Consider the following 228,036-nt stretch of genomic DNA (forward strand, 5'->3'; position numbering starts at 1 on the left):
ATGGATGGCGCGTGGCGGCGGCCCCCCAAATCACTGGCGGATTACGGGCACACCGAGCCTAAGCGAGGTGCCGAGTGGTGGGGCAAGAGCGTTTTGCTTACTTTTGCGCTGTTCAAAAGTGAGCCGCCGTCAGGGCGGAACCCTAAGTGGCCGTTACCGCAGGAATGGATATGTACACAATCCAACTGTGTTGACTGCCAGGCCGCCTTCGCGAGCAAGCCCGCTCCCACAGGTTGATCGCGGGGTGTCAGGGTAGATTTGCATCGGTTGTCAGGCCGTCACGGGAGCAAGCTCCCTCGCCACAAGTCCAGCGTCGCTTCGAAGTTGTGTAGATACCTATGCTGCGATAGGGCCTTGAGCCTCACTACAAGGCTCAAGGTTCCAAGCCAATCCCGCGCAAAATCACACCGGTCACGGTCTGAATGGCCTTTTCGAACTGCCTGTCCGACAACGGCTGGTGGTCATTCAAAATCTTCACCTGATGATCGAAGTCGGCATAGTGCTGGGTCGAGGCCCAGATCATGTACAGCAGGCTCGAGGGCTCCACCGGCAGGATGCGTTTGTCTTGCACCCATTGGCGAATCTTCGCTTCCTTCATCTTGGCCCAGTCATACAGGCTTTCATCCAGGGCTTCGCCAAGTGTGGGCGCGCCGTGGATGATTTCATTGGCCCAGACCTTGGAGCCATACGGCCGCGTGCGCGAGCGCTGCATCTTGGCGCGGATGTAGCTGCTGAGCACTACACGAGGGTCGTCAAAGGTTTCAAAGCTCAGGGCGTCCTGCTTCCACAACTCCAGCAGGTCGAACAGCACCGCGCTGTACAGCTCGCTTTTGGTGGTGAAGTAGTAATGCAGGTTGGAGCGCGGCAGTTGCGCTTCTTCGGCGATGTCGGCCATGGCGGTGCTGCCATAGCCCTTGTTGGCGAAGACCTTCTCCGCCGCCAGCAGGATTTTCTCGACGTTGACCCGACGAATTCCGATCTTGTGATTGCCCATAAGGGCTCCCTGACAACAACACGGCCTAAAGACTACCACCGGCTCTAGATCGGGGCGACAGGCCAAGCCGAAACTTCGTACACTGCCGGCTCCTGTCCTCTGATTGGTATTGAACAATGTTGCTCAAGAAGTCCCTGACCGCTGCTGTCCTGTTCACTGCCCTGCTGGGCGCCTCGGCGGCGTTTGCCCACGCCCATCTCAAGAGCACGGAGCCTGCGGCTGACAGCAACGTCGCCGCGCCGAAAGACCTGCGCCTGACCTTCAGCGAAGGCGTCGAAGCCACCTTTACCAAGGTGTCCCTGAGCAAGGACGGCACCGAAGTCGCCATCAAGGGCCTGGAAACCCAGGGAGCCGACAATAAAACCCTGGTGGTCACGCCTGCCGCTCCGCTGGCAAGCGGCACCTATACAGTCCAATGGCATGCGGTGTCCGTCGACACTCACAAAAGCGAAGGCACTTATAGCTTCAAGGTCGGCCAATAACCCATGGCAACCCTGCTGGTGCTGTGCCGCTTCCTGCATTTCATCGTCGTGCTGTTGATGTTCGGGGCCTGGGTGTTCAGGCCCTGGCTGCTCGGCGCTCATGTGCAACCGACACTGGACCGGCAACTGCTGCGCATCACCCGCGGCCTGGCCGGCTTGGGGCTTGTCACCGGGGTTGCGTGGTTGCTGTTGATCACCGCCAGCATGGCCGGCAGTTGGGACTCGGCGCTGCAACCGGCCACCGTGCAGTTGGTGCTGGGCAAGACCTTTTTTGGCCAGGTATGGGCCTGGCATCTGCTGCTGAACCTGCTGCTGGTGATCGTGCTGATCAAGCCCTGGCCGATCTTGCGCTTACCGCTGCTCGCTCTGCTGCTGGCGACCCTGGCACCCGTTGGCCACGGCGCCATGCTCGACGGGCTCCGTGGGCAGTTGCTGATCCTCAACCAGGTGGTGCACCTGCTATGCGTTGGGGCCTGGCTAGGGGGGCTGCTGGTGTTGGTGCTGATCTTCAGGCATGCGCAAGACCAGCGCCTGGAGCCGATTTTGCGCCGCTTCAGTGGTGTGGGATATGGCCTGGTCGGCGGCCTGCTGGTGACCGGTTTGATCAATGTGCGTGTGCTCACCGGGCAACTGTGGCCCACGCCGCTCTTCCAAGGGTTTGCCTTGATTTTGCTGATCAAGGTGGGGCTGGTACTGGGCATGCTGGGGTTGGCGCTGCTGAACCGGTTGCGTATCAAGCGCTGCGAGCAACGCCTGGGCAGTTTGAGAGCCAGTGTGATGATGGAGTGGCTGCTGGGCATTGCAGCGGTGGCGGCGGTTTCCCTGCTTGGCACCCTGCCGCCGATGGTCATGGCTGGCTGAAACCTGCGTTGCAATGCAATCCATGTAGGAGCGAGCTTGCTCGCGAAAAACTCACAGGCGCCGGGTTCATTCAGGAAGTACGCGTTATCGTTGACGTTTTTCGCGAGCACGCTCGCTCCTACAGAGACGTTGAATCGTTTCACCCAAGTCATCGTATAACTTCTGCTTGACACGCCCTTAAAACCTCGCAAATATCGCGCTCAATGTTGTACGACGACGTATAACAAATAATAAAAACAACAAAACAAAGGGAGCCTCACTGTGAGTCAATCCGCCCGCCATTCCTGCACGCGCCTGGGCCTTCTCGGTCTCGGCAGCCTGGCAGTCACCCTGCCGCTGGGTGCCAACGCCGAAGGCTTTATCGACGACGCCAAGGCTACGCTCAACCTGCGTAATGCCTACTTCAACCGCAACTTCACCAACCCCAGCAACCCCCAGGGCAAGGCCGAAGAGTGGACGCAGAGTTTTATCCTCGATGCCAAGTCCGGCTTTACCCAGGGCACGGTCGGTTTCGGGATTGACGTGTTGGGCCTGTACTCGCAAAAACTTGATGGCGGTAAAGGCACCGCCGGCACGCAACTGTTGCCGGTGCATGACGATGGCCGCCCCGCCGACAATTTCGGGCGCCTGGGTGTCGCGCTGAAAACCAGGCTGTCGAAGACCGAGTTGAAGGTGGGCGAATGGATGCCGGTGCTGCCGATCCTGCGTTCCGATGATGGCCGTTCCCTGCCCCAGACCTTTCGCGGCGGCCAAATCACCTCCAATGAAATCGCCGGCCTAACGCTCTACGGCGGCCAGTTTCGCGGCAACAGCCCGCGCAACGACGCGAGCATGGAAGATATGTTCATGAACGGCAAAGCCGCGTTCACCTCGGACCGTTTCAACTTTGGCGGCGGCGAATACACCTTCAACGACAAACGTACCCAGGTCGGCCTGTGGTACGCCGAACTGACTGATATCTACCAACAGCAGTACCTCAACCTCACCCACAGCCAGCCGGTGGGCGACTGGACCCTGGGCGCCAACCTCGGGTTCTTCAATGGCAAGGAAGACGGCAGTGCCCTGGCCGGCGACCTCGATAACAAAACCCTGTTCGCCCTGCTCTCGGCCAAATACAACGGCCACACCTTCTACGTGGGCCTGCAAAAACTCAGCGGCGACAGCGCCTGGATGCGCATCAACGGCACCAGCGGCGGCACCCTCGCCAACGACAGCTACAACGCCAGCTATGACAACGCCCAGGAAAAGTCCTGGCAGGTGCGCCACGACTTCAACTTTGTGGTGCTCGGCGTTCCGGGGCTGACCTTGATGAACCGCTATATCAGCGGCAGCAACGTACACACCGGGGCGATCACCGACGGCAAAGAGTGGGGGCGGGAGTCGGAACTGGCCTACACCGTGCAGAGCGGTGCGCTGAAGAACCTCAATGTGAAGTGGCGCAACTCGACCATGCGCCGGGACTTCAGCAATAACGAGTTCGATGAGAACCGGATTTTTATCAGCTATCCGATTTCATTACTCTGAATGTTGGATGGCTTGGTCAGATTTTTGTAGGAGCGAGCTTGCTCGCGAGAAACCCATGGGCGCCGCGTTTAATCAGGAACACGCGTTATCGTTGAAGTTTTTCGCGAGCAAGCTCGCTCCTACAGAGAGCTGGACGTTGACAACACCAGGAATCCCTAACACTATTTCCCTATAGTCATACGACAACCTACAACAAAAATCTGGAAGGCTCATGACCACCACCACCCCCGCTCCCTTCAACCGCCTGCTACTCACCGGTGCCGCCGGCGGCCTGGGCAAAGTCCTGCGTGAACGCATGCGTCCTTATGCCCAGGTGCTGCGCCTTTCGGATATCGCTGAAATGGCCCCTGCCACCGATGCGCGCGAAGAAGTGCACATCTGCGACCTGGCCGACAAACACGCCGTGCATCAGTTGGTAGAAGGCGTCGACGCCATCCTGCACTTTGGCGGCGTGTCAGTGGAGCGCTCGTTCGAAGAGGTGCTGGGCGCGAACATCAGTGGCATTTTCCATATCTACGAAGCCGCCCGCCGCCACGGGGTCAAGCGGGTGATCTTCGCCAGTTCCAACCACGTGATCGGTTTCTACAAGCAGGGCGAGCAACTCGACGCCCATTCCCCGCGCCGCCCGGACAGTTACTACGGCCTGTCCAAATCCTACGGCGAAGACATGGCCAGTTTCTACTTCGACCGCTACGGCATCGAGACCGTGAGCATCCGTATCGGCTCCTCGTTCCCGCAACCGCAGAACCGCCGGATGATGCACACCTGGCTGAGCTTCGACGACCTGACTCAACTGCTCGAACGCGCGCTGTACACGCCCAACGTCGGCCATACCGTGGTGTACGGTATGTCGGCCAACCTCGACACTTGGTGGGACAACCGCTACGCCGCGCACCTGGGTTTTGCGCCCAAGGACAGCTCCGAAGTGTTCCGCGCCGAGGTCGAAACGCAACCGCCCGTGGCCGCCGATGACCCGGCCAAGGTCTACCAGGGCGGCGCGTTCTGCGCGGCGGGGCCGTTCGGTGACTGAGTGCCCAGCAACCCAAGGGAATGACCATGCGTGCTGAATTGATTGTCGACGCCCGTAACGCCGTGGGCGAATGCCCGGTATGGGTAGTGGAAGAAAACGCGCTGTATTGGGTGGATATCCCCAACGGCGGCCTGCAACGCTGGAGCGCCGCCACCGGCCATCTGGCGGCGTGGAAAGCCCCGCAAATGCTGGCCTGTATTGCCCGCACCAACACGGGTAACTGGGTGGCCGGCATGGAAACTGGCTTCTTCCAACTCACGCCCCACAACGACGGCAGCCTCGACACCACGCCGCTGGCCAGCATCGAGCATTCACGCAAGGACATGCGTTTGAACGATGGCCGCTGCGATCGCCAGGGCCGTTTCTGGGCCGGCAGCATGGTGCTGGACATGGGCTTGAACGCCGCCGACGGCATCCTTTATCGCTATGCGTCCGGGGCTGCACCCCGCGCGCAACTGGACGGGTTCATCACCCTCAACGGCCTGGCCTTCAGCCCCGACGGTCGCACGATGTACGCCTCCGATTCTCACCCGAAGGTGCAACAGGTCTGGGCGTTCGACTACGACATCGAGACCGGCACACCGTCCAATCGCCGCGTATTCATTGATATGAACAAATTCCCCGGGCGTCCCGACGGTGCGGCCGTGGACGCCGAGGGCGGCTACTGGATCTGCGCCAACGACGCCGGGCTGATTCACCGTTTCACCCCCGACGGTCGGCTGGACCGCTCCCTGAGCGTGCCGGTGAAAAAACCCACCATGTGCGCCTTCGGTGGCAGTCGCCTGGACACTCTGTACGTCACCTCCATCCGTGACGACCCGAGTAAACAGTCGCTGTCCGGTGGCGTGTTCGCCCTCAATCCCGGCGTCCAAGGGCTGCCCGAACCCCGCTTCATCGTTTAATCGCTGTGCCTTGAATACAACAATAACAAGACAGGAGTGACTTCCATGGACTTCAAACGCACCTTGCTCGCCGCTGCAATCTTCACCCTCAGCAGCGCCGCCCACGCGCTGGAAATCAAGTTCGCCGACATCCACCCCGCTGGCTACCCCACCGTGGTCGCAGAAGAAAACATGGGCAAGGCCCTGACCAAGGCGAGCAACGGCGAGCTGACCTTCAAGTATTTCCCCGGCGGTGTGCTGGGCTCCGAGAAGGAAGTGGTCGAACAGGCCCAGGTCGGCGCCGTGCAGATGACCCGCGTCAGCCTCGGTATCGTCGGCCCGGTGGTGCCGGACGTGAACGTGTTCAACCTGCCGTTCGTATTCCGCGACCAGGCGCATATGCGCAAGGTCATCGACGGCGAAATCGGCGATGAGATCCTCGCCAAGATCACCAACTCCGAGTTCGGCCTGGTGGCCCTGGCCTGGATGGATGGCGGCACGCGCAACCTCTACACCAAGAAACCGGTGCGCAAGATCGAAGACCTCAAGGGCATGAAGATCCGCGTGCAAGGCAACCCGATTTTCATTGAAGCCTTCAACGCCATGGGCGCCAACGGCATCGCCATGGACACCGGCGAGATCTTCAGCGCCCTGCAGACCGGGGTCATCGACGGCGCGGAAAACAACCCGCCGACCTTGCTGGAACACAACCACTTCCAGAACGCCAAGTACTACACCCTCACCGAACACCTGATCCTGCCTGAACCCATCGTGATGTCGAAAATCACCTGGAACAAGCTCGACGCCGCCCAGCAGGAGATGGTCAAGGACGCCGCCAAGGCCGCCCAGGCCGATGAGCGCGTGCTGTGGGATGCCAAGTCCGCCAGCAGTGAAGAGAAACTCAAGAAGGCCGGCGTGGAGTTCATCACTGTCGACAAAAAGCCCTTCTATGAGGCCACTGCGGCGGTGCGTGCCAAATACGGTGCGCCGTATGCGGACATGATCAAGCGCATCGACGCGGTTCAATAACCTCCCCTGCCCCTGCATAAGGCCCGGTGCGGTCGGCATCGACGCGCCCGGTCACGGTGAACGCCATGAAGACTTTACTGCTGCGCTTCAATGACCGCCTCTACATGACCTGCATCTGGGTCGCCGGCCTTTCGGTGCTGGGGGTCGCCTTGATCATCCCCTGGGGTATCTTCACCCGCTACGCCCTCGGCACCGGTTCCAGCTGGCCGGAGCCCACCGCCATCCTGCTGATGCTGGTGTTCACCTTTATCGGCGCCGCCGCCAGTTATCGTGCCGGTGCGCACATGTCGGTGGCGATGGTCACTGACCGCTTGCCGCCTGCCCAACGCCGCCTCGTCGGCATCCTCTCGCAACTGCTGATGGGCACCATCTGCGTGTTCATGACGATTTGGGGCACCAAGCTGTGCCTGTCCACCTGGAACCAATTCATGAGCGCCATCCCTACCCTGCGCGTAGGCATCACCTATATGCCGATCCCGATTGGCGGCGTGCTGACCCTGGTGTTCGTGGTCGAAAAGCTGCTGCTCGGTGATCAGAGCAACCGCAAGGTGGTGCGTTTCGACCTGGTTGAAGAAAACGAAGGGGCCGCCTGATATGGACGCATTGATTCTGTTGGGCAGCTTTGTTGTATTGATTCTGATCGGCATGCCGGTGGCCTATGCATTGGGGCTGTCGGCGCTGATTGGCGCGTGGTGGATCGACATCCCGTTCCAGGCCCTGATGATTCAGATTGCCGGTGGGGTGAACAAGTTTTCGCTGATGGCGATTCCGTTCTTCGTGCTGGCCGGGGCGATCATGGCCGAGGGCGGTATGTCGCGGCGCCTGGTGGCCTTTGCCGGGGTGCTGGTGGGCTTTGTGCGTGGCGGGTTGTCCCTGGTCAACATCATGGCTTCGACGTTTTTTGGCGCGATTTCCGGCTCATCCGTGGCCGATACCGCCTCGGTCGGCTCGGTGCTGATCCCGGAAATGGAACGGCGTGGTTATCCGCGCGAATTCGCCACCGCCGTGACCGTCAGCGGTTCGGTGCAGGCACTGCTGACGCCGCCCAGCCATAACTCGGTGCTGTATTCCCTGGCGGCGGGCGGCACCGTCTCCATCGCCTCGCTGTTCATGGCCGGTGTGGTGCCGGGCTTGTTGATGAGCGCGTGCCTGATGGTGCTGTGCCTGATCTTCGCGAAAAAGCGTGACTACCCCAAAGGCGAAGTCATCCCTCTGAAGCAGGCGCTGAAGATCGCCGCCGATGCGCTCTGGGGCTTGATGGCCATGGTGATCATCCTCGGCGGCATCCTCTCGGGCATCTTCACCGCCACCGAGTCGGCGGCGATTGCGGTGTTGTGGGCATTCTTCGTGACCATGTTCATCTACCGCGACTACAAATGGCGCGAGCTGCCCAAGCTGATGCATCGCACGGTGCGCACCATTTCCATCGTGATGATCCTGATCGCTTTCGCCGCCAGCTTCGGCTACATCATGACCCTGATGCAGATCCCGGCGAAGATCACCACGCTGTTCTTGACCCTGTCGGACAACCGCTACGTGATCCTGATGTGCATCAACGTCATGCTGTTGTTGCTCGGCACGGTGATGGACATGGCGCCGCTGATTCTGATCCTCACGCCTATCCTGATGCCGGTGATCCTGGGCATCGGCGTCGACCCGGTACACTTCGGCATGATCATGCTGGTGAACCTGGGTATCGGCCTGATTACCCCGCCGGTGGGCGCGGTGCTGTTCGTCGGCGCGGCGGTGGGCAAGACCAGTATCGAGAAAACCGTAAAGGCCCTGCTGCCGTTTTATGCGGTGTTGTTCTTGGTGCTGATTGCGGTGACCTACGTTCCGGCGTTGTCGCTGTGGTTGCCCCACTTGGTGCTGTAAAGGCGAACCAGTGTGGGAGCTGGCTTGCCTGCGATAGCGGTGTATCAGTCATGAATGCATTGACTGACAGATCGCTATCGCAGGCAAGCCAGCTCCCACAGTTGAATCCTCAGTGTTTGTTTTGACTTCACTAGGCAGGTCAATCGTGATTGAGCTTTCGGATCAATTCACCCATCTGGTGCTCGCCCCCGCCATCGGCGGCAGCCTCGTCAACTGGACGGTACGCGCCACCGGGCAGCCGCTGTTGCGGCACAGCGATGCACAGGCGATCAATACCGGGCTGCCGGGCAAGCTGGGCTGTTATCCATTAGCGCCCTGGTCCAACCGCATCGCCCAGGGCGGGTTTGACAACCCCGATGGCTGGCTGGCACTGGCAGCCAATAGCCTCAATGATCCTTTGCCGATTCACGGCTCGGCCTGGCAGCAGGCATGGCAGGTGGTGAGCCATACCCCACATGAAGTGGTGCTGGAGATGGAATGCGCGACGCCCTTCGCCTATCACGCCAGCCAGCGGATTCGTTTGAACAACGGTGAGTTGAATATCCAACTGTGTGTGACTCACCTCGCCGAGCAACCGGCGTGGCATGGGCTGGGCTTGCATCCGTATTTGCCGCGCCGGCCGGGTACGCGGCTGCAGGCCAGGGCTGGGCAGGTGTGGATGAGTGATGCAACCAAACTGCCCACCGAGTTGGCACCGGTTCCCGAGGATTGGGATTTGCGCCAACTCAAAGGATTGCCAGAGGGGCTGGTGGACAACGGCTTTTGCGGCTGGGATGGGCACTGTTTGATCGAACAACCGGAGCTTGGCTACCGCCTCGAATGCCAGGCCAGCGGTGCTGATTACTTCCTTCTGTACTGCCCGCCGGGGTTGGAATTTTTCTGCATCGAGCCGGTGAGTCATCCGGTCAATGCCCATCACCTGCCTGGCAGGCCTGGCCTGAAATTGCTGGAGCAAGGCCAGTCAACCCACCTGGCATTCAACCTGAAATACACTCCAAATACCTGAACTGTAGGAGCGAGCTTGCTCGCGAAAAACGTCAACGATAACGCATGTTTCCTGAATGAACGCGGCGCCTGTTAGTTCTTCGCGAGCAAGCTCGCTCCTACAGTTGGAACATGCGTCAGTGTCAGGGCGGGCTGTTTTTCAGGCGCCCGGCCGTGTCGATACTCACCACCACCGACAACCCCGGCCGCAAGCGCTCGCTCTCGGCCTGGTCCGGGTCCACGGTGATGCGCACGGGCACCCGCTGGGCGATCTTGACGAAGTTGCCGGTGGCGTTGTCCGCCTGCAACAGGCTGAACTCGGAACCGGTGGCCGGGGAAATATGCTGCACCGTGCCATGGAATTTGCGGTGGTTCAGCGCGTCCACGGTGAAGGTCACTGGCTGGCCGACCTGCACGTTGTCCATCTGGGTTTCTTTCATATTGGCAATCACCCACAACTGCTTGGGCACCAGCGCCATCAGTTGCGCGCCGGAATTGACGTAGGCGCCCAGGCGCACGCCGATCTGCCCGAGCTGACCATCCCGTGGCGCCGTGATGCGGGTATTGGACAGGTCGATGCGCGCCAGTTCCACCGCCGCCTCGGCACTCGCGACGGCTGCCTCCAGGGAGCCGCGGTTGACGATCACCGTCTGCAGATCCTGGCGGGCGATTTCCAGGCTGGCCTGGGCCTGGGCCACGGCGGCGATGGTCTGCGCGTTGGCGGCACGGGTCACGTCCAGTTCGCGCTTGGACACCGAACCATCGCTGATCAGCTCTTCATTGCGGCGCAAGTCCGCAGTGCTCTTGCGTGCCTGGGCCTGGCTGTCGACCAGCGCGGCCTGGCGCAGCTTGATGGTCGCTTCGGCGCTGTTGCGTTGCTGCACCACGTTGGCCAACGAGGCCTTCTGCACCGCCAGTTGCGCCAGGGCCTGGTCGAGGCGCTGCTTGTAGATGCGGTCGTCCAGGCGCACCAGCAGGTCGCCGGTCTTGACGTACTGGAAGTCCTGCACCGGCACTTCGAACACATAGCCGCTGAGCTGCGGGCCGATAATCGTCACCTGCCCACGCACCAGGGCGTTCTCGGTGGTTTCCACCGCGCTGCTGAACGGCGGCAGTTGCCAGGCGTACAGCACGATCAGCACACCGATGATGGCGATGGCGGCAAAGCCCAGGGACGAGATGATCCGCACGCGCAAGGGCCGCAATTGGGTGGGCACCGCGCCCGGTGGCGTGCTGCCTTCCGGCGTGGCGGCAATGGCGGTCGTGGTGGTGGTTGAAGGTTCGGTCATGAAGTTGCGCCGCTGGGTTGAACAGGAGGAGTTGCCTTGGTGGTACTCATCAGCCACAGGCTGCGGGTGAAGATCCACAGCATGGTCAGGATCGCGATAATCGCGATCAGCATAAAGACATCGTTGTAAGCCATGACGTTCGCCTCACGGGTGGCCGCCGTGGCCAGGCTGCGGATGCCCATGAGGTTGCGCAGTTCCGGGTCGGCGACGATCTTGCCATAGGCCGCCCCACCACTCTGCACCCGCGCCGCCACAAGCGGGTCGATCAGGGTCAGGTGCTCGACGAGCATGCTCGAATGGTACTTCTCGCGCACGATCTGGAAGGTGCCCAGCAACGCCGCGCCGATCAGGCCGCCGAGGTTCTGGCAGATCCCGAACATCACCGAGAAGCTCACCAGGTTGCGCGGGTTGGTCAGCACGTTTTTGGTGCCCAGCACCATAGTCGGCCCCAAGAAGAATGTGCCACCAAAGCCTAGCAGGAACTGGCTGATATAGAGGTTCTGCGGGCGGGTCAGGTTGCTGGAAAAACTGTCCATCACGGAACCTGTCGCCATCAGCGCCAGGGAGATGATCAGCGGCATCAGCAAGTGCGCCGGGTTGATCGTCAGCGCGCTGACCACCAGCCCGGCAATCGCGCCGGCCAGCATCACCACGTACAGGGTGTGCATCTGCTGGTAGCTCATGTTCAGCATCTGCATGAACCCCACCGCACCGGTGGACTGCTCAGACAGCACCATGCGAATCAGCACCACCGCCAACGCCAGGCGGATCATCACGCCGCTGCCCAGCCAGCGCGTCATCAGCATGGGGTTGCTACGGTTATGCTCGATGGCCAGCCCGGCCATGATCAGCACCAGGGAACAGGCCGAGGCCACGCCGATCCACGGCGCTTCCAGCCACCAGTCAATCCGTCCCAAAGACAGCACCGCGCAGAGCAAGGCCACGCCGCTGGCGAGGATGGCGAAGGTGAGAAAATCGAGTTTTTCAAAGGTCTTGAAGCGATCGCCCGGCGGCAACTTGAGCAGGAACACACAACCCAGGCAGATCAGCGCCAGGCCCAGTTCGAACAAATACAGCCCGCGCCATTCAGCGATTTGCAGCAAGTCTTCGGAAAACAGCCGCGCCAGGGGCAGCGCCAATTGCGCGGTGCCCAGCCCCAACACCAACGCTTTCAACCGCCACTTGGCCGGGAACGCCTGGATCATGTAGTACAAGCCCAACGAACTCAGCGCCGCGCCCACCATGCCGTGGGCGGCCCGTACCGCAATCGCCGAACTGAGGTCATTGACGAACAAGTGCCCGAAGGTCACCAGCGCGTAGAGCACCAGGAACACCTCGGTAAACGCGCGCAGGCCGAACTGCTGGCGAAACTTCACCAGCAGCAGGTTCATGCACACGTTGGTCATCACATAGGCGGCGGGCAACCAGGCCATTTCCGCAGTGGTCGCGCCCAGGGCGCCTTGCAGGTATTGCAGGTTGGCGATAACCAGGGCGTTACCCAGGCCGCCGGTAATTGCCACCAGCACGCCAACCATCGCGAAGAGCCAGCGCTTATGCGTAGGGTGCAGCGGCGTCGACGGCGAGCCAGGCAGGCTCGGCCGCTCGTGGGGTTGCCAGGTGTGGGGGGTGTATTTATCCATTCGGTGACCTTGGTAAGCCGGGGTGCAAGGCCGGTGAATCCGTTACACAGAGGAACAGTAACCTGAGAGGCGTTCATGTTGCCATCTTGAGGACGCAATTGGTCGACCAGGGGGCACAGTCAAATGGCGTCCCCTGCCTGCGCTCATTTGTCTTGCCCCTGCGTTCGGCCTGTATGCCCAGCGCTTGAACTCAGCGATCAGGGTCCGGCTTGATCGCTATATCAGGCACCGGCTTGTAGAACGGACCATAGTCCAGCAGTAACTCTTCCCCTTTCTTGATGTCCTTGAGCGCCACATAGAACGTCAGGTTTTTTCCCACCGAAATCGACACGACATTGTTTGATTTCCAGGCTGGCCCAGTACCCAATTGCGAGGTATTGATCAGGCTCAGGGTGTTGCCCGTATGCAGCCCACTCACCGTGCGCTCGAGCGAACGTGTGCCGAACAGGTAAGTCAGCACCGCCCGCGAGCCTTGCTTGCGCTGCTCTTCGAACAACGACGCCTCTGAGGCATGGAACTTGCCCGCATACGGGCCAAGCACTTCAAACTGGGGAATATCGCGTCGTGCCCACACCGAAGCGCCACGAGCCGGCCCTCCATCGTCCAGTGGCGTAACCACCTCCAGCACTTCATCAAACCGAGACTGGTGCTGGCCTTCGGTGCGCAGCCAGTCTTTTATCGACGCCTTGATCTGGGCGGAAACCCGCGCTTTTGTCGGGCTATCAAGGCCGTCCAGCACGCCATTCCAATAGGCAATGCGGATGTCATCGATGGGACCTTCCAGGGACTGGGTCAAACTGAGCCTGGGGTTGGTCGGGTCCTGCAGAATCGGCAGCGTGTTGTCGATTTGATGAGGGGGCAATGTCGGGAAGTCGCTCGGCTCAACCTTGATAACAACGGGCGGGATTGCCGAAGAAGAGCCCGCAGCCTCTACGCTCTGTGGTGTTTGCGCGCGCGGGGTCAGATCCGCAACCTTGGGTTGCGGCGAGTCCAAAGGCTCTGATGCGGGTCGTTTTCGTGGGGTATCTGCCGCCAGTATCTCAGGTGTCATGTGCGACCCGGTGCTTTGCTGCAAGCGTTCAAGACGTTGCGAGGCCATCGCTGTGAAGGAGCCGTCGGCTTTAACGTACTTTTTCCAAAGGTCGGGACTGAGCCTGTGCTGTTGCAGGAACTGCGCCTGTGTGACGGCGTTGTCCGCATCGCCAGCAAGCAGTTGCCACTGGCGTAAAAGGTCAGTGGTGATCCTGCGATAAGAGCCATCGGCTGCGCTTTTCAGCAAAGCTTCGCCAGCGGCCGACAGGCTGCCATCAGTCCGTACGTTGGCTCTTAACCCATGCACGCTAAGGTTATGCTGGCCGGCGAAACCTTCCATGGTCATGGTTTCACGCGCCTGCGGCGTCATATTTTGCCACGCTTGGATATGTAGTTCGGTCACCCTTTCGGCCGGCGTATTGGCCGCACGATCTCGCACGAGCACGCCGGTAGGGCTCAATTTGCCGTCAGGCTGCACGTAATAGTCAAAGGTTCTTGGCGATATATGTTTTTGTCGGGCAAAGCCTTTACGGGTAACGCTCTGCTGTCGAGCACGCGGCAACGCCTCCCATTCGCGCAGATGTTGAGCCGTGATCACCTCCATGACCGCCCTCGGCGCATGAACCATGGGGCCCAGTGCGGCTCGCTCCAGACGGTTCGTAGCGTTCTTTTTCAAAGACCCGTCCACGTTGACCCAGTCTCTCCACGTGCCTGGATGGAGCCCGTTCTCGCGGGTGAACTGCGCTTGCGTGACCACATTATCCGGGTCATCGGCGAGCGCTTTCCATTGGCGAAGATGGTCATCGGTAATCTTGCCAGGGACAACACCGGCTACCCTGTCCATCAACTCTCTGCCAACGCGGCCCAGGCTTCCATCTCGCCGCACATGCGTTTTGAACGAGCCCGGATTCACGTGATACATCTCGGCAAAACCTTCGAGAGTCAATGCGTCACGCTCTGCCTGTGGCATGTCTTGCCAATCACGGATATGGGTTTCAGTCACCCCATAAAAGGGTGTGTTGGGCGCGCGATCGCGCACCGCCACGCCGATGACGGTCAGTTGCCCGTCAGGTTGCACATAGCGCTCAAAAACTCGGGGGTGGATGTGTTTCTGCCGAGCAAAGCCTGCGCGAGAAAGGCTTTGCTGCTGCTCGAAAGACAACGCCTGCCAGTCGCGCAAATGCTCAGCTATGCAGGGCCGGGGCTGAACGCCAGACACCAGTGCGGCGTTTTGCCGAGCCCGCTCCAGTCGCTGCGTACCCGCCTCTTTCAAGGAGCCATCGGCCTTCACGTACTGCGCCCAGCTACGTTGACTGAGCCCGTGCTGGCTCACGAACTGCGCTGACGTCAAAGCGTTGCCGGGTTGCCTGAAAAGCTCATCCCATTGGCGTAAATGGTCATCGGTAATCTGGTTGCTTTTGGTGGGAACGGAGGAGTTAATCAGCGTTTCCCCGCGACTCATCAGGGTACCGTCCTTACGCGCATACGTTTTGAAGGTGCCCGGTCGAAGATTATGAAGAACGGCAAATCCGTCCTGGGTCATTTCGTCACGCTGCGCTTGCGTCATGTTTTGCCAATCACGCACATGCGTTCCGGTCACCTTTTCGGAAAAAGTGTTGGCGGGGCGATTACGCACGAGCACGCCGCTATCGCTTAACTGACCGTCTGTTTTGACAAAAAACTCGAAGGTTTTCTGGGGCAGGTTATTCTTTTTGGCAAAGCCCTTGCGGGTCAGGCTTGTCTGTTGCGCAGGTGACAATGCCTCCCAGGCCCTCAAGTGTTCAGCAGTAACCTGCCCTCCACCGGGCGCCCCCAGGCGCTGCCATTCGTCACCCTGTACATGCTGGACCAACAATTCGGTTTGTCGGTTGTTGTGATAAATCCGCGCCTGCACGCCCCCCTCTTCGGTGCGAGTGACCTGGCGAACCTCGTACACCGCTGTTTCACCGTTGCTGTCGGTATGGCGTATGTGCGACACGTGCCCATCGGTGGCGACATACACGCCCTGGCTATTGCGTGTCAGCCCCGCGATTTCGGACTCGGGCACCTTGAAGTGTCCGAACAACTCATGGTTCAGCTCACTCAACTGATCGAGGTGCGCCGTGTCCACCTCCCCGGCGACAGCTTGGGTCGAGGCCTTGAACTCTTCCAGCGGGCTGCCATAAGGCCGCATCGTATCGGCATCGAACGCATACCACTTGCCACCCTTGAGCACCGCGGCTCCCTCCACCGTCTGGCCTGCCACCTTGACGGTGCCTGTTGCAGCGGCTTCATACTGTTTGCTGATGCTTTTCAACACGTCGTAACTGCCCGTGGCGCCTCTTAGCTTGTTGACGGCCTTGACGCCTTTGGACAGCACATAAAGAGCACCGGAAGCCACCAACCGAGGTAAATCACCCACCCCGCCCACGGGGTTGAGCACCTCAATGGCCGCCACACCCACGACCTTGGCGGCCCGCAGTGCCTTGGCGCCGGTGGACAACGCAGAGCGGCCGACCTTGAGCAGTTTTCCGGCCGTAGCGGCGCCAGTGGTCAGAAAGCCGAAAACATCCAGCAAGAGATCGAATGCGCCTGCGCCGTACTGGCCGCTCTGAAAGTTGACGATGGCGGACCTGAACGGGATCAGGTTCAACAAAAACTCGCTCAACTGTGCGTTCGCCGTGTCCAGGGCAGTCTGCCCGCGGGCTTGTTGCTTGATAGCAGGGGCATCGAGATCCAGATGTTCCACGAAGGCCATGCCGATCGCCTCGGATCGCGCGCTGGTAAAGCTATTGCAGGGTGAGTGACTCAGCGGTCGCTCACGGCCCAGATCATCGGCTTTATGGCTGGGGCTGAACGCTTTGGTCGTTGAAACCCTGTTGCCGTTCCTGTGTTCCTTGATCTTCGCATCGTAAAGGCTCGCCCTTTCAATCGTGCCTTTGTTGAAGTCGATGACGTAGGCGTGCGAAGCACCTTGCAGCTCAGTTTTGACCAGCAGTCCCGGCTTATTTGGACCGTACGTGTTATTGAAATGACCATCCATGACGTATGAGCCTTCCTGGAAAAAGCTGATTTTTCCAAACTCCAGACGCTGGCGATCCTCCAAGGGCAGTTGCGAGATCATGTGCCTGACCGTTGTATTGACGGCGGCTTTTTTTTCCTTGATCGCACGGCTGAACTGCCGGTCGAATTCAGCCGGCACGCCAAAATGCCGGTTGGCGTTCAAAGCCTTTAATACCCTTTGCAGGTCCTTGCCCTTGAGCGAACTGCTGGGTTCATGTGCCTTGAAGGGCCGGTATTCCAGCCAGTCGATCATGGCGATATCCAATAGCGAAAACCGTCCCCCTTCTATCACCACGTAGTGCTGATCAACCGCGAATACTTTTTCTTCGAAAAACGCGCCAAGGTCGCCAAATCGCTCCTTGAGCCTGGCCAGTGCAATCTCTTTTCGCGTGGGCAATGGGTTGTCCAGTGCCTGGGAGGCGGCGAGCCGGGTGTCCAACTGCGCGTTGAATGCGGCTCTTGCCGATTCAAGTTGCGCAGGGAGATAGTCGCCATCCGGTCTTTTTGTGAGCTCGCCACTCGCCACGGCCCAATCCAGCAAAGCCCGCGTTTCTACCGCTTGGGTAACTGCTGGGGCAATCCGCCGCGCTTCTTGCGCATCGCTCATGACCTGGGCGAACGTCATGCCGGGGACTTTGCCCGGTGTCTGCGCCTCAATCGCCATTGCGGCAATCGTCAGGCTGGCCCACGCCTGGCTGCCGACTTTCACCGTCGCAGGAATATCCTTGATCAAAAACTGCGGTGCTGCCTTGGCCAACAACAGGTACGCGCCGACGCTTGCCAGTGCGGCACTGGTTTTGCCCGTACGACTCAAATGTTCGGCCAAGCCGGCAACGACCGTGCAAGCATGGAGCCCGGCATGCGTATCACTGCCCAAGTCGAAGTCGGCTACGCTGGTGCGATCAGGCGTGGTGATCGACTCAGGGTCCATCTGCAGGACGATGGCCGCCAGCAGGTAATCGCTTGCGCTGCTTTCGCTGTCAATGCCTTGCATGGTTTGCTGCAGCACTTTGCCCATCCGTTGCCCTTGCGGGGAATTGACCAGTGCTTCGAGTATTTTTGCTGGGTCGTTCCCCGCTTCTGCCGGCAGCGGCTGCCGATAGCGCAGGAACTCCAGCACGCCGCCGTCGGTTTGCATCACCAGCGGCTGGTCGCCCAGGTGGTGTGCGTGATTCAGGGTAATCAGACGCAAGCGCCGCTGCTCGTCCGCGCTCAAGGGGATCGGCCAGGATAATGCCCCTCCCAGAGCGCCCAGTGAGAGGACAGGGTTGCTGGATAACGGCAGATCCTGGTTGGGGCGCTGGGGCAGCAACGTATCATCGGTCACAGGCGCGGGCCGATGTTCAGCTGCAGGCAGTGGAAGCGAAAAGTGCGTACGTGCAGCGATAACGTTTGTCATGAAAGCGACCTGTCCAGTGTCAAGAATCAGCCAAAGCGCGCGTTGGCGCTTGCGCAAGCTCACTGAGTGTCAACGCTCAGTGAGCAGTTCCTGGCCAAGTACAAGACTTTGTGACAGTGCCCTCACGGGCAATCGCCGATGATCGTACTGATCGCCGGAACGGGCTCAGCGCAAGGCGTTAATGAACATTCCAATCGCCACTACCACGCACAAACTGGCAAACCCCACTTGCAAGGCCCGCGCAGGAATCACCGAACACAACCGCCGTCCCGCCAACATGCCGACGATACTCGCGCCGATAAACCCCCAGCCCACTGGTTCGATACTCACGCCCGCATGAAAGGCACCTGCCACGCCAATCAGCGACAGCAGGCTGACCACCATCAGGGAAGTGGCGACGATGCCGCGCATCTGCACGTCGGTCAGTTGCTTGAACGCCGGCACGATCAGAAAGCCGCCACCCACACCCAGCAACCCCGACACGGCGCCGGTCACCGCCCCCAACGCTGCGAGGGTGGCGCTGCATTTGGCGGTCCAGGCCAGGCGCCCGGTCTGCTGGTTGAGCATGCAGTTCTTCTGCCCCCACGACGCCGAGCCATGGTCACTCGGCCCGGCCTCGCGCTTTTCCCGTTGCAGCATGCGCCAGGCCACCAGCACCATCAGCGCGCTGAACAGGCCCATCAGCACCGGTTCCGAGAGTTGGTGGGCGAGGAACACGCCCAACGGCGAAAACAGTGCGCCGAGCAACGCGATGAGTAACGCGGCGCGGTAACGCACCAAGCCATGGCGTAAACCATCGATGGCCCCCACCGCCGCCGCCGCGCCCACCGCAAGCAATGACACGGGCGCGGCCTGGGTCATGGTCAAGCCTAGTCCCAGCACCAGCGCCGGCACCCCGAGGATGCCGCCGCCCGCGCCGGTCAGTCCCATGACCAGGCCCATCAATACCCCTAACAGACTGGCGAGCAGCATTCAGCCCACCTTGCTCAGACGGGTCAGCCACTCGCGGCCCTTGAGCATGCCGTTCCAGTAGAACCACGGCAGCAGCGTGGCCTTGAGGAACCACATCGAACGGCGCGCCTGCGTCGGGTCGAGAGGAAAAGTCGGCAGCAACTTGCCGCCATAGCCGAACTCGGCCAGCACCACCTTGCCCTTCTCCACCGTCAGTGGGCATGAACCGTAGCCGTCGTATTTGAGCGGCAATGGCGCCTGCTTGCGCAGGGCCAGCAGGTTTTCGGCCACCACCACGATTTGCTTGCGCACCGCTGCCGCCGTCTTGGCGTTGGTGGTGCCGCATACATCGCCCAGGCCGAAGATGTGCGGGTAGCGCAGGTGCTGGAGGCTGTGGGGGTTCACTTCGCACCAGCCGGCGGCGTCGGCGAGCAGGCTTTCGCGGATAAAATCCGGGGCGACCTGCGGCGGTACTACGTGGAGCATGTCGAAGGTTTTCTCTTCGACCGTCGCGTTGCCTTCGGCGTCCTTGACTTCAAACCAGGCTTTGCGCGCCGGGCCGTCGACCTTTACCAGATTGGAATTGAACGCAAGGCGCGCATTGTATTTTTCCACGTACTTCATCAAGGGCGGCACAAAGGTCGGCACACCAAACAACGCGGCGCCGGCCAGGTTGAATTCGACGTCGATGTGTTTGAGGTTGCCCTGCTTGAGCCAGTGGTCGCAGGACAGGTACATGGCTTTTTGCGGCGCGCCGGCGCATTTGATCGGCATGGCCGGCTGGGTGAACAACGCCTTGCCGCCCTTGAGCTGCTGCACCAACTGCCAGGTGTAGGCGGCGTGCTCATAGCCGTAGTTGGAAGTGACGCCGTGTTGGCCCAGGGTGTCTTGCAGGCCTTCGATTTTTTCCCAGGCCAGGCGCAGGCCGGGGCAGACGATGAGGTTCTTCCAGGTGACGCGCTGGCCACTGTCGAGCACCAGGGTGCTTTCATCGGGCAGCACTTCGCTGACGGCGGCCTGCACCCAGCTGACGCCATTGGGTAGCACGTCGGCCAGGGGCCTGCGGGTCTTGTGCAGGTCGTAGGCGCCGCCGCCGACCAGGGTCCAGGCCGGCTGGTAGCAGTGGTAGTCGTTAGGTTCGATGAGGGTGATGTTCAGGTGCGGGTCACGCTTGAGCAGGCTGGCCAGCAGGCCGATGCCTGCCGAGCCGCCGCCGATGACTACGATATCGCCACTGATGGTGGGTCCCCAGTGTTGTTCGGTCATTGTCTACTGCCTTTTTGAGTCAATGCACACAAGGGTCGCTGCCGGATGGCGTCACGCCCAGCTTTTTATGACCGCGCCGCAATACAGCCCGGACAGGGTCTTCATCACTTGAATCACTTCGTGGCTGGCCAGCCCGTAGAAAATGTATTTGCCTTCCCGACGGGTGGCGACCAACCCTTCATCGCGCAAGATGCCCAACTGTTGTGACAGGGTGGGCTGGCGTACGCCGGTCAGGGCTTCCAGCTCACCGACGTTGCGCTCGCCCTGGGTCAACTGGCACAGGATCAACAAGCGGTCTTCATTGGCCAGAGCCTTGAGCAAGGCACAGGCCTTGGACGCCGATGCACGCAACTGGGCGACCTCGCCCTCACTCAACGTAGATTCCATTTGCCTCGGGTCCTTTATGTCACTTAAGCTCAAAACATTATGTGTAAACGTAAACTGATTGTAACCACTTTTTTCTTCAACACTTTTTCCTAACAGAGGCGGCCGCCATGCCAGCGTTGATTCAAGCCTTTCTGGATGACGCATCGTCGACCTACACCTATGTCGTCTATGAAGCCGATGGCGGCCCTTGCGCCATTGTCGACTCGGTGCTCAATTACGACCCGGCGTCCGGGCGCACCGACACGGCGCAAGCCGACAAGGTGATTGCCTTTGTGCGCGAGCATGGCCTGCACGTGAAGTGGCTGCTGGAAACCCACGCCCATGCTGACCACCTGTCCGCCGCGCCCTACCTGCGCCGCACCCTGGGCGGCAAGATCGCGATCGGCGAATCCATCAGCAAGGTGCAGGGAGTGTTCAAGAACCTGTTCAACCTGGAGCCGGAATTTCGCGTGGACGGCTCGCAGTTCGATCACCTGTTTGCGCCGGATGAAATCTTTCACATCGGCAACTTGAAGGCCCAGGCACTGCACGTACCCGGACACACCCCCGCCGACATGGCCTATCTGATCGACGGCCGCTTGATCCTGGTGGGCGACACCCTGTTCATGCCCGACGTCGGCACCGCCCGTTGCGATTTCCCTGGTGGTGACGCACGGCAGTTGTACGCGTCGATGCGCAAGCTGCTGGCGTTCCCTTCAGACACCAAGCTGTACGTGTGCCATGACTACCCACCCGAAGGTCGAGAGGCGAAGTGCCAGACCACCGTGGCGGAACAACGGGCGGGGAATATTCATGTGCATGATGGCGTGGATGAAGCGGCGTTTGTCCAGATGCGCACCCAGCGCGATGCAGGGTTGGGGATGCCGACCTTGTTGCTGCCGGCGATACAGGTAAATGTGCGAGCGGGAAATATGCCGCCGGCAGAAGAGAACGGCGTGACCTACCTGAAAATCCCCCTCAACCAACTCTAGAAGCACAGCGTTGTAGCGATCAACGGTAACCACGATGCGAAGCGAGTCGCTCTTGCTCTTGCTCTGCTTTTGATCTTGATCTTAGGCGCCCCGTCAAACCACGCTGGCCGGAATTCGACAGGGATTTGGGGGGTAAACCGGCAGGGATGCCGGTTTAGCCGCCCCGCGCCATGGATGGCGCGTGGCGGCGGCCCCCCAAATCACTGGCGGATTACGGGCACACCGAGCCCAAGCGAGGTGCCGAGTGGTGGGGCAAGAGCCCTTTTGGTTACTTTTGGGGCTCTTTTCCAAAAGTGACCCGCTGTCAGAGCGGAACCCTAAGTGGCCGTTACCGCAGCAATGGCTATGTACACAATCCAACTGTGTTGACTGTCAGACCGCCTTCGCGAGCAAGCCCGCTCCCACAGTTGGATTGCGGGGGTGTCAGGTACATAGGTGTAGGCTGGCAGGCCGTCATCGCAGGCAAGCCAGCTCCCACAGTTGGATCGTGGAGTGTCAGGTAGATTGACGTCAGCTGGCACGCAGGCAAGCCCCACATTTTGCCCCGTATTGAATCAGGAACCCAGGCTGATGCCGTTGGCTGGCAATGGCAATGCGGTTTTGTAGCGCACCTGCTTCAAGGCAAAGCTGGAGCGAATGTTCGCCACCCCCGGCACCTTGGTCAAAAAATCCATCATGAAACGCTCCAGCGACTGAATCGTGGGCACCAACACGCGAATCAAATAGTCCGGATCTCCGGCCATCAGGTAACACTCCATCACCTCCGGCCGGTCCGAGATCGCCCCTTCAAATTGCTGCAGCGCCAGCTCGTTCTGTTTCTCCAGGCTCACATGGATGAACACATTCACGTGCAGCCCCAGCAAATCAGCATCCAGCAGCGTGACCTGCTCCCGAATCAACCCCAGTTCTTCCATCGCCTTGACCCGGTTGAAACACGGTGTGGGCGATAGGTTGACCGAGCGGGCCAGGTCGGCATTGGTGATCCGCGCATTCTCCTGCAGGGCGTTGAGAATGCCGATATCGGTACGGTCCAGTTTGCGCATGAGACAAAATCACCTGTTTATTATGTTTATGCAGTTTTTTTATCCGCAAATGGCCGACGACGCAATGAAACAGAGATAAATATTCTTCTACGCCACGCCTATGATTGTTGTAGGACAAGATTTCTTCTACCCGAAGACTGACTGTCAGCTAGCGCGCCCACTACAAGAAATTCACAAGATAGAGCGTAGAAAGCCATGACCCAGCCGTATGCACCGCTGCGCCTGCACGTTCCCGAACCCTCGGGCCGCCCAGGCTGCAAGACCGACTTCACCTACCTGCGTTTGACCGACGCCGGCCTGGTACGCAAACCCGCCATCGACGTAGAACCGGCCGACACCGCCGACCTGGCCAAGGGCCTGATCCGCGTGCTCGACGACCAGGGCCAGGCGCTCGGGCCGTGGGCCGAGGGTGTCTCCACCGAGATCATGCGCCGCGGCATGCGCGCCATGCTCAAGACGCGCATCTTCGACAACCGCATGGTGGTCGCCCAGCGTCAGAAAAAAATGTCGTTCTACATGCAAAGCCTTGGCGAAGAAGCCATCGGCAGCGCCCAGGCCCTGGCCTTGAACATCGACGACATGTGCTTCCCCACCTACCGCCAGCAAAGCATCCTGATGGCCCGCGAGGTGCCGCTGGTAGACCTGATCTGCCAACTGCTGTCCAACGAGCGCGACCCGCTCAAGGGCCGCCAGTTGCCAATCATGTATTCGGTCAAGGAGGCGGGCTTCTTCACCATTTCCGGCAACCTTGCCACCCAATTCGTCCAGGGCGTGGGCTGGGGCATGGCCTCGGCGATCAAGGGCGATACCAAGATCGCCTCGGCCTGGATCGGCGACGGCGCCACCGCGGAATCGGACTTTCACACCGCCCTCACGTTCGCCCACGTGTACCGCGCGCCGGTGATCCTCAATGTGGTCAACAACCAGTGGGCAATTTCCACCTTCCAGGCCATCGCTGGCGGTGAAGCCACCACCTTCGCCGGACGTGGCGTCGGTTGCGGCATCGCTTCCCTGCGCGTGGACGGCAACGACTTTATTGCCGTATACGCCGCCTCGGCCTGGGCTGCCGAGCATGCGCGGCGCAACCTGGGGCCCACCCTGATCGAGTGGGTCACCTACCGCGCCGGCCCACACTCCACCTCCGATGACCCGTCCAAGTACCGTCCCGCCGACGACTGGAGCCACTTCCCCCTGGGCGACCCGATTGCCCGCCTCAAGCAGCACCTGATCAAGATTGGCCAGTGGTCCGAAGAGGAACACGCGGCGGTCAGTGCCGAGCTTGAAGCCGAAGTAGTCAAGGCGCAGAAGGAAGCCGAACAGTACGGCACCCTGGCCGGTGGCCAGATTCCAAGCGCCGCGACCATGTTCGAGGATGTCTATAAAGAGATGCCGGAGCACTTGAAGCGCCAGCGTCAAGAGCTGGGGGTGTGACATGAACGACCACAACAACAGTATCGAACTGGAAACCGCCATGACCACCACCACCATGACCATGATCCAGGCCCTGCGCTCGGCCATGGATGTGATGCTTGAGCGTGACGACAACGTGGTGGTGTTCGGCCAGGACGTCGGGTACTTCGGCGGCGTGTTCCGTTGCACCGAAGGCTTGCAGACCAAGTACGGCAGCTCACGGGTGTTCGACGCCCCCATCTCGGAAAGCGGCATCGTCGGCGTGGCCGTGGGCATGGGCGCCTATGGCTTGCGCCCAGTGGCGGAAATCCAGTTCGCCGACTACGTCTACCCCGCCACCGACCAGATCATTTCCGAGGCGGCGCGCCTGCGTTATCGCTCGGCCGGCCAATTCACCGCACCACTGACCATGCGCATGCCCTGCGGCGGCGGCATCTACGGCGGCCAGACTCACAGCCAGAGTATCGAAGCGGTGTTCACGCAAGTGTGCGGCCTGCGCACGGTGATGCCGTCCAACCCCTATGACGCCAAGGGCCTGCTGATTGCCTCCATCGAAAACGATGACCCGGTGATCTTCCTCGAACCCAAGCGCCTGTATAACGGCCCGTTCGACGGCCACCACGACCGCCCGGTAACGCCGTGGTCCAAACACCCCCAAGCCCAGGTGCCGGACGGTTACTACACCGTGCCCCTGGACGTGGCCGCCATCGTGCGCCCAGGCTCGGCCGTGACCGTGCTGACCTATGGCACCACCGTGTATGTGTCGCAAGTTGCCGCCGAAGAAACCGGCATCGACGCCGAGGTCATCGACCTGCGCAGCCTGTGGCCCCTGGACCTGGAGACCATCGTCAATTCGGTGAAAAAGACCGGCCGTTGCGTGGTGGTGCATGAAGCCACGCGCACCTGCGGCTTTGGTGCCGAGCTGGTCTCGCTGGTGCAAGAGCATTGCTTCCACCACCTGGAAGCGCCGATCGAACGCGTCACCGGTTGGGACACCCCCTACCCGCACGCGCAGGAGTGGGCGTATTTCCCAGGGCCGTCCCGAGTGGGCGCGGCGTTGAAACGGGTCATGGAGGTCTGAATGGGCACGCACGTTATCAAGATGCCGGACATTGGCGAAGGCATCGCGGAAGTTGAATTGTCGGTATGGCATGTAAAGGTCGGCGACCTGGTCGTTGAAGACCAGGTGCTGGCGGATGTGATGACCGACAAGGCGATGGTGGATATTCCCTCGCCGGTCCACGGCAAGGTGATTTCCCTCGCCGGCGAGCCGGGTGAGGTCATGGCAGTGGGCAGTATTTTGATCAGCATTGAAGTGGAAGGCGCAGGCAATACCAAGGATGTGCCGGTGGTTGCCGAACCTGCGAAAGCCGCGCCTGCTGTGGCCGAAGCCAAACCGGTACAGGCGCCGGTAGAAAGCAAGCCCGCAGCAGTAGTGAAAGCACCGCAAGCCCCCGTGGCCCGCGAAGCCAGCGAACGCCCATTGGCCTCGCCTGCCGTGCGCAAACACGCGCTGGATGCCGGGATTCAACTGCGCCTGGTCCAGGGCACAGGGCCTGCGGGGCGGATTCTGCATGAAGACCTGGAGGCTTATTTGCGCCAGGGCCCGGCAACGGGCGCCAGCGCCGCCAACCCGTATGCCGAGCGCACTGACGAACACCAGATCCCGGTGATCGGCATGCGCCGCAAGATCGCCCAGCGCATGCAGGACGCCACGCGCCGCGCCGCGCATTTCAGCTACGTGGAAGAGATCGACGTCACCGCCCTCGACGAGTTGCGCGTGCACCTTAACGAGAAGCACGGGGCGACACGCGGCAAGCTGACCCTGCTGCCGTTTATCGTACGGGCCATGGTTGTCGCCTTGCGCGACTTCCCGCAGATCAACGCTCGCTACGACGACGAAGCCCAAGTCATCACGCGCCTTGGCGCCGTGCACGTGGGTGTCGCCACCCAAAGCGACGTGGGCCTGATGGTGCCAGTGGTGCGCCACGCCGAAGCCCGCAGCCTGTGGGGCACTGCCGAAGAAATCGCACGTTTGGCCAATGCCGCACGTACAGGCAAGGCCAGCCGTGAAGAGCTGTCCGGTTCGAGCATCACCCTGACCAGCCTTGGCGCTCTGGGCGGCATCGTCAGCACGCCGGTGCTGAACCTGCCGGAAGTGGCCATCGTCGGCGTCAACCGCATCGTTGAGCGGCCGATGGTGATCAAGGGCCAGATCGTGGTGCGCAAGATGATGAACCTCTCCAGCTCCTTCGATCACCGTGTGGTCGATGGCATGGACGCGGCGCAATTCATCCAGGCCATTCGCGGCCTGCTCGAACAACCCGCCAGCCTGTTCCTGGAGTAAGGGCATGACTCAGACATTGCACACCACGCTGCTGATTATCGGCGGCGGTCCCGGCGGTTATGTGGCGGCGATTCGCGCAGGCCAACTGGGCATCCCAACCATCCTGGTGGAAGGCCAGGCACTGGGCGGCACCTGCCTGAACATCGGCTGCATTCCCTCCAAGGCGCTGATCCATGTGGCCGAGCAGTTCCAGCAAACCGTGCACCATAGCCAGGGCTCGCAACTGGGCATTGAAGTGGACGTACCGACCCTGGACATCCGCAAGAGCGTGGAATGGAAAGACGGTATCGTCGACCGCCTGACCACCGGCGTCGCCGCGCTGCTGAAAAAGCACAAGGTGCAGGTGGTCCATGGCTGGGCCAAGGTCATCGACGGCAAGACCGTCGAGGTGGGCGAGCAGCGCATTCAGTGCGAACACCTGTTGTTGGCCACTGGCTCGAAAAGCGTCAACCTACCGATGCTGCCGATTGGCGGGCCGATCATTTCCTCCACCGAAGCCCTGGCACCGACCCGCGTACCCAAGCGCCTGATCGTGGTGGGCGGTGGTTATATCGGCCTGGAACTGGGTATCGCCTACCGCAAGCTCGGTGCCGAGGTCAGTGTGGTCGAGGCCCAGGCCCACATCCTGCCGGCCTACGACGCCGAGCTGACCCTGCCGGTGGCTGAATCCCTGAAAAAACTCGGCGTGAAGCTGTACCTGGAACACAGCGTCACCGGTTTTACCGACGGCAAACTGCAAGTGCGCGCGCCCAACGGCGACACCTTGGCGCTGGACACCGACCAAGTGCTGGTGGCCGTGGGGCGCAAACCCAACACCCAAGGCTGGAACCTCGAAGCGCTGAACCTGGACATGAACGGCGCGGCGATCAAGATCGACAGCCGCTGCCAGACCAGCATGCGCAACGTCTATGCCATTGGCGACCTCAGTGGCGAGCCGATGCTGGCGCACCGGGCCATGGCCCAGGGCGAAATGGTTGCCGAACTGATCAGCGGCAAAGCCCGCGAATTCAACCCGGCGGCAATACCCGCGGTGTGCTTTACCGACCCGGAACTGGTGGTGGTCGGCCAGACCCCGGACGAGGCCAAGGCGGCCGGCCTGGATTGCATCGTGTCGAGCTTCCCGTTCGCCGCCAATGGTCGGGCCATGACGCTGGAGTCCAAGGCCGGCTTCGTGCGGGTGGTGGCGCGGCGTGACAATCACCTGATTGTGGGCTGGCAAGCCGTGGGGGCTGGGGTGTCCGAGCTATCGACCGCGTTCGGCCTGAGCCTGGAAATGGGCGCGCGCCTGGAAGACGTGGCCGGCACCATCCATGCCCACCCGACCCTGGGTGAAGCGGTGCAGGAAGCCGCGCTACGGGCGTTGGGCCACGCGTTGCACCTTTAAAACCACAACCCCTGTAGGAGCGAGCTTGCTCGCGAAAATCGCCAACGATAACGCGGGCCACCCGGTTAAACGCGGCGTCCTTGCGTTCTTCGCGAGCAAGCTCGCTCCTACAGGGGATGCGAACAGCCCTGTGAATGCAGTATTGTTGCGCCCATCCAGGAAAAAAACCGACTTGACCAGAGATAGAGGGTGTCATGGGTAACGAGAGCATCAATTGGGACAAGCTGGGTTTTGACTACATCAAGACCGACAAGCGGTTTCTCCAGGTCTGGAAAAACGGCGAATGGCAAGCAGGCACCCTGACCGACGACAACGTGCTGCACATCAGCGAGGGCTCCACTGCCCTGCATTATGGCCAGCAATGCTTCGAGGGCCTGAAGGCCTACCGCTGCAAGGACGGTTCGATCAACCTGTTCCGCCCGGACCAGAACGCCGCCCGCATGCAGCGCAGCTGTGGCCGCCTACTGATGCCACAAGTGCCGACCGACGCGTTCATCGAGGCGTGCAAGCAAGTGGTCCAGGCCAACGAGCGCTTCATCCCGCCGTACGGCAGTGGCGGCGCGCTGTACCTGCGCCCGTTCGTGATCGGCACCGGTGACAACATCGGCGTGCGTACCGCGCCGGAATTCATCTTCTCGGTGTTCTGCATCCCGGTCGGTGCCTACTTCAAGGGCGGCCTGGTGCCGCACAACTTCCAGATCTCCGGCTACGACCGCGCCGCGCCGCAAGGCACCGGTGCCGCCAAGGTCGGTGGCAACTACGCCGCCAGCCTGATGCCAGGTTCAGAAGCGAAGAAATCCGGCTTCGCCGACGCGATCTACCTGGACCCGATGACCCATTCGAAAATCGAAGAAGTCGGCTCGGCCAACTTCTTCGGGATCACCCACGACAACCAGTTCATCACACCGAAGTCGCCTTCGGTATTGCCAGGCATCACCCGCCTGTCGCTGATCGAACTGGCCCAGACCCGCCTGGGCCTGGAAGTGGTCGAGGGCGAAGTGTTCATCGACAAGCTGGACCAATTCAAGGAAGCCGGCGCCTGCGGTACCGCTGCCGTGATCTCGCCGATCGGCGGCATCCAGTACAACGGCAAGCTGCACGTGTTCCACAGCGAGACCGAAGTCGGCCCGATCACCCAGAAGCTCTACAAAGAGCTGACCGGTGTACAGACCGGTGACGTGGAAGCGCCAGCGGGTTGGATCGTCAAGGTCTAACAGCCATAAACGCCAGCTCCCACACTGGTTTCTGCGCCTTCAAGAGCGTGGGAACGATCAACTGTAAATACATCCACCCTGTCAAGTTTGACAGTAGAGATGCCCAGGGATCGAGATTATAAATGCAGAGGCTGGATTCTCACCAAACCTCAAGGAGATACCTCATGGGCAGCTTTATTATTCACCTCACGACAAATGACTTCGAAGGTGACGCAAGCAAAGAAATATTGATGGAAGTACTGAATGCCCCCAACGATCCCGACCCGCTTCTGGTGTATGCCAGCTCCAGCGAAAAAAATGGTTTTTATGACCGTTCCTCAAGCCCGGGGGATGCCGACGGTGACGGCGATGTCGAAGGGGACATTGACGACAAGATCCTGTTTCTGAACTTGGCGAATGCTTTTGCGGCAATGAAAGGCTATACCGCGAAGCGGAAAAAAAAATAAGCGTAAGCCTTAAAGGTTAGACGGATGATCAGATTGCTGTCGGTCATCTACTTTGTCCTGGAATACACTCAACGATCCTCTTGCCCATACTGATCCTCGGCTCCACCCCATACCCCAGCGCCTCATAAAACCCCACCACCGCGTCATTGCCGCCGGTGATCTGCAGGTTGATCTTCATGCAACCCAGCGCCGTCAACGCCTGTTCGGCATAGCGCACCAACGACGATCCCAGGCCATGGCGCCGATAGTCGGCATGTACCGCCACCGAATACAACCAGCCACGATGGCCGTCATAGCCAGCGAGGATGGTACCGATCACGGCTTTGTTGTCAGTGGCGACAAAGAACAACCCGTCATTGACCGCCAGTTTCTTATCAATCGCCAGGCTCGGCAGGTTATGGGCCGTGTCATAGCCAAACGCCTGCTGCCATAACTCGATGACCTGGGCACGGTGTTGACGGTCGCGATACGGCCCGATGGGGTGGCGGGACAACAGCGCCTTTTCCATCACCAGCGTGCGCTCGTTGCCGTGGTACACGTCGCGCACGTTGTGAAAACCCAACTTGGCGTAGAAGGCTTGCGCCGTCAGCGAGGACGGCACGCTCAAGACCGTCACGCCGGCTTCACGGGCACGCAGTTCGATCTCGATCATCAACAATCGGCCAATACCCTGCCCTTGCAGCGCTGGGTTGACGAACACCGAGCGCACCACATTGCCATCCAGTGCGGCCGTCGCGACGATCAGTTGAGCCTGAGTTGCCACTAACACCACCCGCCGCTGGAGCAACGCCAGCACAGCGTCGGGGGTGAAGTTGCTGGCAACCCGCGCAATCACATCCGCGGGGTAATCCCGTGCGTTGCTGCTGTGCAGCGCAGCCAGGATGACTTGGCTGATGCCCTCGGCATCTGAAGGTTGGGCAAGGCGAACAGCGGTAGACATGGTTCCTCCTGGCGGACACAACGATAACAATCACCACAATACCAATGTGGGAGCTGGCTTGCCTGCGATAGCGGTGTGTCAGCCAGATAAATGGGGCTGACACACCGCTATCGCAGGCAAGCCAGCTCCCACCCTTTGATCGCATTTCAAGCCGGCAGCCGATTCGGCTGCGCCACTCCCGTTTTCAGCTTTCTTGGCTGAGCCACCCCGCTGTTTCAGCCGGGATCCTTTCCTCACAACGCACAAAATAGCGGTACAAGATCCACCACGGACCCGTGCCCCCATGCAAACCACCAACACCGTCCTGATGATCCGCCCGGCGCGCTTTGCCTTCAACCCGGATACCGCGATCAACAACCGCTTCCAACGCCCGCCGCTGGACCCGCTCAGCGCACAGCACAAAGCACTGGAGGAGTTCGACGGTTATGTCGACACCCTGCGCCAGCACGGCGTGGAGGTACTGGTGGTGCAGGACACGCCGGCGCCCCACACGCCCGACTCGATCTTCCCCAACAACTGGTGGAGCAGCCATGCCGACGGCAGCCTGGTGCTCTACCCCATGGAGGGCCAGAACCGCCGACTGGAGCGCAACAAGGGCGTGCTGCAAGTCCTGGAGCAACGCTTTGCGATCAACACCACCATCGACCTCAGCCACCTGGAACAACAGAACATCTTCCTGGAAGGTACCGGCAGCATGGTGCTCGACCGCCAGCACCGCATCAGCTACGCCTGCCATTCGGGGCGCACCCACCACGCGGCGCTGCGCCAGTTTGCTGAACGCCTCGACTACCAACTCTGCGTGTTCCACGCCCTGGACCGCCACCAGGCACCGATCTACCACAGCAACGTGATGATGAGCGTTGGCCGCGACCTCGCGGTGGTGTGCCTGCAAGCCCTGCCCGACGACAGCGAGCGCCTGGCCCTGGAACGCTCCCTGCGTGACACCGGCAAGGACATCCTCAGCCTGGACTTCGACCAGCTGGAAGCCTTCGCCGGCAACATGCTGGAGGTCCACGACCGGGACGGCCAGCCGTTGCTGGTGATGTCCGCCAGCGCCTGGGGCGCCCTGCAGCCGGCGCAGCGCCAGCACGTGGAGCGCCATACGCGGCCGGTGGTGGTGAATATCGACAACATCGAACGCATCGGCGGCGGCAGTGCCCGCTGCATGCTGGCCGAAGTGCATCTGCCGGCCCGTCCCTCATTTCAATAAGGAGTCTTGCCATGACCCGTTATATCGACGTCAACGACCTCAGCTACCTGGTTTCGCAAAAAGGCCTGCAAACCTGCATCACCGAGATGGCCGACTACATTCGCGCCGACTACCTGCGTTGGCAGGATTTCGAAAAATGCGCGCGCCTGGCCAACCATTCACCGGATGGCGTGATCGAGCTGATGCCGGTGTCCGACGCCTCGCTGTACGCCTTCAAGTACGTCAACGGCCACCCGAAAAACACCCTGGCCGGCATGCTCACCGTGATGGCGTTCGGTGCCTTGGGCGACGTCGACACCGGCAAACCGGTGCTGCTGGCGGAAATGACCCTCACCACCGCGATCCGCACCGCTGCCACCTCGGCCCTGGTCGCCCGTTACCTGGCCCGCGCCAACAGCCGCAGCATGGCGCTGATCGGCAACGGCTGCCAAAGCGAATTCCAGGCCCTTGCCTTCCACGCCATGCTCGGCATTACGGAAATCCGCCTGTTCGACATCGACCCCCAGGCCACCGCCAAGCTCGCCGCCAACCTCAAGGCGTTCCCGGCGATCAAGGTGATCCTGGCCGCCAGCGTCGCCGAGGCGGTCAAAGGCGCGGACATTGTCACCACCGTTACGGCCGACAAAGCCTACGCCACCATCCTGACGGACGAAATGATCGAGCCGGGCATGCACCTCAATGCCGTGGGCGGTGACTGCCCGGGCAAGACCGAGCTGGACCGCCGTATCGTCGAGCGCGCCCGGGTGATCGTCGAGTACGAACCGCAAAGCCGCATCGAAGGCGAAATCCAGCATATGCCCGAAGATTCGCCGGTCACCGAGCTGTGGCAAGTGATCAATGGCCAACAGCCCGGCCGCGAGAATGACCGCCAAATCACCCTGTTCGACTCGGTGGGTTTTGCCATCGAAGACTACTCGGCCCTGCGCTACGTACTGGACGTGGCCAAGGCGCTGGATGTGGGCAGCGAGCTGGAACTGGTGCCAGACCTGGCCGACCCGAAAGACCTGTTTGCACGCCTGGCCCAGCAACCGGTTGTACAGCACAAAAAGCGCGCCTGAAACCGCTCTGGCCTGCCGCTTTGCGCCCAGGGCAGGCCAGATTTTGATGGGCTTAAAGCCGATTTTGCCGGTGCCGCAGCCGATTCCGCTGCATTGCTTGTTTTAACAGCGCAATTTGCGCTTTGCGCAGGGGGTAAACGACACAAAAAACGCACCATCATGAAGCATTCTCTGCTCCCAGTTATTCACTGCCCCTGACATCAATTACAAAATATAGGGACCGACACATGACTCCTCTGCGATCACTCTTCGCTGCGTTGCTGTTGCCACTGTGCGCCACTGCTGCCCACGCCCAGGACTGGAAAGAAATCCGGTTTGGCGTGTTCCCCGAATACCCGCCCTTCGAATCCGTCGCCGCCGACGGTAGCCTGCAAGGTTTCGATATCGAATTGGGCAACGCCATCTGCGCCAAGCTCGAAGTGAAATGCACCTGGGTGCACAACGAATTTGACGGCATGATCCCGGCCCTGCGGGCGCGCAAGTTCGACGCGATCATGTCCTCCATGGCCGTGACCCCGGCCCGCGAGAAAGTCATCGACTTCACCGACCGCCTGTTCCTCAGCCCCACCTCGGTGATCACCCGCAAAAACGCCACCTTCGGTGATACCCCCGAATCGCTGAACGGCAAGCAAGTTGGCGTGCTGCAAGGCTCGTTGCAGGAAGCCTATGCCCGCGCGCACCTGGCCAAGCTCGGTGCACAGATCAAGGCGTACCAGTCTCAGGAGCAGAACTACGCCGACCTGCAGAATGGCCGCCTCGACGCCACCCTGACCGACAAGCTCGAAGCCCAGCTCAACTTCCTGTCCAAACCCGAAGGCGCCGACTTCAAGACCGGCCCGGCCTTCAAGGACCCGACCCTGCCCCTGGACATCGCCATGGGCCTGCGCAAGAACGACCAGGCATTGCGTGAGCTGATCAACAAGGGCATCGCCGCCGTCCAGGCCGATGGCACCTACGCCCAGATCCAGAAGAAATACTTTGGCGATCAGGACATCTACAACGAGTAATACCCGCGCTAGCAAAACCCCCTGTAGGAGCGAGCTTGCTCGCGAAAATCGTCAACGATAACGCGTTAAACCAGCATGAACGCGCCGCCCTTGAGTTTTTCGCGAGCAAGCTCGCTCCTACATATAAAGAGATCTCCTTTCCATGAACGACCTCCTCAACCTGCAAGGCTACGGCCCCATGCTGGCCCAGGGTGCCTGGATGACGCTCAAGCTGGCGTTCCTCGCCCTGGCCCTGAGCCTTACCCTGGGCCTGGTCGCCGCTGGCGCCAAACTCTCCAGCGCCAAATGGCTGCGCGTGCCGGCCACGCTCTACACCACGTTGATTCGCAGCGTGCCGGACCTGGTGCTGATCCTGCTGATCTTCTACAGCCTGCAACTGTGGCTCAACGATCTGACCGAAGCGTTCGGCTGGGACTACGTTGAAATCGACCCGTTTACCGCCGGGGTGATCACCCTGGGGTTTATCTACGGTGCATATTTCACCGAGAACTTCCGGGGCGCGATCCTCAATGTGCCGGCAGGCCAACTGGAAGCCGCCACCGCCTACGGCCTGAGCCGCTGGCAGCGCTTTCACCTGGTGCTGTTCCCGCAACTGATGCGCTTTGCCCTGCCGGGTCTGGGCAATAACTGGCTGGTGCTGCTCAAGTCCACGGCGCTGGTGTCGATCATCGGCCTGTCAGACCTGGTCAAGGCCGCGCAAAACGCCGGCAAATCCACCAGCGAGCCGCTGTACTTCCTGATCCTCGCGGGCCTGGTGTACCTGGTGATTACCACCCTCTCCAACCGCATCTTCAAGCGCCTGGAACGGCGCTACAACCTGGGCATCAAGGGGATGGCGCGATGATCGAACTGTTCCAGCAATACGGCCTGGCCTACCTGTTCAGCGATGGCAGCGGCCTCTCCGGTGTCGCCATGACCTTGTGGCTGTTCATTATCTCGGTGGTGCTGGGCTTTGGCCTGTCGATCCCCCTGGCGCTGGCACGCGTGTCAGAGCACTTCTGGCTGCGCTGGCCGGTGGAGGTCTACACCTACCTGTTCCGTGGCACGCCGCTGTATATCCAACTGCTGATTTGCTACACCGGGCTGTATAGCCTGGAAGTGGTGCAAGACAACGCCTTGCTCAACCAGTTTTTTCGCAATGCGCTGAACTGCACGCTGTTGGCGTTTGTACTCAACACTTGCGCCTACACCGTGGAAATCTTCGCCGGGGCGATCCGCAACATTCCCCATGGCGAGATCGAAGCGGCACGCGCCTATGGCTTGCACGGCTGGCGGCTGAACCTGTTTGTGATCGTGCCCGCCGCCTTGCGTCGCGCCCTGCCGGCCTACAGCAATGAAATGATCCTGATGCTGCACGCCACGTCGCTGGCGTTTACGGCCACCGTCGCCGACATCCTCAAGGTCGCCCGCGATGCGAATGCCGAAACGTTCCTGACCTTCCAGGCCTTCGGCATCGCCGCCCTGCTCTACATGCTGCTGTCCTTTGCACTGGTGGGCCTGTTCAGGCTGGCCGAACGTCGCTGGATGCGCTTTCTTGTTCCTACCCGAGGCTAACCCATGAATCAGTCCGCGCAGGCCCTGGCCGCTTATCCAATAGATGTACCCGTCAGCAAAACCGCCACGGCGGCCATCAAGCTGCAAGTCGAAGGCATCCATAAACGCTACGGTGAACACGAAGTGCTCAAGGGCGTGTCCCTCAATGCCCGCCAGGGCGATGTGATCAGCCTGATCGGCGCCAGCGGCTCGGGCAAAAGCACGATGCTGCGGTGCATCAACTTTCTGGAACAGCCCGACGCCGGGGTGATCACCCTGGACGGCATCAGCATCGAAATGCAGCCAGGCCGCGCCGGCACTCGCGCACCGCACCAGGCGCAACTGCAAAACCTGCGCACGCGCCTGGCCATGGTGTTCCAGCATTTCAACCTGTGGAGCCACATGACCGTGCTGGAAAACATCACCATGGCCCCGCGCCGGGTGCTGAACGTGAGCGCCGCCGAAGCCGAGAAACGTGCGCGGCTGTACCTGGACAAGGTCGGCCTGCCCAGCCGCGTGGCGGACCAATACCCGGCGTTCCTGTCCGGCGGCCAGCAGCAGCGCGTGGCCATTGCGCGGGCGCTGGCGATGGAGCCGGAGATTATCCTGTTCGATGAACCCACCTCGGCCCTGGACCCAGAACTTGTAGGAGAAGTGCTTAAAGTCATACAGACGTTGGCCGAGGAAGGTCGTACCATGCTGATGGTCACCCACGAAATGGGCTTTGCCCGCCAGGTGTCCAGCCAAGTGCTGTTCCTGCACCAGGGCCGAGTCGAGGAACACGGCGGCGCCGAGATCCTCGACCATCCCACCAGCGAACGCTTGCAGCAATTTCTTTCCAACCGTTTGAAGTGAACTCATGGATACCAAGGCCAACGGACCCCATTCTTCCCCTACGCTGGATCGCATCGACGAAGCGATCATCGACGTACTCAGGCATCAGGGGCGTATCACCTACGAAAAGCTCTCGTCATTGGTGCACCTCACCCCCCGGCCCTGCCTGGAGCGGGTGCGCAAGCTGGAGCGACGCGGGGTGATCCGTGGGTATGGGGCGATCATCGATGTGCAGATGGTCTCACCGGGGCTGTCGCTGCTGGTGCTGGTGGCCTTGTCCAACCAAAGCGGGCGCTCGGCGCAAAAGGCGTTCGAAGCCTGCGTGAAAGCCTGCCCGCAGGTGTTCGAATGCCAGTTGATCAGCGGGCCGTTCGATTACAGCCTGCGCATGCGTTGCCGCGACATGGAGCATTACCGGGTGCTGACCGAGACCTGGTTGAACAATGATGAGTTGCACATTGATAAGTTGGTGGCGCATCCGGAGTTGGCGGTGGTCAAGAACACTGCGACCGAACTGGCCTGATCCAGTTGGTTTGTGTAGCTCGTTCCCACGCTCTGCGTGGGAACGCATCCAATGACGCTCCGCGTCACAACTTCAAGAGCAGACGCGGAGCGTCCAGGGTGGCATTCCCACGCAGAGCGTGGGAACGATCAACATAGCGGTGCATCAGTCACCCCACATCTGACTGGTCGACCGCCATCGCAGGCAAGCCAGCTCCCACATTGAGTGGGTTTGCAATTCTTTTGCCTGGCTTGGCCCCCACCAGCTTCGCCTGCCCATCCTTTTGCTTGCCCGTACGCGCCTCGCTGATCAGCCCCGGAATCAACTTGCCCTCCGGCAAATTCTTCCAGAAGCGGCTGGGCAAATGCCCTTCCATAACCTTGGGATTCAACCGCGCCGGGTTGAAGATGTGGCTGTAGTAGGTCAACCACATGGCGCTGTGGGGGTCTTCGACATTCTGTGCCAATTGCTGCCAGGCCTCGGGGCACTGGCGCTGGTGAATCAGTTGCTCGCCGTCGTAATACACCCCGTCCAGGGGCGTGGCGATCATCCAGCGATGGCGGCCCATGCGCCCGATAAAATGCTCGCTGGCGCTCTTGAGAATGTCATGGGCCGGCTCATGCCAGGCCACGTACTCCGGCAGTTCCGGCCCCGCCCCGGCCGGCAGCGCGATGAAGCGCACAAACGCGTGCAAGTGGTGAGCCTCCCGGCTGACTTGCTTGATGCGCCGCTGCAATTCGCTGCCAAGCTTGTCCCCCGCGAGCATGGCCGTGCGATCACCATGGCTGACCCGCCACAGCACTTCATACAACAGGCTCCAGCGTTGATCACCGTGATAACAGGCGGCGGACTCCAGTAATTGCAACAGCGCCTTGGGTATGCGCGCCTGAAACGGCCCCAACTCCGGCGGGATCGGTTCATCGGTGGCGAACAGGTCCGCCGCCTGCATCTGGCCCCAGCTGACCTGGCTGGGGTCGACCTGATGGCTGAGCAACCAGCGTGCCTGTTCGCGCCAGGTGCTGAACAGGTTGTCGCATTCCAGGCTGATCATCCCCACAGCCCCATCTGTTGCGGCTGCGGGCGATCACGCAGTTGTTCACGCAGCAACACACTGGTGCTGTCGGCCTGTTGCGGGTGGTAGTCGCTGGTGATGAAAAACGGCTTGGCCTTGGCCAGCACGCAGCGCATGCGCGCCAGGTCTTCGAAGCGGATCTTGCGTTCACGGCGCAGGTCGACCAGGCGCTGGGTGGTGCGCAGGCCGATACCGGGGATACGTGCGATCAGGGTAGGCTCGGCGCGGTTCAGGTCCAGGGGGAACACCTCGCGATGCTCCAGGGCCCAGGCCAGCTTGGGGTCGATATCCAGTGCCAGGTGGCCGGGGCCGGCGAACAGCTCATTGGCGCTGAAACCGTAGCTGCGCAACAGGAAATCAGCCTGGTACAAGCGGTGCTCGCGCATCAAGGGCGGCGCGGCCAAGGGTACGCTTTTCGGACTGTTGGGGATGGGGCTGAATGCCGAGTAATACACGCGGCGCAGCTTGAAATTGCCGTACAACGCCTCGGCACCGTGCAGGATGGTGCTGTCGTCGGTGTCGTCGGCACCGACGATCATTTGCGTGCTCTGCCCGGCCGGGGCGAAACGTGGCGCGCGGGGTTCGTTGAGTACCGTCTGCTCGCCGGTGTAGATGGTCTGCATGGCCTGCTTGATCGAGCCGATCTGCTTCTCGGGCGCCAGGGTTTGCAGGCTGGCATCAGTGGGCAGTTCGATATTCACGCTGAGGCGATCGGCATAACGGCCAGCCTCGGCGATCAGGGCCGGGTCGGCATCGGGGATGGTCTTGAGGTGGATATAGCCGCGAAAGTCATGCTCTTCGCGCAGCAGCTTGGCGACCCGCACCAATTGTTCCATGGTGTAGTCCGACGAACGGATGATGCCGGAGCTGAGGAACAGCCCGCTGACGCAATTGCGCTTGTAGAAATCCAGGGTCAGGGTGACCACCTCCTCCGGGCTGAAGCGCGCACGGGGCACGTCGCTGGAGCGGCGGTTGACGCAGTATTGGCAGTCGTAGAGGCAGAAGTTGGTGAGCAGCACCTTGAGCAACGACACGCAACGGCCATCGGGCGTGTAACTATGGCAGATGCCCATGCCATTGGTGGAGCCCAGCCCCGCCTTGCCCTCGGAACTGCGCTTGGGCGCGCCACTGCTGGCGCAGGACGCGTCGTACTTGGCGGCGTCGGCGAGGATGCTGAGTTTTTCGATCAACTGCATGGAGGGCTACCGATACTGGTTTTTTGTACAGTACCAATAGCCACACCTTGTCACAAGTGCCGTCTGTAGGAGCGAGCTTGCTCGCGAAGAGCGCGAGAGCGCCGCGTTCATTCAGAAGAGGCGCGTTAGCGTTGACGTGCTTCGCGAGCAAGCTCGCTCCTACAGGGGATCGGTCAGCTGGCGGTTGCCAGCAGCAAGTCCTGCACCGAACGCGCTTTGCCACGGTGATGGTCCAGCGCATACAACGACGCCGCAATCTCATCGGCCCGAATCGGCAGCACCGACAGCAAGGTATCGCTCAAGCCATGGCTGGCCTGGCTGAAGCCCTGGATGTAGATGCCGGCCTTGCAGCGTTCGTCGGTGACGATGCGGTAGTCGCGGGCCACCTCAAAGTCGCCCATGTAGGCCTCCAGCGGCGCCAGCAGTTCACGGTGCATCTGGCGCTCGTAGCCGGTGGCCAGGATCACCGCGTCGTAATGGTTGAGGCTGGTTTCGCCGGTGGCGGTATTACGCAGGGCCAGTTCGATGCCCAGCGGGCCAGGGGTGGCCTTCTCCACCACGGTGAGGGTACGGAACGCCTGGCGGGCGATGCCGGAGACTTTCTGGCGGTAGAAAATCCCGTAGATGCGCTCGATCAGGTCCAGGTCCACCACCGAGTAGTTGGTGTTCTGGTATTCGGCGACCAAACGCTCACGCTCGGCACCGACTTGCTGGAATACCAGGTCCGTAAAGGCCGGCGAGAACACTTCGTTGACGAACGGGCTGTCATCGGCCGGTTTGAGCGCCGAGCCGCGCAGGATCATGTCGACCTGCACCGACGGGAAGCTGTCATTGAGGTCGATAAAGGCTTCCGCCGCGCTCTGGCCACCGCCGATCACGGCGATGCGCATCGGCTTGCCGTCTACACACGGCTGGTTGGCCATGCGCTCCAGGTATTGGGAATGGTGGAACACCCGGCTGTCGCCCTTGAGCGCCTTGAACGCATCGGGGACGCGCGGCGTGCCGCCGGCGCTGACCACCACCGAACGGGTGGTGCGCACATGCTGCTCGCCCTGGGCATCGCGGGAGATCACGCGCAAGGCCTCGACCTGCTGCTGATGCAGGATCGGCTCGATGGCCAGCACTTCCTCACCGTAGTTGGCCTGGGCCTGGAACTGCCCCGCCACCCAGCGCAGGTAGTCGTTGTACTCCATGCGGCAGGGGTAGAAGGTGCCCAGGTTGATGAAGTCCACCAGGCGGTCGTGGGCCTTGAGGTAGTTGACGAAGGAGTACGGGCTGGTGGGGTTGCGCAGGGTCACCAGGTCCTTGAGGAAGGAAATCTGCAGTTCGCTCTGGGTCACCAGGGTATTGCCGTGCCAGCGGTAGTCGGCTTGTTTGTCGAGAAACAGCACGTCCAGCTTGCCCTGGGCCTTTTCACGCTCCTGCAGGGCGATGGCCAGCGCCAGGTTCGAAGGGCCGAAACCGATCCCGATCAGGTCATGAACCGCGGGCGAAGCAATTGCCTGTGTCATTCCAGTGTCCTCTGGATAAGCCCCATGGCGGTGGGGCGGGAATACCTTCATGGCCTGAACAACAGGCCGTGTGTTGATAGGAAACGAGGACAGTGAAATAAAATTTAACTAACAGCCGATCAGTGCGCTTCCCACTCGCGCATACGTACCCGGCAGTGCTTCATCGCGTTGACGATATGTTTTTCCACCAGGCTGCGGGAAATGCTCAGGCGTTCGGCAATTTGCAGGTGGGACAGGCCTTCGAGTTTGCGCAACAGGAAACTGTCGCGACAGGCCGCCGGCAGCTCGGCCAAGGCGCGTTCGAGCATCTCCAGGCGCTGGCCCTGGTCGTGGCTGGCGTGGGGTGAACAGGCGGCGAAGCGTTCTTCGCTGTCCAGCACCTCCAGGGGCTCAACCTGGCGCAAGGCGTTGCGCCGATGACCGTCGATCACCAGGTTCAAGGCGGTGCGGTACAGGAAGGCGCGGGGCTGTTCGATCGGGGTGTCGCTTGCGCGCTCGAGCACCCGCACATAAGCGTCATGCACCACATCTTCGGCCACCTGACGGTTGCCCAGCTTGGCGTTGAGGAAACACACCAGCTCGCGATAGTAGTTTTCCAACATGACTCCTGACCCCACGGCCTTATTACAAACGACACCCACCCCCTGTAGGAGCGAGCTTGCTCGCGAAAAACCCAAGAGCACATCCCCTTACCTGGACGCACCCTCAACCATTGGCGGTTTTGCCATCACCGATGATGGCAGTTTGAGTGTGTGCAATTTATAGTAATTCTCATCTACTTTTAAAGAACTCTCTCATCAGCGGTCGGTTTTTTTCGCCACTGGAGCTGTAACTACTTATGTAACAGCCTAAATTCCGGGGCATTTTCCTCGTTTACCTGTCAGCTCTGCGCGACTGCGCCCCGAACTTTCCTGGCTGGAAGCTACCCATGAAACGCCCTCGACCTGCCCGACGCGCCCTGCTTGTGGTGGCGTGCCTGATTCCCATCGTTGCGTTTGCCACCTGGCAGGGCCTGACGCCGGGCCGCGATGCCCTGGCCACCGTCACCGTGACCCGCGCCGACATCGAAAACAGCGTCACCGCCCTGGGCACCCTGCAACCGCGACGCTATGTGGACGTCGGCGCCCAGGCCTCCGGGCAGATCCGCAAGATCCACGTCGAGGCCGGCGACCAGGTCCAGGAAGGCCAATTGCTGGTGGAGATCGATCCTGCCACGCAAAAAGCCAAGCTCGACGCCAGCCGCTATGCCATCGAAAACCTGCAGGCCCAGTTGCAGGAGCAGAAAGCCCAGCACCAACTGGCCCGCCAGAAGTACCAGCGCCAGCAGCGCCTGAGTGCCGGCAACGCCACCCGCGAGGAAGACGTGCAGACTGCCAAGGCTGAACTGCGCGCGACCCAGGCCCGGGTCGAGATGTTCCAGGCACAGATCCGCCAGGCCCAGGCCAGCCTGCGCAGCGATGAGGCCGAGTTGGGCTACACACGCATCTACGCACCGATGACCGGCACCGTGGTGGCCGTGGACGCGCGCGTCGGCCAGACCCTCAACGCGCAACAGCAAACCCCGCTGATCCTGCGCATCGCCAAGCTGTCGCCCATGACGGTGTGGGCGGAAGTCTCCGAAGCCGACATCGGCCATGTCAAACCCGGCATGAGCGCGTATTTCACCACCCTGAGCGGGGGCAGCCGGCGCTGGACCAGCACCGTGCGCCAGATCCTGCCGATCCCGCCCAAGCCCTTGAACGAAACCCAGAGCAACGGCAGCCCGAGCAGCACCAGCAAGAGCGGCACTGGCCGAGTGGTGCTGTACACCGTTCTGCTCGACGTAGACAACGCCGACAACGCGCTGATGGCCGAGATGACCACCCAGGTCTTTTTCGTCGCAAGCCAGGTTAAAGATGCCCTCACCGTACCGGTCGCTGCCTTGCAAGGTGTGCCCGGCTCCGCAGCGCAAATCGCCCGGGTGGTGGCCAAAAACGGTGCCATCGAAGACCGCGAAGTGCGCCTGGGTATCAGCGACCGCCTGCGCGTCGAAGTGCTCGGCGGGCTGAACGAGGGCGACCACCTGTTGATCGGCCCGGCTGACAGCCATGGGGGCTGAATTGACCACGCCCCTGATTGAACTCAAAGGCCTGCGCAAATCCTACGGCGGCGGCGACAGCCCACAGGTCGATGTGTTGCGTGGCATTGACCTGTCGATCCATGCCGGCGAGTTCGTCGCCATTGTCGGCGCGTCGGGCTCGGGCAAATCGACGCTGATGAACATCCTCGGCTGCCTCGACCGCCCCACCGAGGGTGACTACCTGTTCGCCGGGGAAAACGTCGCCCACCTGGGCAGCGACGAATTGGCCTGGCTGCGCCGCGAAGCCTTTGGTTTCGTGTTCCAGGGCTACCATTTGATTCCCTCAGGCTCTGCCCAGGAAAACGTCGAGATGCCGGCGATCTATGCCGGCATCAGCGCCACCGAGCGCCATGCCCGCGCACGCGCCCTGCTCACCCGCCTGGGCCTGGCCGAGCGCACCGGCAATCGGCCGCACCAGTTGTCCGGTGGGCAACAGCAACGGGTGTCCATCGCCCGCGCGCTGATGAACGGCGGCCATATCATCCTCGCCGACGAACCCACCGGCGCCCTCGACAGCCACAGCGGCGCCGAGGTCATGGCCTTGCTCGACGAACTGGCGAGCCAGGGCCATGTGGTCATCCTGATTACTCACGACCGTGAAGTGGCGGCGCGGGCCAACCGCATCATCGAGATTCGCGACGGCCAGATCATCAGCGACTCGGCAGACACCCGCGCGGCCACCCCCAGCGTGGCGGCCGGCGCCTTGCACGCCGTAGACCTGCGCCAACGCCTGGCCGACGGCGCCGAGCACAATGGCGCCTGGAAAGCCGAATTGGTGGACGCGGTGCAAGCCGCCTGGCGGGTGATGTGGATCAACCGTTTTCGCACGGCGCTGACGCTGCTGGGCATTATCATCGGCGTCGCGTCGGTGGTGGTGATGCTGGCGGTGGGCGAAGGCAGCAAGCGCCAGGTCATGGCGCAGATGGGCGCGTTCGGCTCCAATATCATTTACCTCAGCGGGTCTTCGCCCAACCCGCGTACGCCGCTGGGTATCGTGTCCCTCAACGACGTCGCTGCCCTGGCGACGCTGCCTCAGGTCAAGCGCATCATGCCGGTCAACGGCACCGACGCGGGTGTGCGTTTCGGCAATGTCGACTACATGGCCTATGTGGGGGGCAACGACACCAACTTCCCGGAGATTTTCAACTGGCCGGTGGTCGAGGGCAGCTACTTCACCGAGGCCGACGAACGCGCCGCCGCCACGGTCGCCGTGATTGGCGCGCGCATCCGCCAAAAATTGTTCAAGGACGTGGCCAACCCCATCGGCCAGTACATCCTGATCGAGAACGTGCCCTTCCAGGTGGTCGGCGTACTGGCGGAAAAAGGCTCCAGCTCCGGCAACAAGGACAGTGACGACCGTGTCGCCATTCCCTACAGCGCCGCCAGCGTCCGCCTGTTCGGCAGCTACAACCCCGAATACGTGGCGATTGCCACCACCGATGCGCGCAAGGTGCATGAAGCCGAACGGGCCATCGACCAGTTGATGCTGAAGCTGCACAACGGCAAGCGCGACTACGAGCTGACCAACAATGCCGCGATGATCCAGGCCGAAGCGCGTACCCAGAACACCCTGTCGCTGATGCTCGGCTCGATTGCGGCGATTTCGCTGTTGGTGGGCGGCATCGGCGTGATGAATATCATGTTGATGACCGTGCGCGAACGCACCCGTGAAATCGGCATCCGCATGGCCACCGGGGCTCGCCAGCGCGACATCCTGCGCCAGTTCCTCACCGAAGCGGTGATGCTTTCGGTGGTCGGTGGCCTGTTCGGTATTGCCCTGGCCTTGCTGGTGGGCGGCGTGCTGGTTCTGGCTGAAGTGGCGGTGCAGTTTTCCCTGGTGGCGGTGCTCGGTGCGTTTGGCTGTGCGCTGGTCACCGGTGTCGTATTCGGCTTTATGCCGGCCCGTAAAGCTGCCCGGCTCGATCCGGTTAAGGCGTTGACCAGTGAATAAACGATCTCTCACTCCACAACTGTCAGCGCTCAGTGTGTGCCTGTTGCTCACGGCCTGTGGCGCTAACCCGCCCGCCATCGACAGCGGCATCGCTGCGCCCGCCGCCTGGCACTATGCCGAACGTGAGGCAAACCAGGCCACCAATCAACGCTGGTGGACGCAGTTTGGCAGCCCGGCGTTGAACCGCCTGATCGACCAGGCCCGCCGTGACAGCTTCGACGTGGCGGCCGCTATGGCACGTGTCCGCCAAGCCCAGGCCACGGCGGTGATTGCCGGTGCACCGTTGTTGCCGGAGCTGAAGTTCAACCTCGGCGCCAGCCGCCAACGGCTGTTGCGCGGCAGCGGCAACTCGGAGCTGGACGCCACCGAGAGCAACAGGACCGTCACCAACTATGACGCCAACCTCACGGCCAGCTACGAAATCGACTTCTGGGGTGGCCGCGCCGCTGCCCGCGACAGCGCCGTGCACAGCCTGCAGGCCAGTGAGTTCGATCAGGCCAACGTGGAGCTGACCCTGCTCAGCAACGTCGCCGACCGCTACGCGCAAACCCTGGCCGCCCGCCAGCGCTTGCAGATTGCCGAGCTCAACCTGGCGAATGCGCGCAATGTACTGAACCTGGTACAGACCCGCTTTGATGCCGGTTCCGCCACGGCCCTGGAACTGGCGCAACAGAAAAGCCTGGTGGCCGGTCAGCAACGGCAACTGCCGCTGATCCAGCAATCGGCCGAAGAAGCGCAAATCACCCTCGCCGCCTTGCTCGGCCAACCCGTGCAGGCCCTGGAGCTGGGCACAGAACCCTTCCAGGCACTGAGCTGGCCAAGTATCGGGCCCGGCGTGCCCAGCCAGTTATTGAGCCGGCGCCCCGACCTCGCCCAGGCCGAGGCCCAGTTGGCGGCGGCCAGTGCCGACGTCACGGTGGCCCGTGCAGCCATGCTGCCGACGGTGACGTTGGGTGCAACGCTAGGCTCGGGTGCGTCCAAGGCCGAAGAGATCCTGCGCAGCCCCTTCTACACCCTGACCTCGGGCCTGATGGCGCCGATCTTCAACAATGGCCGGCTGAGCGCCGAGCGCGACAAGGCTCGGGCGCGCCAGGATGAACTGCTGCAAACCTACCGCGGGGCGATCATCAACGGCTTTGCCGATGTGGAAAAAGCCCTCAGCAGCATCACCCGCCTGGACCAGCAACGCCAGTGGCAAACCGAGGAACTGCAACAGGCGCAGACCGCCTTCCAGATTGCCCAAAGCCGCTATGAAGCCGGCGCCGAAGACCTGCTCACGGTCCTGGAAACCCAACGCACCCTGTACGACGCCCAGGACCAGAACGTGCTGCTGCGCCTGTCGCGCCTGCAAGCCAGCATCGCCCTGTACAAGGCACTAGGCGGTGGCTGGAACACCGATATCTGATAAACGAAACTCATATTTCATACATGAGTTGTTTCTTCACCTTACATTTTCCACCCCAAGGTCCTTGGTAAAAAAGCCGTTATCACACGGATGCCCGGGACCTCATGATGAAACCCAGCGTTGTTGTAAAAGGCCTGGCCTGCATTGGCTGCTGGCTGATACCGAACCTGGCGCTGGCCGAGCCCTTGATCGCGCCCACCGCAATCGACTGGTTGCTGGACTGCCCCCTCACTGCAACCGCACGCCTGGACCCGGAAGTGGTTGGCCGCACCCAATGCGGCCTGGTCAGCGTGCCCCGCGACCATGCCGAACCCCAACGCGGCCGTATCCGCCTGAGCGTGACACGGGTAGGCGCACGGCAGCCGCTCAACCGTGAAGGTGTGGTGTTCATCCAGGCCGGCGACCCCCAACAGGCCAAAGGCGCCCCCTTCGTCCTTCACCTGGCCAGTCGGTGGGAGTCGCTTGCCACCCAGGCCTATCGCACCCTGGTCGACCGGTATGACGTGATCGAGCTGAGCACCCGCGACCTGCGCCAAGGCAATGGCGTGGACCAGGCCGCGCAGGACATGGAGTTCGTGCGCGGGCAACTGGGCGAGGCACGCCTCAACTACCTGGGCAACGCCGCTGCCACCCGCCTCGGCAGCCGCTACGGCACGTTGTTTCCCGAACGCGTCGGGCGCATGGTGCTGATCAATACCGAGCCTGGCGAACCACTGGCCACCGGTGTCGAGCAACTCTTGCTCAAGGAGTCGGCACACGCAGGCGCTGACGGCTGTGTGAACCGCTGGCTGGGGGATTTTTTGGTCTATGGCAAGCAGCCGCCGGCGTCCGCACGCTGCCTGGACTTGGGCGCCTGGGAATAATCTGCGCATTTACGACCCCTATTCACCGAAAACGACCCCTTGCGTTGACGCATCTGCCCAATCGTTATTAAGTGCTATTTATCCGCATTAATACGATAAATCACCGCCATGCTGAGTCGACCGCTACGCCGCAAACGCCAGAAGCTGTCCGATGTGATTGTCGAGTCGGTCAAGCGCTCGATCGTCACCGACGCCTTGAAGCCCGGCGACCGCTTGCCCACCGAACGCGAGCTGATGGAAAGTTTCCAGTGCTCCAAGGGCTCGGCGCGCGAAGCGCTCAAGGCGCTGGAGGTCGAAGGCCTGGTGAGCACGCGCACCGGCCCCAGCGGCGGGGCGTACTTGAACCAGGCCGGCACTGAACCTGCCAGCCGCGCCTTGCGCAATTACCTGCACTTCCAGCACCTGGACGGCGAGCAGGTCTACCAACTGCGCAAGGTCATCGAAGTGGAACTGGCCGTGTCGGTGCTCGGGCGTTTGAGCGAAGACGATTACATCGCCCTGCAAGCCAACGTGGATTTTTGCAGCGCCCCCGAAGACAGCGAAGCCGGCCAGCGCGAACAGCGCCTGGCGGAACTGGAGTTTCACAACCTGCTGGCCCGGGCCTGCCCCAACCCGCTGCTGAGCTTCATGGCGCAGTTTCTCAACGACTTGCTGCGCGACCTGGTGGTGCTGAAAAAAGCCTACAAGCCCAAGCGCAAGCAATTCGACGCGGCCAACCTGGACTATCACAAGCAACTGCTGATCGCCTTTCGCGCCGGGGATGAAAGCGCGGTGCGCAGCTTGATGCATGAACACATGTGCGATGCCGAACACCATATGACCGCGCTGGAAGGCCAAGTGAGCCCGCACTTCCTACTGGAGTTCGACCACTCATAAGCACACCAAAAATCCAAGCTGGGAACCCGAACAGTGTGGGAGCTGGCTTGCCTGCGATGGCATCGACTCGGCCCTCCCTGTAATACCGAGGCGCCTGCATCGCAGGCAAGCCAGCTCCCACATTTGACCGCGTTCATCTGTTGAGTCGAGTTACCCAATAACAGGCCTGCCCACAGGCCCTTGCTCCACCGTATCGCCCTTGCCGCTCCTGCCAATAACTAAACCAGGGAGTCACCCCATGCAGCGTCGTACGTTATTGAAAGCCAGCCTCACCGCGGCCGCCGCCCTCAGCCTTCCGCTGAGCGTGCGTTCGGCATTCGCCGCCGAGCCCTTTACCTTTTACGGCCTCAAGTCCATGTCTGGCGCCTTTGCCAGCTATGGCAAATTTGCCGATATGGGTTCGCGCCTGGCGGTGCAACAACACGCCCAGTTGCTCGGCCGCCCGCTGAACTACAAGGTCATCGACACCGAAGGCAACGCCGGCAAGGCGGTGCGCAAGGTGCAGGAGGCCATCGCGCAGGACGGCGCACGGTTCTTCCAGGGCTGCACGCTGTCGTCTTCCGCCCTGGCAGTGGCCAAGGAAGTGGACAAGGCCAGCGGTGTGTTCATGACCCCGGTGGGCGCCGATGAAGTCACCGGCAAGGATTGCAACAAGGCAACCTTCCGCTGGTCGGTGCCCACCTACGGCGCGATCCGCGAGACCATGGTGCCGCTGATCAAGCTGCTGCCGGACGCCAAGCGCTGGTACACCATCACCCCGCAATACGTGTTCGGCGAAGCCTTGCTCGAAGGCGCCAAGAACGTGCTCAAGGAGCACGGCCTGGAACACGTGGGCAACAGCTACCACTCGCTGCAGGAACAGGAATTCTCCGGCTACCTGACCAACGCCATTTCTACCAAGCCCGATGTGCTGGTGCTGCTCAACTTTGGCAGCCAATCGTCCAACACCCTGCGCCAGGCCGTGAACTTTGGCATCAAGGAGCGCATGAAGGTGCTGCTGGTGTGGTCTGCCGGCCTGGATCAATTCCAGGAACTGGGCAGCGATGTACTTGAGGGCGTGTACCTCGGTGCGCAGTACTGGCACCAGGTCGACACCCCGCTCAACCGCGAACTGGTCAAGCTCACCCAGGCCACCTACGGCATCAACCCCACCTACCCGCTGGCCGCCGATTACATCAGCACCAAAGTCATGCTCGACACCATCATTGCCACCGGCAGCTTCGACGGCCCGACCGTGGCCAAGGCCATGCAGGGCTTGAGCTACGAAGGCCCGACCGGCAAGGAGTCGATCCGCGCCGGCGACCACCAGGTGATCAAGGATTACTACCTGCTGATCGGCAAGGCAAGCGGCGACATGGCCGACAAGGACGACCTGGCCAAAGTGCTCAGCGCTGGCCAGTCGTTCCCTGCGGTCGAGGCGACGGGCTGCACGCTCGGCTGACCGTTTAACTTTGTCGCGCAGGGCCGTGCAAGCGGCCGTCTGCGGAGGGTGCCTGCATGCTTAATCTGTACCTGTTCCAGATCCTCAACGGCCTCGGGTTGGGAATGATCTACTTCCTGATCGCGGTGGGGCTGACGATCATTTTCGGCCTGCTCAACTTCGTCAACTTCGCCCACGGCGCGTTCTTCCTGCTCGGCGCCTACATCTGCTACACCGCGGTGAGCCTTACCGGCAACTTCTGGCTGGCGCTGCTGATCGCGCCGCTGGTGGTGGCCGCGCTGGCCTGGGTGATCGAGCGCTTGCTGATCCAGCGCATCTACCACTTGCCGCACATGTTCCAGATTCTGGTGACCTTGGGCATCGCCCTGATCATTCAGGAAGCCAGCGTGATGATCTGGGGGCCGGTGGGCAAAAGCGTCGCCGTACCGGAGTTGCTGCGCGGCGTGCTGGTGGTGGGTGATTTCGTCTACCCCTACTACCGCCTGTTCCTCATCGTGTTTTCCGGGCTGGTGGGCCTGGGCCTGTGGTTGCTGCTGGAACGCACGCGCTTCGGTGCCCTGGTGCGCGCCGGCAGTGAAAGCACCGAAACCGTGTCGCTGCTGGGCACCAATATTTTCCGCCTGTTCTCCATGACCTTCGCCCTTGGCGTGGCCCTGGCCGGCGTCGCCGGGGTGTTGTTCGCGCCCTTGCGCGGCGCCCAGCCCTTTGTCGGCCCGGAGATTCTGGGCATCGCCTTCGTGGTGGTGGTGATCGGCGGCATGGGCTCGTTCAGCGGTGCGCTGGTCGGCGGTTTGCTGGTCGGCGTGGTGCAAAGCCTGATGACCACACTCTGGCCCCAGGGTGCGAGCCTGATGATCTACGGCGCCATGGCCGTGGTGATTCTGGTGCGCCCTTATGGCCTGTTCGGGAGAGCCTGACATGAGCGAGAAAAACCCCCTGCCGTTCGCCAAGACCCAATCCAGAGCCATGTTGCTGTGGGTGCTGGCCGTGCTGATCGGCCTGCCGTTGGTGCTGCCCTCGGCGACCCTGGCCACCGAGATCCTGATCTTTGCCATGGCCGCCCTGGCCTGCAACCTGCTGCTGGGCTACACCGGGCTGCTGTCCTTCGGCCAAGGCATCTTCTTTGGTGCCGGCGCTTATTGCGCGGCGCTGCTGATGATCCACCTGCAACTGGGCCTGTTCACCGCGTTGCTGGGCGCGGCGTTGGCCGGTGGCTTCCTGGCCTTGCTGGTGGGAGCCCTGGCGATTCGCCGCACGGGCATTTACTTCGTGATGCTCACGTTGGCGTTCAGCCAGATGGCTTACTTTGTCGCCTACACCTTGAGCGACTGGACCGGCGGCGACAACGGCCTGCTCAGCGTGCCGCGCCCGGAAATCCGTGTGGGTGACACCGTGCTGCTGTCCCTGGCCGATGCCCGCGCCTTCTACGGTTTTGTCGCGGTGCTGTTCCTGCTGATCTTCATCGGCACACGCCGGGTGATCGCCTCACCGTTTGGCAGCACGCTGATGGCGATCCGCGAGAATGAAACCCGCGCCTCGGCCATCGGCTACGACACGCGCCACTTCAAGATCCTGGTGTTCGTGCTGTCCGGCGCGGTCACCGGGATTGCCGGGGCGCTGTACGCCATGCTGCTGCACTTTGTGCCGCTGTCGAATATCGACCTGGCGATGTCCGAGAACATCCTGATCATGACCATCGTCGGCGGCACCGGCTCGCTGTTCGGCTCACTGCTGGGCGCCGGCTCCATCGTGCTGCTGGGCGACTTTCTCTCCGACCTGTGGCCGCGTTGGCTGATGCTGCTGGGGGTGATCCTGATTCTGGTGGTGATCTTCATGCGCGGCGGGTTGTGGGGCGGCCTCGCGTCGCTATTCGAGAAGGTGCGCGGCACGCGTAAAACCGTGGTCGTCGCCAAGGAGGACGGGCTATGAGTATCTTGCTGGAAACCACAAACCTTGAGCTGGCCTACGGCGCGTTCCATGCGGTCAATGGCGTCAACCTCAAGGTCGAAGCCGGCACCATTCACACCATCATCGGCCCCAACGGCGCGGGCAAGACCAGCCTGTTCCACTGCCTCACGGGTGAACGCCAGGCCACCGCCGGGGCGATCCATTTCGATGGCAAGAACCTGATGCGCAAGCCCGCCCACGGCCGCGTCGGCCTGGGCATGGCGCGTTCGTTCCAGCTCACCAGCCTGTTCCAGAACCTCAGCGTGCGCGAGAACCTGCGCCTGGCCGCCCAGGGCCGCGACGGCGTGCGCGCCTTGAACTTCTGGCGTCGGGTCGACAGCAAGCGCGAACACCTGGAGATGGCCGACCAGGTGCTGGAGCGCCTGCAACTCACGGCCCGCGCCGACACCCTGGCCGGTGAGTTGTCCCACGGCCAGCAACGGGTGCTGGAGGTGGGCATGTCGATCTGCTCCAAACCCAAACTGTTGATGCTCGACGAGCCCACCTCGGGCATGGGCATCGACGATATCCCGATCATGACCCAATTGATCAGCGACCTTGGCCGCGACCATACGGTGCTGTTGATCGAACACAACATGAGCATCGTCATGTCCATCAGCCAACGCATCACGGTGATGAGCCACGGGCAGATCCTGGTGGAAGGCACGCCGGAATTCGTGCGCGCCGATGAACGTGTGCGCACTGCCTATCTTGGGGAGGCTGCCTGATGCTGATTGTCGAGAATATCCATTCCTACTACGACAAAAGCCATGTGCTGGAAGGCGTGTCGCTGCGCGTCAACCCCGGCGAACTGGTAACTCTGCTGGGCCGTAACGGCGCCGGCAAGACCACCACCCTGCGCAGCATCCTCGGCATCATCTGCCCGCGCCAGGGCCAGATCCACTTCAACGGCCAGGCGCTGGTGGGGCAAAAGATCTTTGAAATTGCGCGCCAGGGCTTGGCGCTGGTGCCGGAAAACCGTGGGATTTTCCGCCTGTTGACGGTGGAGGAAAACCTGCGCATCGCCGCCCGCAAGCACAGTCGCTGGCAACTGGAAGACGTGTACGCCATGTTCCCGCGCCTCAAGGAGCGGCGCAAAAACGCCGGCCACGCGTTGTCCGGCGGCGAGCAGCAGATGCTCGCCATCGCCCGCGCCCTGCTGAACGACCCCAAGCTGCTGATCCTCGACGAACCCACTGAAGGCCTGGCCCCGGTGATCGTCGACGAGCTGGTGAAGATCCTGCGCAAGGTCAAGGACGAGGGTCTGCCGGTGTTGCTGGTGGAGCAGAACCTGATGGTCTGCGACAAGCTCGCCGACCGCCATTACGTGCTCGAACAGGGCCGCGTGGTGTACGAAGGCAGCGCCGCTGACTTCCGCGCCGACCCGACGATCAAAAACCGTTACCTGGCCTTGAGTGCCTGAGTGGAGATTCCTGATGAACAGTCTTGCGCAACCGCTCCAGAGCAATGCCCCACTGATCAACCGCGACCGCTTGTGGCAGTCGCTGATGGACCTGGCCCAGCTCGGCGCCACGGCCAAGGGCGGCGTGTGTCGCCTGGCCCTCACCGACCTGGACCGCCAGGCCCGCGACCTGTTCGTGCAGTGGTGCGAAGCCGCCGGGTGCAGCGTCAGCGTGGACGCCATCGGCAATATTTTCGCCCGGCGCCCTGGGCGCAACCCCGCCCTGCCCCCGGTGATGACCGGCAGCCATATCGACACCCAGCCCACCGGCGGCAAGTTCGACGGCTGCTACGGGGTGATGGCCGGGCTGGAAGTGATCCGCACGCTCAATGACCTGCAGATCGAAACCCAGGCGCCCCTCGAAGTGGTGGTGTGGACCAACGAAGAAGGCTCACGCTTCCCGCCGTGCATGATGGGCTCCGGGGTATTTGCCGGGAAGTTCGACTTGCAGGACACCCTCGACAAGCGCGACGACCAGGGCCTGTCGGTGGGCGCTGAATTGCAGCGCATCGGCTATGCAGGTGCCCGTGCGGTGCTGGGCCACCCGGTGGGGGCGTATTTTGAAGCGCATATCGAGCAAGGCCCGGTGCTGGAAGACCAGGCGATTACCCTGGGCGTGGTGATGGGCTGCCTGGGCCAGAAGTGGTTCGACCTGACCCTCACGGGTGTGGAGGCGCATGCGGGCCCTACGCCCATGCACCTGCGCAAGGACGCCCTGGTGGGCGCTGCCGAGGTGGTCAGTGCGGTCAACCGTATCGCCCATCAGCATCAGCCTCACGCCTGTGGCACCGTTGGCTGCCTGAGCCTGCACCCTGGCTCGCGTAACGTGATCCCCGGCCAAGTGCACATGACCATTGACCTGCGCCACCTGCACGCCGACAAGCTGCAAGCCATGGTCGATGAAGTGCGCAGCGTGATCCAGGACTCCACCGCCCGCCACGGCTTGACCTTTGAACTGACGCCCACCGCCGACTTCCCGCCGCTGGACTTCCACCCGGCCTGTGTCAACGCCGTGCGTGAAGGTGCCAAGGCATTGGGCTTGAGCCATATGGACATCGTCAGCGGCGCCGGGCATGACGCGATCTTCGTCGCCGAACTGGGCCCGGCCGGGATGATCTTTGTGCCGTGCGAAGGTGGCATCAGCCATAACGAAATCGAAAACGCCGCGCCGGATGACCTGGCGGCGGGTTGCGCGGTGTTGCTGCGCGCCATGGTGAATGCGGCCCAGGGGGATCTGGCATGAGCGAGATTAGCCAACTGACAGCGGTGCAGTTGTTGCAGCATTTTCGCGACAAAAGCTTGTCCCCCGTGGAGGTCACTGAAGATGCGCTGCTGCGCATCGAGCGCTATAACCCGGTGGTGAATGCCTACTGCCATGTCGACCCGCAAGGCGCACTGGACGATGCGCGAGCGTCGGAGCAACGCTGGTTGAAAGGTGAACCCTGCGGCGCGCTGGATGGCGTACCGGCGTCGATCAAAGACCTGACGCTGACGGTCGGCATGCCCACCCGCAAAGGCTCGCGCACCTCATCCGCCGAGGGCCCATGGGACGTGGACGCGCCCTTCTCGGCCTTCATGCGCAAGGCCGGCGCGGTGCTGCTGGGCAAGACCACCACCCCGGAATTCGGCTGGAAAGGCGTGACCGATAACCCGCTGTACGGCATCACCCGCAACCCGTGGGACACGCGCACCACCGCCGGTGGTTCGTCCGGCGGTGCCGCTGCGGCAGCGGCGTTGAACCTCGGCGTGCTGCACCAGGGCAGCGACGCCGGCGGCTCGATCCGCATTCCCTGTGCGTTTACCGGCACCTTCGGGATCAAGCCAACCTTCGGCTACGTGCCGCAATGGCCGGCCAGTTCCATGACGATCCTGTCGCACCTGGGGCCGATGACGCGCACCGTGGAAGACAGCGTGCTGATGCTGCAAGCCGTGGCCCAGCCAGATGCGCGGGACGGCTTGATCGGCGCGCCGCGAACCACGCCCTGGCTCGTTCCAGGAGCGGACCTGAAGGGATTGCGTGTCGCCTACAGCCCCACGTTCGGCTATGCGAAGGTCGACCCGCAGGTCGCCCAGGTGGTGGATCAAGCGGTGCAGGGCCTGGTGCAACTGGGCGCCCATGTCGAACAAATCGACCCTGGCTTCAGCGACCCGCTGGAGGTGTTCAGCACCCTATGGGCCGCCGGTGCCGCTCGCCTGACCGGCACAATGAGCGAGGCGCAAAAGCAACAGCTCGACCCCGGGTTGCTGCGTATTGCACAGCGAGGCGAACGCTTGAGCCTGGATGATTTCAACGCAGCCCTGGAAGCCCGAGCGGCGCTGGTCGCACGGATGGCCACGTTCCATGAGCATTACGATGTGCTGGTGTCGCCGATGATGCCGATCACCGCATTCGAAGCCGGGCACAACGTACCGCCGGGCTCGGGGATGACTGAGTGGATGCAATGGACGCCGTTCACCTACCCCTTCAACCTCACCCAACAACCGGCGGCGTCAGTGCCGTGCGGGTTGGCAGCGAATGGCCTGCCGGTGGGCTTGCATGTGGTGGGCGCGCGGTTTGCCGATGAGCAGGTGTTGAGGGTGTGTCACGCGTATGCAAAGGCATTCCCCACAGAACACTTGCACACACCGAGAAGCCCGACCTGACATACGACTCTACTGTGGGAGCTGGCTTGCCTGCGATAGCCATCGGTATCTACACAACTTTGTAGGCTGTAGCAGCCAACGGTAACCACGATGCGAAGCGAGCCGCTCTTGATCTGCTTTTGATCTTAGGCGCCCCGTTAAACCACGCTGGCCGGAATTCGACAGGGATTTGGGGGGGTAAACCGGCAGGGATGCCGGTTTAGCCGCCCCGCGCCATGGATGGCGCGTGGCGGCGGCCCCCCAAATCACTGGCGGATTACGGGCACACCGAGCCTAGGCGAGGTGCCGAGTGGTGGGGCAAGAGCGTTTTGCTTACTTTGCCGCTTTTGCAAAGTGAGCCGCCGTCAGGGCGGAACCCTAAGTGGCCGTTACCGCAGCAATGGATATGCACCCAATCCAACCGTGTTGACCGCCAGGCCGCCTTCGCGAGCAAGCCCGCTCCCACAGTTTGATTGCGGGGGTCAGGTAGAGAAGCGTCGGCTGAAAGGCCGCCATCGCAGGCAAGCCAGCTCCCACAGGTTTGACCGCATTCCTTTACACTGTCCCCCATTCATCACCCGGGGCGCTTATGGACATCGAACTGGCACGCACCTTCCTCGAAATCACCCGCTGCGGCAGCCTGGCCGCGGCGGCCGAGAAACTGCACGTCACCCAGACCGCCATCACCGCCCGCGTGAAGAACCTGGAAAGCCAGCTGGGCAGCACGCTGTTCGTGCGCAACCGTGCCGGTGCGCGGCTGACCGCCGACGGCGAGGCCTTCGTGGTATATGCCAACCAGTTGCTGCAAACCTGGGAAGCGGCGCGCCGTGACCTGCCATTGCCAGACGGCTATCGCAATGTGCTGCATATCGGCGGTGAGGTCAGCCTGTGCAACCCGTTGATGCTCGGCTGGGCCAAGGCGCTGCGCGAGCACATACCAGGCCACGCGCTGCGCACCGAAGTGCGTGAAGGCGAGTACCTGCTGCGCCAACTGGAGCTGGGTGTGCTCGACGCCGCCTTGGTGTTCCAGCCGCAATACTGGCCGGGTTTGCAGGTGGAGCAGGTGCTGGAAGAAAAACTGATTCTGGTGCAACTGGCGAGCAAACCCGAGCCTTACGTGTATATCGACTGGGGCCAGGGTTTTCGCCAGCAGCACGACGCCGCCCTGCCCGACCGCGCGCGTGCTGCGGTGAGTTTCAACCTGGGGCCGCTGGCGTTGCAGTACATTCTGGAAAACGGCGGTGCTGGCTACTTCCGCACACGGGTGGTGCAGAGCTACCTGGACAGCGGCGTGATGCAGCGCGTGCCCAAGGCCCCGGAATTCAGCTTCCCCACCTACCTGGTGTATTCGCGGGCGCGGGATTCGGCGGTGTTGCAACAGGCTTTGGAGCTGCTACGTACAGTGGTGAAGGCCGAAGGCGACTGGTCGCAACGCTGGGACCCGCTGATTTGAATCACTCTACGCCTGCGCACATGCTAGCCTGCTGGTGTTTCCCCTCGCAGCCTTACCGATGAACAAGAAAAAGTCCGTCACCATCAGCGACATTGCCAAACGGGTCGGCATGACCACCATCACGGTGTCCCGGGCCTTGAGCAAACCCGACCTGGTCAAACCCGCCACCCTGGCGCGCATTCTGGAAGTGGCCCGCGAGCTGGACTACGTGCCCAACGCCTTTGCCCGCGGGCTCAAGCGCAGTGAAAGCCTGATCATCGGGGTCATCACCGCTTCGGTGGACAACCCGTTCTACAGCGAGATGATCAAGGCGATTTCCCGCGAGGCCAAACAGCACGGCTACACCATCATGCTGGTGGACACCGATGAGCTGGAAGAACTCGAAAGCAAGGCAGTGGATACCCTGCTGGGCTACCGCGTGGCGGGGATCATCCTCTCGCCGGTCTCCGATGAACCGAGCTACCAACCCGACTACCTGGAGCGCCTGAGCAACGGCAAAACCCCGGTGGTGCTGCTCGATCGCACGATCCACGACAGCCCGTTCAGCCGCGTGGTGCTCGACAACTACCACAGCGGCCTGCAAGCCGCGCATTACTTGTTGCGCCAGACGCCGAACCTCAAGCGCCTGCTGGTGCTGACCGGCCCTGAGCACTCACGCATCAGCGTGGAGCGCCTCAAAGGCCTGCGGGAAGTGCTGGCCGAACACCCCGACATTCAGGTCGAGGTGCAAGCGGGCGACTACACGCTGATGCCGGCTTACCTGCATACCCTCGACTACCTGGCCGCACACTCGGCACCGGACGCGATCATGGGTTTCAACCAGTTGATCACCCTGGGTGCCCTGCGCGCCTTGCGCATGCACAACATCGCCCATGACAGCCTGACCATCTGCGGCATCGACCGCCTGCCCTTCGCCGATATCTTTGGCGTGCCCATCGCCTGCGTGGCCCACGACGCGTCCTTGGCCGGCAGCAGCGCAGTACGCCTGCTGCTCGACCGCCTGCAAGACCCCTTCAAGCCACGGGACAAAGTGGTGATCGCCGGCCAGTTGGAGAACGGCTAGCGGCTGGTGTAGCCACCGTCGACCGGCAGGCTGACGCCACTGATCATGCTCGCCGCGTCACTGAGCAGGAACAGCACCGGCAGCGCCACTTCCGCCGGTTGCGCAAAACGCCCCAGCGGAATCGCGGCCAGTGCCGGGTCGCGCTTGGCCGGTTCGGACCAGGCCATGGCCGCCATCGGCGTCAAGGTCACGGTGGGGTTGACGCTGTTGACACGAATGCCAAAACGGCCCCACTCGGCGCATTGCACACGGGTGATTGCATCCAGCGCAGCCTTGGAAGCGCAGTAGCTCAGGTGATCGTCCAGCGCCACCAACGACGCCTGGCTGGAGACGTTGACGATGCTGCCGGCCATGTTCGCCTCGATCATCTTTGCCGCGACCCGGCTGGCCACTTGCGCAGCGGCGCGGGCGTTGACGCTCATCACCTGATCGAAGGCATCGGCGCTGATGGCGGCGGCGGGCTCCAGGCGTGAAATCCCGGCGCAATTGACCAGGCCGTGCAGGGGCGGCAAATCTTGCAAGGTTTTATCGAGGGCGATGCTGTCAGCGATATCCACGCACAAGGTGCGGCACCCCAATGCCGCCAACGCCTGGGCATCGCGACCAAGGGCGAAGACTTGGGCGCCGCTGGCGATCAGTTGCTGGGCAATTTCGCGACCGATGCCGCTGCTGGCACCGGTGACGAGGATGCGCTGGTGAGAGAAGTCGAAGGTGGTGATCATAAATAAAGATCTCAAAACCAATGAAGATCCACTGTGGGAGCTGGCTTGCCTGCGATAGCGGTGTATCAGCCCCCCTTAAGGAGACTGACACTGCGCTATCGCAGGCAAGCCAGCTCCCACATTTCTGGACCGTGTTGAATCAGGTGGTCTGCAGGTTGTGCATGACTGGTTTCAGGGCCGGGTACAACTTCAGGTACTCGGCAAACGCCCGGTCATAGGTCATGACATTCTCCCGCTTGGGCTGCGCCCGCAATTGCAACTGCACCCAGCCGGTGTCCATCGCCTCATCACTCACCAGCCCCACGGTATGCGCCGCCAGCAACGCCGCGCCCAGGGCCGCTTCTACCTCCTGCACGATGGTGTACACCGGGTAGCGTGTGACATCGGCGATGATCTGCATCCACAAGTCCGAATGGCTCGCTCCACCCACCACAATCAGGCGCGGGTCCAGGGAATGCGCGCCTTGAGTACCCGCCTCGATATTGTGGCGCAGGGCAAAACTTACGCCCTCCAGCACCGCGCGGTACAGGTGCACGCGGCTGTGGTACAGGTTAAGCCCGACAAAACTGCCGCTGGCGCGGTCATCCCACACCGGGCTGCGTTCACCCATCAGGTAGGGCAAAAACACCACGCCTTCGCTGCCTGCCGGAATCTTCATCGCGCTCTGCTCCAGCAGCACCAGGCTGTCTTGCCCCGTGGCCTGGGCTTGCTGTTCTTCGGCCTGGCAAAACTGCTCGCGAAACCAGCTGACCGAGGCTCCGGCGGTGATCGCACCGCCGAAGATGTACAGGTCGCGGTGGCCGTTGTAGACATGGGGCATGCTCACCAAACCGTGGCGTGCATCCACCCGCTGGTTCAGGTAGCCCCAGCACATGCTGGTGCCGATCATCGCCACATGATTGCCCGGCTGGGTGACACCCGCCGCCAGGGTCGCCATGGCCGCGTCCACGCCCCCAGCGAGGATCGGCGTGCCCGCCTGCAAGCCCAGGCGTGCGGCCCAGTCTGCAAGCAAACCACCCACCACCTCGCCGGAATACAGCAACCGCTCGGGCATCATCGACTGCTCGATACCCAGCGCATCCAGCATCTCGCCTGACCAGTTGCGCGCCGCCACGTTATAGACACCGCCGATATTCCCGGCACTGCTGTGGTCCACCGCCAACTCGCCGGTCAGGCACCAGTTGATGTAGCTGTTGGGCGGCAGCAGGTAACGGGTATTCGCCCACACCTGGGGCTGGTGCTGCTTGAGCCAGAGCATCTTGGTAAAGCCGTAGTAGCTGTCCACCGAGTTGCCGGTGATGGCGAACAAGCGCTCCAGGTCCACCTGTTCGCGCACCCAGGCCACCTGCTCGCCGGCGCGCCGGTCCATCCAGATCAGGCACGGGTGCAACGGCGTCATCTGTGCATCCACGGCAATGCCCGAACCGCCGTACAAACTGCTGATGCACAGCGCCTTGACCTGCGGCGCCGGCACCCCGGCCTTGGCCATGCACTGGGCCACGCAGGTTTGGACGGCATCCAGCCACACCTGCGGCCACTGCTCGGCCCAGCGCACTTTCGGGGTGTCTACCCGGTAGCCGTGGCTGTGTTGGGCGATGATCGTGCCCTGGGCATCCACCAGCAGCGCTTTGGTGCTCTGGGTGCCAATGTCTACACCGATGACGTAGTCCATCTCAGAGCACCGGCTTCAACAGCACCTTGATCGACTTGGTCGAATTGGCCAGTTCAAACGCCTCGGCCCAGTCGTCCAGCGGGAAGTCATGGGTGACGATGCCTTGGGAGGTGACCAGGCCGCGCTCAAACAGGTCGATGGCGATCGGGTAGCAATACGGCCCCAGGTGCGCGCCGCGTACGTCCAGCTCCTTGCGGTCACCGATGATCGACCAGTCCACGCTGGTCTCGGCACCAAACACGCTGAACTCGACAAAGCGCCCGAGCTTGCGGATCAGGTCCAGGCCCTGGGTGACGCCGGCCGGTACGCCAGTGGTTTCGATATAGACGTCGCAGCCGTAATTCTCCGTGAGGCCGTTGATGATCTCGCGAGCGTTGTCACGGGTCGGGTTGATCACCACATCGGCGCCGAACTTTTTCGCCAGCTCCAGGCGTTCATCGACCATGTCGATCACCACCAACTTCTTCGGGGTCTTCAGCGCAGCGACCTGGACCATGCACAGGCCCAGGGTACCCGCGCCGGCAATCACCACCACGTCGTCGAGCTGGATATCGCCACGGTTGACGGTGTGGATCGAGCAGGCCATTGGCTCCACCAGCGCCGAGTCTTCCAGGGACACCGACTCGGGAATCTTGTGCACGATAGCGGTCTTGGGAATGCGCATGTACTGGGCCATGCCGCCTTCGGCCACTTCGCGCTGGAAGCCGAAGATGTTGTGCACTTCGCACATCCAGTACTTGCCCGATTTGCAGAAGCGGCACTTGCCACACGGTACGATCTGTTCGGCGATGACCTTGTCACCCACCTTGACCTCAAAGTGCTCCTCGGCGCCCTCGCCGGCTTCGACCACGTAGCCGAAAAATTCGTGGCCCGGTACCACGGGTGCCTTGACCCAGGGGTTGTCGCCGCCCCAGAACATCGCCGCGCCCGAGTGGCACTTGCAGTCACTGGCGCAGATGCCGCAGGCGGCGATACGGATCACCAGCTCATTGGCACGCGCCTGGGGTTTGCCGATGCGCTCCAGGCGGTAGTCTTTGGGGCCGTGGCAGACGACGGCTTGCATGTGAGTGTGCTTGTCCATGGTGTTCGGTCCTGTGTGGTGAGGTATTAACGATGGCGCTGACGGCTGATGAAAATCGCCAGCAAGATGATCCCGCCCTTGATCACGCTCTGGACGTAGGGCGACACGCCAAGCATGTTCAAACCGTTGTTCAACACGCCCAGCAGCATGGCGCCGAGCAAGGTGCCGATGATCACCCCGCGCCCGCCGGCAATCGACGCGCCACCCAGTACCACGGCGGCAATCGCATCCAGCTCGAACGACACGCCGGCATTCGGCTGGCCGCTCATCAAGCGCGAGGTAAGCACCAGCCCGGCAATCGCGGCGGTGAAGCCGCTGATGCCGTACACCAGCAGCTTGAAGCGCGCCGCACGCACCCCGGACAAGCGCACCGCTTCTTCATTGCCGCCGATGGCGTAGATGTAGCGACCGATACGCGTGTGCTGCAGCAGCACATAGGCCGCCAGGTAAGTGATCAGCATGATCAGGATCGGCACCTGCAGGCCAAACACACTGGCGCGACCGAAGAACGCGAACCACTCTGGCAACCCGGAAATCGGGTAGCCGTCGGTGTACATCAGCCCGAACCCGCGGGCGATACCCATGGTCGCCAGGGTGACGATGATCGGCGGCATGTGCAGGTACGCCACGAACAGCCCGTTGCCGATGCCGAAGGCCACGCCCACCAGCAGCCCGACGCCAATCGCCAGGCCCGGCGGCAACCCGGCGACCATCAGCCCGGCGGTCAAGGTGCCGGACAACGCCATCACCGGCCCCACCGACAAGTCGATCCCGCCGGTGAGAATCACGCAGGTCATGCCCACCGCGATGATTGCGTTGATCGACACCTGGCGAGCGATGTTGGAGAGGTTGCTGGCGGTGAGGAAGGTGTCGCTGGCGAGGATCATCACCAGGGTCACCACCACCAGCCCGACAAAGGGATAAAACGCGGGCGAACGCAGCAGCCGCGCCAGGTTCAGGCGCCACCGGCCGGTGCTGGCGGTGTTAATGGACGTATTCACTTGAGCCCCCTGTTGCATGGCGCATGACCTCTTGAGGATTGACGGCGGACGCTTCCAGTACCTTGACGATCGCGCCTTTGTGGAACACGGCGACGCGGTCGCACATGCCGATGACTTCGGGCAGCTCGGAGGAAATCATGATGATCGCGTAGCCCTGTTCGGTGAGGCTGCGCATCAACGCGTAGATCTGCGCCTTGGCACCGACGTCGATGCCGCGTGTGGGTTCGTCGAACACCAGCACGTCGCAGTGGTGGTTGATCCAGCGGGCGATCACGACTTTTTGCTGGTTGCCGCCGCTGAGGTTCACCACAAGGCTTTCGCCGCTGGGCGCCTTGATCGACAGCTGGCGCATCAGCGCGTCGACACTGGCGCATTCCTTGGCCTTGTCGATCAGGCCCGAGGCGTTCTGATATTTGGGCAAATTGTTCAGCGAGATATTTTCGCGAATGCTGAAGGCGGTGATCAGCCCTTCGCTCTTACGGCTTTCGGGCAGCAGGCCAATGCCGTGGGCCAGGGCTTGGGCCGGGTCGTCGAGGCTGACTTTTTCCCCGCGCAGCCACACGTCTTTGCTCACCGTGGGCAGCGCGCCCATCATGCCCAGGGCCAGCTCGGTGCGGCCCGAACCCACCAGGCCGGCGAAGCCGAGGATCTCGCCTTTGTGCAAATTGAAACGGTTGCGGGGGCCATTGCGCACCAACTGGATGTCCTTGACCTCTAACAGCAAGGGGCCGGGTTCGCTGCTGGGCTTAGGTGGAAAACTGCATTCCAGGCGGCGGCCAACCATCATCTCGACCAGGTGATCAATATCGCTGTCGGCCACATCGGTAACGCCTGCGTTGCCGCCGTCGCGCAGCACACTGATGCGGTCGCAGACTTGGAAAATCTCTTCCAGGTGATGCGAGATAAAAATCACCGCCACGCCCTGGCGCTTGAGTTCGCGCATGATCTCGAACAGCAACTCGGCTTCACTGGGTGTCAGCGTCGCGGTCGGCTCATCGAGCACCAGCAGGCGTGCATCCAGGGCCAGGGCCTTGGCGATTTCGACAAACTGCTGCTCGGCCACGCTCAGGTGCTTGACCGCGCAGTGCAGATCGATACTGACCCCGAGGCGCTCGAACAACGCCTGCGCGGCCTCGGCCATTTCGCGCTTGCGCAACAGGCCGAAGCGGTTGCTCAGCTCATGGCCGAGGAAGATATTTTCTACAGCCGTGAGGTAGGGAATCAGGCTGAATTCCTGGAATACGATGCCAATCCCGGCGGCAATCGCATCCCGATAGGTCGCAAATTTCCGGGCCTGCCCGTCGATAAGAATCTGCCCTTCGTCCTGATGTTCGACACCGCCCAAAATCTTCATCAGGGTGGATTTGCCCGCGCCATTTTCCCCGAGCAACGCGTGGATTTCGCCGCGCTCCACTTGCAGGTTGATGGCCTTGAGGGCCTGTACCCCCGGGTAACGCTTACAGATGTTTTCCAGCTTCAGAAGACTGCTCATACCGCCGACCTCGCACTCAGAAGGAAGACCTTGGCCCCACGCATTGCGTGAGGCCTGGGGGGTTTACCAGCTGAAGTCCTTGGCCTTGGCCTGATCGATCAAAGTGATGTCCACCGGCACGCTGGCCGGTACCTGGGCGCCCCACTTCTTGGCCAGGGCAATGCCCAGAGCGAGGCGGATCTGGTCGCGGGGATATTGGGCCGAGGTGGCGATGAAATGGCTGCCGGGTTTCTGGATCGCCTTGATCGCTTCCGGCGCGCCGTCGACGCTGACCAGCTTCACATCCATGCCGCTGGCTTCGATGGCCGAGAGTGCGCCAAGGGAGCCATTGTCATTCACGCTGAAAATGCCCTTGAGGGTGGGCTGGGCCTGCAACATGTTTTCGGTGACCGTCAGGGCCTGATCACGCTCCTGCTTGCCGTTCTGGATGCTGACAATCTTGATGTCCGGGTGCTTGGCCACCGCCTCTTTGCAGCCGCGCACACGTTCGAGGATCGGCACCACGGCGATGCCGTCGAGGATGGCGATATTGCCTTTGTCACCGATGGTTTTAGCCAGGTACTCACAGGCCTGGAAACCGGCGTCGAAGTTCTTCGAGCCGACGAACGAATCCAACGGGCCATCCGCCTGCGCATCCACCGCCACCACTACGACACCCGCAGCATGGGCCGACTTGACGGCCGATTGCACGCCGACCGAATCAGTGGGGTTGATCAGCAGGATGTCGATGCCCTTTTGCAGCATGTCTTCGACATCACTGACCTGCTTGGACACGTCGTGGCGGGCGTCGGTGATGATCAGCTTGGCACCGATGGTCGCGCCGGCTTCTTCCAGGGCGTTTTTCATGGTGACGAAATAGGGGTTGTTGATTTCCTGGAACGAGGCGCCGATACGGATGGGCTTGGCAGCGTCGGCAAACGCGGGGCTCGCGCTGCCCAGGGTGATGCTGGCAGCCAGTAAACACAGGGTTTTGGGGAGCATTTTCATGGCGTGGGTCTCTGTTTTGTTTTTATTTTTAGAGCAAATGTTATCGTTAACATTTTGTCAGAAACTAACAAGTAATTCCGACCGGTGCAAGCCTCCACTGGTCGGTCTGGGGCAAAAGTGTGGGAGCTGGCTTGCCCTGTTGTAGGAGCGAGCTTGCTCGCGAAAAACTCACAGGCGCTGCGTTTATTCAGGAAGCCCGCGTTATCGTTGACATTTTTCGCGAGCAAGCTCGCTCCTACAGGGGGGATGGGGTTGCCAGTAAAAACTCGCACATCCGCCCATGGCAACTAAGCTCAGCCTCAAATAAAAACACAGCGAGCAGCCGGCCATGCCCCACCCAACCGAGACTTTCCGCGCCCGTTATCGCGCAAGCGTCAACCCGCGTTACAACCCCTGGCTGCACGCCGCGTTCGTGCTTGGCTACGGCATCGCCTGCATCACGCTGGCCTGGTCGTCCACTGCCGATATCACCGCCCTGCAGTGGCTGACCGTGCCTCTGACCCTGCTGTTCTTCAACCTGTGCATCTACCTTGTGCACCGCCACTTGGGCCACCACAAACATGCGTTCGCCCGGCTTTTCTACGCACGCCACACTGGCGATCACCACAGCTTCTTCACCCCCGATCACATGACCTACGACAGCCCCCGGGACTGGCGCGTCATCCTGTTTCCGGCCTGGCTGATCATGCTGCACAGCCTGGCCATCACCCTCCCCGCCTGGTGGCTGCTCAGCCAACTGAACGCCAACGTTGCCGGGTTGTTTGCAGGCTGCATGATCCTTGGCTACCTGCTCTACGAAGTGTTCCATGCCTGCGAACACCTGCCTGCCGAACACCCGGTGGCACGCCTGCCATGGATTCGCCAGATGCACCGTCTGCATGCCTTGCACCACCGTCGTGAGCTGATGCAGGGGCGCAATTTCAATATCGTGCTGCCGTTGATGGACTATCTGTTTGGCACTTTGTATTGGGAGCCCACGGAAAAAAAAAGGGGCAGTCCAACTGGACTGCCCCCCGCTTCACACACATAGATCAATCAGCGCACGATGGTCTGGCTGCAGATGTGCCCGAGGCTGACGTATTGGACATTATTGCCACCCACGCCCACACCTGGGAACTCCCTGAGCTCGATGCGCCAGCCGCCCTCGTTGAACCAGGTTTCCCAGTTGTAGGTCTGGCCCGAGGCGCTGTCCGGGTAGCGCACTTTGTAGTCGCCAGAGCAGGTGCCCAGCGCGACATTCCCCGAGGCTGCACCGGTGATGCCGGTCTTGGCCTCATAGTCGACCCAGTTGTAAGTGCCGCCAAAATGCTTGTCGACCCGCAACACAGGGGTGACGCCGCGCAGGGGTTCGCCCGTGCTGTCTGACCACTGGGTGCTCCAGCTCAGATTGCGGGCCGCCTGGGTGGCCAGTTGGAAGATCGAGCTAGGGATGCGCACCACATTATCGCCGTTCACATTGTGCTGATTCAGGCGTGGCGCCGAGCCGAGGGTCAGCTTGTATTGAGCCTGAGGGTTCAATGCCACCGCCGGGTTGGCCCGTACACGCACCTTGACCGTGTATCCTGGCGTCAGGTTGGGATAGGTGGAGGTGGAACCCTGCGGGACTTCCACCCACTGGGTGCCATCGAACCGTTCGAAGATCCACTGGTTACGCGTGCCCGCACCGTCATCGCCCAGGAACATGCCCACACCTTGGCCACGCAACGAGACGAAGGAGAAGTAATCCACGTCATTGACGCTGTCGAGGTTACCGGTCACCTGGTTCAAGGCATCCGGTAGGGCGAACGCGGTTTGCTCGGTGTCGTTAGGCTCGTAGGCATCCACATTGCTGTCCACTGCCACACCAAAACTGAACTGCGAGTTGCTCGCGGCATTGGCCACCATGAACCAGTAGTAGTCACCGGCCGGCAACACCCCGTTGAGGTATTCATCAGCACTGCCGGGGTTATCCGAGGTGCCCAATGGCGTCAGGTTGCCTTGGCCGTCGTCATGGAACAGCGTCAACGACATATCCGTGCCGGCACTCTGGTTCAGCAGCTGTACCTGGATTCGCGCGTTTTTCGGCAGGTTAAAGTGGTAAGCGATTTGCGCGCCGGTCTCCACACCGGTGAGCGTATAAAGAGTGTTGATATCCAGGGTGGGAAACAACGGCGTGAAGGCTGCAACTGCGGCCTGTTTCATGTGCGCCGAGTCAGGCTTTTCCAGTTGGCCAACCGGGGAGTCAATCGCCACATTAGCGGCGGCCGCCTTGCTTTTTTTGACGACGTTGGACTGCCCGGCTTTGGCGGCATTGAGCTTTTGCTTGAGCTCGCCCGAGACGCTGGCCTTTTCCAGCGTACCGCCAGGTTTCAATGCTTTTTCCACGGCCTGCTTGACCGCCTGCGCGCTGAGTTTTGCCGGGGTTTGCTCGGCCAGGGCAAAGGCCGAAACGAAGCAAGAGGCCGCCATGGCCGCGCCCAGAATAAAGGCTTTTTTCGATTTCATTTTTTATCCATCCATAGTTAAAAAATTGAAGCTCAGGTAACCGGTGACATCCGGTCACCTGGGATGGACTGTAGGATAAGGCTGTATATATGTACAGTATTTTTTAAAAAAATGTGAGCTTTGGAATTCAGGTCTAAGAAGCGAGCCGCGAGGCCTCATTTTATGGAATTGGGATATCGCACCACCTGCGCCAAACCTCCCACACAATGATTTCGATGATACAAACATCCGCGAGGCGATACGGCCACAAGGCCCAGCGCTTAAGCGTCAAGGGGACAGATGCCAGCTCGGCTTCGGTCACAAGGCCTGCCTTCAGAAAAGCTTTCGGCCCTGACAGGATATCGATCATCAGGCTCATGCGATGATATCTATCGATCGGATCATATCCTTCCCTGAAACGCTTATGCCTAAGAACCTTCTCGTTCTCACTGAAGTAACTTTCCAGTTCATCCAGCTTTGCGTATTCAGCAAACACTATCAGTACGAACACGACAAACACCCAAGCGAACATCACAATGCTATATACAAGAAAAAGGGACATCGTTATGTTCCCTCAGGTTGGAATATCAGATCGCCGTCGACTTCCAATATTCTCCCCCCAAAAACCCACCAAACTCACCAGAGCAATGGGCACTGGACATTTCTGGAACGATCACCAACTCACCCGGCCTCACCATTCCTTGGCTCAGGTGTTTATTCAGCACATCAAAATGATCTGGGCCCTGCAACAAGCCTGCGTGCCATAGCTGTGATTTCAAAAATGAGTAGGGCGTAGCCTGTGGATTGATGTAGCCGTACGCCATGTCCTGGATTCCGATACCGAGAGAGATGGCATCGAAATATAAGCAAGCGCCTACAGCCCGGACACAAGCAGGCGGGGGTCAAAAAGTACGTTTGGGAAGTTGCCTACACAGCAAAAGATGAACGCCTACAGAAAGCACCCCTAATACCCCGTCATCTCCAAATACCCCACCCCACCCTCAAACCGCACCGGCCCTTCCCAGTACGGAATACCCAGGTCCATCCACGCCTTGGGGTTGACGGCCTCGGTGGTGATATCCAGCTGTTTGCCGGGAATTTTCAGCGACCAGCGTGTGGGAATGTTGCGCCCGTCGATGGCCGTGGTGGTCAGCGGTGTGAGTTGAATATCGCTGTTGTGCAAGGTCTGGGTGTGGCCCTGGGCGTCGATCCAGGTGCCGGTGAGGTAACCGTCGCTGTCTTTCTCCCGCACGCGAAACAGCATCAGTTGCGCGCCGCGGTCCAGGTGCAGGGAGAACCAGTCCCAGCCGGTCTGGCTGGCGGCCAGGGGTTGGCTGCTCCATTCGCGGTCGAGCCAGGCTGGGCCACTGACCTGGTAGGTATGGCCGTCGAGGCTGACGCTGCCGTTGGCAGTGAAAAACGGTTGGCTGTAGTAGTACGACGCCTGGCCCTGGTCGGATTTGCGGCTGTAGCCCTGGTCGCCTTGCAGCACCAGCGGGCGACTGGAGGTCAGGTGCAGGTCGTAGGCAAATTGCGCGCCGCTGGCCTTGAGTTGCATGTCGGCCAGGGGGCTGGCGGCGCCGGGGCGGGTAGCGAAGGTCCAGTCGTCGATCCAGGCGTTGAACGGCAGCGCCTGGGCCCCGGCCTGGCCGACGCCACCTCGGGCCAGGCGTTCGGCGGCGTAGTGGTGGGTGGCCGAGGTGACGGCGGCGTGGCCGAGCCACACGGTGGAGTCGCGCCAGCCAGGTTCAACAGGGCCGGCCTTCAACGCGTTGCGAAACAGCGTCCATTGCACGCCGAAGACATTGCCCTGGGCATCCTTGAGGTTGGCGGTGACGTACCACCATTCGATACGAAAGCCGTCGTGGGGGCCGTGGTCCTCGGGGAAGCTGAAGACTTTGCCGGGCACCACCTGGGCAAATTCCGCCGCATCGCTGCCCAGCCCGGCGAAACTGTCCTCGGGTGCGGGCGCCTGGTCGCACCCGCTCAGCAGTAACCAGACGATGCACGCCAGTGCCTTAATCTTCATGGGCGAACGTCCTCAACAAATCCGCCGGGCGGCTGCGGTACAGCTGCCATAGGGGCCAGGCCGACGCGAGCAAGGTGGCGAGCATCGCCAGCCCCAGCAATTGCGCAAGCTGGCCGGGGAAGACTTGCAGCGGCAGGCGCCAGCCGAAGGCCTGCACGTTGATCACCGCATCCAGGCACCACGCCAGCAACAGCCCCAGCGGTAACGCCAGGATCAACGTGAGTACCGCCAGCAGCCAGGTCTGGCCGAGGTTGAGCAGCATCAATTGTCGGCGCGTCACGCCCAGCGCCCACAACGGCGCGAGTTGGCCGAGGCGGCTTTGGCTCTGGGTCAGCAGGCTGATGAACAACGCCACGCCGGCGACGCCAAGGGTCAGGCTGTTCAACGCGGCGGTGGCGGCGAAGGTGCGTTCGAAGACCTGGCTGGACCAGCCCTTGAGTTGTTGTTGATCGACGATGCGGCTGTCTTCCAGGGCAAACTCACGCTGCACTTCACGGATCAGCGGCGGCACGTCGGCGGGCGCCACCCGCAGGTTGAAGCGTGCCGGTGAGAGCGTCGGCCAATGCGCCAACAGGTGCTGGGCATTGACCAGCAGGTGGCCCTTGGGGTTGCCGTAGTCGGCGTAGATGCCGACGATCTTCGGCGCCCAGGTGCCCTGTGGAGTGGGGATGGAAACCGTGTCGCCCAGTTGCACCTTCAGGCGTCGCGCCAGTTGTTCGCTGAGCATCAGGCTGTCGTCTTGCAGCAAGCGATCCCAAGGCGCGTCCGCCGCCTCCAGCAGCGGCCAGTGTTGACGATAAGTGGGGTTGTCGACCACGCCGAACACCTCCGCAGGCCAGCCTTGCAGTTGCACCGATACCTGCCAGGCGGGCAATACGGCCTGCACCAGGGGCTGGCGGGTCAACCATGCATTGAGTTGCTCGGCCTGCTGGGGATTTTGCGGGTTGAGGTACAGCTCGGCGGTGAGACGCTGCTCCAGCCAATGGGTGAAGGTCTGGCGAAAGCCCGAGGTCATGGAACCGGCACCGATATTCGCCGCCAGGGCCAACAGCAACGCCATCAGCGCCAGGCTCAAGGCCGGCAGTTGCTGACGGCAATCGGCCAGGAACCACTGGCCCAGCACCGAGCGACTGCGCCCCAGCACCGCTTTCAATAAGCCGTTGAGCAGCACCGGTAACGCCAACGCCGCGCCCAACAGCAAGGCCGCCATCAGCACAAACCCGGCGGCCAGGCTATCGCCCAGCCACAGTGCCAGCAACGCGATCAGCAAGGCGGCGGATGCCACCCAGCCCTGGCGCCGCAACCAGCGCCCATGGGCTTGATGCCAAGCCTGGGCGTTGGCCAGCGCCAGTAACGGCAAACGTGCCGCGCGCCACAGGCTGCTGGCCCCGGCAAGCAACGCGCCCAGCAGGCTCACGCCCAGGCCGGCCAGCCACCACCAGGGGCTCAAATTCAATTGGCCGGCGACTTCGGCGCCGTACAGGCCGCGCAAACTGGCGGCGACATCCGGCAGCAACAGGCTGGCCAGCAAGTAACCGCTGGCGATACCGAGCACACCGCTCAGCACCGCCAAAGCGCCCAATTCGACGCCCAGACTCAAGATCAACAGGCGTGCGCTGACCCCACAGGCGCGCAAGGTTCGCAGCAGGCCACGGCGCTGTTCCAGGGCCAGGCCGATGGCCGCATGCACAATAAACAGCCCCACCACAAAGGATAAAAAGCCCACCGCATCCAGGTTCAGGTGAAAGCTTTCGGTCAGGCGTGAAAGATTGTTGTCCTCGCCCTGCTTGAGTTGCAACGCGGCGGGTGGCGTGGGGTGGCGGGCGGCGAAGGTGTTGTCCACCAGTAAGCGCGACAGGCGCCCAGGCATGTTGAGCAGAGGTTGGGCAAAACCGATATCGGTCAGCAGCAGGCCGGGGGCCATATCGGCCTGTACTTGCAATGGTGGCAGGCGCTGCCCGGTGGACGTCAGCGGCTGCTCGCCCGCCTGCAACCCCAGCGCCTCTAACGTTTGCGCAGCGACCCAGGTACGCCCCGGCGGCTCGAAAAACGCCAGCATCTGCGCCTGGCTCAAGCTTTGCCCTGCCACGCTGCCGCTGCCGGGCAACGACACCGGGTCGATGCCCATCAATTGCAGGCGCTGTTGCTCACGCCCCTGGAGCACCACCCGCCCCTGTACCACTGGGGATACCGGCCAACCGGCGCGGCGTAGCTCGGCAAACAGTGCCTGGGGGAAACTGGCGGCGTCCGGTGCAATCAGGCTGGCCTGGGGTTCGCCACCGATCAATTGGCTGGCGCGTGCGTAGCTGTCCCGCGCCTGGCTGTTGAGGGCCTGCACGCCGGTCAGTAGCGCGGTGGCCAGCCACAAGCCGGTGAGCACGCTGAAAAATTGCACCGGATGGCGCCGCCAGTGGCTCAGCAATGCGCGCAGCGTCCAGTAAAACAGCGCCATCTCAGCGAGCGTCCATCGGCACGACACGGCCACGGTGCAGCACCACTTGCCGGTCAAGCCGTGCGGCCAGGCGTGGGCTATGGGTGACCATCAGCAGGCTGGTGGGGCTGTCTCGCAGCAGGTCCAACAGCAGTTGCAGCACTTCATCGCTGGTGGCTTCGTCGAGGTTGCCGGTGGGCTCGTCGGCCAGTAACAAACCCGGCCGCGAGGCCAGCGCCCGCCCCACAGCAACCCGTTGCTGCTGGCCACCGGAGAGTTGTTCGGGGTAACGCCGCAGCAAGTCGCCCAGCCCCAGGCGCTCCACCAATTGGGCTTGCCAGTGCGGGTCAAAACGCCCCGCCAGCCGCGCCTGGAACGCCAGGTTGTCTTCCACGCGCAAGCTGCCGATCAGGTTGAACTGTTGGAAGACCAAACCGATTTGCGTACGGCGCCAATGGGCCAGTTGCCCCTCGTTGAGTTGGTCGAGGCGCTGCTCGCCGATGCGGATGCTGCCGCCGTCTACTCGGTCCAACCCGGCCACCAGGTGCAGCAAGGTGCTTTTGCCGCTGCCCGACTCGCCCATCAGCGCCAGGCTGCTGCGCTCGCCCAGGTGCAGGTCGACGCCGGCCAGGACGGCCAGCGGGCCTTGCGGGGTCGCGTAGTTTTTTACAACACCTTGCACCTGCAACATAAGAACGCTCATCTGAAGGACCCGCAATGAGAATAACGGCTGACGCTCCTGCCCACGCAAATTTTTCACATGGATTTCACCGCCTGCCCATCCACCGTACTTTAAAGTGCCCGCCAACTCGTGGTAACCGACAACTTCTTAGTTAATTCAAGTGACACTCTCACTGTGCAAATGTTCAGCAAAAAGACAGCAGTGCTGTGACAGTCTCCTGCCTCACTAAGGGCAACTGCCCCGTCATGCAGCCTTTTTATAAACACAATAAACAATGCCGAGGGTGAACCGCGTGGCAGACATGATCCTGGCCAACCGCCAACCTAAAAGGTCTAGGTTAAAACGCCTGAGAAAATACCGCCTGCACCTGCTTGGCATCAGCGTTGCCGCCTTGTTGTTCGGGGGCTTTTTATTCTGGCCCAGCTCGCCGCTGGACCTGGGCGTGGGCAATCGCCTGCTGACCTCCGGGGTGCTCGCCAGCTGGCGCGAGGGCGAACTGGTGGTGCTGGTGCGCCATGAAGAGCGCTGCGACCGCTCGGCCAACCCCTGCTTCGGCCCCGCCGATGGCCTGACCATCAACGGCACTGAACGCGCCGTCGAACTGGGCAAAGCCTTTGATTCACTGGGCATGGCTCTTACCGACGTGCTCAGCAGCCCCACCACGCGAACCGCCCAGACGTCACTGTTCATGTTCGGCAAGACCGAGCTGTCCCCCGGCCCATTCGCCATCTGCGGCGACGCCATGGGCGATGAAATCCTCGGCCACAAACAGCCGGGACGCAACCTGATGCTGATCACCCACAGCGCCTGCATGAGCGACTTCCAGACCAGCCTGGGCTTCCCCCACGCAGCCGCTGCAGAGTACGGCAGCGCGCTGTTCGTCAAGGTGCTGCCCAATGGCACCTTCAAGGCCGTGGGCACCATGAACAGCGAAGAATGGACCGCCGCACTCAAACAACTTTAATTACACTTGTTTACATATTAAGCCACAACGTGTTCAGCAAAACGACAGCCCCGTTCTGGCATGTTTAGTCGCGCCTGTTAGTTATGTTTTCCTACAACTACTTAGTGATCCTTACGATGCGTCGCCCTATTAAGTTAGTGCTGCCACTGCCCCTGTTTGAACGTTATGGAGCGATGTGCGCATGCCCCGCATAAACCCTCTGGCCTGGCTATTGCTGGGCGTTGCCGTGTTCATCTTGTTGCCCCTGGGCTTTCACGGTTTATGGACGCCGGACGAAACCCGCTACGCCCAGGTTAGCCAGGAAATGCTGATGAGCGGCAACTGGGTGGCGCCGCACTTCATGGGCGTGCGTTATTTCGAGAAGCCCGCCGCCGGCTATTGGCTGATCGCCCTCGGCCAGGCGGTGTTCGGTGAAAACCTGTTCGGCGTGCGCATCGCCTCAGTGCTGAGCACGGGCCTGAGTGTAGCGCTGGCCTACCTGCTCGCCCGGCGCGTGTGGAACGACCCGCGCAAGAGCTTTGCCTGCGCCCTGCTCTACCTGAGCTTTGGCCTGGTGGCCGGGCAAGCCGGGTATGCCAACCTCGACCCGCAATTCACCCTGTGGGTGAACCTGAGCCTGGTGGCGTTGTGGTTTGCCCTGGACTGCCGCACGCAACGCGAACGCCTGGGTGCCTGGGCAGTGTTGGGCGTGGCCTGCGCCATGGGGTTCATGACCAAGGGTTTCCTGGCCTGGCTGTTGCCGGTCTTGATCGCCGTACCCTACCTGGTCTGGCAGCGGCGCGTCGGCGAGTTGATGCGCTACGGGCCGTTGGCGGTGCTGGTCGCAGTGCTCGTATGCCTGCCCTGGGCCCTGGCCATCCACTTGCGCGAACCGGATTACTGGCATTTCTTTTTCTGGCATGAGCACATCCGCCGCTTTGCCGCCGACAACGCACAGCATGCACGGCCGGTGTGGTTCTTCCTGCCGATCATGGTGGTGGCGTGCCTGCCGTGGGCTGCCTTGTTACCTGGCACCCTGCTCAAGACCTGGCAGGAAAAGCGCCAGCCGGCGATTGCCTTTCTTGCCCTGTGGCTGCTGCCCCTGGGCTTTTTCAGCCTGAGCAAGGGCAAGTTGCCGACCTACATCATGCCGTGCCTGTTGCCCCTCGCCTTGTTGATGGGCCACGGCTTGGTCGACCTGATCAAGCAAGGCAAGGCGCGTACGCTGGTCATCAACGGCGCGCTCAATTTCGTCCTTGGCATGACGGCCATGGTGGCGCTGATCTACCTGCAAATCACCCGCCCGCTGTACGGCAATAGCCACGCGGAGATGTTCAACCTGTCGCTGACGTTTATCGTGCTGCTGGGCTGGATCCTCGCCAACCTGCTGCAAGCGGTGCGCCCGCTGACGTTGTGGGCGATGCCCGCCCTGGGCATTGGCTTGCTGGTGGCACTGCTGCCGGCGGGCATGCCGGCCCTGATCGAAGATAACGAGATGCCCGACCAATTCGTGCTGGAACATCTGGCCGAACTGCAACCTGCCCGTGCTTTGCTGAGCAATGACCTGGGGTTGGCATCGGCCTTGACCTGGCGCCTGCGCAGGCCCGATGTGGCGTTTTATAACACCCAGGGCGAGCTGCGCTATGGCTTGAACTACCAAGACGCGGCACAGCGCAAAGTCACGCCGGACAGCGTCCAGGCCTGGTTGGCCGAGGCACGCCAGCAGGGTTCGGTCGGCGTGCTGATGCAAGTCAAGAGCACCAGCGAACACCGCGAAGAAGGGCAATTGCCCCCCGGCGGCAAGCGTTATCGCAAGGGCAACCTGGTGCTGACGATTTACCCCCAACACCCTTGAATGCAGCGCCTGCCACAGGGACCACCCCATGAGCTTCTGGAAAACCGAACGCGGCGCCCTGGCGTTACTGCTGGGCACCTCGGCCTTGCTGCTCTTGCTGGGCCTGGGCAGCCGCGACCTGTGGGGCCCGGAAACGCGCTGGGCGAATATCGCCTTGCAGATGCTGCAAAGCGGTGACTATTTCGACCCGTACCTCAAAGGCACGCCGTATTACGACAAGCCCCTGCCCTCCTACTGGCTGATCACCGGGTTTGCCCACCTGCTGGGCGGCCTCGGCCCATGGTCGCTGCGCCTGTCATCGGTGATTGCCGCGTGGTTGAGCATCTGGCTGGTGTACCTGATCGGTGAACGCCTGTTTCGCAAAGGCACCGGGCTGATCGCCGGGTGGATGCTCGCCACCACCTTCTACTTCCTGTTCTGGGCCCGCGTGGCCACCGCCGATGTACTCACCGTGTGCGGCGTGCTGGCGGCGGTGTGGTGGTATTGGCGCGGGCCGGATGACACGCGACTGGGGCGCTACACGGTGTTTTCCCTGTTGCTGGCCGCCACCTCACTGTTCAAGGGTTTGATCGGTGTGGTGCTGCCGGGCCTGGTGCTGTTGCCACACCTGCTCAGCGAACACCGCTACAAACGCCACCTCAACCTGCGCCTGGTGCTTGCCCTGCTCATCGCAGGCATCGTGTACGCGATCCCCTTTGTACTGTCCCACCACTACGGCGCCCCCACTTACGGCGAGAGCGGCCTGGAACTAGTGTTCCGCGAAAACGTGGTGCGCTTCTTCGACCCCTTTGACCATATGGGGCCGATCTACACCTACCTGATCTACCTGCCGGTCTACACCCTGCCCTGGGCACCCTGCTGGTTACTCGGCCTGTGGCTGACCGTGCGCAACTGGCGCAAGGCGCCGCCCAACGTACGCTGGCTGGTGTGGGGCCTGGGCCTGTTATTTGTCTTCTTCACCGCCAGCGGCAGCCGTCGCAGCTACTACGTGTTGCCGCTGGTGCCCTTTGCCCAACTGCTCGGCGCCTGGTGGCTGAGCGAGCGCCTGCACAAAAAACCTTCGCGCTGGCCGCGCTGGCAAACAGGCTTTGGCCTCAGCGCAGGCCTGCTCTTGCTGGTACTGGGCGTGATCTACCCCTGGACCAACGGCAACGGCGGCGTCACCCGCTTCGCCACCGACCTGCAAGCCCAGGCAGAAAAAAGCGCGCCCTGGAACCAATGGCAACTGGTGCTGATGGAGGTCGACAACAAACTGCCCATGTACCTGCAAAACCACGGCAAGCCCTTCTACTACGTCAGCGAAGCCCAGGACTTCCCGCGCCAAGGCGACAGCGCCGCGTTCATGGCCTGGCTGGAAAAAACCAGCGGCCAGGGCTTTGATCCGCAACGCACGATAATCGTCGCGCAGTATTCCAAGGACGAGCCGACACCGTTGGCGTTTCTGGGGGTGGATCATCAGGTGGTGACGACGCAGCCGGATAATGGGGAGCGGTTGTTCAGGGCGCGTGAAGGTGGGAGTGTGGCGTTTGTTCCGGGGATACGCTGAGGCACTGTGTTTGCTGGCCTTTTGTCATGGTTTGTAAAGGGCCAGCAAGCCGTGTCCCTTTAAATTGCAGGACGTTTCCGAGACAATCCCCGCCGCCTTGTGCCGGTTGGAATCGGTGGCTAGTCTGCGGTCCATCACTGCTCATCAGTGATCGGGTTTAGTCGCTCGGGTTTCATATGGCGCATGGTTCCATGATGTTTCATGGTGGCTGTGCGTATGGGCGCCTTCGGGCGCGCCGGTTTGCCATGTGGCCGGTCGACTAACCTGCGTACAGCCGCCACCCATTCGTTTAGTCGCGAGGGGTGTCAGCTCCAAACCATGTGGAGTTACACAATGAATAAAGTCCTACCCGATCCACCCCTCGATCCTGCAAAAGACCGTGCCGCGTTCAACCGCGCCATCGACCATTACCTGCCCAGCCAGGGTTTCCACAACGTCAACGACGACCTGAGTTTTGAAGATGCTTTGCTCTACACCGCCAGCCTGCTCGACAGCGCTTCGGCAACGGCGCTCGATTGCGGCGAGCTGCTGGATAGTCCGGGGCGGGCGAAGATTCTGGCGGTGTGGCATTTGTTGGAGATTGCCAAGACGACGGTAGATCGCTCTCTGTAGGAGCGAGCTTGCTCGCGAAAGACTCACAGGCGCCGCGTTTATTCAGGAGGCATGCGTTATCGTTGAGGTTTTTCGCGAGCAAGCTCGCTCCTACAGTGGTATTGATGCAAATACCTTGGTAGTTCAGGCGAACCGAGTCGATGCCATCGCAGCATAGGTATCTACACAACTTTGTGGGCTGTAACAACGGACGGTAACCACGATGCGAAGCGAGCCGCTCTTGGTCTGCTTTTGATCTTAGGCGCCCCGTTAAACCACGCTGGCCGGAATTCGACAGGGATTTGGGGGGTAAACCGGCAGGGATGCCGGTTTAGCCGCCCCGCGCCATGGATGGCGCGTGGCGGCGGCCCCCCAAATCACTGGCGGATTACGGGCACACCGAGCCTAAGCGAGGTGCCGAGTGGTGGGGCAAGAGCGTTTTGCTTACTTTGCCGCTTTTGCAAAGTGAGCCGCCGTCAGGGCGGAACCCTAGGTGGCCGTTACCTAAATAACGGATATATACCCGGTCCAACTGTGTTGACTGTCAGGCCGTCTTCGCAGGCAAGCCAGCTCCCACATTTGGATCGCAGTGCGTCAGTTAGAACAGCGTCGACTATCCGGCCGTCACGGGAGCAAGCTCCCTCGCCACAGGTCCCGCGTCGGCTCTAAATTGTGTAGATACCTATGGCCATAGCAGGCAAGCCAGCTCCCACATTGGATCGCAGTGCCTGAGCTAAATCCGTCGACGGCGGTTGAGTTGGGGGATGGCGGTTTGGGGGGCTTGCACGCGCGGGGACTGCGCTACCGTTTTCGCGGCCAATTGCGCCAGCGTGGGCTGGCTGAACAAGGTGCGTGCGTCCACGTCCAGCCCGGCCTTGCGCAGGCGGGCGACGAGGTTCACTGCCAGTAGGGAGTGCCCGCCCAGTTCAAAGAAGTGGTCATGGCGCCCTACCCGTTCGAGTTTCAACACGTCGGCCCAGATCTGGGCCATCAGGGTTTCCACCTCGCCCACTGGCGCTTCGTAGGCCCGGCTGAGCACAGCCTCCAGCCCTGGCGCTGGCAGGGCCTTGCGGTCGAGTTTGCCGGCGGGGTTGAGAGGCAGTGCGTCGAGTTGCACGAAGGCGGCCGGCACCATGTATTCCGGCAGGTGTTCCAGCACATGCTCACGCAAGGCTTGCAGGCTCGGCGCCTGGTCGCGCAGGGTGAAGTAGGCCACCAGGCGCTCATCGCAAATCAATACGGCCACCTCGTGCAACGCTGGGTGGGCGGCCAGGCGTGCTTCGATCTCGCCCAGTTCCAGGCGCACGCCGCGCAGTTTGACTTGAAAGTCGTTGCGCCCGAGGAATTCAAGCGTGCCGTCGGGCAGGTAGCGCACCAGGTCGCCGGTGCGATACAGGCGGTCGCCGGGTACGAAGGGGCTGTCGATAAAACGTTCGGCAGTCAGCTGCTCCAGGCCCAGGTAACCACGGGCAACGCCGACGCCGCCGATGTGCAACTGGCCGCTGATGCCCATGGGCACCGGCGCATCATGGGCGTCCAGCACGTACAGACGGGTGTTGTTGATGGGGCGGCCAATCGGCAGTTGCAGGGCAGGCACTGGCGCGCCGGGTTCGAGGGTCCAGGCGCTGCTGTCCACCGTGGCTTCGGTGGGGCCGTACACGTTATGCAAGCGCACCTTGGGCAAGCGCGCCTGTACGCCCCGGGCCAGGGCGGCGGTGAGTTCGCCCCCGCCGCACAGCACATCGGTGAGGCTGGTGCACAGGGCCGATGCGTCCAGGTCGAGAAACTGCTGCAACATGGCGGGCACGAACTTGATCACGCTGATCTGCTGCGTGCGAATCACCTGGGCCAGGTACGCCGGCTCACGGTGCCCATCGGGCCGCGCCAACACTAGGCGCATGCCGTTGCTCAACGGCCAGAACAGCTCCCACACAGAACCGTCGAAGCTGAACGGCGCGCGCTGCAACAAGGCGCCGCCTTCGGCGTTCGGGCACAGGTGCGAGCCCCACTGCAGCAGGTTGCCCAGGCCGCGATGCTCGATCATCACGCCCTTGGGCGTGCCGGTGGAACCCGAGGTGTACATCACGTAGGCGAGGTTGGCGACGCTCAAGCCGGGCACTTGTGGGTTGTCCATCGGTGCCTGGTTCCAGGCGCAGTGGTCGAAGTCGATCAGCGGGATCGAGACATCGCCCACCACTTTGCGGGTGGCGGCCTGTACCAGCAGCGCCACCGGCTGGCTGTCGGCAAGCATGTAGGCCAGGCGCTCGCGCGGGTAACCGGGGTCGAGGGGCACATAGGCACCGCCCGCCTTGAGAATACCCAGCAAGCCCACCACCAAGTCCAACCCTCGCTCCACACACAACGCCACCCGCGAGTCGGGCTGTACGCCGTGCTCGCGCAAGTGGAAGGCCAGTTGGTTGGCGCGTTCGTTGAGCTCGCGGTAGGTCAATGCCTGCTCATCCGTCTGCACCGCGATGGCATCGGGGATTCGCCGCGCATGGGCTTCAAACAGCGCTTGCACGGTCAACGTGTGCGGGTAGTCGGTGGCGGTCGCGTTGAAGTCCACCAGCAACCTGTGCAGTTCGCTGGCGGGCAATACTGGCACCTCGCGCAGCGGCATTTTCGGCGTATTTTCCAGTGCGTCCACCAGGCCGTTCAGCGTGGTGTCCAGGTAGTCCAAGACCCGTTCAGCGCCGACTGCGCGTGGCGTTTTAGCCTTGAGCCGCAAGCCGCTGCCCAGGTCGTCCACCGTGAGCATCAACGGGTAACTGAGGATGTCTTCACTGCTGAGCAAGGCAATGCCGGGCACCAGGTTCAGCTCGGGGTCGGCCGAGGTGTGACGGTAGTTGAGCAGGCTGTTGAACAGCCCCGTCACCCCACTGCAGCGCTGGGCCAATGCCAGGGACGCCTGTTCATGGGCGAGCAAGGCACTCAGTTGCGCGTGGGTGTCGTGCAGCGCCTGTGCCACGTTTTGCCCGGCCAGCCGCAGGCGCAGCGGCAAGGTGTTGATGAACATGCCCAAGGCCCGCTCGGCACCCTCGCCGGCTTGCAAACGGCCGAGCAGCACCGTGCCGAACACCACATCTTCGCGGCCCGCGACACGGCTGAGCACCTGGGCCCAGGCCAGGTGGAACAGGCTCGCAGCACTCACCCCCAGGGCTCGGGCCTGGCTGCGCAGGCGCACATTGAGCGTGTCGCTGAGCGCGCGTTGCGCCTCTTCGGTCTCGGCGCGATTGGCCTGGCGCTCCTGCAGGCCGAACGCCAAGGTCGGCTCATCCACATCCGGCAGACGCGCTCGAAAGAACGCCTCGTGAGTTGCCTGGCGAGCCGCTGAACGGGCCTGCGCCACCATGTTGCGATAAGGCACGGGCGCGGGCAGTTGCGCCTGTTGGCCCAGCAAATGGGCACGAATCTCGTCCACCAGCAACGTGGTCGACGTGGCATCGTTGACCAGATGATGAAAGCGCAGCCTGGCGACCCAACGCTGGTGCTGGGGCTCCTCTGCGTAATCCAGGGCCATCAGCGGCGCCTGGCGCAAGTCCAGGGGTTGCGCCGGTTCACGCAGCGGTTCGACCCGCAGCTGCGCCTGGCGCCACACCACCTGCATCGGTTGTTCAAGGGCATCCCACGCCAGGCTGGTGCGCAAAATATCGTGGCGATTGATCACCTGTTGCAGGGCGCTGGCGAAGGCCTCCAGTTGCTCGCGGCGCGCAAAACTGAACAGCGCCTGTTGCTGGTACGGGTCGTGTGCTTCGGTGAGGTGGTGGTAGAGCAACCCTTCCTGCAACGGCGCCAGGGGATAGATGTCCTGCACGTTGGCGGCACCACCGGGGATGCCGGCGACGATGCGGTCGAGGCTGGGCTGATCGAGTTCGGCCAGGGCGAGCAAGTCCGTGGTGATATGGGTGCAACCGGCCGGGATTCGATTGGCCGGCACCGCCTGTTCGTGACCGACACACGCCGCCGCCAGCGCCGCCACGGTGGGCTGGCCGAACAGCACCTTCACATCGGCGCGCAGGCCGGCCTCGCGCATACGCTGCACCAGCTGCACCGCTAACAGCGAATGCCCGCCCAGCTCAAAGAAATGGTCATGCCGGCCCACTGGCTGCACGTGCAGCAACTCGGACCAGATCTGCGCCAGTGTGGTTTCCACGCCCTCCTGTGGCGCTTCGAAGCAGCGGGTGATAAAGGCTTCCTGGGTCGGCGACGGCAAGGCCCGGCGGTCGAGCTTGCCGTTGGCGGTGAGGGGCAAGGCGTCGAGGCGCACGTAAGCCGCGGGCAGCATGTAGTCCGGCAGCGAGGCTTGCAGGTGGGTGCGCAGTGCTTCGATTTCCACAGGCTGACGTGGCACAAACCACGCCCATAATTGCCCGTCGCGAAACTGCACCACTGCATCCTGAAGCGCCGGATGGCTGGCCAGGGCCGACTCGATTTCTCCCAGTTCAATGCGCACGCCACGGATTTTCACCTGGTCGTCATTGCGCCCCAGGTAGTCGAGATTGCCGTCTGGCAGCCAGCGCGCCAGGTCGCCGGTGCGGTACAGGCGAGCGCCGCTGAAAGGGTCATCAAGAAACCGTTCGGCACTGAGTTCCGGACGGTTCAGGTAGCCCCGCGCCACGCCATTGCCGCCAACGTACAACTCCCCCGCCACGCCAATCGGCACCGGGCGTTGTTGCGCGTCCAGCAGGTAGACCTGGGCATTGGCGACCGGCGCGCCGATATGCAACGGCTGGCCCACCTCGACACGCCCCGAGGTCGCCACAACGGTGGCTTCGGTGGGGCCATAGTTGTTCACCACCGCAAACGTCTGCGCCTGGGTGAAGGTGCGCAGGCGGTCGCCGCCGATCAGCAAGGTGCGCAAGGTGGGATGCCCCAGCCCCTGGCTGAACGCATATTCGGCCACAGGTGTGGGCAGGAAACACACCTCCAACGGTTGCAAGCGCCACCAGTGAAGCAACGCGTCAATATCTTCCGCGCCTTCATGGGCGGGCGGCAGGTGCAAGGTCGCACCCACGCACAACGCCGGCCAGACCTCCCAGGCCATGGCATCAAAACCGAAGCCGGCGACGCTGGCGGTGTGGCTGCCCGCGTGCAGGTCGAACGCCTGGCAATGCCAATCCACCAGGTTCGACACGCTGTGATGTTCGACCATCACGCCCTTGGGCAAGCCGGTGGAACCCGAGGTGTAAATCACATAAGCCAGGTTCGACGGCGTGACTGCAACCTGAGGGTTGCTGTCGATGGACGCATTGCCAGGCTCCAGCGCGATCATCGGTACCGTCGAGACGGGCAGACGCTGGCGTAAATCGTGCTGGGTCAGGATGGCCACGGGCGCGCTGTCGTGCAGCAGGTACTCCAGGCGTTCGGCGGGATGGGCCGGGTCCAGCGGCACGTAGCAGGCGCCGGATTTAAGGATCGCCAACAGCCCCGCCAAGGTGTCGGGGCCACGCCGGGCCAGGATCGCGACGCGGTCATCGGGCTGTACGCCGAGCGCCACTAATTGGTGGGCCAGCGTATTGGCCTGGCGGTTAAGTTGGGTGTAGCTCAGTGAGCAGTCCTGATACACCGCCGCAATAGCATGGGGCGTACGTGCGGCCTGGGCTTCAATGCGCTGGTGCAGGGTGTGCGGCGTGGCATTGGGCTGCGCAGTGGCGTTCCAGTGCTGCAATCGGGCCTGCTCGTGGGGCAACAGCATGGAAAACTCACCGATGGGCAGCGCAGTGTCTTCCAGCCCCTGTTCCAGCAGCCCGATGAAACGCTGGGCCAACGCCTGCACGTCGCCCGCCTGGAAATACGCCTCGTTGTAGACACAATGCAGCCAGGCATTGTCCTGGTAACGATGGCTGCGCAGGTGAATGGCGAGCGGTAGCGCTTCATGCTGATTGGAGACCTTGATCGCGCGGGCCTGGACCTGGCCGAAGCGCAGGTCGTGGTCGTCCTGCTCGAACGATACCGACACGTCGAACAGTTGCCCGCGATCCGTTCGGCGCAGGCCCAGCTCGCGGTTCATCTCACTCAACGGAAAGCGCTGATGACGAAAGTCCTGCTTGAGCTGATCACGAATGCCCCGCACCAGGGCGCCGAAAGACACGCCCTCGCTGAACGCAAAACGTACCGCGCTGACCTGGGTGAACAGGCCCACAGTGGCGCGAAAACGCGCGTTGGAGCGGTTGAGAATCGGCAGACCCACGCCCCATTCCTGCCGTTGGCTGGTGCGGGTGAAATACACATACATCGCCGCCAGCAACACATGAAAGGCCGACGCCTGGTAGTGGTTGGCAACCTGCTCCATGCGATTGAGCAACTGCACCGGGAAGTCTTGCACCCAGGTGTTGCTCGACGTCTTGGCGTTGTGCCTGGGGGTGAGCAGCGGCTCGGGCAGCACCTGGTATTTGCCCAGCCAATAGTCGCGGTCGCGGGCGTAGCGGGCCGATTGCAGGTAGCGCTGGTCGGTGTCGATAAAGTCGATGTAGGACGGCGCCAGCGGCTCGGTGTTGCGTCCCTGTTCCAGGGCGCTGTAGAGCTGCGCGAGGGATTGCAGCATCTGGCCGAAGCCCCAGCCGTCGAGGATCAGGTGATGGGCCTGGGTGCCAAGGCGGTAGTGATCATCGCCGAGTTTGACCAGGAAAAATCGGCACAAGGCCTCGCCGCTCAGGGCGTAGGGCCGGGCCATTTGTGCCTGCATCAAGGCTTGGGTTGCCGCGGATGGGTCGGGCAGCGCGGAGAAATCATGCAGCGCCATTTCCACCCTCAGCTCAGGGGCGAATGTTTGCCCCGGCAGGCCATTGGCGTCGGTGTGCAGTTGGGTGCGTAGCGCATCGTGCCGGGCCACCAGCAGTGCGATGGCCCGCTGCATGCGTTCGGGCGCGACGGTGCCGGCAAAATCCAGGTAGCCGCCAATGTTGTACAGCGGCGAGTCGCCCACGCGCAGTTGGTCGAGCCAAATGTCTTGTTGGGCGCCAGTGAGGGGGAAGCGGGCCGGCAGGCTGGAGGAATGCTGCATAAGATCCTTCTCATGGGGGTCAGGCACTGGCCGCGCAGAGGTGGCCCATTACACCGAAGTGGCCGGATTTGAGCATGGGCGCCGGGGGGTGTCTGACACCCGAAACCCGGACATTCAAATGGATGGATAGGCCCTGGCCGAACGTTCATGACTGGGACGATTAAAACGCTGTAGGAGATTGGCTATAGCTGATCCATACAGAACCTTTGGATAACCCCTTTAATTTATAAATTCTTCATTTACATCAACACGTTAAACAACACTAAAAATAACTTACGCCCGTACGTAGCCGGCTTTAATCACGAGAAACGTCGGTTTAATGGCGCAGTTTTTATGGCAGCTTGTGTCCCTCGTTTCCGCTACATACGTAGGACAAATCCCTATGGCTAAATAACATCTCGAACGCCGAGTTACGTTCAAGCAGTACGGAGCGCCCTGCGCAGGCCCTGGGCAACCGTTGACGGTTTTCGACATCAAGGATGAGATGGCTATGAGTCTGACCTCAAGTATTGGCGACACATGCGGCCCGCATTTTTACGCCGAAATGGGCGAGTTGATTTTAAACAGCGGCGACGAACATTTCGCTGCCACGATGTTGCAGTTGGTGGGCAAGTGGGTACCGGTTCATCTGGTGGACCTCAGCGAATGGACCCTGGATGAACTGCGCGACCGCGTGCTGGACATCAAGTTACTGGGCAGCGCCGGGGTGAAAACGGATTTGTCTGTGCCCCAGACCTTGCATGCGCTGAACGACCACCCGTTGCTGCAGCAGATGCTGCACATGCAAGACCCGCTGCTGATCCAGATGAACGCCAAGGCCAACAGCGCGCACCCGCGCGGCACTTCGCATCAGTGCAACTTGGTATCGCGCCAGAGCAACCGACGCTGTGTGATTTCGTTCTACCGCCCGCCGACCCAGCAGGGGTTTTCCCTGGCTGAGTTGTCGTTTCTCAAGTGCCTGTCGGACACGCTGTTGCCGTTGATGGAGCGGCACGCCCAGAGCCTGCGACAGGCGCCACATGCCGAGACTGAGCCTGCCCATACTCTGTTGGAACAATCGCAATTGCAGCGTGAGTTCTACAAGCGCTTGTCTTTGAGCGACATCACCCTTTCGGCCCGGGAACAGGAGGTATGCCTGGGCCTGCTGACCGGCGGCACCGTGCCGCAAATCGCACAGAAACTCAGTGTCAAAAACAGCTCGATCGAGACCTACCTCAAGCGCGCCGCCGCCAAGCTGGGCGTGAGCGGCCGGCATGGCCTGGCCAAATGGATGGTGGGCGCCTGATGAACAAAGAGACGCTGTGCACCCTCGGCATGGCCTGGATGCTCGGCGGTTGCTCGCTGATCCCCGAGTACCAGCGGCCAGCAGCACCGACGCCGGCACAGTTCCCCCAAGGCGGCGTCTACCGCCTGGCGCAGGCTGGCAACTTGGCGCAGAACCCGGACTGGCAGCAGCTGTTCCACGACCCAACGCTGCAACAGCTGATTGATGATGCACTGGTCAACAACCGCGACCTGCGGGTGGCAGCCCTGAATGTGCAGGCGTTCCAGGCGCAGTACCGTATCCAGCGCGCGGATTTGTTCCCAGCGATCTCTGCCACCGGCGCCGGCAAGCGCCAGAAGTTGCCAGGGAGCGTGACCGGCACCGGCAATTCAGCGATCACCTCCAACTATTCCGCCACCTTGGGCCTGAGCGCCTATGAGCTGGATTTGTTTGGCCGCGTGCGCAGCCTCAGCGAACAGGCGCTGCTCACGTACCTTGGCAGCAAACAAGCGCGGCGCAGCGCGCAATTGAGCCTGGTGGCCAATGTCGCCAATGCCTACCTCACCTGGCGGGCCGATCAGGAACTGCTGGCCCTGGCCGAGCAAACCCTGGTGGCCAACGACCACAGCTGGCAATTGACCCGCCGTAGCAAAAGCGCGGGCAAAGCCTCGGCGCTGGACGTGGTGCAAGCGCGCACAGCGGTAGAAAGCACTCGCGCCAGCGTGGCCCGCTATGAGCGCCAAGTGGCCCAGGACCTCAACAACCTCATCCTGCTGGTGGGTGGCCCGGTGAATGAACACTTGCCCGCGCGCCCACTGGCCGACGACTTGGTCGCCCGTGTGCCCGCCGGCTTGCCCTCGGACCTGTTGCAACGCCGCCCGGATATCCTCCAGGCCGAATACCAACTGCAGGCGGCCAACGCCAATATCGGTGCGGCCCGTGCCGCGTTCTTTCCTTCCGTGACCCTCACGGCAAACGCGGGCAGCACCAGCAAGGAGCTGTCGGGGCTGTTCAAGGGCGGCTCGGGCAGCTGGACCTTCCAGCCGCAGATCAACCTGCCGATTTTCAACGCGGGCAGCCTGCGCGCCAGCCTCGATTACGCCACGCTGCAAAAAGACATCACCGTGGCCCAGTACGAAAAATCCATCCAGGCTGCCTTCCAGGAAGTCGCCGACGGCCTCGCCGCACGCCAGACCTTCAACGACCAACTGGCGGCACAACAAGATTTCGTCGAGGCCAACCAGACCTATTACAACCTGGCCCAGCACCGCTACCGCAGCGGTGTGGACAGCAACCTGACGTTCCTCGATGCGCAGCGTTCGCTGTTCAGCGCGCAACAGGCACTGATCGTGGACCGGCTGGCGCAGTTGGTCGCCGAGGTGAACCTGTATACGGCGCTGGGTGGCGCGTGGACGCAATGGCCAAACCTGGCGGCTGCACGTTAAAGCAACTTCAGCCCAACCGCGGCATGACGGTTTGCATCGCGGTTATCCAATGGTTGTTTGTGCCCATAACTGTCCAGGAAGCCCCCCACAGCGACCATCGAATGAAACCCGCTGTTGACCGTGCCGATAGCGCCGTTGAGGAAGTCCTGGAGGGTTGCGGGCGCAACAAAGTCCTTCAAGCCCAGGCGACGCAATGCCTGCCCCGGATACTCGCCATCATTGAGGCTGCGTATGGCGGCGGCAAAACTCTTGTTGGCCTCCCCGTCGTTATTTTCGAGGTAGGCGCGTTTGGCACTGACGGCATATAGGAAATGAGCATTGACCAGAACATCGTTGGGCCGGTCGGTGCCGAAGTTGGCGCCGGCCTTGGCCTGCTTCAGTTCGTCATGGGTGATGTGCAGCTTGAACCCATCGCGCATGACAATGCGATAGCCGCTATCGGTGGCTTCAATGGTTTTGTAAATACCATAAGGGTTATGGCCGAACCTCATCATCGCGGCTTTAATGGCGGATATCGTCACGCAATTACCTTCGGCCAATTGGTAAAAGTCTTTGAAAATATCATTGGGTTTGATGCCCGTATTCGCAGGCGTACCTTTCAAGAATTCGTCACGTCTGACGGTGCGGTTATCGGTGAACTGCGCAGGCGAAGGTGTTGAATTGACTTCAGGTTTTAACCGCGCAGATAACAGCGCCAACAAACGCTCCAATTCGCCGACCAGGCGACTGAGTTGTTCAGAAGTTCCAGTTGGGGCAGATGCGTTGGCGAAGGGCAAAACACGTGGAGAAGTGACGGCGTCGCTTGCCCTGGCATGACCAAAAGCAGCAGTGTTAACAGAAGACACTAACATGTTGAATAACCCCTATTATTCACTAAATACTTTAAATCACCCGCGAAGCGTGACCACCTTCAATGACGGTGAAACCGGCTTGTTATATAACTGCCCCTCCATCATGCCCTCAATAATCACGCCATTCTTGTTTCTCCCACCCTTGTCCAACGGCACGCCGACCTGCGTGCCCAATGCACTGGCATCGATGACCTGAAGATGATCTTCAAGGCCCAGATAAGAGAGCGCCGCGTCTCCATCGATGCCGCCTCCGGCCCCCGACAGCACACCGGGATAAGTGCGATGGGCGTGGTATGCGCTGTCTTTGCCGTACAGGTTCATGAAGGGGTCCGTTGCGCTGTCGCGCTCAAGCTCCAGGTATTGACGCTTGCTCATCACAGCAAACAGAAATTGTGCGTCCTTGACCATGCCTTCATCGCCGCCACTGAATTTGGCCGCCTTGGCCGCCAGTTGCAGTTCTTCGCGGGTGATATGCAGCCTGAAGCCGTCCCGCATGGTCACGTCATAGCCGTCACCATGCGGGACGACTTCCTTGAAAATTCCGGCTGGGCTTTGCCCGAATGTGGCCATGGCCACCTTGATCGCGGCCACATGTTCTTCTCGGCCCAAGGTGCCCAGGTAAGGAAAGTTCTCATACGTGGCACGCAACCCGTTGCGCAGATCATCGGGCTTTTGCCCTTTGGGTGTGTCAGACAGAAACGTGGTGATTGGTTCCACGTTTTTATCTGAAAACATTTCAATAAGTTCGGTATCAAACGCGTTACGGGTACTGGCCAGGTTCGACCTGTTCATGAACGGGGCCAAGTGTTCTTTCCATTCACTTTTGACGGTTGGTCCAGTGTTCGCCACAGGCACGGTATTAACCAGCGGCCGGTGCGGCGAACTCACAGAAGAGGTGGGGTGAACCGCTACGGGTAGTTGTGTTTTTGCAGCCTCAGCGTCCTTGCTCATCCATGTTTTAAGTGCCACGACTAACGTGCCCAGCAACTTCAACAGCTCCCCCAGTTCTGCATCACGGTGTGAGTTAACGCTTGGGCCAATCGGAGGATGGGCCGATAACTTGTCATCGTAATTGAGTTGACGGGTAACGGAATGATCCAGCGTTTTAGCCGGCGGTGTGAAGGTTGAGTGCGCAGGAGCATAAGCAGGCTGAGTGTGCGTGAGCATTGAAGGGAGTCTCATATGATCGAAGGAGGATAATCGCGGACTGTCTAGCACTACTTGCCCACTGCCGAACCCTGCACTGAACAAGTACTCTTGCGTGGCCAGACGGTCAGAAAAGTTCCTGCTCGACAGGTAACACCATCCTTCTCGTTCAACGGATCACTATCAGCCAATTCCTCAGCGTTGCGCTTTGTGTCCGAACCACTTTCAGCGCATCCCCACCTGCCGTACCCGATACTCCCCCGGTGTCATCTGCGCGTATCGCAAGAAAAACCGGCTGAAATACGCCGGGTCCTTGAACCCCAGTTGGTAGCAGATTTCATTTGCCGAACTGCCGGTAAACAACAGCAGGCGCTTGGCCTCCTGCATCAGCCGCTCAAGGATCAGGCGTTTGGAGGGCAGGTCAGCGATGCGCCGGCACACTTCATTGAGCCGCGCCTGGGTCACCCCAATACTTTCGGCATAACGCGCCAACGGCCAATGTTCCAGGTAGTGGGCTTCGATCAGCTCGTTGAAACGATGGAAGATGCGCAGGTCTTCATGGGCTGTGGGGCGTGCCGGCTGGGCGTGGGCGCACAGGCGCAGCAGGCGGATCATGATCAGCCTTGTGAGGCTGTCGAGGGCGGCGGCGCGCCCTGCCCGCTCAGCGTTGATCTCACTGCACAGCGCCTCAAAGAGTTGCTCCAGCCCCTCGGCGTCGCCAGTCAACGCAACACAGGCCGCACCGGAGGCAAGGCTGGGGTCGGCGTCGATCAAACTCCACACCAACTGCTGGCGCACCGTCAACACATGCCCGTCGGCATCGGCTTCGGTGACAAAAGCATGGGCCACGGTGGGCGGCGTGAGGAAAAACATCGGCCCCGATTCGACGTACTGGCGGTCATCCAGATACACCCGCACCGCGCCACTCTTGACGTAATGCACCTGGAAAAACCGGTCATGGCGATGCACCGCCATGTTGCGCCCGAAAAAACCCGCCAGGTTGCCGAGCTTGTCGTAATGCACCTCGGCATCGCTGTAGCGCTGGTCGTAGACCTGCCCGATGTTGATGTTGGGGATCGGCTTCACGGGGCTCTCTTCTTGTTGTTGTGAGGCCAGCGCAGTGTGCCACGCTTGACGGTAGTTAACATATTAATTATAACATTAACAACTTAACGAACTGCCTACGCAGCCGTCGTCACCGCCAGGAGAAACGCATGAGCCGTACCCTGCATGATGTTGCCAGCGGCACCCTGTTCGGCGTTGCGCTGAACTACCAGGGCCTGCTGGACCAGCATCTCGCCGCCTTCCAACAGGCGCCCTACCAGAAGCCGCCGACCAAGCCGGTGTTGTTTATCAAGACGCCCAACACCCGCAATGCCCATGGCGGCGTCGTGCTGCAGCCTGCGGGCGAGCGCCTGCAACCGGGCCCGGCGTTGGGCGTGGTGATCGGCCAGCGCGCCAGCCGTGTCAGCCTGGAGAACGCCATGGCCCATGTGGCCGGCTATGTGGTGGTGAATGAATTCAGCCTGCCGGAAGACAGCTACTACCGCCCTGCCGTCAAAGCCAAATGCCGCGATGGGTTTTGCGCCCTGGGCCCACAGCTGGTTGCGCGGGATCAAGTGGCCAACCCCAACCAACTGAGCCTCAAGCTGTTCGTCAATGGCGAGCTGCGCCAGGAAAGCTCCACCGCTGACTGGGTACGGGACATCCCGCAATTGATCGCCGAGATCAGCGAGTTCATGACCCTGCACCCCGGTGACGTGTTGATCACCGGCACCCCGCAAGGCCGCGTGGACGTGCAGCCAGGAGACCAGGTTGAGGTCGACATCACCGGCATTGGCCGCCTGAGCAACACCATTGCAGCAGAGGCATCGGCATGAAACGCGCACGTATCCGCTTTGAAGGTGCAACCCACAACGTATTGGTGCAAGCCGACAGCAGCGTGCGCCTGGACGATGGCCGCGTGCTCACAGAACAGCAGGTGCAATGGCTGCCACCCGCCACCGGTAACATGTTTGCCCTGGGTTTGAACTACGCCGACCACGCCGCCGAACTGGCCTTTACACCGCCGACCGAACCGCTGGCTTTTATCAAATCGGTGGGCACCTACACCGGGCACCGCCAAGTCACCTGGCGCCCGGACAACGTCGCCTACATGCACTACGAGTGCGAGCTGGTGGCGGTGATCGGCAAGACCGCGCGCAACGTCAAACGCGCCGACGCCCTGGACTACCTGGCCGGTTACACGGTGTGCAACGACTACGCGATTCGCGACTACCTCGAAAATTACTACCGCCCCAACCTGCGCGTAAAAAACCGCGACGCCACCACCCCGGTGGGCCCGTGGATCGTCGACGTGGCCGATGTGCCCGACCCAGGCAACCTGAAATTGCGCACCTGGATCAACGGCGAACTGCGCCAGGAAGGCAGCACGAAAGACATGATTTTCGATATCCCCTACCTCATCGAATACCTGTCCAGCTTCATGACTCTGCAACCGGGCGACATGATCGCCACCGGCACGCCCGAGGGCCTGGCCGATGTGGTGCCGGGGGATGAAGTGGTGGTGGAAGTCGAAGGCGTGGGCCGCCTGGTCAACCGTATTGTCAGTGAGACGGAGTTTTTCTCCGCGCGCAAAGAGGCTTGAGCACCATGATCAAACACTGGATCAACGGCCGTGAGGTCGAAAGCAAAGACACCTTTATCAACTACAACCCGGCCACCGGCGAGGCCATCGGTGAAGTGGCCAGCGGCGGCGCCGAAGAAGTCGCCCAAGCCGTGGCGGCGGCCAAGGCGGCGTTTCCCAAGTGGGCCAATACGCCAGCCAAAGAGCGCGCACGCTTGATGCGCAAACTGGGCGAGCTGATCGAACAGAACGTGCCACACCTGGCCGAGCTGGAAACCCTGGACACCGGCCTGCCGATCCACCAGACCAAAAACGTGTTGATCCCGCGTGCCTCGCACAACTTCGATTTCTTCGCCGAAGTCTGCACGCGCATGGACGGCCACACCTACCCGGTGGACGACCAGATGCTCAACTACACCCTGTACCAGCCGGTAGGCGTGTGCGCGCTGGTGTCGCCCTGGAACGTGCCGTTCATGACCGCCACCTGGAAGACCGCGCCGTGCCTGGCGCTGGGCAATACGGCGGTGTTGAAGATGTCGGAGCTGTCGCCGCTGACCGCCAATGAACTGGGGCGCTTGGCGGTAGAAGCCGGGATCCCCAACGGCGTGCTCAATGTGATCCAAGGCTACGGCGCCACCGCGGGCGATACCTTGGTACGTCACCCGGACGTGCGGGCAATTTCCTTTACCGGCGGCACCGCCACCGGCAAGAAAATCATGCAGACCGCCGGCCTGAAAAAGTACTCCATGGAACTGGGCGGCAAGTCGCCGGTGCTGATTTTTGAAGACGCCGACCTGGAACGCGCCCTCGACGCCGCACTGTTCACGATCTTCTCCCTCAACGGCGAGCGTTGCACCGCTGGCAGCCGCATCTTTATCCAGGAAAGCGTCTACCCGCAATTTGTCGCCGAGTTCGCGGCGCGGGCCAAGCGCCTGATCGTCGGCGACCCTCAGGACCCGAACACCCAGGTCGGCTCGATGATCACCCAGGCCCATTACGACAAGGTCACCGGCTACATCAAGATCGGCCTGGAGGAAGGCGCCACGCTACTGGCCGGTGGTCTGGAGCGCCCGGCCAACTTGCCTGCGCACTTGAGCCGCGGCCAGTTTATCCAGCCCACGGTGTTTGCCGACGTGAATAACCGGATGCGCATCGCCCAGGAGGAAATCTTCGGCCCGGTGGTGTGCCTGATTCCGTTCAAGGATGAAGCCCAGGCGCTGCAACTGGCCAACGACACCGAATACGGGCTGGCCTCCTACATCTGGACCCAGGACATCGGCAAGGCCCACCGCCTGGCGCGCGGTATCGAAGCGGGCATGGTATTTATCAACAGCCAGAACGTGCGGGATTTGCGCCAGCCGTTCGGCGGGGTCAAAGGCTCGGGCACCGGGCGTGAAGGTGGCCAGTACAGCTTCGAAGTGTTTGCCGAGATCAAGAACGTGTGTATTTCCATGGGCAGTCATCACATTCCGCGCTGGGGCGTCTGAAGCCCGCATTGCCTGTAGGAGCGAGCTTGCTCGCGAAGCACCCGCAGGCACCGCTGGCTAACTGAAGCGCTGCGTTATCGTTGACGTTTTTCGCGAGCGAGCTCGCTCCTACAAAAGAATAATATTCAGGAGAATCATCATGGGCGAAGTGGTTCTGGCAGCCAAGATCTGCCACGTACCGTCGATGTACCTGTCGGAACTGCCCGGCAAGCATCACGGCTGTCGCGAAGCGGCCATTGCCGGGCACAAGGAAATCGGCCGGCGAGCCCGCGAACTGGGGGCCGACACCGCAGTGGTGTTCGACGTGCACTGGCTGGTCAACAGCGGTTATCACGTCAATTGCGGTGAACAGTTCCAGGGCACCTACACCAGCAACGAGCTGCCGCACTTCATCAAGAACATGGACTACGCCTACCCCGGCTGCCCCGAGCTGGGTGAGCTGATCGCCGCCGAAGCCAACCTGGCCGGCGTGCGCAGCATGGCCCATAACATCCCGAGCCTGGAGCTGGAATACGGCACCCTGGTGCCGATGCGCTACATGCACATGGGTGTGCCCGACGCAGAGAAATTCAAGGTGATTTCCATCGCCGCCTGGTGCGCCTGGCATCGCCTGGAAGACAGCTTTGCCTTCGGCGCCGCCGTGCGCCGGGCGATTGAAAAGAGCGACCGCAAGGTGCTGGTGCTGGCGTCCGGCTCGCTGTCCCATCGGTTCTCGGACGACCGCCAGGCTGAGGCGAATATCCACAACTGGACCCGCGAATTCGACAAGCAGGTGGACCTGCATGTCGTGGAAATGTGGAAGCAAGGCCGCTTCAAGGAGTTCTGCGCCATGCTGCCCGACTACGCCGAACACTGTTTTGGCGAAGGCAAGATGCACGACACCGCCATGCTCCTGGGCCTGCTGGGTGGGCCGGACTATGCCAAGCCGGCCGAGATCATCACGCCGCCGTTCGGCAGTTCGGGCACCGGCCAGATCAACGCGATTTTCCCGCTTTAACCCTGGGAGAGCCCCATGCCGCACTTTATCGCTGAATACACCGACAACCTCGAACAGCAGGCCGATTTGCCCGGCCTGTTTGAAAAAGTCCACCGCGTGCTGGGCGACAGCGGTGTGTTTCCGTTGGGCGGCATTCGCAGTCGCGGCGTGCGCCTGGACACCTGGCGCATGGCCGACGGCAAGCACGACTATGCCTTTGTGCACATGACCCTCAAGGTCGGCCATGGCCGCGACCTGGCAACCCGCGAGGCCGTCGCCCAAGCAGTGTTCGCGGTGATTACCGAGCACTTCGCCGAGCTGCAAGCGCAGCGGCTGTTGGCGCTGTCGTTCGAGATGATCGAGCTGCACCCGCAGCTCAACTTCAAGCAGAACAATGTGCACGCGTTCCTGAACAACCCGGCAAGCTGAAACGGCCCCGCCTCTCCCCCTGTAGGAGCGAGCTTGCTCGCGAAAAACCCACAGGCACCGCGGACCCAACAGCGCTGCGTTTTCGTTAACGTTTTTCGCGAGCAAGCTCGCTCCTACAACAACAAAAAGAACAACACCATGAGCACAGCCCATTCCACTGCAAGCCTGCAGCTTGCCGAGCACGACCGCACCCATCGTTTGGTGACCTGGCGCCTGATGCCCTTGTTGCTGGTGTGTTACCTGTTCGCCCATCTGGACCGCATCAACATCGGCTTTGCCAAGATGCAGATGAGCAGCGACCTGCACTTCAGCGACACCGTGTATGGCTTCGGCGCCGGCCTGTTTTTCATCGCCTACGCACTGTTCGGCGTGCCCAGCAACATTGCCCTGGACCGCGTCGGGCCACGGCGCTGGATCGCCTGCCTGATGGTGGTGTGGGGCTTGCTCTCCACCGGCATGCTGTGGGTGGAGAGCGCGCGCGGGTTCTACGTGCTGCGCTTTTTGCTGGGGGTGGCCGAGGCGGGTTTTTTCCCAGGGATCCTGGTGTTTCTCAACCGTTGGTATCCGGCACGCCGTCGCGGCCAGGTTACCGCCTTGTTTGCCATTGCGGTGCCCATGGCCGGGGTGTTGGGCGGGCCGATTTCCGGGGCGATCCTGGAGAACTTCCACGATGTCGGCAGCCTGCGCGGCTGGCAGTGGATGTTCCTGATCGAAGGTGCGCCCGTGGTGCTGCTGGGACTGGTGGTGCTCAAGTGGCTGCCGGACAGTTTCGAGTCGGTGCACTGGCTGACTGCCGAGCAAAAACAGCAACTGCGCACCCAATTGAGCAACGAGGAACAGCGCAAGACCATCACCTCGTTCGGCGGCATCCTGCGTGACCCGCAGGTGTGGCTGCTGGTGGCCGTGTACTTTGCGGTGATGCTGGCGGTCAACACCCTGGCGTTCTGGATGCCCACCCTGATCCACGGCGCCGGCATCGGCCGTGACAGCCAGGTGGGCTTGCTCAGCGCCGTGCCGTACCTGGCCGGCTGCTTCTTCATGCTCGGCTGCGGGCGCTCCTCCGACCGCCACCGCGAACGCCGCTGGCACCTGTGCGTGCCGTTGCTGATGGCGGCGCTCGGTATCGCCGTGGCGGGCCTGGCGCCCGGCAATGCGCTGCTGGTGATGAGCGGGCTGGTGGTTGCCGGCATGGGCGCCAGTGCCGCGCTGCCGATGTTCTGGCAACTGCCACCGGCGTTTCTCTCCCACACCACCCAGGCGGCGGGCATCGCCATGATCAGCTCGTTCGGCAGCATTGCCGCGTTCCTCGCGCCGTACCTGATCGGCTGGATGCGCGACGCCACCCAGAGCGCCAGCCTGGCCCTGTACGTACTCGCCCTGTTTATCGCCCTCGGTGGCTTGCTGGTGCTGCGCACCCAGGCCGCCATCGTCAACCCACACTAGAGACCGTTGCCATGCTCGACTCCCAGCAAATCCTCGCGGCCGCCGCCCACTTGGACCGCGCCGAACGCAGCCGCGAACAGGTGCGCCAGTTTTCCCTCGACTACCCCGGCATGACGATCGAGGACGCCTACGCCATCCAGCGTGAATGGGTCGCGCAAAAGATCAAGGCCGGGCGCACGCTCAAAGGCCACAAGATCGGCCTGACCTCACGGGCCATGCAGGTGTCGTCGAATATCACCGAACCCGATTACGGCGCCTTGCTCGACGACATGTTTTTCGACGAAGGCAGCGACATCCCCTTCGAGCGTTTCATCGTGCCACGGGTGGAAGTGGAACTGGCCTTCATCCTCGGCAAGCCGCTCAAGGGCCCCAACTGCACGGTGTTCGATGTGCTCGACGCCTCCGAATGGGTGATCCCGGCACTGGAAATCATCGACGCCCGCATCCAGCAGGTCGACCCGCACACCAACGCGACCCGCAAGGTGTTCGACACCATCTCCGACAACGCCGCCAATGCCGGTGTGGTGCTCGGCGGCCGCGCCGTGCGCCCCACCGAGATCGACCTGCGCAAGGTGCCGGCAGTGCTGTATCGCAATGGCGTGATCGAGGAGTCCGGGGTGTCGGCGGCGGTGCTCAACCACCCGGCCAAAGGCGTGGCGTGGCTGGCCAACAAGCTGGCGCCCTATGACGTCACCCTGCTGCCCGGCCAGGTGATTCTCGGCGGCTCGTTTACCCGCCCGGTGGCGGCCCGCCCTGGCGATACCTTCCACGTCGACTACGACCTGCTCGGCTCGATTGCCTGCCGCTTCGTCTGAACCCAGGAGTGCTGTCATGGACATGCCTGTCAACCGCTTCAAGCAACGCCTGCACCACGGCGAGGTACAGATCGGCCTGTGGCTGGGCCTTGCCAACGCCTACTGCGCGGAACTGGCCGCCAACGCCGGTTTCGACTGGCTGCTGATCGACGGCGAACATGCGCCCAACCAGTTGGGGGACATGCTCGCGCAGTTACAGGCCATCGCGCCCTACCCCAGCCAGGCGTTGATTCGCCCGGTGATCGGCGACACGGCGCTGATCAAGCAACTGCTGGATATCGGCGCGCAGACGCTGTTGGTGCCCATGGTGGAAAGCGCCGCCCAGGCCCGGGAACTGGTGCGCGCCCTGCGCTACCCGCCCCAGGGTATTCGCGGGGTGGGCAGCGCCCTGGCCCGTGCTTCGCGCTGGAACAGCATCGCCGATTACCTCGACCAGGCCGATGCGCAGATGTGCCTGCTGGTGCAGATTGAGAATGCCGAGGGCCTGGCCAATCTGGACGCTATCGCCGCCGTCGAAGGCGTGGACGGTGTATTTATCGGCCCGGCAGATTTGAGCGCGTCCATGGGCCATCGCGGTAATCCTGGGCATCCTGAAGTGCAGGCGGCGATTGAGGACGCCATCGTGCGTATCGTCAAGGCGGGTAAGGCGGCAGGGATTCTCAGCGCGGATGAAAATCTCGCACGACGCTATATCGCGTTGGGGGCGACGTTCGTGGCGGTGGGGGTGGACACCACGGTGTTGATGCGGGGGCTGCAAAGCCTGGCCGGGAAGTTCAAAGACATTCCGGTGGCTACCCATACCGGTGGCGTGTACTGAGATCCAATGTGGGAGCTGGCTTGCCTGCGATAGCGGTGTATCAGCGACAAATAAGCCAGCTGACCCGGCGCTATCGCAGGCAAGCCAGCTCCCACAGTTGATCGGTGGTGGTTCAGCAATTGAGTCAGCGCTTGATGTTCTTCAAGTCATCCAGCAAACCTAACAGCATCTGGAATTTCTCTTCACCAAACTGATCCTGCAAACGCTGGTAGTTGGCCTCCATGCACTGGCTCATGGACTCGAAACTCGCCTTGCCCTTGTCCGCCAGGGTAATCAGCACGCGGCGCTGGTCCTGTTCGGCCTTGCGCCGGTGCACCATGCCGGCCGCTTCCATGCGCACCAGCACGCCGGTCATGCTCGGCTTGAGGATGCAGGCCAGTTCCGCCAGTTGGTAAATCTCTAACTCACCGTGCTGCTTAAGGATGCGGATGATGCGCCATTGCTGTTCGGTCAGGCCGTGTTCATTCAGGGAAGGACGGAAAAAACTCATCGCGGCCTCGCGCGCTTGCAGCAAGGCCAGGGTCAGGGATTGTCGAGGTGTGGACATAGGGCTCAGGGTCACGAAGTATTTAGTTAATAGTTTAACGAAACTCTAACATTCCCGGCCGGCGAGCGCGCTATAACTTGTAGGTGCCCTTGCCCGTGGCGCGCTGAATCAAAAACCCGGGCACGCAGGATCAAGACTTCCAGCCCGCCAGGGGCCCTAATGGAGGCATCCGCTTTAGCGCCTTCCTTCACTTTTTCAGGCTGCGCCATGATCAACATCGAAACCCCCACGTACTACACCGCCACCAAGAAATACAACCTCAGCTTCCCCACCCTGGAACAGGATATCGACGCGGACGTCGTGGTCATCGGCGGCGGTTTTTCCGGGATCAACACCGCCCTTGAGCTGGCGGAAAAAGGCATCACCAACATTGTTGTGCTTGAAGCGCGCTACCTGGGCTTTGGCGGCACGGGCCGCAACGGCGGGCAGATCATGGCGGGCATCGGCCATGACCTGGAGAAGATCAAGAAGGACGTGGGCGAAGACGGCCTGCGCCAGGTGTTCGAGATCAGCGACCTGGGCGCCGACATCATCAAGAACCGCATCGCCAAGTACAACATCGACGCCGACTTTTGCCACGGCTACGGCTACATGGGCTTCAACGCCCGCCAGGAAAAAACCCTGCGCGCCTGGGAGAAGGACTTCAAGTCGATCAACAGCCAGCACGAAATCCGCTTTCTCGGCGGCTCCGACGTGCAGCAGATCATCGGCTCCAAAGCCTACACCAGCGCCCTGTTGCACATGGGTGGCGGGCATGTGCATTCACTCAACCTGCTGCTGGGCGAAGCCACCGCGCTGGCCAGCCATGGTGTGAAAATCTTCGAGAACAGCCCGGCCCTGGAAGTCAGCTACGGCGAGCGCATCACCGTGCGCACCGGCCGCGGTTCGGTGCGCGCCAGCAAGTTGCTGTGGGCCTGTGACAGCTTTCTCAACAAGCTGGAGCCGGAACTGCACCGCTCGACCATCAACACCTACGCGTTCCAGATGATGACCGAGCCGTTGTCGGAGGAGTTGATCCAGCGCATCAGCCCGATCCGTGGGGCCTACAGCGACATCCGCCCGGTGATCGACTACTACCGCGTAACCAATGAAAACCGCCTGCTGTTCGGCGCCGCCACGCCTTTGGTAGAGCACATTCCCGGCGATCTGAAAGCCTGGAACCGCCAACTGATGCTGAAGATTTTCCCCTACCTCAAGGACGTGAAAATCGACCTGGCCTGGGGCGGCCCAATGGCCTGCAGCCCGAACCTGTTCCCGCAGCTGGGTACCTTGCCGGGGCGCAGCAATGCGTTTTTCGTGCAGGGCTATTCCGGCTTTGGCGTCACCCCCAGCCACATCATCTGCAAGGTACTGGCCGAAGGCATGAGCGAAGGCTCGGCGCGTTATGACCTGGTCAGTTCGATCCCCCGCCCCACCATCATCGGCAAGGACGCGATTCGCCCCCTGCTGCTGACGGCGGGCAAATCCTGGCACCAACTTTCCGGCTACTGGAACGGTCGCCGCTAACCCCTGTAGGAGCGGGCTTGCCCGCGAAAAACGTCAACGATAACGGGTGCTTTCTGAATGAACGTGGCGCCTGTGAGTTTTTCGCGAGCAAGCTCGCTCCTACAAAAAATAATGTCGTATTTATCAGGAGCATCTGCCATGACCCTTACCGCTATCAAACACAACGTCCAGCTGTCGGAACTCGACGCCTGGGGCACCGTGGCCGACCTCGGCTCGCAAATCCTCGAAGGCGAAGTACGCGCCTTCGGCAAGATGACCTTCGGCACGCCCACCGATGCGGTCAGCAGTGCGTACTTCGGCACCACTCAGGGCAAGTTCCGCATGGTCTACCCCTTCGCCGAGCAAGCCACGGTGGTCACCGGCGAAGTGGTGCTGACTGACGAATCCACCGGCCAGTCCACCCGCTACCAGGCCGGAGACAGCTGGTTCGTGACCAAGGGCACGCCTGTGCTGTGGGAAGTGGTCAGCGAGAGTTTCGTCAAACACTACTTCGCCGTCGTGTAAGGGAGGCGTTGCCATGTCGAATTCATCTGACTGGATCACCGTAGGCGCGTTGGCTGAGGGGTTTGCACCCCAGGCGTTCATTCTGCCGAACCTGGCCGACCTGGCCGGCCAGACCTTCACCCTGCATTTTGCCAATGGCTGGCAGATCGAACACCGCTTCGAACAGGAGCGCCTGGCCTGGCACGCCGCCGATGGCCACTCCAGCGGCAGCGCCGCCTACCGCGCCAGCTCGATTCGCCCCGGCCTGTACCTGGTGGACTTTATCAAGCACGAGGCCGGGCAAAGCTGGTCGATCAGCCTGGTGCTGGACACGCCAACTGCCTCCTTTACCGCCGTGATTGGCCGTATGCCAGAACCGGCAGAGACCTACGAAGGCCTGTACCACCGTGCCCTGGCCGGCAAGCCGCTGACCTCGGTACAGGTTGACTTCCTCCACGGCAGCCTCGACCGGCCGTGGCAGGACGGCCACTGCCTGCACGCCCCCACCGAAGAGTTGGTCGGCCTGCGCAACCACTATCGCTACAGCCCCAGCGAGGTCTACGAGCACATCTACCTCAACCCGCGGTTCTACGCCTGGCAATGCCTCGAGGGCGTGGAGAAAGGCCTGTGCGACACCGACCGCTGCCATTACTACAAGATCGCCGAGCAGCTTTACTTGTTCGTCTGGCAGGAGAAGATCGTGCCGACCCTCGGCCTGGTGCTGATCGACCTGCAACAGCACCGCAGCGACGGCAAGATCTTCGGCTATGCCGGGGCGTCCTTCGACGCGCTGTCGAACTTCCCGATCAGTTCCTATTGCCAGGTGCTCAACCACACGGAGTACCCCCGTGACTGAGCCGCGCACGGTGGTGATCACCGGGGCCGGCACCGGCATCGGCGCCGCCTGCGCACGCTTGTACGCACAGGAAGGCGCGCATCTGGTGCTGATCGGTCGGCGTCGTGAGCCACTGGAACAGGTGGCGCAGGACACCGGCGGGCTGATCCTGATGGGCGATGCCGCCTGCCCGGACACCTGGGACGGCTTTATCCAGCAAATCCGCACCCACTTCGGGCGCCTCGATGTGCTGCTGGCCTGTGCCGGTGGCCACGGGCTGGGCAGCGCGACGCAGACCAGCCCCGCCACTTGGGAAGGCGCGCTGCGCAGCAACCTCGACAGTGCGTTCTACAGCGCTCGCGCCTGCCTGCCGCTGTTACAGGAAAGCGCCGGGAACATGGTGCTGATTGGCTCCATCGCCTCATTGGCGGCAGGCCCCGAGGTGTGTGGCTACACCACTGCCAAGCATGCGTTGCTAGGGCTCAATCGCTCGCTGGCCCGTGACTATGGGCCCCATGGCGTGCGGGTGAACGCGGTGTGCCCAGGCTGGGTGCACACGCCGATGGCCGACGCCGAGATGCAGCCGTTGATGGAGGCGTACGGCGAGACCTTGCAGCAGGCCTATGCGCGTGTGTGTGCCGATGTACCGCTGCGGCGCGCCGCCCATGCCGACGAGATCGCCAAGGTGTGCCGCTTCCTGGCCAGCGACGACGCCTCGATCATCACCGGCGCCACCTTGGTGGCGGACGGTGGTTCCAGCATCGTCGACGTGCCGACGCTGGCGTTTACGCGCCTGGAGCCTGCCCATGACGAATGACCTGGATTTCAGCGGCCAGGTCGTGCTGGTCACCGGCGGCGCCCAGGGCATTGGCCTGGGCATCGTCCAAGCCTTTGCCGAACGCGGTGCGCGGGTGGTGATTGCCGACCGCCTGCTTGAACAGGCTGAAGCCGTGGCCGCCGGGTTGTGCGCGCAGGGCTATCAAGTGGAAGCCGTTGGCGTTGACCTGGCGGATGCCGAAGCGGTGCTTGCTTGCGTCCAAGGCTTGGCGCAACTGGATGTGCTGGTGCACAACGCCGGGTACTTTCCGCTGACAGCCTTTGCCGACATCACCCCAGCGATTCTGGAGCGCACCCTGGCGGTGAACCTGTCGGCGCTGTTCTGGCTGACCCAGGCGGCGCTGCCGAGGTTTCGTGCGCAAGGCCGGGGCTGCGTGCTGGTGACGTCTTCGGTTACCGGCAACCGCGTGGGTTATCCGGGGCTGAGTCACTATGCGGCGTCCAAGGCCGGGGTGAATGGGTTTATCCGCAATGCAGCGCTGGAGCTGGCGCCGTTGAATGTGCGGGTCAACGGCGTGGAGCCGGGCATGATCGCCACCCCAGCGATGGATAACCTGGGCGATGCGGCCGTGAATGACAGCATCGCCCGCCGTGTGCCGCTGGGGCGCCTGGGCGCGGCGGCGGATATTGCCGGGGCGATGGTGTTTCTGGCCTCTGACCTGGCGGGCTATATCACCGGGCAGACGCTGGTGGTGGATGGTGGGTCTACCCTACCCGAAACCTGAACCCCGAACTAACTGTAGGAGCGAGCTTGCTCGCGAAAAACGTCAACGATAACGCGTGTTTCCTGAATGAACGCGGCGCCTGTGGGTCTTTCGCGAGCAAGCTCGCTCCTACAAAATGCCTTGCCTGCTCCTAGCTTGAAGAAGCTGTTTATGCCTGCACCGCCTGCAACCGGCTCGAACGAAAATCCTTGGGCGATACCTCGAACTGCTTCTTGAACGAGCGGCTGAAATGCGCCGAGTCGGTAAAGCCCCATTTGTACGCAATGGAGGTAATCGACTCACTGCGCAGGAACGGGTTGGTCAAGTCATCCGCACTGCGCTTGAGGCGTGCGCGCTGGATGTAGCGGCAGACGCTATCGTCCTGTTCTTCAAACAGACGGTACAGGTGCCGCACCGAGATATTCAGGCGGTTGGCCAGGCCGATCGGGCTCAGGCCTGGCTGGCTCAGCGACTCATCAATAACCTTTTGCACATAGCTGCGCAGGTTATTGCCCTGCAACGCGGCCACGCCTTCGCGGCACTCGTCGCCCTGCTCCAACGCCGAACCCAGCAGCGACACGAAGGCCGCTTGCAGCGCCTCTACTTGCGTGGCGTCTTCGTCGATATCGTCCTTGCACAATTGGTCCATCAGCACATGCAGCATGCGCCCACAGGCCTTGGTCGAGGAGACCTTGCCGAAGGCCCGTGCCTGGCCGCCCAGGTGCTTGCACACCGCCGTGCGCGACAGGGACAGCGAGGCGTGTTCGATCAGGCCGAAGGGGGTGATTTCGATGGAACCCACCGAATCCATCAACAGCATTTCGCCGGGGGCCAGTTGCACCGTCTGGTCGTTCTGGGTGATTTGCGAATAGCCGCTGCGCTGGCTGACCAGGAAACATTCCTGGTCGTTGTCATGGTCGGCGTGGTGCGTCGGGCGCCTGATCAGCCCGGCATTGGTGCGCAGGATGGCCAGGCCACGCGACAGGTTGTGGATCTCGCCGATAAACAGCGAACGGTTGAAAGCCAGTTCGGTATCGAAGTGGCCGCACGCGGCGCGCAGTTCGCGGTTCCAGCTGTCGAGCCCGTCGGGTGCATGCTGTGGGATGCTCATGGGGTGTCTCCGCAGTGGCGTTATTCTTTTTGTTCTGGGTGCAATAGTTAACATGTTATCTATATGCACGCAACAACAACCTGTTTGCCCTTTGCAGAAGCACTAATGGTGCCAATCACAGGCCCGACAATACTCGTTGTAGACCCACCAATGCAGCCAGCAGATACCCGCGTTGCTCGGCGCTCAACGCAATGTAGCGCCGAAACGCCGGCATGCGGTTGACCACCTCGCTGCCACCCATATGCTCCAGGCGCACGCACCACTGCTGGCCTTGAAGCTCGATGCGCAGGCGCTTGAAATCCAGCGGCATCAACGCCTGGAACAACGCGCTGTCAGCCTGCAAACGCGCCTGCAACTCCCGGCCCAGTGCCTGGTTGCCAGCGCGGCGCCGCACATGAATGCCGCTGCGACGGATCGCGCCGCCATGGTGCACCTCAACGCGGGCGGTGCCACCCGCTGCAGCAGGAACGCGCAGGACACACTCGGTCAGCACCAGGTGCATCAACAACTGCGACTCGGTGCGCTCGACAATCTCGAAGGCCACACCGTCCACTTCAAGGGTGGCCAGGCCCAGATCACGCCGCAGGTGGGCCAGGGTCACCCCCGGCCGGTACCCGCTGGGTGCGCGATCGGCACGAAACAGCTCAAACAGTTTTTGCCGCAAGGTCGCTATAACTGGCATGGGCGTGCCCCGGTTCATGATTGAATTCCCTGGCCAACACCTCTTCCACGCAGGCGGGCTTGAAGGGGTTGACCTTCTGCACCACCAGGGTCCAGAACAGCGCATAGGTGGCCGTCACGCCAAGCATCACGCCAAACGGCACGTAAATGTCCGCCGGGTTCATGCCGGGCGGGGTGATAAACCACATGCCCAGCAGAATGCCAATGCTGGAGACGATCTGCGGCAGCGGGAACCACGGCGAACGGTAGGCCCGGGGCAAGTCCGGACGCCGAATGCGCAGGATCACCACCGACAGCGTCACCAACAGGTAAGCAAAACTCCACGCGCACACCGCCGCCAGCACCAGGTGCATGATGTTGTCGGTGTTGCCGCCCAGGTACAGCGCATGCAGGCACGGGATCAACATGGCCACGAGAATGCACAGCAGCGGCGTTTTAAAGCGCGGATGCAGGTAGGTGAACACCTTGGGCAAGGCGCCGTCCACCGCCATGCCGTAGAGGATGCGCGGCACGCCGGCCATCAGGGTATTGATGGTCGCAGCGCCAGCGAACAGAAAGCCGATGCCCAGCCACAACGGGCCGATCTGCCCCATCACTTGTTCGGCGAACCGGGGGATGGCCATGGGCGTGTCCAACAGGTGCACACCGGAAGCCGCATCGAGCACCACGTTCTCCACCTGGCGCTTCATTGCCGCGCCATAGATGAACATGCACGTGGCCACGCCCATCAGCCCGAGCATCATCGCCCGTGGCATCACCTTGGCCGATTGGCGCAGGTCCGGCGCCAGCGGCGTGACGAACTCGCAGCCCACGAACATGAACATCGCCATGCCCACCAGCGACAGCACGGTGACCAGGTCGGTGCCCACCAGCGACTCACCGAACCAGCCCTCCAACTGCACCGCCGGCGCGGCGATCAGGCCCAGTACGCCAAACACCATCAGGGTGGCCCACATGCCGAAGGTCAGGATGATCTCCGCACGGCCAAATGCGCTGACGCCAAAGGCATTCAGCACGCCGAACACCAGCACGAAACCGACGCCCAGCAACCACGAGCCACCGGCCGACTCTGCCAGGGTATTGAGGTGTTCGAAGTTGACCAGGGCCATGACCCCGGCGAGGATGGTTTCGGCGGTGCCGGCGAACACATGCACGATCAGGTAGGCCGACAAGGTGCCGGTGATCGCAAAGAACCGGCCCATGCCGCAGTTGATGTAGTCGTACACCGAACCGGTGGTGGGCAGTATCGACGCCGCCTCGGCGAAGGTGGTGGCCTGGGCCAGCATCATCACCACGGCGATCAGCATCGCCAGGGCAAACGCACTGCCACCGATGCCAAAGCCCATGGTGGCGGTGAGGATCACCGGGCTGGCCATGATCAGGCCGATGGTGCTGGCCAACGCAGTGGGAAAACCTACCGTGCCCCGGTTGAGGTGTGCGGTGAGTCGGTCGTTGATCGACATGGAGGGGTCCTCGAAGCGGTTTTTTTTAATGTGTCGGCACTCTGCGCCCCACTCCCGTTGATCGTCTTGCCCCTGTCTGCCGCCGGTTTTGTTGCTGCCTGCCAGGGCGTGTGGCCTGGCGGCCAGAGTCAATTGCCTGGCACGCAGGGAAAAGACTTGGCCTCATACCGCTCGCCCTAATGCGCCCTCACTCTTAACCAAGATGGGGGCAATAACAATGGAGCACACACTGAAAAACCGCCGCCTGCGCCAGGCGGTCGGCCTGGGCGTGGCACTGCTGGTGGGCCAGGCGCAGGCCATCGAGTTGTATGCCGACGCCGACACCCAGGTCACCGGCAACTTCCTCGCCGTGTACGGTATGTTCAACAGCCCGAAGAACTACGATGGGCGCAGCGGCGGCTCCACCTGGCGCGAAGCCTTCATCAAGTACGGTTTGAGCGTCGAACAAAGCCTGGGCCACCTGGGCGGCGTGTATGGCACGGCCAACCTGGTGAGTTCCGGTACCTGGGGCGATGGCGATGCGGCAGGGCTGACCAACGGCACCGAGCGCACCACCAAGTTTGACGAGGCCTTTGCAGGCTGGCGCTCTGGCGAGCTGTTACCGGCGCTGGGCAAGGACGGCCTGGACCTGTCGTTCGGTCGCCAGATCATCATGCTCGGCGACGGTTTTATCCTTAACGACGACGGCCCCAACCTGGGCAATGGCGTGGGCGACGGCGAGTTCAATCGCGGCGGCGCCTACTACATCGCCGCGCGCCATGCCTTCGATAAAACGGCGGTGATTCGCCTGGGCGGCAAGGACGGCGTGCATGGCAGCCTGATGTGGATCAAGTCCGACAACCGCGCCCAGGCGCTCACCGAAATGGCCGCCGGCACCCTGGAATACACTGCCGCGCCGGGCACCCTGGGGCTGACCTACATTCACGGCATCGACGTGGATGAGCGCTTCGCCACCGACCTGCAGCGCCAGCGCAAAGGCATGAACCTCTACAGCCTGCGCGGCGCCGGCAGTGCCGGTATCGACAACGCGCACTTCGCCTTCGAACTGGCGCGCCAAAGCCGTCGCGACGGCCAGGAAAATGCCGGTTACGTCGAAGCCGGCTACACCTTCGCCAACCTGCCGTGGTCACCGGACCTGACCTATCGTTATGCACGCTATTCAAGGGACTGGGACGGCATGTTCTCAGGTTTCAACCGTGGCTACGGCACCTGGGTGCAAGGCGAAGTGGCGGGCAACTATTCCGGCCCCTTCAACAGCAACACCGCCGTGCAGCACGTGGCGCTCAAGGTCAAACCCTTGGAGAACGTCACCCTTGGGGCGCTGTTCTTCGACTACAACACCGTGAGTACCCGTGACCAGCCCAATCTGGATGGCCGCGAACTGGACCTGTATGCCGAATGGGCCGTCAACGAGCACCTGATCATCACACCGCTGCTCGGCCTGTACAAACCGAATAAATCAGCCGAAAACGGCGGCAATCAGGTCGGCGGCAGCGGCACCAATGTCTACAGCCAACTGGTGGTCGCCGTGCCGTTCTAAACCGCCTCGGGCGCGCACGGAGGCAGCGCCCGGACCTCGGCATAGGCGCCCTGATGATAGAGCAGCGGCGCACGGCCAAAGTCATCAAAGGCCACCACCTTGCCGATCATGATCCAATGGTCACCGCCGTCCACCTGCTGGTATTTCTCACAGTGAAAACGCGCCGAGCAATCGGCGAACACCGGCGAGCCACCCTCCCCCGGCTCGTATTCGATCAGGGCGAAGCGGTCCTCACGGGGGCGCGCGAAATTGTTGGATAGATGCACCTGGTCCGCCGCCAACACATTCACCGCAAAGTGGCTGGCCTCCTCGAACACCGCATGGCTGTTGGAGCGTTTGTCGATGCTCCACAGCACCAGCGGCGGGTCGAGGGACACCGAGTTGAAACTGTTGGCGGTCACGCCCACCTTGCGCCCGGAAGCGGTGGCGGCGGTGACCACGGTCACGCCAGTGGCAAAGTTGCCCAAGGCGCGACGAAAGGCTCGTGGGTCGAATACGTCAGACATGCAAGACTCCCGGGTGGCCTCTATGGGCCGCCCTGATTGTTGTAGGGAAAACGCGGCTACACCATGCTCGGGTCGGGTTCCAGGCCCATCAGCTCACGGCCAAGGATCTGCGCGCACACGTCATAGTCGGTGTAGGCATGGGCGCCGGTCATATGGGAATCGCGGAACAGGCGCTGCATTTCGTTGTGTTCGAACCAGGCATTGCCACCGGCGGCGGCGAACAGGCGGTCTACCGCTTCGATGCACATCTTGGTGGCGTAGGCCTGGTTGGTGCGCCAGAACGCCAGGGTTTCTCGCGTTGGGTAGCGGTGGGCGGCGCTGTGTTCGGCGTGGTCTTGCCAGGTCTTTTCCAGAAACGCCCGGGCGGCGGCCACTTGGTGGGTGGACTCGGCCAGGCGCATCAGCGCCGGGGTCGCGGCGCCGACGGCGGCACCGGTGTAGGCACGTACGCGGTTTTTGGTTTTTTCGCGGAACACCTCCAGCATGCGCTCGGCCACGCCGAGGCTGACGGTGGAGAAACCACTGGCGAAATACGGCCGGTACGGCGCGTAGAAAATCTGGCTGTCTGGGTACAGGCCAAAGCCTGCAGACTTGCCTTCCATCATGTCCTTGGCCTTCTGGATCCGGTGCTCCGGCACCCAGGCGTTGTCGATGATCAGGGTCTTGGTGCCGCTGCCTTTCATGCCGGCTGCAAACCAGTCATCGCGGATCTGATAGTCACTGCGCGGCAGCACGGCAAAGCAGTAATCCTGGGTGCCTTCGGCATTCTGGCGACGGCAGCCAACAATCGCCCATTCGCCATGGTCACAGCCGCTGCTCCAGCCCATCTCGCCACTGAAGTACACGCCGCCCTCGCCCTCGGTCACCCGGCCGAACGGCGCAATACTGCTGCTGGCCGTTGCATCCGGGTTGGCGCCCCAGATCTCCTCCTGCAACTGCGCCGAGAACAGCGCCAGTTGATGGCTGTGGGTGCACAACAAACTCATGGCCCAGGCGGTGCTGGCGCAACTGCCGGCGAGCAAGGCGATGCAATCGGCGAATTCGGGCAGCGACAGTTCCAGGCCGCCGAATGCCTTGGGCTGGAAGGCGCGGTGCAGGCCGATGCTTTTGAGCAGCGCGATATTCTCATCCGGCACTTGGCGCAGCTGTTCGGCACGGCTGGCGTTCGCGGCAATGGCAGGCAGAAGAGGCTTGAGGTCTTCGAGGAGCGGGTTTGGCTTTTTCATGGACGGCCCTGCTTATTATTGGAAGTCCGGCAGGCGCTCCAAATCGTGGAACGGCGCGGGATGCAGGGCCAGTATCGACCGGCTTGCGCCAGCACAACATGCACGTTCGGCAGGCAAGGTTGTACTTTTCACAGGCACGGCAGGCACAGGCATAAAACCTGGCAGGCACAGTCAAGCCGCGTACCTGCGCGTTGGTTAACCTCGAGTTTTCTTTTGTGAACTGCCAGGAACCTGCCATGAGCGATATCCCGCTGCTGCCTCACGTCGAAGCCTTTTTGCGCCGCCGTCATGGGCTATTCATCGACGGCGCCAGTGTGCGCAGCCACGCCGATGCACGCCTGAGCGTGACCAACCCCGCCACCGGCCAGGTGATCGCCGATGTGGCCGACGCAGACCTGGCGGATATCGACGCTGCGGTCGCTTGCGCCAACCGAGGTTTCCAGTTGTGGTCACAGACCGCACCGGCCATTCGTGGCAACGTGCTGCTGAAACTGGCCGACCTGCTGGAGCACCACCGCGAAGAACTGGCGCAGATCGAAACCTGCCAGTCGGGCAAGATCATCCAGATTTCCCGCGCCTTTGAGGTCGACCAGGCCGCGCACTTCCTGCGCTACTACGCAGGCTGGGCCACCAAACTCAGCGGCCAGACCCTCACGCCGTCGCTGCCTTCGTTCAATGGCGAGCGCTACACCGCCTTCACTTTGCGCGAACCGGTGGGCGTGGTGGTGGGCATTGTGCCGTGGAATTTCTCGACCATGATCGCCATCTGGAAGCTCGCCTCGGCGCTGGTAACCGGCTGCAGCATCATCATCAAGCCCAGCGAATTCACGCCGCTGACCCTGCTGCGCATCGCCGAACTGGCCATCGACGCCGGGTTGCCGGCGGGCGTGCTCAACGTGCTGACCGGTGGCGGCCATGTCGGCAAGGGGCTGGTGGAACACCCCGGCACCCACAAGGTGTCGTTCACCGGCTCAGTGCCCACCGGTATTGCGGTGGGCCGCAGTGCCATGGGCGCAGGCCTCACCCGCGCGACCCTGGAACTGGGCGGCAAGAACGCCGCCGGCTTCCTGCCCGATATGAACGTGGACAAGGCTGTGGATGGGATCATCGAAGCAGGCTTCTTGCACTCAGGGCAAATCTGCGCGGCGGCCGAACGCTTCTTCGTGCACCGCTCGCAGATTGACGCCGTGCTGGAAAAACTAAAAGCACGCCTCAGCCGACTGAACATTGGCTCGCCCCTGGACGAACTCACCGACTTCGGCCCGGTGACCCACCAGCAACACCAACACAAACTGCTCGGCTACTTCAACCAGGCCCGCGCCGAAAACAACACGATCATCCACGGCGGCCACCTCATCGACCGCCCGGGCTGCTACGTCGAGCCCACCGTGATCCTCGCCAACCACCTGCACGACACCCTGCTCAACGAAGAAACCTTCGGCCCCATCGCCACCTTCTTGCCCTACGACAGCGAAGACGAACTGCTGGCCATGATGAACCACGGGCCCTACGGCTTGAGCGCCAGCCTGTGGACCAATGACCTGGGCAAGGCCCTGCGCATGATCCCGGCCGTCAAGGCGGGCACCGTGTGGGTGAACATGCACACCCTGCTCGACCCGGCAGTGCCGTTTGGGGGCAGTCGGTCTTCGGGGCTGGGGCGGGAGTTTGGCAGTGCGTTTATTGAGGATTACACCGAGCTTAAGTCGGTGATGGTTCGGTATTGAATGGCTGTAGGAGCGAGCTTGCTCGCGAAAAACCCACAGGCGCCGCGCTTACTCAGGACGCCCGCGTTATCGTTGACGTTTTTCGCGAGCAAGCTCGCTCCTACATGGGGTATTTAGCGTACCCGCAATGGCGCGGTTATCGGACCGCTCTTACACAACTTTCGGGTTGCGTCCGATGAGCCTCGCCGCTAACCATAGCGTCCAAAACTCTCAAGGGTGTTGTGGCGGCTGTGCATGGGAGGCTTCGGCCTGCCGGGTTTCTATGACCGGTCTACCACCCCGTGTACAGTCGCCTCCTTACTTCGTGTGGTAGCGAAATGCTGGAGTCCACGACTGTCTGTGCCGAACAGCTTGACGGTCACGCCCGCAAGCAGGTGCTGGCGGTGGTGCAGATGATCGAGATTGCGCAGTTGCTGGTAGATGAAGCGCTGAACCGTGAGTGCCCGGTGGCCTGATGAAAACGCACAACCCCAACAGGCAATGACATTCCCCTTTGGGAGCTGTCGAGCTTTAGCGAGGCCGCGATATGAATATGTTGACCGTGCCGCCGCCATCGCAGCCTCGCTAAAGCTCGACAGCTCCCACATTGGATCGGCTGCATCTCAGTAGAGAGTGATCCATGCTGGAACTTCACTGCTATCATCCAGCCACTACTTATGACATGGAGGTCGCTATGCACCAGGTAACAACCCTCGCTTGCTTACTGGCATGCGGCGCCCTCACCGGCTGCAGCATCACGCAAACCGTCACGCCCGTCCCCTCCTCTACTGTTCACTCCCCTGAAATCTGCATGATCCCCGCCGCGGGCTTGCGTGAAGGCTTCAACACGACTTACACCGCTCAATTACGCACTAAGGGCTTTCAACCCCGCGAGTTGCCGCCAGGCGCCCCGCCCGCCAGTTGCGCGCTGTCGACCACTTATATCGGTACATGGAGCTGGGACATGGCGCTGTACATGAGCTTCGCCGATATTCAGGTGTTCGAGAACGGTCGAAGGGTCGGACAGGCGTTGTATGACTCAACTTCGGGTGGCGCCCGAATGGGCAAGTTCATCGATGCGCGAAGCAAAATCATCGAGATGACCAATCAGCTGTTTCCCAATGCTGATTACGGCATGACTCGACCGTCTTCCCTAGAGTGAGCTCACCCACCAGCCTGCGCCACGCTTCACACCACCTTCTGTAGGAGCGAGCTTGCTCGCGAAAAACCCACAGGCGCCGCGTTTACTCAGGACGCCCGCGTTATCGTTGACGTTTTTCGCGAGCAAGCTCGCTCCTACATGGCATTATCGTGCCAGGCTACCAGGTGCCCATCGCCAGGCTGTGCGGTGAAAATTCAGCGAATTGCCAACGCAAGGCCAACGCTGCCGGGCGGCGGACCACATGTTCCACCGTCACCGTCCATAAGCGCTGCGCGCCTTCGAACTCAGCCACTTGCGGCCCGCTCAGGATCAGCGAGGTACGCCCGGCCACTTGCAGCACGTCGCCCGTCTCGAAATCCACAAACAACAGCCCCGCCACCGGGTTGGCGTGCAGGTTACCAAGGGTGTTGAAGAACAGGTTGCCGGCGAAATCCGGAATGGTCAGTACGTTGCCTTGCACCCGCACAAACCCCGTATTGCCGCCTCGATGGGAGACGTCCACCGAGCGTTCGCCGTGCAGGTCGACGTAGCTGGCGACGAAGAAGGTGTCGGCGTGGCGGATCAGCGCTTGCGCCGCATCGTCCAGACGGTTGCTGCGCTCGGCCAGGTTGCCGGGTTTGCGCGCAATGCCGGCGACGGGGCGCAGTTGGATGTACTTGGGGCAGTTGCCGAAGGTGTGCACCACGTCCACCGTGAAGCCCTCATGCTCAAGCGTTCCAATGCGGCCATTCATGCGGTTGCGGCGGCGGGTGTTGAGGTCGATGCCCAGCAGGCCGATCGCCGCGCCATCCGCTATCCCAGCCCAGGCAGGATCGCTTTTGGCGGGCAGGCTGTCGATCTGCAGCCTGTGCGGATCCGGTGAATGCGCAAACCCTGGTGCGCCTTCCAGCATCGTTGCCCAGGGGATGCCCTGTTCGTCCACCACGCCTGCGATCAAGTACGGCAGCAGCGGATAGAAATCGCGGTGCTGCTCAGGCAAATGATCACGAATGACCTTGGGCCCGATCATGGCCATGCGTTCAGAGACGCCGGCACTTTCCTGCATGTGTCGTTCGCCGACATGCCAAGGGGTTGCTTCAATCGAGTGCATGGCGCTCACCTCCGGTTAGAGACTGAAGATGCTGCGCCCAGGCCGTGATAGAGAGAATGCCCACCCTGGGCAATCCACTATTACGCCAACTGAAACGCCGGATGCTCGCGCAACGCCGTGACGCAGTGGTCGACAAAGCTGCGCACGCGCATCGACGCATGACGGCCTTCGCGGTAGACCACATACACCGGCTGCGGCGGCAACTCAAAGGTAGGCAACAGGCGCTGCAACTGGCCACTCACCAGGTGTTCGTGCAGCGGGTAACTCAAGGTTCGAATCACGCCCGCCCCCTGCACCGCCGCATTGATCGCACCTTGGACAGTGGCGCAACTCAGCCGGGCGCGAGCCTTGAGGGTGTAATGCAGGAAATCCCAGTGCACCGGGTCGGCGCTGGCAATCAGATGATGCTGCTTGAGTTCAGCCGGATGCCTAGGTTCGCCCCGGGTCGCCAGGTAAGCAGGGCTGGCGCAAAGGACAGTGCCCACCTGCCCGACCTGCCGCGCAATCAGCGACGAACTGGGCAATTGGCCGACCAGCACCGCCACATCCAGCCCTTCTACGTGCAGGTTAGGGAAATAGTCGTGGTAGTGCGCGATGACACGCACCGCCGGGTAGCGATCCGCATAGCCGGCCAACAGCGGCGCCATGACGTAGCGGCTGAACAGTAACGGCAGGAATATCCGCAGGTCGCCCTGGGCCTGCACATGCAAACCGTTGGCCGAGGCCTCGGCCGCGTCCACCGCTGCCAGCAGGCGCACGCAGTCGGCAAGGTACGCCTGGCCTGCATCGGTCAGGTTGACCCCACGTGTACTACGTTGCAGCAACACCACGCGCAGGCGTGCCTCCAGGCGCGCAACCGCTCTTACCAGCGTGGGACCGGAAACCTGCGCATGGCGTGCCGCTGACGCCAGGCTGGGTTGCCCGGCCAGCGCGGCAAACAGCTGCATATCGCGAAAACGCTCCATCAGGCGCGCTGCTTGGTCGCCGCGTTCAGGGCCGGGTCCTGCCCGAGGCGCTGGCGGAGGAAGTCCACAAAAGTATTGACCTTGGCCGGTACGCGGCCGTTTTGCTGGAACACCACGTGGATCGGCAGCGGCGCCGGTTCGAAATCCTCCAACACCAGCTCCAGCTCACCCGCCGCCACCGCTGCCGCGACTTGGTAAGACAGCACCCGCGTCATGCCCCAGCCCAGGCGGGCCAGGTTGATCGCAGCATTGTTGGCGGTGACCACCAGGCGTGGCTCGATCGGTACCTTCAGCGGCTGGCCGGCGGCAATGAATGTCCACTCACTCACCAGTTGGCTGGACGATGAGGTGACGAGCTTGGCCTCACGCAACTGCTCGGGGCGCTGGGGCCGCCCGTGTTGGTCAAGATAAGCCGGCGATGCGCACACCACCCGGCGTACTTCGCCGACCTTGATCGCTTGCTGTCCGGATTGGTGCAGGTGGCCGATACGCACCGCTACATCCACACCTTCGTCGGTCATATTGACCACCCTGTCGACCAGCAAGGCGTTGATACTCACCAACGGAAAACGGTCCAGATAATCCCCCAGTACCGGCGCCACATACAGCTCGCCAAACAGTACCGGTGCGGTCACCGTCAACTGACCGCCCGGAATGGAGTAACTGCCCGCCGCCGCTTCCTCGGCCTCGTCCAGCTCGGCAAGGATGCGTCGGCAATCTTCCAGGTAACGTTGGCCGGCTTCGGTCAAGTGCAGGCTGCGGGTGGTGCGCGCCAGCAACTGAGTGCCGATGCGTTGCTCCATGGCGGCAATGGCCCGGGTCACGCTGGGCGGCGAGGTGTTCAGGCGGCGTGCGGCAGCGGCGAAGCCCTCCTCCTCGGCCACGGCCATGAACACCTGCATTTCATGAAATCGGTCCATCGGCGCCCCTCGGTTGTTATTGCGATTGCAGCCCCACCGCCGTGCGCGGCATGCCAACGAAACCCGGCAGTGCTTCGATGCTGGCCAGCCAGGCGCGTACCTTAGGGTAGTCGGCCAGGGACACATTGCCTTCCGGCGCGTGGGCCACGTAGGTGTAGAAGGCGATATCGGCAATGCTGGGCTGCTCACTGGCGAGGAAACGGCTCTGGTTCAGTTGCTGCTCCATCACGCTCAGCAAGGCATGGGCACGGTTGATTGCGCTGACCGTGTCCACCTCGGCGCCAAACACCGTGGCCAAACGCGCCGTGGCAGGCCCGGCATGCAGTGGGCCGGCGGCGGCAGAGAGCCAGCGTTGTACTCGCGCGTGGCCAGTCGGGTCGCTCGGCAGCCATTGGCCGTTGCCATAGGTGCTGGCGAGGTACACCAGGATCGCATTGGAGTCGGCCACTACCGTGCCGCCGTCATCAATCACCGGCACCTGGCCAAAGCTGTTCAGGGTGGTGAGAAACTCAGGCGTTTTATGCGCGCCTTGCTTGAGGTCCACCAGGACAAATTCACTCGCCAGCCCCAGCAGGGACAACATCAGCTCAACCCGATGGGAGTGGCCGGACAGGGGGAAACCATAGAGTTTGATCGCAGGTTGGGTCATGACAGGCTCCAAATGAGTGGGTATCGACGCCAGGGATGTTCTACCGCTGTCTTATTGGGCGGAATGACCAGGATTCACAATCCAGCATTTCATCCAGCGAAACAATCCTTCGTTGACGTCGCAGCCAAGCGTGCCGCGAGCATTTCATGAAAAAATTCAAACTATCGCCTTCGCCATCGTTCACACCTTCACGTGCAACGTTAAGTAGGAGGCAACATGCAGTACCGACAACTGGGTCATTCCGGCCTGCTGGTATCGGAAATCATCCTGGGCACCGTGCCCTTTGGCGGTCGCGCAGAATTTGAAAAATGCGGTGCGGTGGACGTGCCCCTGGCCAAGCGCATGTTCGATATGGCGTTCGACGCCGGGGTGAACATGGTCGACACCGCCGACCTCTATTCCCACGGCCTGGCCGAAGAAGTGGTGGGCAAGGCGTTGGGCGACAAGCGCAACGACATTCTGCTGGCCACCAAAGGCCGCAGCCCGGTGGACGACAACCCCAACAACTCCGGCTCGTCGCGCTACCACTTGATCCGCGCGTGCGAAGCCAGCCTCAAACGCCTGGGCACCGACCACATCGACTTGTACCAACTGCACAACTGGGACGGCATGACGCCAATCGAAGAGACCCTGGAAGCCCTGCGCCTGTTGGTGGGTTCTGGCAAGATCCGCTACTTCGGCACCAGCAACTTCACCGCCTGGCAGATGATGAAAACCCTGGGCAAGGCTGAGCTGCACGGGATGCTCAAGCCGATTACCCAGCAGATCTACTACACCCCGGAATCCCGCGAGGCCGAGTACGAGTTGCTGCCGTTGGCCCTGGACCAACAGGTCGGCACTTTGGTGTGGGGCCCGATGGGCGAAGGCCTGCTGACCGGCACGACCCGACGCGGGCACAAGCCGCCGGCCAATACCCGCCAGGGCAGCGGTTGGCCGGAACCCTATGTCCACGACCAGGAACGTGCGCTGGACATTATCGAGACCCTCGCCGCCGTCGGCGATGAACACGGCGTCTCGGTCGCCCGCACCTGCCTGGCCTGGCTCAAGGATCGCCCCGGGATCACGTCGCTGATTGTCGGCGCCCGTACCGAAGCACACCTGCGCGACAACCTGGCGGCCACCGAGCTGAAACTCACCCAAGCGCAGTCGGCGCGCATCGAGGCGGTCACGCGTCGTCAGCCGTTGTACCCCTACTGGCACCGCTTCACCGCCGGGATTGATCGTTTTGACCCCGCGGAGCAACCGTTCCTGGCCGAGCATCAGAAGACCCTGGATGCGCGCCAAGACAAGTAAAAAGGCTCCATTGGGGCAGGCTTTTTTGTAGGAGCGAGCAAGCTCGCTCCTACATTTTTAGGGTTGCACGCAATGGCAATGCTGCCTATATTTGCCGCCTGGCGCTCTCTACGCCACCTTCCGCGGAAAGGGCTGCGCCCAAGACATCCCAGCTGCACCTCATTTCTACGACTCCCAACCTTAAAGCGGAAAAGGTTTGTGCAAGGAGCTCGTATGTCGCAACGCCCTTTGGCCTCCACTACCAACGGTCGCCTCAACCTTGAGCAACAGCGCAAACGTGCCAAGGAACTGTTGTCGCACCTGAAAAACCAAAACCCCAGCGCCACCTTGGCCCAGGCCCAATGGCAGGTCGCCAAGCAATTGGGGTTTGCCAGTTGGCCCAAGCTCAAGGCGCATATTGATGCCCTTGACTTTGTTGCGCGCCACCAAGGTTTCGAGGCCAGCGACGAGGCACGCACTCGCCATTGGCGCTGTGGCAATGACATTGCCCACAGCTTGCAGGTGGCAGGGTTCAAGGGCCGCTTCCAGATGCTCAGCGACCCGCTGTGCATGGGCCCGGTACGCGACCTGCCCAGCGCCGAATTCCGTCGCCTGCGCAGCACTTTTATCAGCCAGGCCTTTGCCCTGGCCCCTGCCGATGTAAACCTGCGCGTTGACGAGGAATACACCCAACTGGACTCACTGGCCGGCGCCGAACATAGCGTGCTGTGGTGTGAAGCGGATGCCTATGACCAACTGTTCCTGATTCGCGCACTCTCAAGCCTGGAATGCGCGCCGAAAAAACTTGAGTTGATCGAGGTAGACCGCATACCGGGCGTCGAACGGTTTGTCGGCATAGGCCAACTGGCACCCGACGTGCTTGCCTGGCTGTGGCCACAGCGACGCTTGATCGACGACACGGCGGTGCACCTGGCCAAACGAGCCTGGTCGGCTTACTGCGACACCTCGCCAATCAAGCTGGCAGAACTGGCCCGCACTGCTCACCCGAGCCTGCCGCTGCTTGCACCGGCGTTACGCCGCCAATTACAGGAGTTGCCAGGGGTTAAGGATGGCCTTTCACTGACCGAACGCTTGGCGCTGACCTATCTCGCTGAAAGCGGGCCAGTGGCGTTTGCCCGCGTCTTCGCGGAGTTGATGGCCAAGCGCGAACCATTGCCGTTCCTGGGCGACCTGATGTTTCATGCGCTGATGCGGCCGTTGATCGATGGCGGGCAGCCTTTGCTGGTGGAAACCCAGATAGATCAACCATGGCCTCAGCGCCCCTTGGCGTTGACGCCACTGGGGCACGCCGTCGTAAATGGCGACGCCAATTGGATGGACCACGCCAGCCATGAGCGTTGGGTCGGCGGTGTGTGCCTCAGCCCTCGGCATCCCCATTGGCGAATGGGCAACGACAACCTGCCGACCTGGGTTGGTTGAGGCTCAACGCTTGGGTGACATCCCGGCGACGCGTGCCATCGCCGCCGGGTCGAGCATTTCCAGGCACCGGCACAAGGAATTGAAATCCGGCGATTGCGACAAGGACAAATGCAAGGTCTGGCTCGCCGACACCGGCACCACCGACCGCTGCGCGCACTGCCCGTCATAGATCAGCGCATGCCGGATCATCGGGTTTTCCCGGCAGAACTTCAGCAGGTCGACCTGACGCGAGCGCACCAGCGCGGTGTTGATGATCAACAGGTCGAACATCACGCCGTTCGAACGCGTCAGCGCCTGCACCTCGTCGAACCCGCTCAAGGGGGCGATACGGTGATAGCCCAACTGGTTGAGCATCTTCTCGATCTTGACCCGCTGCAGATGCTCTCCATCGGCGATCAGAAAACGTAATGCTTTATTGGGCATAGGCAAACCTGGCAGAGGGGCAGCGACGACGATCCTTCAACGCTCGCTACATTACCCGCCAAGGGTGAAGCCTGGCTTTAAGACGATTCCGAAATGGCAACGAGCAGCCAGCCCCTCAAGTGATTAGACTGGCGTGCTGACCACGCCTCCACGCTCTTCGAGACCCAGCCCATGCGCAACCTGTTCTTTGCCAGCCTCTGCTTGTTCACCACCGCCCTCGCAGGCTGCCAGCAACACCCGCCGGCCAATGACCAACTCGACGCCGTGCTCTGGACCCAGACCTCCATCGAGCACGAGTTGATCTACCGCCAGCTCTTCGCCAATGCCACCCGTCAACTGGACGTCGCCCTGGCCGACCCGAGCTGGGACGCCCTGCCCTTTGCCCCACGCAACCTGGCCGGCCTGCCCCCGGCGGTGGTGGTGGACATCGACGAGACGCTGTTGGACAACGTGCCCCTCAACGCCCGCGATATCATCAACAATCAGGTTTATTCCTATGACCGCTGGAATACCTGGGTCGAGCAGGCCAAGGCCCAGGCACTGCCAGGCTCGGTGGCGTTCCTGCAGGCGGCCCGGCAAAAAGGCATCCAGGTTTATTACCTCACCAACCGAGAACACAGCCAAGTCGCGGCCACCGCCAAAAACCTGCGTTTGCGCGGTTTCCCGATTGAGAGCGACGCACAGATCCTGGCGGCCAGCACCCCCACCGGCCACTGCGAAAGCGCGGGCTACGGCAAGAACTGCCGCCGCCAATGGGTCGCCAACCATGCCCGCGTGCTGTTGATGGCCGGAGACTCCCTGGGCGATTTCGTGCAGGCCGAACACAACACCCTGGATGCGCAGCGCAAGGCCGTCGAACCCTATGTAAATTGGCTGGGCCAGCGTTGGTTCCTGCTGCCCAACCCGAGCTACGGCAACTGGTACAGCGCGCCGTATGGGGACGATGAGCGCTTGCCGTTTGCACACAAACGCAGGCTCAAGCAGCAGGCGTTGCTGTTGCAGCAAGAGGGTTGAGCCCTGCCGTGATGATCGTTCCCACGCTCTGCGTGGGAACGATCATCACATAGGGCGCAACAGCTGCATTTGCTGGCGATAATCATCCGTCACCTGCCGCGCCTGGCTGCTGCTGGTGATGACTCTTGGCGTGATCAACACAATCAGCTCGGTGCGGTCCTTGGACTTGCCGGTATTGCCAAACAACCAGCGCAACCCCGGAATCTTCCCTAGGTAAGGCACGGCGCTGACACTCTGCGCGTTGTCCTGCTTGATCAACCCGCCGAGCAACACCGTCTGGCCACTCTGCACCGCTACCTGGGTCGATACCGAGCGCGTTGAAATACGCGGGTTCACCGGCGTCTCACTGCTCCCCGTCGGGTTCTGGGCATCACTGACCTGTTGCTGGATATCCATGTACACCAGCCCGCCCGGATTGATGCGCGGCACCACATCCAGAATCACCCCCGTCTGCACATATTCGACACTGCTCAAGGTGGTGTCGGCGTCGCCGGTATTGACGGTGGTCTGGCTGATGGGAATGTTGTCCCCCACCTGAATCTGCGCCGGCTGGTTGTTCATCACCACCAGCGATGGCGCCGACAGCACCTGGGTGCGGCCGTTGGTCTCCAGGGCGTGCAGGGCCACTTGCAGGTTGGAGCTGACGAAGGAATAGAACAACGAGTCCGCCGCCCCAAGCCCTGCCCCGCCACCGCCCAGGGCGCCTTGGCTGCCGGAGGCGTTGGCCACCGTGGTGCTGGTGGAATTACCGGCCAGGCGGCCCAGGTACCACTGCACGCCCAGGTCCAGTTCGCCGGTGAGCTTGACCTCCAGGATGCGCGTCTCGATCTGCACTTGCAGCGGGGGATTGTCGAGGCGTTTGATCGCCGCTTCGATCTCTTTCCATTGCGCCGGGCGGGTGCGCACCAGCAGTTGGTTGCTGCTCTTTTGCGCGGTGATGCGCGTGCCCGCTTCGAGGTCGCTGGTGGGCGATGCCGGGGGGGGGTCGGCGGGCTCGGCTTCAGGCTCTTCGGCTGCGGGCACCGGGGCGTTGGCCTGTAAACCGACGCTGGTGGACGAGGACAAGGTGGTGGTACGCAACCCCGGCGCTACCTTCGCCGGGGCGTCATCCTTGATCGCGCCGTTGCCGTAGATCTGCCGCAGGTACTTGGCCAGATCAGCGGCCTTCATATTGCGCACGTCGTACACATACATCTGCGGCTCGTTGCCGCCGCCCTCGTCGATGGTGCGGATCCAGTCGCTCACTTCGCTGAGGTACTGGGGCTGGGAAGAAATCGCCACCACCGAGTTGGTGCGCTCCACCGGCAAGAACCGCAGCATGCCGGCCAGAGGCGTACCGCTGTCCGCGCCGAACATGGCTTGCAGCTCGGGCATCAGCTCGGCCACCGAGGCGCGTTGCAGGCCGAACACCGCCACCGACATGCCCTTGAGCCAGTCCACATCGAAGGTGTCGATGGTGTCCTGGTAGTTGGCCAGTTCTTCAGGCGTGCCGGCCAGGCTCAGGACATTGCGCGCCGGGTCCACCAACAAAAAAGCGTTTTCACGGGCGAAGGGTTTGAGCAGTTTCTGCATCTCGGTGGCCGAGATATAGCGCAGTGAAAACAGACGTGCCGAGAGGCCGCTGGCCGGTTGCTCCACGCGCATCTGCGGCACCAGCTTGCCCGCCACTGCCTGGTTGGCCGGCAGGATCACATAGCGGTTGCCCTGCTTGATCATGGCGTTGTCGGTCCAGGACAGCAGGGTTTCGAGAATCGACAGCGCCTGCTGTTTGTCCACGGGTTTGGAGGTGGAGAAGCTGACAGTGCCCTTCACGCCCTCGGCGATGCTGTAATTCTCGTGCAGCAGATCACCCATCACGCTGTTGATCACGGCCTCGATGGGCTGGCCGGCGAAGTTGAACACGATGTCGCCGCCCTGCTCCGGCACGTTTACAGGCGCCTTGGGCTGGCGCACGAACGCTTGATTGCCACGAATCAACTGGCGCTGTGGCGGGGCCTGGGTGGCAGGTGGAGGGCTTTGGGCCACAGGCGCCTCAAGCGGCGGGCGTTGTGCGCCGGTGCCCTGCAGGGCCTCGTGCAGCAGCTCGTCGTCCGGGTCGAGGGTGTCAGGCAAGGAGCCACAGCCGCCCAGGGAGACGGCGGTAGCCAGGCAAAACAGCGAAGTGCGCATATCGATCAAGGGAGAGACTCGCGGGGATGTGAGATCAGGGGTAGCCGCTTACCGTAGAGGCTCAGGGTTTGGGTGCGCCCGCCCAAGGCAAAACGGGCGTATTGCGGGGTCAGGTGTTCCAGGCGCCAGCCATTGGGCAACGCCTGGCCCAAGCGCACCGTGAGCGTGGGGCCACCGGCTTGCTTGAGCATGGCCATTTGCAGGTTGCCGGTGATCATGATGCCGCTGAGGGTCAGGTTGGCCAGGCTCGCCACCTGGGTTTTACCCACCTCCCGGTCTGGGCGGCGATCCGGGCTGAACAGCGGCGCTTGCCAGGTGCCGGCAAGGTCTTGCAACGCTGGCGTGGGAGCGGCCTGCAGCTGGAACGAGGGTGGCGCGTGCACCGGCGCATCGGGTAACCACCGCGGGGCATCACCGATGCTGCTGAGGATCATCGCCATCAACAACCCCAAGAGCCCGGCCACGCCGAGCCAGCCCCATTCCAGAGGACGCAAGGGGCCGATCATGGTGCCACCCGTGCCGGTTGCAGGTAGCCGCGCACCAGCAATTGCACCGCCAGCTTGCCTGCCCCGCCATTGGCCGGCGCCTGTTTGTCGCGACGAATATGCAGCTCATCGACGAACAGAAAAGGCGGCTGATATTCCAGCCCATGCAGGATCGCGGTCAGCGGTTCGATGGCGCAATTGAGCGTGAGGCTGACCTTGACCTGACGATAGGGCTCGCTGTCGTCCTGTTCAGGCGTGATCGGCTTGCGCTGGGTCAGGTTGCAGCCGCCGCCGAGGTTGGCGTGGCTGTTGATCAGGTCGGCAAGACGCTGCATCAGGTCGGCGGCGACCACGTCCGGGTCGTCCCCCGGCAACAGGCTGGCGCTGCTGGCCGGGTCTTGCTGTGCCTGCGCCAGCTGTTCGCGCAACGCATCACCCTGGCGTATGACGCTGGCATAGCGCTGCTGCTGTTCACGCAACTGTTCGGCCTGTTCACCCATGGCCCGCAGTGGCCCGGCGAACCAGCTGTCGATCAACAGCCAATAGGCCGCGCCGAGCACCAAAGCCAGGGTCAACAAGGCGGCGCCGCGGCGTTCACGGGGTGTGAGGGGTCGGCGCATCGGCGGCCTCCTGGCGTAAGTGGGCACGCAAGGCAAACTGGTCTTTGCCGGTGCGTGCGTCGGGTTGGATCACCCCTTCGAACTGTGCGTTGTCCAAGCGCTGGCAGCCTTTGATGCGGCTGATCAGGCCACTGGCCTTGGCGCTTTGGCCGGAGAAACTCACCTCGCCGTCCTTGACGTCCAATTGGTCGAGCCAGGTGTCGGCGGGCAGGCAGCTGGTCAAGTCATTCAGCAGCGCGGCCAGAGGCGGTTGCGCCCGTTTGCGCTGGCTGAGGTACTGCGCCGCGCCACGGGTGTTGAGCAGTTGCTGGCGCAGGGCGTGCACCTGGGCCACCTCGGCTTTTTGCTGTTGAACAGTGGCGTGCATGCTGTCGAGGACCCGCTGGCGGTCGTTGAGCCACAACAGCATCGCCGCGATCAGCAACGCGCCGCACAACCACGGCAGGCTGCGCTGCAATTGCTTGCCGGCGGGACGCGAACGCGGGCGCAGCGGCGCGGGCAGCAGGTCGATACCCAGGCCCGCTACATCCACGCGGTGCGGGTACAGGCCGAGGGCAGCGCAGTCAGTGAGGATTTGGTCCAGGCGCTCGCGCAGGATCGCCACCACCCTCACCTCTAGGTGGCTGGGTGTGCGCAGTTCCTGACGGGCGACAAAGTAGAGTTGCTCGGCGTCGAACGGGGTGTAGCGGTCCAGCTCATAGCCAACCACTTCCATGAGGTTACGTGCGGCAGCCAGAGGCAGTTGCACGCTTTGTTGCAACACGGCATCAGGGGCAAGCATCAGCACCTGGCGCGCATTGCCTGGGACCACCGGTGTCGTCAGCGGCCAGTGATGAACGTGCTCGGGCGGTTCCTGGAACGCCAGCCACTTGGGCACACAGCCGCGTAACTCCGTGAGCCACAGGCGCCAGCCTTGTTGCAGCAGGCTGCCGCGCCAATAGCGGGCAATCGGTTCGAGTTGAATCATTCTTGCCACCGCACTACCCGGTAGGGCTGTGCGCTGTCCTCCGCAGGGCTCAATAAAAGGGTGAGTCGCAGGCGTGCCTGATAGCCGCCGGGGCGCTCGGCGCGGCTGTCGATTTCCAAGACCTGGCCGGGGTCGACGCCCTCGGCGTCCTGGCGTGGCAGGTTCAGCGCCTTGCGCATCAAGGGGCTGGCGAATGCCGGAGCGGGCCGGTCGAGGTCGCTCCACAAAGTAATTTCCGGCAGCAATTGGCTGTAGAGCGCCTGGGTCATACCAGGCAGTTGACGCACCTCCTCCAGCACCCGAAACGGCGCCAGGCCCTGATGGCGGCGAGTCTCAAGGGCCTTGGCCAACTGCTGGGCCTGGGCCGCTGTAGCGCCGCAGGCCAGGGCCAGGCGCGTGACGTCTTGGAGAGCGGCGTTGACCAGGTACAGCTTGCCGCGCTCACTGCGCACACTGACCTGTAGGCGCGCATCGTCGAAGGCCAGCGCGACAGCACGGCCGTCCGCCAGCCAATGCCCTTGCGCCATGACCTGAGCGACACCGGCCTGGGCAGCCAACAGTGTCTGGGTGTGCTGGCGCAGCCACAGCGCCTGGCGACTTTGCAGTTGCACCCACGCGGCCAGACCCGCGAGCAATACGCTGAGCAAGGCCAGCACCCACAGCACCAGCAACAGGGCCACACCGCGTTGGCGCTTCATTCTTCGCTGCTCGCGCTGGACAGGTTCAGGCGCAGCGCAACCACCTGGGTGACCCACGGCACCGGCCCGTCGACGGTGGCGTCGATGCGCACCGCTGTGGGCAGGCGCCGGGGCCAGGGCCACGGGCTCAACCAGTCGGTGGGCTGGCCCAGTGGCGATATACCGCGATAGCTGAACTGCAGCGCCTGGACGTTATGCAAAAGCACCTGCGGCTCATCGCGCTGCGCGTTGGCCTGCGATGCCCTCTGCGAAAAAGCCACCTGCAGATCCTGCCCGACCCGTTGCAGGGTAAAGCGCTGGATCCCCCCGCCCAATACACCGGGCAAGGTCGCCACAAACTGCAGGCGTTCAGGTGTGCCGATCAAGAAACCCTCGGCCTGGCTGTTGTCGTCAGTGAGCTTTAGCGGCAGCGCCTCGCTGATCGAGGTGCGCAAAAACTGTTGGGCGGCGCGCATTTCATCCAGGCTGGCGGTGTAGGCCTGGGCCTTGGCCACCGCCCGATTGGCCCCCAGCAACGCTGCGCTCACCAGCAGTAACAACACCGACAGCAAGCTGAGCACCACGAGCACTTCCAGCAACGTGAAGCCCTGCTCACGGCGCTTCACAGGCGTGCCTTCAAGGTGCTGAAGTGTGCCTGATGCACGCCTTCACGCACGTTCAGATCAAGACGAAACAGGTGCGGCTGTTGGCGGGTGCTGGTCAGTTGCCAATGGATGCCGTCGAGTTGGCCTTGGCGGGTTCCCTCAATCAGCGAGCCGGCAGCTTCCTGGTCCAGCAGCGTAAGCGCGGCATGGGTGAGGCGGTCGCTGTGGGCCACCTGGGACAAGGAACGCGCGCTCTGGCCGAAGGCAACCAGCAACACGCTGCTGCACACCGCCATCAACGTCAGGGCGGCGAGCATTTCCAGCAAGGTGAAACCGGCCTGGTGCTTCATGGCAGCGCCTTGGACTGCACACTGCCGGTGAGCCAGCCGATGTCGATGCGCCAACGCCGGCTACCGTTGGCCAGCAGCAGGTTACCGCCGGTGGAACTGCCGTCGGGATAGAACACCACAGCGGCCCCGGCCTGCTCGGCACTGTGCAAGATCACTTGCACCTGCGCTGGCCACTGCTGTGACGCACGCCCTGGCGCCTGGAACGTGCGGCCCTGGAGGTCGAATTGAGTGTGCGCTGCCTGGCCGCTGACGATCGCGCTCGTCCGTGTGGCGCGTAACGCCTCGACTATCTGCGCGACCACCCGCCGCTCCTTGGCCACCTGCAACCCTTGTCGTACACCCAGCCCCAACAACCCGGCAGCGATGCCGATCAATACAATGACCACCAGCATCTCCAGCAGGGTAAAGCCTCGCTGGGCCACGGGCGGGTTACTCCCAGTTGCCCAGGTCGGCACTGTAGCCTTCACCGCCGGGTTGGCCGTCCTGGCCGTAGAAGATCAGGTCGAAGGCGCCGTGCTCACCGGGGAAGCGATAGCCGAACCCATGGCCGAACGGGTCTTTCAACTCCGAAGGCTTGGCGTAGGGGCCGGCCCAGTTGGACGCACTGGCGGGCTTGTCGAGCAGCTGTTGCAGGTTGTTGGGCGGCGCGCCCACGTCCAGGGCGTAGCTGTCGATCTTCATGCTCAAACTGGCCAGTTGCGCCTTGCCCGCGCCGTACTTGCCCTTGTCCACATTGCCACCGACCTGGCGCACCACAATGGTCGCGACAATGCCCAGCAGCACGATCACCGCCAGCATTTCCAAGAGGGTGAAGCCGCCTTGGCGGTGTCGGGTTTTCATCGGTTCTGCTCCTTGAAAGTTCATATATGGCTGGTGAGGCTCATCAGCGGCAGCATGATCGCGAGCATGATCACTGCCACCAGTACCGCCATGACCACGGTCAGGGTCGGCACCATTGCCGCGAGCAAGCGTTCGATGGCGCGCTTGGCCTCGACGTCGAAGATGTCGGCGACCTTGAGCAGCATGCTGTCCAGTTCACCGGCCTGTTCACCGACTTCGATCATGTGCAGTGCCAACTCAGGTAGCAGCGGCTGGCGACCGAACGCATCGGCCAGGGTGCCGCCGCCCTTGACCCGTTGCGCCGCCAGCGCCACTTGCGCCTGGAGCGCACGGTTGCTGCAAACCTGCCGGGCGATCACCAGCGCGGGCAGCAGCGCCACGCCATTGCTGAGCAACGTGCCGAGGGTGCGGGCCAGGCGGGCGGCTTGCACCCGTTGCAACAGCGGGCCGATCACGCGGATGCCCAGCAGGTGACGGTCGTAACGCTCACGACGCAGGGGGTCGCGCAGGCGCGCCGCCAGGACCCATGCACTGATCGACAACCCGGCCAGCACCACCAGGCCATAGGCGCCGAGGAACTCGCCGAGCGCCAGGATCACCTGGGTGATCAGTGGAATCGGTACGCCGAGGTCTTGGAAGATCGGCACGAATTGCGGCACCACATAGGCCAGCAACAGCGCCAGGGAACCCAGTACACCCACCACCAGGAACGCCGGATAGATCAGCGCATTGATCACCTCACCGCGCAGCAACTGGCTGCGCTCCAGGTAGTCGCTGAGCTGGCGCAGGGTGCCTTCCAGCGCCCCGCCGGCCTCACCGGCGCGCACCATGCTCAGGTACAGCGGGGAAAACGTGCCGCCCTCCTCCTCCAGCGCAGCCGAGAGCGGTTTGCCGGCCTTGACCTGATCGCGAATGCGCTCGATCAAGGCCCGCACCTGGGGATGGCGGGCTTGCTTGAGCAACAGGTTTAAAGCGCGTTCGAGGGGCTGGCCGGCGCCCAGTAGCGTGGCCAATTGCTGGGTAAAACTCACCAGCGCTGCGCCCTTCAACTGCCCGCGTGCCTGGCGCAACAAGGGGCCGCTGGCCGTTTCGATGTGCAGCAGCAACCAGCCACGCTGATGCAAGATGGCGACAGCGGCCGCCTGGTCAATGGCTTGCAACGTGCCGCTCTGGGCCACGCCCTGGCTGTCCAACGCGCGGAACTTGAACAGGCTCACACCTCATCTCCACGGGTGACGCGCAACACTTCTTCCAGGGATGTGACACCGGCCAGGGCCTGGCGTAAACCGTCTTCATACAAGGTGCGCAAACCGGCGCGGCGGGCGGCGTGTTCGAGGCTGGCGGCGTCGGCGTGGCCCATCAGCAGGCCACGCAACTCGTCGTTCATTACCAACAATTCAGTGAGGGCGCTGCGACCGTGATAATCGCCGCGGTAAAGCAGGATCGGGCGCTGCTCGGTCAGGCGATCCAGGCCGTGCTCCTGGATCAATTCCGGCGGGGCCTGGAAGGCCACGCGCGTGGCAGGGTCCAGGCGGCGCACCAGGCGCTGGGCGAGGATACCGCTGACCGTGGAGGCAATCAGGTAGCTTTCCACACCCATGTCCAGCAAGCGCGTGATGCTCGCCGCGGCGCTGTTGGTGTGCAGGGTTGAGAGCACCAAGTGACCCGTGAGAGAGGACTGGACGGCGATACGGCAGGTTTCCAGGTCGCGGATTTCGCCGATCATGATCACGTCCGGGTCCTGGCGCACGATAGCGCGCAGCGCACCGGCAAAGTCCAGGCCGATGGCCGGCTTGACTTGGATCTGGTTGATGCCTTCAAGCTGGTATTCCACCGGGTCTTCCACGGTGATGATCTTGCGTTCGGCGGTATTGAGTTGCGACAACGCGGTGTAGAGCGTGGTGGTTTTGCCCGAGCCCGTAGGCCCGGTGACCAACAGGATGCCGTGGGGCCGCGCCAACAGGTCCAGAAAGGCCGCCAGGCGCGGGCCATCAAAGCCCAGGCTGGGGAAGTCGAACTGCACGGTTTGCCGGTCCAACAGGCGCATCACCACCGACTCGCCAAAGCTGGTGGGCACCGTGGACACCCGCAAATCCAGCGCCTTGCCCTGAATGCGCAGCATGATGCGCCCGTCCTGGGGCAAGCGCCGTTCGGCAATGTCCAGGCGCGCCATGATCTTCACCCGCGAGATCACCGCCGCCGACGAACTGGCGGGCGGCGCTTCGGCGTCGTGCAGCACGCCGTCGATGCGGTAGCGCACCTTGAGTTGGTTTTCGAAGGGTTCGATATGGATATCCGAAGCACGCTGTTCCACCGCGCGCTGCAGGATCAGGTTGACCAGGCGAATCACTGGCGCTTCGGAAGCCATGTCCTTGAGGTGTTCGATATCTTCCAGGGCGCCCCCCTGCTCATCGAGGTTTTCGATCAGGCTGCCCATGGCGGAACGGCCCTGGCCGTAATAGCGCTCGATGAGTGTGTCGACTTCAGTACGCGAACCGATGGCCAGCCACACCGGCACCTCACAGGCGTACGCCAGGGCCTGGAACGGATACCACTGCGCGGGGTTGGCGGCCATTACGCGCAACCCACCCTGCTGCCAGCCTATGGGCACAACCTGGTAGTGACGCATAAAGCGCTCGGCGAGCACGGGAAGCGGGTCGAGCAACGGCGGCGCGGCGTCGGCCAACAGCAGTGGTGCATTCAGCAAATCAGCCCAGGCGCGAGCCAGTTCGACTTCGGACACCAAGCCCAGGCGCGTGAGTAAACCGAGCAGGTCGCCAGGCTCAGTGGATAAACGCTGGGCGCGTTCCAGATCAGCGGTTTTGAGCCCGGCGTGCTGCATCAGCCACGCGCACACCTGGTCGGTATGCGGGATCTGCATCTTGCAAGCATCGATGGGCGCTGACGGCATCATTGAGGAATATCTAACGTTGCGAAAAGTATGGCTATTTAGAACTACCGAACAATGCCATTAGTTCGCCATAGCCCAGGCAGGCGTTAGCCGGGTGTATCGACTGGAAGTTATAGCCCTAGTTCCGGATGAGGGGGTAATTAAATACAAAACATTGCCAAATGCACTGATTTAGAGCGCTGGCAGCCAATAGCCACTAGTTGCACTTAGCCATAACACAGGGTTGTTCAGGTGCTCTCTCGTTCAATTAGCTGACAATGCAAAAGATTCAAGCGTTTAACTTCCTCATTGGTGGCTAATACACCCAGACTTTGCAGAACGCGTGTGGCCGCGAGTACACCAATCTCCAACGCGGGTGGCTGGAGGGTGCTGAGGCTGGGCAGCAACATGTGTGCAAACGGGTAGTCGCCAAACCCCAATACGGCGCAGTCCTGGGGGATGCTCAGCCCGGCGCGTTGACCGGCCAGCAAACCGCCGGCGGCGAGGTTGTCATTGGCGAAGAAAATTGCGTCGGGCGTGATCGCCTGCCCCATCAGCGCTTCCATGGCCTGCTTGCCGGCGTCGAAGGGGGCGCGGTCGGCGTCCGGCACAAAGACCCAGGGCTGCACACCCAGCTCGGCGAGGGTCGCGGTAAACCCATCGCGGCGCTCCAACGCGCTGAAGTCGCCTACTGCGCTGTTCTGTACGAAGGCGATGCGCCGATAGCCCTTGCCGTGCAAGTAGCGCGCGGCGCTGACGCCCACTTCATAATGGGAAAAACCCACTTGCAACGGCGCGCGTTCCGGCACGTAGTCCCAGGTTTCGACGATCGGTATATCTGCCTCGGCGATCATCTTCTCGGTGCCAGGGCTGTGAAAGCGGCTGGTCAGCACCAGCGCTGCCGGCGACCAACCGAGAAAGGCACGCACCGCGCTTTCTTCCTGCTCGACGCTGAAATAGCTGGAGGCCAGCAACAGCTGGTAGCCGTGACGACTGAGGGTGTCGCTGAAGCCCTGTAGCGTATTGGCAAAAATCGGCCCCGAGATATTCGGAGTCACCATCGCAACGATTTTGCCGCGCGCGGAGGCCAACCCACCGGCCACCAGGTTCGGCACATACCCCAACTGCGCGACCACCTCGGCGATACGTTCACGGCGCTCGGGTGACACCTGTTCAGGTTGGTTGAAGTAACGCGACACGGTAATGGCCGACACCCCGGCCTGGCGCGCCACGGTGTTGAGGGTGACGCGGCCGGCGCCTCGACGTTTGCGCGGTTTGTGTTCGCCCACGGCAGAGTCCTCAAAAAAGGAATATAAAACTAATTTTTTAGTATTTGACGCTCTAAACAATCGCCTTCAATAATGCCGATGTTAGCGCTAACAAAGCGCACTGTCTGCTACTCGCTCGAGCGAATGCCCAAGACATTTTCACAGGCGCTGAAGGTCGCAGAACCGCAGCGGACCAGGGTATTTTTTCGAGCGGGCACAGCATGCATAACGTTCCACGGCACACCCCTTTGTTGCTTCTGGCAGGCCTCTGCGCCTTGCCCGTCTGCGGCGCTGTTGCGGCTGACGCGCAGGAACCCACGCTTCAATCCGTGACAGTCACCGCTACCCGCCGCGAGGAATCGCTGCAAAAAGTCCCGGTGGCCGTCTCGGTGCTCGAGGGCGAGCAACTGGAGCGTGACAATCGCAACGGGGTGGCGAGCATCGCGCAGCAAGTACCGTCGCTGAACTTTCGCACCGGCGCTTCGAACAAGGACACGTCATTGTTTGTGCGCGGCGTGGGCACCATTTCTACCTCGCCGGGCGTGGAGCCAACGGTGGCCACGGTGATCGATGGCGTGGTCTATGCACGCCCCGGCCAAGCCACGCTCGACCTGTTGGACTTGGGGCGCATCGAGGTGCTGCGTGGCCCGCAAGGTACGCTGTTCGGCAAGAACGCGTCGGCCGGTGTGCTGAATATCACCAGTAAGGCGCCGACTGCCCAGACCCACGGCTTTATCGACCAGTCGTTCTACAGCGGCAATGAAAGCCGCACGCGCTTCGGCATCGGCGGCAGCCTGGTGCCGGAGGTGCTAAAGGGCTCTGTCAGCACCTTGTTCGGCAGCTACGACGGTAACGTCGACAACCGCCACAATGGCCAAGAGGTCAACGGCTACAACCACAAGGGCATTCGCGGCAAACTGGAATTCACGCCCAACGACGACGTGAAACTGACGCTGATCGCCGACTACATGCAATCCCACGATGACGCGCCCAATGGCGTGGTCAGCAAGTCCCTGAGCCCGGCGTTCAGCAATGCCTTGAGGCCGGTGCGCGCCTCAAGCGACAACCGCGATATCAACACCGATACCCGCAGCCATGTGCAAGACACCAACAAGGGCCTGTCGGCACAGTTGGACTGGAACCTGGGCGACTACACCCTCACCTCGATCACCGCCTGGCGCGGCTGGGACAACACTCAATATCAGGATGGCGACCGTCTGGGCACGGTCACCGCCGTGTTCCCCGGCACCGCCGACAAAGGCGATCTGGCGTTCGACCAGTACTCCCAGGAGCTGCGCCTGGCCTCGCCCAAAGGTGAGTTCCTTGAGTACGTAGGCGGCCTGTTCTACATGCACGGCAAGGATGAGGAGACCTATCAGCGCACCCTCACCACCACGACGCGGGTCGATCGAGGCATTGCCAACTACAGCACCACCAGCGACAGCTACGCGGCATTCGGCGAGACCACGCTCAACTTCACCTCGCGCTTTCGCGGTATCGCCGGTTTGCGTTACACCCATGACGACTTGAAGTACGACCATCGGCGCGTGTCCACCTCCCTCACCACCGTCAGCGGCATCCAACCGGCAACATCAAGTTCGGGTTCGGTGGATGAGGACGGCTGGTCCGGTCGGCTGGGTGTGCAGTACGACCTCAGCGACAACATCACCAGCTACCTCACCTACTCGCGTGGCTACAAAGGACCTGCCTACAACGTGTTCTTCAACATGCAGCCGCGCGACACCGACGCGCTCAAGCCAGAGACCTCCAATACTTGGGAAGCCGGAATCAAGGCCACTGCCTGGAACAACCGCCTGACCACCAACCTGGCGGTGTTTCACAGTGACTACGACAACTACCAGGCCAACTTTTTCGACACCGTCGCCGGCCAAGTCGTAACGCGCTTGATCAACGCTGGCAGCGTCAGCACCGAAGGCGTCGAGCTCGATTACGCCCTGCAAGCCACCCAGCAACTCAAGCTCTCCGGCGCCCTGGCCTATACCCGGGCGCGCATCGATCAGTTCGCGTGCCCGCCAGGCGCGGCGGCGACCTGCAACGTCAATGGCAAGCCACTGCCCTTCAGCCCGGACTGGAAAAGCTACGTGCGCGCCGACTACAGCATCCCCTTGGATAACGGCCTGGATATCGAACTGGGCACTGACTACAGCTGGCAGAGCGAAGTGCAGTACGACATCAGCCAGAACCTGGACACCAAACAAGGCGCCTACGGCATCTGGAACGCCAGCGTGGCCCTGGCCGACTACACCAACGGCTGGCGCGTGGCGCTGTTGGCGAAAAACCTCGCCGACAAATCTTACTCACCGCTGCTGGCCAGCGGCGGCAATTACATCTACCGCGCCGTGCCTCGTGACGATGAGCGTTACTTCGGCGTGCAACTGCGCAAGGATTTCTAGCATGAGCCGTCAACTCAAACTCGGTGCCTTCCTGATGGCGACCGGACACCACGTGGCCGCCTGGCGCCACCCCGACGTACCGGCGAACGCTGGCCTGGACTTCGCCCACTACAAGCATTTGGCACGGGTGGCGGAAGCCGCGAAGTTCGACGCCCTGTTCGTGGCCGACAGCATTGCCGCTGGCACCGGCGAGGTCGCCAGCCAGATGGCGCGCTCGGATCATTTCGAGCCGCTCACCCTGCTCTCGGCCCTCAGTGCCGTGACCGAACATATCGGCCTGATCGCCACCGCCACCACCAGCTACAACGAGCCGTACCACGTGGCGCGCAAATTCGCCTCGCTGGATCACCTCTCCGGCGGTCGCGCAGGCTGGAACCTGGTGACCTCGGATAACGCCGCCGAAGCGCTGAATTTCGGTCGCGACGAACACCTGGGGCATGCCGAACGCTACAGCCGCGCACGGGAATTTCATCAGGTGGTGACGGGGCTGTGGGACAGCTGGGACGACGACGCCTTCGTGCGCGACAAGGCCAGCGGGCGCTATTACGAGCCGAGTAAACGCCATGTGCTGGACCATGTGGGCGAACACTTCCAGGTCAAAGGCCCCCTGAACGTGGCGCGCTCGCCCCAGGGCCAGCCAGTGATCGTGCAGGCCGGCTCCTCGGAAACCGGCCGTGAACTGGCCGCGCAGACCGCCGAAGTGGTATTTACCGCGCAGATCTCATTGGCCGACGCGCAGGCCTTCTACAGCGACCTCAAAGGTCGCCTGGGCCAATACGGGCGCGAAGCCGATTCGCTGAAAATCATGCCGGGCGTGTTTGTGGTGGTGGGGCAAACCGAAGCCTTGGCCCAGGCCAAATTCGAAGCGTTCCAGGCGCTGGTCGAACCCGAGGTGGGAGTGGCGTTGCTGGGGCGTATGCTGGGTAATTTCGACCTGTCCGGCTACCCGCTGGATGGGCCGCTACCCGAATTACCCTTGACCGACAGCGGGCAACGCAGCCGCCAGCAACTGCTGAGTGAACTGGCCCAACGCGAACAACTGACGCTGGCGCAACTGGGCCGACGCATTGCCGGTGGACGCGGTCATTACAGCGTGATCGGCACACCGGTGCAGATCGCTGATGAACTGCAGCGATGGTTTGAAGAAGGTGCGGCGGATGGGTTCAATATATTGGTACCGCACCTGCCGGGTGGGCTGGAGGATTTTGCCCGCTGGGTGGTTCCCGAACTGCAGCGGCGCGGCCTGTTTCGCAACGAATACACCGGCACAACGCTGCGCGAAAACCTCGGCCTGGCGCGCCCGGTCAGCCGTTACAAGGCAGCTCGATCATGAAGAACCCGGTCCGCGCGCCGAGCAAAGGTGGCCTGAGCGATTACTGTTTTGTCGCCAACACGAACCGGTGCACGAGCCCACCAAACACGCCACCGAGCAAAGGCACCACCCAGAACACCCACAACTGGGCCATCGCCCAATCGCCTTGAAACAGTGCTACGCCCGTACTGCGTGCCGGGTTAACCGATGTGTTGCTCACCGGAATACTGATCAGGTGAATCAAGACCAAGGCAAAACCGATGGCCAGCGGCGCAAAACCGGCCGGCGCCTTTTTATCGGTGACGCCCAGGATGATCAGCAGGAAAAACGCCGTGAGTACAAACTCGGTGACCACCACTGACAGAAACGAGAAGCCACCCGGCGAGTGCTCGCCATAACCATTGGTGGCAAACCCGGCCGACACATCAAACCCGGCCTTGCCGCTGGCGATCAGGTACAACACCCCGGCAGCTGCAATCGCACCTAGTACCTGAGTGAGGATATAAGGCACCACGTCCTTGCCATCAATACGCCCCGCGGCGAGCAAACCCAGAGTGACCGCCGGATTGAAATGACCGCCGGAAATATGGCCGACGGCGTAGGCCATGGTTAATACCGTCAAGCCAAATGCCAATGCCACGCCGACAAAGCCGATGCCCAGCTCAGGGAAGGCGGCAGCCAGAACGGCACTGCCGCAACCGCCCAGTACCAGCCAGAATGTGCCGAAGAACTCGGCGGCTAGACGTTTTGTCATCAGGGAACTCCTTGAAGTCAGGTCAAAGAGTTGGAGCGTAACAACGGGGTACTGGGGTTGGATGTGGGAAATTTCCTTGGTGTGTGGTGCTTGTGAAAAATGGCGGAGGATGGTGCTTGAGCGTGGACAATGTGGGGAGTGCTATTCATCGGGCGACTCTTGCTTGCGATTGAAGAACGCCCCACCGCTAGGTTTCGCGCGCACTCCTCCCTATGCCCCGCCTGGATAACACCGATCAACACGGGCAAGTTGCAATGACCGTAAGCTTCCTTGGACGGCGTGAAGACAGGTGCATAACCACACGGTGAGCACACCTCATCTGGTTCCCAGACCACCTCTCAATTCCCCACCAACCTTAAACCATCGCACGACATCAAACCGCAACAGTCATCCAAGTCATTCTGACCTGCTGGCGAAAACGCATCTTCATCTCGGGGACTAGTGGGATGAGGGTTGCTGGAAGGTACTAAACGGGCCAAATCGAGAGGGTTCGGGTCCTGATCAAACCAAACCAGGCCTCCACGCGCAATCAGATCCAAATGCAGTGGCCAATCGTAACCTACGCGTTGAGGGTCCTGATTATGTTGACCGAACCCAAGGTGGACGCCAGGACAACGTTCATTGATATGCGAATTCAACTGAAGCCCCGTGCGAATGCCGATATTCGTACCAAAACCTAACTCGCCAACATTTCGCACGCAGGGAGATGAAAAGGCGTTATCCAAAAAACCTCTAACTTCTGGGCTACCACACGACCAATTGATAGCTCGCCCCTCGCTGACCTCCACCGTCACTGGGTAAGCTTGCAAGCGAGCATCACGATCAGTAACCGTGTTGACGTTAAATGCAAAATCAGCAACCAACACACCGTCGACACTTGCCGGAAAGGTGGCGACCTCGCCTGCGGGCAAAACAACTGTGCCTCCTGGGCGAGCACGGCCTCGATTACTGACCCAACGGTACGCGTTGTTATCCAACGTTATAGATAGCCGGGTTCCACCCGGTGACTCAACACGTAACCGCGAAGATAGAAGTGCTCTTTCCAGCAAAGCAGTATTCCGTGCAGATAGTTCATCGGGCCCTATTTGCAAAGCCGTCGAGAACAATGCCTCACACGCATTTATTACTCTGAACATATAGCAACGTGATGTTTCAAAAGGCACAAGAGCTTTACGCAACACATCATGATTGGAAAGGGTATCTCTTTCCAATGTAAAGACGACGAGACGCCCAGCAAATGAATCGGGCGCCGGAAGTGCATTTATAAGACGCGAGAATAAAGCCTCATCTTTGAAAGGCTGCATCCAGACTCGCTGAAAAACAATGCCCTGACACTCCAATGCGGTGCATACCCAGGCCGCCTGTTCGGCACTATCATCAGCATAAACCACTAGGACTCGATCATCGGACTTGACGTTAGCGTATTCATTTAACAGACGTTGCACACCTTGCCAGGTTTCAATATTCATTTTTGAACACCTCATCCGTGTCTTCGTGTTGAAAACACCCGACCCCGGTGAAAACCTAGAGCCGGGCGGACCTATACAAAAACACCTAGCTTATTCTTTCCTGTTCCTGTGTATTCCAGGTAATAGACCAAGGTGCGGCAACCCCATCCTTGCCTAGATCGTCGTACTTCAACACACTGGAAACATGACGATTGGATTCCTGCACTACTTGAGCAGTATTTTTATCCAACAACTGCTGCACGAGCTCTGTAAGTTCTATCATGGTCTTCTCCAACTATGTGATGCCTGCCCAAATGCAGACTATTTAACATTAGTCGTCAACTGAAATAACACACGTCAGACGCTGCCTCTTAAGTGGTAGGATATCGGCCCTCGTAAAGAGAGAGCACACCTACACAAGGGCAAGGAATTAATCATTACGTTTAAACTTGGTTAATTCAAAGACCAAATTGATCGGTCTTTGCCAGCCCTGCATCTAACAGCGAGCCATTTTCAGCGTTACATCAAAGGATTACTCGAAACTAGGCGTCAGACGTTCTATTCCTGACAGAATCACCAGCGGAGACTGAGCCTTTTATTTTTGCCGCGTACGCAGCCACCTTACGCTGGAAAGCGCTTGCCTTATGAAGCACCGTAAGCGTCCAGCGAAGTCACCTATCCGATCCCAGCGATAAGGGCGATGTTCTCCATCAAAAAACACGTGGACACCATCACCCTTATTGTCAGGATTACCATGCGCCAAAGAACTTCCTATCCCAAACCCTTTAAAGCCCAAGTCGTCCAAGAATGCCTGCAACCTGGCGTGTCTATGACCAGCGTAGCCCTGCGTCATGGCATCAACGCCAATTTAGTTCGAAAGTGGATACCCACTTATCGTGATCATCAGCCGCCGACGTTGCCAGCTTTCGTCCCGATGAAACTAGCGCCCGCGATCCAGCCCGTTCAGCAAATGCCTGTCAGTATCGAGATCCCTTTCGGGCAGCAAAAATTGACCGTGCAATGGCCATCTTCAGACCCTGAAGGGTGCGCTCGTTTTATCCGTGAGCTTGCCCAGTGATCCGTATCGACGACATCTGGCTTGCCACCGAGCCCATGGATATGCGCGCCGGTACAGAGACTGCGCTGGCTAGGGTGATCGCAGTGTTCGGTGCGGCGAAGCCGCACTGTGCCTATCTGTTCGCCAATCGCCGCGCCAACCGGATGAAAGTTCTGGTGCATGACGGCGTAGGTATCTGGCTTGCGGCGCGGCGTTTGCACCAAGGCAAATTTCACTGGCCCGGCATCCGTCACGGATCGGAAGTCGAACTCGATAACGAGCAACTTCAAGCCTTGGTGTTGGGTTTGCCATGGCAGCGGGTCGGCGCGGGCGGCTCGATCACAGTGCTTTAGCACCGGCTATTAGCCTATCGGTTTATCGCCGCTGACGGCCTGCTCTGGCACAATCAGCGGCATGACTTCCTCGCCCAATCTCGACCAAATGACACCGGAAGAACTGCGCGCCTTAGCCGAAAAGGCCTTGCAGTTCCTGTCCCAGGTCGACTCGATGGGCCAGAAAATCCACTGTCTTGAAAAGGTTAACGAGCAACTCGCTCATGAGATCGCCATCCTAAAGCGGCACAAGTTTGCAAAGCGCAGCGAACAGCTAAGTCCTGGCCAAGGCAGCTTGCTCGACGATCTACTCGACACTGATATTGCGGCTGTCGAAGCTGAGCTGAAGGCGGTCATTCCGCCAACGGCACCCGCCGAGCTACGTCAGAAGCCCAAACGTGCGCCACTACCGTCGCAATTCCCACGCACCGTCATCCATCATGAGCCTGAAAACACTCAATGCGCTTGCGGCTGCCAACTTCAGCGCATTGGCGAAGACGTCAGCGAGAAGCTCGATTACACGCCCGGAGTGTTCACGGTCGAGCAACATGTGCGTGGAAAATGGGCCTGTCGCCAGTGTGAAACACTGATCCAGGCGCCGGTACCGGCTCAAGTAATCGACAAGGGCATCCCCACAGCAGGCCTGCTGGCTCATGTGATGGTGGCGAAGTTCGCTGACCACTTGCCGCTGTACCGGCAGGAGAAAATCTTTGGCCGAACTGGGCTGATGATCGCCCGCTCAACGCTGGCACAATGGGTTGGACAAACCGGCGTGCAGCTTCAGCCTTTGGTCGATGCGCTGCGTGAAGCGGTGCTGGCCGAAGGCGTAATTCACGCCGATGAGACCCCGGTTCAAATGCTCGCGCCGGGGGAGAAGAAAACCCACCGAGCGTATGTCTGGGCCTACAGCACTACGCCGTTTTCGACATTGAAGGCAGTGGTTTACGACTTCAGTCCGAGCCGAGCGGGCGAGCATGCGCGTAACTTCCTCGGCGCTTGGAATGGCAAGTTGGTGTGCGATGATTTTGCTGGCTACAAAGCCGGTTTCGAGAAAGGAATGACCGAAATTGGTTGCATGGCTCACGCCCGCAGGAAGTTTTTCGATCTGCATATGGCGAACAAAAGCCAGCTGGCCGAGCAGGCGCTTCTCTCGATTGGCGGCTTGCACGGAGTTGAGCGGCAAGCACGATTCATGAGCGATGAGGATCGCTGGCGAATACGGCAGGAAAAGGCAGCGCCGATCATCAAAACGCTGCATGACTGGATGTTGGCCCAGCGAGATCTTGTACCCAATGGATCGGCAACGGCCAAGGCCCTGGATTACAGCCTTAAACGCTGGGTAGCGCTGACGCGCTACCTAGATGATGGGGCCGTGCCCATAGACAACAATCAGGTCGAGAACCAGATCCGGCCGTGGGCACTTGGTCGCTCGAACTGGATGTTTGCTGGGTCGTTACGTAGCGGAAAACGGGCGGCGGCGATCATGAGCTTGATCCAGTCGGCACGCATGAACGGGCACGATCCGATCCATATGTCTATCTGAAGGACGTTCCGACTCGCCTGCCGACGCAGCGCGCCAGTCAAATAGATCAGTTGCTGCCGCATAGGTGGCAACCGGTGTAATTATCCAAGACGTGATGGCCGAGTTGCTACCGCATGACTGGACGTCCGGCTCACATCGCAGATGTCAGCGAGACATACGTCTACTGAACCAGATCCGTACATCCTGTGGCGGCAAACGGCGTCGGTTGACATCAGAGCTTCCTTTCGAGAATATATAGCGCACTATACAATAGCGAGCTATCAAGTGACCTCGAACCGGAAACGAGTGGGTACCCAACTATCTTTTTCGCTCTATGCGGCGGCGAATCGCGTGGTGCGATTGCACAAACCTTTCCTTGAACCGTTGGGCCTGACCTTCCCGCAGTATCTCGTCATTCTGGAACTTCTAAACGGCTCGCCACTTACAGTGGGTGAGCTTGGAACCTGCTTGGCAATGGACGCTGGAACAATTACGCCATTGCTGAAGCGGCTTGAGGCTGCTGGGCTCGTCACTCGCACGCGGGATCCTGCTGATGAGCGTCGCGTAATCGTCGACTTGACGGCGAAGAGCCGCTTGTTGGAAGCCGACATACGGGGAATTACTAGCAAAATCAAGTCAGCTTGCCAGCTCGATGAGTTGGGCATTGATGAGCTTCGGCGCACTCTTGATGCGCTTGGCCATCCGGCAACCGACTGAAAATTTTTACATTTGCTCAAAGAGGAAATCATGACTATTTCAATGGCTAGGTTCGATGCTGATACAGCGCTGGATGACACCCTATCGTTTCAAAAGACGGCCCGCACTCGGCGGTCTTTTCGTGGCTTTTTAGACACTCCTGTGCCCGACCGCATCCTCCAGGAGGTGCTGAAAGATGCCCAGTGCGCCCCCTCCAACTGCAACACTCAGCCATGGGACGTCCATATTGTCCGTGGCCAAAAATTGATCGAGCTTTCGCAAACCCTCCACGCGAAAAACAATGCCGGAGAGTTCACACCTGACTTCTCATTCGATATGGGTGCTTTTTACGGCCGTTATGGGGATCGCAAGAATGCTCAGGGCAAAGCCTACTATGAGGCCATGAACGTTATGCGCGAAGACAAAGAGGGGCGGCGGCGAGCGGCGGCTTTGAACTTGTCCTTTTTCAACGCGCCCCAGGCTGTTTTTTTATTCATGCCTGTCTTTGGGGACAATGTTCGCACTGCTGGCGACATTGGCATGTATGGGCAGACCTTCCTACTGTCGCTTGCTGCCCGAGGGTTAGGCGGCATTCCACAAACCTCGCTTGGTTTCTATGCCGAAACGATCCGCGAGGTGCTAGGCATTTCTGAAGAAATGAAAATGCTGTTTGGCATTTCATTCGGCTACCCAGACGAAAGCGCTCCGGGCAACCGCATGCATATGGATCGCGTGCCGATTACTGACAGCGTGACCTTCCATTCTTGAATAGCCTTATTTACGCGAGCCAGGCGGCATGCGCGCACCCTCCCCAGAGCGACGGGTGCGTGACAGGCTTAATTCATTCGCATATCTAACCAAGCAGGCACTCGAGTGTTGGTTATAGGAAAGGAGGTTGAAGTGAAAATCGGAATTATCGGCGCCGGCAATATTGGAGCTACCCTTGCCCGAAAGCTCGCTGCGTGCGGCCATGAAGTTAAGCTGGCAAACTCGAAAGACCCTAGCAGCATCCAGAACCTTGCCAATGAAATCGGCGTGAACGCGGTAACCAAGGAAGATGCGGTTTCCGGGGTAGACGTTGTCATCCTCTCGATCCCCTTCGCAAAATACCCTGAACTAAAACAGACGTTGAGCAGTGTTCCGGCGAAAACCATCGTCATTGACACGTCCAATTACTATCCGGGACGCGACGGGGCAATCAAAGAAGTTGACGACGGCAAGCCTGAGAGCGTTTGGGTAAGCGAGCAGCTTGGCCGCCCGGTCATTAAGGCTTGGAACGCCGTCCTCGCAGCTACTCTTGCCGACAATCGGCAACCAACTGGATCTTTGACACGCATTGCCTTACCTGTAGCAGGGGATGACATTCATGCTGAGGCCATCGCGCAGGATCTCGTTGAGGATACGGGCTTTATCGCGCTTGCCGCTGGTAACCTTGAAGATTCGTGGCGTCAGCAACCAGGAACACCAGCCTACTGCACCGAGCTAACATTGCCGGAGCTGAAGATGGCGCTGGAGGCGGCAGACAAGGTACGGGCGCCTCAAAACCGAGACGCACTGATCGCAAAATTTATGGTTCCCGGCAGTCAGTTTACACATGAGCAAATTGTTGCCACGAATCGCGCTATGACGGCCTGACTACCGGATTAGGCGGGATTTTTTACTAGAATTTCGCCTAATTGATCTAGTCGCTAAACTCATTTGTTTACGTAAACAGGGCGCTGCAGACGCGTGCCTAACTCAGCGTCTGGATGAGGCCGCGAATTTCCTGTCCTGTATCGCGGCCAAGGCCACGTCACGCTGTTCAAGCATCCGCTCAATCTCAGCGCCAGCTAAAGCGTCGCAAGCGTGCGGCGTAGTCTACTACCCGATCTCAACCATAAAGGCGTTGGCGTCAGGAAGGCGTGTTTACCGGACGCTTACGAAGCACATCCCGTAAGACCTCAATCAAGCTCTACAAATGCCGAGCAAGTTCTGAACGTTGGGCTAGCACTTGCTACCCGCAGCAAAAAGACCAGAATTAAGACCTATATAGGAGTCTTATCTATGCAAAATATTCTGGCTGACTTAGCGGTGAGCGTTTCCGAACTCAAGAAAAACCCATCATCCGTCTTGAGCGGCGCCAACGGCCTGCCCGTGGCGGTATTGAACCACAACCGCGTCATCGGCTACATGGTTCCGGCAAATGTCTACGAAGCGATGGTAGAGCGCCTGGACGAACTGGAACTGGCTCACTTGGTAAAGGCTCGGCTCGACGCCAATGAAACACCCGTTCGAGTATCTCTCGACGATCTGATTGGCGAGGCGGAGGCAGATATAGCCAATGGGCGCTGAGTACGAGGTGAATGGGATCCGAAGGCGCTCAAGGAACTGCGAAAACTCGACGGTATGATACGTCTCCAGTTTCTGTAAAAGCTTCAGGAGCGACAGGCCGGACCGCGAGTGCCAAGTGATGCGCTTCACGGTATGAAAGATTGTTACAAGATCAAATTACCCGGCGCCGGCTACCGGCTGGTATACCGCGTTGAGGATGAGCGGATTGTCATCTTGGTTCTGGCCGTCGGAAAACGCGAACGCAGCTCCGTGTACGAGCAGGCAGCGAAACGGTAGATAACTGCGAGGAGGCTGGCGCGGTGCAGGGATTTGCCTTCAGGCTACCCATCAGGTGAGCCAGTTGCTTTGGCCCCGCTTCCAGAACTGCTTCATGTATTGCGGGGTGTACCTGGTCCATTTCGGGAAACCTCTTCGTGGTTGTCGTGGCGGACGTTCAGCTCATGGCGAAGATATGCGCCCTCAATCAGGGCTTCTTTTAATCGGGATTAAAGATTTGGCTCTTGGCCTGAATTGCGCAGATAGGCCCAGTCAACATGGGGCCGGAGCTCTTCACAGGTAACCGCCCTGCTCGACTCCCTTTCAAGATTGATGGCGAGGCCTGGACCTGCCCGGCGAAAGCCATGGGCGATCTGTTTAAGGTTCCCGGCACTGGTGCCGCTGCGCTTGGCCAACGACTCCACCGAAGGTGTGTCGAGGGACCGGATGAGTTCGAGTAGCGTCATGTTCGTCTTCGAAAGAAGCTAAGATTGCATTTTGCTAATCTCAATAACAATATCATTTAGTAATTTACCGTTTGCTAACGTAGGGACACTATTCGCCTATGGATATCAAAACTCTTCGGGTCGACGCGCTGCGGCGTGTCATCGGCCCACTCAGCCAGAAAGACTTCGCCGACCAGCACGATCTGGACGCTTCGTATTTGTCACAGATCCTCAATGGGCACCGCTCCCTCGGCGAGAAGGCGGCGCTCAACCTCGAGAAGAAAATCGGGCTCACGCCTGGTGTGCTGGTCAACCCGAACGGGCACGGACCAGCATTGATCGAGGGTGAGTACACTCGTCAGGATGTGGTGCGAGAGGCGGCGTCTGCCTACCAGGCCCTTCAGGACAAGGCTACGCCGCGGGCAGTTGCGGTTATCGAGAAACTCGCCAGGGCCGCGGCGAAGGGACGACTCAAGGAGTCGGATTTGGTTCTGCTTGAGGGCATAGCCGCCCTGCTTGAGAAGGCCAACGCTGAAAAGCCTTGAGCCAGATACAAAAAGCCCAGCGCGAGGCTGGGCTTAGGACACGAATACGGAATTATTGAGGTTTTACAGTCAGGATTTCGCCAAGTTTCACTGAGCGGATTACTTCCCTCTGCTCCTCAATGGCTGCACTAGCTGCCATATGATAAATCGCCCGTCTTTCCTCCACGGACCCGTGGCGGAAAAAATCAGACATTTTCGACGAACCATGAATCTTCGTCGAAGCGTCTGCTGCCTTTTCGCCTTTCATTGGGATTCTCCGTTCAAAATACGTTCAAGCTCGTTTTGATCATAGGGCTGGCTGACAAACACGTCAATTTCGTCAGCCGAAAGGTCAATGCCAATATCCTCGTTTCCTCCATCGGTATCCTTGATAATCACATCGACCTGCAACGCATCCTGGAACTCACGCTTTAGAGCGCACACAGATGTTTTTGCAGCATAAAACTGTCTGACAAACTCAGGGCAAGGAATATTTCTGCCGTCTTTTTTCTCTCTCGCTAGAACAAACTCCCACGCAAGCTCAGGACGCTGGTACACGTAAATGACTTGGGCAGACCTGTTCTGTTTATCAAGGGCGCGCGAGATGTTTCGCCGCGCTACTTCGAGATTCGCGAGGGTCCCATCCAACAGGAACGATTGGCGTTGCTGATAAACCAGATCCAGAGTGCGCTCAACAAATATTGTCACGCCACGTTGGAAAAGACTTGAATTTCGCCCTGTGTACTCGAGGAAATAATTTCTGAAATCGTCGGGGTCGATTCGTAACGCGTTTGAACCACCAGCCTGCATCATCCCGATAAATGCCCTGGACACTTCGGTTTTCCCCGCTCCTGGCGATCCTGCCATGAATACAGAGACTGGGTACTCATCGCTCGGATACGTCTCCAAACTCGCCAGTTCCCGGGCGATACGGGTTCGGTTTTGCTTTGCAAATGCCACAGCGCGTTCAGAAACGGCTTTGTCTTCCTGCGTCATGGACTCATCCCTCAAAAAATAGAGGCAGGACTTTAACACTCGCTATCCTGCCAGACATCCAGTGTAGTGGCGGCATCAGGCGGCCCCCGCGCCGATGCTCTACCCTGATCTCGCTTTTTTGCTTTAGTGGACGTCGTTGAGATCGGGGACCATCAGCTCGTAATTACACATGCCGGCGCTAGCTACTTTGAGCAAGATAAAGCAACGATGAACGAGATCATCGCCGCCCTTCCCGTGTTGACCAATCCGGCCCTTGTGCCCTCAAACTAGCCAATAGGCTGCGTGTAAAATGAACACAAAAGGTTTGATTGACGGCCTGACAGTGTTGATCATTAAGCACTTAATCAAAATGGAGCGGCTATGACTCGGGTACGGAAAATCTCAGCGCTTGTCTTATCGGGGCTTCTTTGTTCCTGCACCATGACAGGGCAAAAATTCGCGCCACTTGAAAACGTGGACTCACAACGCGGTGTGATCTATGTGTACAGGCCCAGTAACTTCGATATGGGCCTAATGTCCGCGTTGATTTCTTTGAATGGAACGCAGATAGCATCTCTGGAGAACGGTGGTTACGTAGCCGTGCCTGTTAAGCCAGGTGAGTACAAGATCACTCAGAAATGGAAAGCTGGAATCTTAGGGAACTCTAACCTTGAGAGCGGCACCACCACGACTGTAGTCAACGTTAAAAGCTCAAATGCCTCGTATGTTAGCCTCACATCCAGCGGCAAGAGAGTGGAAGCAAACCGATTTAATGCGGTTGCGGTTGAACTGAAGTGGCAACTCAATCAAGTCTCTGCAGACCAGGCACTGCCCGAAATCTCTCAATGTAGAGAGGTTGAGGCGATCTAGCCTGATCGATGGACGATACCTAGATCCAAATCGCAGACAAAGAAAAGCCCGCGATGGGAAGGGCGGGATTAAAGGATGTTCAATAGGAGCTGGGCTGAACATAGACAATCGACTGTGAAAAGGTCGTGGAATAAACTACGACTCTAGTTGGGTTATATATTCACAAATTATCCTTTTAGGGCTTTTATCTGGCGGCGATTTCTTTTTTGACTTCGCTAGGTACTTCCGTATTGTTGCCGAACTCACAGTAAGGTTGGTTTTTTGCCAATATTGGATCTCGAACTCCATCATCAGCGAGTTGTTTTTGCATAAGCGGCCAGTTACTTTTTTTGGTCAGTTCACGTTGTTTCTCAGGAACCCAGCGTGGCATTCCTAGACTGACAGCCTCAGCATTGTCATTCCATGAGCCTTGGCCTGCGCCTCGGACAGCTCTATATATGGTCCATCTCCTGAAATCGCTCACCCCGTCTTCTTTCATGGCTATTAGAAAGATATTGTCGGCTTGGAGTCGCGTGCATGATTGAGTCCAGTAGAGATAATCATGAATTGTTGCAGCCTCACTGTAATCGGAATGAGGAGATGCAATGCTCCATAGGGATTTGGGGATACTCGCGTAATCGGTGACGAAGCCGGCAGGGATTATTACTTGAGCCCCTGATGAGCCTATGTCGTACGTCTTATCTTTTAAAAGAATCCAGAAATCGTGTGCTGGGAAAGGCACCACAGGCGTAATCGACGTTCGTGCACTACAGCCAACCAAGGCTAGGACTAAAAAAAAGAGAGTTGGTAGTTTCATTTTTTCGCTGCTCCTGATCTTTCCAAGAGCATAGACAGGAACCCTTCGAACACAAGCCGTGGACGCTGACAGGGGAGCTATCAGTGAAAAAGTACGGCGAATATTCTTCTCAATTGCTGGTGTCAATGGCATAAGAAAGGCCAGATACAAGAAGCCCGGCGCTGGGCCGGACTTATAAATTCAATTATTGAAGATGGTCCATCGGAAGCTCAAGTGTCTCTCCACGTTTTGGTAACACTTGATCAACAGTTTTGATGAACCTCTCCCAACTATGTCCGTTCGCAATTGCCAAGCGTTGAAACATCACTAAAGTATGCATGTGCTGGGCGAGCATCGGATCGCCGATGTCTTGAGTGAGCCATTGATGAAGCTTCGTTTTTCGCTGGCCCTTAGCGTTCTTTGGGCTCTTACTTTCAAGCTCTGGTAGCAGGCCGGGAGCGAGGCGCTCGAATACGAGGTTCCTCGTATACTTACCTACAACGCTATAGCGATTTTTCTTCATTCCCGGCCAAACCCAGCCTTTTAGCTTATAAATATTTTCGTAGAACTCGTCAGGAAATTTCTTGACCCAGGCAGCAAGCTCTTTACTGACTAAGAGTTCTAAATATTGCTGGAGCGCGTCCGCAGGACGCTCGTCTTGAAAGCCGGTGGCCTCATCCACGAGTGCAATAATGCCTACTCGCGCGAATGAACGGATCAACACATCAGCAAATTGCGCATACCGAACTTCTTGCTCTGTCTTGAGCATGTCGGCATCGCGGGCTTGAAGCAAAGCCTCACACAGATCCTGCAGTGTAGATGCTTCAAATCCGTCGCTAGGCGCCCCTTTTCTAGGTGAACCACCTAGAAATTGAATAGGGTTTTGCATGGCCAGCATCAATGCATTGTTTTCAAACGTTTTTATGACCTTTAAGCTGGTAATTCGAGCGATACCTTGGCCACGCCCTTTCATGCCAATTGCCGCTGTCATTCCCCGTCCAGAAATCACTCTGCGACCGTCGTCTAGAACAAAACAATTTATTTCCAAGTCTGCAATTTTCAGCACGCCCTTGTGCGTAGCTGTTGGGAGACCTGCGGCACTACCAGCATCGACTTCCTTGACCATTAGCACTTCCCTCAGTGGTTGAAACGAAAAAATTGAAGACGGCAGCTTTTGTGGCCCGCCCCGACGATCAGGTGGCGGCGACACATAAACTATTCAGTCTTTCCTTACGTATTCGATGTCATCTCGTCAAAACTTCAACCGCGAACGCCATAGAAGTGGTTTAGCGCTATCAGCTCAATCACCGCCACGAAAACGCACAGAGCAATGAAATTAGGGCTGAACACCCGCGTACGGCCGGATGAGCCTCCGCTCAGACCAGCGACGTTAGAATAGCCGGGGAGCATCATAAGGAAAGCCAGGCAAGCAATGACCCCAACCTTGCTCCAGAAGGGCTGCTCTCGCCATGCAGTCATAGGTTCACCTAGGGCAGCAGCATCAGGAAAACCAACCGTATCCAGGGCACTTCATGGCTCTGAGGCGACGCAAAAGCGCTAAGCTCTCTGTAAATCCATATTCCGAGGCGCTGAGATTAGGTTCCTGTCCGATTCGCAAAAAGTCGTCAATCTCCTGGTCGTCAGCGACTCGCTTGAAGTTGCGGCATTGCTCTAAACGATCAGCCTCTGTTACGGGCATTGGTACTGCGTCGATCTTTTTTTCGTACTCGGTTTTTTCTTTTGGCATGCTGTAGCAGCCGGCGAAAAGAAGCGGCGCAGCTATTAGAGCGGCTATCCGTAAGGCATTCATCACTACATTCCCTTGCCCATACGAGCCCTGCTCAGCTCGCGGTAGTTCGATTTAGGTTGTCGCGCCCGACCAGGTATCTATTCGGGCTTGTTTCGATTTATTTGCCCCGCCTTCACCTCATCCCATACCCAGCCAGCCGCCACCCGTCCGTATGAAGCACCGCGTTCATCTTCAACACGGTCTGCGCGACTGCCCCATTCCCTGCCAGCCTCAGCCGCCCCGCAAACCTCAGCGGCTCAACGGCAAACCACATGAGGCCGGAGGCGACGCCCTGCAGCTCGCGCTTAAGGACTTGGTTAGGATTGGTGAAGGCATGACCAAATATCCAGGCAGGCCTATTGCGCCATTATTTCCTGATAGCGCTTCTGGTATTCGTCATAAGGCAGGTTCTGCTCAGTGAGCTTCTGGAGCTGGACCTGCTTGTACTGACTCTTAGTCATAGGTCCAGGTGCCGACTGCACGGGCGCAGCAGAGTATTTTGATGGAGCCCCTCCCCCAACCTTTGACCCGCTACGGGCATAGCTGCTCACAGTCCCGTCAGGAGCAATGGTCACCGTAGTGCTCTCTACCTCTGTGCCGATACCTGCGAAACCGACGTAGGCATAGCCCCAGCCCAAAACCTGCGAGCCGTCAGAATTCTGGGTGACTGCTGTGGGCGGGCCGAGAAGGGCAATCACTTCATTGCTGGTGGTTTTGCCTTTAATCAGGCTATCGATCTGGGCTTGTTCGATTTTGGTGCCACTGCTAGCGCAACCCGAGAGAAGCGCTGCCATTGAGAGGCAAAGAAGCATCTTTTTCATAAAGTCCCTTTCTGTCTTGAAGCCGGCAACTCAAGCCCTAGCTGGTGCTGCCAACCAGTCGTAATGAGGCGAATCTAACACCATTATTTAGCCACTACGAGTTGAAAGCTTTCTCCCCGAGAAAAATTAGCAAACGTCAAATCGCAAAAAAAATTTGCTAATTTATTTAGCTATTGCTAATTTGCAGCCACTCCTTCGCCACCTCATGGCGAAACAAGAGCACCTCAATTTTTGCGAAAGCCAACAACGCGGCGGGCCCTTGCTCGCCCTGGAGAAAGTGAATGTCACCCATCACACCGCTTCAGCTATTCAAGGTGATGATTTCCATCCTGCTCTACATAACCGCTTCTGGCGCCTGGCTGCTTTTCGCCGCGCGCGACCTGATCAGCAGTTCCTCGGATTTCGACGTGGCTGCGGCTTTCTTCGGTACCTCGGTCTGGCTCATTGCGAGTGCCTGCTTGTTCCTCCTCATCACCACGCCGAAATCAGGCGAATAACCCACTCATTCAGCTCCCAATACGTAGAGGGGCTCGCAAGGAGATCATCATGACTACCGACCAATACGATTCCCGCACCGCAGACAAGTTTGTGGTGCGACTGCCTGACGGTCTGCGCGCCGACATTGAAGCGGCTGCGAACGCCTCGGGTCGCAGCATGAACAGCGTATTCATCCAAGCCGTGCGCCAGTATCTGGACGGACAGAATCGCCAAACCTTGCTACTGGACGCACTGGCAAATGCCGGCGCCCCGCTCCCACCTGCTGTGAGTTCTAGCCTATGAGCCGCCGCAACGGACAACTGGGCGAGCGCCTGGTCGAGCTGTTCAACGCCCTGCAACGTCGGGAAACCACCTTCGGCCAGATCTACGCCATGTCCGCATCGTGCGGCATCGACGCGCGCAGGGTGCTGGCAGACCACTTTCGAGGTGGTGAACTCCATGGCTAAGACAGTACTGCGGGTGCGCCTTGATGGCGTCGCGTTCTACATGAACACCGAGACCTCTTCACCCGGTACCGGACACCGAAACAGGTATCGCTTGTCAAGACAGAAAACTACGGGCGCGATAAATCCGGCTGGATTCAGGTGGGTTCGATGGCTGGCCAGGAGTTGTTGGAAATAGAAGATGAAGGCGCCTTGCTGAAGGCGTGTGAAAAGCTGTTCACCAGCAAGAAGCCCCACCGCTACGACCTGCATGGCGCGATACGCGGCAAACCCGGCAAGTGGGAGGGGGAGGCCTTTCCCGTCAGGAAGTCAGTGCAAACAATGTCCTCTATCGAACAGTGATGACTCCATGGCCAAGTCAACTGCATTACCCATCAAAGAGACCGCGCCTCGCTTCCTCAGAGCGTCAACTGCCCCTGCGTACCTGGGCATGTGCCGGGAAGAATTTAATAAGACGGTTCGGCCTAACGTCCGTGAATTTCCCATTGGGAAACAGGGCGTTGGCTTCGACCGCATTGAGCTGGATGAATGGGCAGATTCCTGGGCCGAGTCCATGGCAATTGAAAAGCAGGCCGATCGGGACAACAATCGCCCCCGCAGTGAGCGCCAGGGCAAGAAGAAAGGAGAATTGCCATGGCCCAAAAAGCTATCACCGGGCTCCAGCAAATGCCGAACGGCATCTGGAAGATCGACAAAAAATATAGAGGAGAACGAATTCAAGAGAGTACTGGCACTTGTAACCGCGCCGAAGCAGAGCAATACCTGATTCACAATCTGGAGAAGTTGCGCCAGCAGAAAGTATATGGCGTTCGGCGGGTCAGGACCTGGCGAGAGGCGGCGACTCGTTTCCTGCTGGAAGTGAAGGATCAGGCCTCGATCCATATCTCGGCAACTTATATGGAACAGCTAGACCCATTCATTGGCGACATGCCGCTGACCCACATTGATGACGATGCGCTCGCGCCATACATCCAGTCGAAGCTGAATCCGGCGGCAGGGAAGCCAGTCACGAACCGGACAGTGAATATCGCGCTTCAGCGTGTCATCAGGGTGCTAAACCTCTGCGCGCGAAAGTGGCGGGACGAAGAACGCCGGCCATTGCTCGACGTAATGCCGATGATTTCCTTGTTGGATGAGAAGACGAACAGCCGAAAGCCCTACCCGCTTTCATGGGAAGAGCAGTCGATCCTTTTCGCCGAACTCCCGGCGCACCTTCAGACCATGGCGACGTTCAAGGTCAATACAGGTTGCCGGGAGCAGGAGGTTTGCAAGCTTCAGTGGAATTGGGAGATTGCTGTACCGGAACTGGGAACGAGTGTGTTCCTGATCCCGGCTGGTTTTGGGGGAAGGAGTGCCAGGGCTGGCGTGAAGAACCGCGACGAACGCCTGGTCGTGATGAATGACGTTGCCAAGTCAGTGATCGAGAAGCAGCGTGGCAAGCATTCGCTCTACGTCTTCCCGTTTGGCAAGCCAGATGGTGATGGGAATGAAACAACGGTTCACCGCATGAATGACTCGGCCTGGAAGAAGGCACGGATTCGGGCGGCAAAGAAGTGGCAGGAGAAGTACTTGCGGCCGGCACATGACGGCTTTACCAGGATCCGCATACACGACTTGAAGCACACCTTTGGGAGAAGGCTGCGTGCTGCTGGCGTGACTGAGGAAGATCGGAAAGCGCTGCTCGGCCACAAGAACGGAAGCATCACCAGTCACTACTCGGCGGCTGAGCTGGATCAGCTTATTGCGGCGGCAAACAAGGTATCAGCAACCGACTCACGCGCACCAGCGCTGACGATTCTGAAACGGAGAGAGGCATGATGAAAAACGCCAGGGTCACTTGGAAAGTCACTATGGCAGAAACAACAAAGCCGCTCGAAAGCGGCTAAGTCATTGAAAAATATGGTCGGGACGGAGTGATTCGAACACTCGACCCCTAGCACCCCATGCTAGTGCGCTACCGGACTGCGCTACGCCCCGACTAGGCGTGTTACTGGGTTTGCTTCTTAACGAAGCGAACCGGAATATACCGCAAGCTTTTGAAATGTGGAAGTATTTTTAAAGCTTGAATCATTTTTTCAGCACCACCAGTACATCTTCCAATTCGGAGATCATCTGGCGGATCAGTTGCTTGTATTGGGTGGTGTCGTCTTTGGCTTCATCACCGGACATACGCTGGCGTGCGCCGCTGATGGTGAACCCCTGGTCGTACAGCAACGCACGGATTTGTCGGATCATCAGCACGTCCTGGCGCTGATAATACCGACGGTTCCCGGTGCGTTTGACGGGGTTGAGTTGAGGAAACTCCTGCTCCCAATAGCGCAGCACGTGCGGTTTTACCGCACACAGCTCGCTGACTTCACCAATGGTGAAGTAGCGTTTGCCTGGGATGACGGGTAGCTCGTCGTTATGACTTGGTTCCAGCATAAGCCTCAACTCGGGCCTTCAACTTCTGCCCTGGACGAAAGGTGACCACACGGCGAGCCGTGATCGGGATTTCTTCTCCCGTTTTTGGATTGCGGCCAGGCCGCTGGCGTTTGTCTCGCAGGTCAAAATTGCCGAAACCGGACAATTTGACCTGTTCGTTGTCTTCCAGAGCGTGTCTGATCTCTTCAAAAAACAGCTCGACCAATTCCTTGGCCTCGCGCTTGTTCAGACCCAACTCTTCGTACAGACGTTCCGCCATCTCAGCTTTCGTCAAAGCCCCCATACGTCACTTCCTTAACGTGGCGTTCAACCTTTGTTCGAGCGAGGTGAGGATATTTTGCGTCGTGGTATTCACCTCATCGTCATTAAGAGTGCGCGATGGATGCTGCCAGGTCAAGCCAACTGCGAGGCTTTTTCTATGCGGATCAATGCCTTTACCCTGATAGACGTCAAATAGCCTGAGGTCTGTCAGCCATTCCCCTGCATTTTCACGGATTACATCCAGAACTGCAGTGGCGGCGACTTCACGGTCGGCAATCAGGGCCAGGTCGCGACGCACTTCAGGGAAGCGCGACAACTCGCTGAATTTAGGCATCTTGCCCGACGCAACTTCAGCCAAGACTAGCTCAAACACGAAGACTGGACGGTCCAGACCCAAGGTTTTCGACAGTTCTGGGTGAATGGCGCCCACGAAGCCCACCAGGCGACCTTCGCGCTCGATACGTGCTGTCTGGCCTGGATGCAAGGCTGGGTGGCTGCCCAGTACAAACGTAAAGGCGTCCAGCGCACCGGCAAAGCCCAGCACCGCTTCCACGTCTGCCTTGACGTCGAAGAAGTCCACGACCTCACGGCCTTGCGCCCAGCCTTCCGGCAGACGGCTGCCGCAGACAACACCCGCCAGCATTGGCTCTTGCTTCAAGCCATCGAGCTGGCCGACGAAACGCAAGCCGCTTTCGAACAGACGCACGCGGTCTTGTTGGCGGTTCAGGTTGTGGGAAAGTGCCTTCACCAGGCCCGGCCACAGCGACGAACGCATGGCGGCCATATCGTTGGAGATCGGGTTGGCCAGCAGCAACGGCTCAACGCCAGGGTTGAACAGTTCGAACTGTTTTGGATCAATGAAGCTATAGGTCACGGCTTCCTGGTAACCACGGGCAACCAGCAAGCGACGCAGTTCAGGCAGGTGCGCACGCGCTTCGGCCTTGGGTTGCGGTGCCAGGCGTGCTTGCGGATAGCGAACCGGCAGGCGGTTGTAGCCGTACAGGCGCGCCAGCTCTTCGATCAGGTCGACTTCCAGGCTGATGTCGAAGCGATGGCTAGGTACTGCAACCTGCCACTGCCCTTCCCCACCCGCAGAAATACCCAGGCCGAGCGCAGACAGCAGTTGCTCGATTTCAGCCGGCTCGATGACCAGGCCGAGCATTTGCTCAACGCTTTTGGCACGCAAGGTGATCGGCGCAATCGACGGCAGGTACTGTTCGCTGACGGTCTCGGTGATCGGGCCGGCTTCGCCACCGGTGATTTCCAGCAGCAGGCCGGTGGCGCGCTCCATGGCTTCACGGGCGAGTTTCCAGTCCACGCCGCGCTCATAGCGGTGCGACGCATCGGTGTGCAGGCCGTAGGAACGGGCCTTGCCAGCGATCGCGATCTGGTCGAAGAACGCGCTTTCAAGGAATACATCACGGGTGGTCGCGGATACACCGCTGTGCTCGCCACCCATCACGCCGGCAATCGCCAGGGCGCGAGCGTGGTCGGCGATCACCAAGGTGTCGGCACGCAGGCTGACTTCCTGGCCATCGAGCAGCACCAGCTTCTCGCCTTCTTCGGCCATACGCACGCGGATGCCGCCGTTGATTTCGGCGAGATCAAACGCGTGCAACGGCTGGCCCAGTTCGAGCATCACGTAGTTGGTGATGTCGACGGCGGCGTCGATGCTGCGCACGTCGGCACGACGCAGGCGCTCGACCATCCACAGCGGAGTTGGCTTGGACAGGTCGACGTTACGAATCACACGCCCCAGGTAACGCGGGCAAGCGTTGGGGGCCAATACTTCAATCGAGCGCACTTCGTCGTGCACCGCCGGTACGGCAGCGACCACTGGACGGGTGACAGGTGCGTTGTACAGCGCGCCCACTTCACGGGCCAGGCCAGCCAGGGACAGGCAGTCGCCGCGGTTGGGGGTCAGGTCGACCTCGATGCTGGCGTCTTCCAGTTCCAGGTAAACACGAATGTCCTGACCCACTGGCGCGTCGGCCGGCAGTTCCATCAAGCCATCATTGCCCTCACCCACTTGCAGCTCGGCCTGGGAGCACAGCATGCCGTTGGATTCAACGCCACGCAGCTTGGCCTTCTTGATCTTGAAGTCGCCCGGCAGCTCGGCACCGATCATGGCGAACGGGATCTTCAGGCCCGGGCGCACGTTAGGCGCTCCGCACACGACCTGAAAGGTTTCCGAACCGTTGCTGACCTGGCAAACACGCAATTTGTCGGCATCCGGGTGCTGCTCGGTGCTCAACACCTCGCCCACCACCACGCCGCTGAAAACACCGGCGGCCGGCGTAACGCTATCGACCTCAAGACCGGCCATCGACAGACGAGCAACCAGCTCGTCGCGATTTACCTGCGGGCTTACCCAGCCACGCAGCCATTGTTCACTGAATTTCATCCTGCTCTCCTAAAGATTCGTTACGACTAGCGAAATTGCGCGAGGAACCGCAAGTCGTTGTCGAAGAACAGACGCAAGTCGTTCACGCCGTAACGCAGCATGGCCAGACGCTCAACGCCCATGCCGAAGGCAAAGCCCGAGAACTCTTCCGGGTCGATCCCGGACATGCGCAGCACGTTGGGGTGAACCATGCCGCAGCCCATCACTTCCAGCCAGCCGGTCTGCTTGCACACGCGGCAGCCTTTACCGCTGCACATCACGCATTCCATGTCGACTTCAGCCGATGGCTCGGTGAACGGGAAGAACGAAGGACGGAAACGTACCGCCAACTCTTTTTCGAAGAACACCCGCAGGAATTCCTCGATGGTGCCTTTGAGGTCGGCGAAATTGATATCCCGATCAACCAGCAGGCCTTCAACCTGGTGGAACATCGGCGAATGGGTGATATCCGAGTCGCTACGGTACACACGGCCTGGGCAGACAATGCGGATCGGCGGCTTGTTCGCTTCCATGGTGCGGACCTGTACCGGCGAGGTATGGGTGCGCAGCAGCATGTTGGCGTTGAAATAGAAGGTGTCGTGCATCGACCGGGCCGGGTGATGGCCTGGGATGTTGAGCGCCTCGAAGTTGTGGTAGTCGTCTTCGACCTCAGGGCCTTCGGCAATGCCGTAGCCGATGTGGGTGAAGAACTGTTCGATACGTTCCAGAGTCCGGGTGATCGGATGCAGACCGCCCGAGGCCTGGCCACGACCGGGCAAGGTCACGTCAATGGACTCGGCGGCGAGCTTGGCCGCAAGATCGGCCTCCTCGAGCGACGCCTTGCGCGCATTGAGAACCTCTGTGACACGCTCCTTGGCGACGTTGATCAGCGCACCGACTTGCGGACGCTCTTCAGCGGGCAGATTTCCCAGGGTCTTCATCACCTGAGTCAATTCACCTTTCTTGCCAAGGTAGTGAACCCGGATTTGCTCCAGGGCATTTACATCTTCAGCGCTTTGCACAGCCTCAAGGGCTTGGGCGACGAGCGCGTCCAGGTTTTCCATGTACAGACTCCAGATACAAAATAGGGGAAGAGCTTGAAGGCTCTTCCCCTATTTATGACGTTTACCACCTTGGGCCACAGGAGTAGCCCAGGGTGACTGTCGGGGGTACTTAAGCCAAGGAGGCTTTAGCTTTCTCGACAATCGCAGCAAACACCGCTTTTTCGTTCACGGCCAGTTCAGCCAGAACCTTACGGTCGATTTCGATGGACGCTTTTTTCAGGCCAGCGATGAAACGGCTGTAGGACAGACCGTTAACACGTGCACCAGCATTGATACGAGCGATCCACAGAGCGCGGAACTGACGTTTTTTCTGACGACGGTCGCGGTAGGCGTATTGGCCTGCCTTGATTACCGCTTGCTTGGCAACACGGAATACGCGTGAACGCGCGCCGTAGTAGCCTTTAGCAAGTTTCAGAATTTTTTTGTGACGCTTACGGGCCATGACGCCACGCTTTACACGAGCCATGAGTTACTTCCTCTATTCTTGAACCAAAATTAACGAAGGCGCAGCATGCGCTCGACTTTTGCCACGTCAGACGGATGCAGCAAACTGCTACCGCGCAGTTGACGCTTACGCTTGGTCGACATTTTGGTCAGGATGTGGCTCTTGAAAGCGTGCTTGTGCTTGATGCCGTTAGCAGTTTTCAGAAACCGCTTAGCAGCACCACTTTTAGTTTTCATCTTTGGCATGTTCGGTACTCCGCATTCAGTTGATAAACATAATCAGAAGGCCTGCCGTGCCCTGTTGATTACTTCTTCTTTTTCGGGGCGATGACCATAATAAGCTGGCGTCCTTCCATCTTAGGATGCTGTTCGACCGAACCGTACTCGAGCAGGTCAGCTTCAACCCGCTTGAGGAGTTCCATCCCCAGCTCCTGGTGGGCCATCTCACGGCCGCGGAATCGCAAGGATACCTTGGCCCTGTCCCCATCACTCAGGAAACGTACCAGGTTGCGCAGTTTTACCTGGTAATCCCCTTCCTCCGTCCCTGGACGAAACTTGATTTCTTTTACTTGAATCTGCTTCTGGTTCTTCTTCGCTGCGGCAACCTGCTTCTTCTTTTCGAAGATCGATTTGCCGTAGTCCATCACCCGACAAACAGGTGGGATTGCATCGGCGGAGATTTCCACCAGGTCCAGCTTGGACTCTTCTGCAATACGAAGCGCTTCATCAATCGAGACGATGCCAATCTGCTCGCCATCAGCGCCAATTAACCGAACCTCGCGTGCCGAGATATTCTCGTTGATCGGGGCTTTCGGTGCAGCTCGTTTATCTTGTCTCATTTCACGCTTAATAATAATTACTCCGAATCTGGGCGACCACGCCGGGAAACCGCTTGCGCGAGGAACTCAGCGAACTGGGCGACGGGCATCGAGCCCAGGTCAGCACCTTCACGAGTACGCACAGCGACAGTCTGCATCTCGACTTCCCGATCTCCGATAACCAAGAGATAGGGAACCTTGAGCAAGGTATGCTCGCGGATTTTAAAGCCGATCTTTTCATTTCTCAAGTCGGACTTGGCACGAAACCCGCTTTCGTTGAGAGTTTTTTCAACTTCAGCGGCAAAATCTGCCTGTTTATCAGTGATATTCATGATCACTGCCTGGGTCGGAGCCAGCCACGCAGGGAACGCGCCCTCGTAGTGTTCGATCAGGATACCGACGAACCGTTCGAACGAGCCGAGGATCGCCCGGTGCAGCATAACCGGGTGTTTACGGCTGTTGTCTTCGGAGACGTATTCGGCTCCCAGACGGATCGGCAGGTTAAAATCGAGCTGCAGGGTACCACACTGCCAGACACGGCCAAGGCAATCTTTGAGCGAGAACTCAATCTTGGGACCGTAGAAGGCGCCCTCACCCGGCTGCAGATCGTATGCAAGGCCCGCACTGTCGAGCGCTGCGGCCAGTGCCGCTTCGGCGCGATCCCACAGTTCGTCGGAACCGACGCGTTTTTCCGGACGAGTGGACAGCTTCATCTCGACTTCGGTAAAGCCGAAATCGCGATAAACGTCCATGGTCAGTTTGATAAACGCTGCGGACTCGGCCTGCATCTGCTCTTCGGTGCAGAAGATGTGGGCGTCGTCCTGGGTGAAGCCACGCACGCGCATGATGCCGTGCAGCGCACCCGATGGCTCGTTACGGTGGCAGGCACCGAATTCGGCCAGGCGCATCGGCAACTCGCGGTAGCTCTTCAGGCCCTGGTTGAAGACCTGCACGTGGCACGGGCAGTTCATCGGCTTGATGGCGTAGTCGCGGTTTTCCGACTGGGTGGTGAACATGTTGTCGGCATAGTTGGCCCAGTGCCCGGATTTCTCCCACAGGCTGCGATCAACCACTTGCGGGGTCTTGATCTCCAGGTAACCGTTTTCGCGCTGCACCTTGCGCATGTACTGCTCAAGCACTTGGTACAGGGTCCAGCCATTCGGGTGCCAGAACACCATGCCCGGAGCTTCTTCCTGAAGGTGGAACAGGTTCAGGCGCTTACCGATCTTGCGGTGGTCGCGTTTTTCGGCTTCTTCGATGCGCTGGATGTAGGCGGCCAGCTGCTTCTTGTCAGCCCAGGCCGTGCCGTAGATCCGTTGCAGTTGTTCGTTCTTCGCATCACCGCGCCAGTAGGCACCGGAGAGCTTGGTCAGCTTGAACGACTTGAGAAAGCGCGTGTTCGGCACGTGCGGGCCACGGCACATGTCGACATATTCTTCGTGGTAGTACAGGCCCATGGCCTGCTCGTCCGGCATGTCTTCCACCAGACGCAGTTTGTAGTCTTCGCCACGCGCGGTAAACACGTCGATCACTTCGGCACGCGGGGTGACTTTCTTGATGACGTCGTAATCTTTTTCGATCAGCGCGTGCATGCGCTGCTCGATGGCCGCCAAGTCGTCCGGAGTAAAAGGACGCTCATAGGCGATGTCGTAATAGAAGCCTTCTTCAATGACCGGGCCGATCACCATCTTGGCGGTTGGGTACAGTTGCTTGACCGCATGGCCAATCAAGTGCGCGCAAGAGTGGCGAATGATCTCCAGCCCCTCTTGATCCTTGGGCGTGATGATTTGCAGGCTGGCGTCGCTGATGATCAGGTCGCTGGCGTCAACCAGCTTGCCGTCGACCTTGCCGGCCACGGTGGCCTTGGCCAGGCCTGCACCAATGGATGCGGCGACCTCGGCTACGGAAACCGGATGATCGAATGAACGTTGACTGCCGTCGGGAAGAGTAATAGTTGGCATGGCGCCTCCTCTCCTAGTGGTGACCCCTACCAAAGGTCACGTGGGTTGGGATGAGCCAGTACAAGATCCAACACCAGGCCGCTCAATGATGAACGCCTGCCTTACAGCGGCAGGAGCCTTTCGGCCAACCGATAATCGAACCAGAGTGACTGGAGTGAACAAAAAGAACCTGGCAAGGCGGCAAATGGCGCGCCGGGAAATAGCCAGGCAGGGATGCTAGCACAGATGAACGGTCATCGCGTCGGCCAAGCGCTGGGTAAAGAGCAATTCATGGCTTTATAGCTGCGAAAGTGAACTTGAGCTGTACGTGAGGCCTCAAAGCCACTGAGAATCGCCGTTCGTCCTCGACCCAAAGGAGCATCCCATGATGCGTTTTACCTCTACCCTCGCTGTCGCCGCCACCCTGAGCCTCCTGTCCCTCGGCGCGCAGGCTGCAGCCCCTTCCAACTGGCCAGCGGGCGCCCGTGACGCCTTCGTCAACGACTGCAGTGCCGCCGCCAGCCAGAACGTAGACGTCAAAACTGCCAAAGCCCACTGTGAATGTGGCGCTGACAAGATCAATGCCGAATTGAGCACTGCCGAGATCAAGGAATTGATGACCAACCAGAACGCCAGCCCGGAGCTTAAAAACAAAGCGGTCGCGGCTATTTCGTCCTGCAAAGTGGTGAAGAAAAAGTAAGAATGGCTGACGATTCGACGGTCATTTCGCTGGAAAAACAGCCTGAAAACTGCCATTTCACACAAATTATGCAGGTTTTACGGCTTTTTTTAACAGCTGATATTTCGTCGCAAAGCCCCGTAAATCGGGGCTTTCAGCCTAAAGACGGATCAAACGCAAAGCGATTGATTAGCAAACAGTGCCTTGGGGGGGCTCCCAAGCCGAACATTTCGACTATGATAGCCCAGTGTGCCCAGTTGGCCTGAGCAGCACAGCACTACTGAAAATATATGTTTCTTGGAGATACACCATGTCTAATCGCCAAACCGGCACCGTTAAATGGTTCAACGATGAAAAAGGCTTCGGCTTCATCACTCCTCAAGGTGGCGGTGACGACCTGTTCGTACACTTCAAAGCTATCGAAAGCGACGGTTTCAAAAGCCTGAAAGAAGGCCAAACCGTTTCCTTCGTGGCTGAGAAAGGCCAAAAGGGTATGCAAGCTGCACAGGTTCGCGGCGAGTAATTCTCCGCTGAGCTAAAAAAACCCCGTCCATGTGACGGGGTTTTTTATGGGCGATGCAAAAGCCGCATCAGCCGCAGTTGACCCGGTTGATCACCAGGTTGTTGTCGGTGTTCAGGTTCAAGCGGTCGGAGCGATACTCCAGCGTGATCATGTCATTAGGCTTGAGAATGCGTGCATTCTGCGCGCCGGCACGGGTGCGGGCTTGCTCCAACAACTGGGGCGAGGCTTTCTGGCCGATGGCGAACTCTGCAGCCTTCGACTCACAGCGGCTATGACCGGCATCGGTCGCAGTGGCAGCTTTGCCTGGCTCAGAGGCACCCGGGGTACTGCAACCCGCCAACGCGAGCGCAGCCAACAAAGTACCGAATGATGCGAGCTTCCAAGGCATGAAGCCTCCTATGATAAAAAGTGGACAGAGATCGTGCGACAGCAGTCAAAGCGATTGGTTTCAAGACGTTAACCGCCTGTAGGCAAGTCTGCCTGAGTCCCGGCCTGCAATCGCTCGGTGAATCGTGACTAGATATGAACGTATTCAGTAGATGTCGATGTAGTCCGACGAAGGCGTAGGCCAATTCTGCTTCAGCGCGTTGAAAATCTGCATAACCCAGACTTCGTCACTGGCCGCCACGAGACCGACATAACCGGAACCCTTGGCCCAGGTCTCCAGGCGAAACAGCAGGCCATCGATATCGGCCCCCCCGACTACGCCGGAAGAAATGTAGGCGACGCCTTTTTTGGTCACCCGCAGCTGGGTATGTTCGTCGTCACTGGCGCTGCCAAGCAGTTGGCGCACGGCGTCCAGCGTCAGGTTTTCGGGCTTGCTCAAATCGATTTGCACGCGGTGTTTCCCGGCCATTTAACAGGCCGACAGTGTCGCACAGCCGCTACGTCATGCCTAAGTAGCAGTGCCAAATGCCGTACAAAATGCTTAACTGCGCCCCTCTGGAACAGCGTTCCAGTGCACTGCCCCGCATTTTCAGCCCGTGAGATTTCCATGACCACCGTAACGCTTCAAGCCGACATCAAAGCCAAGTGGCCCCAAGGGCAAAGTTCCTACAGCCCCGGAAGCCCGGAAGAACTGGCGATCATTGGTATCGACCTGCTGGTCAAGGAGCTGGGCACCCAGGCGGCGCAAGCGTTCATCGGCCAGATATTCGAGAAATACCCGGCCGACTACGGGGGCGCCCAAGGGCGCGAATAAGAACCGGACGACGAGCGCCGCCCGGCAAAACACCTTACTTCAGACGCGCCAGGCGCTCGGTCAGCAGATCGAAGAAGCCCTGGGCGTCGCCATTCTCAACCCAGAACACATTCTTGGGCTGCTTGAGGCCGTCGTACCAATCGACGATGGTCTGGCCGAAGGTCGGACCTTCGCGGCTGTCGACCACCACATTGGCCTCACGACCGCTGAACAGCGAAGGCTTGAGCAGGTACGCCACCACGGTAGCGTCATGGACCGGGCCACCCGGAATGCCGTAGTGCTCCATATCGCCTTTGACGTACTCATTCAGAATACTGCTGACCACCTTGCTCGCGTTGTTGTTCAGGTCCGCAATCTTCTTCAGGCGGGCGTCGCTGGTGAGGACTTTATGGGTCACGTCCAACGGCAGGTAAGTCAATTTCACACCGCTTTTGAGCACGATCTCAGCCGCCACCGGATCGGCGAACAGGTTGAACTCAGCCACAGGGGTGATATTGCCGCCATTGAAGTGGGCGCCGCCCATCACGACCACTTCCTTGATGCCCTGGGTTATTTCGGGCGCTTGAGTCAGTGCCAGTGCCAGGTTGGTCTGCGGGCCGAGCATGGCGATGGTGATGCTGTGCGGCTTGGCGCTGCTCAGGGTCTTGATCAGGTAGTCAACGGCATTGCCTTCGGCCAGGCCTTTTTTCGGTTCATGCACCGTGACGCCCGAGATGCCTTCCTTGCCATGGATATTTTCGGCGTAGATTGGTTTGCGCAGCAACGGCGCTGGCGCACCGGCGTACACCGGGATGTCCTCGCGCCCTGCCCACTCACGCGCCAGGCGCGCGTTGCGGGAGGTCTTGTCCAGGCGCACATTGCCGGCGACGGTAGTCAGCGCACGAATGCTCAGCTCCTGCGGCGAGGCCATGGCGAACAGCAAGGCCACCACGTCATCGGCACCCGGGTCGGTGTCGATGATCAGGTCGATTTTTTCCGCCGCTTGGGCGCTTGCAGCAGTGAGCGCGGACAAAAGCAGAACACTCCGGAACAGGTTTTTCAGGGTAGGTAGACCACGTTGCATAAAGCACTCCTTGTCATAGGGGGGACGCTAGAACGTTACGCCGGACACCAGCGCGATATTGCAGTACGGCTGGCACTCGCCAGTGCGTACCACGGCGCGGGCATTGCGGCTCAATTGCTTGAATTGGTCATGGCTGAGCAGGCGCCGTTCGCCCAGTGCAGCCTGCTCTGTCAGCGCATTTAGCGCGGTCAGCGCGGGCGGTTGTTTCAGCAGGATCTCTTGCGCCAGCACATGGCTTTCCACCTGCATTTCGCTAAGCACGATGCGCAAGGTGCTGATGAAGTCCGGGATGCCCTGGGTCAGTGCCAGGTCGATCAATTCGACGCCAGGAGGTACCGGCAGGCCGGCATCGCCGATGACCAGGATGTCACCGTGGCCCAGGGACGCGATCACGCGCGACAGGGCGATATTCAGCAAAGGTGTCTTTTTCATGCGGGCACAAAACCTTGTACGTCGTGCAGCGTAGGAATGGAAGGCTGAGCGCCGGCGCGGGTCACTGACAACGCCGCCGCCACCTGGCCAAAACGGATCGCCTCGGCTTCGCTCTGGCCCGCGGCCAGCGCGGCGGCGAAGCCACCAACAAAGGTATCGCCAGCAGCGGTGGTATCCACCGCCTTGACCTTCGGCGCCACCAGGTGCTCAAAGCCCTTGCCGTCGGCAAACAGCGCGCCCTGGGCGCCAAGGGTGATGATGACCTTACCAGCGCCCGCCTTGATCAGTGCTGTCGCGGCGACCTTGGCGCTGTCGAGGGAGTCGACCGTCACGCCGCTCAGGGCGCTGGCCTCGCTTTCATTGGGGATCAGATAATCGATCGAGGCATACCAGTCAGCGGGCAACGGTCCGCTTGCAGGGGCCGGGTTGAGGATGACGGTCTTGCCCAGCTCGCGACCCCGCTTGAGCGCATACCCAACGGTCTCCATTGGCACCTCAAGCTGGCAGATGATCACGTCTGCCGCCTGCAGCACAGCGTCGCACGTTTGCAGCGACGCGGGCGTCAGCTCAGCGTTGCTGCCGGCCACAATGACAATGGCGTTCTGGCTGCTGTCATCGACCACGATCAACGCCACACCGCTGGAGCCGTCCACCGTGCTGACTGCCTGGCAATCGATGCCTTCCACCAGCAGCGCATCGCGCAATTGGCTGCCGTAGGCGTCGGTACCGATGCACCCCACCATTGCGACACTGGCCCCCAGGCGTGCCGAGGCGACGGCCTGGTTGGCGCCCTTGCCACCGGGCACAGTGGAGAACGTCTGGCCGATCAGGGTTTCACCGGCACGCGGCAGGCGACTGGCGCGGGTGACCAGGTCCATGTTCAAGCTGCCTATTACCACTACTTTTGCTGGCATACATCAGTACTCATCAATTCGGTTCAGCGGTATTGGGCGAACACATCAGCCAATGGCGCGGTCGACTCACGCAAAACAATACTGGGCGTCACGATACGTTGATCGATCGGCAGTTGGGGTGTTGCTATTCGTTGCAGTAATAATTCGGCGGCCGTCTCACCCAATTGCAGGATCGACTGGCCGACCGTTGTCAGCGCCGGGTAGACGTAGCGCCCCATCTGAATGTCATCAAAACCGATGACCGACAGCTCGCCCGGCACCCGCACATTGCGCTCGGCGGCGGCGCGCAGTACGCCAAACCCGATCATATCGTTGCTGGCGAAAATCGCGCTGGGCGGGTGTTGCGATAATAACTGTACGGCTGCGGCATAGCCGCCCGTGCTGGTGAAATCGCTTTCCAGGGTACGACTGGCCAGCACCTCGATGCCCGCCTCGCGCAATGCACGCTGGTAACCCGCCAGGCGCATCTGCGCCACGCGGGTATGCCCAGGGCCGCCGATACAGGCGATGTCGCGGTGCCCCAATTCCAATAAGTGCCGGGTCGCCAGGTAAGCGCCCTCTTCGTGATCGATGCGCACCAGGTCCACATCAATCCCATCCAGCGCCCGGTCGACAATCACCATGGGCGTGCGCACGGCACTCAAGCCTGCGGCAAGGCCACTGTCATCGCCGCCCACGGAGGTCACGATCAAGCCGTCGACGCGTTTTTCCAGCAACACGCGCAAATAACTGCGCTGTTTCTCTGCGTCGTCATCGGAGTTGCAGAGGATCACGCAATAGCCATTACGCTCGCAGTAATCCTCGATACCCCGGGCCAGTTCGGCAAAATACGGGTTGAGGCTGTTGGGCACCAGCAGGCCGATGGTTGCCGTGGTCTTGGCCTTGAGCGAGCGTGCGACGGCACTGGGCACGTAGTCCAACTGCTTGATCGCCGCCTCGACCTTGATGCGTACCGGCTCACTCACCGGGCGCGTCTTGTTCACCACATGGGACACGGTGGTGTAGGAAATACCTGCAAGCGCTGCCACATCCTTGATCGTTGCCATGGTTCAGCCCCGCCGACTGGCGCGCTGGCTGCGGTAAGTGTCGAGGACCACGGCAATCACGATCACGGCACCGGTAATGATGCGTTTAGTCGGTTCCGTCGCGCCGATCTGCGCCAACCCGGCAGCCAAGACCGAAATGATCAACACGCCGAAGAACGTACTGATGACCGAGCCACGCCCGCCCATCAGGCTGGTGCCACCGATCACCACGGCGGCGATCACTTGCAGCTCCAGGCCCGAACCGGCATTCGGGTCCGCCGCTTCCAGACGCGAAATCTGAAACAACGCCGCCACACCGGCCAACAGGCCCATCAGGCTGAACACCAGGATCTTGTAAGGCTTGGGATTGATACCCGCCAGGCGCACCGCTTCTTCGTTGGTGCCGATGCCGATCAGGTAACGACCGAAGACCGTGCGGGTCAGTACCAACTGGGCCGCGATGATCACCAGCAGCGCGATGATAAACGACGGGGAAATGCCGAAGGCAATCGGGTTGGACAGCCAGGCAAACGAGTCACCGATATAAGCGGTGCGCGAGCCCGTCATCTGGTAGGCCACGCCGCGTGCCATTTCCAGCACGCCAAGGGACACGATAAATGACGGAATGCGCCAGGCCACCGTAATGGAACCGGTGATAGTACCGGCCAACGCCGCGCAGCCCATGCCCAGCAGAGCAGCAGGCAACACGCTCCAGCCCCAACCCAGGATCGCCACGCTGACTGCCGAGGCCGCCAATGCCAGTACCGAGCCCACGGACAGGTCGATGCCGCCAATGATAAGGATGAAGGTCATGCCCACCGCCAGCACCATCAGGTCCGGGATCTGGTTGGCCAGGGTGCTGAAGGTGTCATAGGACAGGAAGTGATCGCTGAGCACCGAGAACAGCGCAATCATCGCCAGCAAGGCACCCGCCAGCCCCAGGTAGGTACCCAGGCCATAGAAGTTGCCGCCAGTTTTACCGGGGGAAATGCTTGTTTTCATGGGGTATTCCTAGGCACTGCTTCGTTGAGCAGCGCATCACGTTTCTGATAGCCGGCAAAGGCGGCGGCGAGCAATTCGTCCTGGGTCCAGCTGTCACGCTCGAAGGTTTCGATCAGGCGGCCAGCGGACAACACACCAATGCGGTCACAGATCAGCATCAGCTCACGCAGGTCACTGGACACCACCACCAGCGCTTTGCCCTGGCGGGTCAGTTCACCGAGCAAGGCATAGATGTCGAACTTGGCACCGACGTCGATGCCGCGGGTGGGCTCATCGAACAGCATCACCGCGCAATCGCGCTCCAGCCAGCGGCCAATCACCACCTTTTGCTGGTTACCACCTGACAGCTCGGACACCAGTTGCGTCGGGCTGGAACTGCGGATACGCATGGCATCGATCTGGCGCTTGGCCAGAGCAGTTTCGTTGCGGCTGTTGACGACGCCACCGCCGGAAATTTCCGGCATGTTGCCCAGGGCGATATTGGCGCTGATGGACTGGGTCAGCAGCAGGCCCTCGCCCTTGCGGTCTTCGGTGATCAGGGCAATACCGTGACCGACCGCGTCCACCGGCGAGCGAATGCTCACCACCTTGGCCGGCGAACCCAGGGCCACGGTACCGCTGTCGGCCGGGTCGGCGCCGAAGATCAGGCGCAGCAATTCGGTGCGACCAGCGCCGATCAGGCCGGAAATGCCATAGATTTCGCCGGCGCGCACTTCAAAGGACACATCGCGGACCTTGTCCGAACGGGTCAGGCCCTTCACCGTCAAGGCCGGGCTACCGATGGTGCGTGGGCCCAGGTCGATGTGTTCGCCCAGCTCGCGACCGACCATCAAGGTCACCAACTGCTCACTGTTGTAGTTGGCCATCGGCTCGACGCAGACCAGTTTGCCGTCGCGCAATACCGCAATGCGCTGGGCGACACGGGCCAACTCTTCGAGCCGGTGCGAAATATAAATGATCGCCACGCCACGGGCCTGCAGGCGCGTGATTTGCTCAAACAGCATCTCGACTTCACGGGCGGTGAGCATCGCCGTGGGTTCGTCGAGGATCAGCACATGGCAGTCGCCGATCAGGTTACGCGCGATCTCGACCATTTGCTGGTGACCGATGCCCAGGCTGCCCACCAGCGTGTCCGGGTCGATCGCGTCCAGGCCGACTTGGGCCATGGCTTCGATCGCGGCCTTGCGCAGTTGTTTGCGGCTGATCCAGCCACAGCGGCTCGGCAGGTTATCCAGGAACAGGTTTTCAGCCACGGTCAGCGTCGGCAGCAGGTTGAGCTCCTGCATGACCATGCGCACGCCCAAGGCTTCGGCCTGGGTGCGGCTGGCGGGGCGGTAATCCTGACCATTGAATTGCATGTGCCCGGTGGTGGGCGTGACCAGGCCGCCGATGATCTTCGACAAGGTACTTTTGCCTGCGCCGTTCTCACCGGTCAGCGCCAACACTTCCCCGCGATTAAGCGTCAGGGTGATGTCGGACAGAACCGGTTGGGCATAGGTCTTACCGATACCGCTGACCGAGAGGACAGCGTTCGGGGCGGAAGATGACATAGGAAAATCTCCAGGCGCCCGCTCAGGACGAGCGGGCGCTGTTGGGTACTGCCAGGATTACTGCTTGATGACGAGTTCGACCGGGGTTTCGATCACGCCATCTTTGGCATCGACTTTCTCACCCTTGACCAGCTTCAGCGCATTCTGAATACCGAACACGGCTTGCTGGGCGGCGGCCTGGTCAGCGGTGGCCAACACGCGGCCGTCCTTGAGCATTGGTTTGATCGCGTCAATGTTGTCGTAACCCACCACCAACACCTTGCCGGCCTTGCCTGCCGCACGCACGGCGGAAACAGCGCCCAGGGCCATGTTGTCGTTACCGGCCAGCAGCGCCTTGATATCTGGCGTTTCGCTCAGCATCGCTGCGGCGATCTTGTTGCCTTGGTCGATTTCCCAGTTACCGGATTGGGTGGAAACAATCTTCATGCTTGCCGCGTCCATCGCATCCTTGAAGCCTGCGGTGCGCTGCTGGGCATTGGTGGTAGTGGGTACGCCCTCGATGATGCCGACCTTGTCACCGGCGGCCAGTTGCTTGGCCAGGTAGTCGCCCACCAGCTTGGAGCCTTTGCGGTTATCCGGGCCTACAAATGGGATATCGAGTTTTTTGCTTTTGAGTACTTCCGGGTCCAGGCGGTTGTCGATGTTGACGACTTTGATACCGGCATCGGAAGCTTTCTTCAGCACACTGGCGAGTGCCTTGGAGTCGGCGGGAGCGATGACAAGCGCATCGACCTTGGCGTTGATCATTTCGTTGACGATGGCGATCTGAGCGCTGGTATCGGTTTCGTTCTTGATGCCGTTGGAGATCAACTTGAATTCTGTTGGGTGCGCTTTCTGGTAGTCCTTCGCACCGTCGGTCATGGTGACAAAAAACTCATTGGCAAGGGACTTCATCACCAAACCCACGGTAGGCGTTTTGGCAGCGTCATCGGCAAATGCAGAAGAGAGAGGCAAAGCGACGGATGCGGCAGCAAGCACAGCAACAGCAAGAAGACGTCCAGCAAATGGCAGCTTCATGGGTTCACTCCGATCTTATGATTATTGTAAGCAACGCTTGCACCGAAGAGCCCTTCGGCAGCCCTCCCACCTGGGCGGCTGATACGAGCTGTCACGATGTGCCAAGGGCGCAGTGAAACATCTCGCAAACGTTTGCGTTGAGCAAACTATGAGAACCTTGTCGAGATTTGTCAACGGTAGCAGCGAGCCTTTCATGGGCGCCCTCCAAACTTAATCTTCAGCTACTGACCGCTGATACGTTTAAGCAAACTCACCCTATGTGACCGTTCTCTGAAACGACAGGCTGGGTGGCGAATGATCACGCAGGGCGCCCGAACAAATCGTGAAGGCTTTCGGACAACCGAACACCACAGCCCTTCTCGTTCGGAAAGCCGGACAGCGCCCCGCCCCATCAAACCGAAACCTCACTTTAAGTTGTTTTAAATCAATAAGTTAATTTAAAAAACCCAACATGCTCAGCCTGGTACAAATCCTGCTCTTTCTCAGCACCTCGCGGCGTTCAGAACCGCCCGGGTGTTCTAGATGAACCTGCTACAGCACTCATCAAAAACCAGAGAGAAAAATAATGAAATCTGCATTGAAGAACGTTATTCCGGGCGCATTGGCCCTTCTGCTGCTGTTCCCCGTTGCCGCCCAGGCAAAGGAAGTTGAAAGCAAGACCAAACTGTCCAACGTGGTCATCCTCGCCACCGGCGGTACCATCGCTGGCGCCGGCGCCAGTGCGGCCAACAGTGCCACCTACCAAGCGGCCAAAGTCGGCATCGAACAACTGATCGCCGGCGTTCCTGAGCTTAGCCAGATCGCCAATGTTCGCGGCGAACAAGTGATGCAAATTGCGTCGGAAAGCATCAACAACGAAAACCTGCTGCAACTGGGTCGTCGTGTCGCCGAACTGGCCGACAACAAGGACGTGGATGGCATCGTGATCACCCACGGTACCGATACGCTTGAAGAAACCGCCTACTTCCTGAACCTCGTGGAAAAAACCGACAAGCCTATCGTGGTGGTCGGCTCCATGCGCCCAGGCACCGCGATGTCGGCCGACGGCATGCTCAACCTGTACAACGCGGTTGCGGTCGCAGGTAGCAAGGAAGCCCGCGGCAAAGGCGTGCTGGTGACCATGAACGACGAGATCCAATCGGGTCGCGACGTCAGCAAGATGATCAACATCAAGACCGAGGCCTTCAAGAGCCCGTGGGGCCCAATGGGCATGGTCGTCGAGGGCAAATCCTACTGGTTCCGCCTGCCGGCCAAGCGTCACACCATGGATTCTGAGTTCGACATCAAGACCATCAAAAGCCTGCCTGACGTTGAAATTGCCTACGGCTACGGCAACGTGAGCGACACCGCCTACAAGGCACTGGCCCAAGCGGGCGCCAAAGCGATCATTCACGCCGGCACCGGCAACGGGTCGGTATCGTCCAAGGTCGTTCCAGCGCTGGTGGAATTGCGTAAACAAGGCGTGCAGATCATTCGCTCTTCCCACGTCAACGCCGGTGGCATGGTTCTGCGTAACGCCGAACAGCCAGACGACAAATACGACTGGGTCGCCGCCCTTGACCTGAACCCGCAGAAAGCCCGCATCCTGGCCATGGTCGCCCTGACCAAGACCCAGGACAGCAAGGAACTGCAACGGATCTTCTGGGAGTACTGATCCCTGCTGACTCACCCGTAGGAGCGAGCTTGCTCGCGAAAAACTTGATAGCGCCGCGTTAAGTCAGGCTTTACGCGTTATCGTTACGTTCTTCGCGAGCAAGCTCGCTCCTACCATTGCTGCCCTCCCTTCTCAACAAACTTCCTGATTCGCTGTCAGACGAACTTCTTGAAATTTAAGCAGTTGCGAAATTGCCTACAGTTAAATACTGTATGTGCGTACAGCCAATTAAGGAATGCTCTGTGGCAAAGCCCTCTTCCGCAGCACCTGCAGCGCCTGACGCCTATCAGCGACTGGCCATTCGCGTGCAAAAAATCATCAATTCGACCAACGCGCAGAAAGCCAAGGCAGCGTTGATCTTCCGTTTACCCGATGAGCCGGAGAACGATTGGCAACGTTTACTGGAAGAGATTGCGGAAAACGACAACGTCACCCTCGCCTATAGAGATGACGGTGGCGTGCAGATTTTCTGGGTTGTGCCGAAGGAAGATTGATTCAATGAGTGCCCGTTTTATTGCTGTGTGCTGTCTGTTTTTCACCGTCACCGTCACCGCCAACGCCCAGGCCCCTCGAACCTTCAGCGAAGCCAAGAAAATCGCCTGGAAGCTCTACGCGCCGCAATCCACCGAATTCTATTGCGGCTGCAAATACACCGGTAACCGGGTGAACCTGAAAGCCTGCGGTTACATACCGCGTAAAAACGCCAACCGCGCCGCGCGCATTGAGTGGGAACACATCGTGCCGGCCTGGCAAATCGGGCATCTGCGTCAATGCTGGCAAAACGGCGGGCGAAAAAACTGCACGCGTCATGATGAGGTGTTCAAGCGCGCCGAGGCAGACCTGCATAACCTGGTGCCGAGCATCGGCGAAGTGAATGGGGACCGTAACAACTTCAGCTTTGGCTGGCTGCCAGTGCAAAGCGGGCAGTACGGCTCATGCCTGACCCAGGTGGACTTCAAGGCAAAGAAGGTCATGCCGCGCCCATCCATCCGCGGAATGATCGCACGCACGTATTTTTATATGAGCAAGCAATACGGCCTGCGCCTGTCGAAGCAGGACCGGCAATTGTATGAAGCCTGGAACAAGACTTATCCGGTGCAAACCTGGGAGCGCCAGCGCAACCAGACCGTGGCTTGCGTGATGGGGCGTGGTAATGAGTTTGTCGGCCCGGTCAACCTGAAGGCCTGCGGCTGAACGTGGGCGGGGTGCCCGCCCACTTCGCCTGCTACTGCGCGGCGTTGTGCTGGATAATCTCCGACACGGTGTCGGTTTTCTTGGCCCGCGCCATTTTTTCGTTCAGCAGCGCCTGCTTGGCTTCTGCCTGCGCCTTGGTCGCAAACGGCCCCAACAGCACCTCATCCTTGCCGTCGACTTTCACGATATAGAAATTGAAACCGTGTTCCAGCAACCAGGCGGTCAAGTCGGTGATCGCCTGCAGCTTGTGGTCCGGCGGGCCGACCCGTATATCCCATTCCTGAGCGGCAATCGCACCGGCTTGCGGCAGGCTTTCGGTCACGGCAGGCTTGGCCTTGGGGGCATCGACCGATTTACCTTCACCGCATCCGGCCAACGCCAACACCACAATTGCCATCGCTACTTTACGCACTGCCCTGCTCCTTTGAGGATCAAAGAGGCAACTTTACCATTCACTGTCTATTCTGGCCGTCATAAACGTTGGCTTAAACAATGCGAATCATGTATCGCGACCTGTATGATACCGCCATGGGAATTAATGTCGCCTCTATGCGTCCTAAAAGAGGCAGTCACAGGGAAGCGCTTCGCAGTAAGCTACACACATCCGACACCTGCCCTGTCTGAAACATGTGTCCTTAAAAGTAATTCAAGGAGAAGTCCATGCTTATACTCACCCGCAAAGTCGGTGAAAGCATAAACATCGGTGATGACATTACGATCACCATCCTGGGCGTTAGCGGCCAGCAAGTACGAATCGGCATCAACGCGCCTAAGGATGTTGCCGTGCATCGCGAGGAGATTTACCAGCGTATCCAGGCCGGCCTGACTGCACCCGACAAAAACCAGACGCCTTGAAACGCCTCCAGTAGCCAGCCTTTTCGTTCACTGTAACGGCTGGCGAAAACCCAATTGGCCTGCTCGCGCTTCCTCGCGTGACCAGCGCGCCTTGAGCCTCCCCTTCGCTGCAAGATGAAACTGTCAGGGTATCCGGAACTTGTCGCGCTATTGGCAGCCCAATTTCTGACACTTTATCCTGCCATCCGAGTGCATTTCAGGAACACGTCGATGAGGCCAGCCGCGTCGCAACCCCTTGTTTCAAGATCGTGGATGATTGCCCTGCTGATAGGGCTGGTCTTTGTGGCACTCGGGTGTGGGTTGAGAATGGAAGTTGAGGGGGCCGACCCCGACACCCATTCCTGGGTGGATCTGGCGCTTCTGCTCTGCGGCTACCTGCTTGTGTTCTGCCTCAAGCCTATCCAGAAGGTGATCTTGCGCAAGTTGCGCCAGCGCGCCGCCCATCGCACCCACGAGAAAGCCCCACGCTGAGCGCTGTTGCCTGTTATCGGATCACCGGTATTTACAGCGCCGCCACACCACCTATCATTGGGCTTGCGCAGTCAGTCAAAGGGGCAGAGACAGATGGACACCCTCAGCAAAACCCAAATCGAATCGGCACTGGCAGCGCGCCTGCCCAGCTATACCGTTGAGTGCACACTGCATGCCGACGGTACCCTATCAGCCGTTCTCAGCGGCCCAGGGACCGATCACTTCGCGGTTACCGGCATCGTGCGTGCGCACTATCACGGTACAGAAGCCATCAACCGACTCGCCACCGAGATACTCAGGGAAATGGTGGTGTCACGCCAACGGATGAAAAACAGCCGGTTGCAGGCATTGTCAGATCCCATCGACTGCATGGAAGGCCGAGACCGGTGACAGACTCAAGGACAGCAAGCCATCAGCCCCACGCAGGGCTTTCAACGCACCGTATTCCTCGATACAAGCATGGGCAGTCACCATCGGCGCCAAGTGTGTCGAGGTCACCACCATGATATCCGCCCCCGCCGCTTCCCCAGCCTGAATGCCCACTGTGGCGTCCTCGAACACCAGGCAATCTTGCACCGGCACACCCAGGCGCTGGGCTCCCAGCACATAACAAGCCGGATCGGGCTTGCCCGTCTTCACATCTTCGGCTGTCACCAGTACCGCCGGCACGGGGATACCCGCCGCTTGCAGTCGGCGCACGGCCAAGGCTTTGGGCGCAGAGGTGACCAACGCCCATTGATCGGCGGGCAGGCTCGCCAAAAACGCCACCGCGCCAGGAACAGCCACGACGCCTTCGACATCGCGCAGTTCAGCTTCGGTGATCCACTCGGCTTCTATCTGTGGATCGACACCCGGCAATGCCTGGCGGGTGATCGTATCAATCGCGCGGGCACCATGAATGGTGTGCAGAAACGCTTCCACATCCAAGCCATGCCGAGCAGCCCAGATACCCCAGACACGCTCCGCAGCGGCAATGGAGTTGAGCAGGGTCCCGTCCATATCGAACAGGAAGGCGCGGTAACGGCGGGTAAATACACTTGGATTTGGACTGGACACTGCGCGGTTTCCTCATGGGCTGGGCCCCTGCAATCTACGGATCACCTCGTCGCTTGTAAACGCCGAGACCTGGCCCGTCAGCGCCAAGGCAAAAATGACGAACTTGTCATCATCCTGTTGGTTGGCTGTTGGGGTCGCCTGGTTACCGTGAACTCACTACCAACCCGGAACGTGAGACCACCATGAAACTGTTCGCCTTAGGCTTCGCCGCTTTACTCGTCACTGGCTCGGTATTCGCTGCCGACGCCGCCCCTGCTGCCAACGTGATCCATGACAAAACCGGCTTCTTCGTCCATCTGGATGTCGCCAAGGTGCTCTCGAGCACCGACACCTACGGCCAATGCGGGATTGTGCCAGCGCAACTGCGCTACCTGGACCACCAAGACCGCGAACATGTGCTGGATTACCAAGTCCAGGGCACCGGTTGCACCAATGACAATTGATCGGGCTACACTGGCGCAACTTATTGAAGCAGAGCACTTCCCATGAACATCCTTGTAGTCGAAGACGAACCCAAGGCCGGCAATTATCTGCTCAATGGCCTGCAGGAGCTGGGGCATTGCGTGAGCCTGGCCCGCGATGGCGTGGACGGTTTGCACCAGGCCCTGGAGACGCCGTTCGACGTGATCGTACTGGACGTGATGATGCCGAAAATGGATGGCTGGGAAGTGCTGCGCCGCCTGCGCAAAGAAGCCGATACCCCGGTGTTGTTCCTCACCGCCCGCGATGACATCGCCGACCGCATCAAAGGCCTTGAGCTGGGTGCCGACGACTACCTGATCAAGCCCTTTTCGTTCGCCGAACTGGTGGCGCGCCTGCGCACCCTCAACCGTCGCGGCCCGAGCCGGGATGAAGAACACCTGCAAATCGCCGACCTGCACATTGACGTACTCAAACGCCGAGTGACCCGCGCCGGCACGCGCATCACCCTGACCAACAAAGAATTCGCCCTGCTGCATTTGTTTGCGACGCACCAGGACCAGGTGCTGTCCCGTTCGCTGATTGCATCGCGGGTGTGGGACATGAACTTCGACAGCGACACCAATGTGGTGGATGTCGCCGTACGCCGCCTGCGCCTGAAAATAGACGACCCGTTCCAGCTCAAGCTGATTCACAGCGTGCGGGGCATTGGCTACCGCTTCGATACCCAACCATGAACCGCCAGCCCCCTTACTCCCTGACCCTGCGCCTGGCGTTGATCTTCGCCCTGCTCGCCTTCGCCCTGCTGGCAACCCTGGGCGTGGCGCTGTACCGGGAGCTTGAGCGCGAACTGGTCCGCCGCGATGACGCCGCACTGATATCTCGCGTGGATCAATTGCGCAACCTGCTCAACGACAGCAATACCCTGGACCTGATCAAGACCAAGCCAGAGCTGTTCCAGAACATGTTGGGCAACCGCGAATCGGTGCTGAGTATCGCCGCACCCGGCCAGCAGCCGCTGCTACTGGTGAACCCGGGGAACATTGAGCTGCCGTCGATCCAGCCGCTGCCCAAGGATCACCGGCTCATGTTGAACGACGTGCAACATTTACCAGGCCTGAACGGTATTCCCTTCTCGATGGTGGCCGTGGCTATCGACTCCGGCGACCTGGGCAGCCTGCAAATCACCAGCGGCCGCCTGATGACCGAGCGCACCGCGGTGCTCGCCAGTTATCGACTTAGCGTATACATCCTGGCGAGTATCGCCGCGATTATCCTGGCGCTGGTGGGTTACTTGCTGGTCCATCGTGGCTTGTTGCCGTTGCGCCGCCTGGCCCGGCATGCCCAAGGGATCGGCGTCAGCAACCTGGCCGAACGGCTCGACAGCCACGGTGCACCGAAAGAATTGCTGCCCATGATCGACTCGTTCAACACCATGCTTGAACGCCTGGCCAAAGGCTTTGTACAACTGGGCCAAGTGTCCACCGACATGGCCCACGAACTGCGCACGCCCATCAACAACCTGCTCGGCGAAACCCAGGTGGCCCTGCAACAGCAGCGCAGCATCGAGAGCTACCAGCAACTGCTGGCCTCCAATGTCGAAGAGCTGGAGCGCCTGGCGCGGATGCTCGACAACATGCTGTTCCTGGCCCGCACCGACCCCGCCAGCGCACTGCGCCAACGCCAGGCACTGGACGCGGCGGATGAAGTGGAACGTATCGCGGATTACTTCGAAGGGCTGGCCGGTGATGTGGACATGCACATCACCGCCCTGGGTGAAGGGGTGATCTGGGCTGAACCGATGTTGCTGCGCCGTGCCTTGGCCAACCTGTGCGCCAACGCCATCAAATATGGCGCGCCGGGCTCGGAACTGAGTATCCAGGCAGTGTCGGATGGCGCGGGTATCAACCTGAGGGTCAGTAACCACGGCCAGACGATCCCGGCCGAGCACCTGCCACGGCTATTCGAACGGTTTTACCGGGTGGATGAATCTCGCGAGCGGTCATCCCAGTCCAACGGACTGGGACTCTCGATCGTGGCGACCATCATGCAGTTGCATAACGGGCGGTACCGCGTCAGCAGTGAAGATGGCGTGACCTGTTTTGAGTTGTTTTTCCCTGGCCGTGAAGCCTGAGGGCGCTGCAACTCAATCAAGAACACCGTTGAGCACTTCGTAAATGATGCCGGTCGCAATAGCCACCAATATCAAATCGGTTCCCGCTTGCTGCCACTCGTAACCATTGTAGTGAGGCAACTGCCCCAGCAAGCGGTCATCGAGTTTCTTGGCAATACCCGGCGGCAGGGGCTTGCCGCGTGCCAGGTTTTTCTGAATGCCAGGCGGCAAGGCCGGGCCAGGGCGCCAATAATCGCGGTGGCCGCCCAACACATTCACCACCAAGCCGCGATCAACACTGAAGTTATTATTGGCTGGCCCGTCGTTGCCTTTGCCCTTGCCTTGCCCACCCTGGGCATTACCTTTGTTATTACCCTGGCCTTTACCCTTGTCCTGCCCACCATAGGCATCACCCTTGTTATTGCCTTGACCTTTGCCCTGCCCTCCGTAGACATCACCTTTATTGTTACCCTGGCCTTTGCCATTGCCTGGATCGGCAAGGGCAAGGCCACTGGTCACGGACAGTGCAAGCGACAACGCAACCGACACGAACTTCGTACGCTTTAACATGGCGACTTTCCAAGGCAATGATGTACTTGAACTGTAGTTGAAATCGCAACACCGCGTACAGCGTCAGCTGATCTGGCCACCGGCAAGGACGACATCCGCCTGGGTTTGCCAGGCGGCCAACGCCGCCACACGCAACCCTTCCACGGTCGTCGATAACGCCATCGAAGGCTCGCCCGACTCAGGCAAGCCAGGCACATGAATAAACCCACTGCGCACCCCAGTCCCCGCCAGCGCATGCTGCAAGCGGTAAAACACTTGGTTACACACAAACGTCCCCGCCGTCTGCGACACCGAAGCCGCAATGCCCGCGTCACGCACCGCCTTGACCATGCCCTTGATCGGCAACGTCGAGAAGTACGCCGCCGGGCCGCCCGCCACCACCGCGGTATCAATCGGCTGCGCGCCCAGGTTGTCGGGAATACGCGCATCGTTAACGTTGATCGCAACGCGCTCGATGGAAATATCACTGCGCCCATGCCCCAAGCCTGTGGCGATGACCATTGCCGGCTGCAGTTCGTTGATCACCTGCAGCAAGGTCTCGGCAGCGGAGGCAAATGCGCAGGGCAAGCAGCGCGCAACCATCGTCACGCCCTCGCTCAACGGCACACCGTCCAACTGGCGCACGGCCTCCCAAGAGGGGTTTACCGCCGCCTTATCAAAGGGCTCGAAGCCCGTCAGTAATACGCTTTGCACAATGACCTCACATCAACAGGTAAAGCAGCACGATATTGACCACCAGCATCATCAGCGCCGTGGGTATCTGGGCCTTGATCACTGCATTTTTGTCCGGCAGCTCCAGTAGCGCCGCCGGTACGATATTGAAGTTGGCCGCCATCGGCGTCATCAACGTACCGCAATAGCCCGAGAACATACCAATGGCCGCCATCACCGCAGGGTTGCCGCCGTAAATCCCCACCAGCACCGGCACGCCGACACCACCGGTCATTACCGGAAAGGCCGCAAAACCATTGCCCATAATCACGGTAAACAAGGCCATGCCCAACACATAGACCATCACCGCCACCAATTTGTAGTCCAGGTTGATGTAAGTGGTGGTGACATGAGCGACCGCCGTACCCACCCCGGCCTCATTAAACAACAGCCCGAGCATCGCCAGCATTTGCGGGAGCACCATGGCCCAGCCCAGGGCTTCGGTCAGGCGCCGGGATTCGCGCAACGCCTGTACCGGCGTATCACGGGTCAGCCAGCAGGCCAGGCCAAGGGCGATCAGGCAACCGATGCCGAGGGAGACAAAGGTGGTGTTCTTCGGATCCAGCAGCGGTACACCGCCGATTTCGGTGTGTTTAAGCAACACCGAACCAATCACCGTGGTCAGCGGAATCGCCAACGCCGGGATGAACAATTTATGGCCCAGGCGCCCGGCACTGGCTCGGGACGCCTTATCGTGCAACTCGGCGTGCTGGCCACGACCTACGCCGCCCAAGCCCGCAATCAACGCCATCACCACCACACCCACCCCGATGACCACCGAAGGCAGGCGCTCGCCTATAAGGAACGGCACGGCGAACAACAACCAGAACAGCGCACTCGACCAACGTTTGGGGTGGGAACGGTCGAGCAGGATCATGCCCGCGGTGATCAGCAACAGCACGCCCGCCAGCCAGTACAGGTATTGAATGGAAATAATCATTGAGCGGCCTCCACCGGGGTGGTGGCCGAACTCATTTCGCGGGTCAGGCGCCGGTCGAAACGATGCAACCGGATCGCGTGAATGATAAAGGCGCAGATCGCCGTCGGGATGCCCCACACCGCAATGTGCAGCGGCTCCACATCAATCCCCGAGCCGAGCAGGAAGGTGTGCATCAACGCAATCGCACCAAAGGCCACGAAGATGTCCTCACCAAAAAACAACCCGACATTGTCGGTGGCAGCGCACATGGCCAGTACCTTGTGACGCAGCTTGTCCGGCAGCTTGCCATAGCGTTTTTCCGCTGCGCCCTCGGCCATCGGCGCCAGCAGCGGCCGCACCATCTGCGGATGCCCACCCAGGCTGGTCAACCCCATGGCCGCCGTGGACTCACGCACAAACAAATAAATGATCAACAAGCGGCCGACCGTGGCGCGTTCAAAGCGTGCGATCCAGTTCTGCGCATGCAGACGCAGGCCATGGCGCTCCAGCAGGCCAATCACCGCCAGCGGCAATAATAGAATCAGTTGCAGGGCACGGGTCTGAAGGAAGCCATCACCCATGGTGGCGAGAATTTTTTCCAGCGGGAACTGGGCGGCAAGCCCGGTGGCGATGGCGGCGGCGGTGACCACCAACAGCGGATTGAAGCGCAATACAAAGCCGACCACGATGACAAGTACGCCGATCAACGGCCATAAGTTCACAACAGTTTGCATGGCGGGGAGGTCCTTTAGTGCGCGCTGCGGCGCCATTACAGCAGGATGTGGGCAAAGGGCTCACAGCTTGAAAGTGGCGTGCAGTCGGCTCGGTTTTTTATTGTTGACCTGAAAGGTCGAGCGTCAGTGGCGGCAACTTTGCTGCCTGGGGCCGGGGGTGTCCAACAAGAAAAATTGTTGCTGCAAACCAATAATTTTTGTGGGGGGATGACACTGTGCGGTACGGTGCCTGGAAGGAATTGAACCCAGTTTTTTTGGACAAATTGCGTGGGTGAGCTCGCTATGGCGTCGGAAGTGAAAATTCCTGATCAGCACCTATACTCCACGATGCAGCTGTGTGTACTTGTAGTTCATTCACGGCGTCATGCCGACAATGAGGGGTTCCCGCTATGTATGCCGGACAACTGAGTAATATGGCGACCACGCTTGGCGAGATACGCTGCCAACTGTTCGCCCAGGTAATTTGCCTGCTGGCGGTGGCGACGCTGTTCGCCTGATTGGACTTTCAAGCCCTGAAAGGACGCCGCCAGGCGTCCTGGCTTTGCTGCGCCAAAATTTCAGGCAACAAAAAAGGGCCCACCTTTCGGTGAGCCCTTCTAGACCGCCCAGCAGAGCGGATTTTGTTTGGTAGGCGCGATTGGACTCGAACCAACGACCCCCACCATGTCAAGGTGGTGCTCTAACCAACTGAGCTACGTGCCTGCTGTGAGGCGGCATTCTACGGAATTCCGAAGGGGTGTCAACATCTTTTTTGCAGCTAACCCTATGAATATGCGAATTTTTTATTTGCGCCGGGTCCACCCGTGATTTCTGGGTGGCTGGCAGGCAATTTTCAACTCAGGTAGGATCGGCGCACTCGTAAAAAATATAAAACAGAGGTTCCAGGATGGCGAACACCCCCTACCCCCAGTCGTATTACGCCGCTTCTGCGAATGCAGTTGCGCCCCGTCCTGTGTTGCAAGGTGAAGTCGAGACCGATGTGTGTGTGATCGGGGCCGGCTATACCGGGCTCTCCAGTGCGCTGTTTTTGTTGGAGAACGGCTTTCGCGTCACGGTGCTGGAAGCCGCCAAGGTCGGTTTTGGTGCTTCGGGTCGCAACGGTGGGCAGATCGTCAACAGTTACAGCCGCGATATCGATGTGATCGAGCGCAGTGTCGGGCCTCAGCAGGCGCAGTTGTTGGGGCAGATGGCGTTTGAAGGCGGCAGGATCATCCGTGAGCGCGTGGCCAAGTACCAGATCCAGTGCGACTTGAAGGACGGCGGCGTGTTCGCCGCCCTTAACAGCAAGCACATGGGCCACTTGGAGTCGCAGAAGCGCCTGTGGGAGCGCTACGGCCATACGCAACTGGAGTTGTTGGACGAGCGCCGCATCCGCGAAGTGGTGGCCTGTGACAACTATGTGGGCGGCCTGCTGGACATGAGCGGCGGCCATATACACCCGCTCAACCTGGCGCTCGGTGAAGCGGCGGCGGTGGAATCCCTGGGCGGCACGATCTATGAGCAATCGGCAGCAGTGCGCATCGAGCGCGGCGCCAACCCTGTGGTACACACCGCCGAAGGCAGGGTCAGGGCCAAGTTCATTATCGTCGCGGGCAACGCTTACCTGGGCAACCTGGTGCCGGAGCTGGCGGCCAAGTCGATGCCGTGCGGTACCCAAGTGATCACCACGGCGCCACTGGGCGATGAAGTGGCCAAGACGCTGTTGCCCCAGGATTATTGTGTCGAGGACTGCAACTACCTGCTCGACTACTACCGCCTCACCAGCGACAAGCGCCTGATCTTCGGCGGCGGCGTGGTGTATGGCGCACGAGACCCGGCGAATATCGAAGCGATCATTCGGCCGAAAATGCTCAAGGCATTTCCGCAACTCAAGGACGTGAAGATCGACTACGCCTGGACCGGCAATTTCCTACTGACCCTGTCGCGTCTGCCGCAGGTTGGCCGCCTGGGTGACAACATCTATTACTCCCAGGGCTGTAGCGGCCATGGCGTGACCTACACGCACCTGGCAGGCAAAGTACTGGCGGAGGCGTTGCGGGGTCAGGCTGAGCGTTTTGATGCGTTTGCGGGCTTGCCGCATTACCCGTTCCCGGGTGGGCAGATGTTGCGCACGCCGTTTGCGGCGTTGGGGGCTTGGTACTACGGGTTGCGGGATAAATTCGGGATGTAACCACTGTAGGAGCGAGCTTGCTCGCGAAAAACTCACAGCCGCCGCATTCATTCAGAATAAACGCGTTATCGTTGAAGTTTTTCGCGAGCAAGCTCGCTCCTACACCTACAGGGCTGCGCTTCAGAGCTGGTCGCGAGCAATCCCGCTACGAATCCGTACGATATCGGCCAATACTGCCAGCGCGATTTCCGATGGCGTCCTGCTGCCCAGGTTAAGCCCGATGGGTGCGTGTATCCGCGCCAATTCAGCCTCCCCTAACCCACCGATGCGGCGCAGTCGCTCAAAGCGTTTCTGCGAGGTCTGCAACGACCCCATCACGCCAATGTAGAACGCGTCGGTACGCACCGCTTCCATCATCGCCAGATCGTCGATACGCGGGTCATGGGTCAGCGCCACCACCGCCGTATCACGGTGACAGCCGCCGTCGGCAATAAACACCGACGGCAACTGGCGACGAATCTCCACGCCATTGAGCACCACACCTTCCAGCACTTCATCGCGCGGATCGCAGAGGATCACCTCAAAACCGAGGCCCACCGCAAACTCGGCACATGCCTGTGCCACACTGGAGTACCCGGCCAGCAACAGACGCTGAGCCGCACCAACACGGATGCGCACCCGCTCACTGTCACGCTCGATGCGCGCGCCCTGCTCGCGATCAACGAGCAAGCTGCGCGCCCCGCTGCCCAGGTCGACCTCGCGAATCAAGCGGCGCTGCCCGAGCAGCGCCGACTCCACTTCACGCAGGTGCGCCTGCACCTCGCAGTCTGGCTCGAGCTTCTCAACCAAGACATCGAGAATGCCGCCACAAGGCAGGCTGACCCGCGAGCGCGGATCGTCCCCTGCGCCGTAGCGCACCACGCTGACCGCATCGAGAAACGCACCTTCGGCGACGCGTTCGAGAAAGTCTTCCTCGACGCAACCACCCGACAACGACCCAATCCACTGCCCAGCGGCGTTCACCGCCAGCAGCGAACCCGGCGCACGCGGCGCCGAGCCGTAGGTGGCCAGCACCGTACAGAGCCAGATGCGCTGCCCGGCCACCGACCACTCCAGCGCCCGTCGCACCACTTGCAGATCCAGATGCTGCATGTCAGTGCGCCTTGTGCTCGATGGACGGCGCCTCGGCCTGCAGCTTCTGCACATCGCTCACCGCCAGCTCCGCCGATTGCCCGCCCCAACCTTGGCGCAGGTAATTGACCAGGTCGGTGAGTTGCTCCGAGCTGAGTTTTCCAGCGAAGCCCGGCATCGGTTGCATGTGCTCGAACCCGGAGAACTTCTGCTCGCCGATCCCGTCCTCGATCACCCGCACCAGGTTGCGCGGGTCTTCCAGACGCAGCGTGGTGTTGCCGCGCATCGCCACCGCGATATGCGGCTTGCCTTCGCCACCTACCGCATGGCAACCGGCACAGACGTTCAAGTATTCCTGACGACCGCGCTGGGCGCTCGGGCCAAGCTTGTCCACCGGCACTTCGACCAACGCCTTGGCTGCCGGCGGTTTATCGCCGAGCAGGAAGGTCGCCATCGCAGCCAGGTCCGCATCGCTCAGGCCCTGGGTGCTGTTGTGGAACACCGGGAACATCTCGTTGAACATCGTGCCTTGGGCGCTCATGCCGTGCTTGAGGAAGGTGCTCAGGTCCTGCTCATTCCAGCCGCGTGCGGCCAGGTCCGTGGCGAGCAGGCTGGGCGCCAGATAGCCATTGAGGATGCCGCCGGTCAGGCGCTTGTCCAGCTCCATCGCACCGGGCAGGCCGCGTGGCGTGTGGCATTCGCCGCAGTGGCCGAGCACTTCGACCATGTATTGGCCGCGCTTCCAGGCTTCGCTCTTGCCTTGGGCCGGTTCCAATTTCAGCGCTTTGCCGTACAGCACGTTCCAGCCCATCAGGCCCAGGCGCACGTTGAACGGAAAGCTCAGGCTCGTCACCGGCGCTGCGCGCTCGATCGGCTCGATGGTCTTGAGGTACGCATGAATCGCGTCCGAGTCTTCACGCGGCATCAGGTGGTAAGAGGTATAGGGCATCGCCGGATACAAGTACGCGCCGTCGCGACGCTTGCCTTCGGTCAACGCGGCGAAAAACTCATCATCGCTGTACAAGCCGATGCCGTGCTCTTTGCTCGGCGTGATATTGGTGCCGTAGATGGTGCCAAACGGCGAGACAATCGGCAGGCCGCCCGCAAACGGCGCGCCGCCCGGTGCCGTGTGGCACGCCATGCAGTCAGCGGCGCGGGCGAGGTATTCGCCGCGCTTGGCTTGATCATCAGCGTGGGCAAACAATACCGGCGCAGCCAGGCCGACCGTCAAGGCCAGGCGGGTCAGAAAAAGCTTCATGCTTAACCCTCCTTGACCAGGCCGAGATCGGTCAGCACGTTGCGGGTGGCGTTGTAATAACGCACGTACCCGGTACAACGGCAGACGTGATGACCGAGGCTGTCCTCGATGACTTGTTCCAGCTTGCTGTGCACGGTCGGCTGGCGTTGCAGTTTCTCCACCAACACGGTGGCCGCATTGACGAAGCCCGGCGCGCAGTAACTGCACTGAAAGGCGAACTCATCCACAAAGCGCTGCTGGATCGGGTTGAGCTCAGTGACCTGGCCCGACTCATCGCGCTTGGCGTGGCCTTCGATAGTGCGCACTTTTTTGCCTTCAAAGTAATGCGCGCCGGTGATGCAGGTGCGCACTTCTTCGCTGGTGCCGTCCGGGTTGTCGACGATCACCACGCAGGCGTGGCAAATGCCTTGGCCGCAGCCCAACCGCGAGCCGGTGAGGTTCTTGTACTCGTGCAGGTAGTCGATCATCGGCAGGTCATCAGGGATGTCCACCGGGCCGACGGGTTGACCATTGAGGGTCAGTTGAAGCGGACGGTTAGCCATTGAGGGCCTCCTTGATGCGGGCAGCCGTGATTGGCAGGTCGCGAACACGTTTACCGATGGCGTGCGCCACCGCATTACCGATGGCCCCGACAATCGGGATCATCACCACTTCAGCGATACCTTTGGACGGGTCGCTCGGCGACAGCGCCGGCAGAATCTCTGAGGTCTGTTTCCACACGGCAACGTGACGTGCCATCGGCAGGCGGTAGCGGTTGAAGTTCCAGTCACCCTCCCCCGGCCCGCCTTCGTACAGCGGCATTTCTTCCATCAAGGCGTGACCGATGCCCATGGCCACACCACCTTCGAGCTGGCCCTTGACCAATTCTTCCACCAGCACCCGACCACACTCGATCCACGAATGGTGATTGAGCACTTCGACCTGCGCCGAACCCTTGTTGACCTTCAACTCGACCAACGTGGCGACGGGGCTGTAGTACGTCACCGCAGCGTTGTTCAACTGGGTGGCGGGATAGCTGATGTTCTGGCGGTCCAGCAGGTGGAAACCGGCAGTGCTCATCAGCGCTTGCTTGGCTTTCGGTGCGCCGTTGCCATATTTCACCGCCAGAGCGTCGAGTGGCAGGCGCTCGCGCACGCCGTCGATGCTGTACTCAGCCTCGGCCCAGCTCCAGCGGTTAAACCCGTGGACCGTGGCAGCGGTGACCAGGCCGCGCTCATGAGCACGCTTGGCCAGCTCTTCAAAGCTCAACGGCTGCATGCCGTTGGCGGTGAGCTTGCCGTCCACCCAATGCGCGTCTTCGCGACGTACCACATAGGGGTTGGCCTGGCCGCCGAACGGGCCCTGGCGCCAGATCTCCAGCGCCGCTGGCCACAGGCCGTGGTTGAACAGCACACGCGCCGCTTCACGGGTGGCGTGGCTGAAGTAGTACGCCGAGTTGGTCGCCGAAGACGCCGAAGCGAGCTTGCCCACCCAACGCGGGTTGCGCAGCAGGTTGTCCTGCTCGGCCTGGCTCATGGTGTAAGGGTTGCCGCCGGTGACCAGCTGCATTTCCTTCCACTCTGTTTCGCCAGTCTTTACTTCGTGGGCCGGGCTGCCGAGGAAATCGGCGACTACCAGCGATTGCGAAGTGGACATGCCGGTGCCGATTTCGATACCGATATGACGCAGGCTGATGCGACCGTCAGCGCTGAATTCAACACTGGCCATCGGCGCTTCGGAACCGGTGCCGAAGTCTTTCTGGCAGATGGCAAAACCGACGCCATACCAGTTATCCGGGTCGGCGGCTTCGCGTTGTTGCTTGATCGCGTCGCGGTTTTTCCACACGTCGTGCACAGCGGCCTTGTCGAGTATTTCGTGCAGCCGCAACGCACCGGCAGGAATGGCGCCCTGGGTGTTTTTCATGCCCGAGCGCAGTGCGTTCTTGCGCCGCAGCTCAATAGCATCCACACCGAGGCGACCGGCTATTTCGTCGACCATCATCTCGGTCGCCGCCATGCTTTGCAGGGTGCCGTAGCCCCGCATCGAACCGGCTTCAACGCCACGGGAGTGGTACGCAGTGACCTGCAGGTCGTTCTGCGGCATGTAGTAGATCGATTGCGCCGCCGTGGCGCCGACCGCAGCCACCGATGGGCTGTAGTTGATCCGGCCACCGCCATCGACGCTCATGTCGGCGAGGAAGATTTTGAAGCTGTGGTCGCTTTTGTCGACCGCCAACTGGTAGCGGATATCGAACGGGTGACGCTTGATGCCGCTCTGGAACTGCTCGTAACGGTCGTTGGCCAGGCGCACCGGCACGCCGGCGCCATACAACGCAGCGAGGGCGGCGTAGTAGACGAAAATATTGTGGTCTTTGGAACCGTAACCCACGGTGTAACCCGGGTGCATATTCAGGTGGGCCAGGCCGAAGCGCGACGGCGAGATCATCTTGGCGGTCTCGGTCGCGACTTCCAATGGGCACTGGGTGGCCACCACAAAGTGCAGGGTCTTGGTTGCCGGATCGTACCAACCGTTGCCGTTGTCCGGCTCCATGGCGGCCGGTTCGATCGATGGGGTTTTGTAGCGCTCGTCAAACACCAGCCAGTTGTCCGGCGGCGTGTTGATCTGGCTCTTCATCCGGTCGGCGTAAAACAACCCGCGCTCAGTCAGGTTGCCGTGCAGGTTCGGCTGGGAATTCCACACCGGGCGACGGTTTTTCAGCATCGGGAACAGGATCGAATCCTTGAGGCTGGCGAATTCGTCTTCGTCGGCCGAGGTCGGGCCTCCCACGCGCACGTAACGGAAGCTGCCGTAGGGGTCACCTTCGTAATACGGCACTTTGGCACCGTAGCGAATCGCCTTGTCATTAAACTTGAGCTTGTTCTTGGCCTGCCGGAAACGCTCGAAGTCGTTCCAGATCAGGATCGCCACCGGGTGGCCGATAAACATCGGCACTTTGCCCTCGGGCAGCAACGGGTCCGGCGCATGTTCTTCCGGGAAGACGATACCGTCCTTGTCCAGGTCGGCAGCAGTGACGATACGATCCGGCTGCAGATCGGCGCCAAGCCACGACAGGTCGTAGCCCGCGTAGATGTGGTCGGCCTTGATGGTTTTGAGCAACATGGCGTGACCTTGCTGCTGGGGCCAGCCCGGCATGTCCTTGGAACGGATGTCGCGGGCAAACACCTTGCTGCCGCAGACTTTCGACAAGGCATCGTTACGCTGGCGCGCCTTGCCGTTATGGCCGAGCCACTTTTCAGACGGCACGGTCACGCTGTTTTCCATCAAGGCAGCCAGCGCCTGGGTGCTGAGCGGCGTGAGCGTGACACTCACACCCGCCACCAGCCCGCCCTGGAGGAACGAGCGCCGGGTTATTTCACGGTTGGACATGGATCATCCTCTGAGCGGTTATAAATCCGCCCTTATGGTTAAGTACACCGAATCTGGAGACTTGCAGAAGCCTTTCTCGACGAATCAAAAGGCCATGATGACAGTGCAAAGTTGACCGAAGGGTTAACTTTAAAGGTTTCTGCGCCTGCGGCAAATAACCACATTGAAATTTTTTGACACAAGAACGCAAAACGGCCGACAGAATCGAAAAGATCTGTCGGCCGTTTGCCGATAATGAGCGCTGGTGGTAGCGAAGAAGATGAGGTTTTTTCCAAACCCCAGACACAAAAAACCCCGGTCTTTCGACCAGGGTCTTTGCTATCGGATCAAGGTGAGCCAGTGGCTTTCCTTGTGCTTCAAGGCGTTCAGTGGGCCTTGAGGCAGATATGGCGCAGCGGACGGGACTCGAACCCGCGACCCCCGGCGTGACAGGCCGGTATTCTAACCGACTGAACTACCGCTGCGTATCGCTTGGCTGGCTGAGCATGAAACCTCAACCACCTTTAAACGTCTGACCGATCAGCCTTGGCTGTTCAATCTCAAGCCCGACGGATCGGACCTGGAAAATATGGCGCAGCGGACGGGACTCGAACCCGCGACCCCCGGCGTGACAGGCCGGTATTCTAACCGACTGAACTACCGCTGCGCGTCGGTGCAACCTTTAACGTTGCGTCTTGCCCTAAGGCAAAACTCTCAAGAAGTGGTGGGTGATGACGGGATCGAACCGCCGACCCTCTGCTTGTAAGGCAGATGCTCTCCCAGCTGAGCTAATCACCCTTTGCTTCGTTGAGGCCGCGAAATTTACGCAGGTAGCGGACCTAAGTCAATAGCCTGCTTGAAGTTTTTCTGAAAAAGACAAAATGACTTCAAGACGGCCACCGGCCCTACTCGCTGTAAATCATCTTCTTGCTCATGCCACCGTCCACCACGAACTCTTGCCCGGTGACGAACCCGGCCTGGCGTGACAGCAACCAGGCCACCATCGCCGCCACGTCCTCCACCGTCCCTACCCTGCCCGCCGGATGCTGGGCATGATCGGCGTCGGTGAGCGGTTCTGCACGCCGCGCCGCCGGGTCACGCGCGTCGATCCAGCCAGGGCTGACCGCATTGACTCGCACTTCAGGCCCCAGGCTCATGGCCAGGGCGTGAGTCAGGGCCAACAACCCACCTTTGCTGGCCGCATAGGCCTCGGTGTCGGGCTCGGATTGACGCGCCCGGGTCGAGGCCAGGTTGACGATGGCACCGCCATGGGCACGCAGGTAAGGCGCGCAGTGCTTGGCCAGCAGCATCGGCCCACTGAGGTTGACCGCCAGCACGCGATTCCAGTACGCCAGGTCGAGGCTTTCCAGGGTGATATTGCGTGGGTCGGCCACCGCCGCATTGCACACCAACGCATCCAGGCGCCCGAACTGCCCCAGCACCTCGGCAACCCCCTGGGCCACTTGTTTCTCGTCGGCCACGTCCATGGTGATAAACCAGGCATTGTCGCCCAGCACCTTGGACACCTTGGCCCCGCGCTCGCGGTCCAGGTCGGTCAACACCACCTGCCAGCCTTCACTGATCAGCCACGCGGCAATCCCGAGGCCAATGCCCCGCGCCGCGCCCGTCACCAACGCCACGCGCCCGTTACTGGCCGCTGCGGCCTCCATGGACCACTCGATCACAAGGCCGCCAGCCCGCGGGCCAGGTCTGCCTGCAAGTCAGCAACGTCTTCCAGGCCCACTGCAATGCGAATCAGGCTGTCACGGATGCCGGCCGCTTCACGCTCCTGCGGTGCCAGGCGCCCGTGGGAGGTGGTGCTCGGGTGGGTGATGGTGGTCTTGCTGTCACCCAGGTTGGCGGTGATGGAGATCAGGCGCGTCGCGTCGATAAAGCGCCAGGCGCCGTCTTTGCCACCCTTCACTTCAAAGCTCACCACCGCACCGAAACCACGCTGCTGGCGCTGAGCCAAGGCGTGTTGCGGGTGGCTCTTGAGGCCGGCGTAATGCACCTTCTCGATACCGTCCTGTTGTTCCAGCCACTCGGCCAGGGCCTGGGCGTTGGCGCAATGGGCTTTCATGCGCAGGCTGAGGGTTTCCAGGCCTTTGAGGAAGATCCAGGCGTTGAACGGGCTCAGGGTCGGGCCGGCGGTGCGCAGGAAGCCCACCACTTCTTTCATTTGCTCGCTGCGACCGGCCACCACGCCGCCCATGCAACGGCCCTGGCCGTCGATGAACTTGGTTGCCGAGTGCACCACGATATCCGCACCCAGCTTCAGCGGCTGCTGCAAGGCCGGGGTGCAGAAGCAGTTGTCCACCACCAGCATCGCGCCTTTGGCATGCGCGACTTCGGACAGCGCAGCGATGTCCACCAGCTCAGCGAGCGGGTTGGACGGCGATTCGACGAACAACAGCTTGGTATTGGCCTTGATGGCCGCCTCCCAGCCGGACAGGTCCGCCAGGGGCACGTAATCCACTTCAATACCGAAACGCTTGAAGTACTTCTCGAACAGGCTGATGGTCGAGCCGAACACGCTGCGCGATACCAGCACATGGTCACCGGCGCTGCACAGGCTCATCACCACAGCGAGGATGGCCGCCATACCGGTGGCGGTCGCCACGGCCTGCTCGGCACCTTCCAGGGCCGCAATACGCTCTTCGAACGCGCGCACGGTCGGGTTGGTGTAGCGCGAATACACGTTGCCCGGCACTTCGCCGGCAAAGCGCGCAGCAGCGTCGGCGGCGGTACGGAACACGTAGCTGGAGGTGAAGAACATCGGGTCACCGTGCTCACCTTCCGGGGTACGGTGCTGGCCGGCGCGCACAGCCAGGGTATCGAAAGCTACGCCATCGAGGTCGCTGTCCAACCGACCGGCATCCCATTCCTGACTCATGCTGCGACTCCTTATTCAATTCTTTGTTTAAGATACAAAACCGGCCCCTCAGGGCCGGTGTTTACTCAGTTGTTATACAGGTCGATGATCGCGCTGACCGCCTGGGTCTTGATCTTCGACGAGTCGTTGCGCGCCTGCTCGATCTTGTTCAGGTAGGCCTCATCGACATCGCCGGTCACGTACTTGCCGTCAAACACGGCGCAGTCGAACTGCTCGATCTTGATCTTGCCACCGCCAACCGCTTCGATCAGGTCAGGCAGGTCCTGGTAGATCAGCCAGTCAGCGCCGATCAGGTCGGCCACGTCCTGGGTCGAACGGTTATGCGCGATCAGCTCATGGGCGCTCGGCATGTCGATACCGTACACGTTCGGGTAACGCACCGCTGGCGCGGCGGAACAGAAGTACACGTTCTTCGCCCCGGCTTCGCGGGCCATCTGGATGATCTGCTTGCAGGTGGTGCCACGCACGATGGAGTCATCCACCAGCATCACGTTCTTGCCGCGGAACTCAAGCTCAATGGCGTTGAGCTTCTGGCGTACCGACTTCTTGCGCGCCGCCTGGCCGGGCATGATGAAGGTACGGCCGATGTAGCGGTTCTTCACGAAGCCTTCGCGGAACTTGACGCCCAGATGATTGGCCAGCTCCAGCGCGGCGGTACGGCTGGTGTCCGGGATCGGGATGACCACGTCGATGTCGTGCTCGGGACGCTCGCGCAGGATCTTCTCGGCCAGCTTCTCGCCCATGCGCAGGCGCGCCTTGTAGACCGAGACGCCGTCGATGATCGAATCCGGACGCGCCAGGTAGACGTGCTCGAAGATGCACGGGGTGAGTTTCGGGGCTACAGCGCACTGACGGGTGTGCAGCTTGCCGTCTTCAGTGATGTAGACAGCCTCGCCCGGCGCCAGGTCGCGGATCAGGGTGAAGCCCAGCACATCCAGGGACACGCTTTCGGAAGCGATCATGTACTCGACGCCTTCGTCGGTGTGACGCTGGCCGAACACGATCGGGCGAATGCCGTGGGGGTCGCGGAAACCGACGATGCCGTAACCGGTGATCATCGCCACCACCGCATAACCACCGACGCAACGGTTGTGCACGTCGATCACGGCAGCGAACACGTCTTCTTCGGTCGGCTGCAGCTTGCCGCGCTGGGCCAGCTCGTGAGCGAACACGTTGAGCAGCACTTCCGAATCGGAGCTGGTGTTGACGTGGCGCAGGTCAGATTCGTAGATCTCCTTGGCCAGTTGTTCAACGTTGGTCAGGTTACCGTTGTGCGCCAAGGTAATGCCGTAAGGCGAGTTGACGTAGAACGGTTGAGCTTCGGCCGAGGTCGAGCTACCGGCGGTCGGGTAACGCACATGGCCAATGCCCATGTGCCCGACGAGGCGCTGCATGTGACGCTGATGGAACACGTCACGCACCAGGCCATTGTCCTTGCGCAGGAATAACCGGCCGTCGTGGCTGGTCACAATACCGGCAGCGTCCTGGCCGCGGTGCTGGAGGACGGTTAGCGCGTCATACAGCGCCTGATTGACGTTCGACTTACCGACGATACCGACGATGCCACACATGCGACGCAACCCCTACTTAATGAATCTTGACTGAACACAGCTTACTGAGGCGTTTGCGCCGGCAAGAGGTGTTCCTTGAACGGAAGATCAGCGGGTACGCTGATTCCGCTGGCCAGCCACTGACTGCTCCACCCCAATATGAGGTTCTTGGACCAGTCTGCAACCAATAGAAATTTTGGCACGAGTACCGACTCCTGCCACCACGAATCCTGCTGTACCGGCCCCAGGCTCAACAGCCCGACCGCCACGACCACCAGCAGCGCGCCACGCGCAGCCCCGAAGGCCATGCCGAGAAATCGATCGGTCCCGGAGAGGCCGGTGACACGTATCAACTCGCCAATAAGATAATTGACCATTGCCCCCACCAGCAGCGTGGCGATGAACATGATGGCGCAGCCCGCGATGACGCGAGCCGAAGGTGTCTCTATGTACCCGGCCAGGTAGACCGACAGTGAACCACCGAACATCCAGGCTACGACTCCTGCGATGATCCAGGTCAGCAACGACAGTGCTTCTTTTACGAAGCCGCGGCTCAGACTGATCAAAGCGGAGATGGCGACGATTGCAACGATCGCCCAATCAACCCAGGTAAATGGCACAGTGCAGCCTACGTACGGATAAGGCGGCGCATTTTAGCAGAGCGCCGGGCTATCGGTAAGCGGTGATTGCGGGTGCTTTGCAAATCAATAGATTGTGACGGGCCAATCGTATTTCAACCCCGGCACACACCAATGTGGGAGCGGTATCTACATAGCTTAGGGCCGACGCTGAACCTGTGGCGAGGGAGCTTGCTCCCGCCCGTGACGAACTGACAGCTGACACCCCACGATCCAACTGTGGGAGCGGGCTTGCTCGCGAAGGCGGCCTGGTGTGTACATATCCATTGCTGCGGTAACGGCCACTTAGGGTTCCTCTCAGCGGGTCACTTTTGGAAAAGAGCCCCAAAAGTAACCAAAAGGGATCTTGCCCCACCACTCGGCACCTCGCTTAGGCTCGGTGTGCCCGTAATCCGCCAGCGTGGTTTAACGGGGCGCCTAAGATCAAAAGCAGATCAAGATCAAGAGCGGCTCGCTTCGCATCGTGGAGTGTGTGGCCGGGCGCGGTCGACTGTGGGAGCTGGCTTGCCTGCGAAGGTATCGACTCGGTGTACCGGAATCACCGAGTTGACTGGATCGCAGGCAGGCCAGCTCCCACATTCAGGCCGTATTACCAGCCAAAGCCGGCAGTTGTTCAGCCGCGCTCGGGCTGGAAACGCACCACAAACCCATTGAGGTTTTGCTGGCGACCCAGCAAATCGCGCAGGCGATCTGCCTCGGCACGCTCGATCAGCGGGCCGACAAATACGCGGTTCTTGCCGTCGGCGCTGCGGATATAAGCGTTATAGCCCTGGGCACGCAGCTTTTTCTGCAGGGCGTCGGCACTTTCGCGATTGGCCAGGCTGGCCAACTGGATCGACCAACTGACCGGCAGGCCATTAGGGTCGATGCGGCTCTGGCCCACATCCGGCTTGCCCGGTGCCGCAGGCTGCGGCGCTACCGGTTTGGGCGCTGGTGCCGGTGCGGCCGGCTTGGCAGCAACGGCCGGTGCCGGGGTCGGTTTGACTACCGGGACACTTGGCTGCACCGGCATCGAAGGCGCCTCTTGCGCGGCAACCTCCTCATCGGTGGGCACAGGCTCTTGCGGCAACGCCTGGGGCTCAGGCACCACCACCGGCTCGATCTGAACCTGCGGCACCACCGGTGCCTGGGGCGCGGCGGGGGCTTCAACCACCACTTGGCGCTGTTCGTCCTGGCGGGAAAACAGCATCGGTAGAAAGATTACCGCCAACGCCACCAGCACCAGGGCCCCGACCATTCGCTGCTTGTATGCGCTATCCAGTAATGCCATGTGCAGCTTCCTCCGTGGAGCGCCGGGCCAGCCATTCAAGCGCCTCGGCAACACAATAAAATGATCCGAACAACAGGATTTCGTCCTCGGCCGTCGCTACCGCACACTGCGCTTCCAGGGCGGCAGTGACGCTTGCATACGACGTCACCGGCGCGCCAAGGTTCTGCAAGGCCGTTTCCAGCTCAACAGCCGGACGACTGCGCGGCGTATCCAGCGGCGCAACCGCCCAAGACTGGACGCTGCCCAGCAGTGGCGCAACCACGCCGTCCAGGTCCTTGTCGACCAGCAACCCGAACACGGCCAGGCGACGCCCCACCGGCGGTGTGCGCGCCAGACGCTGCGCCAGGTAGTCGGCAGCATGGGGGTTATGGCCTACGTCCAACATCAGGCTCAGGCGCTTGCCTTGCCAGTCGAAGGTTCGGCGATCCAGGCGCCCCACCACTTTGGTTGCCAGCAAGGTCGCGGCAATCTGCGTGGCATCCCACGGCAGGTCCAGCAACAGATAGGCTTGCAGCGCAAGCGCGGCGTTTTCCATCGGCAGGTTCAGCAACGGTAAATCAAGCAGCTCTACCCGTTGGCCACGTGCATCCTGCCCACTCCATTGCCAATGGGTCTCGCCGATATCCAGAGTGAATTCGCGACCCCGCAGATAGAACGGGCAATCGAGCTCACGCGCCTTGTCGAGCAAGGGTTGCGGCGGATCCAGGTCACCACACAGCGCCGGACGGCCCTGGCGGAAGATCCCAGCCTTTTCAAAAGACACCGATTCACGGGTATTGCCCAGATAGTCAGCATGATCGACACCAATGCTGGTCACCAGCGCTAGGTCGGCATCCACCACGTTGACCGTATCCAAGCGCCCGCCGAGACCGACTTCCAGCACGACCACATCCAGCTGAGCACGCTCGAACAACCAGAACGCCGCCAGGGTGCCCATCTCGAAATAGGTCAGGGAAGTGTCGCCACGCCCGGCCTCCAGCGCAGCAAAGGCTTCGCACAGTTGGGCATCAGTGGCTTCTACGCCATTGAGCTGCACCCGCTCGTTGTAGCGCAGCAGGTGCGGCGAGCTGTACACGCCGACTTTGAGGCCCTGGGCCTGCAACAGCGCGGCGACAAAGGCACAGGTGGAGCCTTTGCCGTTGGTGCCGGTCACCGTGATCACACGCGGTGCCGGCCGGCCCAACCCGAGGCGGGCCGCTACCTGTTGCGAGCGCTCCAGGCCCATGTCGATGGCGGACGGATGCAACTGCTCAAGGTAGGCGAGCCATTCGCCCAGGGTTCGTTGGGTCATAGGTTTGCAGGCACCGGCGGCACGACGATCGGCTCGACCTTAGGCGCGATGTACACAGGCGTCGGCAGGCCCATCATTTGCGCGAGCAGGCTGCCCAGGCGCGGGCGCAGTTCGCCACGCGGGATGATCAGGTCGATCGCACCGTGCTCCAGCAGGAACTCGCTGCGCTGGAAGCCTTCCGGCAGTTTTTCCCGCACGGTCTGCTCGATCACGCGGGGGCCGGCAAAACCGATCAGGGCTTTAGGCTCGCCAACGATCACATCGCCCAACATTGCCAGGCTGGCGGACACGCCGCCGTAGACCGGGTCGGTCAGCACGGAGATGAACGGGATGCCTTCTTCACGCAGACGCGCCAGTACCGCCGAGGTCTTGGCCATTTGCATCAGGGAAATCAGGGCTTCCTGCATACGCGCACCACCGGAGGCGGCGAAGCAGATCATCGGGCAACGGTTTTCCAGGGCATAGTTGGCAGCGCGAACAAAGCGCTCACCGACGATGGCCCCCATGGAACCGCCCATGAAGGAGAATTCGAAAGCCGAAACGACCACTGGCATGCCCAGCAGCTTGCCGCTGACCGAAATCAGGGCGTCTTTCTCGCCGGTCTGCTTCTGCGCACCGACCAGGCGGTCCTTGTACTTCTTGCTGTCGCGGAACTTGAGACGGTCAACCGGCTCCAGGTCGGCGCCCAGCTCATTACGGCCATCGGCATCCAGGAAGATGTCGATACGGGCGCGGGCGCCTATACGCATGTGGTGGTTGCACTTGGGGCAAACGTCCAGGGTCTTTTCCAGCTCGGGGCGATACAGCACCGCGTCGCAGGATGGGCATTTGTGCCACAGACCTTCAGGAACCGAGCTTTTCTTCACCTCGGAACGCATGATCGAAGGGATCAGTTTGTCTACTAACCAGTTGCTCATGCTTTCTTTTCTCCAGTACCGGTGGCTTGAACACAGCCCCGCGTATGCCCTTGAGCTAAATTCATATGTGGCGATGACACAGGTGGGACGGGGTCAGACGTTGGACCTGCCATTTCCCGCCCGTATCCTCAGCCTTCCAGACAACCTGCCAGCGCAGGGTTGCCACTTCGTTTCCGGGCCACCCACAGGCGGCGCCGGGCTGTTTTACACAGTGGTAGTTATGGACGGCGGCAGACTGCCAGCCGTCACATCCCACCCCTGCTGTTGCGCACGGCCTGCATGAACGCGCGAATCTTGCTCGGGTCCTTGATCCCCTTGCCCTGCTCCACCCCACCGCTGACGTCCACGGCATACGGCCGGACCTGCTCGATGGCCGCCTGGACATTCTCAGGGGTGAGCCCACCCGCGAGAATAACTGGCTTGCTCAACCCCTCGGGAATCAGCGACCAGTCGAACGCCTCGCCCGTACCACCGGGTACGCCTTCGACGTAGGTGTCCAGCAGAATCCCGCGAGCGCCGGTATAGGCGGCGCAGGCTGCGGCGATATCGTCCCCGGCCTTGACCCGCAACGCCTTGATGTACGGGCGCTGATAGCTTTCGCATTCCTCTGGCGTTTCGTCGCCATGGAACTGCAACATATCCAGCGGCACCGCATCCAGGGTTTCGTTGAGCTCGCAGCGGCTGGCGTTGACGAACAACCCCACGGTGGTCACGAAGGGCGGCAACGCAGCGATAATCGCCCGCGCCTGCAGCACATTCACCGCCCGTGGGCTCTTGGCATAAAACACCAGACCGATGGCATCCGCCCCCGCTTCGACTGCCGCCAGCGCGTCTTCTATGCGGGTAATCCCGCAAATCTTGCTGCGAACGGCTGGCATGTCGTAGGAACCTCAGGGTTGGACCGAGAAAGTCCCGGATGGTAACAAAAGCTTTTCCGGGCGTCAGCCGCCAAGTTCGCTGAAACCGGTGAGGAAGTGCGGCCCGATATAGCGTTCCGGCAGTTCGAACTCGTCGCGGTACTCCACATCCACCAGATACAGGCCGAACGGATGCGCCGTGACCCCGCCCGTGCGGCGGATGCGGCTTTCCAGCACTTCCTTGGCCCACTCCACCGGGCGCTCACCGGTGCCGATGGTCATCAGCACCCCAGCGATATTGCGCACCATATGATGCAGGAAGGCCCCGGCACGGATATCCAGCACGATCATCTTGCCGTGCCGCGTCACCCGCAGGTGGTGGACTTCCTTGATCGGCGACTTGGCCTGGCACTGCCCGGCACGGAAGGCGCTGAAGTCATGCACCCCCACCAGATGCTGCGCGGCTTCGGCCATGCGCTCGGCATCCAGCGGGCGGTGGTTCCAGGTAATCTCTTCATTGAGGTGCGCCGGGCGGATCTGATCGTTGTAGATCACGTAGCGGTAACGCCGGGCGATGGCCTTGAAACGCGCGTGAAAGTGCGCCGGCATGACCTTGGCCCAGCTGACGCTGACGTCATGGGGCAAATTGATATTAGCGCCCATCACCCACGCCTTCATTGAACGGTCGGCCTGGGTGTCGAAGTGCACCACTTGGCCACACGCGTGTACGCCAGCGTCGGTACGCCCGGCGCACATCAGCGACACCGGCGAGTTGGCGACTTTGGACAGGGCGTTTTCCAGGGTTTCCTGCACCGTCAGCACCCCGGAGGCCTGACGCTGCCAGCCGCGATAGCGCGAGCCTTTGTATTCCACGCCCAGGGCGATGCGGTAAAAGCCTGCGGCCGCCATTTCGGCAGCCGCGTTATCTATATTTGCCAAGAACTGTGAGCCTGATGAGTTGCGCAAAGGCGGGCATTATAGGGCGTCAGGGTGCATGAGTGGACTTTAAATGTGGGAGCGGGCTTGCTCGCGAATACGCCGTATCATCCAGCACATCAGCAGCTGAACCAGCGCATTCGCGAGCAAGCCCGCTTCCACATTTTTCTGCGTCGGCCGTTAGATTCGGCCGAGCATTTCCTTGGCTTCGCTACGCTGACCTTCGTCGCCTTCGGTCAGCACTTCGGACAGGATGTCTTTCGCGCCTTCGGCATCGCCCATGTCGATGTAGGCCTGGGCCAGGTCAAGCTTGGTGGCCACTTCATTGGTGCCGGAGAGGAAATCGAACTCCGGCTCATCCTCAGCGCCCTTCGCGGCATCTTCAGCCGTGAAGGAAGGCTCGATCGACGGATGTTCCAGGCTCTGGGACAAGCGATCCAGCTCAGCATTGACGTCGTCCAGCTCCGAAGCAAAAGCATCGGGCTTGGCCGCTGGCGCGTTCGGCTCGTCCGCCAGCGACAGGTCAAAGTCTTCCGGCAGGTCGAATTCGTCCAGCGCAGCCGGCGTCAGGGTCGGCGGCTCTACCGGCGGTACATCCTTGATCTGCCCTTCCAGGCCCGACAGGAAGTCGTCATCAGATTGCGACGCAGGAGGGTCCAGTTGCAGGTCTAGGTCAAAGTCCGACAGGTCCTGCGCATCGGCCTTGGGCTCGGTCTGTTGTTTGAGCAGTGATTCAAAGGTTTGCTGGTCTTGCGCGATCTCGGCCGGTGAGGCGGCTTCCAGATCATCCAGGCTCAGGTCGAAATCGGTGTCGAAGGTATCTGCCTGCGGGGCTGGGGCCGGCTTGTCGTCGAGCAGGTCCTTGACGTATTGCGCGTCCAGGGCCGCAGCAGCCACTGCGGCACTGACACCCGCCGCCAACACGGCCATGGCCGGGAAGCGCGCTTTGAGCTGCTCGACCTGGGCATGGTTCTCACCGTTGGCCACCAACTGGCGCTCCTGGGTGACGAACCCGTCCTTGTTGTTCTGCAGACCATAGACTTCCATCAGCTTCAAACGCAGGTCGCTGCGCTTGGGCTCGCGCTTGATGGCTTGCTCAAGCACATCCGCCGCCTGGTTCAGGTGGCCACGGTCGATATGGGATTGGGCCTGGGCCAGGGCGTCGCTGGAGTTTTCCTGAGCCACGGCAACCGCCAACGGCGCCAGTACGGAGGCGACCGTCGGTGCCACAACCGTCTCAACCACCGGTGCAGGCGCAGGTGCTGGCGGCGTTGCGGTGTCGAGCTTGACGCTCGGCGGCGGCACTTCAAGGCCCTCGAAGCTGTCAGGCGGCAGGTCTTGATCGATATTGGAAACGAACACAGGCTCTTCGGCCAACGCCCGCGCCATGCGCAGATGCTTCTCTTCTTCACGGCGAGCATTGCGATGGCGCGCCCACAGCAGCAGAAGCAACAGCACCACCAGCAGGGCCGCACCACCAAGGATGCCGAGCACAATCGGGTTGGTCAGCAGGTCATTGAACTTGCCTTCGGTGCTGGCCGGCGCGGCAGCCGGCTTGACCGGTTCAGGCGCTGGCGCGGGTGTTGCGGCGGGAGCCGCAGGCTCGGCTGCAGGTTCACCCGGCAACTGCGCGGGCATCGCGGCGGTCTGTGGTTCACCCGTTTGCGCCTGCAAACGAGCCAACTGGTCATTCTTCAGCTGGATCAGCTTCTGCAGCTTGTCCAACTGGCTTTGCAAGTCGGCGGCGCGGCTTTTCAGTTCTTCGTTGTCACGCCGCGTGGTGTCGAGCTCTTCCTGGGTCATCGCCAGCTTGTCGCTCAGGGCGCGGCTGTCACCGACGGTGCCCTTTGCGCCTTTTTTGGCGGCTTCGGCAGACACCAGGCTCAAGTTGTCCTTGGCCTGGGTGCTCGACGGCGCATTCCCGGCCTGGGTGCGCTTGGTCGCGTCCAACTGTGGCTTGCCGGCCACTTGGCTCTGAGGGCCACGGCGGCCCTGGCGCCAGGCGGCGTTCTGTGCGCTCACTTCGGCAATCGCTTGCGGCTGCGCCAGGGCGGTACTTTGCGTAGCGTCCGGCAGGCGCAGGACCTGGCCGGTTTTCAGGCGGTTGATATTGCCGTCGACAAAGGCATCCGGGTTAAGCGCCTGGATGGCCAGCATCGTTTGCTGGACCGAGGCGCCATTGCGGTTCTTTGCGGCAATTTCCCACAAGGTGTCGCGGGATGTGGTGGTGTGCTGGGCAGGCGTGCTGGCGGCAGGTGCAGTACTGGCTGGCGCGGTGCTGGCCGGCGCGCTCGCCGTCGGGGCCGGCTGGTCAAACTTGGCCGGGTCGAGCAGCACGCTGTAGTCACGCATCAAACGGCCATTGGGCCATTGCACCTGCATGAGGAAGCGTACATAGGAATCGGGCAGCGGCTTGCTGGAGGTCACGCGCACCACGCTGCGACCTTCGGGGTTGATCACCGGGGTGAACGTCAGGTCATCGAGGAACGCCTGGCGATCGACACCCGCGTCCACGAAGGCCTGGGCAGACGCCAGGCTGGGGGTGATCTCGGACGCCGTGAGGCCGCCCACATCGCGCAATTCGATTTCCACCGACAGCGGCTGGTTCAACTTCGACTTGAGGGTCATCTCCCCAAGTTGCAGCGCCTGCGCCATACCGGAGGACAGCGCCGAGGCGGCCGCTATTGCTAACACCAGTTTGCGAACTTGAACCATAGCCTCATCCTTTGTTTGAACGCTTCCCGCCCTGCGAGAAGGTTGGTAACCGCTGCCATTAGGCATGGCGAGCCGATAGGTCACCGACGCGCTTGTGTTTCACTTGGGACCAAGCATAGCGCCTGGTTAGAATCAATCTACAAATTGCCGCCAAGTATCTTTTACACAAGGCCTTTTATCAACAACTGCGCCAGCTCCACGGCGTTCAGGGCCGAGCCTTTGCGTACGTTATCTGACGTCAGCCAAAGATTTAGTTCCGCCGGGTCGTCGATACCGGCGCGAACTCGCCCTACGTACACCACGTCTTGGCCAACGGCATCGCCTACGGCCGTGGGGTAATCACCCTCCTCCACCAGCTCGATACCCGGTGCAGCGTCGAGGGCGCGGTTCACCGCGGCCAGGTCGACCGGCCCTGCCAGTTGCAGCGACACAGTCAGGCTATCGCCGAAAAACACCGGGGCTTGAACGCAGGTGGCAGAAATCTTTAGTAACGGTGTTTCCAGCACGGCGCGCAGTTCGTGTACGAGACGTTTCTCCAGGGCGGTATGACCTTGGGCATCCGGCGTGCCGACTTGCGCCAGCAGGTTGAACGCCACTTGCCGATCGAAGAACGCCGGCTCCAACGGGCGCACGTTCAACAGTTCGGCGGTCTGGCGCGCCAACTCGCTGACGGCCTCGCGGCCCTGGGCGGAGATTGCCAGGTTGGCGGTGACGCTGACGCGCTGGATGTCTACCACACCACGCAACGGCGCCAGCACCACCGCAAGGTAAGTGGCACAAGGGCTCGGGCTGCCGAGCTGAAAAGGTTTCTTCAACGCTTTCAGCACATGGGCGTTGGCCTGCGGCACCACTTGCGGGGCCTGCTCGGCGGGCAATGCGCCAGACAAGTCGATCACCGCGCAGCCAGCGGCGGTGGCACGCGAGGCGAAGCTCAGGGTCACCGCCGGGCCTGCGGCGAAGAACGCCAACTGCACCTTGCTGAAGTCAAACGTGTCGACTTCTTTGACCCGCACGTTCTTGCCCCGAAACGGCACCGAGGCCCCCGCCGAGTTGCTGCCCGCCAGCAGGTACAAGGTGCCCACCGGGAACTCCAGCTCTTCGAGGATCTGCACCAGGGTTTCGCCAACGGTACCGGTGGCGCCGATCACGGCGATTTCAAAGGTCTGGGTCATGGGATTGCCTCGGGCATTACGGGGGAGCGGCACTTTACCGGGTGGTGGCAAGTGAGGCAATTGGGCTGCTTTTTGCGGTGTGGTTGAGGGCCTCATCGCAGGCAAGCCAGCTCCCACATTTTGACCTGTGAATACAGTCAAATGTGGGAGCTGGCTTGCCTGCGATGAGGGCTTCAAAGGCAACAAAAAACCCGCGCCTGTCACCAGAACGCGGGTTTCTGTTATTGCCTCAAGCGATCAACGCTCCAGCAAAATCCGCAACATGCGACGCAACGGCTCTGCCGCGCCCCACAGCAGTTGGTCGCCGACGGTGAACGCGCCGAGGAACTGGCTGCCCATGTTCAGCTTGCGCAGGCGGCCCACCGGCACATTCAGGGTGCCGGTGACCTTGGTCGGGCTCAGCTCCTGCATGCTGATATCACGGTTGTTCGGCACCAGCTTGACCCAAGGGTTGTGCTGGCTGATCAGCCCTTCGATATCGGCGATCGGCACGTCTTTGTTCAGCTTGATGGTCAGTGCCTGGCTGTGGCAACGCATGGCGCCAATGCGCACGCAGATGCCATCCACCGGGATCGGGCTCTTGAAGCGACCCAGGATCTTGTTGGTTTCGGCCTGGGCCTTCCACTCTTCGCGGCTCTGGCCGTTAGGCAGTTCCTTGTCGATCCATGGGATCAAGCTACCGGCCAATGGCACGCCAAAGTTCTCGGTCGGGTAGGCGTCGCTGCGCATGGCCTCGGCCACACGGCGGTCGATGTCGAGGATCGCGCTGGCCGGGTCAGCCAGTTGGTCGGCGACAGCGGCGTGGGTCGCGCCCATTTGCTTGATCAGTTCACGCATATTCTGCGCGCCGGCGCCGGAGGCCGCCTGATAAGTCATGGCGCTCATCCACTCCACCAGGCCGGCTTCGAACAGGCCGCCCAGGCCCATCAGCATCAGGCTGACGGTGCAGTTGCCGCCCACGTAGTTCTTGGTGCCGGCGTCCAGTTGCTGGTCGATGACCTTACGGTTGACCGGGTCGAGGATGATCACTGCGTCGTCCTGCATGCGCAGGCTCGAGGCGGCGTCGATCCAGTAACCCTGCCAGCCGGCTTCGCGCAGCTTGGGGAAGACTTCGCTGGTGTAGTCGCCACCCTGGCAGGTCAGGATCACGTCGAGGCTCTTCAACTCTTCAATGCTGTAGGCATCCTTGAGTGGGGCAATGTCCTTGCCCACGGACGGCCCTTGGCCACCTACGTTCGAAGTGGTGAAAAACACCGGCTCAATAAGATCGAAATCCTGCTCTTCCAGCATCCGCTGCATGAGCACGGAACCGACCATACCGCGCCAACCGATCAGACCTACACGTTTCATCGCAACTACACCTTGTTAAAAAGTGGGCCGCCTTGCAGCAACAACTGCAAGCGGGCCCGAGAGATTACAGATTCCGCAGCGCGGCGACTACTGCGTCGCCCATTTCTTGCGTCCCGACCTTGGTGCAACCCTGGGACCAGATGTCGCCGGTGCGCAAGCCCTGATCCAGCACCAGGCTGACGGCCTTCTCGATTGCGTCCGCGGCATCGCTCAGGTTGAAGCTGTAACGCAGCATCATCGACACCGACAAAATGGTCGCCAACGGGTTGGCAATGCCCTGCCCCGCGATGTCTGGCGCCGAACCGTGGCACGGCTCGTACATGCCTTTATTGTTGGTATCCAGGGATGCCGACGGCAGCATGCCGATGGAACCGGTGAGCATCGACGCCTGGTCGGACAGGATGTCGCCGAACAGGTTGTCGGTGACGATCACGTCGAACTGCTTGGGTGCGCGCACCAGTTGCATGGCGGCGTTGTCGACGTACATGTGGCTCAGCTCGACGTCCGGGTAATCCTTGGCGACTTCTTCGACGATTTCACGCCACAGTTGGCTGGAGGCCAGCACGTTGGCTTTATCCACCGAGCAGACCTTTTTACCGCGCACGCGCGCCATGTCGAAACCGACACGGGCGATACGGCGGATTTCGCTCTCGCTGTATGGCAGCGTGTCATAGGCCTGACGCTCACCATTTTCCAACTCGCGCACACCCCGTGGCGAGCCGAAGTAGATACCGCCGGTCAGCTCGCGCACGATGAGGATATCCAGGCCCGCCACCACTTCTGGCTTGAGGCTCGACGCGTCAGCCAGTTGCGGGTAGAGGATGGCCGGGCGCAGGTTACCGAACAGGCCCAGTTGCGCACGAATCTTCAGCAGGCCGCGCTCAGGGCGAATGTCACGTTCGATCTTGTCCCATTTCGGCCCACCCACGGCGCCGAGCAGCACGGCATCGGCAGCGCGGGCACGGTCGAGGGTCTCGTCGGCCAGGGGCACGCCGTGCTTGTCGATGGCCGCGCCGCCGATCACGTCGTGGCTCAGCTCGAAGCCCAGGCTGTACTTGCTGTTGGCAAGCTCAAGGACCTTGACCGCTTCGGCCATGATTTCCGGACCAATACCGTCGCCAGGGAGAATCAGAATCTGCTTGCTCATGGGTTCCTCATTTCATCAAGCGACCCGCCCGTGGGCAGGTCGGGAAAAATCAATCAGCGTTCGGCGAAGACCACCAGCACATCGGTGCTGAAGGTGCCGTCGGCTTGAATTTCGTAATAATCGCGTACTTCCTGGCCCATGGCCTTTTGCAGCTCAAGGATTGCTGCACGCAGTACCTGTGGCGTGCGCATGCGCTCGACCCACGAGGTTTATTCCAGGCGCAAGCGCTGGCGGCTGCTGTTGCGTACGTGCAGGCCAGCCTCACTCAACTGGCGCATCCACTCGGCGCCGGAGTAATCACGCACATGGCTGGTGTCACGCAGCACTTCGACGGTTTGCAGGTAAGTGTCCAACAGCGGGCTGCCCGGTGACAAGACATCCACAAATGCCGCTACGCCGCCCGGCTTGAGCACCCGGCGCACTTCACGCAGGGCCAGGCCGAGGTCGCTCCAGTGATGGGCCGAATAACGGCTGAATACGAAGTCGAATTCACCGTCAGCGAAGGGCAGGCGCTCAGCGGCGCCGTGCACGGTGCGGATGTTGGTCAGGTTGCGGTCTTTGGCGGCGGCGGCTACCACGTCGAGCATAGGCTGGGACAGGTCGTAGGCCACCACCTCTTTGACCAGAGGCGCCACGTGGAAGCTGACATGACCGGCACCGCAGCCCAGGTCCAGCAGGCGTGCAGCGCCCTGCCCGGCCAGCTCGGCTTGCAGCACGGCGAATTCGGCGCCCTGGGCGTGCACGGCACTGCTCAGGTAGGCCGAGGCTTGCTCGCCGAATTGTTTTTGCACGACTTGGGTGTGGGCGGTGGTGGTCATGAAAAGCTCCTTATGAACGGTGCTTATTTGTAGGAGCGAGCTTGCTCGCGAAGATCGTCAACGATAACGCGGGGCATTTGATGCCCCACGGTGCCCTTGAGTTTTTCGCGAGCAAGCTCGCTCCTACAAAGGGTCAGGCATCGCGAAACAACCAGGGCTGGCTCGCCCGATGCTTGGCTTCAAACGCAGCAATCGCATCGCCGTCCTGCAAGGTCAGGCCGATGTCGTCCAGGCCGTTGATCAGGCAGTGCTTGCGGAAGGCATCCACTTCAAAGTGGTACACCTTGCCATCCGGGCGGGTCACGGTCTGCGCGGCCAGGTCTACCGTCAGCTGGTAGCCGACATTGGCCTCCACTTGCTGGAACAACTCGTCCACTTCTGCGTCGCTCAAGATGATCGGCAACAAGCCGTTCTTGAAGCTGTTGTTGAAGAAGATATCGGCGTAGCTCGGCGCGATGATGCTGCGAAAGCCGTATTCTTCCAGAGCCCACGGGGCGTGCTCGCGGCTGGAGCCGCAGCCGAAATTTTCCCGGGCCAGCAACACGCTGGCGCCCTGGTAGCGCTCGGCGTTGAGCACAAAGTCCTTGTTCAGCGGGCGCTTGGAGTTGTCCTGATAGGCGTAGCCCACGTCCAGGTAGCGCCACTCGTCGAACAGGTTAGGGCCGAAACCGGTGCGCTTGATCGACTTCAAGAATTGCTTTGGGATGATCTGGTCGGTGTCCACATTGGCACGGTCCAACGGCGCTACAAGGCCTGTGTGTTGGGTAAAAGCTCTCATAGGGGTTTCCTCAGATCAATTCGCGAACGTCGATGAAACGACCGTTGACGGCAGCAGCGGCGGCCATGGCCGGGCTCACCAGGTGAGTACGCCCACCCGCGCCTTGGCGCCCTTCGAAGTTACGGTTGGAGGTCGACGCGCAATGCTCGCCCGACTCCAGGCGGTCCGGATTCATCGCCAGGCACATCGAGCAGCCCGGCTCACGCCATTCAAAACCGGCTTCGAGGAAGATCTTGTCTAGCCCTTCGGCTTCCGCCTGGGCTTTAACCAGCCCGGAACCTGGCACCACAATGGCTTGTTTGATGGTCGAGGCCACCTTGCGGCCCTTGGCGATCACTGCCGCGGCGCGCAGGTCTTCGATCCGCGAGTTGGTGCAGGAGCCGATAAATACACGGTCCAACTGAATATCGGTGATCGCCTGATTAGCGGTCAACCCCATGTATTTCAAGGCGCGCTCGATGGAGCCGCGCTTGACCAGGTCGGCCTCTTTGGCCGGGTCCGGCACGTTCTGGTCGACTGCCAGGACCATTTCGGGCGAAGTGCCCCAGCTGACTTGCGGCTTGATCTGCGCAGCGTCGAGTTCGACAACGGTGTCGAACACCGCATCGGCGTCGGAGACCAGGTCTTTCCACGCTTCGACGGCAGCAAACCACTCGGCGCCTTGCGGCGCGAACGGGCGCCCCTTGACGTATTCGACGGTTTTTTCGTCCGCGGCCACCATGCCCACGCGGGCACCGGCTTCGATGGACATGTTGCAGATGGTCATGCGGCCTTCGATGGACAGGTCGCGGATTGCACTGCCGGCGAACTCGATGGCATGACCGTTACCGCCGGCGGTGCCGATCTTGCCGATCACGGCGAGCACGATGTCTTTGGCGGTCACGCCAAACGGCAATTGGCCTTCGACACGCACCAGCATGTTCTTCATTTTCTTGGCCACCAGGCACTGGGTGGCGAACACATGCTCCACCTCGGACGTGCCGATGCCGTGGGCCAGGGCGCCGAATGCACCGTGGGTAGAGGTGTGAGAGTCACCGCAGACCACGGTCATGCCCGGCAAGGTGGCACCCTGCTCCGGGCCGATGACATGGACGATGCCTTGGCGCACGTCATTCATCTTGAATTCGGTGATGCCGTACTCGTCGCAATAGTCGTCGAGGGTCTGCACCTGCAACCGCGAGACCTGGTCGGCAATGGCTTCGATGCCGCCTTTGCGCTCAGGGGTGGTGGGCACGTTGTGGTCTGGCGTGGCGATGATGGAGTCGACGCGCCAAGGCTTGCGCCCGGCCAGTCGCAGGCCTTCGAACGCTTGGGGCGAGGTCACTTCATGGATGATGTGACGGTCGATATAGATCAGCGACGATCCATCATCGCGACGTTTCACTTCATGGGAATCCCAAAGCTTGTCGTAAAGCGTTTTGCCGGCCATCAGTCGGTCCTCATCAGCGGTGCTTCTATACGCCGGGCTTTTCAATAACCCTTTGGCTTGTGAGGCTGATGGTATGGCGCTACATTAAATAACTCAAATTCATATTTTTTATGCTTTGGATTACCAACTGGAATAGCACCATGGACCTGGCCAACCTCAACGCCTTTATCGCTATCGCCGAGACCGGCAGCTTCTCCGGTGCCGGCGAACGCTTGCACCTCACCCAGCCGGCCATCAGCAAGCGCATCGCCGGCCTGGAACAACAATTGAAGGTACGGCTGTTCGACCGCCTGGGCCGCGAAGTCGGCTTGACCGAGGCCGGGCGGGCCTTGCTGCCCCGCGCCTATCAAATCCTCAACGTGCTGGACGACACCCGCCGGGCCCTGACCAACCTCACCGGCGAAGTCAGCGGGCGCCTAACACTGGCCACCAGCCACCATATCGGCCTGCATCGCCTGCCGCCGATCCTGCGCACCTTCACCCGGCAATATCCGAAGGTGGCGTTGGATATTCAGTTTCTGGATTCAGAAGTAGCCTACGAAGAAATCCTCCACGGCCGTGCGGAAGTCGCGGTGATCACCCTGGCGCCAGAGCCCCACAACCTGGTGCAAGCTACCCGCGTGTGGGACGACCCGCTGGATTTTGTGGTGGCGCCCGAACACAGCCTGATCAGCAACGGCTCCGTCAGCCTGGCCGATATCGCCGGGCATCCAGCGGTGTTTCCCGGCGGCAACACCTTTACCCACCATATTGTCAGCCGCCTGTTCGAGGCCCAGGGCCTCACGCCCAATATTGCGATGAGCACTAACTACCTGGAAACCATCAAGATGATGGTCTCCATCGGCCTGGCCTGGAGCGTGTTGCCGCGCACCATGCTCGACGATCAGGTGGCAAGTATCGCTTTGCCGGGCATACAGCTCAGTCGCCAGCTAGGCTATATCGTGCACACCGAAAGGACGCTGTCGAACGCTGCGCGGGCTTTCATGAGCCTGTTGGATGCACAGGTCGATCTGCCAGGGTTACCGGCATGACACTGTGTGGGCCAGGGGTTTAGGTCAAACCGCGCGGTTTTCTCAATGAGCCAAGGCCCTTTGATAATGCGCAACCCCGTTGACCCGGTTCCACCCCTGCCCCGCATCTACGCCCTGGACCCTCAAGCGGCGGAACAAAGCTGGGACAGCGCCCCGCAACTGCTGACGGCCCTCAATGCCGCGCGGCTGGGTGCCTGGTGCTGGGAAATCGACACGGGAAGAATCAGCTGGTCGCGGGGTACCCAGGCGTTATTCGGCTTTGACCCGCGCCAGCCTCTGCCCAAGGACCTCGACTACCTCGACCTGCTGGCCCCGCAAGACAGTGCGCGGGTGCTGCGCGGCTTTCATGCGGTGCTCGCCGGAGAGCCGTTCGACCGCGCCATGCATCACCGTATCCAATGGCCCGATGGCAGCCAGCACTGGCTGGAAATCAGCGGCAGCCTGGTTCCCGACAAGGCCGGGCGGCGGCGCATGATCGGGGTGATCCGCGAGATCACTCACCAACGCGACCGTGAACACGCCCTCAGCCACTCGGAAAAGCGCTTCGCCACCCTGTTCCACCTGTGCCCGAACATGGTGCTGCTGACCCGCCAGGCTGACGGTTTGATCAGCGAAGCCAACCAGTATTTCGAGATGCTGTTCGGCTGGCCGGTGGCCGATGCCATCGGCCGTACCACATTGGAACTGGGCTTGTGGCGAAACCCGGAACAGCGGGCGCTGCTGGTCAAGGCCACGCAGCGCAAAGGCGAACCCATCACCATGGAAGTGCAGTTCTGCGCCAGCAACGGCCAGATCCATGACGGCACCCTCAGCGCACAAAAGGTCGAACTGGACGGCGAGGCGTACCTGATCAGCACGTTCCTGGACACTACCGAACGCAAAAACGCCGAAAGCGCGCTCAAAGACAGCCAGGAGCGCCTGGACCTGGCCCTGGACTCTGCGCAACTGGGCACCTGGGACTGGCACATCCCCAGCGGCATGCTCTACGGCTCAGCGCGTGCCGCCCAATTGCACGGGCTGGAGCCAGCGCCGTTTCATGAGTCTTTCGAAGCGTTTTTTGAAGGCATGTCCGATGAGGACCGCGAGGGCATGCGCCATGCTTACCGCAGTTTGCGCGAAGGCCCGGACGGCAACTATCAGCTGACCTATCGCGTGCAAATGGAAGACGGCAGCCCGCGCTACCTGGAGAGCCGCGCACGCCTGTATCGCGATGAGTCGGGCAAGCCCCTGCGCATGGCCGGCACCTTGCTGGACATCACCGACCAGGTCGAGCGCGAGCAACGGCTGACCGCCTCGGAGGAAAAGTTCGCCAGCCTGTTCCAGGCCAGCCCCGACCCGATCTGCGTCACCTGCCTGGAGAGCGGCGCGTTTATCGAGATCAACCCGGCGTTTACCCAGACGTTTGGCTTTACAGCCGCCGAAGTGCTCGACAAAAGCGCCGAACAAATCGGCCTGTGGGACGATTCCAGCAAGCGCCTGCAGCGCATCGAGCAGGTGATACGCGAACAGGCCCTGAGCAATGTGGCGATCGTGGTGCATCACAAGGACGGCCAAAGCCTGACCTGCATGATTTCCAGCCGCTTGATCAAAGTCAGCGACCAGCCGTGCATCGTCACTACGCTGCGCGATATCACCCAGCAGCAACGCTCGGAAGCCGCACTCAAGGCCAGTGAAGAGAAGTTCGCCAAGGCGTTCCACTCCAGCCCCGATGCGATCTCCATCACCGAACGCGACACCGGCCGTTATGTAGAGGTCAACGACGGCTTTTGCCGCCTGACCGGTTATCGCACCGAAGAGACCATCGGCCTGACCCTGTACCAGATCGGCATTTGGGCCGACGAGAACCAGCGCACCGCACTGTTGGCCGAGTTGCAGATCAAGGGGCGCATTCACCACCTGGAAATGCTCTGGCGCAACAAGCGTAACGAGGTGCTGGCGGTGGAGGTCTCGGTAGAGCCGATCACCCTGAATGAAACCCCCTGCCTGCTGCTGACCGCGCGGGATGTGAGCCTATTGAAGAACGCCCAGGCGCAGATCCGTCACCTGGCCTATCACGACCCGCTGACCAACCTGCCGAACCGCGCACTGTTGATGGACCGCCTGAGCCAGCAGATCGCCCTGCTCAAGCGCCACAACCTGCGCGGCGCCCTGCTGTTTCTGGACCTGGACCACTTCAAGCACATCAACGACTCCCTCGGCCACCCCGTTGGCGACACCGTGCTGAAAATCGTCACCGCGCGCCTGGAGGCTAGCGTGCGCATGGAGGACACCGTGGCGCGCCTGGGCGGCGATGAGTTTGTAGTATTGCTCAGCGGCCTGGAGGGCACCCGCCAGACGGTCAGCAGCCAGGTGCAAGCGCTGGCCGATACCCTGCGCGAATTGCTTTCGGAACCGATGTTTCTCGACGGCCATCGGCTGCAGGTCACGCCGAGCATCGGCGTGGCGTTGATCCCCGACCACGGCATCACACCCGCCGATCTGCTCAAGCGTGCCGACATCGCCCTGTACCGCGCCAAGGACTCCGGGCGCAACACCACGCAGATGTTCCACAACAGCATGCAAAAAACCGCCAGCGAGCGCCTGCGCATGGAGACCGACTTGCGCCTGGCCTTGTCACGCGGCGAATTCAGCGTGCATTACCAACCCCAGGTAGATGCGCGCGGCAACAGGATAGTCGGCGCCGAAGCCCTGGTGCGCTGGCAGCATCCTCAGTTGGGCGCGCAGTCGCCGGCGGAATTTATCAAGGTATTGGAAGACAGCGGCCTGATCCTGGAGGTCGGCACCTGGATTCTCGATGAAGCCTGCGGCGCCTTCGCCCAGTTGATTGCCGACGGCCTGGTGGACCCACTCAATTTCAGCCTGTGCGTGAACATCAGCCCCCGGCAGTTTCGCCAGAACGACTTTGTGGAACGGGTGGAGCACAGCCTCAAGCAACACGGCCTGCCGTTCAGCCTGCTGAAACTGGAAATTACCGAAGGCATCGTGATCCAGAACCTGGACGACACCGTGGTGAAGATGCGCCGCCTGAAAAAACTTGGCGTGAGCTTTGCGATGGATGATTTCGGCACCGGCTACTCATCCTTGACCTACCTCAAGCGCCTGCCGGTGGACGCGCTGAAGATTGATCAGTCGTTCGTGCGCGATGCGACCCACGACCCCAATGATGCAGAAATCATCCGCGCCATTGTGGCGATGGCGCGCAGCTTGAACCTGGAAGTCATCGCCGAGGGGGTGGAAACCCTGGAGCAGTTGGCATTCCTGCAAAAGCTGGGCTGCCATTTATTCCAGGGGTATTTGCACAGCCGACCGTTGCCGATCGAGGGGTTCAGGCGGCTGCTGGATGCGGCATACCCAGCAGGCGGCTGACTTGGTTCAAGTCCGTCTCGCGGCGCAGGGCGGTGAACAACTCCACTGCCTCCGGGTAGTTGCGCGTGAGCATCGCCAGCCATTGCTTCAAGCGGCCAGGCGCCTGCTTTTCCGTGAGTTGCGCCACCGACTGGCGCCAGAACTCCTGAAGCATCGGCTGCATCTGCGCCCAGGTCATCTCGACTACCTCTTCGCCGGCTTTGGCCGCCACAATCTGCCGTGCCAGATCGGGCCGCGCTACCAGGCCACGGCCCAGCATGATGTCTTCGGCACCGCTGATTTCGCGGCAGCGCTTCCAGTCTTCGACGCTCCAGATATCGCCATTGGCAAACACCGGCACCTTGACCACGTCCTGCACCCGCGGGATCCACTCCCAATGGGCCGGCGGCTTGTAGCCATCGGCCTTGGTGCGCGCATGCACCACAATATGCGCCGCGCCGCCCTCGGCCAGGGCCGTGGCGCACACCAGCGCGCCATCCGGGCTGTCGAAGCCCAGACGCATCTTGGCGGTCACGGGAATATGCGCGGGTACGGCGCGACGCACGTGCTCGACGATCTGGTTGAGCAGCTCAGGCTCCTTGAGCAGCACCGCGCCACCTCGGGATTTATTCACGGTCTTGGCCGGGCAACCGAAGTTCAGGTCGATGACCTCAGAGCCCAACTCACAGGCCAGGGCGGCATTTTCCGCCAGGCACACCGGATCGGAACCGAGCAATTGCACCCGCAACGGCACACCGGCCGCCGTGTGGGCACCGTGCAGCAGTTCAGGCGCGAGCTTGTGGAAATAGGCAGGCGTGAGCAGGCGGTCGTTAACACGGATAAATTCGGTCACACACCAGTCGATACCGCCCACGTGGGTCAACACGTCCCGCAGGATGTTGTCGACCAACCCCTCCATGGGCGCCAAAGCAATTTGCATGGAAAACACTCAACAAAAATCGTGGCGCAGTTTACTGGGTTTCCAGCGGCAACCGTTAACCCCCTGTCAGGGCGGGGCCGTAACCGTCAATAAACTCGGCGGGCATGCGCTTGGGCTTGCCGCTGGACAACTCAATGCACACGAAGGTTGTTTGCGCACGCAGTAGGGTCGCGCCGTCGCGGGGGCGTACCAGCTGGAAACGACGGGTCATTTTCAGCCGTTGGTCCCAATCGACGATCCAGGTGGCCAGTTGTAACTCATCGCCCTCATAGCCTGCTGCCAGGTAGTCGATCTCATGGCGCACCACGGCCATGGCGCGGTCCAGGCGGCGATACTCGGTGAGGTCCAGCCCCAGGCGCTGGGAATGGCGCCAGGCACAACGCTCCAGCCATGAGACGTACACCGCATTATTGGCGTGCCCCAGGCCGTCGATGTCCTCAGCCGCAACCTGCAGATCGATGATGAACGGCGTTGCCAAATCCCAGCCCATGCCTTGCTCCAGTCGATTGATGTCGGCGGGGCAGTGTATCAGGCGCTCTGGCGCTCCTGTAGACGGCAGCCGGCCAATAGGGCGAGTACAGCGTCGATCACCTGCGGGTCGGCGAGCACTGTCTGGTGGCCGCCCTGCTCCAGGCGCAGCAGGCGGCTGTCGAACCAGGCTTCGTGAATGGCTTGAGCCGCCCTGACCGGAACAAAGGTGTCGTCTTCGGCGTGCACGATCAGGCCGGGAATATTCAGTTGGTAGTGGGCCACGTCCAGATGCTTGAGCGGCATGCCCATGCTCAACTCCACCTCTTGGATAAAGGCTGAGCGCGCCCGTGGTGGCAAGCCGACCATGCGGGTGAACCCACGCAGCACATCCAGAAAGCGCGACGGTGCGGCAATACTCACCAGTGCCTGTGTACGCAACCCCAACTGCACCGCCAGCATCGCACTGGCGCCGCCCATGGAATGGCCGACCACCGCATACAGCGGCGGCAGCTCGGCCGCCGCCTCAAGCATGGCGCGGGCAAACAGCAGCACATGGGCTTCACGCCCTGGTGAACGGCCGTGGGCGGGACCGTCCAGGGCAATTACCGAATAGCCGTTGTCGACCAACGCTGTGATCAAACTGGCGAACTGAGTGGGCCGGCCTTCCCAGCCATGCATCAGCAGCACCGCCGGGCCATGCCCCCACCGCAACGCCGACAGGCCGAAACGCAGAGTGATGCGCTCCGATTGCGCCAACAACGGCAGCTCCCAGTCACGCGGCGGCAGATCGCGCGGGGTCATGAAGGTGCGACGCATCTTGCTGGCGACCGCATGCGGCGCAAGGCGCCCCACCGTGCCATTGAAACCACGAACCCAGGTCAATGCGCCCATCTTGCGTCCCCTTTTTAGCGTACCGCCGACTTGGCCGCACGTATCACCCGATCCGATAACTCGCCCGGCCCCAGCGCCCGCGCCAGGGTCAGCCCTCCTACCATCAAGGCCATGTCCGCCAGGGCCTTGTCGATCTCTTCTGGGCTGCTGGCCAATTGCGCGGCCATCAACTCGACGTGTTCGTTCAAGACCTCGCGAAAAGCGTCCGGCAAGCGCCCCATCTCCCCCACTGTCGCGGGCAACGGGCAGGCCTGGGTCGTGGAGTCGCGGTGCTTGCGTGACAGGTAAAACGCGGCGACCAGCGTGCGGCGCTCTTCGCCGGTCAGCTGTTCGTCCAAGTCATCGATGGAGGCGCGGCGCTGCGCCAGTAACTGGTTGAACGCTTCCAGCATCAAGGCGTCTTTGCTTTCAAAATGCGCGTAGAAGCCTCCGACCGTCAGCCCCGCCGCCCCCATCACTTCGCCCACACTGGGTTCAGCCGGGCCACGCTGGATCAACGCCGCGCTGGCGGCCTGCAAAATACGTTCGCGGGTTTGCGCTTTTTTATCGCTCATCGAAGCCTCCGTCTTTCATGGGTTGAATATTATTACCATAATAATATTTGGCAAGCGACAAGCACGACCGCCGGTCAGAACAGAAAAATGGGTGATAAAGGAGGGAATTGGCCAAACGCCAGACAAACAAAAGGGCCATTCAATAATTGAATGACCCTTAAAAATCCCGCAGAGCGGGTAATCGTGGCGTCCCCTAGGGGACTCGAACCCCTGTTACCGCCGTGAAAGGGCGGTGTCCTAGGCCACTAGACGAAGGGGACACAAACCTTCTATACAACTGATCAGCGCTGAGAACTGATCGATTCAAGGACGGTGTGGCCGGAACCTTGAACCTGTAAAATTGGTGGAGCTAAACGGGATCGAACCGTTGACCTCTTGCATGCCATGCAAGCGCTCTCCCAGCTGAGCTATAGCCCCGGATTTTTCGTCTCGCGACGCAGCAGACCTTTCGAGCTGCTTGTTGAAACTGGCGTCCCCTAGGGGACTCGAACCCCTGTTACCGCCGTGAAAGGGCGGTGTCCTAGGCCACTAGACGAAGGGGACAAAACCTTCTGTACATCTGATCAGAGCTGAGACCTGATCAATTCAAGGACGGTGTGGCCGGAACCTTGAACCTGTAAATTGGTGGAGCTAAACGGGATCGAACCGTTGACCTCTTGCATGCCATGCAAGCGCTCTCCCAGCTGAGCTATAGCCCCTCATCGGTGAGGACGGGGCGAATCTTAATGGCGGTTTGGAAACGTGTCAAATTTATTTTCAACAATTTCCAAAATTTTTTGCCGGGATAACAATCACTTACCGACGAAACCCCGGAAAACCGGGGTTTCGTGCCGCAAGCGGCCTGCTTAAGCGATAGCGCCCAGCAGCTTTTCCCATTCCTTGTTTTCTTTCTTCGATACACCACCAAGCAAATCAAGGGCTTGGCGCAGGCGGAAACGGGTCAGGTCCGGGCCGAGAATTTCCATCGCATCGAGCACCGACACCGAACTGGCCTGCCCGGTGATTGCGGCAAACATCAGCGGCATGGCGTCACGCAGCTTGAGCTCCAGGGATTCGACCACCGCCTGGATGGTCGCGGTGATCGCATCCTTCTCCCACTGACGCAGGCTTTCAAGCTTCCACAGGATCAACTGCATCAGCTGGCGAACCTGGTCACCGGAAAGCTTCTTGGACTCGAACAGCTTGGGATCGGGATTCACGCCGCCAGCAAAGAAGAAACTGGCCAAGGGTGCGACCTGGCTGAAGGTCTCCACCCTGCCCTGCACCAGCGGCGCGATCTTCATCATGTACTCGGGGTTCAACGCCCACTGCTGCACGCGGCTGGCAAACTCCTCCACCGGCAGGTCACGCAGCCACTGGCCGTTGAGCCACGAGAGTTTCTCGATATCGAAGATCGGCCCGCCGAGGGAGACGCGGGACAGGTCGAAGTTGTCGACCATTTCCTGCAGCGAGAACTTCTCGCGCTCGTCCGGCATCGACCAGCCCATGCGGCCCAGGTAGTTGAGCATCGCCTCGGGCATAAAGCCCATGCGCTCGTAGAACGTCACCGACGTGGGGTTCTTGCGCTTGGACAGCTTGCTCTTGTCCGGGTTACGCAACAGCGGCATGTAGCACAGCTGCGGTTGCTCCCAGCCAAAGTATTCGTACAGCAGGATGAGCTTGGGTGCCGATGGCAGCCACTCTTCGCCGCGCAGCACATGGGTGATGCCCATCAGGTGGTCATCGACCACGTTGGCCAGGAAGTACGTCGGCAAGCCGTCGGTCTTCATCAGCACCTGCATGTCCATGCGGTCCCACGGGATCTCGACGTCACCGCGCAGCATGTCCGGTACCACGCACACGCCTTCGCTTGGCACCTTCATACGGATGACGTGAGGCTCACCGGCGGCCAGGCGCGCAGCCACTTCTTCCTTGGACAACAGCAGCGCACGGCCATCGTAGCGCGGGGTCTGGCCACGGGCCTGTTGCTCGGCGCGCATCTGGTCCAGCTCTTCAGCCGTGCAGAAGCACGGGAAGGCATGGCCCATATCGACCAGTTGCTGGGTGTACTGCTTGTAGATGTCGCTGCGCTCGCTCTGGCGATACGGGCCGTGCGGGCCGCCCACGTCCGGGCCTTCCGCCCAGGTAATGCCCAACCAGCGCAGGGCATCGAAAATCTGCTGTTCGGACTCACGGGTGGAGCGCAGTTGATCGGTGTCTTCGATCCGCAGGATGAACTCACCGCCATGCTGCTTGGCAAAGCAGTAGTTGAACAGGGCGATGTAAGCAGTACCGACGTGGGGATCCCCAGTGGGCGATGGCGCAATGCGCGTGCGGACGGTGGTCATGGCAGGTCTCGAATGGGCGATATAACTGAAAATTCAAACAAGGGGCGAATGGTAACAGCCCAAAGCGCCTTATTGTAGGAGCGAGCTTGCTCGCGAAGAACGCAAGGACACCACGTTTAGCCAGGAGGCCCGCGTTATCGTTGACGATTTTCGCGAGCAAGCTCGCTCCTACAGTGGGTGGGTTTATACGGCCAACAGGCGCTCACGCAACTTGCCAATCTCATCGCGCGTCTGCGCCGCCGCTTCAAACTCCAGATCCCGCGCCAACTGGTACATCTTCTCTTCCAGCTGTCGAATCCGCTTGGTGATCTCACTCGGCGAGCGCAGTTCGTTCTCGTACTTGGCGCTCTCTTCGGCGGCCTTGGCCATGCCCTTGCGCTTCTTGCTGCGCGAGCCGGGCACGGTGGCGCCCTCCATGATGTCGGCAACGTCCTTGAACACGCCTTTGGGGGTAATGCCGTGTTCCAGGTTGAACGCGATCTGCTTGTCGCGACGACGCTGGGTCTCGCCAATCGCCCGCTCCATGGAGCCGGTGATTCGGTCCGCATAAAGAATCGCGCGGCCATTGAGGTTACGCGCCGCTCGGCCGATGGTCTGGATCAACGAACGCTCGGAGCGCAGGAAACCCTCCTTGTCTGCGTCCAGAATCGCCACCAGCGACACTTCCGGCATGTCCAGGCCTTCGCGCAGCAGGTTGATCCCCACCAACACATCAAAGGTGCCCAGGCGCAGGTCGCGGATGATTTCCACGCGCTCCACGGTGTCGATGTCCGAGTGCAGGTAACGCACGCGCACGCCGTGGTCGGCCAGGTAGTCGGTCAAGTCTTCGGACATGCGCTTGGTCAGGGTGGTGACCAGCACCCGCTCTTCCAGGGCCACGCGCTTGTTGATCTCCGACAGCAAGTCGTCGACCTGGGTCAGCGCCGGGCGAATTTCGATTTCCGGGTCCACCAGGCCTGTGGGTCGCACCAGTTGCTCGATAACGCGGCCCGCGTGCTCGGCTTCATAGTTGCCGGGCGTAGCAGAGACGAAGATGGTCTGCGGGCTGATGGCTTCCCACTCGTCAAAGCGCATCGGCCGGTTGTCCAGCGCCGACGGCAGGCGGAAACCGTACTCCACCAGGGTTTCCTTGCGCGAACGGTCGCCCTTATACATGGCGCCCACCTGCGGCACGCTGACGTGGGATTCGTCGATCACCAGCAAGGCGTCCGGTGGCAGGTAGTCATAGAGCGTCGGTGGCGGCGCCCCGGAATCACGGCCCGACAGGTAGCGCGAGTAGTTTTCGATGCCGTTGCAGTAGCCCAGCTCCAGGATCATCTCCAGGTCGAAGCGGGTGCGCTGCTCCAGGCGCTGGGCTTCCACCAGCTTATTGTTGGAGCGCAGGTATTCCAGGCGCTCGGCCAGCTCGACCTTGATGCCCTCGATGGCGCCCATCAGGGTTTCACGCGGGGTCACGTAGTGGCTTTTGGGGTAGAAGGTGAAGCGTGGCAGCTTGCGGATCACTTCACCGGTCAACGGGTCGAAGGCTGACAGGCTTTCGACTTCATCATCGAACAGTTCGATGCGGATGGCTTCCAGGTCGGATTCGGCCGGGTAGATGTCGATCACATCGCCGCGCACCCGGAAGGTGGCGCGGGCAAAATCCATGTCGTTACGGGTGTACTGCAGGCTCGCCAGGCGGCGCAACAGTTCGCGCTGGTCGAGTTTGTCGCCACGGTCGACGTGCAGCACCATTTTCAAATAGGTTTCCGGGCTGCCCAAGCCGTAGATGCACGACACCGTGGTAACGATGATCGCGTCCTTGCGCTCAAGCAACGCCTTGGTGGCCGACAGGCGCATCTGCTCGATGTGGTCGTTGATCGACGCATCCTTCTCGATAAAAGTATCGGAGGACGGCACATAGGCTTCGGGCTGGTAGTAGTCGTAGTAGGAAACGAAGTACTCCACCGCGTTATTGGGAAAGAACGCCTTGAACTCGCCATAGAGCTGCGCCGCCAGGGTTTTGTTCGGCGCCAGCACCAGGGTTGGGCGGTTGGTCTGGGCGATCACGTTGGCGATGCTGAAGGTCTTGCCGGAACCGGTCACCCCAAGCAGCGTCTGGTGCGCCAGGCCGGCTTCGATGCCTTCGACCATCTGACGAATGGCTTCCGGTTGGTCGCCGGCGGGTTCAAAACGGGTAACGAGCTGGAAATCCGACATAACGTACCTCGTGAAGTCACCCCAGACTCGACACCGCCAGGGACGAAATAGCTCAGCAACCCGCGAATAATCATCGCAGGTTGCAGGAAAAAACCATGATAGCTGTAGAAGTGGTGTCGAATGTGACGGGTTTCAAGGCCGTCGTCCCACACGACCTTTCTCGCCAATGTTGCAATAAGACTAACGGTCAGCAAATAAACCGAAAAACATGGCCGAAAAGCCGTTTCCGTTGTCGCTCTCAGCCGTGATGGCCTCTATACTAGCTCCCCGTTTGTGCACCGCTCTAGTGCATTCGGCTGGAGCGCGACACGTCCCTCCTACCCCCCATAGAGCTGCCGCAAAAATGAGCCTGTTCTCCGCTGTCGAAATGGCACCACGCGATCCAATCCTGGGCCTCAACGAAGCATTCAACGCCGATACACGAACCACCAAGGTGAACCTTGGCGTGGGCGTTTACTGCAACGAGGAGGGGAAGATTCCACTCTTGCGTGCCGTTGCCGAAGCGGAAGCCATTCGTGTGGCGCAACATGCCGCCCGTGGCTACTTGCCGATCGACGGCATCGTGGCGTACGACCAGGCCGTGCAAAAGCTGCTGTTTGGCGCTGAGTCGCCGCTGTTGAGCGAAGGCCGTGTGATTACTGCCCAGGCCGTGGGCGGCACGGGCGCGCTGAAAATCGGCGCCGACTTCCTCAAGCAACTGCTGCCCAACGCCGTCGTCGCCATCAGCGACCCGAGCTGGGAAAACCACCAGGCGCTGTTTGAAAAAGCCGGTTTCCCGGTACAGACCTACCGCTACTACGACGCCGCCACCCACGACGTGAACCGTGCCGGCCTGCTCGAAGACCTCAACGCCCTGCCGCCACAGTCCATCGTGGTGCTGCACGCCTGCTGCCATAACCCGACCGGCGTGGACCTCAGCCCGGCCGACTGGCAAGACGTGCTGGACGTGGTCAAGGCCAAGAACCTGGTGCCATTCCTCGACATGGCCTACCAGGGCTTCGGCGACGGCATCCACGAAGACGCCGCCGCGGTGCGCCTGTTCGCGGAATCGGGCCTGACCTTCTTTGTGTCCAGCTCGTTCTCCAAGTCGTTCTCGCTGTACGGCGAACGCGTGGGCGCGCTGTCGATCGTCAGCGAGTCCAAGGAAGAAAGCGCGCGCATCCTGTCCCAGGTCAAGCGTGTGATCCGCACCAACTACTCCAACCCGCCCACCCACGGCGCAGCCATCGTTGCCGCCGTGTTGAACAACCCTGAGCTGCGCGCCCAGTGGGAAGCCGAGCTGGCCGAGATGCGCCTGCGCATTCGCGGTATGCGCGAGCAGATGGTGGCCGAACTGGCCAAGGCTGCGCCAGGCCATGACTTCAGCTTCGTCGGTCGCCAGCGTGGGATGTTCTCCTACTCCGGTTTGAGCGTTGAGCAAGTCACCCGCCTGCGTACCGAGTTCGGCATCTATGCACTGGATACCGGTCGCATCTGCGTAGCGGCGCTGAACCAGTCGAACATTGGTGCAGTGACCAAGGCGATTGTCGAGGTGCTGTAAGCCGGCAAGCGTTATACGAAGGGGGAAGCCATGGGCTTCCCCCTTTTTATTGGCGAACACACTAGACTGAACACCGACTGCCCCCTTGCTGTGAGAGCTTTATGAGAAACGACGACCTGGACCTGCGCGCCGACCGCGACGAACTGCACGACTACGCCCCACGCGCACCGCAAGCCAAGCGCCAGAAGAGCCTGGTGCTGCAAGTGGCGCTGGGGGTATTTCTGGGTGGGCTGGCCTTGTGGCTGGTGCAGTTGGGTGCAACGGCGATCATGGCCAAACTGGCGATGGGCACCCTGCAATTTGGTGGCTGACCCCACCTTTCCTGTAGGAGCGAGCTTGCTCGCGAAAACCCCAAAGGCACCGCGTTCATCCAGAATGCCCGCGTTATCGTTAACGGTCTTCGCGAGCAAGCTCGCTCCTACAAAACCCGCGCTCTTCCAGTAGCTTTACGAAACTATTCAAGCTCTGCGACACCGTGCCCCGGCGCCAGATCAGCCAGGTATTGAGCAGGCGGAAGCTGTCGGGCAGCGGCCACACGCTCACCGCCGCACACCCCGGCATACTCTCCAGCATGCTGCGTGGCATCAGCGCCAGCCCGGCCCCGGCGCTGACACACGCCAACATGCCGTGGTACGACTCGATCTCGAAGATCCTGCCCGGCACCGCGCCATCCTGTGAGAACCAGCGTTCGAAGTGATGCCGGTACGAGCAGTTGGAGCGAAACGTATAGATGTTCTCGCCATTCACCTCCTGGCCACGGGTGATCGGCGCGTGATGCAGCGGTGCAATCACCACCATCTCCTCCTCGAACACTGCCACACCCTCTAGCGTGGAATGCAGCACTGGCCCATCGACAAAGGCCGCCGTCAGCCGGCCCGACAGCACGCCTTCGATCATGGTGCCCGAGGGGCCGGTGCTCAGGTCCAGCTCGACCTTGGTGTATTGCTGGTTATACGCCGCCAGTAACGCCGGGATACGCACCGCCGCCGTGCTTTCCAGCGAGCCCAGGGCAAATGCGCCTTGAGGCTCCTCCCCCGCCACCGTCGCACGGGCTTCTTGCACCAGGTCGAGAATGCGCCGCGTATAGCCGAGGAAATTCCACCCGGCCGGCGACAGGCGCAGGCGGCTTTTCTCGCGGATAAACAACTCCACGCCCAGGTCCTGCTCCAGTTGCTTGATGCGCGTGGTGAGGTTTGACGGCACGCGATGAATCAACTGCGCGGCAGCGCTGATGCTGCCTTGCTCGGCAACGGCCTTGAAAATTTCCAGTTGCACCAGATCCAAGTCATTCTCCATTCGTGAACGCATTGCTTAATATTATTCAGTTTCCAGAAAAGATACAGCCCCGTACGCTGGCCCCATTCCACTCATTCAGCCGGACGGTGCCATGAACACCCCTATTTCCCACCAGACCCACGCCCTGTCGATCAACCCCGCCAACGGCGAGACAGTCGGCAGCTACCCCTACGAAAGCGCAGAACAACTGGATGCCGCCCTCACCCGCGCGACCGAGGCCTTCCGTACCTGGCGCCACACTTCGGTAAGCCAGCGCGCCGAATACCTGCTGGCCCTGGCCGCCGCCCTGCGTGAGCAAGCTGAACACATGGCGCAAATGATCACCCAGGAAATGGGCAAACCCATCGCCCAGGCCCGCGCCGAAATCGAAAAGTGCGCGCAACTGAGCGAGTGGTACGCCGCCCACGGCCCGGCCATGCTTGCTCCGGAACCCACTCTGGTGGACAACGGCACCGCGCACATCGAATACCGCCCACTGGGCCCGATCCTCGCGGTGATGCCGTGGAACTTCCCGGTGTGGCAAGTGCTGCGCGGCGCGGTGCCGACCCTGCTTGCCGGCAACACCTATGTGCTCAAACATGCGCCCAACGTGATGGGCAGCGCGTATCTGATCCAGCGGGCGCTGCGTAAAGCCGGTTTCGCTGAAGGCGTATTCGAAGTGATCAACGTGACCCAGGAGGGCGTTTCCACCGCCATCGCCGACCCACGCATCGCCGCCGTGACGCTCACCGGCAGCGTGCGCGCCGGCATCGCTATCGGCTCCCAGGCCGGCGCCGCCTTGAAGAAGTGTGTACTGGAACTGGGCGGCTCCGACCCCTTTATCGTGCTCAACGACGCCGACCTCGACGCCGCTGTGCAAGCCGCCGTGATCGGCCGGTTCCAGAACAGCGGCCAAGTCTGCGCCGCCGCCAAGCGCCTGATCATCGAGGCCGGCGTGGTGGACGCCTTCACCGCCAAATTCATTGAAGCCAGCCGCGCCCTGGTGATGGGCGACCCAGCGTCAGCCAACACCTATGTGGGCCCGATGGCCCGCTTCGACCTGCGCGACGAGCTGCATGGCCAGGTGCAGGCCACGCTGGAAGAAGGCGCCACCCTATTGCTGGGCGGTAACAAAGTCGCCGGTGCAGGCAATTACTACGAGCCGACTGTGTTAGCGAACGTCACCGACCAGATGACCTCGTTCAAACAGGAGCTGTTCGGCCCCGTGGCGTCGATCATCACCGCCCGCGATGCCGAGCACGCCGTCTCCCTGGCCAATGACAGCGAGTTTGGCCTGACTGCGAGCATCTTTACCAGCGACGCGGCAAAGGCGCGGGGTATCGCCGATCAGTTGGAAACCGGTGGGGTCTTCGTCAACTCGTTCAGCGTCTCAGACCCTCGGGTGGCATTTGGCGGCGTGAAGAAGAGCGGGTTCGGCCGCGAGCTGTCGCACTTCGGCGTACGCGAGTTTTGCAATGCGCAGACGGTGTGGCTCGATCGTAAGTAGCTCGCCAAGAGCCACAAATCAGCCTTGGCGCGCTTCAACAATTTATGTGCCGCCGCACGCACTGCACCAACCCGTCCAGTGCCGGGGGATTCACCGGCGCGAGCACACAAACCGTGTGCTCGCGCTTGCCCTCCGCGACTGTCAGGGTGTAATGCACCCGGCCTGGGTTGCCAGGCTCGGGATCGGTACTTTGTGGCAACTTGAAAAAATCGGCAGCTTCGATCAGTTGCCGCAACTCCTGCTGGTCGGGTTCGGGCAGCGAGTCCAGTTCCACCGTACGCGGCTTGGCCAGCCCCGGAAAATACGCCGCCCCGCCGCTTTCCTTGATTGAAATTCGCATGGCTGTTCCTCGCCGCCCAGGCGGCTTCGTCAAACGTTTATGCCCACCGCTTTCCAGCCTGCCTTGACCGCCTTCTGTTCATCCTTGTTCACGCCATAAAGCTGGCCGGCAATATCGTGGGTGATGCGCGCAAAACGCAAAAACCCGGAGTTGGGCCGCAACCGCGAATCACGCAGTGCGTCGTACCAGATACGCCCGGCACGCTCCCAGGCGAACCCGCCTATATTGATCGCCACCTGGTAGAACGCATGGTTGGGAATGCCGGAATTGATATGCACCCCACCATTGTCCTCGTAAGTCTGTACAAAATCATCCATGTGCCCCGGCTGCGGGTCTTTGCCCAACAGCTTGTCATCAAAGGCGGTGCCAGGCGCTTTCATCGAGCGCAGGGCGGTGCCTTTGATCTTTTTGGTAAATAGCCCCTTGCCGATCAACCAGTCGGCGTCCTCGGCCTTTTGCTTTAACGCGTACTGCTTGATCAACGAGCCGAACACGTCCGACAACGACTCGTTCAGCGCGCCGGACTGGTTGAAGTACATGAGCTTGGCCTCATCCTCGGTGACGCCGTGCGCCAGCTCATGGCCGATGACATCGAGCGCCACGGTGAAGCGGTTGAATAACTGCTGGTCGCCGTCGCCAAACACCATCTGGGTCGAATTCCAGAATGCATTGTTGTAGTCCTGGCCGAAGTGCACAGTGGCATCCAGGGCCATGCCCGCGTCGTCGATGGAATTGCGGTCGAACACTTGGTCGAAAAAGTCGAAGGTTGCGCCCAGGCCGTCATAGGCCTCATCCACCGCAGCATCGCCACTGGCGGGCTGCCCTTCGCCACGGATCAGTTTTCCGGGCAGGCTGTCGGTGTTGTTGGCGCTGTAGATCGAGCGCTGTTTTTCGCTGCCCGCCGCCAATGCCATCCGCGCGGGGCTTTTGGCGGGTTCGGCGACCATGCGCAACGAGCGGAACGTGCTGTCCTTGGCACGCGTGCGTAACGCGACCTCCCGTTGGGCTTTGTCGCCGTGGCGTGCGATCTGGTCGAGCATGTACGGCGGGATGAGGCAGAAAATCGGATTGCGCGGTTGGCGAACACACATGAGCTGGCTCCTTTTTGGCGTGTGATGAACGTCCGGGTAACGCTTTTCAGGATAGCCCTGGGATCGCCACCCGGGCCAAATTGTCATGAGTTTGTGTTTCAGTGGTGTTTATCCGAGGCCCATAAGGAACATGCCCATGCCCGCCCGCACAGTCAAAATCGATCTGTCGCACCGCCCCAGGCTTGCCGACCTGCGACCGTTGATCGCGCCCAGCCCCACCCTGCTGGAAGCCAGAGCCACGACGCCGCGCGTCACAGCGGCCAAGGACCTCAAAAACCGCGTTGGCTATGCCGACGATTTCCTCAGCGACTTCGTGGTGCCCTGGCCCACGGTTGGCGAGCCATTGGTGGGCGACGTGCAACCCAAGCGCCTGGACTACACGCATTTCTCCATCACCATGTCGCGCACCCGACGACTGGCACTGTATGTTGGCGTCAACATCGACGGCGCCAAGCACCTGGACATCACGCGCAGCAACGACACCTGGGCCTACGATGGCCGCCTGCCCACCGACGCCCAGGTCGGTGAAGACCTATACGCCGGCAACGGCCTGGACCGTGGCCACCTGGTGCGCCGCCAGGACCCCAACTGGGGCGACGACGCGAACACGGCCAACCTCGACACCTTCCACTTCACCAACTGCTCGCCACAAATGAGCGGCTTCAACCAGAAGACCTGGCTGGAGCTCGAGGACTATATCCTCGACAACACCCAGCGCTGGAAAGCCCGGGCCACGGTGTTCAGCGGCCCGGTGTTCAGCGACAACGACCGCGTGTATCGCGGGGTAAAAATCCCCCAGGCATTCTGGAAAGTGGTGGCCTACCTCAGCGACGACGGCAAACCGTCCGCCAGCGCCTACATGATCGACCAGCGCCGCGAGCTGGACCAATTGGACCTGGTGTTCGGCCAACTGAGAACCTACCAACGCAGTGTGATTGCGATCGAACAATTGACCGGCATTCGCTTCGGCCAACTGGCTGACTACGACGGCTTCAGCAACGAAGAGCGCGCCAGCGGTACGCGCATCGAAGCCCTGATCCGCGGCCCCCAAGACATTCGACTCTAACCACTCCCCCCTGTAGGAGCGAGCTTGCTCGTGAAGACCGTCAACGATAACGCAGGGGCGCCTGATACCCCGCGGTGTTCTCAAGTTCTTCGCGAGCAAGCTCGCTCCTACAGGGCGTGATGGCTTACCATACCGGCGCCGGTTCCCACGTGGGACTAATAGGGAATTCGAAACGCCGCCCAAGCGTCAATCGAAACTGCCCCCGCAACTGTAGGTGCTGAGCCTGCCCCTGAATGCCACTGGACCTTGTCCGGGAAGGCGGGGGCGTGGCGATGACGCATCAGTCAGGAGACCTGCCGGCCCAGCAACATCACTAACCGGCGGGGTGTCCGGGAAGGACATCCTGGCCCTGCGCACCTGTAGCGTCCCAGGGCGTATTTCCGAGCCGTAACTCCCCAGCTGCACCCCTGGCTCACTCGGAGATCGCCCCATGCTGCCACGTGTTATCGCCCTGATCGCAGGCTTGAGCGCCTGCGCCCTGGCCCACGCCGCGCCAAGCCACTACCCGCTGACCGTGGAAAACTGTGGCAGCACCCTGACCTTCCAACAAGCGCCCGCCCGCAGCGTGAGCATCGGCCAGGCCGCCACCGAGATGCTTTATGCCTTGGGCGTGGGCGATAAAGTGGTAGGCACGTCGCTGTGGTTCAACAACGTGTTGCCACAGTACAAAGCGCAGAACGACCGCATCGAGCGCCTGGCCAACAACGAGCCAAGCTTTGAAGCGGTGATCGCCAAGCGCCCGCAACTGGTGGCCGCCGAACTGGAATGGGTGGTGGGCCCGCAAGGCGTGGTCGGCACCCGTGAGCAATTCCATGAGCTGAAGATCCCCACCTACGTGCTGCCGTCCGACTGCGAGGCCAAGGACAACCTGGTCGGCGCCGACGGCACGCGGTTGCAGCCGTTTCGCATCGAGACGATTTACCAGAGCATCCAGCAGCTTGCGCAGATTTTCGACGTGCAGGCGCGCGGCCAACAGTTGAACGATGAGCTCAAGGCGCGCCTGGCCACATCCATCGCTACCGCCCAAGGCAAAGGTTTGAAGCAGGCCAGCGCACTGGTGTGGTTCTCCAGCGCCGAAATGGCCAGCGACCCTTATGTGGCCGGCCATAAAGGCGTGCCGCAATTCATGCTGCACACCTTGGGCCTGCACAACGTGGTGCAGTCCGATGAAGAATGGCCCGCCGTCGGCTGGGAAACCATCGCCAAGGCCAACCCCACCTTCCTGGTGATTGCACGCATGGACCGTCGCCGCTACCCCGCCGACGACCACGAAAAGAAACTCACCTTCCTGCGCAGCGACCCGGTGACCCGCAACATGGACGCGGTGAAATACAACCGCATCATCATCCTCGACGCGCTGGCACTGCAGGCCAGCCTGCGTACGTTCGACGGCCTGGAACAACTGGCTACCGCCATCGACGGCTACGACCTGGGCCAATGATGCGCACCCTCCTTGCCCTCGCCCTGCTGTTGCTCGCCCTGCTCGCTGGCGTGGCCATCGGCGAAACCGCCATCGAACCGCAGGTGGTGTTGCAGGTGCTCGCCAATAAACTCTGGGCCGCAGGCTACGCGCTGGACCCGATCGATGAAGGCGTGGTGTGGAATTACCGCCTGACCCGCACCCTGGTAGCCGCAGCCTGCGGTGCCGGGCTGGCGACCTGCGGGGTGATCCTGCAATCGTTGCTGCGCAACCCGCTGGCAGACCCGTACCTGTTGGGCATCAGCGCCGGCGCCTCCACCGGTGCCGTGCTCGTCGTGCTGATCGGTGTGGGCGGCGGGCTGGTGTCGTTATCGGCGGGGGCGTTTGTCGGCGCCATGGCCGCGTTTGCCCTGGTGATTCTGCTCGCCCGCGCCAGCGGATCGTCCAGCGGCACCGGGCAGATCATCCTCGCGGGCATCGCCGGCTCGCAATTGTTCAACGCCCTGACCGCGTTCCTCATCACCAAGTCGGCCAGCTCCGAACAAGCCCGCGGCATTATGTTCTGGCTACTGGGTAACCTCAGCGGCGTGCGCTGGCCGTCGGTGTGGTTGGCGGTGCCGGTGGCGGCCCTGGGGCTGGCGGTGTGCCTGTGGCACCGTCGCGCACTGGATGCGTTCACCTTCGGCAGTGACTCGGCGGCGTCCCTGGGCATCCCGGTGCGCCGCGTGCAATTTGTACTGGTGGCCTGTGCGGCCTTGGTCACGGCGGTGATGGTGTCCATCGTCGGCTCCATTGGTTTTGTCGGGCTGGTGATTCCCCATGCTGCACGCCTGTTGCTCGGCACCGGGCATTCGCGGTTACTGCCGGCCAGTGCCTTGGGCGGCGCGCTGTTTCTGATCGCCGCCGATGTGCTGTCACGCACCCTGATCAAGGGCCAAGTGATTCCCGTTGGGGTGGTCACGGCGCTGGTGGGCGCACCGGTGTTTGCGCTGATCCTGATTGGCCGGAGGAACGCACGATGAGCGTGCTCAGTTGCAGCGGCCTGGGTTTTAAGGTGCGTGAGGCCCAGTTACTGCACGGTATCGACCTGGACGTGCAGGCGGGCGAAACCCTGGGCATCGTCGGGCCGAACGGTTCGGGCAAGTCCACCCTGCTCAAACTGCTCGCCGGCTTGCGCCCGCCGGCCAGCGGCGAAGTTCGCCTGGGTGGCAAGCGGCTCGGTGAGTTGTCGCGCCGCACCATCGCGCAACAGTTGGCGGTGGTGGAGCAACAGGCCGACACCGATGACGCCATCCGCGTGTTCGACGCCGTGGCGCTAGGCCGCACGCCGTGGCTGTCGGCGCTGAGCCCGTGGTCGCGTGAAGACGACGCCATCGTGCACCAGGCGCTGCACGACGTAGACGCTACCCACCTGAGCCAACGCGCCTGGCGCAGCCTCTCTGGC

213 protein-coding genes, 9 tRNA genes, 5 pseudogenes and 1 riboswitch (1 of these 228 cut by a window edge) are annotated in these 228,036 nt (G+C 61.0%); of the genes and pseudogenes, 104 read left to right on the forward strand and 123 right to left on the reverse strand.

Annotated elements, in window-relative coordinates; all coding sequences use genetic code 11:
* Window positions 1–373 precede the first annotated feature (373 nt).
* Window positions 374–994: a TetR/AcrR family transcriptional regulator gene (locus HU731_RS05020; protein WP_014719000.1), complete on the reverse strand. Its 621-nt coding sequence runs from the start codon at window positions 992–994 to the stop codon at window positions 374–376.
* A gap of 116 nt (window positions 995–1,110) precedes the next feature.
* On the opposite strand from HU731_RS05020, the gene copC reads away from it, so the two are divergent.
* The 9 genes from copC to HU731_RS05065 all read left to right on the forward strand — a co-directional run bounded on the left by copC (window position 1,111) and on the right by HU731_RS05065 (window position 9,682).
* On the forward strand, window positions 1,111–1,476 hold the full coding sequence (copC, locus tag HU731_RS05025; RefSeq protein WP_186609010.1) for a copper homeostasis periplasmic binding protein CopC: 366 nt from the start codon (window positions 1,111–1,113) through the stop codon (window positions 1,474–1,476).
* A gap of 3 nt (window positions 1,477–1,479) precedes the next feature.
* Complete coding sequence (gene copD, locus HU731_RS05030; protein WP_186609009.1) at window positions 1,480–2,337, forward strand: copper homeostasis membrane protein CopD; 858 nt, start codon at window positions 1,480–1,482, stop codon at window positions 2,335–2,337.
* Window positions 2,338–2,598: 261 nt separating this feature from the next.
* On the forward strand, window positions 2,599–3,861 hold the full coding sequence (locus HU731_RS05035) for an OprD family porin (protein ID WP_186609008.1): 1,263 nt from the start codon (window positions 2,599–2,601) through the stop codon (window positions 3,859–3,861).
* A 211-nt stretch (window positions 3,862–4,072) separates the two neighbouring features.
* Entirely contained in the window at window positions 4,073–4,891 is an 819-nt protein-coding gene (locus HU731_RS05040; protein ID WP_186609007.1) for an NAD-dependent epimerase/dehydratase family protein, read from the forward strand.
* A 26-nt stretch (window positions 4,892–4,917) separates the two neighbouring features.
* Complete coding sequence (locus tag HU731_RS05045) at window positions 4,918–5,793, forward strand: SMP-30/gluconolactonase/LRE family protein (RefSeq protein ID WP_186609005.1); 876 nt, start codon at window positions 4,918–4,920, stop codon at window positions 5,791–5,793.
* Between the two features lie 45 nt (window positions 5,794–5,838).
* Window positions 5,839–6,801 carry a TRAP transporter substrate-binding protein gene (locus HU731_RS05050; protein WP_186609003.1) on the forward strand — a complete coding sequence of 321 codons (963 nt, stop codon included), beginning with the start codon at window positions 5,839–5,841 and terminating at the stop codon, window positions 6,799–6,801.
* 65 nt (window positions 6,802–6,866) lie between these two features.
* Window positions 6,867–7,394, forward strand: a complete 528-nt coding sequence (locus HU731_RS05055) for a TRAP transporter small permease (RefSeq protein WP_186609001.1) — start codon at window positions 6,867–6,869, stop codon at window positions 7,392–7,394.
* Between the two features lies 1 nt (window position 7,395).
* Complete coding sequence (locus tag HU731_RS05060) at window positions 7,396–8,676, forward strand: TRAP transporter large permease (protein WP_032903436.1); 1,281 nt, start codon at window positions 7,396–7,398, stop codon at window positions 8,674–8,676.
* Between the two features lie 145 nt (window positions 8,677–8,821).
* A complete protein-coding gene (locus HU731_RS05065; RefSeq protein ID WP_186608999.1) occupies window positions 8,822–9,682 on the forward strand; it encodes an aldose 1-epimerase in 861 nt (286 codons plus the stop codon).
* A 121-nt stretch (window positions 9,683–9,803) separates the two neighbouring features.
* Here the strand turns inward: HU731_RS05065 and HU731_RS05070 are convergent, their stop codons facing one another.
* The 6 genes from HU731_RS05070 to HU731_RS05095 form a co-directional block, all read right to left on the reverse strand.
* Window positions 9,804–10,949, reverse strand: coding sequence for an HlyD family secretion protein (locus HU731_RS05070; protein ID WP_003192298.1), 1,146 nt, complete (start codon window positions 10,947–10,949; stop codon window positions 9,804–9,806).
* Window positions 10,946–12,589 (reverse strand): MFS transporter, encoded by a 1,644-nt coding sequence (locus tag HU731_RS05075; RefSeq protein ID WP_186608997.1) that lies wholly within the window; start codon window positions 12,587–12,589, stop codon window positions 10,946–10,948. Before HU731_RS05075 ends, HU731_RS05070 begins: the two co-directional genes overlap by 4 nt.
* Before the next feature lie 190 nt (window positions 12,590–12,779).
* Window positions 12,780–18,062, reverse strand: coding sequence for an SET domain-containing protein-lysine N-methyltransferase (locus HU731_RS05080; protein ID WP_186608995.1), 5,283 nt, complete (start codon window positions 18,060–18,062; stop codon window positions 12,780–12,782).
* A 165-nt stretch (window positions 18,063–18,227) separates the two neighbouring features.
* Entirely contained in the window at window positions 18,228–19,034 is an 807-nt protein-coding gene (locus HU731_RS05085) for a sulfite exporter TauE/SafE family protein (protein WP_186608993.1), read from the reverse strand.
* Window positions 19,035–20,279, reverse strand: a complete 1,245-nt coding sequence (locus tag HU731_RS05090; protein WP_186608991.1) for an NAD(P)/FAD-dependent oxidoreductase — start codon at window positions 20,277–20,279, stop codon at window positions 19,035–19,037.
* A 51-nt stretch (window positions 20,280–20,330) separates the two neighbouring features.
* Window positions 20,331–20,666: an ArsR/SmtB family transcription factor gene (locus HU731_RS05095; protein ID WP_003174875.1), complete on the reverse strand. Its 336-nt coding sequence runs from the start codon at window positions 20,664–20,666 to the stop codon at window positions 20,331–20,333.
* Between the two features lie 107 nt (window positions 20,667–20,773).
* Between HU731_RS05095 and HU731_RS05100 the strand changes: the two genes are divergently transcribed.
* Window positions 20,774–21,637 carry an MBL fold metallo-hydrolase gene (locus tag HU731_RS05100; RefSeq protein ID WP_186608989.1) on the forward strand — a complete coding sequence of 288 codons (864 nt, stop codon included), beginning with the start codon at window positions 20,774–20,776 and terminating at the stop codon, window positions 21,635–21,637.
* Between the two features lie 554 nt (window positions 21,638–22,191).
* Here HU731_RS05100 and bkdR read toward each other — a convergent pair.
* Window positions 22,192–22,680: a Bkd operon transcriptional regulator BkdR gene (gene bkdR / locus HU731_RS05105; protein ID WP_003174877.1), complete on the reverse strand. Its 489-nt coding sequence runs from the start codon at window positions 22,678–22,680 to the stop codon at window positions 22,192–22,194.
* 195 nt (window positions 22,681–22,875) lie between these two features.
* Between bkdR and HU731_RS05110 the strand changes: the two genes are divergently transcribed.
* The 6 genes from HU731_RS05110 to HU731_RS05135 all read left to right on the forward strand — a co-directional run bounded on the left by HU731_RS05110 (window position 22,876) and on the right by HU731_RS05135 (window position 29,481).
* Window positions 22,876–24,111 carry a 3-methyl-2-oxobutanoate dehydrogenase (2-methylpropanoyl-transferring) subunit alpha gene (locus HU731_RS05110; RefSeq protein WP_186608987.1) on the forward strand — a complete coding sequence of 412 codons (1,236 nt, stop codon included), beginning with the start codon at window positions 22,876–22,878 and terminating at the stop codon, window positions 24,109–24,111.
* A gap of 1 nt (window position 24,112) precedes the next feature.
* A complete protein-coding gene (locus HU731_RS05115; RefSeq protein ID WP_017136257.1) occupies window positions 24,113–25,171 on the forward strand; it encodes an alpha-ketoacid dehydrogenase subunit beta in 1,059 nt (352 codons plus the stop codon).
* Window positions 25,172–26,437, forward strand: a complete 1,266-nt coding sequence (locus HU731_RS05120; protein WP_186608984.1) for a dihydrolipoamide acetyltransferase family protein — start codon at window positions 25,172–25,174, stop codon at window positions 26,435–26,437.
* Between the two features lie 4 nt (window positions 26,438–26,441).
* Window positions 26,442–27,821 carry a dihydrolipoyl dehydrogenase gene (gene lpdA / locus HU731_RS05125; protein ID WP_186608982.1) on the forward strand — a complete coding sequence of 460 codons (1,380 nt, stop codon included), beginning with the start codon at window positions 26,442–26,444 and terminating at the stop codon, window positions 27,819–27,821.
* A gap of 194 nt (window positions 27,822–28,015) precedes the next feature.
* Window positions 28,016–29,035, forward strand: a complete 1,020-nt coding sequence (locus tag HU731_RS05130) for a branched-chain amino acid aminotransferase (RefSeq protein ID WP_186608979.1) — start codon at window positions 28,016–28,018, stop codon at window positions 29,033–29,035.
* A gap of 164 nt (window positions 29,036–29,199) precedes the next feature.
* Window positions 29,200–29,481, forward strand: coding sequence for a hypothetical protein (locus HU731_RS05135; protein ID WP_186608977.1), 282 nt, complete (start codon window positions 29,200–29,202; stop codon window positions 29,479–29,481).
* Window positions 29,482–29,524: 43 nt separating this feature from the next.
* Here HU731_RS05135 and HU731_RS05140 read toward each other — a convergent pair whose 3' ends face one another.
* Complete coding sequence (locus HU731_RS05140) at window positions 29,525–30,421, reverse strand: GNAT family acetyltransferase (protein WP_186608975.1); 897 nt, start codon at window positions 30,419–30,421, stop codon at window positions 29,525–29,527.
* A 283-nt stretch (window positions 30,422–30,704) separates the two neighbouring features.
* Between HU731_RS05140 and ctlX the strand changes: the two genes are divergently transcribed.
* The 7 genes from ctlX (at window position 30,705) to HU731_RS05175 (ending at window position 36,586) form a co-directional block, all read left to right on the forward strand.
* Entirely contained in the window at window positions 30,705–31,631 is a 927-nt protein-coding gene (gene ctlX, locus HU731_RS05145; RefSeq protein WP_186608973.1) for a citrulline utilization hydrolase CtlX, read from the forward strand.
* Window positions 31,632–31,642: 11 nt separating this feature from the next.
* Window positions 31,643–32,689 carry an ornithine cyclodeaminase gene (ocd, locus tag HU731_RS05150; protein ID WP_098950920.1) on the forward strand — a complete coding sequence of 349 codons (1,047 nt, stop codon included), beginning with the start codon at window positions 31,643–31,645 and terminating at the stop codon, window positions 32,687–32,689.
* A 227-nt stretch (window positions 32,690–32,916) separates the two neighbouring features.
* Window positions 32,917–33,696: an ABC transporter substrate-binding protein gene (locus HU731_RS05155; RefSeq protein WP_032896457.1), complete on the forward strand. Its 780-nt coding sequence runs from the start codon at window positions 32,917–32,919 to the stop codon at window positions 33,694–33,696.
* 142 nt (window positions 33,697–33,838) lie between these two features.
* Window positions 33,839–34,540, forward strand: coding sequence for an ABC transporter permease (locus HU731_RS05160; protein ID WP_186608972.1), 702 nt, complete (start codon window positions 33,839–33,841; stop codon window positions 34,538–34,540).
* Window positions 34,537–35,250: an ABC transporter permease gene (locus HU731_RS05165; RefSeq protein ID WP_014719024.1), complete on the forward strand. Its 714-nt coding sequence runs from the start codon at window positions 34,537–34,539 to the stop codon at window positions 35,248–35,250. The genes HU731_RS05160 and HU731_RS05165 overlap by 4 nt, the downstream gene beginning before the upstream one ends.
* 3 nt (window positions 35,251–35,253) lie before the next feature.
* A complete protein-coding gene (locus HU731_RS05170; protein ID WP_202889578.1) occupies window positions 35,254–36,084 on the forward strand; it encodes an ABC transporter ATP-binding protein in 831 nt (276 codons plus the stop codon).
* A gap of 4 nt (window positions 36,085–36,088) precedes the next feature.
* Window positions 36,089–36,586, forward strand: a complete 498-nt coding sequence (locus HU731_RS05175) for an Lrp/AsnC family transcriptional regulator (protein ID WP_003192319.1) — start codon at window positions 36,089–36,091, stop codon at window positions 36,584–36,586.
* A 148-nt stretch (window positions 36,587–36,734) separates the two neighbouring features.
* Here HU731_RS05175 and HU731_RS05180 read toward each other — a convergent pair whose 3' ends face one another.
* From HU731_RS05180 to HU731_RS05195, 4 genes are all read right to left on the reverse strand, one after another.
* Window positions 36,735–37,616, reverse strand: a complete 882-nt coding sequence (locus HU731_RS05180) for a TIGR03915 family putative DNA repair protein (protein ID WP_186608971.1) — start codon at window positions 37,614–37,616, stop codon at window positions 36,735–36,737.
* A complete protein-coding gene (locus HU731_RS05185) occupies window positions 37,613–38,833 on the reverse strand; it encodes a putative DNA modification/repair radical SAM protein (protein ID WP_186608970.1) in 1,221 nt (406 codons plus the stop codon). Before HU731_RS05185 ends, HU731_RS05180 begins: the two co-directional genes overlap by 4 nt.
* A gap of 173 nt (window positions 38,834–39,006) precedes the next feature.
* Window positions 39,007–40,344: a lysine N(6)-hydroxylase/L-ornithine N(5)-oxygenase family protein gene (locus HU731_RS05190; protein WP_186608969.1), complete on the reverse strand. Its 1,338-nt coding sequence runs from the start codon at window positions 40,342–40,344 to the stop codon at window positions 39,007–39,009.
* Window positions 40,345–40,463: 119 nt separating this feature from the next.
* Entirely contained in the window at window positions 40,464–40,946 is a 483-nt protein-coding gene (locus HU731_RS05195) for a sigma-70 family RNA polymerase sigma factor (protein WP_186608968.1), read from the reverse strand.
* Between the two features lie 326 nt (window positions 40,947–41,272).
* Between HU731_RS05195 and HU731_RS05200 the strand changes: the two genes are divergently transcribed.
* The 14 genes from HU731_RS05200 (at window position 41,273) to HU731_RS05265 (ending at window position 57,546) form a co-directional block, all read left to right on the forward strand.
* Window positions 41,273–42,442 (forward strand): efflux RND transporter periplasmic adaptor subunit, encoded by a 1,170-nt coding sequence (locus HU731_RS05200; RefSeq protein ID WP_003192327.1) that lies wholly within the window; start codon window positions 41,273–41,275, stop codon window positions 42,440–42,442.
* Complete coding sequence (locus HU731_RS05205) at window positions 42,432–44,414, forward strand: MacB family efflux pump subunit (protein WP_186608967.1); 1,983 nt, start codon at window positions 42,432–42,434, stop codon at window positions 44,412–44,414. The genes HU731_RS05200 and HU731_RS05205 overlap by 11 nt, the downstream gene beginning before the upstream one ends.
* The gene (locus tag HU731_RS05210) at window positions 44,407–45,819 is read left to right on the forward strand and encodes an efflux transporter outer membrane subunit (protein ID WP_186608966.1); all 1,413 of its coding nucleotides are present in this window, start codon (window positions 44,407–44,409) and stop codon (window positions 45,817–45,819) included. The genes HU731_RS05205 and HU731_RS05210 overlap by 8 nt, the downstream gene beginning before the upstream one ends.
* Window positions 45,820–45,926: 107 nt before the next feature.
* Window positions 45,927–46,682, forward strand: coding sequence for an alpha/beta hydrolase family protein (locus tag HU731_RS05215; protein WP_186608965.1), 756 nt, complete (start codon window positions 45,927–45,929; stop codon window positions 46,680–46,682).
* 108 nt (window positions 46,683–46,790) lie between these two features.
* A complete protein-coding gene (locus HU731_RS05220; RefSeq protein WP_032896439.1) occupies window positions 46,791–47,558 on the forward strand; it encodes a FadR/GntR family transcriptional regulator in 768 nt (255 codons plus the stop codon).
* Between the two features lie 238 nt (window positions 47,559–47,796).
* Entirely contained in the window at window positions 47,797–48,999 is a 1,203-nt protein-coding gene (locus tag HU731_RS05225; RefSeq protein WP_056787294.1) for an ABC transporter substrate-binding protein, read from the forward strand.
* Between the two features lie 56 nt (window positions 49,000–49,055).
* Complete coding sequence (locus HU731_RS05230) at window positions 49,056–49,916, forward strand: branched-chain amino acid ABC transporter permease (RefSeq protein ID WP_003192337.1); 861 nt, start codon at window positions 49,056–49,058, stop codon at window positions 49,914–49,916.
* A gap of 1 nt (window position 49,917) precedes the next feature.
* Entirely contained in the window at window positions 49,918–50,928 is a 1,011-nt protein-coding gene (locus HU731_RS05235) for a branched-chain amino acid ABC transporter permease (RefSeq protein ID WP_186608963.1), read from the forward strand.
* Window positions 50,925–51,674 (forward strand): ABC transporter ATP-binding protein, encoded by a 750-nt coding sequence (locus HU731_RS05240; protein WP_032896435.1) that lies wholly within the window; start codon window positions 50,925–50,927, stop codon window positions 51,672–51,674. The genes HU731_RS05235 and HU731_RS05240 overlap by 4 nt, the downstream gene beginning before the upstream one ends.
* Window positions 51,674–52,369 carry an ABC transporter ATP-binding protein gene (locus HU731_RS05245; protein WP_186608961.1) on the forward strand — a complete coding sequence of 232 codons (696 nt, stop codon included), beginning with the start codon at window positions 51,674–51,676 and terminating at the stop codon, window positions 52,367–52,369. Before HU731_RS05240 ends, HU731_RS05245 begins: the two co-directional genes overlap by 1 nt.
* 13 nt (window positions 52,370–52,382) lie before the next feature.
* Complete coding sequence (locus HU731_RS05250) at window positions 52,383–53,651, forward strand: Zn-dependent hydrolase (RefSeq protein ID WP_186608958.1); 1,269 nt, start codon at window positions 52,383–52,385, stop codon at window positions 53,649–53,651.
* Window positions 53,648–55,051 carry an amidase gene (locus tag HU731_RS05255; RefSeq protein WP_186608957.1) on the forward strand — a complete coding sequence of 468 codons (1,404 nt, stop codon included), beginning with the start codon at window positions 53,648–53,650 and terminating at the stop codon, window positions 55,049–55,051. The genes HU731_RS05250 and HU731_RS05255 overlap by 4 nt, the downstream gene beginning before the upstream one ends.
* A gap of 568 nt (window positions 55,052–55,619) precedes the next feature.
* A complete protein-coding gene (locus HU731_RS05260) occupies window positions 55,620–56,483 on the forward strand; it encodes a LysR family transcriptional regulator (RefSeq protein WP_044269164.1) in 864 nt (287 codons plus the stop codon).
* Between the two features lie 58 nt (window positions 56,484–56,541).
* A complete protein-coding gene (locus tag HU731_RS05265; protein ID WP_186607727.1) occupies window positions 56,542–57,546 on the forward strand; it encodes a LacI family DNA-binding transcriptional regulator in 1,005 nt (334 codons plus the stop codon).
* Here the strand turns inward: HU731_RS05265 and HU731_RS05270 are convergent.
* From HU731_RS05270 to HU731_RS05295, 6 genes are all read right to left on the reverse strand, one after another.
* Window positions 57,543–58,268, reverse strand: a complete 726-nt coding sequence (locus tag HU731_RS05270; protein ID WP_186607726.1) for an SDR family oxidoreductase — start codon at window positions 58,266–58,268, stop codon at window positions 57,543–57,545. The two genes, HU731_RS05265 and HU731_RS05270, sit on opposite strands and share 4 nt — an antisense overlap.
* A 139-nt stretch (window positions 58,269–58,407) precedes the next feature.
* On the reverse strand, window positions 58,408–59,940 hold the full coding sequence (locus tag HU731_RS05275) for an FGGY-family carbohydrate kinase (protein WP_186607725.1): 1,533 nt from the start codon (window positions 59,938–59,940) through the stop codon (window positions 58,408–58,410).
* A gap of 1 nt (window position 59,941) precedes the next feature.
* A complete protein-coding gene (locus tag HU731_RS05280; RefSeq protein ID WP_186607724.1) occupies window positions 59,942–61,021 on the reverse strand; it encodes an alcohol dehydrogenase catalytic domain-containing protein in 1,080 nt (359 codons plus the stop codon).
* Between the two features lie 26 nt (window positions 61,022–61,047).
* Complete coding sequence (locus HU731_RS05285; protein ID WP_186607723.1) at window positions 61,048–62,040, reverse strand: ABC transporter permease; 993 nt, start codon at window positions 62,038–62,040, stop codon at window positions 61,048–61,050.
* A complete protein-coding gene (locus HU731_RS05290; protein WP_047711228.1) occupies window positions 62,006–63,514 on the reverse strand; it encodes a sugar ABC transporter ATP-binding protein in 1,509 nt (502 codons plus the stop codon). Before HU731_RS05290 ends, HU731_RS05285 begins: the two co-directional genes overlap by 35 nt.
* A gap of 63 nt (window positions 63,515–63,577) precedes the next feature.
* Window positions 63,578–64,501: a substrate-binding domain-containing protein gene (locus HU731_RS05295; protein ID WP_032896420.1), complete on the reverse strand. Its 924-nt coding sequence runs from the start codon at window positions 64,499–64,501 to the stop codon at window positions 63,578–63,580.
* A gap of 328 nt (window positions 64,502–64,829) precedes the next feature.
* Between HU731_RS05295 and HU731_RS05300 the strand changes: the two genes are divergently transcribed.
* A complete protein-coding gene (locus tag HU731_RS05300) occupies window positions 64,830–65,531 on the forward strand; it encodes a sterol desaturase family protein (protein WP_186607722.1) in 702 nt (233 codons plus the stop codon).
* A gap of 5 nt (window positions 65,532–65,536) precedes the next feature.
* Here HU731_RS05300 and HU731_RS05305 read toward each other — a convergent pair whose 3' ends face one another.
* From HU731_RS05305 to HU731_RS05330, 6 genes are all read right to left on the reverse strand, one after another.
* Window positions 65,537–66,985 (reverse strand): hypothetical protein, encoded by a 1,449-nt coding sequence (locus HU731_RS05305; protein ID WP_186607721.1) that lies wholly within the window; start codon window positions 66,983–66,985, stop codon window positions 65,537–65,539.
* A gap of 160 nt (window positions 66,986–67,145) precedes the next feature.
* On the reverse strand, window positions 67,146–67,526 hold the full coding sequence (locus HU731_RS05310) for a hypothetical protein (RefSeq protein ID WP_161906103.1): 381 nt from the start codon (window positions 67,524–67,526) through the stop codon (window positions 67,146–67,148).
* A 25-nt stretch (window positions 67,527–67,551) separates the two neighbouring features.
* Window positions 67,552–67,788 carry a hypothetical protein gene (locus HU731_RS05315; protein ID WP_225931606.1) on the reverse strand — a complete coding sequence of 79 codons (237 nt, stop codon included), beginning with the start codon at window positions 67,786–67,788 and terminating at the stop codon, window positions 67,552–67,554.
* Between the two features lie 140 nt (window positions 67,789–67,928).
* Window positions 67,929–68,993, reverse strand: a complete 1,065-nt coding sequence (locus HU731_RS05320; RefSeq protein WP_186607720.1) for a lipocalin-like domain-containing protein — start codon at window positions 68,991–68,993, stop codon at window positions 67,929–67,931.
* Complete coding sequence (locus HU731_RS05325; protein ID WP_186607719.1) at window positions 68,983–71,445, reverse strand: ABC transporter permease; 2,463 nt, start codon at window positions 71,443–71,445, stop codon at window positions 68,983–68,985. Before HU731_RS05325 ends, HU731_RS05320 begins: the two co-directional genes overlap by 11 nt.
* A 1-nt stretch (window position 71,446) precedes the next feature.
* Window positions 71,447–72,115 (reverse strand): ABC transporter ATP-binding protein, encoded by a 669-nt coding sequence (locus tag HU731_RS05330; protein WP_032896402.1) that lies wholly within the window; start codon window positions 72,113–72,115, stop codon window positions 71,447–71,449.
* 274 nt (window positions 72,116–72,389) lie between these two features.
* Between HU731_RS05330 and pmrG the strand changes: the two genes are divergently transcribed.
* The 4 genes from pmrG to HU731_RS05350 all read left to right on the forward strand — a co-directional run bounded on the left by pmrG (window position 72,390) and on the right by HU731_RS05350 (window position 77,062).
* Window positions 72,390–73,070: a lipopolysaccharide core heptose(II)-phosphate phosphatase PmrG gene (gene pmrG / locus HU731_RS05335; RefSeq protein ID WP_186607718.1), complete on the forward strand. Its 681-nt coding sequence runs from the start codon at window positions 72,390–72,392 to the stop codon at window positions 73,068–73,070.
* 181 nt (window positions 73,071–73,251) lie between these two features.
* The gene (gene arnT / locus HU731_RS05340; protein WP_186607717.1) at window positions 73,252–74,904 is read left to right on the forward strand and encodes a lipid IV(A) 4-amino-4-deoxy-L-arabinosyltransferase; all 1,653 of its coding nucleotides are present in this window, start codon (window positions 73,252–73,254) and stop codon (window positions 74,902–74,904) included.
* A 28-nt stretch (window positions 74,905–74,932) separates the two neighbouring features.
* On the forward strand, window positions 74,933–76,450 hold the full coding sequence (locus HU731_RS05345; protein WP_186607716.1) for an ArnT family glycosyltransferase: 1,518 nt from the start codon (window positions 74,933–74,935) through the stop codon (window positions 76,448–76,450).
* Window positions 76,451–76,783: 333 nt separating this feature from the next.
* Complete coding sequence (locus tag HU731_RS05350; protein ID WP_186607715.1) at window positions 76,784–77,062, forward strand: DUF6124 family protein; 279 nt, start codon at window positions 76,784–76,786, stop codon at window positions 77,060–77,062.
* A gap of 712 nt (window positions 77,063–77,774) precedes the next feature.
* On the opposite strand, the gene HU731_RS05355 is transcribed toward HU731_RS05350, so the two are convergent.
* Window positions 77,775–84,044: a non-ribosomal peptide synthetase gene (locus HU731_RS05355; RefSeq protein ID WP_186607714.1), complete on the reverse strand. Its 6,270-nt coding sequence runs from the start codon at window positions 84,042–84,044 to the stop codon at window positions 77,775–77,777.
* Between the two features lie 490 nt (window positions 84,045–84,534).
* Here HU731_RS05355 and HU731_RS05360 point away from each other — a divergent pair, with 490 nt between their 5' ends.
* Window positions 84,535–85,329: a helix-turn-helix transcriptional regulator gene (locus tag HU731_RS05360; RefSeq protein ID WP_186607713.1), complete on the forward strand. Its 795-nt coding sequence runs from the start codon at window positions 84,535–84,537 to the stop codon at window positions 85,327–85,329.
* Window positions 85,329–86,753, forward strand: coding sequence for an efflux transporter outer membrane subunit (locus HU731_RS05365; RefSeq protein ID WP_186607712.1), 1,425 nt, complete (start codon window positions 85,329–85,331; stop codon window positions 86,751–86,753). The genes HU731_RS05360 and HU731_RS05365 overlap by 1 nt, the downstream gene beginning before the upstream one ends.
* On the opposite strand, the gene HU731_RS05370 is transcribed toward HU731_RS05365, so the two are convergent.
* From HU731_RS05370 to hpaA, 3 genes are all read right to left on the reverse strand, one after another.
* Window positions 86,750–87,604, reverse strand: coding sequence for a hypothetical protein (locus tag HU731_RS05370; RefSeq protein WP_225931608.1), 855 nt, complete (start codon window positions 87,602–87,604; stop codon window positions 86,750–86,752). The two genes, HU731_RS05365 and HU731_RS05370, sit on opposite strands and share 4 nt — an antisense overlap.
* 36 nt (window positions 87,605–87,640) lie before the next feature.
* The gene (locus HU731_RS05375) at window positions 87,641–88,771 is read right to left on the reverse strand and encodes a type III secretion protein (RefSeq protein WP_186607711.1); all 1,131 of its coding nucleotides are present in this window, start codon (window positions 88,769–88,771) and stop codon (window positions 87,641–87,643) included.
* A gap of 204 nt (window positions 88,772–88,975) precedes the next feature.
* Window positions 88,976–89,836, reverse strand: a complete 861-nt coding sequence (gene hpaA / locus HU731_RS05380) for a 4-hydroxyphenylacetate catabolism regulatory protein HpaA (RefSeq protein WP_032896391.1) — start codon at window positions 89,834–89,836, stop codon at window positions 88,976–88,978.
* 128 nt (window positions 89,837–89,964) lie between these two features.
* On the opposite strand from hpaA, the gene HU731_RS05385 reads away from it, so the two are divergent.
* The 8 genes from HU731_RS05385 to hpaI all read left to right on the forward strand — a co-directional run bounded on the left by HU731_RS05385 (window position 89,965) and on the right by hpaI (window position 97,343).
* Entirely contained in the window at window positions 89,965–90,630 is a 666-nt protein-coding gene (locus tag HU731_RS05385; RefSeq protein WP_186607710.1) for a fumarylacetoacetate hydrolase family protein, read from the forward strand.
* Window positions 90,627–91,397: a fumarylacetoacetate hydrolase family protein gene (locus tag HU731_RS05390; protein ID WP_186607709.1), complete on the forward strand. Its 771-nt coding sequence runs from the start codon at window positions 90,627–90,629 to the stop codon at window positions 91,395–91,397. The genes HU731_RS05385 and HU731_RS05390 overlap by 4 nt, the downstream gene beginning before the upstream one ends.
* 5 nt (window positions 91,398–91,402) lie before the next feature.
* On the forward strand, window positions 91,403–92,863 hold the full coding sequence (gene hpaE, locus HU731_RS05395; protein ID WP_186607708.1) for a 5-carboxymethyl-2-hydroxymuconate semialdehyde dehydrogenase: 1,461 nt from the start codon (window positions 91,403–91,405) through the stop codon (window positions 92,861–92,863).
* Between the two features lie 139 nt (window positions 92,864–93,002).
* Window positions 93,003–93,860, forward strand: coding sequence for a 3,4-dihydroxyphenylacetate 2,3-dioxygenase (hpaD, locus tag HU731_RS05400; protein WP_186527063.1), 858 nt, complete (start codon window positions 93,003–93,005; stop codon window positions 93,858–93,860).
* Between the two features lie 15 nt (window positions 93,861–93,875).
* Window positions 93,876–94,268: a tautomerase family protein gene (locus HU731_RS05405; protein ID WP_186607707.1), complete on the forward strand. Its 393-nt coding sequence runs from the start codon at window positions 93,876–93,878 to the stop codon at window positions 94,266–94,268.
* A 138-nt stretch (window positions 94,269–94,406) separates the two neighbouring features.
* Complete coding sequence (locus HU731_RS05410; RefSeq protein WP_186607706.1) at window positions 94,407–95,711, forward strand: MFS transporter; 1,305 nt, start codon at window positions 94,407–94,409, stop codon at window positions 95,709–95,711.
* A gap of 11 nt (window positions 95,712–95,722) precedes the next feature.
* Complete coding sequence (gene hpaH, locus HU731_RS05415; protein WP_186607705.1) at window positions 95,723–96,526, forward strand: 2-oxo-hept-4-ene-1,7-dioate hydratase; 804 nt, start codon at window positions 95,723–95,725, stop codon at window positions 96,524–96,526.
* A 16-nt stretch (window positions 96,527–96,542) separates the two neighbouring features.
* Entirely contained in the window at window positions 96,543–97,343 is an 801-nt protein-coding gene (gene hpaI / locus HU731_RS05420) for a 4-hydroxy-2-oxoheptanedioate aldolase (RefSeq protein ID WP_186607704.1), read from the forward strand.
* A 124-nt stretch (window positions 97,344–97,467) separates the two neighbouring features.
* Here the strand turns inward: hpaI and hpaR are convergent, their stop codons facing one another.
* The gene (gene hpaR / locus HU731_RS05425) at window positions 97,468–97,890 is read right to left on the reverse strand and encodes a homoprotocatechuate degradation operon regulator HpaR (protein WP_186607703.1); all 423 of its coding nucleotides are present in this window, start codon (window positions 97,888–97,890) and stop codon (window positions 97,468–97,470) included.
* A gap of 207 nt (window positions 97,891–98,097) precedes the next feature.
* On the opposite strand from hpaR, the gene HU731_RS05430 reads away from it, so the two are divergent.
* The 5 genes from HU731_RS05430 (at window position 98,098) to HU731_RS05450 (ending at window position 102,276) form a co-directional block, all read left to right on the forward strand.
* Entirely contained in the window at window positions 98,098–99,396 is a 1,299-nt protein-coding gene (locus tag HU731_RS05430) for an NAD(P)/FAD-dependent oxidoreductase (RefSeq protein WP_186607702.1), read from the forward strand.
* Window positions 99,397–99,534: 138 nt separating this feature from the next.
* Entirely contained in the window at window positions 99,535–99,900 is a 366-nt protein-coding gene (locus HU731_RS05435) for a cupin domain-containing protein (RefSeq protein ID WP_186607701.1), read from the forward strand.
* A 13-nt stretch (window positions 99,901–99,913) separates the two neighbouring features.
* Window positions 99,914–100,735 carry a molybdenum cofactor biosynthesis F family protein gene (locus HU731_RS05440; protein ID WP_186607700.1) on the forward strand — a complete coding sequence of 274 codons (822 nt, stop codon included), beginning with the start codon at window positions 99,914–99,916 and terminating at the stop codon, window positions 100,733–100,735.
* Window positions 100,728–101,531, forward strand: coding sequence for an SDR family NAD(P)-dependent oxidoreductase (locus HU731_RS05445; protein WP_186607699.1), 804 nt, complete (start codon window positions 100,728–100,730; stop codon window positions 101,529–101,531). The genes HU731_RS05440 and HU731_RS05445 overlap by 8 nt, the downstream gene beginning before the upstream one ends.
* The gene (locus HU731_RS05450) at window positions 101,521–102,276 is read left to right on the forward strand and encodes an SDR family oxidoreductase (RefSeq protein ID WP_186607698.1); all 756 of its coding nucleotides are present in this window, start codon (window positions 101,521–101,523) and stop codon (window positions 102,274–102,276) included. Before HU731_RS05445 ends, HU731_RS05450 begins: the two co-directional genes overlap by 11 nt.
* Window positions 102,277–102,424: 148 nt before the next feature.
* Here HU731_RS05450 and feaR read toward each other — a convergent pair whose 3' ends face one another.
* The 3 genes from feaR to HU731_RS05465 form a co-directional block, all read right to left on the reverse strand.
* Window positions 102,425–103,366 carry a transcriptional regulator FeaR gene (feaR, locus tag HU731_RS05455; RefSeq protein ID WP_186607697.1) on the reverse strand — a complete coding sequence of 314 codons (942 nt, stop codon included), beginning with the start codon at window positions 103,364–103,366 and terminating at the stop codon, window positions 102,425–102,427.
* Between the two features lie 115 nt (window positions 103,367–103,481).
* Window positions 103,482–104,048 (reverse strand): DUF3156 family protein, encoded by a 567-nt coding sequence (locus tag HU731_RS05460; protein WP_186607696.1) that lies wholly within the window; start codon window positions 104,046–104,048, stop codon window positions 103,482–103,484.
* Window positions 104,011–105,510: an APC family permease gene (locus HU731_RS05465; RefSeq protein WP_186607695.1), complete on the reverse strand. Its 1,500-nt coding sequence runs from the start codon at window positions 105,508–105,510 to the stop codon at window positions 104,011–104,013. The genes HU731_RS05460 and HU731_RS05465 overlap by 38 nt, the downstream gene beginning before the upstream one ends.
* A gap of 217 nt (window positions 105,511–105,727) precedes the next feature.
* Between HU731_RS05465 and HU731_RS05470 the strand changes: the two genes are divergently transcribed.
* Window positions 105,728–107,050, forward strand: coding sequence for an alginate export family protein (locus HU731_RS05470; protein WP_186607694.1), 1,323 nt, complete (start codon window positions 105,728–105,730; stop codon window positions 107,048–107,050).
* A gap of 32 nt (window positions 107,051–107,082) precedes the next feature.
* Here HU731_RS05470 and HU731_RS05475 read toward each other — a convergent pair.
* Window positions 107,083–107,556: pseudogene (locus tag HU731_RS05475) on the reverse strand (flavin reductase family protein); the annotation flags it as partial.
* Between the two features lie 56 nt (window positions 107,557–107,612).
* A complete protein-coding gene (locus HU731_RS05480) occupies window positions 107,613–108,782 on the reverse strand; it encodes a p-hydroxyphenylacetate 3-hydroxylase oxygenase component (protein WP_161906538.1) in 1,170 nt (389 codons plus the stop codon).
* A gap of 236 nt (window positions 108,783–109,018) precedes the next feature.
* Between HU731_RS05480 and HU731_RS05485 the strand changes: the two genes are divergently transcribed.
* The 3 genes from HU731_RS05485 (at window position 109,019) to HU731_RS05495 (ending at window position 111,647) form a co-directional block, all read left to right on the forward strand.
* The gene (locus tag HU731_RS05485) at window positions 109,019–110,506 is read left to right on the forward strand and encodes an aldehyde dehydrogenase family protein (protein WP_186607693.1); all 1,488 of its coding nucleotides are present in this window, start codon (window positions 109,019–109,021) and stop codon (window positions 110,504–110,506) included.
* A 317-nt stretch (window positions 110,507–110,823) separates the two neighbouring features.
* Entirely contained in the window at window positions 110,824–110,961 is a 138-nt protein-coding gene (locus HU731_RS05490; protein WP_014719091.1) for a DUF6124 family protein, read from the forward strand.
* 164 nt (window positions 110,962–111,125) lie between these two features.
* Entirely contained in the window at window positions 111,126–111,647 is a 522-nt protein-coding gene (locus HU731_RS05495; RefSeq protein WP_367616871.1) for an Sbal_3080 family lipoprotein, read from the forward strand.
* Window positions 111,648–111,804: 157 nt separating this feature from the next.
* Here the strand turns inward: HU731_RS05495 and HU731_RS05500 are convergent, their stop codons facing one another.
* The 4 genes from HU731_RS05500 to HU731_RS05515 all read right to left on the reverse strand — a co-directional run bounded on the left by HU731_RS05500 (window position 111,805) and on the right by HU731_RS05515 (window position 115,271).
* Complete coding sequence (locus HU731_RS05500; RefSeq protein WP_186607692.1) at window positions 111,805–112,737, reverse strand: pyridoxamine 5'-phosphate oxidase family protein; 933 nt, start codon at window positions 112,735–112,737, stop codon at window positions 111,805–111,807.
* Window positions 112,738–112,817: 80 nt separating this feature from the next.
* Complete coding sequence (locus HU731_RS05505; RefSeq protein WP_186607691.1) at window positions 112,818–113,702, reverse strand: LysR family transcriptional regulator; 885 nt, start codon at window positions 113,700–113,702, stop codon at window positions 112,818–112,820.
* Window positions 113,702–114,622, reverse strand: coding sequence for a LysR family transcriptional regulator (locus HU731_RS05510; RefSeq protein ID WP_186607690.1), 921 nt, complete (start codon window positions 114,620–114,622; stop codon window positions 113,702–113,704). The genes HU731_RS05505 and HU731_RS05510 overlap by 1 nt, the downstream gene beginning before the upstream one ends.
* A 16-nt stretch (window positions 114,623–114,638) precedes the next feature.
* Window positions 114,639–115,271 carry a glutathione S-transferase family protein gene (locus tag HU731_RS05515; RefSeq protein ID WP_186607689.1) on the reverse strand — a complete coding sequence of 211 codons (633 nt, stop codon included), beginning with the start codon at window positions 115,269–115,271 and terminating at the stop codon, window positions 114,639–114,641.
* A gap of 216 nt (window positions 115,272–115,487) precedes the next feature.
* Between HU731_RS05515 and HU731_RS05520 the strand changes: the two genes are divergently transcribed.
* Together HU731_RS05520 and HU731_RS05525 are read left to right on the forward strand one after the other, a co-directional pair.
* Entirely contained in the window at window positions 115,488–116,564 is a 1,077-nt protein-coding gene (locus HU731_RS05520; RefSeq protein ID WP_186607688.1) for an aldo/keto reductase, read from the forward strand.
* Window positions 116,565–116,777: 213 nt separating this feature from the next.
* On the forward strand, window positions 116,778–117,983 hold the full coding sequence (locus tag HU731_RS05525) for a DUF1835 domain-containing protein (RefSeq protein WP_186607687.1): 1,206 nt from the start codon (window positions 116,778–116,780) through the stop codon (window positions 117,981–117,983).
* Between the two features lie 3 nt (window positions 117,984–117,986).
* Here HU731_RS05525 and HU731_RS05530 read toward each other — a convergent pair whose 3' ends face one another.
* Window positions 117,987–118,406, reverse strand: coding sequence for a response regulator (locus HU731_RS05530; protein WP_186607686.1), 420 nt, complete (start codon window positions 118,404–118,406; stop codon window positions 117,987–117,989).
* Between the two features lie 171 nt (window positions 118,407–118,577).
* Here HU731_RS05530 and HU731_RS05535 point away from each other — a divergent pair, with 171 nt between their 5' ends.
* Window positions 118,578–119,420 (forward strand): HAD family acid phosphatase, encoded by an 843-nt coding sequence (locus tag HU731_RS05535; protein WP_186607685.1) that lies wholly within the window; start codon window positions 118,578–118,580, stop codon window positions 119,418–119,420.
* 45 nt (window positions 119,421–119,465) lie between these two features.
* Here HU731_RS05535 and gspD read toward each other — a convergent pair whose 3' ends face one another.
* The 12 genes from gspD to HU731_RS05595 form a co-directional block, all read right to left on the reverse strand.
* Complete coding sequence (gspD, locus tag HU731_RS05540) at window positions 119,466–121,589, reverse strand: type II secretion system secretin GspD (protein ID WP_186607731.1); 2,124 nt, start codon at window positions 121,587–121,589, stop codon at window positions 119,466–119,468.
* Between the two features lie 5 nt (window positions 121,590–121,594).
* Window positions 121,595–122,095 carry a type II secretion system protein, XpsN-like gene (locus HU731_RS05545; protein ID WP_032896327.1) on the reverse strand — a complete coding sequence of 167 codons (501 nt, stop codon included), beginning with the start codon at window positions 122,093–122,095 and terminating at the stop codon, window positions 121,595–121,597.
* Window positions 122,092–122,694: a type II secretion system protein GspM gene (gene gspM / locus HU731_RS05550; protein ID WP_032896326.1), complete on the reverse strand. Its 603-nt coding sequence runs from the start codon at window positions 122,692–122,694 to the stop codon at window positions 122,092–122,094. Before gspM ends, HU731_RS05545 begins: the two co-directional genes overlap by 4 nt.
* Window positions 122,669–123,661: a PilN domain-containing protein gene (locus HU731_RS05555; RefSeq protein WP_186607684.1), complete on the reverse strand. Its 993-nt coding sequence runs from the start codon at window positions 123,659–123,661 to the stop codon at window positions 122,669–122,671. Before HU731_RS05555 ends, gspM begins: the two co-directional genes overlap by 26 nt.
* Entirely contained in the window at window positions 123,658–124,359 is a 702-nt protein-coding gene (locus HU731_RS05560; protein ID WP_186607683.1) for a general secretion pathway protein GspK, read from the reverse strand. The genes HU731_RS05555 and HU731_RS05560 overlap by 4 nt, the downstream gene beginning before the upstream one ends.
* Entirely contained in the window at window positions 124,356–124,964 is a 609-nt protein-coding gene (locus HU731_RS05565) for a type II secretion system protein GspJ (RefSeq protein WP_186607682.1), read from the reverse strand. The genes HU731_RS05560 and HU731_RS05565 overlap by 4 nt, the downstream gene beginning before the upstream one ends.
* Window positions 124,961–125,293 carry a type II secretion system protein gene (locus tag HU731_RS05570; protein WP_186607681.1) on the reverse strand — a complete coding sequence of 111 codons (333 nt, stop codon included), beginning with the start codon at window positions 125,291–125,293 and terminating at the stop codon, window positions 124,961–124,963. The genes HU731_RS05565 and HU731_RS05570 overlap by 4 nt, the downstream gene beginning before the upstream one ends.
* Entirely contained in the window at window positions 125,290–125,715 is a 426-nt protein-coding gene (locus HU731_RS05575; protein ID WP_186607680.1) for a GspH/FimT family pseudopilin, read from the reverse strand. Before HU731_RS05575 ends, HU731_RS05570 begins: the two co-directional genes overlap by 4 nt.
* 7 nt (window positions 125,716–125,722) lie before the next feature.
* Entirely contained in the window at window positions 125,723–126,133 is a 411-nt protein-coding gene (gspG, locus tag HU731_RS05580; RefSeq protein ID WP_019821138.1) for a type II secretion system major pseudopilin GspG, read from the reverse strand.
* A gap of 20 nt (window positions 126,134–126,153) precedes the next feature.
* Window positions 126,154–127,350 carry a type II secretion system inner membrane protein GspF gene (gspF, locus tag HU731_RS05585; RefSeq protein ID WP_186607679.1) on the reverse strand — a complete coding sequence of 399 codons (1,197 nt, stop codon included), beginning with the start codon at window positions 127,348–127,350 and terminating at the stop codon, window positions 126,154–126,156.
* Window positions 127,347–129,044, reverse strand: coding sequence for a GspE/PulE family protein (locus HU731_RS05590; protein WP_186607730.1), 1,698 nt, complete (start codon window positions 129,042–129,044; stop codon window positions 127,347–127,349). The genes gspF and HU731_RS05590 overlap by 4 nt, the downstream gene beginning before the upstream one ends.
* A 227-nt stretch (window positions 129,045–129,271) precedes the next feature.
* Window positions 129,272–130,312, reverse strand: coding sequence for a LacI family DNA-binding transcriptional regulator (locus tag HU731_RS05595; RefSeq protein WP_186607678.1), 1,041 nt, complete (start codon window positions 130,310–130,312; stop codon window positions 129,272–129,274).
* A 200-nt stretch (window positions 130,313–130,512) separates the two neighbouring features.
* Between HU731_RS05595 and HU731_RS05600 the strand changes: the two genes are divergently transcribed.
* Entirely contained in the window at window positions 130,513–132,705 is a 2,193-nt protein-coding gene (locus HU731_RS05600; RefSeq protein WP_186607677.1) for a TonB-dependent receptor, read from the forward strand.
* Between the two features lies 1 nt (window position 132,706).
* The gene (locus tag HU731_RS05605) at window positions 132,707–134,038 is read left to right on the forward strand and encodes an LLM class flavin-dependent oxidoreductase (protein WP_186607676.1); all 1,332 of its coding nucleotides are present in this window, start codon (window positions 132,707–132,709) and stop codon (window positions 134,036–134,038) included.
* Window positions 134,039–134,078: 40 nt separating this feature from the next.
* Here HU731_RS05605 and aqpZ read toward each other — a convergent pair whose 3' ends face one another.
* The 3 genes from aqpZ to HU731_RS05620 form a co-directional block, all read right to left on the reverse strand.
* A complete protein-coding gene (gene aqpZ, locus HU731_RS05610; RefSeq protein WP_078466921.1) occupies window positions 134,079–134,771 on the reverse strand; it encodes an aquaporin Z in 693 nt (230 codons plus the stop codon).
* Window positions 134,772–135,109: 338 nt separating this feature from the next.
* Entirely contained in the window at window positions 135,110–136,240 is a 1,131-nt protein-coding gene (locus HU731_RS05615) for a M29 family metallopeptidase (RefSeq protein ID WP_186607675.1), read from the reverse strand.
* Between the two features lie 85 nt (window positions 136,241–136,325).
* Window positions 136,326–136,502 carry a hypothetical protein gene (locus HU731_RS05620; protein ID WP_186607674.1) on the reverse strand — a complete coding sequence of 59 codons (177 nt, stop codon included), beginning with the start codon at window positions 136,500–136,502 and terminating at the stop codon, window positions 136,326–136,328.
* A 417-nt stretch (window positions 136,503–136,919) separates the two neighbouring features.
* Here HU731_RS05620 and tnpA point away from each other — a divergent pair, with 417 nt between their 5' ends.
* From tnpA to HU731_RS05670, 9 genes and pseudogenes are all read left to right on the forward strand, one after another.
* Window positions 136,920–137,297 carry an IS66-like element accessory protein TnpA gene (gene tnpA, locus HU731_RS05625; RefSeq protein WP_186607673.1) on the forward strand — a complete coding sequence of 126 codons (378 nt, stop codon included), beginning with the start codon at window positions 136,920–136,922 and terminating at the stop codon, window positions 137,295–137,297.
* Complete coding sequence (gene tnpB / locus HU731_RS28280; RefSeq protein WP_186607672.1) at window positions 137,294–137,629, forward strand: IS66 family insertion sequence element accessory protein TnpB; 336 nt, start codon at window positions 137,294–137,296, stop codon at window positions 137,627–137,629. The genes tnpA and tnpB overlap by 4 nt, the downstream gene beginning before the upstream one ends.
* Window positions 137,630–137,690: 61 nt before the next feature.
* Window positions 137,691–139,231: pseudogene (tnpC, locus tag HU731_RS05635) on the forward strand (IS66 family transposase).
* 205 nt (window positions 139,232–139,436) lie between these two features.
* A complete protein-coding gene (locus HU731_RS05640) occupies window positions 139,437–139,847 on the forward strand; it encodes a MarR family winged helix-turn-helix transcriptional regulator (RefSeq protein WP_225931611.1) in 411 nt (136 codons plus the stop codon).
* 30 nt (window positions 139,848–139,877) lie between these two features.
* On the forward strand, window positions 139,878–140,594 hold the full coding sequence (locus HU731_RS05645; RefSeq protein ID WP_186607670.1) for a nitroreductase: 717 nt from the start codon (window positions 139,878–139,880) through the stop codon (window positions 140,592–140,594).
* A gap of 132 nt (window positions 140,595–140,726) precedes the next feature.
* Window positions 140,727–141,461 (forward strand): NADPH-dependent F420 reductase, encoded by a 735-nt coding sequence (locus HU731_RS05650; protein ID WP_186607669.1) that lies wholly within the window; start codon window positions 140,727–140,729, stop codon window positions 141,459–141,461.
* Between the two features lie 408 nt (window positions 141,462–141,869).
* A complete protein-coding gene (locus HU731_RS05655) occupies window positions 141,870–142,157 on the forward strand; it encodes a type II toxin-antitoxin system Phd/YefM family antitoxin (protein ID WP_032896302.1) in 288 nt (95 codons plus the stop codon).
* A gap of 54 nt (window positions 142,158–142,211) precedes the next feature.
* A pseudogene (locus HU731_RS05660) lies at window positions 142,212–142,433 on the forward strand (type II toxin-antitoxin system RelE family toxin).
* A 544-nt stretch (window positions 142,434–142,977) separates the two neighbouring features.
* Window positions 142,978–143,403: a helix-turn-helix domain-containing protein gene (locus HU731_RS05670; protein WP_005789662.1), complete on the forward strand. Its 426-nt coding sequence runs from the start codon at window positions 142,978–142,980 to the stop codon at window positions 143,401–143,403.
* A 52-nt stretch (window positions 143,404–143,455) separates the two neighbouring features.
* Here HU731_RS05670 and HU731_RS05675 read toward each other — a convergent pair whose 3' ends face one another.
* The gene (locus tag HU731_RS05675; protein ID WP_186607667.1) at window positions 143,456–143,650 is read right to left on the reverse strand and encodes a hypothetical protein; all 195 of its coding nucleotides are present in this window, start codon (window positions 143,648–143,650) and stop codon (window positions 143,456–143,458) included.
* Complete coding sequence (locus HU731_RS05680) at window positions 143,647–144,378, reverse strand: zeta toxin family protein (RefSeq protein ID WP_186607666.1); 732 nt, start codon at window positions 144,376–144,378, stop codon at window positions 143,647–143,649. The genes HU731_RS05675 and HU731_RS05680 overlap by 4 nt, the downstream gene beginning before the upstream one ends.
* Window positions 144,379–144,738: 360 nt before the next feature.
* On the opposite strand from HU731_RS05680, the gene HU731_RS05685 reads away from it, so the two are divergent.
* Window positions 144,739–145,227 carry a DUF2846 domain-containing protein gene (locus HU731_RS05685; protein WP_186607665.1) on the forward strand — a complete coding sequence of 163 codons (489 nt, stop codon included), beginning with the start codon at window positions 144,739–144,741 and terminating at the stop codon, window positions 145,225–145,227.
* 184 nt (window positions 145,228–145,411) lie between these two features.
* On the opposite strand, the gene HU731_RS05690 is transcribed toward HU731_RS05685, so the two are convergent.
* The 5 genes from HU731_RS05690 to HU731_RS05705 all read right to left on the reverse strand — a co-directional run bounded on the left by HU731_RS05690 (window position 145,412) and on the right by HU731_RS05705 (window position 148,612).
* Window positions 145,412–146,023, reverse strand: a complete 612-nt coding sequence (locus HU731_RS05690; protein ID WP_186607664.1) for a DUF1353 domain-containing protein — start codon at window positions 146,021–146,023, stop codon at window positions 145,412–145,414.
* A gap of 184 nt (window positions 146,024–146,207) precedes the next feature.
* Window positions 146,208–147,128 carry a P63C domain-containing protein gene (locus HU731_RS05695; RefSeq protein WP_186607663.1) on the reverse strand — a complete coding sequence of 307 codons (921 nt, stop codon included), beginning with the start codon at window positions 147,126–147,128 and terminating at the stop codon, window positions 146,208–146,210.
* 134 nt (window positions 147,129–147,262) lie between these two features.
* Window positions 147,263–147,481: a hypothetical protein gene (locus HU731_RS28285; RefSeq protein ID WP_225931613.1), complete on the reverse strand. Its 219-nt coding sequence runs from the start codon at window positions 147,479–147,481 to the stop codon at window positions 147,263–147,265.
* Window positions 147,482–147,503: 22 nt separating this feature from the next.
* Complete coding sequence (locus HU731_RS05700; RefSeq protein WP_090291384.1) at window positions 147,504–147,812, reverse strand: hypothetical protein; 309 nt, start codon at window positions 147,810–147,812, stop codon at window positions 147,504–147,506.
* Between the two features lie 335 nt (window positions 147,813–148,147).
* Entirely contained in the window at window positions 148,148–148,612 is a 465-nt protein-coding gene (locus tag HU731_RS05705; RefSeq protein ID WP_186607734.1) for a hypothetical protein, read from the reverse strand.
* Between the two features lie 281 nt (window positions 148,613–148,893).
* On the opposite strand from HU731_RS05705, the gene HU731_RS05710 reads away from it, so the two are divergent.
* From HU731_RS05710 to HU731_RS05730, 5 genes are all read left to right on the forward strand, one after another.
* Entirely contained in the window at window positions 148,894–149,109 is a 216-nt protein-coding gene (locus HU731_RS05710) for a hypothetical protein (RefSeq protein WP_186607662.1), read from the forward strand.
* A 49-nt stretch (window positions 149,110–149,158) separates the two neighbouring features.
* Window positions 149,159–149,392, forward strand: a complete 234-nt coding sequence (locus tag HU731_RS05715) for an Arc family DNA-binding protein (protein WP_186607661.1) — start codon at window positions 149,159–149,161, stop codon at window positions 149,390–149,392.
* Window positions 149,389–149,556, forward strand: a complete 168-nt coding sequence (locus HU731_RS05720) for a hypothetical protein (RefSeq protein ID WP_186607660.1) — start codon at window positions 149,389–149,391, stop codon at window positions 149,554–149,556. The genes HU731_RS05715 and HU731_RS05720 overlap by 4 nt, the downstream gene beginning before the upstream one ends.
* A gap of 147 nt (window positions 149,557–149,703) precedes the next feature.
* Window positions 149,704–149,895, forward strand: coding sequence for a hypothetical protein (locus HU731_RS28295; RefSeq protein ID WP_225931624.1), 192 nt, complete (start codon window positions 149,704–149,706; stop codon window positions 149,893–149,895).
* A 291-nt stretch (window positions 149,896–150,186) separates the two neighbouring features.
* Entirely contained in the window at window positions 150,187–151,371 is a 1,185-nt protein-coding gene (locus HU731_RS05730; protein WP_186607659.1) for a tyrosine-type recombinase/integrase, read from the forward strand.
* Window positions 151,372–151,453: 82 nt separating this feature from the next.
* Here the strand turns inward: HU731_RS05730 and HU731_RS05735 are convergent.
* The 9 genes from HU731_RS05735 to thrS form a co-directional block, all read right to left on the reverse strand.
* Window positions 151,454–151,530 (reverse strand) — tRNA-Pro (locus HU731_RS05735).
* A 90-nt stretch (window positions 151,531–151,620) separates the two neighbouring features.
* Window positions 151,621–151,977, reverse strand: a complete 357-nt coding sequence (locus HU731_RS05740; RefSeq protein ID WP_003174972.1) for a MerR family transcriptional regulator — start codon at window positions 151,975–151,977, stop codon at window positions 151,621–151,623.
* On the reverse strand, window positions 151,958–152,260 hold the full coding sequence (ihfA, locus tag HU731_RS05745; RefSeq protein WP_002553164.1) for an integration host factor subunit alpha: 303 nt from the start codon (window positions 152,258–152,260) through the stop codon (window positions 151,958–151,960). The genes HU731_RS05740 and ihfA overlap by 20 nt, the downstream gene beginning before the upstream one ends.
* A 3-nt stretch (window positions 152,261–152,263) precedes the next feature.
* Complete coding sequence (gene pheT, locus HU731_RS05750; RefSeq protein ID WP_186607658.1) at window positions 152,264–154,642, reverse strand: phenylalanine--tRNA ligase subunit beta; 2,379 nt, start codon at window positions 154,640–154,642, stop codon at window positions 152,264–152,266.
* 26 nt (window positions 154,643–154,668) lie between these two features.
* Entirely contained in the window at window positions 154,669–155,685 is a 1,017-nt protein-coding gene (gene pheS, locus HU731_RS05755; protein WP_003192486.1) for a phenylalanine--tRNA ligase subunit alpha, read from the reverse strand.
* 109 nt (window positions 155,686–155,794) lie between these two features.
* Window positions 155,795–156,151, reverse strand: coding sequence for a 50S ribosomal protein L20 (gene rplT / locus HU731_RS05760; protein ID WP_003192488.1), 357 nt, complete (start codon window positions 156,149–156,151; stop codon window positions 155,795–155,797).
* 29 nt (window positions 156,152–156,180) lie between these two features.
* On the reverse strand, window positions 156,181–156,375 hold the full coding sequence (gene rpmI, locus HU731_RS05765; protein ID WP_002553160.1) for a 50S ribosomal protein L35: 195 nt from the start codon (window positions 156,373–156,375) through the stop codon (window positions 156,181–156,183).
* Between the two features lie 59 nt (window positions 156,376–156,434).
* Window positions 156,435–156,986: a translation initiation factor IF-3 gene (gene infC, locus HU731_RS05770; RefSeq protein ID WP_015884933.1), complete on the reverse strand. Its 552-nt coding sequence runs from the start codon at window positions 156,984–156,986 to the stop codon at window positions 156,435–156,437.
* Window positions 156,986–158,908: a threonine--tRNA ligase gene (gene thrS, locus HU731_RS05775; protein ID WP_186607657.1), complete on the reverse strand. Its 1,923-nt coding sequence runs from the start codon at window positions 158,906–158,908 to the stop codon at window positions 156,986–156,988. Before thrS ends, infC begins: the two co-directional genes overlap by 1 nt.
* Window positions 158,909–159,272: 364 nt before the next feature.
* Here thrS and HU731_RS05780 point away from each other — a divergent pair, with 364 nt between their 5' ends.
* Window positions 159,273–159,587 carry a hypothetical protein gene (locus HU731_RS05780; RefSeq protein WP_019820908.1) on the forward strand — a complete coding sequence of 105 codons (315 nt, stop codon included), beginning with the start codon at window positions 159,273–159,275 and terminating at the stop codon, window positions 159,585–159,587.
* A gap of 289 nt (window positions 159,588–159,876) precedes the next feature.
* Complete coding sequence (locus HU731_RS05785) at window positions 159,877–160,089, forward strand: cold-shock protein (protein ID WP_003234260.1); 213 nt, start codon at window positions 159,877–159,879, stop codon at window positions 160,087–160,089.
* Between the two features lie 67 nt (window positions 160,090–160,156).
* On the opposite strand, the gene HU731_RS05790 is transcribed toward HU731_RS05785, so the two are convergent.
* A complete protein-coding gene (locus HU731_RS05790; RefSeq protein ID WP_003192494.1) occupies window positions 160,157–160,477 on the reverse strand; it encodes an I78 family peptidase inhibitor in 321 nt (106 codons plus the stop codon).
* Window positions 160,478–160,621: 144 nt separating this feature from the next.
* Window positions 160,622–160,927, reverse strand: coding sequence for a hypothetical protein (locus HU731_RS05795; protein WP_186607656.1), 306 nt, complete (start codon window positions 160,925–160,927; stop codon window positions 160,622–160,624).
* 156 nt (window positions 160,928–161,083) lie between these two features.
* On the opposite strand from HU731_RS05795, the gene HU731_RS05800 reads away from it, so the two are divergent.
* The gene (locus HU731_RS05800) at window positions 161,084–161,290 is read left to right on the forward strand and encodes a hypothetical protein (RefSeq protein ID WP_032896210.1); all 207 of its coding nucleotides are present in this window, start codon (window positions 161,084–161,086) and stop codon (window positions 161,288–161,290) included.
* A 34-nt stretch (window positions 161,291–161,324) separates the two neighbouring features.
* Here the strand turns inward: HU731_RS05800 and HU731_RS05805 are convergent, their stop codons facing one another.
* The 7 genes from HU731_RS05805 to HU731_RS05835 are packed head-to-tail and all read right to left on the reverse strand — an operon-like array spanning window position 161,325 to window position 168,293.
* Window positions 161,325–162,353 carry a nucleoside hydrolase gene (locus tag HU731_RS05805; RefSeq protein ID WP_044275163.1) on the reverse strand — a complete coding sequence of 343 codons (1,029 nt, stop codon included), beginning with the start codon at window positions 162,351–162,353 and terminating at the stop codon, window positions 161,325–161,327.
* Between the two features lie 27 nt (window positions 162,354–162,380).
* A complete protein-coding gene (rbsD, locus tag HU731_RS05810) occupies window positions 162,381–162,785 on the reverse strand; it encodes a D-ribose pyranase (RefSeq protein WP_186607655.1) in 405 nt (134 codons plus the stop codon).
* The gene (rbsK, locus tag HU731_RS05815; RefSeq protein WP_186607654.1) at window positions 162,782–163,699 is read right to left on the reverse strand and encodes a ribokinase; all 918 of its coding nucleotides are present in this window, start codon (window positions 163,697–163,699) and stop codon (window positions 162,782–162,784) included. The genes rbsD and rbsK overlap by 4 nt, the downstream gene beginning before the upstream one ends.
* Window positions 163,700–163,722: 23 nt before the next feature.
* The gene (locus HU731_RS05820; protein WP_003192500.1) at window positions 163,723–164,745 is read right to left on the reverse strand and encodes a LacI family DNA-binding transcriptional regulator; all 1,023 of its coding nucleotides are present in this window, start codon (window positions 164,743–164,745) and stop codon (window positions 163,723–163,725) included.
* Between the two features lie 3 nt (window positions 164,746–164,748).
* Window positions 164,749–165,726, reverse strand: coding sequence for an ABC transporter permease (locus tag HU731_RS05825; RefSeq protein WP_003192502.1), 978 nt, complete (start codon window positions 165,724–165,726; stop codon window positions 164,749–164,751).
* Window positions 165,723–167,276 (reverse strand): sugar ABC transporter ATP-binding protein, encoded by a 1,554-nt coding sequence (locus HU731_RS05830; protein ID WP_186607653.1) that lies wholly within the window; start codon window positions 167,274–167,276, stop codon window positions 165,723–165,725. Before HU731_RS05830 ends, HU731_RS05825 begins: the two co-directional genes overlap by 4 nt.
* A 57-nt stretch (window positions 167,277–167,333) precedes the next feature.
* Entirely contained in the window at window positions 167,334–168,293 is a 960-nt protein-coding gene (locus HU731_RS05835) for a sugar ABC transporter substrate-binding protein (RefSeq protein ID WP_186607652.1), read from the reverse strand.
* A 565-nt stretch (window positions 168,294–168,858) separates the two neighbouring features.
* Here HU731_RS05835 and HU731_RS05840 point away from each other — a divergent pair.
* The 3 genes from HU731_RS05840 (at window position 168,859) to HU731_RS05850 (ending at window position 171,141) form a co-directional block, all read left to right on the forward strand.
* A complete protein-coding gene (locus HU731_RS05840; protein WP_032896200.1) occupies window positions 168,859–169,947 on the forward strand; it encodes an asparaginase in 1,089 nt (362 codons plus the stop codon).
* A gap of 242 nt (window positions 169,948–170,189) precedes the next feature.
* A complete protein-coding gene (locus tag HU731_RS05845) occupies window positions 170,190–170,441 on the forward strand; it encodes a DUF1654 domain-containing protein (RefSeq protein WP_032896197.1) in 252 nt (83 codons plus the stop codon).
* A gap of 4 nt (window positions 170,442–170,445) precedes the next feature.
* A complete protein-coding gene (locus tag HU731_RS05850) occupies window positions 170,446–171,141 on the forward strand; it encodes an endonuclease (protein WP_094773837.1) in 696 nt (231 codons plus the stop codon).
* A gap of 31 nt (window positions 171,142–171,172) precedes the next feature.
* On the opposite strand, the gene HU731_RS05855 is transcribed toward HU731_RS05850, so the two are convergent.
* Window positions 171,173–171,538, reverse strand: coding sequence for an SPOR domain-containing protein (locus HU731_RS05855; protein WP_186607729.1), 366 nt, complete (start codon window positions 171,536–171,538; stop codon window positions 171,173–171,175).
* A 263-nt stretch (window positions 171,539–171,801) separates the two neighbouring features.
* Between HU731_RS05855 and csrA the strand changes: the two genes are divergently transcribed.
* The 3 genes from csrA (at window position 171,802) to HU731_RS05870 (ending at window position 172,857) form a co-directional block, all read left to right on the forward strand.
* Window positions 171,802–171,996 (forward strand): carbon storage regulator CsrA, encoded by a 195-nt coding sequence (gene csrA, locus HU731_RS05860; RefSeq protein ID WP_003192511.1) that lies wholly within the window; start codon window positions 171,802–171,804, stop codon window positions 171,994–171,996.
* A 210-nt stretch (window positions 171,997–172,206) separates the two neighbouring features.
* Window positions 172,207–172,467 carry a hypothetical protein gene (locus tag HU731_RS05865; protein ID WP_186607651.1) on the forward strand — a complete coding sequence of 87 codons (261 nt, stop codon included), beginning with the start codon at window positions 172,207–172,209 and terminating at the stop codon, window positions 172,465–172,467.
* Window positions 172,468–172,560: 93 nt separating this feature from the next.
* Window positions 172,561–172,857: a hypothetical protein gene (locus tag HU731_RS05870; RefSeq protein WP_186607650.1), complete on the forward strand. Its 297-nt coding sequence runs from the start codon at window positions 172,561–172,563 to the stop codon at window positions 172,855–172,857.
* Here the strand turns inward: HU731_RS05870 and HU731_RS05875 are convergent.
* Window positions 172,819–173,523 carry an HAD family hydrolase gene (locus tag HU731_RS05875; RefSeq protein ID WP_186607649.1) on the reverse strand — a complete coding sequence of 235 codons (705 nt, stop codon included), beginning with the start codon at window positions 173,521–173,523 and terminating at the stop codon, window positions 172,819–172,821. The genes HU731_RS05870 and HU731_RS05875 overlap by 39 nt on opposite strands.
* A 182-nt stretch (window positions 173,524–173,705) precedes the next feature.
* Here HU731_RS05875 and HU731_RS05880 point away from each other — a divergent pair, with 182 nt between their 5' ends.
* Genes HU731_RS05880 through HU731_RS05890 form a run of 3 tightly spaced genes read left to right on the forward strand, consistent with a single transcriptional unit; the run spans window position 173,706 to window position 176,077 of the window.
* Window positions 173,706–173,966 (forward strand): DUF2790 domain-containing protein, encoded by a 261-nt coding sequence (locus HU731_RS05880; protein WP_186607648.1) that lies wholly within the window; start codon window positions 173,706–173,708, stop codon window positions 173,964–173,966.
* Window positions 173,967–174,008: 42 nt separating this feature from the next.
* The gene (locus HU731_RS05885; protein WP_044275184.1) at window positions 174,009–174,680 is read left to right on the forward strand and encodes a heavy metal response regulator transcription factor; all 672 of its coding nucleotides are present in this window, start codon (window positions 174,009–174,011) and stop codon (window positions 174,678–174,680) included.
* On the forward strand, window positions 174,677–176,077 hold the full coding sequence (locus HU731_RS05890; protein WP_186607647.1) for a heavy metal sensor histidine kinase: 1,401 nt from the start codon (window positions 174,677–174,679) through the stop codon (window positions 176,075–176,077). Before HU731_RS05885 ends, HU731_RS05890 begins: the two co-directional genes overlap by 4 nt.
* Before the next feature lie 12 nt (window positions 176,078–176,089).
* Here the strand turns inward: HU731_RS05890 and HU731_RS05895 are convergent, their stop codons facing one another.
* The 5 genes from HU731_RS05895 to HU731_RS05920 form a co-directional block, all read right to left on the reverse strand.
* Window positions 176,090–176,626, reverse strand: a complete 537-nt coding sequence (locus HU731_RS05895; RefSeq protein WP_186607646.1) for an anti-virulence regulator CigR family protein — start codon at window positions 176,624–176,626, stop codon at window positions 176,090–176,092.
* 63 nt (window positions 176,627–176,689) lie between these two features.
* Window positions 176,690–177,319, reverse strand: a complete 630-nt coding sequence (gene pcp, locus HU731_RS05900; RefSeq protein ID WP_186607645.1) for a pyroglutamyl-peptidase I — start codon at window positions 177,317–177,319, stop codon at window positions 176,690–176,692.
* Between the two features lie 7 nt (window positions 177,320–177,326).
* A complete protein-coding gene (locus tag HU731_RS05905) occupies window positions 177,327–178,277 on the reverse strand; it encodes a DUF979 domain-containing protein (protein WP_056785791.1) in 951 nt (316 codons plus the stop codon).
* Window positions 178,274–178,990, reverse strand: a complete 717-nt coding sequence (locus tag HU731_RS05910; protein ID WP_032896171.1) for a DUF969 domain-containing protein — start codon at window positions 178,988–178,990, stop codon at window positions 178,274–178,276. Before HU731_RS05910 ends, HU731_RS05905 begins: the two co-directional genes overlap by 4 nt.
* Before the next feature lie 625 nt (window positions 178,991–179,615).
* Window positions 179,616–179,692, reverse strand: a tRNA-Val gene (locus tag HU731_RS05920).
* A gap of 184 nt (window positions 179,693–179,876) precedes the next feature.
* Between HU731_RS05920 and HU731_RS05925 the strand changes: the two genes are divergently transcribed.
* Window positions 179,877–181,160, forward strand: coding sequence for an NAD(P)/FAD-dependent oxidoreductase (locus HU731_RS05925; RefSeq protein WP_056785797.1), 1,284 nt, complete (start codon window positions 179,877–179,879; stop codon window positions 181,158–181,160).
* Window positions 181,161–181,280: 120 nt separating this feature from the next.
* Here HU731_RS05925 and HU731_RS05930 read toward each other — a convergent pair whose 3' ends face one another.
* The 21 genes and pseudogenes from HU731_RS05930 to HU731_RS06030 form a co-directional block, all read right to left on the reverse strand.
* Complete coding sequence (locus tag HU731_RS05930) at window positions 181,281–182,252, reverse strand: XdhC family protein (protein WP_186607644.1); 972 nt, start codon at window positions 182,250–182,252, stop codon at window positions 181,281–181,283.
* A gap of 1 nt (window position 182,253) precedes the next feature.
* On the reverse strand, window positions 182,254–183,489 hold the full coding sequence (locus HU731_RS05935) for a c-type cytochrome (RefSeq protein WP_186607643.1): 1,236 nt from the start codon (window positions 183,487–183,489) through the stop codon (window positions 182,254–182,256).
* A gap of 2 nt (window positions 183,490–183,491) precedes the next feature.
* A complete protein-coding gene (locus HU731_RS05940) occupies window positions 183,492–184,031 on the reverse strand; it encodes a (2Fe-2S)-binding protein (protein WP_047711400.1) in 540 nt (179 codons plus the stop codon).
* The gene (locus HU731_RS05945) at window positions 184,024–186,855 is read right to left on the reverse strand and encodes a xanthine dehydrogenase family protein molybdopterin-binding subunit (RefSeq protein WP_186607642.1); all 2,832 of its coding nucleotides are present in this window, start codon (window positions 186,853–186,855) and stop codon (window positions 184,024–184,026) included. Before HU731_RS05945 ends, HU731_RS05940 begins: the two co-directional genes overlap by 8 nt.
* Before the next feature lie 387 nt (window positions 186,856–187,242).
* Window positions 187,243–187,319: transfer RNA gene (locus tag HU731_RS05950), tRNA-Asp, on the reverse strand.
* A 105-nt stretch (window positions 187,320–187,424) separates the two neighbouring features.
* Window positions 187,425–187,501, reverse strand: a tRNA-Asp gene (locus tag HU731_RS05955).
* Window positions 187,502–187,556: 55 nt separating this feature from the next.
* Window positions 187,557–187,632: transfer RNA gene (locus HU731_RS05960), tRNA-Val, on the reverse strand.
* Window positions 187,633–187,739: 107 nt separating this feature from the next.
* Entirely contained in the window at window positions 187,740–188,504 is a 765-nt protein-coding gene (locus HU731_RS05965) for an SDR family oxidoreductase (RefSeq protein WP_003192533.1), read from the reverse strand.
* A gap of 11 nt (window positions 188,505–188,515) precedes the next feature.
* A complete protein-coding gene (locus HU731_RS05970; protein ID WP_014719150.1) occupies window positions 188,516–189,727 on the reverse strand; it encodes an O-succinylhomoserine sulfhydrylase in 1,212 nt (403 codons plus the stop codon).
* 65 nt (window positions 189,728–189,792) lie between these two features.
* Window positions 189,793–191,298, reverse strand: coding sequence for an amidophosphoribosyltransferase (purF, locus tag HU731_RS05975; protein WP_003192537.1), 1,506 nt, complete (start codon window positions 191,296–191,298; stop codon window positions 189,793–189,795).
* Window positions 191,299–191,339: 41 nt separating this feature from the next.
* Entirely contained in the window at window positions 191,340–191,897 is a 558-nt protein-coding gene (locus HU731_RS05980; protein WP_005789751.1) for a CvpA family protein, read from the reverse strand.
* A 631-nt stretch (window positions 191,898–192,528) separates the two neighbouring features.
* Window positions 192,529–193,185, reverse strand: a complete 657-nt coding sequence (locus HU731_RS05985; protein WP_032896150.1) for an SPOR domain-containing protein — start codon at window positions 193,183–193,185, stop codon at window positions 192,529–192,531.
* Window positions 193,169–194,476 (reverse strand): bifunctional tetrahydrofolate synthase/dihydrofolate synthase, encoded by a 1,308-nt coding sequence (gene folC / locus HU731_RS05990; RefSeq protein ID WP_186607641.1) that lies wholly within the window; start codon window positions 194,474–194,476, stop codon window positions 193,169–193,171. The genes HU731_RS05985 and folC overlap by 17 nt, the downstream gene beginning before the upstream one ends.
* Entirely contained in the window at window positions 194,473–195,393 is a 921-nt protein-coding gene (gene accD, locus HU731_RS05995; RefSeq protein WP_003192545.1) for an acetyl-CoA carboxylase, carboxyltransferase subunit beta, read from the reverse strand. The genes folC and accD overlap by 4 nt, the downstream gene beginning before the upstream one ends.
* 245 nt (window positions 195,394–195,638) lie before the next feature.
* The gene (locus tag HU731_RS06000; protein ID WP_186607640.1) at window positions 195,639–196,271 is read right to left on the reverse strand and encodes a phosphoribosylanthranilate isomerase; all 633 of its coding nucleotides are present in this window, start codon (window positions 196,269–196,271) and stop codon (window positions 195,639–195,641) included.
* Between the two features lie 63 nt (window positions 196,272–196,334).
* A complete protein-coding gene (gene truA / locus HU731_RS06005; protein WP_186607728.1) occupies window positions 196,335–197,159 on the reverse strand; it encodes a tRNA pseudouridine(38-40) synthase TruA in 825 nt (274 codons plus the stop codon).
* Window positions 197,160–197,366: 207 nt separating this feature from the next.
* A complete protein-coding gene (locus tag HU731_RS06010) occupies window positions 197,367–199,901 on the reverse strand; it encodes a motility hub landmark protein FimV (RefSeq protein ID WP_186607639.1) in 2,535 nt (844 codons plus the stop codon).
* Window positions 199,902–200,062: 161 nt separating this feature from the next.
* Window positions 200,063–201,073: an aspartate-semialdehyde dehydrogenase gene (locus HU731_RS06015; protein ID WP_186607638.1), complete on the reverse strand. Its 1,011-nt coding sequence runs from the start codon at window positions 201,071–201,073 to the stop codon at window positions 200,063–200,065.
* A 237-nt stretch (window positions 201,074–201,310) separates the two neighbouring features.
* Window positions 201,311–202,423, reverse strand: a complete 1,113-nt coding sequence (gene asd, locus HU731_RS06020; protein WP_186607637.1) for an aspartate-semialdehyde dehydrogenase — start codon at window positions 202,421–202,423, stop codon at window positions 201,311–201,313.
* Between the two features lie 64 nt (window positions 202,424–202,487).
* On the reverse strand, window positions 202,488–203,570 hold the full coding sequence (gene leuB, locus HU731_RS06025) for a 3-isopropylmalate dehydrogenase (protein ID WP_017530190.1): 1,083 nt from the start codon (window positions 203,568–203,570) through the stop codon (window positions 202,488–202,490).
* Between the two features lie 53 nt (window positions 203,571–203,623).
* Window positions 203,624–204,388, reverse strand: a pseudogene (locus tag HU731_RS06030) (class I SAM-dependent methyltransferase).
* Window positions 204,389–204,429: 41 nt separating this feature from the next.
* Here HU731_RS06030 and HU731_RS28305 point away from each other — a divergent pair.
* Window positions 204,430–204,516: pseudogene (locus tag HU731_RS28305) on the forward strand (outer membrane lipoprotein carrier protein LolA); the annotation flags it as partial.
* A 5-nt stretch (window positions 204,517–204,521) separates the two neighbouring features.
* Here HU731_RS28305 and leuD read toward each other — a convergent pair.
* Complete coding sequence (gene leuD, locus HU731_RS06035; RefSeq protein ID WP_003192559.1) at window positions 204,522–205,166, reverse strand: 3-isopropylmalate dehydratase small subunit; 645 nt, start codon at window positions 205,164–205,166, stop codon at window positions 204,522–204,524.
* A gap of 10 nt (window positions 205,167–205,176) precedes the next feature.
* The gene (gene leuC, locus HU731_RS06040) at window positions 205,177–206,595 is read right to left on the reverse strand and encodes a 3-isopropylmalate dehydratase large subunit (protein ID WP_186607636.1); all 1,419 of its coding nucleotides are present in this window, start codon (window positions 206,593–206,595) and stop codon (window positions 205,177–205,179) included.
* A gap of 140 nt (window positions 206,596–206,735) precedes the next feature.
* Here leuC and HU731_RS06045 point away from each other — a divergent pair, with 140 nt between their 5' ends.
* Complete coding sequence (locus HU731_RS06045) at window positions 206,736–207,626, forward strand: LysR family transcriptional regulator (protein ID WP_186607635.1); 891 nt, start codon at window positions 206,736–206,738, stop codon at window positions 207,624–207,626.
* Between the two features lie 66 nt (window positions 207,627–207,692).
* Window positions 207,693–210,992: an EAL domain-containing protein gene (locus HU731_RS06050; RefSeq protein WP_186607634.1), complete on the forward strand. Its 3,300-nt coding sequence runs from the start codon at window positions 207,693–207,695 to the stop codon at window positions 210,990–210,992.
* On the opposite strand, the gene HU731_RS06055 is transcribed toward HU731_RS06050, so the two are convergent.
* The 10 genes from HU731_RS06055 to uvrB all read right to left on the reverse strand — a co-directional run bounded on the left by HU731_RS06055 (window position 210,952) and on the right by uvrB (window position 218,353).
* Window positions 210,952–211,911, reverse strand: coding sequence for a tRNA dihydrouridine synthase (locus HU731_RS06055; protein ID WP_032896135.1), 960 nt, complete (start codon window positions 211,909–211,911; stop codon window positions 210,952–210,954). The genes HU731_RS06050 and HU731_RS06055 overlap by 41 nt on opposite strands.
* A gap of 55 nt (window positions 211,912–211,966) precedes the next feature.
* Window positions 211,967–212,401, reverse strand: a complete 435-nt coding sequence (locus HU731_RS06060) for an acyl-CoA thioesterase (protein ID WP_003192568.1) — start codon at window positions 212,399–212,401, stop codon at window positions 211,967–211,969.
* 38 nt (window positions 212,402–212,439) lie between these two features.
* Window positions 212,440–213,273, reverse strand: coding sequence for an alpha/beta hydrolase (locus tag HU731_RS06065; RefSeq protein ID WP_186607633.1), 834 nt, complete (start codon window positions 213,271–213,273; stop codon window positions 212,440–212,442).
* 14 nt (window positions 213,274–213,287) lie between these two features.
* The gene (locus HU731_RS06070) at window positions 213,288–213,827 is read right to left on the reverse strand and encodes a TetR/AcrR family transcriptional regulator (protein WP_186607632.1); all 540 of its coding nucleotides are present in this window, start codon (window positions 213,825–213,827) and stop codon (window positions 213,288–213,290) included.
* Between the two features lie 184 nt (window positions 213,828–214,011).
* A tRNA-Glu gene (locus HU731_RS06075) sits at window positions 214,012–214,087 on the reverse strand.
* Between the two features lie 81 nt (window positions 214,088–214,168).
* Window positions 214,169–214,244, reverse strand: a tRNA-Ala gene (locus HU731_RS06080).
* A 50-nt stretch (window positions 214,245–214,294) separates the two neighbouring features.
* A tRNA-Glu gene (locus HU731_RS06085) sits at window positions 214,295–214,370 on the reverse strand.
* Window positions 214,371–214,449: 79 nt separating this feature from the next.
* Window positions 214,450–214,525, reverse strand: a tRNA-Ala gene (locus HU731_RS06090).
* Window positions 214,526–214,672: 147 nt separating this feature from the next.
* Window positions 214,673–216,154 carry a glutamate--tRNA ligase gene (gene gltX, locus HU731_RS06095; RefSeq protein ID WP_186606713.1) on the reverse strand — a complete coding sequence of 494 codons (1,482 nt, stop codon included), beginning with the start codon at window positions 216,152–216,154 and terminating at the stop codon, window positions 214,673–214,675.
* Window positions 216,155–216,337: 183 nt separating this feature from the next.
* The gene (uvrB, locus tag HU731_RS06100; RefSeq protein ID WP_003192575.1) at window positions 216,338–218,353 is read right to left on the reverse strand and encodes an excinuclease ABC subunit UvrB; all 2,016 of its coding nucleotides are present in this window, start codon (window positions 218,351–218,353) and stop codon (window positions 216,338–216,340) included.
* Between the two features lie 343 nt (window positions 218,354–218,696).
* Between uvrB and HU731_RS06105 the strand changes: the two genes are divergently transcribed.
* Both HU731_RS06105 and HU731_RS06110 read left to right on the forward strand, forming a co-directional pair.
* Window positions 218,697–219,893, forward strand: coding sequence for an amino acid aminotransferase (locus HU731_RS06105; protein WP_186606714.1), 1,197 nt, complete (start codon window positions 218,697–218,699; stop codon window positions 219,891–219,893).
* Between the two features lie 101 nt (window positions 219,894–219,994).
* A complete protein-coding gene (locus tag HU731_RS06110) occupies window positions 219,995–220,204 on the forward strand; it encodes a hypothetical protein (protein ID WP_005789784.1) in 210 nt (69 codons plus the stop codon).
* Between the two features lie 79 nt (window positions 220,205–220,283).
* On the opposite strand, the gene ptrR is transcribed toward HU731_RS06110, so the two are convergent.
* Window positions 220,284–221,177: a putrescine utilization regulator PtrR gene (gene ptrR, locus HU731_RS06115; protein WP_186606867.1), complete on the reverse strand. Its 894-nt coding sequence runs from the start codon at window positions 221,175–221,177 to the stop codon at window positions 220,284–220,286.
* Window positions 221,178–221,280: 103 nt separating this feature from the next.
* On the opposite strand from ptrR, the gene HU731_RS06120 reads away from it, so the two are divergent.
* Entirely contained in the window at window positions 221,281–222,675 is a 1,395-nt protein-coding gene (locus HU731_RS06120) for an aldehyde dehydrogenase family protein (protein WP_186606715.1), read from the forward strand.
* 34 nt (window positions 222,676–222,709) lie between these two features.
* Here HU731_RS06120 and HU731_RS06125 read toward each other — a convergent pair whose 3' ends face one another.
* Window positions 222,710–223,015 (reverse strand): protealysin inhibitor emfourin, encoded by a 306-nt coding sequence (locus HU731_RS06125; protein WP_032896129.1) that lies wholly within the window; start codon window positions 223,013–223,015, stop codon window positions 222,710–222,712.
* 29 nt (window positions 223,016–223,044) lie between these two features.
* Complete coding sequence (locus tag HU731_RS06130) at window positions 223,045–224,106, reverse strand: M4 family metallopeptidase (protein ID WP_138762927.1); 1,062 nt, start codon at window positions 224,104–224,106, stop codon at window positions 223,045–223,047.
* A 136-nt stretch (window positions 224,107–224,242) separates the two neighbouring features.
* On the opposite strand from HU731_RS06130, the gene HU731_RS06135 reads away from it, so the two are divergent.
* From HU731_RS06135 to HU731_RS06150, 4 genes are all read left to right on the forward strand, one after another.
* On the forward strand, window positions 224,243–225,172 hold the full coding sequence (locus HU731_RS06135; RefSeq protein ID WP_186606716.1) for a DNA/RNA non-specific endonuclease: 930 nt from the start codon (window positions 224,243–224,245) through the stop codon (window positions 225,170–225,172).
* A gap of 122 nt (window positions 225,173–225,294) precedes the next feature.
* A riboswitch (cobalamin riboswitch) is annotated at window positions 225,295–225,487 on the forward strand.
* 115 nt (window positions 225,488–225,602) lie between these two features.
* Complete coding sequence (locus HU731_RS06140; protein ID WP_186606717.1) at window positions 225,603–226,613, forward strand: ABC transporter substrate-binding protein; 1,011 nt, start codon at window positions 225,603–225,605, stop codon at window positions 226,611–226,613.
* On the forward strand, window positions 226,610–227,614 hold the full coding sequence (locus tag HU731_RS06145; RefSeq protein ID WP_078803487.1) for a FecCD family ABC transporter permease: 1,005 nt from the start codon (window positions 226,610–226,612) through the stop codon (window positions 227,612–227,614). The genes HU731_RS06140 and HU731_RS06145 overlap by 4 nt, the downstream gene beginning before the upstream one ends.
* Window positions 227,611–228,036 carry the 5' portion of an ABC transporter ATP-binding protein gene (locus HU731_RS06150; protein WP_032896123.1) on the forward strand. Its footprint extends 339 nt past the window's final position, so the window shows 426 of its 765 coding nt (coding positions 1–426); its start codon is at window positions 227,611–227,613; its stop codon lies off the right edge, out of view. Before HU731_RS06145 ends, HU731_RS06150 begins: the two co-directional genes overlap by 4 nt.

It is taken from the genome of Pseudomonas salmasensis (genome assembly GCF_014268375.2).
GTDB lineage: Bacteria > Pseudomonadota > Gammaproteobacteria > Pseudomonadales > Pseudomonadaceae > Aquipseudomonas > Aquipseudomonas salmasensis.

Bases quoted from the DNA above. Each gene is read 5' to 3' on its own strand.
- HU731_RS05910 (WP_032896171.1), bottom strand. From the start codon at position 178,990: ATGCAAACTGTTGTGAACTTATGGCCGTTGATCGGCGTACTTGTCATC.
- HU731_RS06110 (WP_005789784.1), top strand. From the start codon at position 219,995: ATGAGAAACGACGACCTGGACCTGCGCGCCGACCGCGACGAACTGCAC.
- HU731_RS05170 (WP_202889578.1), top strand. From the start codon at position 35,254: ATGAATCAGTCCGCGCAGGCCCTGGCCGCTTATCCAATAGATGTACCC.
- HU731_RS05570 (WP_186607681.1), bottom strand. From the start codon at position 125,293: ATGAAGCACCAGGCCGGTTTCACCTTGCTGGAAATGCTCGCCGCCCTG.
- HU731_RS05270 (WP_186607726.1), bottom strand. From the start codon at position 58,268: ATGATCACCACCTTCGACTTCTCTCACCAGCGCATCCTCGTCACCGGT.
- HU731_RS06055 (WP_032896135.1), bottom strand. From the start codon at position 211,911: ATGCAAATTGCTTTGGCGCCCATGGAGGGGTTGGTCGACAACATCCTG.
- HU731_RS05190 (WP_186608969.1), bottom strand. From the start codon at position 40,344: ATGACACAGGCAATTGCTTCGCCCGCGGTTCATGACCTGATCGGGATC.
- HU731_RS05490 (WP_014719091.1), top strand. From the start codon at position 110,824: ATGCTGGAGTCCACGACTGTCTGTGCCGAACAGCTTGACGGTCACGCC.
- HU731_RS05965 (WP_003192533.1), bottom strand. From the start codon at position 188,504: ATGGAGGCCGCAGCGGCCAGTAACGGGCGCGTGGCGTTGGTGACGGGC.
- HU731_RS05695 (WP_186607663.1), bottom strand. From the start codon at position 147,128: ATGGTCAAGGAAGTCGATGCTGGTAGTGCCGCAGGTCTCCCAACAGCT.
- HU731_RS05160 (WP_186608972.1), top strand. From the start codon at position 33,839: ATGAACGACCTCCTCAACCTGCAAGGCTACGGCCCCATGCTGGCCCAG.
- HU731_RS05945 (WP_186607642.1), bottom strand. From the start codon at position 186,855: ATGTCCAACCGTGAAATAACCCGGCGCTCGTTCCTCCAGGGCGGGCTG.
- HU731_RS05200 (WP_003192327.1), top strand. From the start codon at position 41,273: ATGAAACGCCCTCGACCTGCCCGACGCGCCCTGCTTGTGGTGGCGTGC.
- leuD (WP_003192559.1), bottom strand. From the start codon at position 205,166: ATGAGAGCTTTTACCCAACACACAGGCCTTGTAGCGCCGTTGGACCGT.
- HU731_RS05360 (WP_186607713.1), top strand. From the start codon at position 84,535: ATGAGTCTGACCTCAAGTATTGGCGACACATGCGGCCCGCATTTTTAC.
- hpaR (WP_186607703.1), bottom strand. From the start codon at position 97,890: ATGTCCACACCTCGACAATCCCTGACCCTGGCCTTGCTGCAAGCGCGC.
- HU731_RS05195 (WP_186608968.1), bottom strand. From the start codon at position 40,946: ATGTTGGAAAACTACTATCGCGAGCTGGTGTGTTTCCTCAACGCCAAG.
- HU731_RS05060 (WP_032903436.1), top strand. From the start codon at position 7,396: ATGGACGCATTGATTCTGTTGGGCAGCTTTGTTGTATTGATTCTGATC.
- HU731_RS05260 (WP_044269164.1), top strand. From the start codon at position 55,620: ATGGACATCGAACTGGCACGCACCTTCCTCGAAATCACCCGCTGCGGC.
- HU731_RS05740 (WP_003174972.1), bottom strand. From the start codon at position 151,977: ATGCTGGAACCAAGTCATAACGACGAGCTACCCGTCATCCCAGGCAAA.
- HU731_RS05840 (WP_032896200.1), top strand. From the start codon at position 168,859: ATGAAATCTGCATTGAAGAACGTTATTCCGGGCGCATTGGCCCTTCTG.
- HU731_RS06140 (WP_186606717.1), top strand. From the start codon at position 225,603: ATGCTGCCACGTGTTATCGCCCTGATCGCAGGCTTGAGCGCCTGCGCC.
- HU731_RS05925 (WP_056785797.1), top strand. From the start codon at position 179,877: ATGGCGAACACCCCCTACCCCCAGTCGTATTACGCCGCTTCTGCGAAT.
- HU731_RS05180 (WP_186608971.1), bottom strand. From the start codon at position 37,616: ATGATCAGCCTGGAATGCGACAACCTGTTCAGCACCTGGCGCGAACAG.
- HU731_RS05370 (WP_225931608.1), bottom strand. From the start codon at position 87,604: ATGTTAGTGTCTTCTGTTAACACTGCTGCTTTTGGTCATGCCAGGGCA.
- lpdA (WP_186608982.1), top strand. From the start codon at position 26,442: ATGACTCAGACATTGCACACCACGCTGCTGATTATCGGCGGCGGTCCC.
- HU731_RS06125 (WP_032896129.1), bottom strand. From the start codon at position 223,015: ATGCGAATTTCAATCAAGGAAAGCGGCGGGGCGGCGTATTTTCCGGGG.
- HU731_RS05870 (WP_186607650.1), top strand. From the start codon at position 172,561: ATGGACACCCTCAGCAAAACCCAAATCGAATCGGCACTGGCAGCGCGC.
- copD (WP_186609009.1), top strand. From the start codon at position 1,480: ATGGCAACCCTGCTGGTGCTGTGCCGCTTCCTGCATTTCATCGTCGTG.
- HU731_RS06050 (WP_186607634.1), top strand. From the start codon at position 207,693: ATGCGCAACCCCGTTGACCCGGTTCCACCCCTGCCCCGCATCTACGCC.
- HU731_RS06015 (WP_186607638.1), bottom strand. From the start codon at position 201,073: ATGACCCAGACCTTTGAAATCGCCGTGATCGGCGCCACCGGTACCGTT.
- HU731_RS05350 (WP_186607715.1), top strand. From the start codon at position 76,784: ATGAATAAAGTCCTACCCGATCCACCCCTCGATCCTGCAAAAGACCGT.
- HU731_RS05390 (WP_186607709.1), top strand. From the start codon at position 90,627: ATGAAACGCGCACGTATCCGCTTTGAAGGTGCAACCCACAACGTATTG.
- HU731_RS05590 (WP_186607730.1), bottom strand. From the start codon at position 129,044: ATGCCGTCAGCGCCCATCGATGCTTGCAAGATGCAGATCCCGCATACC.
- HU731_RS05055 (WP_186609001.1), top strand. From the start codon at position 6,867: ATGAAGACTTTACTGCTGCGCTTCAATGACCGCCTCTACATGACCTGC.
- HU731_RS05805 (WP_044275163.1), bottom strand. From the start codon at position 162,353: ATGCAACGTGGTCTACCTACCCTGAAAAACCTGTTCCGGAGTGTTCTG.
- HU731_RS05185 (WP_186608970.1), bottom strand. From the start codon at position 38,833: ATGCAGTTGATCGAAAAACTCAGCATCCTCGCCGACGCCGCCAAGTAC.
- HU731_RS05520 (WP_186607688.1), top strand. From the start codon at position 115,488: ATGCAGTACCGACAACTGGGTCATTCCGGCCTGCTGGTATCGGAAATC.
- HU731_RS05890 (WP_186607647.1), top strand. From the start codon at position 174,677: ATGAACCGCCAGCCCCCTTACTCCCTGACCCTGCGCCTGGCGTTGATC.
- HU731_RS05675 (WP_186607667.1), bottom strand. From the start codon at position 143,650: ATGAAAGGCGAAAAGGCAGCAGACGCTTCGACGAAGATTCATGGTTCG.
- HU731_RS05325 (WP_186607719.1), bottom strand. From the start codon at position 71,445: ATGGCGCTGTTTTACTGGACGCTGCGCGCATTGCTGAGCCACTGGCGG.
- HU731_RS05730 (WP_186607659.1), top strand. From the start codon at position 150,187: ATGGCCCAAAAAGCTATCACCGGGCTCCAGCAAATGCCGAACGGCATC.
- HU731_RS05690 (WP_186607664.1), bottom strand. From the start codon at position 146,023: ATGAAACTACCAACTCTCTTTTTTTTAGTCCTAGCCTTGGTTGGCTGT.
- HU731_RS05935 (WP_186607643.1), bottom strand. From the start codon at position 183,489: ATGAAGCTTTTTCTGACCCGCCTGGCCTTGACGGTCGGCCTGGCTGCG.
- HU731_RS05410 (WP_186607706.1), top strand. From the start codon at position 94,407: ATGAGCACAGCCCATTCCACTGCAAGCCTGCAGCTTGCCGAGCACGAC.
- HU731_RS06145 (WP_078803487.1), top strand. From the start codon at position 226,610: ATGATGCGCACCCTCCTTGCCCTCGCCCTGCTGTTGCTCGCCCTGCTC.
- HU731_RS05130 (WP_186608979.1), top strand. From the start codon at position 28,016: ATGGGTAACGAGAGCATCAATTGGGACAAGCTGGGTTTTGACTACATC.
- HU731_RS05240 (WP_032896435.1), top strand. From the start codon at position 50,925: ATGAGTATCTTGCTGGAAACCACAAACCTTGAGCTGGCCTACGGCGCG.
- HU731_RS05535 (WP_186607685.1), top strand. From the start codon at position 118,578: ATGCGCAACCTGTTCTTTGCCAGCCTCTGCTTGTTCACCACCGCCCTC.
- HU731_RS05345 (WP_186607716.1), top strand. From the start codon at position 74,933: ATGAGCTTCTGGAAAACCGAACGCGGCGCCCTGGCGTTACTGCTGGGC.
- HU731_RS05700 (WP_090291384.1), bottom strand. From the start codon at position 147,812: ATGAATGCCTTACGGATAGCCGCTCTAATAGCTGCGCCGCTTCTTTTC.
- HU731_RS05095 (WP_003174875.1), bottom strand. From the start codon at position 20,666: ATGGAATCTACGTTGAGTGAGGGCGAGGTCGCCCAGTTGCGTGCATCG.
- HU731_RS05605 (WP_186607676.1), top strand. From the start codon at position 132,707: ATGAGCCGTCAACTCAAACTCGGTGCCTTCCTGATGGCGACCGGACAC.
- HU731_RS06065 (WP_186607633.1), bottom strand. From the start codon at position 213,273: ATGGGCGCATTGACCTGGGTTCGTGGTTTCAATGGCACGGTGGGGCGC.
- HU731_RS05435 (WP_186607701.1), top strand. From the start codon at position 99,535: ATGACCCTTACCGCTATCAAACACAACGTCCAGCTGTCGGAACTCGAC.
- HU731_RS05930 (WP_186607644.1), bottom strand. From the start codon at position 182,252: ATGCAGCATCTGGATCTGCAAGTGGTGCGACGGGCGCTGGAGTGGTCG.
- gspD (WP_186607731.1), bottom strand. From the start codon at position 121,589: ATGCGCACTTCGCTGTTTTGCCTGGCTACCGCCGTCTCCCTGGGCGGC.
- hpaH (WP_186607705.1), top strand. From the start codon at position 95,723: ATGCTCGACTCCCAGCAAATCCTCGCGGCCGCCGCCCACTTGGACCGC.
- HU731_RS05710 (WP_186607662.1), top strand. From the start codon at position 148,894: ATGTCACCCATCACACCGCTTCAGCTATTCAAGGTGATGATTTCCATC.
- ihfA (WP_002553164.1), bottom strand. From the start codon at position 152,260: ATGGGGGCTTTGACGAAAGCTGAGATGGCGGAACGTCTGTACGAAGAG.
- HU731_RS05355 (WP_186607714.1), bottom strand. From the start codon at position 84,044: ATGCAGCATTCCTCCAGCCTGCCGGCCCGCTTCCCCCTCACTGGCGCC.
- hpaD (WP_186527063.1), top strand. From the start codon at position 93,003: ATGGGCGAAGTGGTTCTGGCAGCCAAGATCTGCCACGTACCGTCGATG.
- pheS (WP_003192486.1), bottom strand. From the start codon at position 155,685: ATGGAAAACCTGGACGCGCTCGTCGCCCAAGCCCTTGAGGCTGTGCAA.
- HU731_RS05615 (WP_186607675.1), bottom strand. From the start codon at position 136,240: ATGAATATTGAAACCTGGCAAGGTGTGCAACGTCTGTTAAATGAATAC.
- HU731_RS05080 (WP_186608995.1), bottom strand. From the start codon at position 18,062: ATGACAAACGTTATCGCTGCACGTACGCACTTTTCGCTTCCACTGCCT.
- HU731_RS05320 (WP_186607720.1), bottom strand. From the start codon at position 68,993: ATGAAGATTAAGGCACTGGCGTGCATCGTCTGGTTACTGCTGAGCGGG.
- HU731_RS05830 (WP_186607653.1), bottom strand. From the start codon at position 167,276: ATGTCATCTTCCGCCCCGAACGCTGTCCTCTCGGTCAGCGGTATCGGT.
- HU731_RS28295 (WP_225931624.1), top strand. From the start codon at position 149,704: ATGGCTGGCCAGGAGTTGTTGGAAATAGAAGATGAAGGCGCCTTGCTG.
- HU731_RS05250 (WP_186608958.1), top strand. From the start codon at position 52,383: ATGAACAGTCTTGCGCAACCGCTCCAGAGCAATGCCCCACTGATCAAC.
- HU731_RS05275 (WP_186607725.1), bottom strand. From the start codon at position 59,940: ATGGACTACGTCATCGGTGTAGACATTGGCACCCAGAGCACCAAAGCG.
- csrA (WP_003192511.1), top strand. From the start codon at position 171,802: ATGCTTATACTCACCCGCAAAGTCGGTGAAAGCATAAACATCGGTGAT.
- HU731_RS05970 (WP_014719150.1), bottom strand. From the start codon at position 189,727: ATGAGTCAGGAATGGGATGCCGGTCGGTTGGACAGCGACCTCGATGGC.
- HU731_RS06010 (WP_186607639.1), bottom strand. From the start codon at position 199,901: ATGGTTCAAGTTCGCAAACTGGTGTTAGCAATAGCGGCCGCCTCGGCG.
- HU731_RS05205 (WP_186608967.1), top strand. From the start codon at position 42,432: ATGGGGGCTGAATTGACCACGCCCCTGATTGAACTCAAAGGCCTGCGC.
- HU731_RS05500 (WP_186607692.1), bottom strand. From the start codon at position 112,737: ATGCACTCGATTGAAGCAACCCCTTGGCATGTCGGCGAACGACACATG.
- rpmI (WP_002553160.1), bottom strand. From the start codon at position 156,375: ATGCCAAAGATGAAAACTAAAAGTGGTGCTGCTAAGCGGTTTCTGAAA.
- HU731_RS05685 (WP_186607665.1), top strand. From the start codon at position 144,739: ATGACTCGGGTACGGAAAATCTCAGCGCTTGTCTTATCGGGGCTTCTT.
- HU731_RS05305 (WP_186607721.1), bottom strand. From the start codon at position 66,985: ATGAAATCGAAAAAAGCCTTTATTCTGGGCGCGGCCATGGCGGCCTCT.
- HU731_RS05510 (WP_186607690.1), bottom strand. From the start codon at position 114,622: ATGGACCGATTTCATGAAATGCAGGTGTTCATGGCCGTGGCCGAGGAG.
- HU731_RS06105 (WP_186606714.1), top strand. From the start codon at position 218,697: ATGAGCCTGTTCTCCGCTGTCGAAATGGCACCACGCGATCCAATCCTG.
- HU731_RS05045 (WP_186609005.1), top strand. From the start codon at position 4,918: ATGCGTGCTGAATTGATTGTCGACGCCCGTAACGCCGTGGGCGAATGC.
- gspG (WP_019821138.1), bottom strand. From the start codon at position 126,133: ATGAAAACCCGACACCGCCAAGGCGGCTTCACCCTCTTGGAAATGCTG.
- HU731_RS05800 (WP_032896210.1), top strand. From the start codon at position 161,084: ATGACCACCGTAACGCTTCAAGCCGACATCAAAGCCAAGTGGCCCCAA.
- HU731_RS05460 (WP_186607696.1), bottom strand. From the start codon at position 104,048: ATGCCAGTTATAGCGACCTTGCGGCAAAAACTGTTTGAGCTGTTTCGT.
- HU731_RS05120 (WP_186608984.1), top strand. From the start codon at position 25,172: ATGGGCACGCACGTTATCAAGATGCCGGACATTGGCGAAGGCATCGCG.
- HU731_RS05865 (WP_186607651.1), top strand. From the start codon at position 172,207: ATGAGGCCAGCCGCGTCGCAACCCCTTGTTTCAAGATCGTGGATGATT.
- HU731_RS05385 (WP_186607710.1), top strand. From the start codon at position 89,965: ATGAGCCGTACCCTGCATGATGTTGCCAGCGGCACCCTGTTCGGCGTT.
- HU731_RS05440 (WP_186607700.1), top strand. From the start codon at position 99,914: ATGTCGAATTCATCTGACTGGATCACCGTAGGCGCGTTGGCTGAGGGG.
- rplT (WP_003192488.1), bottom strand. From the start codon at position 156,151: ATGGCTCGTGTAAAGCGTGGCGTCATGGCCCGTAAGCGTCACAAAAAA.
- HU731_RS05450 (WP_186607698.1), top strand. From the start codon at position 101,521: ATGACGAATGACCTGGATTTCAGCGGCCAGGTCGTGCTGGTCACCGGC.
- HU731_RS05670 (WP_005789662.1), top strand. From the start codon at position 142,978: ATGGATATCAAAACTCTTCGGGTCGACGCGCTGCGGCGTGTCATCGGC.
- thrS (WP_186607657.1), bottom strand. From the start codon at position 158,908: ATGCCAACTATTACTCTTCCCGACGGCAGTCAACGTTCATTCGATCAT.
- rbsK (WP_186607654.1), bottom strand. From the start codon at position 163,699: ATGCCAGCAAAAGTAGTGGTAATAGGCAGCTTGAACATGGACCTGGTC.
- HU731_RS05290 (WP_047711228.1), bottom strand. From the start codon at position 63,514: ATGAGCAGTCTTCTGAAGCTGGAAAACATCTGTAAGCGTTACCCGGGG.
- HU731_RS05780 (WP_019820908.1), top strand. From the start codon at position 159,273: ATGATGCGTTTTACCTCTACCCTCGCTGTCGCCGCCACCCTGAGCCTC.
- HU731_RS05090 (WP_186608991.1), bottom strand. From the start codon at position 20,279: ATGACCGAACAACACTGGGGACCCACCATCAGTGGCGATATCGTAGTC.
- HU731_RS05495 (WP_367616871.1), top strand. From the start codon at position 111,126: ATGCTGGAACTTCACTGCTATCATCCAGCCACTACTTATGACATGGAG.
- HU731_RS05555 (WP_186607684.1), bottom strand. From the start codon at position 123,661: ATGATTCAACTCGAACCGATTGCCCGCTATTGGCGCGGCAGCCTGCTG.
- HU731_RS05050 (WP_186609003.1), top strand. From the start codon at position 5,839: ATGGACTTCAAACGCACCTTGCTCGCCGCTGCAATCTTCACCCTCAGC.
- HU731_RS28285 (WP_225931613.1), bottom strand. From the start codon at position 147,481: ATGACTGCATGGCGAGAGCAGCCCTTCTGGAGCAAGGTTGGGGTCATT.
- hpaE (WP_186607708.1), top strand. From the start codon at position 91,403: ATGATCAAACACTGGATCAACGGCCGTGAGGTCGAAAGCAAAGACACC.
- HU731_RS05645 (WP_186607670.1), top strand. From the start codon at position 139,878: ATGACTATTTCAATGGCTAGGTTCGATGCTGATACAGCGCTGGATGAC.
- HU731_RS05135 (WP_186608977.1), top strand. From the start codon at position 29,200: ATGGGCAGCTTTATTATTCACCTCACGACAAATGACTTCGAAGGTGAC.
- HU731_RS05230 (WP_003192337.1), top strand. From the start codon at position 49,056: ATGCTTAATCTGTACCTGTTCCAGATCCTCAACGGCCTCGGGTTGGGA.
- HU731_RS05330 (WP_032896402.1), bottom strand. From the start codon at position 72,115: ATGTTGCAGGTGCAAGGTGTTGTAAAAAACTACGCGACCCCGCAAGGC.
- HU731_RS05430 (WP_186607702.1), top strand. From the start codon at position 98,098: ATGATCAACATCGAAACCCCCACGTACTACACCGCCACCAAGAAATAC.
- HU731_RS05620 (WP_186607674.1), bottom strand. From the start codon at position 136,502: ATGATAGAACTTACAGAGCTCGTGCAGCAGTTGTTGGATAAAAATACT.
- copC (WP_186609010.1), top strand. From the start codon at position 1,111: ATGTTGCTCAAGAAGTCCCTGACCGCTGCTGTCCTGTTCACTGCCCTG.
- HU731_RS05245 (WP_186608961.1), top strand. From the start codon at position 51,674: ATGCTGATTGTCGAGAATATCCATTCCTACTACGACAAAAGCCATGTG.
- bkdR (WP_003174877.1), bottom strand. From the start codon at position 22,680: ATGCGCAAACTGGACCGTACCGATATCGGCATTCTCAACGCCCTGCAG.
- HU731_RS05680 (WP_186607666.1), bottom strand. From the start codon at position 144,378: ATGACGCAGGAAGACAAAGCCGTTTCTGAACGCGCTGTGGCATTTGCA.
- ctlX (WP_186608973.1), top strand. From the start codon at position 30,705: ATGCAAACCACCAACACCGTCCTGATGATCCGCCCGGCGCGCTTTGCC.
- gspM (WP_032896326.1), bottom strand. From the start codon at position 122,694: ATGCGCCGACCCCTCACACCCCGTGAACGCCGCGGCGCCGCCTTGTTG.
- asd (WP_186607637.1), bottom strand. From the start codon at position 202,423: ATGAAACGTGTAGGTCTGATCGGTTGGCGCGGTATGGTCGGTTCCGTG.
- HU731_RS05905 (WP_056785791.1), bottom strand. From the start codon at position 178,277: ATGATTATTTCCATTCAATACCTGTACTGGCTGGCGGGCGTGCTGTTG.
- HU731_RS06060 (WP_003192568.1), bottom strand. From the start codon at position 212,401: ATGGGCTGGGATTTGGCAACGCCGTTCATCATCGATCTGCAGGTTGCG.
- HU731_RS05405 (WP_186607707.1), top strand. From the start codon at position 93,876: ATGCCGCACTTTATCGCTGAATACACCGACAACCTCGAACAGCAGGCC.
- HU731_RS05880 (WP_186607648.1), top strand. From the start codon at position 173,706: ATGAAACTGTTCGCCTTAGGCTTCGCCGCTTTACTCGTCACTGGCTCG.
- uvrB (WP_003192575.1), bottom strand. From the start codon at position 218,353: ATGTCGGATTTCCAGCTCGTTACCCGTTTTGAACCCGCCGGCGACCAA.
- HU731_RS05530 (WP_186607686.1), bottom strand. From the start codon at position 118,406: ATGCCCAATAAAGCATTACGTTTTCTGATCGCCGATGGAGAGCATCTG.
- HU731_RS05285 (WP_186607723.1), bottom strand. From the start codon at position 62,040: ATGCAACAGGGGGCTCAAGTGAATACGTCCATTAACACCGCCAGCACC.
- feaR (WP_186607697.1), bottom strand. From the start codon at position 103,366: ATGAGCATCCCACAGCATGCACCCGACGGGCTCGACAGCTGGAACCGC.
- HU731_RS05505 (WP_186607691.1), bottom strand. From the start codon at position 113,702: ATGGAGCGTTTTCGCGATATGCAGCTGTTTGCCGCGCTGGCCGGGCAA.
- HU731_RS06120 (WP_186606715.1), top strand. From the start codon at position 221,281: ATGAACACCCCTATTTCCCACCAGACCCACGCCCTGTCGATCAACCCC.
- HU731_RS05720 (WP_186607660.1), top strand. From the start codon at position 149,389: ATGAGCCGCCGCAACGGACAACTGGGCGAGCGCCTGGTCGAGCTGTTC.
- HU731_RS05470 (WP_186607694.1), top strand. From the start codon at position 105,728: ATGGAGCACACACTGAAAAACCGCCGCCTGCGCCAGGCGGTCGGCCTG.
- HU731_RS05300 (WP_186607722.1), top strand. From the start codon at position 64,830: ATGCCCCACCCAACCGAGACTTTCCGCGCCCGTTATCGCGCAAGCGTC.
- HU731_RS05155 (WP_032896457.1), top strand. From the start codon at position 32,917: ATGACTCCTCTGCGATCACTCTTCGCTGCGTTGCTGTTGCCACTGTGC.
- HU731_RS05040 (WP_186609007.1), top strand. From the start codon at position 4,073: ATGACCACCACCACCCCCGCTCCCTTCAACCGCCTGCTACTCACCGGT.
- HU731_RS05545 (WP_032896327.1), bottom strand. From the start codon at position 122,095: ATGATCGGCCCCTTGCGTCCTCTGGAATGGGGCTGGCTCGGCGTGGCC.
- HU731_RS05985 (WP_032896150.1), bottom strand. From the start codon at position 193,185: ATGGCATTACTGGATAGCGCATACAAGCAGCGAATGGTCGGGGCCCTG.
- folC (WP_186607641.1), bottom strand. From the start codon at position 194,476: ATGACCCAACGAACCCTGGGCGAATGGCTCGCCTACCTTGAGCAGTTG.
- leuC (WP_186607636.1), bottom strand. From the start codon at position 206,595: ATGGCCGGCAAAACGCTTTACGACAAGCTTTGGGATTCCCATGAAGTG.
- HU731_RS05790 (WP_003192494.1), bottom strand. From the start codon at position 160,477: ATGCCTTGGAAGCTCGCATCATTCGGTACTTTGTTGGCTGCGCTCGCG.
- ocd (WP_098950920.1), top strand. From the start codon at position 31,643: ATGACCCGTTATATCGACGTCAACGACCTCAGCTACCTGGTTTCGCAA.
- HU731_RS05235 (WP_186608963.1), top strand. From the start codon at position 49,918: ATGAGCGAGAAAAACCCCCTGCCGTTCGCCAAGACCCAATCCAGAGCC.
- HU731_RS05165 (WP_014719024.1), top strand. From the start codon at position 34,537: ATGATCGAACTGTTCCAGCAATACGGCCTGGCCTACCTGTTCAGCGAT.
- HU731_RS05835 (WP_186607652.1), bottom strand. From the start codon at position 168,293: ATGAAGCTGCCATTTGCTGGACGTCTTCTTGCTGTTGCTGTGCTTGCT.
- HU731_RS06045 (WP_186607635.1), top strand. From the start codon at position 206,736: ATGGACCTGGCCAACCTCAACGCCTTTATCGCTATCGCCGAGACCGGC.
- HU731_RS05310 (WP_161906103.1), bottom strand. From the start codon at position 67,526: ATGTCCCTTTTTCTTGTATATAGCATTGTGATGTTCGCTTGGGTGTTT.
- HU731_RS05100 (WP_186608989.1), top strand. From the start codon at position 20,774: ATGCCAGCGTTGATTCAAGCCTTTCTGGATGACGCATCGTCGACCTAC.
- HU731_RS06000 (WP_186607640.1), bottom strand. From the start codon at position 196,271: ATGCCAGCCGTTCGCAGCAAGATTTGCGGGATTACCCGCATAGAAGAC.
- HU731_RS05375 (WP_186607711.1), bottom strand. From the start codon at position 88,771: ATGCTCACGCACACTCAGCCTGCTTATGCTCCTGCGCACTCAACCTTC.
- HU731_RS05280 (WP_186607724.1), bottom strand. From the start codon at position 61,021: ATGGACAAGCACACTCACATGCAAGCCGTCGTCTGCCACGGCCCCAAA.
- HU731_RS06130 (WP_138762927.1), bottom strand. From the start codon at position 224,106: ATGTGTGTTCGCCAACCGCGCAATCCGATTTTCTGCCTCATCCCGCCG.
- HU731_RS06070 (WP_186607632.1), bottom strand. From the start codon at position 213,827: ATGAGCGATAAAAAAGCGCAAACCCGCGAACGTATTTTGCAGGCCGCC.
- gltX (WP_186606713.1), bottom strand. From the start codon at position 216,154: ATGACCACCGTCCGCACGCGCATTGCGCCATCGCCCACTGGGGATCCC.
- HU731_RS05600 (WP_186607677.1), top strand. From the start codon at position 130,513: ATGCATAACGTTCCACGGCACACCCCTTTGTTGCTTCTGGCAGGCCTC.
- HU731_RS05115 (WP_017136257.1), top strand. From the start codon at position 24,113: ATGAACGACCACAACAACAGTATCGAACTGGAAACCGCCATGACCACC.
- purF (WP_003192537.1), bottom strand. From the start codon at position 191,298: ATGTGTGGCATCGTCGGTATCGTCGGTAAGTCGAACGTCAATCAGGCG.
- HU731_RS05110 (WP_186608987.1), top strand. From the start codon at position 22,876: ATGACCCAGCCGTATGCACCGCTGCGCCTGCACGTTCCCGAACCCTCG.
- HU731_RS05820 (WP_003192500.1), bottom strand. From the start codon at position 164,745: ATGGCAACGATCAAGGATGTGGCAGCGCTTGCAGGTATTTCCTACACC.
- HU731_RS05655 (WP_032896302.1), top strand. From the start codon at position 141,870: ATGCAAAATATTCTGGCTGACTTAGCGGTGAGCGTTTCCGAACTCAAG.
- HU731_RS05265 (WP_186607727.1), top strand. From the start codon at position 56,542: ATGAACAAGAAAAAGTCCGTCACCATCAGCGACATTGCCAAACGGGTC.
- hpaI (WP_186607704.1), top strand. From the start codon at position 96,543: ATGGACATGCCTGTCAACCGCTTCAAGCAACGCCTGCACCACGGCGAG.
- HU731_RS05020 (WP_014719000.1), bottom strand. From the start codon at position 994: ATGGGCAATCACAAGATCGGAATTCGTCGGGTCAACGTCGAGAAAATC.
- tnpA (WP_186607673.1), top strand. From the start codon at position 136,920: ATGTTCTCCATCAAAAAACACGTGGACACCATCACCCTTATTGTCAGG.
- HU731_RS05855 (WP_186607729.1), bottom strand. From the start codon at position 171,538: ATGGCAATTGTGGTGTTGGCGTTGGCCGGATGCGGTGAAGGTAAATCG.
- HU731_RS05255 (WP_186608957.1), top strand. From the start codon at position 53,648: ATGAGCGAGATTAGCCAACTGACAGCGGTGCAGTTGTTGCAGCATTTT.
- rbsD (WP_186607655.1), bottom strand. From the start codon at position 162,785: ATGAAAAAGACACCTTTGCTGAATATCGCCCTGTCGCGCGTGATCGCG.
- leuB (WP_017530190.1), bottom strand. From the start codon at position 203,570: ATGAGCAAGCAGATTCTGATTCTCCCTGGCGACGGTATTGGTCCGGAA.
- HU731_RS05525 (WP_186607687.1), top strand. From the start codon at position 116,778: ATGTCGCAACGCCCTTTGGCCTCCACTACCAACGGTCGCCTCAACCTT.
- HU731_RS05560 (WP_186607683.1), bottom strand. From the start codon at position 124,359: ATGAAGCGCCAACGCGGTGTGGCCCTGTTGCTGGTGCTGTGGGTGCTG.
- HU731_RS05315 (WP_225931606.1), bottom strand. From the start codon at position 67,788: ATGGCGTACGGCTACATCAATCCACAGGCTACGCCCTACTCATTTTTG.
- HU731_RS05465 (WP_186607695.1), bottom strand. From the start codon at position 105,510: ATGTCGATCAACGACCGACTCACCGCACACCTCAACCGGGGCACGGTA.
- HU731_RS05485 (WP_186607693.1), top strand. From the start codon at position 109,019: ATGAGCGATATCCCGCTGCTGCCTCACGTCGAAGCCTTTTTGCGCCGC.
- HU731_RS05365 (WP_186607712.1), top strand. From the start codon at position 85,329: ATGAACAAAGAGACGCTGTGCACCCTCGGCATGGCCTGGATGCTCGGC.
- HU731_RS05715 (WP_186607661.1), top strand. From the start codon at position 149,159: ATGACTACCGACCAATACGATTCCCGCACCGCAGACAAGTTTGTGGTG.
- HU731_RS05140 (WP_186608975.1), bottom strand. From the start codon at position 30,421: ATGTCTACCGCTGTTCGCCTTGCCCAACCTTCAGATGCCGAGGGCATC.
- HU731_RS05295 (WP_032896420.1), bottom strand. From the start codon at position 64,501: ATGAAAATGCTCCCCAAAACCCTGTGTTTACTGGCTGCCAGCATCACC.
- HU731_RS05085 (WP_186608993.1), bottom strand. From the start codon at position 19,034: ATGCTGCTCGCCAGTCTGTTAGGGGTATTGATGGGCCTGGTCATGGGA.
- HU731_RS05480 (WP_161906538.1), bottom strand. From the start codon at position 108,782: ATGAAAAAGCCAAACCCGCTCCTCGAAGACCTCAAGCCTCTTCTGCCT.
- HU731_RS05215 (WP_186608965.1), top strand. From the start codon at position 45,927: ATGAAACCCAGCGTTGTTGTAAAAGGCCTGGCCTGCATTGGCTGCTGG.
- HU731_RS05225 (WP_056787294.1), top strand. From the start codon at position 47,797: ATGCAGCGTCGTACGTTATTGAAAGCCAGCCTCACCGCGGCCGCCGCC.
- HU731_RS05895 (WP_186607646.1), bottom strand. From the start codon at position 176,626: ATGTTAAAGCGTACGAAGTTCGTGTCGGTTGCGTTGTCGCTTGCACTG.
- truA (WP_186607728.1), bottom strand. From the start codon at position 197,159: ATGGCGGCCGCAGGCTTTTACCGCATCGCCCTGGGCGTGGAATACAAA.
- HU731_RS05175 (WP_003192319.1), top strand. From the start codon at position 36,089: ATGGATACCAAGGCCAACGGACCCCATTCTTCCCCTACGCTGGATCGC.
- HU731_RS05070 (WP_003192298.1), bottom strand. From the start codon at position 10,949: ATGACCGAACCTTCAACCACCACCACGACCGCCATTGCCGCCACGCCG.
- HU731_RS05220 (WP_032896439.1), top strand. From the start codon at position 46,791: ATGCTGAGTCGACCGCTACGCCGCAAACGCCAGAAGCTGTCCGATGTG.
- HU731_RS06135 (WP_186606716.1), top strand. From the start codon at position 224,243: ATGCCCGCCCGCACAGTCAAAATCGATCTGTCGCACCGCCCCAGGCTT.
- HU731_RS05850 (WP_094773837.1), top strand. From the start codon at position 170,446: ATGAGTGCCCGTTTTATTGCTGTGTGCTGTCTGTTTTTCACCGTCACC.
- arnT (WP_186607717.1), top strand. From the start codon at position 73,252: ATGCCCCGCATAAACCCTCTGGCCTGGCTATTGCTGGGCGTTGCCGTG.
- HU731_RS05075 (WP_186608997.1), bottom strand. From the start codon at position 12,589: ATGGATAAATACACCCCCCACACCTGGCAACCCCACGAGCGGCCGAGC.
- HU731_RS05515 (WP_186607689.1), bottom strand. From the start codon at position 115,271: ATGACCCAACCTGCGATCAAACTCTATGGTTTCCCCCTGTCCGGCCAC.
- accD (WP_003192545.1), bottom strand. From the start codon at position 195,393: ATGAGCAACTGGTTAGTAGACAAACTGATCCCTTCGATCATGCGTTCC.
- HU731_RS05825 (WP_003192502.1), bottom strand. From the start codon at position 165,726: ATGAAAACAAGCATTTCCCCCGGTAAAACTGGCGGCAACTTCTATGGC.
- HU731_RS05705 (WP_186607734.1), bottom strand. From the start codon at position 148,612: ATGAAAAAGATGCTTCTTTGCCTCTCAATGGCAGCGCTTCTCTCGGGT.
- HU731_RS05785 (WP_003234260.1), top strand. From the start codon at position 159,877: ATGTCTAATCGCCAAACCGGCACCGTTAAATGGTTCAACGATGAAAAA.
- HU731_RS05885 (WP_044275184.1), top strand. From the start codon at position 174,009: ATGAACATCCTTGTAGTCGAAGACGAACCCAAGGCCGGCAATTATCTG.
- HU731_RS05940 (WP_047711400.1), bottom strand. From the start codon at position 184,031: ATGGCTAACCGTCCGCTTCAACTGACCCTCAATGGTCAACCCGTCGGC.
- aqpZ (WP_078466921.1), bottom strand. From the start codon at position 134,771: ATGACAAAACGTCTAGCCGCCGAGTTCTTCGGCACATTCTGGCTGGTA.
- pheT (WP_186607658.1), bottom strand. From the start codon at position 154,642: ATGAAATTCAGTGAACAATGGCTGCGTGGCTGGGTAAGCCCGCAGGTA.